221 protein-coding genes, 4 tRNA genes and 3 pseudogenes (2 of these 228 cut by a window edge) are annotated in these 225,646 nt (G+C 61.8%); 136 read left to right on the top strand and 92 right to left on the bottom strand.

Annotated elements, in window-relative coordinates; all coding sequences use genetic code 11:
* Positions 1-441, bottom strand: partial view of an NADP-dependent isocitrate dehydrogenase gene (locus IZV00_RS07425; protein WP_196224075.1) — the 5' end (the start) only. 780 nt of this gene lie to the left of the window's left edge; only the first 441 of its 1,221 coding nucleotides appear in the window; its start codon is at positions 439-441; its stop codon lies off the left edge, out of view.
* A 165-nt stretch (positions 442-606) separates the two neighbouring features.
* Here IZV00_RS07425 and IZV00_RS07420 point away from each other — a divergent pair, with 165 nt between their 5' ends.
* A complete protein-coding gene (locus IZV00_RS07420; RefSeq protein ID WP_196224074.1) occupies positions 607-1,341 on the top strand; it encodes a phosphatidylserine decarboxylase in 735 nt (244 codons plus the stop codon).
* Entirely contained in the window at positions 1,338-2,117 is a 780-nt protein-coding gene (locus IZV00_RS07415; RefSeq protein WP_196224073.1) for a CDP-alcohol phosphatidyltransferase family protein, read from the top strand. The genes IZV00_RS07420 and IZV00_RS07415 overlap by 4 nt, the downstream gene beginning before the upstream one ends.
* A gap of 9 nt (positions 2,118-2,126) precedes the next feature.
* On the opposite strand, the gene IZV00_RS07410 is transcribed toward IZV00_RS07415, so the two are convergent.
* The gene (locus IZV00_RS07410; protein WP_196226556.1) at positions 2,127-2,354 is read right to left on the bottom strand and encodes a hypothetical protein; all 228 of its coding nucleotides are present in this window, start codon (positions 2,352-2,354) and stop codon (positions 2,127-2,129) included.
* 242 nt (positions 2,355-2,596) lie between these two features.
* Between IZV00_RS07410 and rpsB the strand changes: the two genes are divergently transcribed.
* The 12 genes from rpsB (at position 2,597) to rpmE (ending at position 13,919) form a co-directional block, all read left to right on the top strand.
* Complete coding sequence (gene rpsB, locus IZV00_RS07405) at positions 2,597-3,355, top strand: 30S ribosomal protein S2 (protein ID WP_196224072.1); 759 nt, start codon at positions 2,597-2,599, stop codon at positions 3,353-3,355.
* Between the two features lie 116 nt (positions 3,356-3,471).
* A complete protein-coding gene (gene tsf / locus IZV00_RS07400; RefSeq protein ID WP_196224071.1) occupies positions 3,472-4,404 on the top strand; it encodes a translation elongation factor Ts in 933 nt (310 codons plus the stop codon).
* Positions 4,405-4,565: 161 nt separating this feature from the next.
* Positions 4,566-5,291, top strand: a complete 726-nt coding sequence (gene pyrH, locus IZV00_RS07395; RefSeq protein ID WP_196224070.1) for a UMP kinase — start codon at positions 4,566-4,568, stop codon at positions 5,289-5,291.
* A 6-nt stretch (positions 5,292-5,297) separates the two neighbouring features.
* Positions 5,298-5,855 (top strand): ribosome recycling factor, encoded by a 558-nt coding sequence (gene frr, locus IZV00_RS07390; RefSeq protein WP_196224069.1) that lies wholly within the window; start codon positions 5,298-5,300, stop codon positions 5,853-5,855.
* Positions 5,856-5,898: 43 nt separating this feature from the next.
* A complete protein-coding gene (locus IZV00_RS07385) occupies positions 5,899-6,642 on the top strand; it encodes an isoprenyl transferase (RefSeq protein WP_196224068.1) in 744 nt (247 codons plus the stop codon).
* A gap of 3 nt (positions 6,643-6,645) precedes the next feature.
* Positions 6,646-7,416 (top strand): phosphatidate cytidylyltransferase, encoded by a 771-nt coding sequence (locus IZV00_RS07380; protein ID WP_196224067.1) that lies wholly within the window; start codon positions 6,646-6,648, stop codon positions 7,414-7,416.
* Entirely contained in the window at positions 7,413-8,573 is a 1,161-nt protein-coding gene (locus tag IZV00_RS07375; protein ID WP_196224066.1) for a 1-deoxy-D-xylulose-5-phosphate reductoisomerase, read from the top strand. Before IZV00_RS07380 ends, IZV00_RS07375 begins: the two co-directional genes overlap by 4 nt.
* On the top strand, positions 8,570-9,703 hold the full coding sequence (rseP, locus tag IZV00_RS07370; RefSeq protein ID WP_196224065.1) for an RIP metalloprotease RseP: 1,134 nt from the start codon (positions 8,570-8,572) through the stop codon (positions 9,701-9,703). The genes IZV00_RS07375 and rseP overlap by 4 nt, the downstream gene beginning before the upstream one ends.
* Positions 9,704-9,796: 93 nt before the next feature.
* Positions 9,797-12,433, top strand: coding sequence for an outer membrane protein assembly factor BamA (gene bamA / locus IZV00_RS07365; RefSeq protein ID WP_196224064.1), 2,637 nt, complete (start codon positions 9,797-9,799; stop codon positions 12,431-12,433).
* A complete protein-coding gene (locus tag IZV00_RS07360; RefSeq protein WP_196224063.1) occupies positions 12,433-13,095 on the top strand; it encodes an OmpH family outer membrane protein in 663 nt (220 codons plus the stop codon). Before bamA ends, IZV00_RS07360 begins: the two co-directional genes overlap by 1 nt.
* 8 nt (positions 13,096-13,103) lie before the next feature.
* Positions 13,104-13,586 carry a 3-hydroxyacyl-ACP dehydratase FabZ gene (gene fabZ / locus IZV00_RS07355; protein WP_196224062.1) on the top strand — a complete coding sequence of 161 codons (483 nt, stop codon included), beginning with the start codon at positions 13,104-13,106 and terminating at the stop codon, positions 13,584-13,586.
* Between the two features lie 108 nt (positions 13,587-13,694).
* Positions 13,695-13,919 carry a 50S ribosomal protein L31 gene (rpmE, locus tag IZV00_RS07350; RefSeq protein ID WP_196224061.1) on the top strand — a complete coding sequence of 75 codons (225 nt, stop codon included), beginning with the start codon at positions 13,695-13,697 and terminating at the stop codon, positions 13,917-13,919.
* 179 nt (positions 13,920-14,098) lie between these two features.
* Here the strand turns inward: rpmE and aroB are convergent, their stop codons facing one another.
* Both aroB and IZV00_RS07340 read right to left on the bottom strand, forming a co-directional pair.
* On the bottom strand, positions 14,099-15,208 hold the full coding sequence (gene aroB / locus IZV00_RS07345) for a 3-dehydroquinate synthase (RefSeq protein WP_196224060.1): 1,110 nt from the start codon (positions 15,206-15,208) through the stop codon (positions 14,099-14,101).
* Positions 15,199-15,747: a shikimate kinase gene (locus IZV00_RS07340; RefSeq protein ID WP_196224059.1), complete on the bottom strand. Its 549-nt coding sequence runs from the start codon at positions 15,745-15,747 to the stop codon at positions 15,199-15,201. The genes aroB and IZV00_RS07340 overlap by 10 nt, the downstream gene beginning before the upstream one ends.
* Before the next feature lie 82 nt (positions 15,748-15,829).
* Between IZV00_RS07340 and IZV00_RS07335 the strand changes: the two genes are divergently transcribed.
* The 5 genes and pseudogenes from IZV00_RS07335 to IZV00_RS21495 form a co-directional block, all read left to right on the top strand.
* On the top strand, positions 15,830-16,018 hold the full coding sequence (locus IZV00_RS07335) for a hypothetical protein (RefSeq protein WP_196224058.1): 189 nt from the start codon (positions 15,830-15,832) through the stop codon (positions 16,016-16,018).
* Positions 16,019-16,022: 4 nt separating this feature from the next.
* Positions 16,023-17,834: a hypothetical protein gene (locus tag IZV00_RS07330; protein ID WP_196224057.1), complete on the top strand. Its 1,812-nt coding sequence runs from the start codon at positions 16,023-16,025 to the stop codon at positions 17,832-17,834.
* A gap of 4 nt (positions 17,835-17,838) precedes the next feature.
* On the top strand, positions 17,839-18,756 hold the full coding sequence (locus IZV00_RS07325) for a tyrosine recombinase (RefSeq protein WP_196224056.1): 918 nt from the start codon (positions 17,839-17,841) through the stop codon (positions 18,754-18,756).
* 11 nt (positions 18,757-18,767) lie between these two features.
* Positions 18,768-19,712, top strand: coding sequence for an acetyl-CoA carboxylase carboxyltransferase subunit alpha (locus tag IZV00_RS07320; RefSeq protein WP_196224055.1), 945 nt, complete (start codon positions 18,768-18,770; stop codon positions 19,710-19,712).
* A 134-nt stretch (positions 19,713-19,846) separates the two neighbouring features.
* Positions 19,847-20,154 (top strand): annotated as a pseudogene (locus tag IZV00_RS21495) (LysM peptidoglycan-binding domain-containing protein); the annotation flags it as partial.
* Between the two features lie 78 nt (positions 20,155-20,232).
* On the opposite strand, the gene IZV00_RS07315 reads toward IZV00_RS21495, so the two are convergent.
* A complete protein-coding gene (locus IZV00_RS07315; RefSeq protein WP_196224054.1) occupies positions 20,233-20,394 on the bottom strand; it encodes a Flp family type IVb pilin in 162 nt (53 codons plus the stop codon).
* 136 nt (positions 20,395-20,530) lie between these two features.
* On the bottom strand, positions 20,531-20,716 hold the full coding sequence (locus tag IZV00_RS07310) for a Flp family type IVb pilin (RefSeq protein WP_196224053.1): 186 nt from the start codon (positions 20,714-20,716) through the stop codon (positions 20,531-20,533).
* Positions 20,717-20,796: 80 nt separating this feature from the next.
* On the opposite strand from IZV00_RS07310, the gene IZV00_RS07305 reads away from it, so the two are divergent.
* Positions 20,797-21,204 carry a (deoxy)nucleoside triphosphate pyrophosphohydrolase gene (locus IZV00_RS07305; protein WP_196224052.1) on the top strand — a complete coding sequence of 136 codons (408 nt, stop codon included), beginning with the start codon at positions 20,797-20,799 and terminating at the stop codon, positions 21,202-21,204.
* A gap of 36 nt (positions 21,205-21,240) precedes the next feature.
* On the opposite strand, the gene bfr is transcribed toward IZV00_RS07305, so the two are convergent.
* The 3 genes from bfr to IZV00_RS07290 all read right to left on the bottom strand — a co-directional run bounded on the left by bfr (position 21,241) and on the right by IZV00_RS07290 (position 23,349).
* Complete coding sequence (gene bfr, locus IZV00_RS07300; RefSeq protein WP_196224051.1) at positions 21,241-21,720, bottom strand: bacterioferritin; 480 nt, start codon at positions 21,718-21,720, stop codon at positions 21,241-21,243.
* 158 nt (positions 21,721-21,878) lie between these two features.
* Entirely contained in the window at positions 21,879-22,049 is a 171-nt protein-coding gene (locus IZV00_RS07295; protein ID WP_196224050.1) for a (2Fe-2S)-binding protein, read from the bottom strand.
* Positions 22,050-22,104: 55 nt separating this feature from the next.
* Complete coding sequence (locus IZV00_RS07290; protein ID WP_196224049.1) at positions 22,105-23,349, bottom strand: DUF418 domain-containing protein; 1,245 nt, start codon at positions 23,347-23,349, stop codon at positions 22,105-22,107.
* Between the two features lie 59 nt (positions 23,350-23,408).
* Here IZV00_RS07290 and IZV00_RS07285 point away from each other — a divergent pair, with 59 nt between their 5' ends.
* On the top strand, positions 23,409-24,176 hold the full coding sequence (locus IZV00_RS07285; protein WP_196224048.1) for a methyltransferase domain-containing protein: 768 nt from the start codon (positions 23,409-23,411) through the stop codon (positions 24,174-24,176).
* 38 nt (positions 24,177-24,214) lie between these two features.
* On the opposite strand, the gene purL is transcribed toward IZV00_RS07285, so the two are convergent.
* Entirely contained in the window at positions 24,215-26,392 is a 2,178-nt protein-coding gene (gene purL, locus IZV00_RS07280; protein WP_196224047.1) for a phosphoribosylformylglycinamidine synthase subunit PurL, read from the bottom strand.
* 107 nt (positions 26,393-26,499) lie between these two features.
* Here purL and IZV00_RS07275 point away from each other — a divergent pair, with 107 nt between their 5' ends.
* Entirely contained in the window at positions 26,500-26,943 is a 444-nt protein-coding gene (locus IZV00_RS07275) for a DUF805 domain-containing protein (protein WP_196224046.1), read from the top strand.
* A 49-nt stretch (positions 26,944-26,992) separates the two neighbouring features.
* Here IZV00_RS07275 and IZV00_RS07270 read toward each other — a convergent pair whose 3' ends face one another.
* On the bottom strand, positions 26,993-27,376 hold the full coding sequence (locus tag IZV00_RS07270) for a hypothetical protein (RefSeq protein WP_196224045.1): 384 nt from the start codon (positions 27,374-27,376) through the stop codon (positions 26,993-26,995).
* 169 nt (positions 27,377-27,545) lie between these two features.
* Here IZV00_RS07270 and IZV00_RS07265 point away from each other — a divergent pair, with 169 nt between their 5' ends.
* The 5 genes from IZV00_RS07265 (at position 27,546) to queA (ending at position 31,212) form a co-directional block, all read left to right on the top strand.
* Positions 27,546-27,806, top strand: a complete 261-nt coding sequence (locus IZV00_RS07265) for an exodeoxyribonuclease VII small subunit (protein WP_196224044.1) — start codon at positions 27,546-27,548, stop codon at positions 27,804-27,806.
* Between the two features lie 11 nt (positions 27,807-27,817).
* Positions 27,818-28,726 carry a polyprenyl synthetase family protein gene (locus IZV00_RS07260; protein ID WP_196224043.1) on the top strand — a complete coding sequence of 303 codons (909 nt, stop codon included), beginning with the start codon at positions 27,818-27,820 and terminating at the stop codon, positions 28,724-28,726.
* 3 nt (positions 28,727-28,729) lie between these two features.
* The gene (gene coaD, locus IZV00_RS07255; RefSeq protein ID WP_196224042.1) at positions 28,730-29,242 is read left to right on the top strand and encodes a pantetheine-phosphate adenylyltransferase; all 513 of its coding nucleotides are present in this window, start codon (positions 28,730-28,732) and stop codon (positions 29,240-29,242) included.
* A 94-nt stretch (positions 29,243-29,336) separates the two neighbouring features.
* Entirely contained in the window at positions 29,337-30,095 is a 759-nt protein-coding gene (locus tag IZV00_RS07250) for a peptidylprolyl isomerase (RefSeq protein ID WP_196224041.1), read from the top strand.
* Between the two features lie 70 nt (positions 30,096-30,165).
* Positions 30,166-31,212 carry a tRNA preQ1(34) S-adenosylmethionine ribosyltransferase-isomerase QueA gene (gene queA, locus IZV00_RS07245; protein ID WP_196224040.1) on the top strand — a complete coding sequence of 349 codons (1,047 nt, stop codon included), beginning with the start codon at positions 30,166-30,168 and terminating at the stop codon, positions 31,210-31,212.
* On the opposite strand, the gene IZV00_RS07240 is transcribed toward queA, so the two are convergent.
* Both IZV00_RS07240 and IZV00_RS07235 read right to left on the bottom strand, forming a co-directional pair.
* The gene (locus IZV00_RS07240) at positions 31,209-31,547 is read right to left on the bottom strand and encodes a DMT family protein (protein ID WP_196224039.1); all 339 of its coding nucleotides are present in this window, start codon (positions 31,545-31,547) and stop codon (positions 31,209-31,211) included. The genes queA and IZV00_RS07240 overlap by 4 nt on opposite strands.
* A 191-nt stretch (positions 31,548-31,738) precedes the next feature.
* A complete protein-coding gene (locus IZV00_RS07235) occupies positions 31,739-32,659 on the bottom strand; it encodes a DUF2171 domain-containing protein (protein WP_196224038.1) in 921 nt (306 codons plus the stop codon).
* A 199-nt stretch (positions 32,660-32,858) separates the two neighbouring features.
* On the opposite strand from IZV00_RS07235, the gene IZV00_RS07230 reads away from it, so the two are divergent.
* Positions 32,859-32,934: transfer RNA gene (locus tag IZV00_RS07230), tRNA-Ala, on the top strand.
* Between the two features lie 806 nt (positions 32,935-33,740).
* Here the strand turns inward: IZV00_RS07230 and IZV00_RS07225 are convergent.
* The 4 genes from IZV00_RS07225 to IZV00_RS07210 form a co-directional block, all read right to left on the bottom strand.
* A complete protein-coding gene (locus tag IZV00_RS07225) occupies positions 33,741-35,495 on the bottom strand; it encodes a type I restriction endonuclease subunit R (protein WP_329604450.1) in 1,755 nt (584 codons plus the stop codon).
* A gap of 5 nt (positions 35,496-35,500) precedes the next feature.
* Positions 35,501-36,115, bottom strand: coding sequence for a hypothetical protein (locus tag IZV00_RS07220; protein WP_196224037.1), 615 nt, complete (start codon positions 36,113-36,115; stop codon positions 35,501-35,503).
* A gap of 58 nt (positions 36,116-36,173) precedes the next feature.
* The gene (locus IZV00_RS07215) at positions 36,174-36,683 is read right to left on the bottom strand and encodes a type I restriction-modification system subunit M N-terminal domain-containing protein (protein ID WP_196224036.1); all 510 of its coding nucleotides are present in this window, start codon (positions 36,681-36,683) and stop codon (positions 36,174-36,176) included.
* Positions 36,684-36,961: 278 nt separating this feature from the next.
* A complete protein-coding gene (locus tag IZV00_RS07210) occupies positions 36,962-37,924 on the bottom strand; it encodes a hypothetical protein (RefSeq protein ID WP_230463131.1) in 963 nt (320 codons plus the stop codon).
* Between the two features lie 131 nt (positions 37,925-38,055).
* Between IZV00_RS07210 and IZV00_RS07205 the strand changes: the two genes are divergently transcribed.
* Positions 38,056-38,328, top strand: coding sequence for a DUF4242 domain-containing protein (locus tag IZV00_RS07205; RefSeq protein WP_196224035.1), 273 nt, complete (start codon positions 38,056-38,058; stop codon positions 38,326-38,328).
* On the opposite strand, the gene trpE is transcribed toward IZV00_RS07205, so the two are convergent.
* Both trpE and IZV00_RS07195 read right to left on the bottom strand, forming a co-directional pair.
* Positions 38,329-39,870, bottom strand: coding sequence for an anthranilate synthase component I (trpE, locus tag IZV00_RS07200; RefSeq protein WP_230463130.1), 1,542 nt, complete (start codon positions 39,868-39,870; stop codon positions 38,329-38,331).
* Complete coding sequence (locus IZV00_RS07195) at positions 39,854-41,806, bottom strand: peptidylprolyl isomerase (RefSeq protein ID WP_196226428.1); 1,953 nt, start codon at positions 41,804-41,806, stop codon at positions 39,854-39,856. Before IZV00_RS07195 ends, trpE begins: the two co-directional genes overlap by 17 nt.
* A 171-nt stretch (positions 41,807-41,977) precedes the next feature.
* Between IZV00_RS07195 and tpiA the strand changes: the two genes are divergently transcribed.
* The 3 genes from tpiA (at position 41,978) to IZV00_RS07180 (ending at position 45,073) form a co-directional block, all read left to right on the top strand.
* On the top strand, positions 41,978-42,724 hold the full coding sequence (gene tpiA, locus IZV00_RS07190) for a triose-phosphate isomerase (protein WP_196226427.1): 747 nt from the start codon (positions 41,978-41,980) through the stop codon (positions 42,722-42,724).
* Positions 42,725-42,973: 249 nt separating this feature from the next.
* A complete protein-coding gene (gene secG / locus IZV00_RS07185; RefSeq protein ID WP_196226426.1) occupies positions 42,974-43,351 on the top strand; it encodes a preprotein translocase subunit SecG in 378 nt (125 codons plus the stop codon).
* Between the two features lie 90 nt (positions 43,352-43,441).
* A complete protein-coding gene (locus IZV00_RS07180) occupies positions 43,442-45,073 on the top strand; it encodes a CTP synthase (RefSeq protein ID WP_196226425.1) in 1,632 nt (543 codons plus the stop codon).
* Positions 45,074-45,476: 403 nt separating this feature from the next.
* On the opposite strand, the gene IZV00_RS07170 is transcribed toward IZV00_RS07180, so the two are convergent.
* Entirely contained in the window at positions 45,477-46,613 is a 1,137-nt protein-coding gene (locus tag IZV00_RS07170; protein ID WP_196226423.1) for a PQQ-dependent sugar dehydrogenase, read from the bottom strand.
* Positions 46,614-46,783: 170 nt separating this feature from the next.
* Between IZV00_RS07170 and rimP the strand changes: the two genes are divergently transcribed.
* The 13 genes from rimP (at position 46,784) to ligA (ending at position 63,059) form a co-directional block, all read left to right on the top strand.
* The gene (rimP, locus tag IZV00_RS07165; RefSeq protein WP_196226422.1) at positions 46,784-47,308 is read left to right on the top strand and encodes a ribosome maturation protein RimP; all 525 of its coding nucleotides are present in this window, start codon (positions 46,784-46,786) and stop codon (positions 47,306-47,308) included.
* A gap of 12 nt (positions 47,309-47,320) precedes the next feature.
* Positions 47,321-48,892, top strand: a complete 1,572-nt coding sequence (gene nusA / locus IZV00_RS07160) for a transcription termination factor NusA (protein WP_196226421.1) — start codon at positions 47,321-47,323, stop codon at positions 48,890-48,892.
* A 7-nt stretch (positions 48,893-48,899) separates the two neighbouring features.
* Positions 48,900-49,139: a tautomerase family protein gene (locus IZV00_RS07155; RefSeq protein ID WP_196226420.1), complete on the top strand. Its 240-nt coding sequence runs from the start codon at positions 48,900-48,902 to the stop codon at positions 49,137-49,139.
* Between the two features lie 222 nt (positions 49,140-49,361).
* Positions 49,362-50,018, top strand: coding sequence for a DUF448 domain-containing protein (locus IZV00_RS07150; RefSeq protein WP_196226419.1), 657 nt, complete (start codon positions 49,362-49,364; stop codon positions 50,016-50,018).
* Between the two features lie 68 nt (positions 50,019-50,086).
* Positions 50,087-52,672: a translation initiation factor IF-2 gene (infB, locus tag IZV00_RS07145; protein WP_196226418.1), complete on the top strand. Its 2,586-nt coding sequence runs from the start codon at positions 50,087-50,089 to the stop codon at positions 52,670-52,672.
* 127 nt (positions 52,673-52,799) lie between these two features.
* Entirely contained in the window at positions 52,800-53,198 is a 399-nt protein-coding gene (gene rbfA / locus IZV00_RS07140) for a 30S ribosome-binding factor RbfA (RefSeq protein ID WP_196226417.1), read from the top strand.
* Positions 53,199-53,215: 17 nt separating this feature from the next.
* Positions 53,216-54,223 (top strand): tRNA pseudouridine(55) synthase TruB, encoded by a 1,008-nt coding sequence (truB, locus tag IZV00_RS07135; protein ID WP_196226416.1) that lies wholly within the window; start codon positions 53,216-53,218, stop codon positions 54,221-54,223.
* Between the two features lie 19 nt (positions 54,224-54,242).
* Positions 54,243-54,512 (top strand): 30S ribosomal protein S15, encoded by a 270-nt coding sequence (gene rpsO, locus IZV00_RS07130; protein WP_046763409.1) that lies wholly within the window; start codon positions 54,243-54,245, stop codon positions 54,510-54,512.
* A 178-nt stretch (positions 54,513-54,690) separates the two neighbouring features.
* Positions 54,691-57,033, top strand: coding sequence for a polyribonucleotide nucleotidyltransferase (pnp, locus tag IZV00_RS07125; protein WP_196226415.1), 2,343 nt, complete (start codon positions 54,691-54,693; stop codon positions 57,031-57,033).
* 145 nt (positions 57,034-57,178) lie between these two features.
* Positions 57,179-58,195 (top strand): sensor histidine kinase, encoded by a 1,017-nt coding sequence (locus IZV00_RS07120; protein WP_196226414.1) that lies wholly within the window; start codon positions 57,179-57,181, stop codon positions 58,193-58,195.
* A 67-nt stretch (positions 58,196-58,262) separates the two neighbouring features.
* On the top strand, positions 58,263-59,048 hold the full coding sequence (locus tag IZV00_RS07115; RefSeq protein ID WP_196226413.1) for an outer membrane protein assembly factor BamD: 786 nt from the start codon (positions 58,263-58,265) through the stop codon (positions 59,046-59,048).
* A gap of 144 nt (positions 59,049-59,192) precedes the next feature.
* Positions 59,193-60,854 carry a DNA repair protein RecN gene (gene recN / locus IZV00_RS07110; protein ID WP_196226554.1) on the top strand — a complete coding sequence of 554 codons (1,662 nt, stop codon included), beginning with the start codon at positions 59,193-59,195 and terminating at the stop codon, positions 60,852-60,854.
* A 60-nt stretch (positions 60,855-60,914) separates the two neighbouring features.
* Complete coding sequence (gene ligA, locus IZV00_RS07105; RefSeq protein WP_230463329.1) at positions 60,915-63,059, top strand: NAD-dependent DNA ligase LigA; 2,145 nt, start codon at positions 60,915-60,917, stop codon at positions 63,057-63,059.
* A 218-nt stretch (positions 63,060-63,277) separates the two neighbouring features.
* Here ligA and yghU read toward each other — a convergent pair whose 3' ends face one another.
* On the bottom strand, positions 63,278-64,153 hold the full coding sequence (gene yghU / locus IZV00_RS07100) for a glutathione-dependent disulfide-bond oxidoreductase (RefSeq protein ID WP_196226412.1): 876 nt from the start codon (positions 64,151-64,153) through the stop codon (positions 63,278-63,280).
* 386 nt (positions 64,154-64,539) lie between these two features.
* On the opposite strand from yghU, the gene groES reads away from it, so the two are divergent.
* The 3 genes from groES (at position 64,540) to IZV00_RS07085 (ending at position 69,086) form a co-directional block, all read left to right on the top strand.
* Entirely contained in the window at positions 64,540-64,827 is a 288-nt protein-coding gene (gene groES / locus IZV00_RS07095; protein WP_167302842.1) for a co-chaperone GroES, read from the top strand.
* Positions 64,828-64,938: 111 nt separating this feature from the next.
* Positions 64,939-66,585, top strand: coding sequence for a chaperonin GroEL (gene groL / locus IZV00_RS07090; protein WP_196226411.1), 1,647 nt, complete (start codon positions 64,939-64,941; stop codon positions 66,583-66,585).
* Positions 66,586-67,094: 509 nt separating this feature from the next.
* Positions 67,095-69,086 (top strand): putative bifunctional diguanylate cyclase/phosphodiesterase, encoded by a 1,992-nt coding sequence (locus tag IZV00_RS07085; RefSeq protein WP_196226552.1) that lies wholly within the window; start codon positions 67,095-67,097, stop codon positions 69,084-69,086.
* A 3-nt stretch (positions 69,087-69,089) separates the two neighbouring features.
* Here the strand turns inward: IZV00_RS07085 and IZV00_RS07080 are convergent, their stop codons facing one another.
* The gene (locus IZV00_RS07080; protein WP_196226410.1) at positions 69,090-70,046 is read right to left on the bottom strand and encodes a crotonase/enoyl-CoA hydratase family protein; all 957 of its coding nucleotides are present in this window, start codon (positions 70,044-70,046) and stop codon (positions 69,090-69,092) included.
* Between the two features lie 238 nt (positions 70,047-70,284).
* Between IZV00_RS07080 and IZV00_RS07075 the strand changes: the two genes are divergently transcribed.
* The gene (locus IZV00_RS07075; RefSeq protein WP_196226409.1) at positions 70,285-70,464 is read left to right on the top strand and encodes a hypothetical protein; all 180 of its coding nucleotides are present in this window, start codon (positions 70,285-70,287) and stop codon (positions 70,462-70,464) included.
* 61 nt (positions 70,465-70,525) lie between these two features.
* A complete protein-coding gene (gene tgt, locus IZV00_RS07070; RefSeq protein WP_196226408.1) occupies positions 70,526-71,656 on the top strand; it encodes a tRNA guanosine(34) transglycosylase Tgt in 1,131 nt (376 codons plus the stop codon).
* Positions 71,657-71,659: 3 nt separating this feature from the next.
* On the opposite strand, the gene IZV00_RS07065 is transcribed toward tgt, so the two are convergent.
* Positions 71,660-73,210 (bottom strand): sensor histidine kinase, encoded by a 1,551-nt coding sequence (locus tag IZV00_RS07065; RefSeq protein ID WP_230463327.1) that lies wholly within the window; start codon positions 73,208-73,210, stop codon positions 71,660-71,662.
* Positions 73,211-73,402: 192 nt separating this feature from the next.
* Positions 73,403-73,627 (bottom strand): NepR family anti-sigma factor, encoded by a 225-nt coding sequence (locus IZV00_RS07060; protein WP_230463326.1) that lies wholly within the window; start codon positions 73,625-73,627, stop codon positions 73,403-73,405.
* A gap of 297 nt (positions 73,628-73,924) precedes the next feature.
* Here IZV00_RS07060 and IZV00_RS07055 point away from each other — a divergent pair, with 297 nt between their 5' ends.
* From IZV00_RS07055 to prsR, 7 genes are all read left to right on the top strand, one after another.
* Positions 73,925-74,719 carry a response regulator gene (locus tag IZV00_RS07055; protein ID WP_196226407.1) on the top strand — a complete coding sequence of 265 codons (795 nt, stop codon included), beginning with the start codon at positions 73,925-73,927 and terminating at the stop codon, positions 74,717-74,719.
* A gap of 95 nt (positions 74,720-74,814) precedes the next feature.
* Positions 74,815-74,955, top strand: coding sequence for a hypothetical protein (locus IZV00_RS07050; protein WP_196226406.1), 141 nt, complete (start codon positions 74,815-74,817; stop codon positions 74,953-74,955).
* A 107-nt stretch (positions 74,956-75,062) separates the two neighbouring features.
* Complete coding sequence (locus IZV00_RS07045) at positions 75,063-75,731, top strand: sigma-70 family RNA polymerase sigma factor (RefSeq protein ID WP_196226405.1); 669 nt, start codon at positions 75,063-75,065, stop codon at positions 75,729-75,731.
* A gap of 51 nt (positions 75,732-75,782) precedes the next feature.
* Positions 75,783-76,052, top strand: a complete 270-nt coding sequence (locus tag IZV00_RS07040) for a hypothetical protein (protein WP_443020068.1) — start codon at positions 75,783-75,785, stop codon at positions 76,050-76,052.
* A 177-nt stretch (positions 76,053-76,229) separates the two neighbouring features.
* Entirely contained in the window at positions 76,230-77,618 is a 1,389-nt protein-coding gene (locus tag IZV00_RS07035; protein ID WP_196226404.1) for a TIGR03013 family XrtA/PEP-CTERM system glycosyltransferase, read from the top strand.
* 9 nt (positions 77,619-77,627) lie between these two features.
* Positions 77,628-79,697, top strand: coding sequence for an XrtA/PEP-CTERM system histidine kinase PrsK (gene prsK, locus IZV00_RS07030; RefSeq protein WP_196226403.1), 2,070 nt, complete (start codon positions 77,628-77,630; stop codon positions 79,695-79,697).
* Positions 79,697-81,028, top strand: a complete 1,332-nt coding sequence (gene prsR, locus IZV00_RS07025) for a PEP-CTERM-box response regulator transcription factor (protein WP_196226402.1) — start codon at positions 79,697-79,699, stop codon at positions 81,026-81,028. Before prsK ends, prsR begins: the two co-directional genes overlap by 1 nt.
* Positions 81,029-81,032: 4 nt before the next feature.
* Here prsR and IZV00_RS07020 read toward each other — a convergent pair whose 3' ends face one another.
* The gene (locus tag IZV00_RS07020) at positions 81,033-81,377 is read right to left on the bottom strand and encodes a GntR family transcriptional regulator (protein WP_196226401.1); all 345 of its coding nucleotides are present in this window, start codon (positions 81,375-81,377) and stop codon (positions 81,033-81,035) included.
* 71 nt (positions 81,378-81,448) lie between these two features.
* Complete coding sequence (locus tag IZV00_RS07015) at positions 81,449-82,027, bottom strand: nitroreductase family protein (RefSeq protein ID WP_196226400.1); 579 nt, start codon at positions 82,025-82,027, stop codon at positions 81,449-81,451.
* 108 nt (positions 82,028-82,135) lie between these two features.
* On the opposite strand from IZV00_RS07015, the gene IZV00_RS07010 reads away from it, so the two are divergent.
* The gene (locus IZV00_RS07010; protein WP_196226399.1) at positions 82,136-83,716 is read left to right on the top strand and encodes a peptide MFS transporter; all 1,581 of its coding nucleotides are present in this window, start codon (positions 82,136-82,138) and stop codon (positions 83,714-83,716) included.
* A 4-nt stretch (positions 83,717-83,720) separates the two neighbouring features.
* Here the strand turns inward: IZV00_RS07010 and IZV00_RS07005 are convergent, their stop codons facing one another.
* Complete coding sequence (locus tag IZV00_RS07005; protein ID WP_196226398.1) at positions 83,721-84,191, bottom strand: SH3 domain-containing protein; 471 nt, start codon at positions 84,189-84,191, stop codon at positions 83,721-83,723.
* Between the two features lie 125 nt (positions 84,192-84,316).
* Here IZV00_RS07005 and IZV00_RS07000 point away from each other — a divergent pair, with 125 nt between their 5' ends.
* Positions 84,317-85,315: a 2-hydroxyacid dehydrogenase gene (locus tag IZV00_RS07000; RefSeq protein ID WP_196226397.1), complete on the top strand. Its 999-nt coding sequence runs from the start codon at positions 84,317-84,319 to the stop codon at positions 85,313-85,315.
* Positions 85,316-85,335: 20 nt separating this feature from the next.
* On the opposite strand, the gene copC is transcribed toward IZV00_RS07000, so the two are convergent.
* A complete protein-coding gene (gene copC, locus IZV00_RS06995) occupies positions 85,336-85,713 on the bottom strand; it encodes a copper homeostasis periplasmic binding protein CopC (protein ID WP_196226396.1) in 378 nt (125 codons plus the stop codon).
* A gap of 131 nt (positions 85,714-85,844) precedes the next feature.
* Between copC and IZV00_RS06990 the strand changes: the two genes are divergently transcribed.
* The 4 genes from IZV00_RS06990 (at position 85,845) to IZV00_RS06975 (ending at position 88,994) form a co-directional block, all read left to right on the top strand.
* On the top strand, positions 85,845-87,578 hold the full coding sequence (locus IZV00_RS06990) for a copper resistance system multicopper oxidase (protein WP_196226395.1): 1,734 nt from the start codon (positions 85,845-85,847) through the stop codon (positions 87,576-87,578).
* Positions 87,575-88,492 carry a copper resistance protein B gene (locus IZV00_RS06985; RefSeq protein WP_196226394.1) on the top strand — a complete coding sequence of 306 codons (918 nt, stop codon included), beginning with the start codon at positions 87,575-87,577 and terminating at the stop codon, positions 88,490-88,492. Before IZV00_RS06990 ends, IZV00_RS06985 begins: the two co-directional genes overlap by 4 nt.
* A gap of 108 nt (positions 88,493-88,600) precedes the next feature.
* Entirely contained in the window at positions 88,601-88,786 is a 186-nt protein-coding gene (locus IZV00_RS06980) for a DUF1328 domain-containing protein (protein ID WP_196226393.1), read from the top strand.
* A 4-nt stretch (positions 88,787-88,790) separates the two neighbouring features.
* The gene (locus IZV00_RS06975) at positions 88,791-88,994 is read left to right on the top strand and encodes a DUF5818 domain-containing protein (RefSeq protein ID WP_196226392.1); all 204 of its coding nucleotides are present in this window, start codon (positions 88,791-88,793) and stop codon (positions 88,992-88,994) included.
* A gap of 25 nt (positions 88,995-89,019) precedes the next feature.
* On the opposite strand, the gene IZV00_RS06970 is transcribed toward IZV00_RS06975, so the two are convergent.
* Complete coding sequence (locus IZV00_RS06970; RefSeq protein ID WP_230463325.1) at positions 89,020-89,298, bottom strand: hypothetical protein; 279 nt, start codon at positions 89,296-89,298, stop codon at positions 89,020-89,022.
* 384 nt (positions 89,299-89,682) lie between these two features.
* Here IZV00_RS06970 and acnA point away from each other — a divergent pair, with 384 nt between their 5' ends.
* The 3 genes from acnA (at position 89,683) to IZV00_RS06955 (ending at position 93,643) form a co-directional block, all read left to right on the top strand.
* Positions 89,683-92,352: an aconitate hydratase AcnA gene (gene acnA / locus IZV00_RS06965; protein WP_196226391.1), complete on the top strand. Its 2,670-nt coding sequence runs from the start codon at positions 89,683-89,685 to the stop codon at positions 92,350-92,352.
* Positions 92,353-92,611: 259 nt separating this feature from the next.
* Entirely contained in the window at positions 92,612-92,869 is a 258-nt protein-coding gene (locus IZV00_RS06960; protein WP_196226390.1) for a CBU_0592 family membrane protein, read from the top strand.
* Positions 92,870-92,941: 72 nt separating this feature from the next.
* Positions 92,942-93,643 (top strand): glutamine amidotransferase, encoded by a 702-nt coding sequence (locus tag IZV00_RS06955; RefSeq protein ID WP_196226389.1) that lies wholly within the window; start codon positions 92,942-92,944, stop codon positions 93,641-93,643.
* A gap of 16 nt (positions 93,644-93,659) precedes the next feature.
* Here IZV00_RS06955 and IZV00_RS06950 read toward each other — a convergent pair whose 3' ends face one another.
* Entirely contained in the window at positions 93,660-94,316 is a 657-nt protein-coding gene (locus tag IZV00_RS06950) for a glutathione S-transferase (protein WP_196226388.1), read from the bottom strand.
* Between the two features lie 123 nt (positions 94,317-94,439).
* On the opposite strand from IZV00_RS06950, the gene IZV00_RS06945 reads away from it, so the two are divergent.
* Positions 94,440-95,663 carry a polyhydroxyalkanoate depolymerase gene (locus IZV00_RS06945; RefSeq protein WP_196226387.1) on the top strand — a complete coding sequence of 408 codons (1,224 nt, stop codon included), beginning with the start codon at positions 94,440-94,442 and terminating at the stop codon, positions 95,661-95,663.
* 7 nt (positions 95,664-95,670) lie between these two features.
* On the opposite strand, the gene IZV00_RS06940 is transcribed toward IZV00_RS06945, so the two are convergent.
* The 5 genes and pseudogenes from IZV00_RS06940 to IZV00_RS06920 all read right to left on the bottom strand — a co-directional run bounded on the left by IZV00_RS06940 (position 95,671) and on the right by IZV00_RS06920 (position 99,332).
* Positions 95,671-96,030: a YbaN family protein gene (locus tag IZV00_RS06940; protein WP_196226386.1), complete on the bottom strand. Its 360-nt coding sequence runs from the start codon at positions 96,028-96,030 to the stop codon at positions 95,671-95,673.
* Complete coding sequence (locus tag IZV00_RS06935; protein ID WP_196226547.1) at positions 96,030-97,334, bottom strand: sensor histidine kinase; 1,305 nt, start codon at positions 97,332-97,334, stop codon at positions 96,030-96,032. Before IZV00_RS06935 ends, IZV00_RS06940 begins: the two co-directional genes overlap by 1 nt.
* Positions 97,335-97,516: 182 nt before the next feature.
* The gene (locus IZV00_RS06930) at positions 97,517-98,182 is read right to left on the bottom strand and encodes a response regulator transcription factor (protein ID WP_196226385.1); all 666 of its coding nucleotides are present in this window, start codon (positions 98,180-98,182) and stop codon (positions 97,517-97,519) included.
* 36 nt (positions 98,183-98,218) lie between these two features.
* A pseudogene (locus IZV00_RS06925) lies at positions 98,219-98,555 on the bottom strand (hypothetical protein).
* A gap of 45 nt (positions 98,556-98,600) precedes the next feature.
* Entirely contained in the window at positions 98,601-99,332 is a 732-nt protein-coding gene (locus IZV00_RS06920; protein WP_196226383.1) for an SIMPL domain-containing protein, read from the bottom strand.
* A gap of 141 nt (positions 99,333-99,473) precedes the next feature.
* Here IZV00_RS06920 and IZV00_RS06915 point away from each other — a divergent pair, with 141 nt between their 5' ends.
* The 4 genes from IZV00_RS06915 (at position 99,474) to IZV00_RS06900 (ending at position 103,300) form a co-directional block, all read left to right on the top strand.
* Positions 99,474-101,255 (top strand): ABC-F family ATP-binding cassette domain-containing protein, encoded by a 1,782-nt coding sequence (locus IZV00_RS06915; RefSeq protein ID WP_196226382.1) that lies wholly within the window; start codon positions 99,474-99,476, stop codon positions 101,253-101,255.
* Positions 101,256-101,281: 26 nt separating this feature from the next.
* A complete protein-coding gene (locus tag IZV00_RS06910; protein WP_196226546.1) occupies positions 101,282-102,007 on the top strand; it encodes a VIT1/CCC1 transporter family protein in 726 nt (241 codons plus the stop codon).
* A 40-nt stretch (positions 102,008-102,047) separates the two neighbouring features.
* Entirely contained in the window at positions 102,048-102,593 is a 546-nt protein-coding gene (locus IZV00_RS06905) for a glutathione peroxidase (RefSeq protein ID WP_196226545.1), read from the top strand.
* Between the two features lie 68 nt (positions 102,594-102,661).
* Positions 102,662-103,300, top strand: a complete 639-nt coding sequence (locus IZV00_RS06900; protein WP_196226381.1) for a trimeric intracellular cation channel family protein — start codon at positions 102,662-102,664, stop codon at positions 103,298-103,300.
* A gap of 63 nt (positions 103,301-103,363) precedes the next feature.
* Here IZV00_RS06900 and sppA read toward each other — a convergent pair whose 3' ends face one another.
* Positions 103,364-105,247: a signal peptide peptidase SppA gene (gene sppA, locus IZV00_RS06895; protein WP_196226380.1), complete on the bottom strand. Its 1,884-nt coding sequence runs from the start codon at positions 105,245-105,247 to the stop codon at positions 103,364-103,366.
* A 153-nt stretch (positions 105,248-105,400) separates the two neighbouring features.
* Here sppA and gpmA point away from each other — a divergent pair, with 153 nt between their 5' ends.
* From gpmA to IZV00_RS06855, 8 genes are all read left to right on the top strand, one after another.
* Positions 105,401-106,087, top strand: coding sequence for a 2,3-diphosphoglycerate-dependent phosphoglycerate mutase (gpmA, locus tag IZV00_RS06890; RefSeq protein ID WP_196226379.1), 687 nt, complete (start codon positions 105,401-105,403; stop codon positions 106,085-106,087).
* Positions 106,088-106,168: 81 nt separating this feature from the next.
* Positions 106,169-106,660 carry a 5-(carboxyamino)imidazole ribonucleotide mutase gene (purE, locus tag IZV00_RS06885; RefSeq protein WP_196226378.1) on the top strand — a complete coding sequence of 164 codons (492 nt, stop codon included), beginning with the start codon at positions 106,169-106,171 and terminating at the stop codon, positions 106,658-106,660.
* Between the two features lies 1 nt (position 106,661).
* Positions 106,662-107,732, top strand: a complete 1,071-nt coding sequence (locus IZV00_RS06880; protein WP_196226377.1) for a 5-(carboxyamino)imidazole ribonucleotide synthase — start codon at positions 106,662-106,664, stop codon at positions 107,730-107,732.
* Complete coding sequence (locus IZV00_RS06875; RefSeq protein ID WP_196226376.1) at positions 107,729-108,229, top strand: dihydrofolate reductase; 501 nt, start codon at positions 107,729-107,731, stop codon at positions 108,227-108,229. Before IZV00_RS06880 ends, IZV00_RS06875 begins: the two co-directional genes overlap by 4 nt.
* Positions 108,230-108,272: 43 nt before the next feature.
* The gene (locus IZV00_RS06870) at positions 108,273-109,214 is read left to right on the top strand and encodes a bifunctional riboflavin kinase/FAD synthetase (RefSeq protein ID WP_196226375.1); all 942 of its coding nucleotides are present in this window, start codon (positions 108,273-108,275) and stop codon (positions 109,212-109,214) included.
* A gap of 116 nt (positions 109,215-109,330) precedes the next feature.
* The gene (locus tag IZV00_RS06865) at positions 109,331-112,291 is read left to right on the top strand and encodes an isoleucine--tRNA ligase (protein WP_196226374.1); all 2,961 of its coding nucleotides are present in this window, start codon (positions 109,331-109,333) and stop codon (positions 112,289-112,291) included.
* A gap of 142 nt (positions 112,292-112,433) precedes the next feature.
* Entirely contained in the window at positions 112,434-112,946 is a 513-nt protein-coding gene (gene lspA / locus IZV00_RS06860; protein WP_196226373.1) for a signal peptidase II, read from the top strand.
* Positions 112,946-113,359, top strand: coding sequence for a DUF3035 domain-containing protein (locus IZV00_RS06855; protein ID WP_196226372.1), 414 nt, complete (start codon positions 112,946-112,948; stop codon positions 113,357-113,359). Before lspA ends, IZV00_RS06855 begins: the two co-directional genes overlap by 1 nt.
* A 12-nt stretch (positions 113,360-113,371) precedes the next feature.
* On the opposite strand, the gene IZV00_RS06850 is transcribed toward IZV00_RS06855, so the two are convergent.
* The 8 genes from IZV00_RS06850 to IZV00_RS06815 form a co-directional block, all read right to left on the bottom strand.
* Entirely contained in the window at positions 113,372-113,701 is a 330-nt protein-coding gene (locus IZV00_RS06850; RefSeq protein WP_196226371.1) for an ArsR/SmtB family transcription factor, read from the bottom strand.
* On the bottom strand, positions 113,688-114,143 hold the full coding sequence (locus tag IZV00_RS06845; protein ID WP_196226370.1) for an SRPBCC family protein: 456 nt from the start codon (positions 114,141-114,143) through the stop codon (positions 113,688-113,690). The genes IZV00_RS06850 and IZV00_RS06845 overlap by 14 nt, the downstream gene beginning before the upstream one ends.
* 52 nt (positions 114,144-114,195) lie before the next feature.
* Positions 114,196-116,130, bottom strand: coding sequence for a 1-deoxy-D-xylulose-5-phosphate synthase (gene dxs, locus IZV00_RS06840; protein WP_230463323.1), 1,935 nt, complete (start codon positions 116,128-116,130; stop codon positions 114,196-114,198).
* Positions 116,131-116,179: 49 nt separating this feature from the next.
* On the bottom strand, positions 116,180-116,644 hold the full coding sequence (locus IZV00_RS06835) for a Fur family transcriptional regulator (RefSeq protein WP_196226368.1): 465 nt from the start codon (positions 116,642-116,644) through the stop codon (positions 116,180-116,182).
* 46 nt (positions 116,645-116,690) lie between these two features.
* Positions 116,691-117,017 (bottom strand): DUF423 domain-containing protein, encoded by a 327-nt coding sequence (locus tag IZV00_RS06830; protein WP_196226367.1) that lies wholly within the window; start codon positions 117,015-117,017, stop codon positions 116,691-116,693.
* Positions 117,014-118,834 carry a cation:proton antiporter domain-containing protein gene (locus IZV00_RS06825; protein WP_196226366.1) on the bottom strand — a complete coding sequence of 607 codons (1,821 nt, stop codon included), beginning with the start codon at positions 118,832-118,834 and terminating at the stop codon, positions 117,014-117,016. Before IZV00_RS06825 ends, IZV00_RS06830 begins: the two co-directional genes overlap by 4 nt.
* Positions 118,834-119,256 (bottom strand): iron-sulfur cluster assembly scaffold protein, encoded by a 423-nt coding sequence (locus IZV00_RS06820; protein ID WP_196226365.1) that lies wholly within the window; start codon positions 119,254-119,256, stop codon positions 118,834-118,836. Before IZV00_RS06820 ends, IZV00_RS06825 begins: the two co-directional genes overlap by 1 nt.
* A gap of 138 nt (positions 119,257-119,394) precedes the next feature.
* Positions 119,395-121,455 carry a transglycosylase domain-containing protein gene (locus tag IZV00_RS06815; RefSeq protein ID WP_196226364.1) on the bottom strand — a complete coding sequence of 687 codons (2,061 nt, stop codon included), beginning with the start codon at positions 121,453-121,455 and terminating at the stop codon, positions 119,395-119,397.
* A 108-nt stretch (positions 121,456-121,563) separates the two neighbouring features.
* Between IZV00_RS06815 and IZV00_RS06810 the strand changes: the two genes are divergently transcribed.
* Positions 121,564-121,746 (top strand): hypothetical protein, encoded by a 183-nt coding sequence (locus IZV00_RS06810; RefSeq protein WP_196226363.1) that lies wholly within the window; start codon positions 121,564-121,566, stop codon positions 121,744-121,746.
* Positions 121,747-121,756: 10 nt separating this feature from the next.
* On the opposite strand, the gene IZV00_RS06805 is transcribed toward IZV00_RS06810, so the two are convergent.
* Positions 121,757-123,052: an MFS transporter gene (locus IZV00_RS06805; RefSeq protein ID WP_196226544.1), complete on the bottom strand. Its 1,296-nt coding sequence runs from the start codon at positions 123,050-123,052 to the stop codon at positions 121,757-121,759.
* Between the two features lie 146 nt (positions 123,053-123,198).
* On the opposite strand from IZV00_RS06805, the gene pgsA reads away from it, so the two are divergent.
* From pgsA to IZV00_RS06790, 3 genes are read left to right on the top strand one after another with little or no spacing between them, the layout of a single operon-like run.
* A complete protein-coding gene (gene pgsA, locus IZV00_RS06800; protein WP_196226543.1) occupies positions 123,199-123,762 on the top strand; it encodes a CDP-diacylglycerol--glycerol-3-phosphate 3-phosphatidyltransferase in 564 nt (187 codons plus the stop codon).
* 3 nt (positions 123,763-123,765) lie between these two features.
* A complete protein-coding gene (locus tag IZV00_RS06795) occupies positions 123,766-124,026 on the top strand; it encodes a MoaD/ThiS family protein (protein ID WP_196226362.1) in 261 nt (86 codons plus the stop codon).
* Complete coding sequence (locus IZV00_RS06790; RefSeq protein ID WP_196226361.1) at positions 124,023-124,466, top strand: molybdenum cofactor biosynthesis protein MoaE; 444 nt, start codon at positions 124,023-124,025, stop codon at positions 124,464-124,466. The genes IZV00_RS06795 and IZV00_RS06790 overlap by 4 nt, the downstream gene beginning before the upstream one ends.
* Before the next feature lie 3 nt (positions 124,467-124,469).
* Here the strand turns inward: IZV00_RS06790 and IZV00_RS06785 are convergent, their stop codons facing one another.
* Positions 124,470-125,396, bottom strand: coding sequence for a hydrogen peroxide-inducible genes activator (locus tag IZV00_RS06785; RefSeq protein ID WP_196226360.1), 927 nt, complete (start codon positions 125,394-125,396; stop codon positions 124,470-124,472).
* 39 nt (positions 125,397-125,435) lie between these two features.
* Entirely contained in the window at positions 125,436-126,209 is a 774-nt protein-coding gene (locus tag IZV00_RS06780) for a sulfite exporter TauE/SafE family protein (protein WP_196226359.1), read from the bottom strand.
* A gap of 156 nt (positions 126,210-126,365) precedes the next feature.
* On the opposite strand from IZV00_RS06780, the gene epsC reads away from it, so the two are divergent.
* From epsC to IZV00_RS06765, 3 genes are all read left to right on the top strand, one after another.
* The gene (gene epsC, locus IZV00_RS06775) at positions 126,366-127,088 is read left to right on the top strand and encodes a serine O-acetyltransferase EpsC (protein WP_196226358.1); all 723 of its coding nucleotides are present in this window, start codon (positions 126,366-126,368) and stop codon (positions 127,086-127,088) included.
* Positions 127,088-127,432, top strand: coding sequence for a DUF2794 domain-containing protein (locus IZV00_RS06770; RefSeq protein WP_196226357.1), 345 nt, complete (start codon positions 127,088-127,090; stop codon positions 127,430-127,432). The genes epsC and IZV00_RS06770 overlap by 1 nt, the downstream gene beginning before the upstream one ends.
* Before the next feature lie 92 nt (positions 127,433-127,524).
* Complete coding sequence (locus tag IZV00_RS06765; RefSeq protein WP_196226356.1) at positions 127,525-128,469, top strand: NAD(P)H-dependent flavin oxidoreductase; 945 nt, start codon at positions 127,525-127,527, stop codon at positions 128,467-128,469.
* Here the strand turns inward: IZV00_RS06765 and IZV00_RS06760 are convergent.
* A complete protein-coding gene (locus IZV00_RS06760) occupies positions 128,452-129,372 on the bottom strand; it encodes an alpha/beta fold hydrolase (protein ID WP_196226355.1) in 921 nt (306 codons plus the stop codon). The two genes, IZV00_RS06765 and IZV00_RS06760, sit on opposite strands and share 18 nt — an antisense overlap.
* Before the next feature lie 149 nt (positions 129,373-129,521).
* The gene (locus tag IZV00_RS06755; RefSeq protein ID WP_196226354.1) at positions 129,522-131,486 is read right to left on the bottom strand and encodes a hybrid sensor histidine kinase/response regulator; all 1,965 of its coding nucleotides are present in this window, start codon (positions 131,484-131,486) and stop codon (positions 129,522-129,524) included.
* Positions 131,487-131,709: 223 nt separating this feature from the next.
* Here IZV00_RS06755 and IZV00_RS06750 point away from each other — a divergent pair.
* Positions 131,710-131,783, top strand: a tRNA-Gly gene (locus IZV00_RS06750).
* 8 nt (positions 131,784-131,791) lie between these two features.
* Here the strand turns inward: IZV00_RS06750 and IZV00_RS06745 are convergent.
* The 7 genes from IZV00_RS06745 to cyoA form a co-directional block, all read right to left on the bottom strand.
* On the bottom strand, positions 131,792-132,325 hold the full coding sequence (locus IZV00_RS06745; protein WP_196226353.1) for a response regulator transcription factor: 534 nt from the start codon (positions 132,323-132,325) through the stop codon (positions 131,792-131,794).
* Positions 132,315-133,643: an ATP-binding protein gene (locus tag IZV00_RS06740; protein ID WP_230463322.1), complete on the bottom strand. Its 1,329-nt coding sequence runs from the start codon at positions 133,641-133,643 to the stop codon at positions 132,315-132,317. The genes IZV00_RS06745 and IZV00_RS06740 overlap by 11 nt, the downstream gene beginning before the upstream one ends.
* Positions 133,640-134,302, bottom strand: a complete 663-nt coding sequence (locus IZV00_RS06735; protein ID WP_196226542.1) for an SURF1 family protein — start codon at positions 134,300-134,302, stop codon at positions 133,640-133,642. Before IZV00_RS06735 ends, IZV00_RS06740 begins: the two co-directional genes overlap by 4 nt.
* A gap of 50 nt (positions 134,303-134,352) precedes the next feature.
* Positions 134,353-134,742 (bottom strand): cytochrome o ubiquinol oxidase subunit IV, encoded by a 390-nt coding sequence (cyoD, locus tag IZV00_RS06730; protein ID WP_196226351.1) that lies wholly within the window; start codon positions 134,740-134,742, stop codon positions 134,353-134,355.
* The gene (cyoC, locus tag IZV00_RS06725) at positions 134,739-135,383 is read right to left on the bottom strand and encodes a cytochrome o ubiquinol oxidase subunit III (RefSeq protein ID WP_196226350.1); all 645 of its coding nucleotides are present in this window, start codon (positions 135,381-135,383) and stop codon (positions 134,739-134,741) included. Before cyoC ends, cyoD begins: the two co-directional genes overlap by 4 nt.
* Before the next feature lie 6 nt (positions 135,384-135,389).
* Positions 135,390-137,408 (bottom strand): cytochrome o ubiquinol oxidase subunit I, encoded by a 2,019-nt coding sequence (gene cyoB, locus IZV00_RS06720; protein ID WP_196226349.1) that lies wholly within the window; start codon positions 137,406-137,408, stop codon positions 135,390-135,392.
* A 153-nt stretch (positions 137,409-137,561) separates the two neighbouring features.
* The gene (gene cyoA / locus IZV00_RS06715; RefSeq protein WP_443020067.1) at positions 137,562-138,740 is read right to left on the bottom strand and encodes a ubiquinol oxidase subunit II; all 1,179 of its coding nucleotides are present in this window, start codon (positions 138,738-138,740) and stop codon (positions 137,562-137,564) included.
* 130 nt (positions 138,741-138,870) lie between these two features.
* Between cyoA and IZV00_RS06710 the strand changes: the two genes are divergently transcribed.
* Complete coding sequence (locus IZV00_RS06710; RefSeq protein ID WP_196226348.1) at positions 138,871-140,202, top strand: MFS transporter; 1,332 nt, start codon at positions 138,871-138,873, stop codon at positions 140,200-140,202.
* Here IZV00_RS06710 and IZV00_RS06705 read toward each other — a convergent pair.
* The 4 genes from IZV00_RS06705 to IZV00_RS06690 all read right to left on the bottom strand — a co-directional run bounded on the left by IZV00_RS06705 (position 140,199) and on the right by IZV00_RS06690 (position 144,663).
* Entirely contained in the window at positions 140,199-141,044 is an 846-nt protein-coding gene (locus IZV00_RS06705) for a glycosyltransferase family 2 protein (RefSeq protein WP_196226540.1), read from the bottom strand. The genes IZV00_RS06710 and IZV00_RS06705 overlap by 4 nt on opposite strands.
* Before the next feature lie 4 nt (positions 141,045-141,048).
* The gene (locus tag IZV00_RS06700) at positions 141,049-142,323 is read right to left on the bottom strand and encodes an ammonium transporter (RefSeq protein WP_196226347.1); all 1,275 of its coding nucleotides are present in this window, start codon (positions 142,321-142,323) and stop codon (positions 141,049-141,051) included.
* Positions 142,324-142,644: 321 nt separating this feature from the next.
* Positions 142,645-143,355, bottom strand: coding sequence for a head GIN domain-containing protein (locus IZV00_RS06695; RefSeq protein WP_196226346.1), 711 nt, complete (start codon positions 143,353-143,355; stop codon positions 142,645-142,647).
* Between the two features lie 81 nt (positions 143,356-143,436).
* Complete coding sequence (locus tag IZV00_RS06690) at positions 143,437-144,663, bottom strand: NAD(P)/FAD-dependent oxidoreductase (RefSeq protein WP_196226345.1); 1,227 nt, start codon at positions 144,661-144,663, stop codon at positions 143,437-143,439.
* A gap of 189 nt (positions 144,664-144,852) precedes the next feature.
* Here IZV00_RS06690 and IZV00_RS06685 point away from each other — a divergent pair, with 189 nt between their 5' ends.
* Positions 144,853-146,751, top strand: a complete 1,899-nt coding sequence (locus IZV00_RS06685; protein ID WP_196226344.1) for a potassium transporter Kup — start codon at positions 144,853-144,855, stop codon at positions 146,749-146,751.
* An 8-nt stretch (positions 146,752-146,759) separates the two neighbouring features.
* Here the strand turns inward: IZV00_RS06685 and IZV00_RS06680 are convergent, their stop codons facing one another.
* Together IZV00_RS06680 and IZV00_RS06675 are read right to left on the bottom strand one after the other, a co-directional pair.
* Positions 146,760-147,335, bottom strand: coding sequence for a hypothetical protein (locus tag IZV00_RS06680; RefSeq protein ID WP_230463321.1), 576 nt, complete (start codon positions 147,333-147,335; stop codon positions 146,760-146,762).
* Positions 147,336-147,466: 131 nt separating this feature from the next.
* A tRNA-Met gene (locus IZV00_RS06675) sits at positions 147,467-147,543 on the bottom strand.
* Positions 147,544-147,763: 220 nt separating this feature from the next.
* On the opposite strand from IZV00_RS06675, the gene IZV00_RS06670 reads away from it, so the two are divergent.
* From IZV00_RS06670 to trxB, 5 genes are all read left to right on the top strand, one after another.
* A complete protein-coding gene (locus IZV00_RS06670; RefSeq protein ID WP_196226342.1) occupies positions 147,764-149,173 on the top strand; it encodes a circularly permuted type 2 ATP-grasp protein in 1,410 nt (469 codons plus the stop codon).
* A gap of 199 nt (positions 149,174-149,372) precedes the next feature.
* The gene (locus tag IZV00_RS06665) at positions 149,373-150,305 is read left to right on the top strand and encodes an alpha-E domain-containing protein (protein ID WP_196226341.1); all 933 of its coding nucleotides are present in this window, start codon (positions 149,373-149,375) and stop codon (positions 150,303-150,305) included.
* Between the two features lie 16 nt (positions 150,306-150,321).
* Positions 150,322-151,194 carry a transglutaminase family protein gene (locus IZV00_RS06660; protein WP_196226340.1) on the top strand — a complete coding sequence of 291 codons (873 nt, stop codon included), beginning with the start codon at positions 150,322-150,324 and terminating at the stop codon, positions 151,192-151,194.
* A gap of 24 nt (positions 151,195-151,218) precedes the next feature.
* Complete coding sequence (locus IZV00_RS06655) at positions 151,219-151,956, top strand: peptidase (RefSeq protein ID WP_196226339.1); 738 nt, start codon at positions 151,219-151,221, stop codon at positions 151,954-151,956.
* A gap of 129 nt (positions 151,957-152,085) precedes the next feature.
* Positions 152,086-153,048, top strand: coding sequence for a thioredoxin-disulfide reductase (trxB, locus tag IZV00_RS06650; protein WP_196226338.1), 963 nt, complete (start codon positions 152,086-152,088; stop codon positions 153,046-153,048).
* Positions 153,049-153,208: 160 nt separating this feature from the next.
* Here trxB and IZV00_RS06645 read toward each other — a convergent pair whose 3' ends face one another.
* Both IZV00_RS06645 and IZV00_RS06640 read right to left on the bottom strand, forming a co-directional pair.
* Positions 153,209-153,499 carry a phosphopantetheine-binding protein gene (locus IZV00_RS06645; RefSeq protein ID WP_196226337.1) on the bottom strand — a complete coding sequence of 97 codons (291 nt, stop codon included), beginning with the start codon at positions 153,497-153,499 and terminating at the stop codon, positions 153,209-153,211.
* A 29-nt stretch (positions 153,500-153,528) separates the two neighbouring features.
* The gene (locus IZV00_RS06640; protein WP_196226336.1) at positions 153,529-154,536 is read right to left on the bottom strand and encodes a GNAT family N-acetyltransferase; all 1,008 of its coding nucleotides are present in this window, start codon (positions 154,534-154,536) and stop codon (positions 153,529-153,531) included.
* A 50-nt stretch (positions 154,537-154,586) separates the two neighbouring features.
* On the opposite strand from IZV00_RS06640, the gene IZV00_RS06635 reads away from it, so the two are divergent.
* The 19 genes from IZV00_RS06635 to IZV00_RS06545 all read left to right on the top strand — a co-directional run bounded on the left by IZV00_RS06635 (position 154,587) and on the right by IZV00_RS06545 (position 178,325).
* Positions 154,587-156,119: an acyl-CoA ligase (AMP-forming), exosortase A system-associated gene (locus IZV00_RS06635; protein ID WP_196226335.1), complete on the top strand. Its 1,533-nt coding sequence runs from the start codon at positions 154,587-154,589 to the stop codon at positions 156,117-156,119.
* Entirely contained in the window at positions 156,116-157,348 is a 1,233-nt protein-coding gene (locus IZV00_RS06630) for a pyridoxal-dependent decarboxylase, exosortase A system-associated (RefSeq protein ID WP_196226334.1), read from the top strand. The genes IZV00_RS06635 and IZV00_RS06630 overlap by 4 nt, the downstream gene beginning before the upstream one ends.
* A 133-nt stretch (positions 157,349-157,481) precedes the next feature.
* On the top strand, positions 157,482-158,126 hold the full coding sequence (locus IZV00_RS06625) for an XrtA/PEP-CTERM system exopolysaccharide export protein (protein ID WP_196226333.1): 645 nt from the start codon (positions 157,482-157,484) through the stop codon (positions 158,124-158,126).
* Position 158,127: 1 nt separating this feature from the next.
* Complete coding sequence (locus IZV00_RS06620) at positions 158,128-159,645, top strand: XrtA system polysaccharide chain length determinant (RefSeq protein ID WP_196226332.1); 1,518 nt, start codon at positions 158,128-158,130, stop codon at positions 159,643-159,645.
* 11 nt (positions 159,646-159,656) lie between these two features.
* A complete protein-coding gene (locus IZV00_RS06615) occupies positions 159,657-160,574 on the top strand; it encodes an exopolysaccharide biosynthesis protein (RefSeq protein ID WP_196226331.1) in 918 nt (305 codons plus the stop codon).
* Positions 160,574-162,154 (top strand): hypothetical protein, encoded by a 1,581-nt coding sequence (locus IZV00_RS06610; RefSeq protein ID WP_443020074.1) that lies wholly within the window; start codon positions 160,574-160,576, stop codon positions 162,152-162,154. Before IZV00_RS06615 ends, IZV00_RS06610 begins: the two co-directional genes overlap by 1 nt.
* 19 nt (positions 162,155-162,173) lie before the next feature.
* Entirely contained in the window at positions 162,174-163,397 is a 1,224-nt protein-coding gene (locus IZV00_RS06605; RefSeq protein ID WP_196226329.1) for an XrtA/PEP-CTERM system-associated ATPase, read from the top strand.
* A gap of 9 nt (positions 163,398-163,406) precedes the next feature.
* Positions 163,407-164,255, top strand: a complete 849-nt coding sequence (locus IZV00_RS06600) for an XrtA system polysaccharide deacetylase (protein ID WP_196226328.1) — start codon at positions 163,407-163,409, stop codon at positions 164,253-164,255.
* Positions 164,252-165,316 carry a FemAB family XrtA/PEP-CTERM system-associated protein gene (locus tag IZV00_RS06595; protein WP_196226327.1) on the top strand — a complete coding sequence of 355 codons (1,065 nt, stop codon included), beginning with the start codon at positions 164,252-164,254 and terminating at the stop codon, positions 165,314-165,316. Before IZV00_RS06600 ends, IZV00_RS06595 begins: the two co-directional genes overlap by 4 nt.
* Positions 165,313-166,542, top strand: a complete 1,230-nt coding sequence (locus tag IZV00_RS06590) for a TIGR03087 family PEP-CTERM/XrtA system glycosyltransferase (protein ID WP_196226326.1) — start codon at positions 165,313-165,315, stop codon at positions 166,540-166,542. The genes IZV00_RS06595 and IZV00_RS06590 overlap by 4 nt, the downstream gene beginning before the upstream one ends.
* A complete protein-coding gene (gene xrtA / locus IZV00_RS06585) occupies positions 166,539-168,074 on the top strand; it encodes an exosortase A (RefSeq protein WP_196226325.1) in 1,536 nt (511 codons plus the stop codon). The genes IZV00_RS06590 and xrtA overlap by 4 nt, the downstream gene beginning before the upstream one ends.
* A gap of 11 nt (positions 168,075-168,085) precedes the next feature.
* On the top strand, positions 168,086-169,981 hold the full coding sequence (locus IZV00_RS06580) for an XrtA/PEP-CTERM system amidotransferase (protein WP_196226324.1): 1,896 nt from the start codon (positions 168,086-168,088) through the stop codon (positions 169,979-169,981).
* 93 nt (positions 169,982-170,074) lie between these two features.
* Positions 170,075-171,424 carry a sugar transferase gene (locus tag IZV00_RS06575; RefSeq protein WP_196226323.1) on the top strand — a complete coding sequence of 450 codons (1,350 nt, stop codon included), beginning with the start codon at positions 170,075-170,077 and terminating at the stop codon, positions 171,422-171,424.
* On the top strand, positions 171,424-172,557 hold the full coding sequence (locus IZV00_RS06570; protein ID WP_196226322.1) for a glycosyltransferase: 1,134 nt from the start codon (positions 171,424-171,426) through the stop codon (positions 172,555-172,557). Before IZV00_RS06575 ends, IZV00_RS06570 begins: the two co-directional genes overlap by 1 nt.
* A gap of 63 nt (positions 172,558-172,620) precedes the next feature.
* A complete protein-coding gene (locus IZV00_RS06565) occupies positions 172,621-173,373 on the top strand; it encodes a class I SAM-dependent methyltransferase (RefSeq protein WP_196226321.1) in 753 nt (250 codons plus the stop codon).
* 29 nt (positions 173,374-173,402) lie between these two features.
* Complete coding sequence (locus IZV00_RS06560) at positions 173,403-174,692, top strand: hypothetical protein (protein WP_196226539.1); 1,290 nt, start codon at positions 173,403-173,405, stop codon at positions 174,690-174,692.
* Positions 174,689-175,834: a glycosyltransferase family 4 protein gene (locus IZV00_RS06555; RefSeq protein ID WP_196226320.1), complete on the top strand. Its 1,146-nt coding sequence runs from the start codon at positions 174,689-174,691 to the stop codon at positions 175,832-175,834. The genes IZV00_RS06560 and IZV00_RS06555 overlap by 4 nt, the downstream gene beginning before the upstream one ends.
* On the top strand, positions 175,831-176,583 hold the full coding sequence (locus IZV00_RS06550) for an FkbM family methyltransferase (protein WP_196226319.1): 753 nt from the start codon (positions 175,831-175,833) through the stop codon (positions 176,581-176,583). Before IZV00_RS06555 ends, IZV00_RS06550 begins: the two co-directional genes overlap by 4 nt.
* On the top strand, positions 176,583-178,325 hold the full coding sequence (locus IZV00_RS06545) for an MFS transporter (protein ID WP_196226318.1): 1,743 nt from the start codon (positions 176,583-176,585) through the stop codon (positions 178,323-178,325). The genes IZV00_RS06550 and IZV00_RS06545 overlap by 1 nt, the downstream gene beginning before the upstream one ends.
* 104 nt (positions 178,326-178,429) lie before the next feature.
* Here IZV00_RS06545 and IZV00_RS06540 read toward each other — a convergent pair whose 3' ends face one another.
* Together IZV00_RS06540 and IZV00_RS06535 are read right to left on the bottom strand one after the other, a co-directional pair.
* Positions 178,430-180,124, bottom strand: coding sequence for an amidohydrolase (locus tag IZV00_RS06540; RefSeq protein ID WP_196226317.1), 1,695 nt, complete (start codon positions 180,122-180,124; stop codon positions 178,430-178,432).
* On the bottom strand, positions 180,121-180,990 hold the full coding sequence (locus IZV00_RS06535; RefSeq protein WP_196226316.1) for an NAD(P)-dependent oxidoreductase: 870 nt from the start codon (positions 180,988-180,990) through the stop codon (positions 180,121-180,123). The genes IZV00_RS06540 and IZV00_RS06535 overlap by 4 nt, the downstream gene beginning before the upstream one ends.
* A 97-nt stretch (positions 180,991-181,087) precedes the next feature.
* Between IZV00_RS06535 and IZV00_RS06530 the strand changes: the two genes are divergently transcribed.
* Together IZV00_RS06530 and IZV00_RS06525 are read left to right on the top strand one after the other, a co-directional pair.
* Positions 181,088-182,335 carry a threonine ammonia-lyase gene (locus IZV00_RS06530; RefSeq protein ID WP_196226315.1) on the top strand — a complete coding sequence of 416 codons (1,248 nt, stop codon included), beginning with the start codon at positions 181,088-181,090 and terminating at the stop codon, positions 182,333-182,335.
* A 125-nt stretch (positions 182,336-182,460) separates the two neighbouring features.
* Positions 182,461-183,279 carry an arginyltransferase gene (locus tag IZV00_RS06525; RefSeq protein ID WP_196226314.1) on the top strand — a complete coding sequence of 273 codons (819 nt, stop codon included), beginning with the start codon at positions 182,461-182,463 and terminating at the stop codon, positions 183,277-183,279.
* Between the two features lie 45 nt (positions 183,280-183,324).
* Here the strand turns inward: IZV00_RS06525 and IZV00_RS06520 are convergent, their stop codons facing one another.
* From IZV00_RS06520 to IZV00_RS06500, 5 genes are all read right to left on the bottom strand, one after another.
* Positions 183,325-183,702, bottom strand: a complete 378-nt coding sequence (locus IZV00_RS06520) for a VOC family protein (RefSeq protein WP_196226313.1) — start codon at positions 183,700-183,702, stop codon at positions 183,325-183,327.
* A 54-nt stretch (positions 183,703-183,756) separates the two neighbouring features.
* Entirely contained in the window at positions 183,757-184,608 is an 852-nt protein-coding gene (locus IZV00_RS06515) for an RcnB family protein (protein WP_196226312.1), read from the bottom strand.
* Between the two features lie 127 nt (positions 184,609-184,735).
* The gene (locus IZV00_RS06510) at positions 184,736-185,221 is read right to left on the bottom strand and encodes a GAF domain-containing protein (RefSeq protein ID WP_196226311.1); all 486 of its coding nucleotides are present in this window, start codon (positions 185,219-185,221) and stop codon (positions 184,736-184,738) included.
* A gap of 9 nt (positions 185,222-185,230) precedes the next feature.
* On the bottom strand, positions 185,231-185,635 hold the full coding sequence (arfB, locus tag IZV00_RS06505; RefSeq protein ID WP_196226538.1) for an alternative ribosome rescue aminoacyl-tRNA hydrolase ArfB: 405 nt from the start codon (positions 185,633-185,635) through the stop codon (positions 185,231-185,233).
* Positions 185,622-186,299, bottom strand: coding sequence for an RluA family pseudouridine synthase (locus IZV00_RS06500; RefSeq protein WP_196226310.1), 678 nt, complete (start codon positions 186,297-186,299; stop codon positions 185,622-185,624). The genes arfB and IZV00_RS06500 overlap by 14 nt, the downstream gene beginning before the upstream one ends.
* A 64-nt stretch (positions 186,300-186,363) precedes the next feature.
* On the opposite strand from IZV00_RS06500, the gene IZV00_RS06495 reads away from it, so the two are divergent.
* Entirely contained in the window at positions 186,364-187,350 is a 987-nt protein-coding gene (locus tag IZV00_RS06495) for an acyltransferase family protein (protein WP_196226309.1), read from the top strand.
* Positions 187,351-187,454: 104 nt separating this feature from the next.
* Here the strand turns inward: IZV00_RS06495 and wrbA are convergent, their stop codons facing one another.
* Positions 187,455-188,054: an NAD(P)H:quinone oxidoreductase gene (gene wrbA, locus IZV00_RS06490; protein WP_196226308.1), complete on the bottom strand. Its 600-nt coding sequence runs from the start codon at positions 188,052-188,054 to the stop codon at positions 187,455-187,457.
* Positions 188,055-188,167: 113 nt separating this feature from the next.
* Entirely contained in the window at positions 188,168-188,887 is a 720-nt protein-coding gene (locus tag IZV00_RS06485; RefSeq protein WP_196226537.1) for a pirin family protein, read from the bottom strand.
* A gap of 108 nt (positions 188,888-188,995) precedes the next feature.
* Between IZV00_RS06485 and IZV00_RS06480 the strand changes: the two genes are divergently transcribed.
* Positions 188,996-189,889: a LysR family transcriptional regulator gene (locus IZV00_RS06480; RefSeq protein WP_196226307.1), complete on the top strand. Its 894-nt coding sequence runs from the start codon at positions 188,996-188,998 to the stop codon at positions 189,887-189,889.
* A gap of 209 nt (positions 189,890-190,098) precedes the next feature.
* On the top strand, positions 190,099-190,806 hold the full coding sequence (ctrA, locus tag IZV00_RS06475) for a response regulator transcription factor CtrA (protein ID WP_196226306.1): 708 nt from the start codon (positions 190,099-190,101) through the stop codon (positions 190,804-190,806).
* Positions 190,807-191,010: 204 nt separating this feature from the next.
* On the opposite strand, the gene IZV00_RS06470 is transcribed toward ctrA, so the two are convergent.
* Both IZV00_RS06470 and IZV00_RS06465 read right to left on the bottom strand, forming a co-directional pair.
* Positions 191,011-191,700 (bottom strand): hypothetical protein, encoded by a 690-nt coding sequence (locus tag IZV00_RS06470; protein ID WP_196226305.1) that lies wholly within the window; start codon positions 191,698-191,700, stop codon positions 191,011-191,013.
* A 100-nt stretch (positions 191,701-191,800) separates the two neighbouring features.
* On the bottom strand, positions 191,801-193,105 hold the full coding sequence (locus IZV00_RS06465; RefSeq protein ID WP_443020066.1) for a S8 family serine peptidase: 1,305 nt from the start codon (positions 193,103-193,105) through the stop codon (positions 191,801-191,803).
* Between the two features lie 88 nt (positions 193,106-193,193).
* Here IZV00_RS06465 and IZV00_RS06460 point away from each other — a divergent pair, with 88 nt between their 5' ends.
* Together IZV00_RS06460 and IZV00_RS06455 are read left to right on the top strand one after the other, a co-directional pair.
* Entirely contained in the window at positions 193,194-193,682 is a 489-nt protein-coding gene (locus tag IZV00_RS06460) for an RNA polymerase sigma factor (RefSeq protein ID WP_196226303.1), read from the top strand.
* Entirely contained in the window at positions 193,679-194,374 is a 696-nt protein-coding gene (locus IZV00_RS06455) for an anti-sigma factor family protein (protein ID WP_196226302.1), read from the top strand. The genes IZV00_RS06460 and IZV00_RS06455 overlap by 4 nt, the downstream gene beginning before the upstream one ends.
* A 22-nt stretch (positions 194,375-194,396) precedes the next feature.
* Here IZV00_RS06455 and IZV00_RS06450 read toward each other — a convergent pair whose 3' ends face one another.
* The 5 genes from IZV00_RS06450 to IZV00_RS06430 all read right to left on the bottom strand — a co-directional run bounded on the left by IZV00_RS06450 (position 194,397) and on the right by IZV00_RS06430 (position 197,385).
* Positions 194,397-195,155 carry a metallophosphoesterase gene (locus IZV00_RS06450; protein WP_196226301.1) on the bottom strand — a complete coding sequence of 253 codons (759 nt, stop codon included), beginning with the start codon at positions 195,153-195,155 and terminating at the stop codon, positions 194,397-194,399.
* A gap of 45 nt (positions 195,156-195,200) precedes the next feature.
* Positions 195,201-195,755 carry a dCTP deaminase gene (gene dcd, locus IZV00_RS06445; RefSeq protein WP_196226300.1) on the bottom strand — a complete coding sequence of 185 codons (555 nt, stop codon included), beginning with the start codon at positions 195,753-195,755 and terminating at the stop codon, positions 195,201-195,203.
* A 2-nt stretch (positions 195,756-195,757) separates the two neighbouring features.
* Positions 195,758-196,207: a cytidine deaminase gene (locus tag IZV00_RS06440; protein ID WP_196226299.1), complete on the bottom strand. Its 450-nt coding sequence runs from the start codon at positions 196,205-196,207 to the stop codon at positions 195,758-195,760.
* Positions 196,204-196,830, bottom strand: coding sequence for a glycoside hydrolase family 25 protein (locus IZV00_RS06435; protein WP_196226298.1), 627 nt, complete (start codon positions 196,828-196,830; stop codon positions 196,204-196,206). Before IZV00_RS06435 ends, IZV00_RS06440 begins: the two co-directional genes overlap by 4 nt.
* A gap of 72 nt (positions 196,831-196,902) precedes the next feature.
* Entirely contained in the window at positions 196,903-197,385 is a 483-nt protein-coding gene (locus IZV00_RS06430; RefSeq protein WP_196226297.1) for a UPF0262 family protein, read from the bottom strand.
* 120 nt (positions 197,386-197,505) lie between these two features.
* Between IZV00_RS06430 and IZV00_RS06425 the strand changes: the two genes are divergently transcribed.
* Entirely contained in the window at positions 197,506-198,990 is a 1,485-nt protein-coding gene (locus IZV00_RS06425) for a replicative DNA helicase (RefSeq protein ID WP_196226296.1), read from the top strand.
* Positions 198,991-199,032: 42 nt separating this feature from the next.
* On the opposite strand, the gene IZV00_RS06420 is transcribed toward IZV00_RS06425, so the two are convergent.
* Positions 199,033-199,428 (bottom strand): MAPEG family protein, encoded by a 396-nt coding sequence (locus IZV00_RS06420; protein ID WP_196226295.1) that lies wholly within the window; start codon positions 199,426-199,428, stop codon positions 199,033-199,035.
* A gap of 114 nt (positions 199,429-199,542) precedes the next feature.
* Between IZV00_RS06420 and IZV00_RS06415 the strand changes: the two genes are divergently transcribed.
* The 7 genes from IZV00_RS06415 to IZV00_RS06385 all read left to right on the top strand — a co-directional run bounded on the left by IZV00_RS06415 (position 199,543) and on the right by IZV00_RS06385 (position 205,107).
* Entirely contained in the window at positions 199,543-200,613 is a 1,071-nt protein-coding gene (locus tag IZV00_RS06415; RefSeq protein WP_196226294.1) for a family 43 glycosylhydrolase, read from the top strand.
* 161 nt (positions 200,614-200,774) lie between these two features.
* Complete coding sequence (cobA, locus tag IZV00_RS06410; protein WP_196226293.1) at positions 200,775-201,563, top strand: uroporphyrinogen-III C-methyltransferase; 789 nt, start codon at positions 200,775-200,777, stop codon at positions 201,561-201,563.
* Positions 201,560-201,856, top strand: a complete 297-nt coding sequence (locus IZV00_RS06405; RefSeq protein WP_196226292.1) for a DUF2849 domain-containing protein — start codon at positions 201,560-201,562, stop codon at positions 201,854-201,856. Before cobA ends, IZV00_RS06405 begins: the two co-directional genes overlap by 4 nt.
* A 2-nt stretch (positions 201,857-201,858) precedes the next feature.
* The gene (locus IZV00_RS06400) at positions 201,859-203,490 is read left to right on the top strand and encodes a nitrite/sulfite reductase (RefSeq protein ID WP_196226291.1); all 1,632 of its coding nucleotides are present in this window, start codon (positions 201,859-201,861) and stop codon (positions 203,488-203,490) included.
* Positions 203,483-203,890, top strand: a complete 408-nt coding sequence (locus IZV00_RS06395; protein WP_196226290.1) for a RidA family protein — start codon at positions 203,483-203,485, stop codon at positions 203,888-203,890. Before IZV00_RS06400 ends, IZV00_RS06395 begins: the two co-directional genes overlap by 8 nt.
* A complete protein-coding gene (locus IZV00_RS06390; protein ID WP_196226289.1) occupies positions 203,883-204,323 on the top strand; it encodes a DUF934 domain-containing protein in 441 nt (146 codons plus the stop codon). Before IZV00_RS06395 ends, IZV00_RS06390 begins: the two co-directional genes overlap by 8 nt.
* Positions 204,316-205,107 (top strand): phosphoadenylyl-sulfate reductase, encoded by a 792-nt coding sequence (locus IZV00_RS06385; RefSeq protein ID WP_196226288.1) that lies wholly within the window; start codon positions 204,316-204,318, stop codon positions 205,105-205,107. Before IZV00_RS06390 ends, IZV00_RS06385 begins: the two co-directional genes overlap by 8 nt.
* A gap of 154 nt (positions 205,108-205,261) precedes the next feature.
* Here IZV00_RS06385 and astD read toward each other — a convergent pair whose 3' ends face one another.
* A complete protein-coding gene (gene astD / locus IZV00_RS06380; RefSeq protein WP_196226287.1) occupies positions 205,262-206,695 on the bottom strand; it encodes a succinylglutamate-semialdehyde dehydrogenase in 1,434 nt (477 codons plus the stop codon).
* A 112-nt stretch (positions 206,696-206,807) separates the two neighbouring features.
* Positions 206,808-208,199 carry a protein adenylyltransferase SelO family protein gene (locus IZV00_RS06375; RefSeq protein WP_196226286.1) on the bottom strand — a complete coding sequence of 464 codons (1,392 nt, stop codon included), beginning with the start codon at positions 208,197-208,199 and terminating at the stop codon, positions 206,808-206,810.
* Between the two features lie 67 nt (positions 208,200-208,266).
* Between IZV00_RS06375 and IZV00_RS06370 the strand changes: the two genes are divergently transcribed.
* The 4 genes from IZV00_RS06370 to IZV00_RS06355 all read left to right on the top strand — a co-directional run bounded on the left by IZV00_RS06370 (position 208,267) and on the right by IZV00_RS06355 (position 211,978).
* Positions 208,267-209,136 (top strand): alpha/beta fold hydrolase, encoded by an 870-nt coding sequence (locus IZV00_RS06370; protein WP_196226536.1) that lies wholly within the window; start codon positions 208,267-208,269, stop codon positions 209,134-209,136.
* Entirely contained in the window at positions 209,129-210,268 is a 1,140-nt protein-coding gene (locus IZV00_RS06365; RefSeq protein ID WP_196226285.1) for a glycosyltransferase family 4 protein, read from the top strand. The genes IZV00_RS06370 and IZV00_RS06365 overlap by 8 nt, the downstream gene beginning before the upstream one ends.
* 94 nt (positions 210,269-210,362) lie before the next feature.
* Positions 210,363-211,766, top strand: coding sequence for an NAD(P)H-dependent flavin oxidoreductase (locus tag IZV00_RS06360; RefSeq protein ID WP_196226284.1), 1,404 nt, complete (start codon positions 210,363-210,365; stop codon positions 211,764-211,766).
* On the top strand, positions 211,766-211,978 hold the full coding sequence (locus IZV00_RS06355) for a DUF2093 domain-containing protein (protein ID WP_196226283.1): 213 nt from the start codon (positions 211,766-211,768) through the stop codon (positions 211,976-211,978). The genes IZV00_RS06360 and IZV00_RS06355 overlap by 1 nt, the downstream gene beginning before the upstream one ends.
* Before the next feature lie 545 nt (positions 211,979-212,523).
* Here the strand turns inward: IZV00_RS06355 and purU are convergent.
* From purU to IZV00_RS06340, 3 genes are all read right to left on the bottom strand, one after another.
* Positions 212,524-213,390 (bottom strand): formyltetrahydrofolate deformylase, encoded by an 867-nt coding sequence (gene purU, locus IZV00_RS06350; protein WP_196226282.1) that lies wholly within the window; start codon positions 213,388-213,390, stop codon positions 212,524-212,526.
* A 71-nt stretch (positions 213,391-213,461) separates the two neighbouring features.
* Complete coding sequence (locus IZV00_RS06345) at positions 213,462-214,481, bottom strand: DUF1338 domain-containing protein (RefSeq protein WP_196226281.1); 1,020 nt, start codon at positions 214,479-214,481, stop codon at positions 213,462-213,464.
* Between the two features lie 73 nt (positions 214,482-214,554).
* A complete protein-coding gene (locus tag IZV00_RS06340) occupies positions 214,555-215,601 on the bottom strand; it encodes an SPOR domain-containing protein (RefSeq protein ID WP_196226280.1) in 1,047 nt (348 codons plus the stop codon).
* Positions 215,602-215,781: 180 nt separating this feature from the next.
* Between IZV00_RS06340 and IZV00_RS06335 the strand changes: the two genes are divergently transcribed.
* The 3 genes from IZV00_RS06335 to IZV00_RS06325 are packed head-to-tail and all read left to right on the top strand — an operon-like array spanning position 215,782 to position 218,351.
* The gene (locus IZV00_RS06335) at positions 215,782-216,504 is read left to right on the top strand and encodes a ParA family protein (RefSeq protein WP_196226279.1); all 723 of its coding nucleotides are present in this window, start codon (positions 215,782-215,784) and stop codon (positions 216,502-216,504) included.
* A 16-nt stretch (positions 216,505-216,520) separates the two neighbouring features.
* On the top strand, positions 216,521-217,039 hold the full coding sequence (locus tag IZV00_RS06330) for a hypothetical protein (RefSeq protein ID WP_196226278.1): 519 nt from the start codon (positions 216,521-216,523) through the stop codon (positions 217,037-217,039).
* 13 nt (positions 217,040-217,052) lie between these two features.
* A complete protein-coding gene (locus IZV00_RS06325; protein WP_196226277.1) occupies positions 217,053-218,351 on the top strand; it encodes an SPOR domain-containing protein in 1,299 nt (432 codons plus the stop codon).
* Positions 218,352-218,590: 239 nt separating this feature from the next.
* Here IZV00_RS06325 and IZV00_RS06320 read toward each other — a convergent pair.
* The 3 genes from IZV00_RS06320 to moaA form a co-directional block, all read right to left on the bottom strand.
* A tRNA-Asn gene (locus tag IZV00_RS06320) sits at positions 218,591-218,665 on the bottom strand.
* Positions 218,666-218,744: 79 nt separating this feature from the next.
* Positions 218,745-219,521: an NAD kinase gene (locus tag IZV00_RS06315; RefSeq protein ID WP_196226276.1), complete on the bottom strand. Its 777-nt coding sequence runs from the start codon at positions 219,519-219,521 to the stop codon at positions 218,745-218,747.
* Positions 219,518-220,531, bottom strand: coding sequence for a GTP 3',8-cyclase MoaA (gene moaA / locus IZV00_RS06310; protein WP_230463320.1), 1,014 nt, complete (start codon positions 220,529-220,531; stop codon positions 219,518-219,520). Before moaA ends, IZV00_RS06315 begins: the two co-directional genes overlap by 4 nt.
* Positions 220,532-220,652: 121 nt before the next feature.
* On the opposite strand from moaA, the gene IZV00_RS06305 reads away from it, so the two are divergent.
* Complete coding sequence (locus tag IZV00_RS06305; protein WP_196226275.1) at positions 220,653-222,671, top strand: putative bifunctional diguanylate cyclase/phosphodiesterase; 2,019 nt, start codon at positions 220,653-220,655, stop codon at positions 222,669-222,671.
* Positions 222,672-222,677: 6 nt separating this feature from the next.
* On the opposite strand, the gene IZV00_RS06300 is transcribed toward IZV00_RS06305, so the two are convergent.
* From IZV00_RS06300 to mfd, 3 genes and pseudogenes are all read right to left on the bottom strand, one after another.
* A complete protein-coding gene (locus IZV00_RS06300; protein ID WP_230463319.1) occupies positions 222,678-223,382 on the bottom strand; it encodes a TorF family putative porin in 705 nt (234 codons plus the stop codon).
* A 10-nt stretch (positions 223,383-223,392) separates the two neighbouring features.
* Positions 223,393-223,803, bottom strand: coding sequence for a hypothetical protein (locus IZV00_RS06295; RefSeq protein ID WP_196226273.1), 411 nt, complete (start codon positions 223,801-223,803; stop codon positions 223,393-223,395).
* A gap of 128 nt (positions 223,804-223,931) precedes the next feature.
* Positions 223,932-225,646 (bottom strand): annotated as a pseudogene (mfd, locus tag IZV00_RS06290) (transcription-repair coupling factor); it runs 1,746 nt beyond the window's last position.

The following is a 225,646-nucleotide window of genomic DNA, read 5'->3' as shown; positions in this document are numbered from 1 at the left end:
GGGGACCAGGAAGTCGGTGGCGCGATACTGGTCGCCGAATGCGTGACGGCCGATGACGATGGGGTCGGTCCAGCCGGGAACCAGGCGGGGCACGTTCTTGATGACGATCGGTTCGCGGAACACGACGCCGCCCAGGATGTTGCGGATCGTGCCATTGGGCGACTTCCACATTTCCTTGAGGCCGAATTCCTCGACGCGCGCTTCGTCCGGGGTGATGGTGGCGCACTTCACGCCGACCCCATATTGCTTGACCGCATTGGCGCAATCGACGGTGATCTGGTCGTTGGTTTCGTCGCGCTTTTCGACGCTCAGGTCATAATATTTGAGGTCGATGTCGAGATAGGGGAGAATGAGGCGCTCACGGATCCACTGCCAGATGATCCGCGTCATTTCGTCGCCGTCGATCTCCACGACCGGGTTTTTGACCTTGATCTTCGCCATGCGCCTCTTCGCCTTCTTCGTTTGGATGCAATTGCGACACGCCCTAGGGAAAGCGGCGGCAATGTTCAACTGCGCATTGGCGGTCGCTGGACGTCAGGCTTGCCGTGCGTTCAGTGCAGGATCGGCCGTTGTCACTGCAAGTGACTGTCCCTAAAGACAGGTGCCATGGAAAATGACGAAATCACCGTCGCCTTGGGCGGCAATGTGAAGTGGCGCTTCCCTTCGGTGCATCCGGAGGGGATGAAATTCGGCCTGATTGCTGCGGCGATTACGGCAGTACTGTTCCTGGTGGGCTGGACGATACCCGGCTGGCTGATGGTGATGGTGACGATCTGGGTGTTCGCTTTCTTCCGCGATCCGGTGCGCGCGGTCCCGCAGGATGAGCGGGCGATTGTGGCGCCCGCCGATGGCCTGGTGACGCTGATCCAGCGCGTGCCGCCGCCGCGCGAGATAGCGGGCGCGGATGGCCTTGGCGATCAGCCGATGATCCGCGTATCGATCTTCATGAGTGTGTTCGACGTTCACATCAACCGCACGCCGATCGGCGGGACGGTGAAGTCGGTCGTCTATATTTCGGGCAAGTTCCTGAACGCCGACCTCGACAAGGCGAGCGAGGATAATGAACGGCAGCACATACTGGTGGAGCGCCATGACGGCTTGCGCGTCGGCTTCACCCAGATCGCGGGCCTGGTAGCGCGGCGGATCGTGCCGTTCGTGAAACCGGGCGATATGATCGCGGCGGGACAGCGGATCGGGCTCATCCGCTTTGGTAGCCGCGTGGACGTATACCTGCCCGCTGGAACGGCACCGCGCGTGGTGCTGGGGCAAAGGACCGTTGCAGGGGAGACGATCCTCGGCCAGATTGGCGACATGCGGGTCATTTCGGGTATCCAGCAATGAGGCAGCGGCGCGCTATCCCGCGTGGGCTTCGCCGGGGCATCACGCTGCGGATGGTCGCGCCCAATGCCGTCACCGCAATGGCGCTATGCTTTGGCCTGACGGGCGTGCGTTACGGCATTTCCGGGGAGTGGGAGAGGGCAGTCCTGTCCATCCTGATCGCGGGCGTGCTGGACGGGCTCGATGGTCGCATCGCTCGGCTGCTGCGTGGGGAAAGCCGATTCGGCGCGGAGCTGGATTCGCTTTCCGACTCCATCGCCTTTGGTGTTGCGCCAGCGCTGATCCTGTACCTTTGGTCGCTGCATGCCATGCCGAAGTTCGGCTGGATATTCGCGCTGGCACATGCGCTCTCGTGCGCGCTGCGGCTTGCGCGTTTCAACGCCAATATTGACGCGGACATACAGCCGCATAAATCGGCCGGGTTCCTGACGGGCGTGCCAGCGCCTGCGGGAGCGGGTTTGGCATTCGTACCGCTTTATCTGTGGCTGGTGACAGGGCAGGAAATTTTCCGGGCCTGGTATGTGGTTGCGCCCTGGACGGCCTTCATCGCCTTCCTGATGATTTCCAGCATTGCGACCTACACCTGGTCGGCGCTGCGGCTCCGCAAAAGGATCAGGCTTGAGGCGATCGCCGTCGCTGGCTTGCTCGCCGCGTTGCTGATCACCGATCCCTGGCTGACGCTGTTATTCCTGTGCGCCATATATCTCGTGACGATTCCGTTCGGGATGATGTCCTACGCTAAAGTCCGACGGCAACAAACGACCGCCACCGGGACGTGACGAACCGGATCAGGCGGCGAAAGCGTGAGGCCGTGTTGCAGTGGGAGCAAGCGGACGGCTTGGCGCGGCACGGCGGCGGCTGATTCGCAGGCGATACACTGGCGGCTCCTGAGGGATGGGCTCAAACAACAGGGCGGCTACCATCTTTTCATGATAGAGCGCGAACATCCCGATTATCACGCTGGCGGCGAGCAGAAAGGCCGCGAAGAAAACCGTAGCTGCAACAATGGTGAACATAAGACCGCTCACTCTTCCTGTGCTGAGAACCATAGGTCCTGATTGAAGTCCAAACCGGCCGAATGTCCGATTTGTTCCCATGTTCTCTATATGTTCCCCCTTGCAGGCGTCGTCAAGCCCTTGCATCGCGCGTGGTGCCGCGCTAAGGGCCGCGCCATTCCACATGGGAATCGACATATCCGGTGCTGCGGCGTGACGCTCAGTTCCTGATTCCCAGAGGTCAAACCGGAAGGAGAACTATTATGGCGGCACCTGTCGTCACCATGCACCAATTGATCGAGGCTGGCGCCCATTTCGGCCACCAGACCCACCGCTGGAACCCGCGCATGAAGCCGTACATTTTCGGCGAGCGCAACGGCATCCACATCCTTGACCTGTCGCAGACCGTGCCGCTGTTCGGCCGCGCGCTCGACTTCGTGTCGGCGACCGTCGCCGCCGGTGGCAAGGTGCTGTTCGTCGGCACCAAGCGCCAGGCGCAGGACCCGATCGCTGAAGCCGCCCGCAAGTCGGGTCAGCATTTCGTCAACCATCGTTGGCTGGGCGGCATGCTCACCAACTGGAAGACCATTTCGGGCTCGATCAAGCGTCTGAAGACCCTTGAAGAGAAGCTGTCGGGCGACACCCACGGCTTCACCAAGAAGGAAGTCCTTCAGATGACCCGCGAGCGCGAGAAGCTCGAACTGTCGCTGGGCGGCATCCGCGACATGAACGGCATCCCCGATGTCATGTTCGTGATCGACGCCAACAAGGAAGAGCTGGCGATCAAGGAAGCCAACACGCTGGGTATCCCGGTCGTCGCGATCCTCGATTCGAACGTTTCGCCCGACGGCATCGCTTTCCCGGTTCCGGCGAATGACGACGCCAGCCGCGCGATCCGCCTCTATTGCGACGCCATCGCTGCCGCAGCCACCAAGGGCAACCGTGGTGCGCAGCAGGCTTCGGGCGTTGACCTCGGTGCTCTGGACGAGCCCGAAGTTGAAGAGGTCGCCGCTCAGGCCTGATCCCGCGGTCGTCGAACTGCAAGATTAAGAGGCTAGGGCGCGCTCCACCGGAACGCGCCCTAGTGCTTATTCGAACCCCGTTTATTTGAACCCAATCGAAATTTAGGAGCCGAAACATGGCCGAGATTACCGCTGCTGCCGTCAAGGAACTGCGCGACCGTTCGGGCGCGGGCATGATGGACTGCAAAAAGGCGCTCGCTGAAGCCAATGGCGACATGGAAGCCGCCGTTGACTGGCTGCGCGCAAAGGGGCTCGCCGCCGCGCAGAAGAAGTCGAGCCGCACCGCTGCTGAAGGCCTGGTCGGCGTTGCCGTTGCTGGCACCAAGGGCGTTGCCGTTGAAGTGAACAGCGAAACCGACTTCGTAGCGAAGAACGACCAGTTCCAGGACTTCGTCCGCACCGTGGCTCAGGTTGCCCTGAACAGCGGCGCGACCGATGCAGAGGCGCTGTCGTCGCAAGCGCACCCGGCTGGTGGCACGATTTCGGAGAAGCTGGTGTCGAACATCGCCACCATTGGTGAGAACCAGACCCTGCGCCGCATCGGTCAGCTGGAAGTGAGCCAAGGCGTTGTTGTTCCCTACGTTCACAACGCCGCTGCGCCGGGTCTCGGCAAGATCGGCGTGCTGGTCGCGCTGGAAGGCGATGCGCCTGCTGACGTGCTGGAACCGCTGGGCAAGCAGATCGCGATGCACATCGCTGCCGCCTTCCCGCTGGCGCTGTCGGCCGATGACATCGATCCTGCAATCATCGAGCGCGAAGCTGCGATCGCGCGTGAAAAGAACGCCGACAAGATTGCTGGAAAGTCCGAAGAGATCGCTGCCAAGATCATCAATGGACCGGTCGAAAAGTTCCGCAAGGAAAACGCTCTTCTGACGCAGGCCTTTGTGATGGATGGCAAAACTCCGGTACAGGACGTCATCGCGGCGGCGGCGAAGGACGCTGGCAAGTCGATCACGCTGAAGAACTATGTCCGCTTCCAGCTCGGCGAAGGCATCGAGAAGGAAACGAGCGACTTCGCCGCTGAAGTCGCCGCGGCTGCGGGCGTTTGATCCGGGCCTGATCCGACAGAATGGTCGCTTAGGGCGGCATGCGGGGAGCAACGCTTCTCGACAAGCTGCCCAAGCACGCTAAGGACTTCACAGAATGGCGCGCGCTGCCTAAGGTGCGCGCCATTCCTTTGTCTGCTCCAATTGATGGAATTTTACCCCGCATGACTCGTCCGCCGTTCAAGCGCATCTTGCTGAAACTCTCGGGCGAAGTGCTGATGGGGCAGGGGCAATTCGGCATCGAGCCGGAAACCGTGAACCGTGTCGCGTCCGAAATCGCTGCGGCGAAGGATGCGGGCTTCGAAATCTGCGTCGTTGTCGGCGGCGGCAACATCTTTCGTGGCCTGGCGGGAGCCGCCAAGGGCTTCGACCGCACGAGCGCCGATTATATGGGCATGCTCGCCACCGTCATGAATGCTTTGGCGGTGCAGAATGCGCTGGAAAAGATCGGCTATGACACGCGCGTTCAATCGGCCATTCCGATGGCGACCGTGTGCGAGCCCTATATTCGGCGCAAAGCGGTGCGGCACATGGAAAAGGGCCGGATCGTCATCTTCGCGGCGGGCACCGGCAGTCCTTTCTTCACCACCGATACCACTGCGGCACTGCGCGCGGCCGAGATGAACTGCGACGCACTGTTCAAGGGCACCAGCGTGGACGGCATTTATAATGCCGACCCCAAGAAGGTAGCCGACGCTGCGCGTTATGATGAGATCAGCTTCGACAAGGTGCTGAACGATAATCTGAAGGTCATGGACGCGAGCGCCATTGCTCTCTGCCGCGAAAACAATATCCCCATCGTCGTCTTCAACATCCGCGAAACCGGCAATCTGACAAAGGTGCTGGCCGGGGACGGAGTTGCAACGATCGTGCAAAATCAGGAGCGCTGAAAGACCATGGCTCAATATGACAAGGCCGACCTCGAACGCCGCATGCACGGCGCCGTCGAATCGCTGAAAGGTGATCTGGCGGGTCTGCGCACCGGCCGGGCCAATATCCAGTTGCTGGATCCGGTTACGGTTGAGGTATATGGCGCACATATGCCGCTCAACCAGGTGGCGACCGTTTCCGCTCCCGAACCTCGCATGTTGTCGGTGCAGGTGTGGGACAAGAGCAATGTCGGCCCCTGTGACAAGGCGATCCGCTCGGCGGGCCTTGGCCTTAATCCGATCATGGACGGCCAGACGCTGCGCCTGCCGATCCCCGACCTGACCGAGGAACGGCGCAAGGAATTGGCCAAGCTCGCCAGCAAATATGCCGAGGGCGCCCGCGTCGCCGTCCGCAACGTTCGCCGCGATGGCATGGACCATCTGAAGGCCGACGAAAAGAAGGGCGAAATTAGCGAGGACGAACGCAAGCGGTTGGAGACAGAGGTGCAGAAGCTGACGGATAGCACCATCTCGGATATCGACGCTGTCACGGCGGCCAAGGAGAAGGAAATTCTCGGCCAGTAAGCCGGGACGCTCCCTCCGTGTTCATCGCTCGCGCGCAACCTTGATGGCCAGCCAAGCCAAATCCGACTTCGCTCATGACGGTGCGTCCGGTCATGGCGCGCGCCATGTCGCCATCATCATGGACGGTAATGGCCGCTGGGCGAAGAAGCGGTTCCTACCGCGCATCGCAGGGCATCGGGCTGGCGTCGAAGCGGTCCGCAGGGTTGCCAGGGCCGCGCGAGACCTTGGGCTGGAATGTTTGACGCTTTACGCCTTCTCCTCGGAGAACTGGAAGCGGCCGGCAAATGAGGTGGCGGACCTTATGGGGCTGCTGCGGCGCTTCATCGAATCGGACCTCGACGAATTTCATGCCAATGGCGTTCGGTTGCGGGTGATCGGCAACTATCAGGCGCTTGATCCGTCTCTCGTCGACTTGATCGAGCATGCAGTGGCGCGAACCGCGTCCAACAATGGACCGATCATCGCGATCGCGCTTAATTATGGCGCGCAGGACGAAATGGTGCGAGCAGTCCAGACTATCGCGCAACGGGTGCGGGCTGGCGAAATCGATCCCGAAGCCGTTCGGTTGGAGGATGTTGAAGCCGGGCTGGATACGGCTGACCTGCCGCCGCTCGACCTGCTGATCCGGACGTCGGGAGAACAGCGGCTGAGCAATTTCATGCTGTGGCAGGCGGCGTATGCCGAGCTATATTTTACCGATATGCTCTGGCCCGATTTCGATGCGAGGGCGCTTGCCGAGGCGCTTGACGCCTTCCGTTTGAGGGACCGCCGCTTCGGCGGGCTTTGACCGATGTCCAGTGAGCTTCGCACCCGCGCGGTCGTTGGACTGCTGCTTATAGCCCTGGCCTCCGCCGCCCTTTACTTCGGTGGTTTTTTCTTCTGGTTGCTGCTCGTTGTCGCTGGCGTACTGATGCAGGGGGAGTGGGCGGACCTTACGGGCGCTTCGCCTGAGCATCGGCGGCTTTCGATGTTTGCGGTGTCGGTGCCGCTGGCGCTGCTTTGTCCGCTGGCGGCGGGCCTGTCTTGGACAGCCTTCACGCTTGCGGTCGCCGCTTTCTTCTTTGTAGTCCTGGTCACGCGATCGGCTCGGCTGTCGCTGGGGATATTCTACGTTTTCGTGCCGGTGATGGCGCTTATCTTCCTGCGTCAGCAGCAGCCGGGCGGGCTTCTGCTCGCCTTCTGGACATTGTCGCTAGTGTGGGCGACCGACATTGGCGCTTATTTCGCGGGGCGTTCGATCGGCGGCCCGAAGCTGGCGCCAAGGATCAGTCCTTCCAAGACCTGGGCGGGGCTGGGCGGTGGCGTGTTGGCGGCGTTGATCCTGGGTTTCGTGCTGCATCGTTTCGCAGGGTTGCCGATCCAGCTTGCCGCTGCGAGCGGGCTGCTGGCGGTGGCGGCGCAGTTGGGCGACCTGCTTGAAAGCGCGATGAAGCGCCATGCGGGTGTCAAGGACAGCGGGAGCCTGTTGCCGGGCCATGGTGGCGTGATGGACCGTTTGGACGGGGTCGTCGCGGCGGCGCCGCTCGCTGCTGTCCTCTATCTTTTGCTGGTGTTCCCATGACGCGCAAGGTTTCCATCTTTGGTGCGACAGGGTCTGTCGGCATGTCGACGCTCGATCTGATCGAGCGCGATCGCGATGCGTTTGAAGTGGTCGCACTGACCGCGCATAGCGACGTTGACGGGTTGGCTACGGTGGCGCGCCGGTGCAACGCCCAAATGGCTGTGATAGGCGACGCCGCGCGCTACGATGCGCTAAAGGCTGAGTTGCAGGGGTCCGGGATCCGGGTCGCAGCGGGCGAAGCCGCGCTGATCGAGGCGGCAGAGGCGGGGGCGGACTGGACCATGGCCGCGATCGTCGGTTGTGCGGGCCTGCGCCCTACCATGGCGGCGCTGAAGGCAGGCGGCACGGTTGCCCTTGCCAACAAGGAATCGCTTGTATCGGCGGGCGCGCTGATGATGGACGCGGCGGAGCATTCGGGTGCTACACTGCTGCCGGTCGATAGCGAACATAATGCTATTTTTCAGTGCCTTGCCGGGAGTCGTTTAAATGATGTGGCAAGGATCATCCTGACGGCGAGTGGCGGCCCATTCCGCACGCGCAGCCGGGAAGAGATGCGTCACATAACGCCAGCGCAAGCCGTGGCGCATCCCAATTGGTCGATGGGCGCGAAGATCAGCGTTGATAGCGCCACGATGATGAACAAGGGCCTGGAATTGATCGAGGCGGCGCATCTGTTCCCCGTGGGGCTGGAGCGCATCGAGATTTTGGTCCATCCTCAATCGATCATCCATTCGATGGTCGAATATCGGGATCGGTCGACCTTGGCGCAGCTGGGATCACCGGATATGCGCATTCCTATCGCCAGCGCGCTTGCCTGGCCCAATCGGATGGAAACGCCTTGTCAGCCTCTTAACCTCGCGCAGGCAGGGCGGCTTGACTTCGAGGCGCCGGACGACGTCCGCTTCCCCGCCCTTCGTTTGGCGCGACAGGCGGCAGAACAGGGAGGGCTGGCACCCGCTATCCTGAATGCCGCCAATGAAGTCGCGGTAGCGGCCTTCCTGAATAAGGCCATCGGCTTCCTTGATATCGCCATGATTGTGGAGGACGTTCTGAACCGCTATAGCGCGCCAGTGCCAAGCGGGATCGACGATGTGCTGGAAGCAGATGCACAGGCGCGACGCATGGCGGGCCAAGTGATGGAAAGATTGACGGCTTGATCCAAAATCCCGGGTTCCTGTTGACGATCCTCGCCTTTGTAGCGGTCATCGGGCCGCTCGTTTTCGTGCATGAACTCGGCCATTATCTGGTCGGCCGCTGGTGTGGCGTGAAGGCGGAAGCCTTTTCGATCGGCTTTGGCCCTGAGATTGCCGCATGGGTGGACCGGCGCGGTACACGCTGGCGCATCGGCGCTTTGCCGCTGGGTGGATATGTCCGCTTCAAGGGTGACATGAACGCCGCCAGCCAGGCAGATCCCGCATGGTTGCAGCTTCCCGCGAGCGAGCGCGCTGAAAGCTTTCCGGCCAAGCCGCTGTGGCAAAGGGCGGCGATTGTCGCGGCAGGCCCATTCATCAATTTCCTGTTCGCCATCCTGATCCTGTCCACATTCGCCTTCGCCTATGGCGAGAGCCGGACCCCGGCGGTCGTGGGGAAGGTGCAGCCACGCAGCGCAGCGGCGGCGGCGGGTATCCAGCCCGGAGATCGCATTCTGTCGCTCAATGGGCGGGAGATGGCGACCTTCGACGACCTTCGGCTTTATGCGCAAATCCGTCCCGGTGAACCGGTGACGATCCTGATCGAGCGGGCGGGCAAGGCGGTCGAGAAGCGGGGCAGCGTCGGCGCCGTTCAGGAGCGTGACGGCTTCGGCAACAGTTTCAAGGTCGGGCGGCTGGGCATCGCTCCTGGACAGCCGGTGATAGAGCCGGTGGAGCTTTGGCGCGCGCCTGTCGTCGCTCTCAAGCAGACGGGGCAGATCATTCGTACGATGGTCGAGACGCTGGGGCAGATATTGGGCGGTGGCCGGTCGTATAAGGAACTGGGCGGACCACTCAAGATCGCGGAGGTTTCGGGTCAGGCCGCGACTTTGGGGGTTGAAAGCTTCGTATTCTTCATGGCCCTTATCTCGATTAACTTGGGGTTCATCAACCTATTGCCAATTCCCATGCTGGATGGCGGACATCTGCTGTTTTACGGGGTGGAGGCAATACAGCGCAGGCCGGTCAGTCCGCGTGTACAGGATTGGGCGTATCGTTCGGGTCTGGCGGTACTCCTGGCCATGATGATGCTGGTGACTTTCAACGATTTATCTTCTTTCGGGCTCTGGGAACGCCTGTCCGGCTTGATCGGCTAAGCCGTATCGGGCAGGGAGGCGCGATTTAGCGCCGTGTTTCCCGGCGTGAACGAACATATGCTTTTTTGTAAAAGGGTAGAGCGGGTGACAGCGATGATGAGCAGCAAGAGACAGCGCCCGGTTGTCGCGGCCCTTCTGGCAACGACGATGATCGGCGGCTTGTCCGCGGTTCCCGTGCTGGCACAGGACGCGCCGCAGCCCGCCGCGCCTGCGCCTGTCCCCGCCGTCGCACCGGCTGCGGGAACCATCCGTAGCATCAGCGTCGTGGGGCAACAGCGTCTAGAACCCGATACGGTGCTGTCCTACACCAAGCTGCGCATTGGCCAGCCCTTTACGCAGGAGTCGCTCGATCAGGCGCTGCGCGACCTGTATGAAACCGAGCTGTTCGCCGACGTCCAGATCCGCAACGACAATGGTGCGCTGACGCTGGAAGTGAAGGAAAATCCGGTCATCAACCGCATCGTGCTGGAAGGCAACAAGCGGCTGAAGGAAGACAAGATCCGGCCGGAGATCAAGCTCGCGCCTCGCCAGATCTACACCCGGTCAAAGGTTCGCGCCGACGTCGCCCGCATCATCGAACTTTATCGTCGTCAGGGCCGCTTTGCCGCCACTGTCGAACCCAAAATGGTGCAGCTCGACCAGAACCGCGTCGATATCGTATTTGAAATCTCGGAAGGCCCCAAGTCGAAGGTCCGCCAGATCAACGTGATCGGCAATGAGAAGTTCAGCGACGGCGAACTGCGCAGCCAGATGGTGACGAAACAGTCGCGCTGGTTCCGCGTCTTCTCCTCCGGCACCAGCTATGATCCGGATCGCCTGGCCTACGACCAGCAGAAGCTGCGCCAATTCTATCTGACCGAAGGCTATGCCGATTTTCGCGTTATTTCGGCGGTCGCGGAACTGACCCCCGACAAGCAGGACTTCATCATCACTTATGTGGTTGAGGAAGGAAAGCGCTACAAATTCGGCGACGTGAAGGTCGAATCCGACATTCGCGACCTGTCGAGCGCGTCACTCACCAAGACGCTGCCGATGAAGAAGGGCGATTGGTACAACGCCAAGCAGGTCGAGGATACTGTCGACACGCTGAGCGAGACGGCGGGCCTGTTCGGCTATGCCTTCGCGGACGTTCAGCCGGACTTCAATCGCGACAAGGACAGCCTGACGATGGGGATTAATTTCCGCATCGCCAATGCGCCGCGCGTCTATGTCGAGCGGGTGGATATTAACGGCAACACGCTGACCCAAGACAAGGTGGTCCGCCGCGAATTCCGTCTGGCGGAGGGCGACGCGTTCAACAGCTTCCTCGTCAAGCGTTCGAAAGACCGCATCAACTCGCTCGGCTTTTTCCAGGAGAAGCTCGACATCGAGCAGAAGCCTGGCTCCGCGCCCGACCGCATCGTGCTGGAAACCAACGTCCAGGAAAAATCGACGGGTGAGCTGTCGCTGTCGGCGGGCTTCTCCTCGCTTGAGCGCTTCATCATCTCGGCATCGATTACGCAGCGTAATTTCCGTGGCAAGGGCCAGGAATTGCGCACCAGCGTCAATTATTCCAGCTATTCCAAGTCGGTCGAAGTGGGCTTCACCGAGCCCTATTTCATGGACAAGAATATCGCGCTGGGTGGCGATATTTATCGTCGCGACCTGAACAGCTTCCGATACACGGGTAACGGAAACGATCGCGATACGACATATAAGCAGACGACCACGGGCTTCCAAATTCGCGCGGGTGTGCCGATCACCGAATATATGTCGCTGGCGCTGCGCTACAGCTTGAACCTCGATGACGTTAGCCTGGACAAGGATACTTATTACAGAAACGGTGTTTGTAGCGCCATCCTCGCTGGTCGCTATCTGTGTGATGCCATCGGCAAACGGACCACGTCTTCGCTCGGCTATTCGCTGATTTACGACAACCGTGATAACCGCATTCGGCCTACGCGGGGCCAAAATGTCGTTCTGAACCAGGATTTCGCCGGGCTGGGCGGTAGCGTTAAATATGTTCGCACGCGACTGAATGCTTCGAAATATTGGCCGTTAGGTGGAGGCTTCATTTTCTCAATATCGGGCGAGGGAGGCTATATCCACTCGCTGGAGGGTGAGCGTCGCGATGCCACGGGAGACTTGGTCGATAAGGTTCGCCTGACGGATCGTTTCTTTTTGGGTAACCCCCAAATTCGTGGCTTTGACATCCGCGGGATTGGGCCGCGTGTCGTTCGTCGCTATTACACCACCACAACCGACGCGACGACTGGTGTGATCACCAGCGTATTATCGACAGACAACAACAACCGGCGTGACGACGCACTAGGGGGCAAGATTTATTATCTTGCTCGGGCAGAGGTTGAAATTCCACTGGGTTCTGGCGCACGAGAGATGGGCCTTCGTCCATCTGTGTTTGTAGATGCGGGTGCAGTCGGCGGACTACGCGATCCTGTTCCAACTTCGTTCGCTGGTTATTGTTCGACACCGAGTGGAGGCTCTACGCCTCCCGAAGCTGGCGGCACCCCACAAGCGCCGACTTGTCCCACGGGAACGACGCACGTCAGCGGCACGGGCTTTACAGAAGAATATCTAGGCGACACGCTCAAGCCGCGTGTTTCCGTGGGCTTTGGCGTCAACTGGAACTCGCCGTTCGGGCCGTTCCGCATCGACATCGCCAAGGCCCTGCTCAAGGAACCAGGGGACGACACTCAGCTCATCAGCTTTAACGTAGGGACTCAATTCTAATGAATAAGATGCTCAAGGCCGCGGCGCTTGCTCTTGCGCCCATGACTGCCATCGCGCTGACCAGCGTGCCTGCCGCAGCCCAGTCGAAGATCGGGATTGCCGTTGCGGACCTGCAGCGGGCGGTCGCCACCAGCTCGGCCTACACCACGGCTCGCTCACAGATTCAGACGACCTACAAGGCGCAGATCGACAGCTTCACCGCTCGCAAGAATGCGATCGACGCTGATCTGAAGGCCAAGGGCACCGCACTTGAAGCGGCGATGAAGGCTGCGGGCAACAAGCCCACGCCCGCGATCCAGACCCAGTATGAAGCCTATCAGAAGGCTGGGCAGAGCGGTCAGGCCGAACTGCAGCGCCTGGGCCAGCCAATCGCGCTCGCCAACGCCTATGTCGAAGAGCAGATTTCGGCCAAGCTGTCGGACGCGCTCAAGTCGGCAATGACGAAGGCGAAGGTCGACCTGATCCTGGCACCGGACGCCACCGTGTCCTACCAGCCGACCGTTGATATCACGCAACAGGTCGTGACCGAACTCAACGCACTGGTGCCGAGCGTCGGCATCGTGCCGCCCGCTGGTTGGCAACCCGGCGGCGCTCGTGGTCAGGCGCCGACACCTGCCGCAGCGGCTCCCGCCAACCCGTCGCAGCAGCCGACCTCGCGCTGATCGCAGCGATGACGGGGGAAGTTGAAGCGGCCACCGCCGCCATGGGTGCCATCGATATTCGTGGCATCATGGCGGCGCTGCCGCACCGCTATCCGATGCTGCTCGTCGACCGTGTGGCCTCTCTCGTCGTGCGAGAGAGGATCCACGCGGTCAAAGCCGTGTCGATCAACGAATCGTTCTTCCAGGGGCATTTCCCTGGCCGACCAATCATGCCGGGCGTGTTGATCATCGAGGCGATGGCGCAGGCTGCGGGCGTGCTGACGGTTGAAACGCTCGATCTGCGAGGGTCGGGCAAGCTCGTTTATTTCATGAGCATCGACGGGGCGAAGTTCCGCAATCCGGTCGAACCGGGTTGCCTGCTGGACCTACATGTCGAATTGCTTCAGATTCGTGGCCGCGTCTGCAAGTTCGTGGGCAAGGCAACGGTGGATGGCAAGCTGTGCGCCGAAGCGAACTTTGTCGCGATGATCGCTGATCCGCCGGAGGACTGAAAGGGCCGGGAGGGGTTGCGTTCGCGCGTGATCCCATGTAACCGCGCGCCTTCGCAAGAATTCGCATCCATGGCCGGTCGGAAACCGGCCCATTGACGGAGCAGACCCATGAAGGCCGATACGCACCCCGATTACCACCTGATCACCGTCCAGATGACCGACGGCACCACCTTCCAGACCCGCTCGACCTGGGGCAAGGAAGGCGACACGCTGGCGCTCGACATTGACCCCAAGTCTCACCCGGCCTGGACGGGCGGCAACCGTCAGCTGGACACCGGCGGCCAGGTGGCGCGCTTCAACAAGCGCTTTGGCGGCTTGACGCTGAAGAAATAATCGCTTCCTTCATGGAAGGAATGGGAAGGGCGCCTCATGGGCGCCCTTTTTATTGTGTGCGGCGGTGTTCCAAGACGGCCCCCTCGAGCGGAGCGAGCTTTTGAGCTCGCCCTAAAAGAAGCTACCTTGCGCCAGCCCACCCCCGGCCCCTCCCGCTTGCGGGAGGGGAGCAGTCAGTCTCAGCCTGCCGTCCGGTCGTCGTCGAGGAACACGGCCACATCATCCAGCGCCACATCCTTTGACAGGAATGTCTTCCCGATCCCTCGCGCCAGCAGGAAGGGGAGGGTGCCTGCCGCCATCTTCTTGTCGTGCAGCATATGAGCAACCAAAGCGGCGCCGTCGGCTTTCACATGGGCGCTGGCAAGATCATGCGGCAGGCCAACGGACTTCAGATGTGCCGTCACCCGATCCGCATCCTCCACCGGACACAGGCCCAGCCGTGCGGAATAGCGGAAAGCGAGCGCCATGCCCGCCGCCACGCCTTCGCCATGCAGCAGCAGATCGGAAAAGCCCGTATCGGCCTCCAGCGCATGCCCGAAAGTATGGCCAAGGTTCAGCAGCGCGCGGCGGCCGGATGTCTCCCGTTCGTCGTCCGCGACGATAGCGGCCTTTGCCCGAACGCTTCGCTCGATCGCGAATTCGCGTGCGTCGCGGTCGCCCGCCAGTAGTTTCTGCCCTTCGGCTTCACACCATGCGAAGAAATCCGGATCGTCGATCAGGCCATATTTCACAACCTCGGCATAGCCCGCGCGGGTCTCGCGCGCGGGCAGGCTGTCGAGCGTCGATGGGTCGATAAGGACAAGGCTGGGTTGATAGAAGCTGCCGATCAGGTTCTTGCCCGCGCTCGCGTTGATCGCGGTCTTGCCGCCCACGGAGCTATCCACCTGGGCGAGCAGCGTCGTTGGCACCTGGATGAAGCGGCAGCCGCGCTTCAGGATCGATGCGGCGAAGCCGACGAGATCACCGATCACCCCGCCGCCAAGCGCTACGACATGATCGCCACGTTCCACTTCCAGGACCAGCAATTGATCGAGCAATTGCTCAAGGTGCCGCCAGCTTTTCGTCTGCTCGCCTGCGGGCAGGATGATAGGTTCGACGGCGATATCGGCGCCGCGCAGGCTGGCTTCGAGCCGGGGCAGCTGCGTCTTTGCGACATTGGCGTCCGTCACGACGATGAGTCGGCCGCTGCGGGCGTAGGGCGCCAGATGATCAGCCGCCCGGTCCAGCGCGCCTTGTTCGATCACGATATCATAACTGCGCGCATCCAGCGCGACGCGAACTATTGCCATGCGGCCAGTTTCTCCAGGATGCGCTCGACCGCCACTTCGTGCGGGGCGGCGATGCTCTTCACATGAATGGGCGCGAGGGCGTAGACAGGATTGCGCACCGCCGCGAGTTCGGTCAGCACGACGCGAGGATCCTTGCCCTTCAGGAGAGGACGTCCTTCCCGCCGTGACACCCGATCGACCAAAGTGTCGATATCGGCGTCGAGCCATATCGCAGTCCCCTGATCGAGGATAAGCGCGCGTGTATCCTCCTGCATGAACGCGCCGCCGCCTGTTGCGATCACCTTTGGCTCGTCGTCCAGCAGCCGGGCGATCACCCGCCGTTCGCCATCGCGAAAATATCCTTCGCCATAACGTTCGAACATTTCCGAAATCGTCATGCCAGCGGCCTTTTCGATCTCTTCGTCCGCGTCCACGAAGGCAAGACCAAGCCGCGCCGCCAACCGGCGTCCCACCGTCGATTTGCCCACGCCCATCATCCCGATGAGGACGATGGAACCGCGCTTTGACTGCGGAGGCACGGATTTGCTGTTTCGCTGCATTGCGGAGGGGGCTATACATCCCCCCGTCGCAGAGGCAAATCGCAACTTTCCTCAACTTCACGGCTTGGCCGCACAAGGATTCATGAGAAGCAATCGTTCCTTCAGCACCTTCGAGAGCGGTTCGCGTCGTCGCGGCACGCGCTTGCCTATCATTCCCATCGTCCTGATCGTCCTGGTGATCGGTCTGGTCGCGCTGCTGTGGTCGCGCGGCGGAGAACGGCCGCAGCAGCGAGTGGAAAAGGCCATTCCCGCCGAAAAGCTGGGCAAATAAAGGCATGCGTCAAGGCCGGTTGAATGCGAAATGGGCGCTTGGAACGCTTGCGCTCGCTCTCGCGCTGCCGGTGATTGCGCAGGAGTCGCCTGAATCGCTCCTGCCCCCCGGCTTTGGAGAGGCACCCGAGACGCCGCCCGCCGCCGGACCGCAAACGCCGCGTCCGGCAAGTCCGGCTGTTCCCGTCCCGATGGTTCAGCCCTTGCCGTCCGGCAGCGCTATGGCTCCTGCCGACAATGCGGCGGGGAATGGTCCAGAGGAAGCGCTGTCAGAAGAAGAGCTGGCGGCGCAAAAGCAGAAATATGACCTTCCAGAAGGCGCGCATCGGTCGCTGGAACGAATTGGGCCGCTGACGCCCGAACGGCGCGGCCTGGCGCCTGATGCCTTCGGCGCACAGTCCGGGCAATTTCTCGCCACGCTGATGAAGGAAACGCGAGCGCCGATCACGTCGCGCTGGGCTTCTATCCTGTTGCGGCGCGCGCTACTTTCGGCAACCGACACGCCTCGTGATATCGACGGCGCCGACTGGGTTGCGGAGCGGGCATGGTTGCTGCTGCGCATGGGTGAGGCTGATAGCGCGCGGCTGCTGGTGCAGAGCGTCGATTCGGACAAGTTCACACCACGCCTCTATGCGGTGGCGATGCAGACTTATCTGGCCACGGCGGATCCGGCTGGCCTGTGCCCTCTGTCGGCTGGCGCGCTGCGTTACAGCAAGGAGCCGGGGTGGGACATGACGCGGGCGATCTGCCCGGCATTGTCGGGCGATCAGGGGTCGGCGAGCGCTGCACTCAATCAGGCCCAGCGGCGCGGCGTGGTGCGCGGCATAGATTACAGGCTCGCGGAAAAGGTCGTGGGCACCGGGTTCAACGCGCGGCGATCGGTGAAGATCGAATGGGATGGGGTCGATGGGCTGACGGCATGGCGCTTTGGCCTGGCAACCGCGCTCAATGTGGAAATTCCCGAACCGTTATATACCACCGCCGGACGCCACGTCCGCGCGTGGGAAGCGCGCGCGCCTGCGCTCAGCGCAGCTCGCCGCCTGCCGGGCAGCGAGACGGCAGCGCGGCTTGGCGTGTTTTCGAGCCAGGCTTTGGTAGGATTTTACAGCCAGCTTGGCGCTGACGGCGACGCGTCGCCGGAAATCGCCGACCGGGTCGATGCGCTGCGCACCGCCTATCGTGGTGGCTCGCCCGAAGAGCGGGTCCAGGCGATGCGGACGCTGTGGCGGGATAATAGCAGGCCTGATTATGTCGGCCTGATCGCTACGGCCAAGGCCGCCGCCGCTTTGCCGGTGGCCAACATCGATGCGCGCGAGGCCGCCAACCTGGTCGCGGCCATGCTGACCGCAGGTTATGATCGCAGCGCGGCGCGCTGGAGCGGGCTTGCTCGTCAGGCGGAGGGGGATGGCGCTAGCGACCTTTGGGCGTTGCTGGCGGTTGGCGCGCCCAGTTCAGTTGTCGATATTAGCGAAGGCCGGATTTCTTCCTTCGCGGACGAAGCTGGCGCGGAGAAAGGCCAGATGCTGATTGCTGCGCTGGCAGGCCTTGCTCGCATCGATTCGCAGGCAAGCGCTTCATTGGCACAGGATAAGGGGCTCAACCTGGCGGCGAACAGCCGGTGGGCGAGGGCGATCCATCAGGCGGCGGCGAGCGGGGAAAAGGCCACCGTCGCGCTGCTCGCCGCGGTGGGCATGCAGACGGCAGAGTGGAATCGCCTGCCACCTGCCCATCTCTATCATATCGTCGCTGCTCTGCATCAGGTCGGGCTTGATCCCGAAGCGCGGATGATCGCGGCGGAGGCGATCACGCGGATTTAGTCCCATGGGAGAAGATGGCGCGCTGATCGGTCGTTTTCTGGAAATGATGGCGGCTGAACGGGGGGCGTCGCGCAATACCTTGCTCGCCTATCGCGCCGATCTGGAAGGCGCGGCGGCGATTTTGGGTGGCCTCTCGATCGCGACGAAGGATGGCATTGCAGGGCTGGCGACGGCCTGGGCAGAGTTGGCGGCCTCGTCTGTCGCGCGAAAAGTCTCCGCCCTGCGCGCATTTTACGGCTTTCTGGAGGAAGAGGGGCTGCGTGCCGACAATCCTTCCACGGCGCTACCACGCCCCGCAACGCGCAGGTCCCTGCCGAAGATATTGTCCGCGCAGGAAGTCGAATCGCTCTTTGCCTTGATCGAACAGAAACTGGCGGTCGAGCACCCTTCCGCGTTGGATCTTCGTCTGTCCGCCCTCATCGAGCTATTATATGGTTCCGGTTTGCGGGCTACCGAACTGGTATCCTTACCCCGTCGCGCGCTGGCGACGGATCGGCCGTTTCTGATCCTGAAGGGCAAGGGCGCGCGTGAGCGACTGGTGCCGATATCGGATCGGGCGCGGGCCGCCGTTTCGACCTGGTTGCCCCATGTCCCTGCTGAAAGTCCCTGGCTGTTCCCGTCAGGGAAAACTTATCTTAGCCGCATTCGGCTCTATCAGCTGGTGAAGCAGCTGGCCGCCGCCGCAGGCATCGCTCCACAGCGAGTCAGTCCCCACGTGCTGCGCCATGCCTTCGCCACGCACCTGCTGGAAGGAGGAGCAGACCTGCGCGCGTTGCAGTCGATGCTTGGCCATGCCGATATCGGAACGACCCAAATTTACACGCATGTCGATAGCCGCCGGTTGGTCGAACTGGTCAACAGCCGTCATCCGCTGGCGACAATGCGCCATCGTTTCGTTGACGAAGAAGCGTCTGCCCCCTAACGCCGTCGGCCATGGTCAGCTTTCTGGAATTTGAAAAACCTATCGCCGAGCTAGAGGCGCGTGTCATTGAATTGCGCGCGACGGCCAGCGCCGGTGACATCGATATCGGCGGTGAGATCGACAAGCTTGAACAGCGCGCGACCAAGGTGCTTGTGGACACATATGCCAAGTTGACGCCTTGGCAGAAAACCCAGGTGGCCCGGCATCCCGACCGCCCGCACTTCAAGGATTATGTCGCGGGCATGTTCGACAATTTCATGCCCCTTGCGGGTGACCGTGCGTTTTCAGATGATCAGGCTATCATTGGCGGTCTGGCGATGCTGGGTGACCGCCGCGTCATGGTGATCGGTCATGAAAAGGGTGACGACACCGCCAGCCGCGTTCGGCACAATTTCGGGATGGCGAAGCCTGAAGGCTATCGTAAGGCGATCCGCCTGATGCAATTGGCTGACCGTTTTGGGCTGCCGGTCGTGACATTGGTTGACACGTCGGGGGCGTTCCCGGGCGTACAGGCGGAAGAGCGCGGTCAGGCTGAAGCGATCGCCCGCTCGACCGAACAGTGTTTGGCCTTGGGTGTGCCCATGGTCGCTGCGGTAGTGGGTGAGGGGGGCTCCGGCGGCGCGGTGGCGTTGGCCGCCGCAAACCGGGTGCTGATGTTCGAACATGCGGTCTATTCGGTCATATCGCCCGAAGGCTGTGCATCGATCCTGTGGCGCACCGCCAACAAGGCGAGCGATGCCGCCACCGCCATGCAGGTCACCGCCCAGCATCTTAAGGATTTGGGGGTTATCGACCGGATCATTGCAGAACCCATTGGTGGCGCGCATCGTGAGCCGGTGCAGGCGATCGCCAGCTTGGGTGCCGCCATTGGCGAAGAGTTGGATTCCCTTGCCGGATTGAGCCCGCAGGATCTTCGTACTGACCGGGCTGATAAGTTCCTCGCCATCGGCGCTTGATCTAAGACTGCTCTCTGGGAACATGCATCCGGAACGTCGTTTCGTCCCGGTAGCAGGTTGAGTATGTCTGGGGGAGCCGTGAGGAGGTTTAGCGTTGATGAGCCGCAGCCGTTCTTTACGGCGGTGATCCACGCCAGGTTCATGCGACGGTATTCGCCTATGATTTTGGTAGCGGGAAGGCCTATCATTTTCTGCTGCCGACTCCTTCGGGGCGGGGGCAGGGGTCATTTTCTTCCATTGTGCAATCCGTCACGCGAATTACCTCACAGGAAGCCGCAGCTATAAAGCCGCGTCGCATCAGCGTGGTGATCGTCAAGGCTGGCGATACGGTGCAATCGATTAGCCAACGTATGGCTATACCGGCATCAACTGGAGCGCTTCTGGCGCTCAACGCTTTGACCGTCCAAAGCGTCTTAAACCCGGCCAGCGAGTAAGGATTATACATAGCTGTCGGGAAGGGTGCAAAACAAAAAAGGCGGCGGGATTGCTCCTGCCGCCTTTCTTTAAAATCGTTTCGAAATCAGTTCATGTTGGCCGAAACTTTATTGAAGGTATTACCCAGCTTGCCGCCGAGGCTGGTCATGGCGCCGATGGCGGCGACAGCGATCAGAGCTGCGATCAGGCCATATTCAATGGCGGTTGCACCCTTTTCATTCTTCAGCATCTTGCGAACGAACTTCATGTGAAGTCTCCTTGACTAGAAAAAATCCCGTTTAACTACCCGGCCGCCCCGCTTGAAATAGGTCAGCTATGGACGGTTTATGGGAGTTAGGTTGACAAAGATTTAATGGCGCGAAGGAAGTGTCAGATATTGATGGTTAATGCGCGAGAACCTCTGTGGCGACATTGTTCCACATGCCTACGGTCTTGTTTGCGACATTCGATATCGCCGCGAGTGCTGCCAGGCAGATCAAAGCCAAGATCAGCCCATATTCGACTGCGGTTGCTCCCCGTTGACACTGCAACAACCTCGATCGGGATAGGAGTTTGATCAACCCGCGCATTGCATCACCCGTTTATTGCAGACAGCCCCGTTTAGCCTTGTAAAAGAGCCAGAGTTAACAAACCCCTTTGCTGGACGAACATGACGATCATTCATCCCCTGTTGGTAGTGGCTGCCGCACTTGTCGATGCGGATGGCCGGGTGCTGCTTCAGCAACGACCGCCTGGTAAGGCGATGGCGGGGCTGTGGGAATTTCCTGGGGGGAAGGTTGAGGAAAGCGAAACCCCGGAGGCTGCACTTGTCCGAGAGTTGGAAGAAGAACTCGGCATCCGCACGCACACAAGTTGCCTTGCGCCCGCAGCTTTCGCCAGTGAGGCGCTAGGAGACCGGCACTTGTTGCTTCTGCTCTATGTGTGCCGAAAATGGGAGGGCCTGCCCGAGGCACGGCATGCCACGGAACTTAAATGGGTCAGGCCCAACCAGATGTATGCACTGGATATGCCACCGGCGGACCTGCCGTTAATTGGTCTGCTCGATTCGCTGATTTGAAACGGGGCGGGCCGCCTGGGCAACTCGCCCGCCGAATCACTCTTCCCTAGCCTTGCTCTGCAGCTGAATATAGTTCTGAATGCCCATGCGTTCGATCATTTCGAACTGGGTTTCCAGCGTGTCGACATGCTCTTCCTCGCTTTCGAGGATCGACTGGAACAGGTCGCGGCTGACATAATCGCGCACGGTCTCGCAATGGGCGATGGCGTCCTTCAGAACGGGAAGTGCTTCATATTCCAGCTCGAGATCGGCTTTCAGTACCTCTTCGACCGTTTCGCCGATTTTCAAGCGGCCAAGCAACTGAAAATTGGGCAAGCCGTCGAGGAAGAGGATGCGTTCCGCTACCTTGTCGGCATGCTTCATCTCATCGATCGACTCTTCATATTCGAATTTGGCGAGCTTCTCGATGCCCCAATGATCGAGCATCCGGTAATGCAGGAAATATTGATTGATCGCGGTCAGCTCATTTTTGAGGACCTCGTTGAGATAGTCGATGACTTTTGAGTCACCCTTCATGGCGCTGCCCTCGTGCTATTGGAATGAAGCCGTAACTATAGGGCCATCGCGGGGCTTTGTTAACCGGAAAGCCGCGGAAAAGGGGGATTTTGCAAGCCGCTATTGCGTCGAGTTCGCGGCAAAAGAGAGACGTCGGCTGCGGATGTCACGCAATCGGATCAGGCGGTCGCGCGTTCGGCCGCTATCAGCGTGCGGGCGAAAGGGACGCATTGGCCGCATTTCGGTCGACGGCCGAGGCGAGCATAGGCGCTGCACGGGGTGTCGGCGCCGCCCCGAACGGCTTCCTTCAGATCCTTTTCGCGAATGGCATTGCAGATACAGACGACCATGAGGCTCTCCCTGACTCGGGAAATATCTCAAATGATAATGGGTCGCAATAGAATATTAGATGCTGTTGCGAATCTTTTGCGCCTTGCCGCGAGCCAAGCTTCGCCACAGCCATTCTAGTGGCCCCATGGCGAATCGGGACAGCCATGCCGTCGACCAAACAAGCATGAACAGCCATCCACACAGCACCACCAGCGGCAGTTCCAACGGCCGGAGATGCGAAAATAGCCCTAATCCCCATCCATAGAAGACAGCGCACATGATGAGACTGGTGCCGAGATAGTTGCTGAGAGCGAGGCGCCCGGTGCGCGCGACTGCCATCGTCATGCGGCTCTGGCGATGTCGTGTGAAGAACCACAGGATCAGTGCTGCCCAGCCTACTGCAAGCGGGATGCGAAAAGGAAATGACCAGGCAAGCGACACACCTATGGCCGGAACAACAGGGAAGTTTCGCCAGAGCAGCCAGCCTGCCAGCGCCGCCATGGGTGGCAATCCGACGAGGAAACAATGGCGGGCAGTGCGCCAATAGTGCTCCGCTTCCCATCGTCCAGTCAGGAAGCCGCCCTTCAACATCGCCATGCCTATGAGCATGAAGCCAAGAGTGTCGAATGCGCTCATGAAGAAGGTCCACCACCAATCGTGGACGAAAAGGTGTAAATGATGCGTCAGAATGGCTACGAAGCTGCCGCGATAGGTGACGATCTCCTGGCGGATGGCTGGATCATCCGGGTTGGTGAATGGCCCTATATATTGCGCGAAGCTATCCCGGATGCTGGCGGTCGCGCTTGGTGCGACGGCCGCGTCTGCCCATCCGTGGATGCTGAATATGAACAGCGCGCAGATCAGAAAATGCGCGAGGAAGAAGAAGAAGGCCCATTTGATGAGCGCCAACGGTTCTTTGCGGACGAACAGCATCGCGATCAGCCCGATCAGGGCATAGTTCATCAATATGTCGCCTGCCCAAAGCAGCAGATAATGGGCAAGGCCGAAGATGAACAACCAGGCCGCCCGGATGATTTGCGCCCGCTGTCCGTCACGCCCCTCCATCTCTTCCCGATCGATCAGCAGCAGCATGGACGCGCCGAACAATATTGAAAAAAGAGCACGCATCTTTCCGTCGAAAAACAGGAAGCTGATCAGCCAGAACAGTTTATCGCCGACGGACAGCGGGCCTGCGGCAGCGGGATTGAAATAGGCCGTCTGGGGCAGGGCAAAGGCGCTGATGTTCATCCACAATATGCCCATGACGGCGCACCCGCGTAGCACGTCCATGGCAGCAATCTGGGATGAAGGAGGAGACATGCGGCGAGGTTCCTTAAAGACGCTGGCAAAGTCGGCGGGGCTCTGTCATGCGACTAGCCATGAACAGCGGCCGCAAGCAACGGATAAGCGCAGCGTTCGGCGCGGCGGCTGGCCATTACGAAGATCATGCCGGCCCCCAGCGCGCGGCGGCGGTGCTGGTCGCCGACCTTGCTCAGCGGCAGAAGCCCAGCGGAGTGGGGCGCATCCTGGAGATCGGTTGCGGCACGGGCCTGCTGACTCGCGATATTCAGCAGCGCTGGCCGAGGGCAGAGCTGCTGGTCACCGACATTTCGCCGGAAATGCTTGCTCGAACGGCTACAGGGGGGTTCGTCGCGGGGACTTTCCTTGCCATGGATGGCGAAGCGCCGCCGTTCGAGGGGGAATGGTTCGACCTCGTCCTGTCGAGCCTCGCCTTTCAATGGTTCGATGATCTGGAAGAGGCCATCGCTCGCCTGGTGGGGTTGTTGAGACCGGGTGGCAGCCTGATCTTTTCTACCATGGGAAAGGAGAGTTTTGGTCAATGGCGAGCAGCTCATCAGGCTTGCGGCCTTGTTCCCGGCGTGCCCGATTACCCTTCGCTCGATGAACTGTCCTCAATGCTGCGCCGATATGAGGATGCCTTCGCCTTTGATGAAACTTGTCCGCTCAGCTGCACCGGGGCGCGTGGCCTGATTTCTCATTTGAAAGGTATCGGCGCGGTGGTGTCGAGCGAAGGCCGAAAACCCCTTCCGCCGAAAGAGTTAAAGAAAGTGATGGCTGCCTTCGATGCCGGAGGGGGCGCTGATGCCTATCAGATATTGTTTGGACGGGTGACCAGGCCTGCCTGACGTGGCTCCTGCTGGGCAGGAGCCATGTGTGTTGGTACTTACAGTTCAGCGTCCATCAGGTTGGGGAAGAAACCCTCATGCGCAGAGCGCAGGTCGGCGAGATTCACGCCCGCCACACGGTCGCCGCCGACGGTGCCGATCCTGACTGCTCCGGCAATCTCCGTACCCGCCGCGGCTGTTACGACATAGCGGCCCTGATCTTCGCCAAAGGCCGCCGCGGTGTTCAATGCGATGTCGAGCTGTGCGCCCAATCCGCCTGCCAGCGCCATTTCCGCGACGGTTACCAGCAAGCCGCCGTCCGAAATATCATGGACGGCATTGGCCTTCCCTTGGGCGATCAACGTGCGGACAGTCTCTGCATTGGCTCGTTCGGCGGCCAAGTCTACCTTTGGCGCGTCACCAGCTTCGCGGCCCTGAATTTCCCGCAGCCAAATGGACTGGCCGAGATGCGAGCCTTCGCCGCCGATGAGCCAGATTGCATCGCCTTCCTGCTTGAAAGCGACGGTTGCCATCACATCGACGTTCTTCAACAGGCCAATGCCGCCGATTGCGGGGGTGGGCAGGATTGCCGAGCCGCCGCCCGTCGCCTTGGATTCATTGTAGAGAGAGACGTTGCCCGATACGATGGGGAAGTCGAGCGCGCGGCAGGCGTCGCCCATGCCTTCCAGACAGCCGGTGAACTGCGCCATGATTTCCGGCCGCTGCGGATTGGCGAAGTTCAGGCAATTGGTGACGGCAAGCGGCGTCGCGCCGACGGCCGAGATGTTGCGATAGCATTCGGCGATGGCCTGCTTTCCGCCCTCATAGGGATCGGCATAGCAATAGCGCGGGGTGCAGTCGGTGCTGATCGCGATGCCCTTTTGCGAGCCGTGGACGCGCACCACTGCCGCGTCCCCGCCAGGGCGCTGAACCGTGTCGGCGCCGACCATGTGGTCATATTGCTCCCAGATCCAGCGGCGGCTGGCAATGTCGGGGGAACCCATCAGCTTGACGAGATCGGCGCCGATGTCCGCGCTTTCGGCGATCTCGCCCAGCGGCTGGACGTTGGACCACAGCTTATATTCGTCCTTGGGCATCGACGGGCGATCATAGAGCGGCGCGTCGTCAGCCAGCGGCGCGAGCGGAATGTCGCATACCGTCTCGCCCTTGTGGACCAGCACCATGCGGCCCGTGTCGGTGACATGGCCGATCACGGCGAAATCAAGCTCCCACTTGCGGAAAATGGCTTCGGCGAAAGCTTCCTTGCCCGGCTGGAGTACCATGAGCATGCGCTCCTGGCTCTCCGACAGCATCATTTCATAGGCCGTCATGCCGGTTTCCCGCTGCGGCACGTCGTCCATGTTGAGCTGGATGCCGACGCCGCCCTTGGACGCCATTTCGACCGAGGAGGAGGTCAGGCCTGCCGCGCCCATGTCCTGAATGGCGACGATCGCGTCGGACGCCATCAGCTCAAGACAGGCTTCGATCAGCAGCTTTTCGGTAAAGGGATCGCCGACCTGCACGGTCGGGCGCTTGGCGTCGGCGTCGTCGCCGAAATCAGCAGAGGCCATGGTCGCGCCATGAATGCCGTCGCGGCCGGTCTTCGATCCCACATAGACGATCGGGTTGCCGATGCCCGAAGCAGCCGAATAAAAGATCTTGTCGGTATCCGCGACGCCCACGGTCATTGCGTTGACCAGGATGTTGCCATCATAGGCCGGGTGGAAATTTACTTCGCCGCCCACCGTCGGGACGCCAACGCAATTGCCGTAGCCGCCGATGCCATGGACGACGCCGCTGATGAGATGCTTCATCTTCGGATGATCGGGACGGCCAAAGCGCAGCGCATTCATGTTCGCGACTGGACGCGCGCCCATGGTGAAGACGTCGCGCAGGATACCGCCGACCCCAGTCGCCGCGCCCTGATAGGGTTCGATGTAGGACGGGTGATTGTGGCTCTCCATCTTGAAGATCGCCGCCTGCCCATCGCCGATATCGACGACGCCCGCATTCTCACCGGGACCGCAGATGACTTGCGGGCCTTCGGTGGGCAGCTTCTTCAGGTGGATGCGGCTCGACTTGTAGGAGCAATGCTCCGACCACATGACCGAGAAGATGCCCAGTTCCGTCAGATTCGGCTCACGGCCGAGGGCGTTCAGAACGCGGTCATATTCTTCCGGCGAAAGGCCATGTTCGGCGACGATTTCCGGGGTGATTTGAGTGGCTGCGGTCGACATGAGCGCGCCTTTAGCCGGGGAGGGGCGGATAGACAATCCTTGGCCAGCCCAAGTCGGGAAAACATGCTATTTATATGCGTTGGAACACTGATCGGAGGAGGGGAAATATGGAATGGATGTTGTTGCCGCTGCGTCGCTACGCTCGTTTTTCTGGCCGTGCGCGGCCAAAGGAATATTGGATGTTCATCCTCTTCCTTCTGCTTTGCTTCATCGCGGTCGGCATTGTCGAAGGACTGCTGGGCCTAAGCACCACAGAACATTGGGTGCGCCGGGGTCCCTGGTCGTTCAGTACCGGCTATCACACGCGGGGAGGGCCGCTCACCGGCCTGTTCGGCCTTGCTATCCTGATCCCCTGGCTCGCAGTAGCGGTGCGGCGGCTGCACGACACGGACCGGAGCGGATTTTGGCTGCTGATCATTTTCTTCCCGCTGATCGGAAGCCTGGTTTTGCTGGTCTTCTTCATCATGAGCGGGACGCGCGGTCCCAACCGCTTTGGTCCCGACCCCGTCGAGGTTGGTGAACCCGAACTGGTCGGCAGGATAGGAAAATAAAAAAGGCCGGGCAGTTGAGCCCGGCCTGTGAAAGACATGGAAATGTTGATCAGGCTTTGCAGCTAAGGCCGCTTTTGCCCGGAAGGGTGGCGGTGATCTGCTTGCCGCTGCCATCGACCGAATAGCCGCCTTCGGCCGTGAAGGGCTTGCCAGCTTCGGGGGCGACGAGCTTTGTCGGTGCGCCGTTCTTTTCAGTGCGCAGGTTCGCGGTCTTGTCGTCGCTCAGGAAGTCGATGAAGATGAGGCTGTTATCCTTGCAGCGATATTGGCGGCTGACCTTCACCGAAGGGGGCAGTTCGACAGGTGCGGCATTCGCGAGCTGTTGAGCCATCGGATCGGCGGGGCCGCCGACGACTTCGGGTTCATCATTATTGTTGCAAGCGGAGAGCAAGCTGAGAGCAACGGCGGAAATCAGGGGGAGATAATATTTCATAGCGGTCCTTCTATGTGCACTTGCTTGCGCGAGCGTCAACGCAAAACTGCCAAAATCCCTCCAGCTTTGTGCGAGATTCGATGACACTTTTGTTACAAGCAGGCCCGGAATCTGCCTTGCGGCGTGGTGCAGGCTTGACCCGGCCACCGGTGCCCGCCAATGCAGGGTCATGGCCGAAGACAGCAAGACAGAGCCGGGCGATTTGTCCCAATTGTCGTTTGAGGATGCGCTGCGGGCGCTGGAGTCGATCGTTCGTCGGCTGGAAAGCGGTGATGTGCCGCTCGACGAGTCGATCTCGCTCTATGCTCAGGGTGAAGAACTGCGCAAGCGCTGCCTTGAACGCCTGCAGGCGGCAGAGGCTCGCATTCAGAAATTGACCATCGATCCCAGCGGCGCCGTCACGGGCGCCCAGCCTTTCGGCGCGGATTGAGCGCCGCGGCCATGGAGGGGCAGACCTCCGGTTCAGAGGTGGTGACCACCCGTGCGGCTGCCGTCGCCGCGGACATTGATCGCGCGTTCGAACTGTTGCTGACCGTTCCCGATGATCCGCGCGCGCGCCTTTATGAGGCCATGCGCCATGCGGCCATAGGCGGCGGCAAGAGATTGCGTCCCTTGTTGGTGCAGGCGGCGGGCGAGTTGTTCAATATCTCCCAGGATTCGCTGCTTCGCGTCGGGCTGGCTGTCGAATGCATCCATGTCTATTCGCTGGTGCATGACGACCTTCCGGCGATGGATGATGATGACATGCGCCGGGGTAAGCCGACGATCCACAAGGCTTTTGATGAGGCGACGGCGATCCTGGCCGGGGACTGTCTTCACGATCTGGCCTTCGAAATATTGGCGGATGAAGAGACTCATCCTGATCCGTTCGTCCGGGTGGAGCTGGTAAAGGCGCTGGCGCTGTCCAGCGGTCCCGCAGGCATGGCGGGCGGACAGATGATGGATCTGGAGGCGGAAGGCACCAGCTTCGACCTTGTCACCGTAACGCGCCTTCAACAGCTTAAGACCGGGGCGCTCATTGCATTTTGTGTGGACGCGGCGGCGATCATGGCACGCATTCCGGCCGATGCTCGCACCAGCCTCCACGGCTATGCGCGCGACATCGGCCTGGCGTTCCAGATTGCCGACGATCTGCTGGACGTCGAAGGTGACGCCGATCTGGCGGGCAAGGCGCTGGGTAAGGATGCGGCGGCGGGCAAGGAAACCTTTGTCTCGCTGCTGGGCGTGGAGCGCGCGCGTGAGCAGGCGCGTTTGCTGGTGGATCAGGCCAAGGCGCATCTTCATGGTTTCGGCGGGGAGGCCGATCTGCTGCGAGCAATCGCAGACTATATCGTGGAAAGGGACCGGTAAGGCATGAGCAGGCAGCGGGTGGGGGTCTATCCCGGCACGTTCGACCCGATCACTTTGGGTCACATGGACATTATTCGCCGAGGGGCCAAGCTGGTCGACAAGCTGGTGATCGGCGTCACCACCAACATTTCCAAATCGCCCATGTTCTCCGATGAAGAGCGGCTGGAGATGGTGCGCCGCGAATGCGCTGACATCGACACGGAGATTGTGGTCACTGGCTTTAATTCATTGCTGATGGACTTCGCCGAATCGCAGGGTGCCAGCGTCATCATCCGCGGCCTGCGCGCCGTTGCCGACTTCGAATATGAATATCAGATGGCGGGAATGAACCAGCAGATAAACCCTCGCGTCGAAACGGTCTTCCTCATGGCCGATGTCTCCCTTCAGCCGATCGCATCGCGGCTGGTCAAGGAAATCGCGCTTTACGGCGGTCCGATCCACAAGTTCGTCAGCCCCGCGACATGCCAGCAGGTGGTGGCCCGGGTCGGCGAGATTGGAAAGAAGGGCGATCAATAAGGGCTGCTCAGCCTTCGTTCAGTTGCCAATCGCGAAGAGCGCGTTATCAGAGCAGCTTCGCCACCAGGCTTTAGATATTAGGGAAAGCTCATCCATGCGGTTCAGTTCGGCGTTCAAGACCGTGGCGATCACTATCGCTCTCTATGCGTCGGGCGGCGTGGCGCTGGCCCAGGGTGGCGGAGGCGCTAATGCCGAAGAGGCAAAAAGGGCGGAGGCTGCCGCGCGGGCGGAGCAGAATGCCAAGTCGATGGGACAGGATCCTAGCGCGAAACTGCCGCCTGCGTCGGTTCCGGTGGACCCGCAGGACGTCTGGGATCTCGACCTGTCGAGTGGCGGTCGTGTCCGCATCCAGCTGCGTCCCGACATCGCTCCCCAGCATGTCGAACGCATCAAGCAGCTGACGCGGCAGGGCTTTTACAACGGCCTGAAATTCCATCGTGTGATCCCCGGTTTCATGGCGCAAGGCGGCGATCCGAAGAATGACGGAACCGGCGGATCGTCGCTCCCCGACCTGCAGGCCGAATTCAACCCGATGCCGCATCTTCGCGGCACAGTGTCGATGGCCCGCGCGCAGGATGAGAATAGCGCCAACAGCCAGTTCTTCATCCTGTTCCTGCCCCGCATGCAGCTGGACAAGAAATATACGGTGTTCGGCCGCGTGATTGAGGGCATGCAATATGTCGACGCCATCGCGCCGGGCGAGCCGCCCGCAAATCCGACCACGATCCTGCAGGCATCGATTGAAAGCGACGGCAAGCCGCCGGTCATGGCGCTTCCAACGCCGCCCGCGCCTTCCATTATCGCGCCTGCACCCGCACCGGTGAAGAAAGCCTCCTCACAGAAGAAGCGGTAAGTCGCAACTTGAAGTGGATCATGCCGATGTCGCATCGGCATGATGGCCGTGTCTTGAGGACAGCGCCCGCATGCGCGTAGATCTTTTCGATTTCGAACTGCCGGCTGAAAGCATCGCGCTAAGGCCCGCGTCGCCACGCGATGCGGCGCGCCTGCTGTTGGTCGATGGCGAAAAGCCTTTCGAAGATCGTACCGTTCGGGATTTGCCTGCCTTGCTGCGCGCCGGTGATGTGTTGGTGTTTAACGATACCAAGGTCATCCCCGCTCAGTTGGAGGGCATTCGCGGTCAGGCGAAGATCGGCGCCACGCTCCACAAGCGTCTTGGCCTGCGGCAATGGCAGGCGTTCCTTCGCAATGCCAAGCGGGTGCGCGAGGGGGACCAGATAGATTTCGGTGCAGGCGTCACGGCTCTGGCGGGCGCGCGTGATGACGAAGGCGGGGTGACGCTGACCTTCGAGGGGGATGAGCCTGTCGAGGTGCTGCTGGAGCGGGCGGGGCGCATGCCATTGCCGCCTTATATCGCCAGCAAGCGGCCTACGGACGCCCGCGACCGCAGTGACTATCAGACCATGTTCGCTCGCGAGGACGGGGCGGTGGCGGCTCCGACGGCGGCTTTGCATTTTACGCCCGCGCTGATGTCGGCACTCAGTGAGGCCGGTGTCATGTCGGAAACGCTGACGCTTCATGTGGGGGCCGGTACGTTTCTGCCTGTGAAGGCGGAGGATACCGATGATCATCGTATGCATGCGGAGTGGGGCCGGATCGAGCAAGCCGCTGCCGACCGGCTGAACGCCGCGCGCCAAGCTGGCGGTCGCCTTATAGCCGTGGGCACGACCAGCCTGCGCCTGCTTGAGAGCGCCTGCGGGGAGGATGGAGTGATCCGTCCGTTCGCGGATGAGACCCGCATTTTCATCACGCCGGGCTACCGCTTCCGCGCCGTGGATGGGCTAATGACCAACTTCCATCTGCCGAGATCGACCTTGTTTATGCTGGTAAGCGCCTTGATGGGGCGGGAACGCATGCAGGCGGCTTATGCTCATGCGATAGAAAGCGGATACCGCTTTTACTCCTATGGAGACTCGTCGCTTCTTCTGCCTCAGCTCGCAAATCCGCTTTAGGATCGCCCTGCGAACAGAAAGCCGACCGCCGCCACTATGCATAGGAAGGCTGCCGCGTGGCGCCAATGGAGTGGTTCACCCAAAACGGTCACCATAAAGCCGCCGAAGACGATCAGGGCGATCGCTTCCTGCGCGATCTTTAACTGACCCGGGCTCCAGCCGCTGGCAAACCCAATGCGATTTGCGGGTACGGCGAAACAATATTCGACGAGCGCGATGCCCCAACTGATCAGGATGACCAGCAGGATCGGCTTTCCCATTCCGCCCTTCAAATGCCAGTACCAAGCTATGGTCATGAAGAGATTGGAGATGACCAGCAGCAATATGGTTGGCATGGACGGGCCTCGTAACGCGTGCAGTTGCGCTCTGGCATTGCTTGAGGCCCAAGGGCAAGGGCTTGATCGAGCTCATCCTCCCTTCATGCCGGAAGCATTGAAGGTGGGATCGGCTCGCCGCCGCGGGGGATAGGGATCGGACAAGCAAAGGGTCCGGACGTCTGCCGGACCCCTTGCCTGTTTATATTTGATTAGCGGTTGCGTTCCGTATCGCGCGCACTGACGCCGCCACTGTTCCATCCGCTCTGTTCGCGTCCTTCGCCAAAGAGAGCATTCTGCTCCCGTTCGGTTCGCCAGGCATGGTGCGCTTCATCGGCCGTCTTTTCCAGCGTCACCCTTTGTTCGTCCACCGACCTGATCCAGGACGAAGGTACGGAATGGTGCACGCCGCTGGCATCCTGATCATTCTTGGTAAGGATGATGCGGTCGCCACTTAACCGATCGACCGTTCCCACATGAGCGCCGTCGCTTCCGACGACCTCCATATGTTCGCGAACCTGTTGCACCGCCTGGCGCTGTTCGGTGCGCCGCGTGCGCCAGGTTCCGAACTCATTGTTGAAGCGATCGCGATGTTCCCGCTGATATTCAGCATAGTCGCGGTCCAGCTCATTCATCCGCTCTTGTCGCCACGCATAATAGTTGGCGTCATGATGCTCGCCATAATCATGCGTGGGTCCGTAGGCGCGTACGCGACTGCCATGATCTTCGCTGCCATAGCCACTGCGTTCTCCCGTATAGGGTGCATAGCCACGATTTGGCAGATACTGGTTGCTGCGCGATGCCGACGCAAACCCTATACGGCTGCTTTCATCGCGCGGGTCGCCATAGGGGCGGTTATAATATTCGTCATATTCGCGGCGGCGTTCGGCCTCCTCATCGCCGAACCAGCTGCGGATCTCATCTCCCGCCCGGTCGAAAAAGCCGCGCTCTTCCGGATCATAATGTTCTGGTGACCGCCGGGAATCCGAACCGCCGAACTGGCCGCGCGTGCCGTAGCGATAGCTACGATCATCGCGCCAGTCACGCTGCCCGCGATGGCGGTCGGATCCGCGATCCCAGTCGCTGCGAGCCCTGCCATCGTCTCCATAGCGACGTCCGCCTTGATAGCCCATCGTCCTTCTCCTTGGCTGCTGTTGCTACGGCCTAAACGCCGTTGCATCACTAATGAGCAGCAGGGCGCATCGTTCCGGATGTTACGTCCGGGTAACATCGCTCTTCCGCACCGTGCTGCCGATGTTGCTGCAAGGCCGACCTTTTCCGAAAAAGCCCGTTGCAAGCGAATCTCCGCTCGCTTATAGGCAGCGCTCCTTCGGGGCCGTAGCTCAGCTGGGAGAGCGCGTCGTTCGCAATGACGAGGTCAGGGGTTCGATCCCCCTCGGCTCCACCAATTTTCCCAAAACCTGCGGATTTCTGCCAATCGGCGGAAATCTGCGGCTTTTCTTGCCTCTTTGCTACACCAATGTGTAACACAGGGCTATGGAAGACATGCCAAAACCGCCATATGTCGTTGAACGGGCGGGCAGCCGAAATCTCTACTATCGCAGGCGCTTTCCCGATGACGTAGCCGCGCATCTGGGCCGGTCGGATTACAACAAATCGCTGGGGGTGTCCGCGTGGAAAGACGCCGGAGAGCCTGCGCGCCAGCATGAGCGCAAATATCATCTCGCGGTTCAGGCCGCTGAACGCGAAATCCATGAGGCGCGCGAACGGATCAGCCATTCAGCGGCAAACGAACAGGGGATCATCGTCCGGTCGCGCACGTCCGCCCCGGTTCGGCCCACCGATCCCTCTCTGCCCTTGCTGACCGATTTGGATGCCCGGCGACTAGCGCGAGAGTACCTGTTGGCGGCACGGTCGGAATTGGACGCCTTGCCTCCCGATCAGGCGATGGATGCCCAGCGCCGAGATGAATATGTGATGGAGATCGAAGACCGCATCGCAATGTTTCGATCTTCGGAAGATGCCGGGACGATGCGGCTCGTCCAGTCAATCGAAACTGATCTGCTGAGCAAAGCGGGTATGCGCGCTGATTTCCTTTCGCCGGAGGCGCAGTTGCTTCGGGAGTTGGTTCGTCGCGCTGCCTTGCAGATTGCCCAGATGGAGCGCCGCCATCTGGACGGGGATTATTCCAAGGGGTTTGATGACGTTGCCTTTCTGGAGCCTGTCGTGGCTTCTCCGGTCTATGCGCCGTCCTTACCTGCGCGTCAGGGGCCAACCTTCGGCGATGTGCAGCAAGCCTATTTGGACACGATCTTTCGTAAGGGCCAGACCGAAAAGACCAAGGATCGCTACCGCGCGGAAATGAAGCATATCTTGGCGTTCTTCGGTTCCGAAACACCCATGGCGACGTTGACCAAGGCCGCCTGCGAAGGCTTTCTCCTCTGCTCCCTCGCGGAGCGTTTCGGCGGTGACTTTCGGGCTGGTGGCAAAGAGGTCGGCCAGCTTGTCGAAGTCGATGCCGGACAGGTCCACGCGACCCTTAGCGGTATCGCCTTCGACGATAGGTGTCAGGATCGCGACGCCCTCCAGCTTCTCGTCGAGCAGTTCGGCGATGCGAGCGGAGATGGCGGATATATCGACCGGCCCCAACTTTGCCTTCACCGCGTCGGACAGGGTATGGAACACGGCGACCGGCCTGAGAAAGGGCGCGGCCCGCTCATCGGGTAGCAGCGCCTTGTATGCTTTGGTGACGGCAGCGGTCAGGCGCAGGAACTCGCGGCGGCGCTCGTCGGGCGCGATCAAGATTTCAACGGCCTGATTTATGAGCCGCAGCCGGTCAAAATCGCGCACCGTCATGATGGCGTCCGGTTCAACGCCTAACGGCTGAACGAAGGCCCGAACCGATCCCAGCGCATCTTCAAGGGTGGCAACAAGGGCTTCCTTGTCCTTGATCGGTGTTTCCTCACCCCCGCCACCTGCATAGATGGCGAGCGCCTTCTGGAGGTTCTGGAACACGCCGACATAATCGACGATGACGCCGGATGTCTTGCCCTCGGCCCGGCGGTTGGCCCGCGCGATGGTCTGCATCAGTGTGTGGTTCTTCATCGGCTTGTCGAGATAGACGGTGCCGATGGTGGGCACGTCAAAGCCGGTGATCCACATGGCACACACGAACACCAGCCGCAGCGGATCGTCTGGGTCTTTGAACTTGGCTTCAAGGTCTTCCCGTTGCACCCGCTCTCGGTGCGGCAGGATGTCGAGGCCCTTCTTGCGCAGGTCGTCGATTTCGTTCTGGCTCTGGCTGACCACCACCGCCATATCGAGTTCGCGGAGCCACATCAGCCGCTCGGCAATCGTCGCGCCTTCCGCCTCATGGGCGACTTTCAGCCGTTCCTCGTCCTTTGCGATCAGGCGAGCGACCTCGGCCTTGACCCGATCGTGCATGGCGACGGCGGTTGCCTTGTCGATGGCGACGAACATCGCCTTGCCGCGATAGCCCCGCATGGCGAAGTGTAGCGCCACGTCTTCGGCCACCTTGTCCAGCCGGTCGGGCGCGGTGATGAGCGTATATTGCCGCCCGAACTGTTGGCTGAGCTTCTTTTCCTGTTCCTCGTCCAGCATGGCCTCGTCGAGCAGGGTGTCCAGCTCTTCCCGCAATTCATCGGTGTTAAGCTGCAACTCCGGCTTTCTCGCCTCGTAGAACAGGGGAACGGTCGCCCCGTCCCGCACCGACTGGGCGAAATCATAGACGGACACATAATCGCCGAACACCTCGCGGGTGCGGCTTTCCTCGCCTTGGATTAGCGGGGTGCCGGTAAAGCCGATGAAGGAAGCATTGGGCAGCGCGGCGCGCATATTGGCGGCAAGCTGGTCATACTGGCTGCGATGGGCCTCGTCGGTCATCACGATGATGTCCGAACGTTCGGACAGCATAGACATGGGTTCTTTGTCCGCCGTGCTGAACTTCTGGATCAGGCTGAACACATAGCGTTCATTGCCTGCCAGCAACTCTTTCAGATGGGCGCGGCTACCGCTGACGACCTCGCCGAGTTCAGCAACAGCACGCGTGATGAAATTTTGCGGCGGCTACGGAATGTCGTTGGCAGCATGCCAAGCCGTGCGCCCTTGGCGCGGGGCATCTTTGTTCCGTTGGAGGTCTGCACCGAATAGGCCACGAAAGCATCGCTGGATGCGGTGGCCAGTGCTTGCGCAGCGAGGCCAGCAACAGGACGCCAAACAATGGCATCGGTCGATGACACGCCATCGAAGCCCGCCCAGACCACTTTGTGAAAATAGGGGCGGATTTTCCCGAACAGAATATCGCTTCGCTGGAAACGCGATTTCAGGCTTGAGACCTCCTCGGCCTGCCCATGCTGATCAAGCGTGAATGACCGTCGCGGCATGTGTTCCAGTCCAACATACGGAGTGTCGGGAGGCACATCGTCTGGCGACACCGTTTGGCGCACCTCGCGAGCAAGATCGCGAAAAGCACCCCAAGTCCAACCCTCCGGCAGCGGGCCATCGGGTGTGTCGAGGATCGGCCCTTCGACAACCGGAGCGGTGCGGTTCACGCAATCGACAACGGAAACGCAGAGGTCTTCAATGGTAAAGCTGGGCCAATCACTCACGCTAGCACCTCGGCTACATTCGCCGCGATCACATCCTGCAAGCGCGCCGCCTCGGCGTTCAGCCCTTCCAGTTCCTCCTGCAAGGCAGCCAGCCGCCCGCGGAAGTCCTCGTCCTCCACCTGCTCGCCCGGCGCAACGGCGACATAACGACCGGGGTTGACAGGAGCCGCAGCACTTCGCGCAGCACGCTACTGGGCAGCGCGCCATAACCGCGAGGCAGCACACCGGCGAGGTCAGGGTTATGTTCGGTGATGGCCTCCATCGCGGCATTCAGCGCCTCGGCCAGGTTCTCCGTTTCCGGCAGGCCCAGCAGGTAGGAGAAGCGGGCATGATCGGGCAGGAACACCGCGCCGTGCCCGTGGTAATCCTGTGGCGTGGGCTTCAGGCGGCCCGTGAAGGTCTTCGACAGATCGGAGTGGACCAGATCGAACCGGGCCTCCATCTGCCGCAGCGCGATCAGGGCAAGGACGGGCTGGGCATACTGGTCAGGACGCAGCGCGGTGTTGGTCCATAGCTGCTCGGCGGTCTTGAACAGACGCCGCGACAGGTCCTGAAGGTCAACTGACAATGATTTCCCCCTTTGATGGCCAATGCCGATCCCGATGCCGCTCTTATGGGGCGGCCGAGCCTGATTTGTCGATAATAAGTCGCCGATCCATTTGAGAATGGTGAGACCCCGTTCTCTCACATGGCCTTGCCCCCGTGAGACAGCCCTCCGCTGGGCATAGACTGTCTCACAGGGGTCTGGATCGGTTCAATGGGGCATTGTCTCGCAAGGTCTAGAGGTCATTGGTAGAGCCCCGCCTGTGACGATAACGCCACACGCCCGGCCGCGCCACGACGCACTCAAGCGGCCTCCCAAACCCGATTGAGAATTTGCGCGGCCATCGCGGCTTTATCCTGCGGAAGAAAGCGTCCGTAATGTTTAGCGACCATCTCTGGCGTGTCCTGAATGGCATAACTGGCTTGCTCGTAAGAGCCTGTCTGTTTCAGGATATGGGTCGCGAGAACATCCCGCACATTGTGAGGGCCGTGCGGCAGCAACCCCCGGATGGCTCCGCGCCCGGTATAAGGGTTGAAAATCCCGTAGCGTTGAATGATCAAACGCCACGCTTCATAGAATGTATTTTGATCGTATGAGGCGTCCTTGCTGGTTTTCTTCACCGTCTTCACGAAAAAAGTGCAGGGATCATCGGCTTGATTGAGCAGGACACGGCGATGCCGTTCCAAGTAGGCGTCGATGTGATCGTATAGGTTGCCCAAATCTGGCAACAGCAGCTTGAACGGCTTTCCTCCGAAGAAGGAGGAATGGGCGTTCTTAAATGCAACGGCGGGGACGACGACCTCCCATCCGTGGTCTCGACTGCTCCAGCGGAGTTCTCCGCGTTTCAAAGTTTCGAGCTGCCGTTCGGAACGGGGCAGATGCCTACGTGGACACACGAGAAGCTGCCGCAAATTCTTTTGCCGCAGACCAAGGTGAAGCCCAAATCGGATAATGAGATATGATCGAACCGCCTCAGCAGCCGCGCGCGAATAGCGCAGATCATCGGGCCGATGCTTCAATATCTCTTCCGCGATCTTGAGGTATTCTGCGACAGGGCTTGGTGCTTCCAAGATCGGCAGAATTGGTTCAAACGGATCGCGATGGATGCGCGCGACCCGCTCTACTTCCTTGACCCTCGCGCTGACATGCGCGTGAAGAACGTCGCAAGCCTGCTGCCAATCGGCACGCGCACCATTGACCTCTTCGCTCGATATTAGCCCGGCGACGGGAACGAGGCGTTCCGACAGTTCGGGGTGCTGCCGCAACCAGCCAGTGTCTGCACGTGTAGCGCGACTGAAACGCCGCGCGTTTGGCGGATGGCGAGGCCGTTAGTGTCGTTATGGACTCGCGCCGCACACAGGCATAGATTCGGCGCTCTTCACGCATGGAGGTGGTCATGCCGCAGTTCGTGATAGAAAGAGAGATGCCCGGCGCGGGAAGGCTGCGGGGCGATGAGCTCAGGAACGCGTCACAAGGTTCGTGTAATGTGCTGCGCGAACTTGGACCCGAGATACAGTGGGTCCACAGCTATGTGACGGATGACAAGATCTATTGTCTCTACCGCGCGCCCAGCGAAGAGTTGATCCGACAGCATGCCGAGCTTGCGGGGCTTCCTGCCAACAGCATCGCCAGAGTGCGGTCGACGATTGATCCAACTACGGCCGAGTAGTTATTGCCCAAAGCCAGCCTGCCGCGCGAGATCGACGGCTTCCCGCGCTGCCGCGAGGAGTGCGCCACTCTTCGCCTCGCATTCGCGCTGCTCATATTCCGGCGTGGAGTCGGCAACGATGCCCGCGCCTGCCTGGACGTGCATGATGCCATCCTTGAGCACGGCGGTGCGTAACACGATGCAGCTGTCCATATTGCCGTCGGGTCCGAAATAGCCGACGCCGCCTGCATAGGCGCCGCGCGTCTCCGGCTCCAGTTCCGCGATGATCTCGCAAGCGCGCACCTTCGGTGCGCCCGAAACCGTGCCTGCCGGGAAGCCCGCGAAGAGGGCGTCCAGCGCATCCTTGTCCGGCGAAAGGCGGCCGACGACATTCGACACGATGTGCATGACGTGGCTGTAAAATTCGACCGTATAGCTGTCGGTTACCGTCACTGACCCGGCAGTGGCGACCCGGCCCACATCGTTGCGCCCAAGATCGAGCAGCATCAGATGTTCTGCTCGTTCCTTGGGATCGGCGAGCAGGCTTTCGCGATTGGCAGCATCTTCGACAGCATTTTTGCCCCGTGGCCGTGTTCCCGCGATCGGGCGGATGGTGACTTCACCATCCCGTGCACGCACCAGAATTTCGGGGCTGGAGCCGATCAGGGCGAATCCGGGCAGATCGAGATAATAGAGGAAAGGCGAAGGATTTATCCGTCGCAGTGCGCGATAAAGCGAGATTGGTGGAAGGGTGAAAGGGCTGGTGAAACGCTGGGCAAGTACCACCTGGAATATGTCCCCAGCGACAATATAGTCCTTGGCCCGCTCGACCATGGCCTTGTAGCGACCCGGCTCCAGCGCGGGGGTCACATCGACATCGGTAATGTCCTGGGGAGCAGGCGTATGCGGCAAGGGCGCCGCCAGACGCGCAGCCGTTGCATCGATCCGCTCCAAAGCCTGCGCGATCGCCGCGTCGGCGTCGCTGAAGCTGCCCTTCCACACCGGCGCGACAAGATACAGCGCATCGGCCAGCCGGTCGAAGACGAGGATGATGGTCGGCCGCACGAACAGCATATCGGGCAGTTCAAGCGGATTGGGCGCAGGGCGCGGCAGCTTTTCGACAAGGCCGACCGTCTCATAACCGAAATAGCCCACCAAGCAGGCGAGGGCAGGGGGAAGCGCAGGGTCAAGATCAGCCCGGCATTCCGCCACCAGCGCTCGCAAGGCATCAAGCGCATCCGCCGCTTCTGGAACAAATGCCTGCGGGTCCGTCGCCCAGTGGCGATTGATCTCAGCCGCCTGTCCCTGCGCGCGGAAGACCAGATCGGGGGCTAGGCCGATCAGGCTATAGCGGCCACGAACTGCACCGCCTTCGACCGATTCCAGCAGAAAGTCGCCACGATCGGCCACAAACAGCTTGAGCGCGGCGGAGATCGGCGTGTCCGTGTCCGCGATCTGGCGGCGCCACACCAGCGCCGAATTGCCAGCCGCCAGTGCGCCGCGAGCGGCCGCTATCCCGTCATTGCCTGCGCTGCCCGCAACCATGTTACTGTGCGCCGCCATTGGTGCTGGCAAGCGCACGCTGGACGCTGGCTACAGCTGACGGGTTCCGGGTTACGCCAAGCTGCTTTTCGACCGCCCGTTCGAACTGCTGCCCATATTCCTGGCCGACGACATCGCCAAGCTGGCTGCGGACCTGATCAAGCAGAGCGGTCTGGCCACCCGCATCGCCATGTTTGATACCGTTCAGTTGCACGACGAAATAGCCGCGATCCTGACCGATCGGCATCGTCTTGACGCTGTTGGTTGCCATGGAGAACAGGATCGCGACCTCCGCGGGGGGACGCTGACCTTCCCGCATGATATCGGCGCGACGCCCGCCTACGGTCTGCGGTGCGGGCAGGCGGACGCCAGCCTGGGCCACGGCATCGGCAAGCTTCATGCCCTTGGCGACCTTCGCGCGGATCTGCTCGGCCACGGCCTTCGCCTTGGCGTTGCCCTGCGCCAGCTTATACTGGGCAAGTACCAGCGGCTTCACCTTTTCCAGCGGCGGCGGCGCGGCGGCCCGAATCTCGGCGGGCGCGGCGAGAGCGTAGCGCTGGTCGGGCGTGACCGGCACAAGTTGCGCGTCATCGTCCTGACTCATCTGGAACACGGGAGCCAGGAGCGGACGGACATCAGCCGGAGTCTGATAGGCCTGATCCTCGACCTGCTTGCCGTTGGCGATCAGGAAGGGCGTTGTTTCCAGCTTCAGGCCGTTGTCCTTCACCACTTCCTCAAAGCTGCCGCCATCGGCGATCTGATCTTCGACCTTTCCGGTGAACTCGCTCAGCAAGCGCTTCTGCTTTTGCGAGCGGAGCGTCGTTGCGATTTCGTCGCGCACGGCTGACAGCGGCCGCGCGGGAACGGTCTTAACGTTTGATACGCGCAGCAGAACCCATCCGAGTGGTCCCCGGATCGGGCCGACAAGCTCGCCTTGCTTGGCCGCAAAGCCCGCATTTGCGATTGTGGCGGACGTTGTGGTGGTCAGGCTTTCACGGCTTTGATCCATGAGCGCCGACGCCTCCAGCCCCGCACCTTGCGCAGCGGCTGCAAGCGACTTGCCGCCCTTAACCTGCTCTGTGATCGTCTTCGCGGCGGCTTCGCTGGGCAGGATGAGCTGCTCGAAATTGCGGCTTTCCTTGGCGGCATAGCTCGCTTTGTTCTGATTATAGAATGCGGCAATTTCGGCGTCAGTCGGCTGCGAGGCTTGCGCGAAGCGTTCGCCATCGATCACGGCGTAGCGAATGCGGCGCTGCTCTGGGATGGTGAAGCGCCCGGCATTCTGCTGATAATAAGTGGCGAGCTGTGCGTCCGTGGGATCCTTAATGTCCGCAAAGGCTGCGGCGGGGACAGCAGCGATCGTCCCCTGGCGCGCCTCCAGCAGTAGCGAGGCATAGGGCAGTATGACGCTGTTCGGCAGTTTTACCCCCAGGCCGAGCGGAGCGAGCATCTGCCGTTCCAGGATCTCGCGGGTGATGTCTTCGCGCAGGGCCTGTTCGGTGATGCGTTCGCGCAGTAGAAGCTGGCGGAAATTTTCCTGGCTGAATCTGCCTGCGGCGTCCTGAAAGGCGGGGATCTGAGCGATCTGCGCATCGACGAGGCGCTTGGAGATGTGGACGCCCTGATCCTTCGCATATTCCTTCAGTGTCATTGCGGCGACAAGCTGATCATAAATCTGGCCAGCGGCGCCTTGGGCGAGGAAATCACCGATCTGAAGACCCGGGGTGGCGCGGCGGGCATTTTCGAAGACGCGCTGAACCCGTTCCTGGAACTGGGGCAGGGTCAACCGGGTGCCGCCTGCTTTCGCGACCGTTTCGCCGCCACCGCCGAGAGAGGTGCCAAACTTGCCGCTCGTGACGTCGCCCATGATGAAGGCCGCCGCGATGACGCCGAGGAAAAGGAGCGCGAAGAGGGCGCCGAATTTCGAGTGGATGAAGCGGCGGAAGTTTGAAAGCATGAAGGAAGTCCAGAATAGAAAGACTTTTACGGGCGGCCCGCTTTAGGGGCGGATCGTCGCGGCGGCAAGTGCGGCTTGGCTGGACAAATGCCGCGCCTTTGTCCATCGGCCTGTCGGGGCTGGCCCGGCGCGGGCTGGCGGATGGACGAATGACTGAAGGGGTATGGATTGATGGGCAGGCGCAAGCTGGTGGTCGGCAACTGGAAGATGAACGGCCTGCGTTCACAGCTGCCCGAAGTCGAAGCGATCGGCGCGCTGGCGGCTGAGCGTCCGGTGATCGATGTGGGGCTGTGCCTGCCCGCGACGCTGATCGCGGCGGCCGATCAGGTGAAGGGCGGCGCCTTTGTCGGCGCGCAGGATTGCCACATGAACGATAGCGGCGCGCATACTGGCTGCCTGTCGGCGGCGATGCTGGCCGAAGCGGGCGCGAGCTGGACGATCGTTGGCCATAGCGAACGGCGGCAGGATCAGGGCGAAACGGACGCCGATGTCGCGGCCAAGGCGCTCGCGGCTAAGGCTGTGGGTCTGAAGGTCATCCTTTGCGTCGGCGAAAGCCTAGAGGTGCGCGATGCTGGCGGGGCCGAAGGCGTTGTGTCGGCGCAGCTGCTGGCATCGCTGCCGGAAGGCGCGGCGGCGGACTGGCTGGCCATCGCCTATGAGCCGATCTGGGCGATCGGCACCGGGCGAATCCCGACGATGGACGCGGTCGAAACCATGCACAAGGCACTGCGGGCGGCGTTGGCGAGCCGGATCGGCGACGGCGAGGCGGGTGCCATGCGCATCCTCTATGGCGGGTCGATGAATGGCGAGAATGCGGTCGAGTTGATGGCGATCGAGGATGTCGATGGCGGCCTGGTGGGCGGAGCAAGCCTGACCGCGGCGAAATTCGGGCCGGTGATTGCGGCTGCTGGGGAATAAGGCGGTTCGGCTTAGGGCAGGCGAGGGGCTATCGTTTCTCGACTGCGCTCGAAACGAACGGAGGTTGAGGCGTGCGTGAGCGGGCGCGGCGTCAGGCTCGCTGCGCTAGCTCCCTCCTCTGCGCCTCCCTGGAAGAGAGGGGGCTGAAGAGGCTCTCCTCTGGCGCAAGCCAACCTTAGCCCGGTTGCCCCGGCGGCGCTTCAACGCTATGGGCTCCACAACGCACCCCATTGGGACAGATATTCTCGCATGTTCACCTTCATCCTCGTCGTGCAGGCCATCGTGGCGGCCCTGCTTGTCACCGTCATCCTGATGCAGAAGTCGGAAGGCGGCGGTCTGGGCGTGGGTGGTAGCCCGGCGGGGTTGATGTCTGCGCGGGGCGCGGCGGACTTTCTGACGCGGTCGACGACGGTGCTGGCCACCATCTTCGTGCTGCTGTCGATCGTTCTGGCGGTGATCGCATCGGTGCAGCATGCTCCGAGCGATATCGATACCTCGCTGGTGAAGCAGGCTCCGGCGGCTCCGTCGACCCCTGCGCCTGCCGGTAGCGCCGATCCGTTGGCCGGAGCAGCAGGCGCTGCGAGCAACGGCCAGGCCGCAAATGGCGCGGTTCCGCTCGCCAACTGAACTTTTCGTTCAAATTTCCGATCTTTTTTGCTCGCGCGTGGATTCGCGCGCTTGCCCAACTTGTTTGTAAAAGGCTAAGCCTCCTCTCCCATGGCGCGGTATATTTTCATCACCGGCGGCGTGGTCTCCTCGCTTGGCAAGGGCCTTATGGCCGCTTCGCTTGCAGCACTGCTGCAGGCGCGAGGTTTCCGTGTGCGCATTCGGAAGTTCGACCCTTATCTCAACGTCGATCCGGGCACGATGAGCCCGTATCAGCATGGCGAAGTCTATGTGACCGATGACGGGGCGGAAACCGACCTCGACCTTGGCCATTATGAGCGGTTTACCGGGGTTTCGGCGCGCCAGTCGGACAATGTGACGCAGGGCCGCGTCTATCAGACGATCATCCAGCGCGAGCGGCGCGGCGATTATCTGGGCGCGACGGTGCAGGTGATCCCGCACGTCACGGATGAGATCAAGGCGTTCGCGATAGCCGAGTCAGACGATCTGGATTTCGTGCTGTGCGAGATTGGCGGGACGGTCGGCGACATCGAATCGCTGCCGTTCATGGAAGCGATCCGTCAGCTGCATAATGACCTTGGTCGCCGCCAGTCGATCTTCGTCCATGTGACGTTGGTCCCCTATATCGCGGCGGCGGGCGAGCTGAAGACAAAGCCGACGCAGCATAGCGTGCGCGAACTGACGTCGCTGGGCATCCAGCCCGACATTTTGCTGTGCCGTTGCGAACATCCGTTGCCCGACAGCGAGCGCGCTAAGATCGCGCTGTTCTGCAACGTCCGGAAGGAAGCGGTGATCCCCGCGCTCGACGCCAGCAGCATCTATGCCGTGCCCGCGCAATATCACGCCGAAGGGCTGGATGAGGAAGTGCTGCGCGCTTTCGGCATCGAAGACGCGCCCAAGCCGACGCTTGACCGCTGGCTGGACATTATGGACCGCCAGCAAAACCCCGAAGGCGAAGTGACGATCGGTGTTGTCGGTAAATATGTCGGCCTACCAGACGCCTACAAGTCGCTCTACGAGGCGCTGACCCATGGCGGTTTCGCCAACCGGGTGAAGGTGAATATCAAGTGGATCGACGCCGAGCTGTTCGAGAAGGGCGATGACGTCGCGGCCAGCCTGGAGCCGATGCACGGCATTTTGGTCCCCGGCGGCTTTGGCGTGCGCGGGTCGGAGGGCAAGATCGCGTCGGTGAAGTTCGCCCGCGAACGCAATGTGCCTTTCTTTGGCATCTGCCTTGGCATGCAGATGGCGTGCATCGAAGGCGCGCGGAACACGGCGGGGATTGCAGATGCGTCCACCACCGAATTTGGCGAGACGAGTGAGCCGGTCGTCGGCCTCATCACCGAATGGATGAGCAGCGAAGGCTTGCAGAAGCGCACCGCCGAAACCGACCTTGGCGGCACGATGCGACTGGGCGCCTATCCCGCCAAGCTCACCGGCAACAGCGTGGTCGCGGGCATATATGGCACGAGCGAGATCAGCGAGCGGCATCGCCATCGCTATGAGGTCAACGCGGGCTATCGCGAGGCGCTGGAGAAGGGTGGCCTCATCTTCTCGGGCATGTCGCCGGACGGCACGCTGCCGGAGATTGTCGAGCGGCCTGACCATCCTTGGTTCGTCGGCGTGCAGTTCCATCCGGAGCTGAAGTCCAAGCCGTTTGATCCGCATCCGCTGTTTGCGAGCTTTATTGAGGCGGCGGTGAAGCAGAGCCGGTTGGTGTGATCGGCTTGGGCTGAGGGGCGGCGGGTCCTCGCTTCCGTCACCCCGGAACAAGCCCATGATGACGGGTACGGCTAGTCCGCTTTCGACCAAAATCAGACGTTCCCCACCCGCAGGCGTTCAAACGAGGCACGTGACTCGTTTGAAGGGCCAGGGGTGGGCGCGAGCGGAGCGAGCTTCCGGGCAAGCCTTGGAATGAACTTCACTAAAGTTGCGCTAGCCCACCCCCTAACCCCCTCCCGCCTGCGGGAGGGGGAATGTCCGAAATCCACCCCTTCTCGTCATTCCAGCGGAAGCTGGAATCTCGCGAGACTGGACGGCGCCCTATCGTGAGAGATGCCAGCTTTCGCTGGCATGACGACTGGAATGAAGTCGGCTTCTCGCTCCAGTATCGGCCAAGCACCTACTAACTCGCTGGCGTCAATTTCAGCAGCCGCCCTTGCGAACCCTGACCGCCATCTTCAAGCAGCCAGAGCCCGTCGTCGGGGCCTTGTTCGACCTCGCGTATCCTTGCGCCCATGTCCCATTGGTCGGCTTTTGAGGCATTTTCGCCGTCCAGCTTCACCCGGATCAGGGCTTGGCTGGACAAGCCGCCGATGAAGAGCGAATTTTTCCACTGCGGGAAGAGATCGCCCGAATAATAGAGCAGTCCGGCGGGCGAAATGACGGGGCTCCACCAGAGTTTCGGCGGCTCGAAGCCATCATGCGGGCTGTGGTCGGGGATCGGCTTGCCATCATAATGGTCGCCGTTCGACGCCTTGGGATAGCCATAGTTGAGGGCGGGTTTGATGAGGTTGAGCTCGTCGCCGCCCTTGGGACCCATTTCCTGTTCCCATAGCCGACCGTCCTTGTCGAAGGCGATGCCGAGCAGGTTGCGGTGGCCATAGGACCAGACGGCAGGATGGAATCCCTTGGCCGCGAGGGGATTGCCCGCCGCCGGGGTGCCGTCGATATTGAGGCGTAGCACCTTGCCCAGCGTGGCCTTGGGGGTTTGGGCTGGGTCGAACTTTTGGCGCTCGCCATTGGTGAAGAAGAGGTGGCGGCCATCGGGGGAGAAAGCGATGCGACCGGAATAATGGCCGTTGCCTTCGACATAGGGGGTGGCGCGGAAGATGGTTTTTACGCCGTCGAGCTTTGTCGTTCCGTCACTGGCCTGGTTGAAGATCCCCGTGGCGAGCGCCACGCCCTTGCCGCCAGGGCCGCTTTCCGAGAAGCTGAAATATACCGTCTTGTTCTGCGCGAACTGGGGATGAAGCACGACATCCATCAGTGCGCCCTGGCCCGCGCTGTCGACCTTGGGAATGCCGCTGATCGGAATTTTTGTTCCGTTCTTCGGGTCGAAGAGGATCATCTCGCCCGCCTTCTCCGTGATTAGCGCGCGGCCGTCGGGCAGGAAGGTCATGGCCCAGGGCGAATCGAAATCCGCGATGATGGAGGTTTTGAAGGGCTTTTCCGCAGGGGCGGCGCTGTTCTGGCTGGTGGCGTTCTCGGAAGAGCAGGCCAGGAGGAGGAGGGGCAGGGCGGTGATCAGGACCCGATTCATTTCAACCTCCGTTCGTCGCATGCCTTCATCAAATCCTGCGCACGAATAATGTTGCAGCATTATATCTTCCCCCCTATATCGCCCTTGCTTCCTTACATCGTCAAACATGTCGGGGTCGCAGGCGGGAACGCTTGCGGCGGCGGAAGCGCACATATTCTGTTGGAGACTGCATGGCGGACATCGCCGAACTGACCGCGCTGATCGAACCGGAGGTGAAGGCCTTGGGGTTTGACCTTGTGCGCGTGAAGCTGTTCGGGTCCGGTGACGAATATACGTTGCAGATCATGGCGGAAAATCCCGCGACCAAGCAGCTCGTCATCGAGGATTGCGCCACCATCTCGCGCCGTCTGTCCGACGTGCTGGATGAGGTTGATCCGATCGAGGAGGCTTATCGGCTGGAGGTCAGCTCGCCGGGTATCGATCGGCCGCTGACCCGTCTCCACGACTTCATGGAATGGGCCGGGCATGAGGCGAAGATCGCCACGACCGAGACCGTCGAGGGGCGCAAGAGCTTTCGCGGCATCCTGAAGGGTGTCGAGGGCGATGATATTCAGTTCCAGGACAATAAGGCCGGGGATGTCTCCATCCCCTTCGCGCTGGTCGGCGAAGCCAAGCTGATACTGACCGACGCGCTCATTTCTGCTAGCATGCCGCTCTCCTCCGATGGGGCGGACGAGTTCGAAACCGAAGAGTAAGGGTTCACGACCATGGCCAACGCCATTTCCGCCAACAAGGCCGAGCTGCTCGCCATTGCGAACAGCGTCGCTACCGAGAAGATGATCGACAAGGCGATCGTCATCGAGGCGATGGAAGACGCGATCCAGCGCGCCGCTCGCGCGCGCTATGGTGCGGAGAATGATATCCGCGCGAAGCTGGACCCGGACAGCGGGGACCTGCGCCTGTGGCGTGTCGTCGAAGTGGTCGAGGCCGTGGACGACTATTTCAAGCAGGTGGACCTGAAGCAGGCGCAGAAGCTGAAGAAGGACGCCGTGATCGGCGACTTCATCGTCGATCCGCTGCCTCCGATCGACTTGGGCCGCATCGACGCGCAGTCGGCGAAGCAGGTGATCTTCCAGAAGGTGCGCGACGCCGAGCGCGAGCGTCAGCATGAGGAATTCAAGGACCGCGTGGGTGAGATCATCACCGGCGTCGTGAAGTCGGTCGAATTCGGCCATGTCGTGGTGAACCTTGGTCGCGCCGAGGGTGTCATCCGCCGCGACCAGCAGATCCCGCGCGAAGTTGTTCGTGTGGGTGACCGGATTCGCTCAGTGATCCTGAACGTGCGCCGCGAAAACCGTGGCCCGCAGATTTTCCTCAGCCGCGCGCACCCCGAATTCATGAAGAAGCTGTTCGCGCAGGAAGTGCCCGAAATCTATGACGGCGTGATCGAGATCAAGGCCGCCGCCCGCGATCCGGGCAGCCGCGCCAAGATCGGCGTCATCAGCCGCGATTCGAGCATTGACCCAGTCGGCGCCTGCGTCGGCATGAAGGGTAGCCGCGTGCAGGCCGTCGTGCAGGAAATGCAGGGCGAAAAGATCGACATCATCCCCTGGTCGGAAGACACCGCGACCTTCGTCGTCAACGCGCTGCAGCCTGCTCAGGTCGCGCGCGTCGTTATCGACGAGGAAGAAGAGCGTATCGAAGTCGTCGTTCCTGACGATCAGCTGTCGCTCGCCATCGGCCGTCGCGGCCAGAATGTCCGTCTCGCCAGCCAGTTGACCGGCAAGGCGATCGACATCATGACCGAGGCCGACGCGTCCGAAAAGCGCCAGAAGGAATTCGTCGCACGTTCCGAAATGTTCCAGAACGAACTGGACGTGGACGAGACGCTGTCGCAGCTGCTGGTGGCCGAAGGCTTTGGCGAGCTGGAAGAAGTCGCCTATGTCGGCGTCGATGAACTGGCGGCGATCGAAGGTTTTGACGAGGATCTGGCCGCCGAGCTTCAGAGCCGCGCGCAGGAAGCGCTGGACCGCCGCGAAGCTGCCGCCCGTGAGGAACGTCAGGCACTGGGCGTCGAGGATGCTTTGGCTGATATGCCGCACCTTACCGAAGCGATGCTGGTGACGCTGGGCAAGGCGGGCGTGAAGACGCTCGACGACCTGGCCGACCTCGCGACGGACGAACTCGTCGCGAAGAAGCGCGTGGACCAGCGCCGCCGCCGTGAGAATAAGGACGAGGATAAGGGCGGGATTCTCGCCGAATATGGCCTTAGTGAAGAGCAGGGCAATGAGATCATCATGGCTGCCCGCGCGCACTGGTTCGAAGGCGAGGAAGCCTAAGCGCCCCATGCCCTTCGTCGACATCCGTCTGGCCGGAAACGCCACCCGTGAACAGAAAGCGGCAATTGTCGCTGACGTCACCCAGTCGCTCGTCGAACGGCTGGGGAAACCGGCGTCTGCCGTGCAGGTGGTGATTTCCGAGATTTCGACGGAGAATTATGGGTCTGGTGGTCAGTTGATCGTCGATCGTGCGGCGCCTGCGCCCAAGCCCGGGGAGGACGCCAATGTTGCGGTCCCTTCCCAATGAGAGGCTGACGCCGTCATATAGCGCTGTCCTATCAGCCCCCCTCCCGCAAGCGGGGGGAGGTGAACGGAGTCACGTGCCTCCGTTCAAGGGTGGGCACGATTGCGAAGCAATCGTCAGTAGCAGCGATGGGAAAAAGGTAGAGATGCGCTTCACGCATACCCACCCCAACCCTTCAATCGAGTCACGTGCCTCGATTGAACTTGAAAGGGAGGGGGTAAAGTCGTGACCGAGCGTAAATGCATCCTCTCAGGCGATCGCGCCGACCCGGAAACGCTGATCCGCCTAGCCGTTGGGCCAGAAGGCCAGGTGCTGCCGGACATCCGCGCAAAGGCCCCAGGCCGAGGCGCATGGATCGGCGTTCCGCGCGCTGAGCTTAAGCAGGCGCTCGCCAAGGGTAAGCTGAAGGGGGCACTCGCCCGCGCGTTCAAGACGGGCGAGTTGCAGATCCCCGACAATTTGCCGGACCTGATCGAGGACGGCTTGCGCAAGGCTTTGCTGGACCGCCTGGGGCTGGAGGCGAAGGCGTCCATGGTCCTCACCGGATCGGAAAAGATCGACGTCGCCTGCCGTCAGGCCAAGGTCCAATTGCTGCTCCACGCCAGTGATGCTGCGGCCGACGGCAATCGAAAGCTCGATCAGGCGCTGCGCGTCGGACAGGAAGCGGAAGGCACCGAATTGGCGGGCGTCGTCTTGCCTGTGGACCGACAGGCCCTATCTATGGCAATGGGGCGGGACAATGTCGTCCATATCGCAGTGACCGACTCGCGTGCCGCGTCGCGTCTGCGTACGGCCATCGGCCGCTTGGAAAGCTATCTGGGTTGCGCTACCGAGGCGCCCGTGCATGGGGAGCATGACTCCGCCGGTGCGCTGGGCGCCTGACGAGCATGGAATGAAGGCGCCGACGGGCCTTGCCGGTCGGATGTAAGTGAAGGGTACAGTTCAGTCGTATGAGTGACAGCAAGGAAGACAAGCCGGTTCTGGGCCGCAAGCCGCTGGGCATCAAGCGGACCGTTGAATCCGGCCAGGTGCAGCAGCAGTTCAGCCATGGCCGCAAGAATACGGTCGTGGTTGAGGTGAAGCGGCGCCGCATTCTGGGCAAGCCGGGCGAAGCCGGTGCGCCTGCGGCTGCGCCTCAGGCTGATCCTGCTCCGGCGCCCGCCGCAGCGGCCCCCGCGCCTCAGCCGCAGGCTCGCGCGCCTCAGCCCGCCGCTCCCGCGCGCCCCGCTCCGCCGCAGAGCCTGATGTCGCGTCAGGAATTGCAGGCGAAGCTGCTGCGCGAGGCAGAAGAAGCCCGCATGGCTGCGCTGGAAGATGCGCGCCGCCGCGAAGACGCGCAGCGTAATGCCGCGAGCGAGGATGAAAAGCGCCGCGCCGAGGAAAATCGCCTGGCTGCGGAAGCTGCTGAGGCCGAAGCCGCGCGCCGTGCCGAAGAAGAAGCCAAGGTCGCCGAGCAGCAGCCCGAGCCTGAGGCTCCTGCGGCGCCTGTTGCCGAGGAAAGCCCCGAAGCGCGTCCCGCTGCTGCTCCGGCCGCGACCACTTCGGTTGCGCCGCCGCCGCGCCGCTTCACCCCGGTTACCCCGATCAAGCGTCCCGAACCGGCCAAGCCGGATCGGGCCAAGCGTGCGGGCGAGGACAATCGCCGCCAGTCGGGCAAGCTGACCGTGACGCGCGCGCTTGCGGACGACGATAGCGCTCGTGCCCGCTCGCTCGCGGCATTGAAGCGTGCCCGCGAAAAGGAACGTCGCGCTCATTATGCCGGTGGCGCGCAGCAGCGTGAAAAGCAGGTCCGCGATGTCGTGGTGCCTGAAAGCATCACGGTGCAGGAACTCGCCAACCGCATGGCCGAAAAGGGCGCGGACCTGGTGAAGGCCCTGTTCAAGATGGGCACTGCCGTCACGCTCAACCAGCCGATCGATCAGGATACGGCGGAACTGCTGGTCGAGGAATTCGGCCACCGCATCCAGCGCGTATCCGATGCCGACGTTGAAATCGGCATCGAGGGCGAAGTCGATGCGGCAGAGACGCTGAAGCCGCGCGCGCCGGTCGTGACGATCATGGGCCATGTCGACCATGGCAAGACATCGCTGCTCGACGCGCTGCGCGGGACCGATGTGGTCGCGGGCGAAAGCGGCGGCATCACCCAGCATATCGGCGCCTATCAGGTGACGACCAAGGGTGGCGACGTCATCACTTTCCTCGACACGCCGGGCCACGAGGCTTTCTCGGAAATGCGCGCTCGTGGCGCGAACGTCACCGACATCGTCATCCTGGTGGTGGCGGCCGATGACGGGCTGATGCCGCAGACGATCGAGGCGATCAACCACACCAAGGCGTCGGGCGTGCCGATGATCGTCGCGATCAACAAGTGCGACAAGCCGGAAGCCAATCCGCAGAAGGTGCGTGAGCGCCTGCTGAGTGAAGAGATTGTCGTCGAGGATATGGGCGGCGACGTTCAGGACGTGGAGGTTTCGGCGCTCAAGAAGACCGGCCTTGATGAGCTGATCGAGAAGATCCTGCTTCAGGCCGAAGTCATGGAACTGGGCGCCAACCCCGATCGCGCCGCCGAAGGCAATGTGATCGAGGCGCAGCTCGACAAGGGCCGTGGCGCGGTCGCCACCGTGCTGGTCCGCAAGGGTACGCTGAAGGTCGGCGACACGTTCGTCATCGGCGCCGAAAGCGGCAAGGTGCGCGCTCTGATCAACGACAAGGGTCAGAATGTGAAGGTCGCAGGGCCATCGACCCCGGTCGAGGTGCTGGGGCTTTCGGGTGTTCCTCTGGCGGGCGATCAGCTGACGGTCGTCGAGAATGAGGCTCGCGCTCGCGAAGTCGCTGCCTATCGTCAGGAACAGGCGACCAAGAAGCGCACCACCAGTGCCCCGACCAGCTTTGAACATATGTTCTCGGCGTTGAATACGACCGTCATCGAATATCCGGTGGTGGTGAAGGGTGACGTGCAGGGCTCGGTCGAAGCGATTGTGTCGTCGCTCAACCGTATCTCGACCGACGAGATCAAGGTTCGCATCCTGCATTCGGGTGTTGGCGCGATCACCGAAAGCGACGTCACACTGGCTGCTGCCAGCCGCGCGCCGCTGATCGGTTTCAACGTCCGTCCCAATGCCAAGGCGCGTCAACTGGCGGAGCGCGAGAAGATTTCGCTGCGCTATTATGACGTGATCTATGACCTGCTTGAGGAAGTTCGCGGCGAAATGGCGGGCCAGCTGGCTCCCGAACGCATCGAAACCATCGTCGGCCGCGCCGAGGTGCTTCAGGTGTTCCCGGCGGGCAAGAAGGACAAGGCTGCTGGTCTGCTCGTTCTCGACGGCATCATCCGCAAGGGCCTGTCCGCGCGCCTTACCCGCGACGATGTCATCGTGTCGCGCACCAACATCGCCTCGCTTCGCCGCTTCAAGGACGATGTGTCCGAAGTGCGCGCGGGCATGGAGTGCGGTGCGGTGTTGCAGGATACGAATGACATCAAGGCTGGCGATACGCTGGAACTGTTCGAGGTCGAGGAACGCGCCCGGACGTTGTGATGATCTAGCTTTCCCCCTCCCGCAAGCGGGAGGGGGGCAGGGGGTGGGCTCGCCCTCTCCTGAACTGTAATGGCCGATGGGGAGAGCCCACCCCCGGCCCCTCCCGCCTGCGGGAGGGGAGGATATAATGCCCGCTCCTAATGAAGGCCCCTCCGTCCGCCTCCTCCGCGTGGGCGAGCAGGTGCGCCATGTCCTGTCCGACATCCTCCAGCGTGGCGACGTGCATGACGATGTGCTGGCCAAGCATGTCGTCAGCGTCACCGAAGTACGCATGTCGCCCGATCTGCGTCACGCCACCGTGTTCGTGAAGTCGCTGCTCGGCCAGGATGAGGAGGCGGTGCTGAAGGCGCTGCGTACCAATACGGCCTATCTCCAGCGTGAGGTGGCTCACCGCATCCGCCTAAAATATGCAGCGAAGCTCAAATTCCTGGCAGACGAGAGCTTTGACGAGGGTAGCCATATCGACAAGCTGTTGCGTGATCCCAAAGTCGCGCAGGATCTTGAACAGCCCGATGATGAGGGCTGACGCGCTGCGTTGATCCGATGCACGGCTGGATCATCCTGGATAAACCGCACGGGCTTGGCTCGACGCAGGCGGTCAGCGCGGTCAAGCGCGCCCTTCGCCAAAGCGGCGCTGGCAAGTGGAAGGTTGGCCATGGCGGCACGCTCGATCCGCTCGCTACCGGCGTGCTGCCGATCGCAGTGGGCGAAGCGACGAAGCTGGCCGGACGGATGCTCGACAGCGATAAGGTCTACGACTTCACCATTGCGTTCGGCGCACAGACAGACACGCTGGACCTTGAAGGAAAGGTGATCGTTGAGAGCGATCGCCTGCCCGCGTTCGGCGAAGTGGAAGCGATACTGCCCCGCTTCACCGGCCCGATCGAACAGGCGCCGCCCGCCTATTCCGCGATCCTGATCGATGGGCAAAGAGCCTATGATCTTGCGCGCGCTGGGCAGGACGTTGAGATGAAGACGCGCAATGTGACTATATCCTCTCTCCGGATATGGGGAGAGGATAGCGAAGCTTGCTCGCAAAGCGAGTTAGCGCAGCTTGGAGAGGGGCAGGGTGCGCCAAACCCCTCTCCAACTCCGGCTAGGCAGCACGCTGCCAAGCCTGCGGATCCTCTCCCCCTCCCGGTAGAGAGGATCAATGAAGTCACCCTTCGCGCCCATGTCTCCAAGGGCACCTATATCCGCTCGCTCGCCCGCGACATCGCGATCGCACTTGGCACGGTCGGCCATGTCACCATGCTCCGCCGGGTTAAGGCAGGTCCGTTCACCCTCGAATCCGCTATTTCGCTGGACAAATTGGACGAAGCTGCTAGGGGCGGCGGCTTCGGTGGTCTAATGCTGCCGTTGACCGCAGGGCTGGACGACATCCCGGCTCTCGCAGTCTCTCCCGATGACGCATTGGCTCTCCGACAGGGGAAGGTGCTTGTGGGGAAACCGCATACCGGTCTCATGCTGGCGATGGAGGGGCAAACGCCCGTCGCGCTGGTCGAGGCCAGTGGCCCGGAAATCTGGGTGGTGCGCGGCTTCAATCTCTAGATGTTATGAAAGGAAGCCGATGTCGATTACTGCTGAGCGCAAGGAAGCGCTGATCAAGGAACATGCCCGCGCCGAAGGCGATACCGGTTCGCCGGAAGTCCAGGTTGCGATCCTCTCGGAGCGCATTTCGAACCTGACCGAGCACTTCAAGGGTCACCATAAGGATAACCACAGCCGTCGCGGCCTGCTTATGCTGGTCAACAAGCGTCGTTCGCTGCTGGACTATCTGAAGAAAAAGGATGCGGGTCGCTACACCGACCTCATCACTAAGCTGGGCCTGCGCAAGTAAGCCTGCTAAAGAAGGAGCGGCCCCCATGTCGGGGCCGTTTCCGATTCCAGGGCACCTGCAATTCGGCGGGCTGTTCTGACCAAGGGGCCATACGATGCTCCGAAACCGTAGCGGGCCGGTTTAGCCCGCAACACAGGCCCCGCCCGGCAATAGGGCCCGGCGGGCGAAGGAAAACATTATGTTCGATGTAAAGAAGGTATCAATCGAGCTGGGCGGAAAGACCCTCACGCTCGAAACCGGCCGTATTGCGCGTCAAGCTGACGCCGCCGTGCTGGCGACCTATGGCGAAACCGTGGTGCTGTGCGCCGTGACGGCCGCCAAGTCGGTGAAGGAAGGACAGGACTTCTTCCCGCTGACCGTCCATTATCAGGAAAAATATTCCGCGGCCGGCCGTATCCCCGGCGGCTTCTTCAAGCGTGAGCGCGGCGCAACCGAAAAGGAAACGCTGACCAGCCGCCTGATCGACCGTCCTATCCGTCCGCTCTTCCCCGAAGGCTTCTACAACGAAATCAACGTCATCGCCCAGGTGCTGTCGTTCGATGGCGAGAGCGAACCCGATATCGTGGCGATGATCGCTGCTTCGGCTGCGCTGACCCTGTCGGGCGTGCCCTTCATGGGGCCGATCGGCGCTGCGCGCGTCGGTTACAAGGATGGCGAATATCAGCTGAACCCGTCGATGGATCAGGTGAAGGAAGGCGAACTTGACCTGGTCGTCGCCGCCACCAGCAATGCCGTGATGATGGTCGAATCCGAAGCCAAGGAGCTTTCGGAAGACGTCATGCTCGGCGCCGTCCTGTTCGCCCATGAAGCGAGCAAGAAGGTCGTCGACGCGATCATCCAGCTCGCTGAAAAGGCCGCGAAGGATCCGTGGGAAGTCGCCAAGGGCGAAGACCTGGATGACCTGAAGAAGAAGCTCAAGAAGCTGATCGGCAAGGACATTACGGCCGCCTACAAGCTGACCGACAAGTCGGCTCGTTCCAACGCGATCAACGCCGCTCGCGACAAGGCGAAGGCATTCTTTGCCGAGGAAGGCCTGGACGCCCAGACCGTCATGGCCGGCATCAAGCTGACCAAGAAGCTGGAATCGGAAATCGTGCGCGGCGCCATCATCAAGGATGGCAAGCGCATCGATGGCCGCACCACCACGCAGATCCGCCCGATCGAAGCGATGGTCGGCTTCCTGCCGCGCACCCATGGTTCGGCGCTGTTCACCCGCGGTGAAACGCAGGCGATCTGCACCACCACGCTCGGCACCAAGGATGCTGAGCAGATGATCGACGGCCTGACCGGCGTCTATTATGAAAACTTCATGCTGCACTATAACTTCCCGCCCTATTCGGTCGGTGAAGTCGGCCGCTTCGGCGCGCCGGGCCGTCGTGAAGTGGGTCATGGCAAGCTGGCATGGCGTGCGCTGCACCCCGTACTGCCCAGCAAGGACGAGTTCCCCTACACCATCCGCGTGCTGTCCGACATCACCGAGTCCAACGGCTCGTCGTCGATGGCGACGGTCTGCGGTGGTTCGCTGTCGATGATGGACGCGGGCGTTCCGCTGAAGCGTCCGGTGTCGGGCATCGCCATGGGCCTGATCCTCGACGGCAAGGATTTCGCTGTTCTTAGCGACATTCTGGGCGACGAAGATCACCTGGGCGACATGGACTTCAAGGTGGCGGGCACGGAAGCGGGCATCACCACCATGCAGATGGACATCAAGGTTGCCGGCATCACGCAGGAAATCTTCGAAGTCGCTCTGCGTCAGGCGAAGGAAGGCCGCGCCCACATCCTGGGTGAGATGAACAAGGCTCTGTCCTCGACCCGCACTGAGCTGTCGGCGCACGCCCCGCGCATCGAGACGATCCAGATCGACAAGTCGAAGATCCGCGACGTCATCGGCACCGGCGGCAAGGTCATCCGCGAGATCGTCGCGGAAACCGGCGCAAAGGTCGATATCGACGACGAAGGCATCATCAAGATCAGCTCGTCCGACATCGACCAGATCGAGGCCGCCAAGAAGTGGATCCTCGGCATCGTCGAGGAAGCGGAAGTCGGCAAGATCTACACCGGCAAGGTCGTCAATATCGTCGACTTCGGTGCGTTCGTGAACTTCATGGGTGGCAAGGACGGCCTCGTCCACGTGTCCGAAATGAAGAATGAGCGCGTCGAAAAGCCAACTGACGTCGTGTCGGAAGGCCAGGAAGTGAAGGTCAAGGTCCTCGAGATCGATCCGCGCGGCAAGGTTCGCCTGTCGATGCGCGTTGTCGATCAGGAAACCGGCGAAGAGCTGGAAGACACCCGTCCGGCCCGCGAACCGCGCGAACCTCGTGGTGATCGCGGCGACCGTGGTGATCGGGGCCGTGGCCCGCGCCGTGATGGCGGCGACCGTGGCGGCCGTGGAGGTGATCGCGGTGGCGATCGTGGCCCGCGTCGTGACCGTGGCCCCCGCAGCGAAGGCGGCAGGGGCAATGGGGGCGGTGATGACGACGGCTCCAACGCCGGTCTGCCCGATTTCCTGACGCAGGACTGATGGATTCCAAACCATCAGGTTAAGCAAAATGAGAAGGGCGCCCCCGCCGGGCGCCCTTTTTCGTTAGAGCTCAAACTCCTTGACTTCGATCAATTGGAGATGGCCAAACTTCTGTTACTGTGCGGCGCGATTTCAGGGGGATTAGATGCAGCGCTCCAATGAAAGGTTCGTCGAGCGTCTTCCTCTCGTGCTTCGACGGCCAGTATATGCTTACATCGTTTCGGCCCTTTTTTGCGGCATTGCCCTTGCCCTCAGGCTGACCGCGCAGGACTTCCTGCCGATCGGCTATCCTTTCGTATCCTTCTTTCCCGCTGTCATCCTTTCGACCTTTTTGTTCGGGCTGCGTCCCGGGATCTTTGCCGGGATAGTTTGCGGAATATTGTCTTGGTATTTCTTCATCCCGGCGGGTGCTGGTGGCGTCCTTGATGGTGGCGTTATCCTCGCCCTTATTTTCTATGCCGCCGTGATCGCCATCGACATCGCACTCATTCACCTGATGCAGCGGGCCAATTTCAACCTTGCCGTGGAACGGGAACGCAGCCGTACGCTGGCGGAAAACCGGGAACTTCTGTTCCACGAATTGCAGCATCGCGTTTCCAACAATTTGCAGGTCGTGGCCGCGATGCTGTCATTGCAGCGGCGCCATATCGACGATGAGCTGGCGAGCCGGGCGTTGGACGATGCCGCCAGCCGCCTCGCGCTGATTGGTCGGATCAGCCGGGCGTTGTATGATCCGGCAGAGGACGGGCAGGACCTGCACGCCTTTCTGACGCGGCTGACGGCGGACGTGCTGGAGGCGAGCGGGCGGGATGACATTCGCGTTACCGTCAGTGCTCCACCGGGCCTGACGCTGGAATCCCATGTCGCCGTGCCGCTGGCGCTGATCGTGGCGGAGGCGGTGAGCAATGCCATCGAACATGGCCTGCCCCATCGTGGCGGGACGATCGAGGTGTCGCTGGAGGATTCGAGCGGGACGCTGTCGCTGAAGATTGCTGACGATGGCGATGGCCTGTCTCCCGATTTCGAGATCGAGAAAGGCAATTCCATCGGCCTGCGCATTGCAAGCGCGCTGGCGAGCCAGCTCAGCGGCCAGTTCGGCCTGCACGCGCGGCCGGAAGGCGGCGCGATCGTCCGGTTGGACCTGCCCGTGCAGGCGCGTTGAGAGCCTGAAGCGTCCGCACGCTATTCTGCCGCTTGGCGAGTGCCATTCGCTCCGCTATGACCCGGCCATGCTGACGAAAACCATGACGCGCATTGGCGCTGCTACCGCCCCGGTTCTGCTTGCCGCCTTGCTCGCCGGCTGCGCCACGTCGAAGAACAAGGCCGACACCCAATATGTCGCCCGCGACGTGTCCACGCTTTACAATGCGGGCAAATACCGGCTCGATCGCGGGCAGTATAAGATGGCCGCCGCCCTGTTTGACGAGGTGGAACGCCAGCATCCCTATTCCCCCTGGGCGCGCCGTGCGCAGCTCATGTCCGCGTTCAGCTATTATATGAACAAAGATTATAGTGAATCGATTGCGGCGTCGCAGCGCTTTCTGGCGATTCATACGGGCAACAAGGACGCGCCCTATGCTTATTACCTGATCGCGCTCTGCTATTATGAGCAGATCGCCGACGTTACCCGCGACCAGAAGATCACGCAGCAGTCGCTGGATTCGCTGGGCGAACTGATCCGCCGTTATCCCGATACCCGTTATGCCGCCGATGCGCGGTTGAAGCTGGACCTTGTCAACGATCACCTCGCGGGCAAGGAGATGGAGGTCGGCCGTTTCTACCAGCGTCGCGGGCAGTGGCTGGCGGCGACGCTGCGTTTCCGTGTGGTCATCGACAAATATCAGACGACCACCCACACGCCCGAGGCGCTGGAGCGTCTGGTCGAAAGCTACCTCTCACTCGGCATCCCGGAAGAAGCGCAGAAGGCTGCGGCTGTTCTGGGCAAGAACTATCCCGGCTCCAAATGGTATGAGCGTAGCTATAAGCTCATGCGGGAACATGGCGCGAAGGCGTAAAAGAATTTAGCCCCTCCCTTGGAAGGGAGGGGTTGGGGTGGGTTGCGACCGAAGGGAGCTGCTGCCTCACCATTGCACAGCGCCGCTTGCAGCGGCGCACCCACCCCCAACCCCTCCCTTGGAAGGGAGGGGGGAGTCGATGCGCTGCTGACCAATCTTTCCATCCGCAACGTCGTCCTGATCGAGGCACTGGACCTTGAGTTCGGCACGGGCCTTGGCGTGCTGACGGGGGAGACCGGCGCGGGCAAGTCTATCCTTCTCGATTCGCTTGGGCTGGCGCTGGGGGCGAGGGCTGACAGCGGCCTCGTCCGCAGTGGCGAAGCGCAGGCCAGCGTCACCGCGACCTTCGACATTCCCCGCGCCGATCATAGGGCTGCCGAACTGCTCGGCAACAACGGTATCGAACTGGATGCGGGCGAACCGCTCATCATCCGCCGCACGCTGAAAGCTGACGGGGGAAGCCGGGCATTCGTCAATGATCAGGCCTGTTCCGCCGCCTTGCTCCGCGATCTGGGCGGGACGCTGGTCGAGATACATGGGCAGCATGACGATCGCGGGCTGCTCAATCCGCGTGGGCATCGCCAGTTGCTGGACGTCTATGGCCGCTGTGATAACGCATCGGTTGAATATGCCTATTCCGCCTGGCGTGCGGCGGCCGATCGGCTGGCGGAAAGCCGGGCAGCAGTTGAGGTGGCGGCGCGCGACCGCGACTATCTGACCCATGCGGTTGAAGAATTGTCGCGATTTGGCCCGGAGCCCGGCGAGGAAGCGGCGCTGGCCGAAGAGCGTGCGACCATGCAAAAGGGCGCGCGGCTGTCCGATGACCTGTCGGCGGTGACGGATTGCCTCACCGGCTCTGACGGCGGGTTGGCGCAGTTGCGGCAAGCGGCACGGCGGCTCGACCGCATGGTGGGTGAATATGAGCCACTTGCCGAAGTGCTCGCCGCCCTCGACCGGGCGGTGATTGAGGCGGGCGAGGCGGAGGATCGGCTGGCCAAGGCAGCGGATGCGCTCAGCTTTGATCCGGCGCGGTTGGACGCGATCGAAACGCGGCTGTTCGACCTGCGCGGATTGGCGCGTAAGCATCAGGTCGCCGCCGATGATCTCGCCGCGCTGCGCGATGAGATGTCGGCAAAGCTGGCCGCCATCGAGGGCGGAGAAGAGCATATCGCTGCGCTGGAGGCCGCTGTCGCTGCCAGTGCTGCCGCCTATCGCGAGGCGGCGCAGGCGTTGTCCGCCCAGCGCAGGGATGCTGCCGCGCGGCTGGACGCTGCCGTGGCGGCGGAACTCGCGCCATTGAAGCTTGACGCCGCGCGCTTCCGCACCACCGTCGCCGCGCTCGATGAAGGGCAATGGAGCGCGCAGGGCATGGACCGGGTGGAGTTCGAGATTTCCACCAATCCCGGCGCGCCCTTTGCGCCATTGGTAAAGATCGCATCGGGCGGCGAATTGTCACGCTTCATTCTTGCGCTCAAGGTCGCGCTGGCGGAGCGGGGCGGGGCGGACACGCTGATCTTCGACGAGATCGACCGGGGCGTCGGCGGCGCGGTGGCGTCGGCCATCGGCGACCGTCTGGCGCGGCTGGCTCAGAGCAACCAGATACTTGTCGTCACGCACAGCCCGCAGGTGGCCGCGCGCGGCGCTGGCCATATGTTGATCGCGAAGGCCAGCGATGGCACCGTTACCCGCACCGGCGTCCATGCGCTGAGCGACGGTGAGCGGCGCGAAGAGATTGCCCGCATGCTCTCTGGCGCGGAGATCACCGCCGAGGCAAGGGCGCAGGCGGAGCGGCTGCTGGAAGTCTGAACTGCCACGGGGCAATGATCGGTTCTCGACAAGCTCGCCCTGAACGGGGATGGAGCAGATATGAGTGACTCGATCGACCCGACCCAGATGACTGAAGCCGACGCCGCCAATCGCCTGATGCGGCTGGCCAGGGAAATTGCCCGGCACAATCGGCTCTACCATGATCAGGATCAGCCCGAGATCACGGACGCCGCCTACGACGCGCTGATCCGCGAGAACAATGCGTTGGAGGCCGCCTTTCCTCAGCTCGTCCGTGCGGATTCGCCCAATGCTCAGGTCGGTGCGGCGCCCACGTCGGGCTTGAAGAAGGTTCGGCATGCCGTGCGCATGATGAGCCTCGACAACGGCTTTTCGGACGAGGACATCGCCGAGTTCATCGCCCGCGTCCGCCGTTTCCTCGCGTTGCCCGACGGCGCGCCCGTCGCTCTGACTGCCGAGCCGAAGATCGACGGCCTGTCCTGTTCGCTCCGTTATGAAAAGGGTGAGTTGCGCCTCGCCGCGACGCGTGGCGACGGCGCGACGGGCGAAGATGTGACCGCCAATGTGCGCACCATCAGCGACATTCCCGATCGGCTGACCGGCGCCGACGTGCCCGAGCTGTTCGAAATTCGCGGCGAAGTCTACATGGCGAAGGCCGACTTTGTGGGCCTGAATCAGCGGCTTCTCTCCGAAGCTGACGATCCGGAAAAGGCGCGGCAATTCGCCAACCCCCGCAACGCTGCGGCAGGATCGCTGCGGCAAAAGGACGCCGCCGTCACCGCTAGCCGCCCGCTGCGCTTCCTCGCCCATGGCTGGGGCGAGGCGAGCAGCCTTCCGGCGGAGACTCAGCTTGGCGTCATGCAGGCGATCGGCCGCTGGGGCCTGCCGGTGTCGGACATGCTGACCTGCGTGGACTCGCTCGACGGGTTGATCGCGCATTATCGCGGGATAGAGGCGGCGCGCGCCGATCTTCCGTTCGACATTGACGGGGTAGTCTACAAGGTCGACCGGCTCGACTGGCAACAGCGGCTGGGCTTTGTTGCCAAGGCGCCGCGCTGGGCGATCGCGCATAAATTCCCGGCGGAACGGGCGCAGACCACGCTGGAGGCGATCGACATTCAGGTTGGTCGCACGGGCAAGCTGACCCCGGTTGGGCGGCTCACGCCTGTTACGGTGGGCGGCGTCGTAGTGTCCAACGTGACGCTGCACAATGCCGACGAGATCGAGCGGCTCGGCGTCCGGCCGGGCGACCGAATCGTGGTGCAACGCGCGGGCGATGTCATTCCGCAGGTGGTAGACAATCTGACCCGCGACGAAGCGCGCCCCGCTTTCCTCTTCCCCGATCATTGCCCGGAATGCGGGTCGGAGGCCGTGCGCGAAGAGGGTGAAGTCGATATCCGCTGTACCGGCGGCTTGATCTGCGGCGCGCAACGGTTCGAGCGGCTGCGCCATTTCGTCAGCCGAGGTGCGCTCGACATTGAAGGGCTGGGCGAGAAGACAATTCAGGAATTTCTAGACCTTGGCTGGATCACCGAACCGGCCGACATCTTCCGCCTCAAGCAACATCGCGCCGCGCTGCTCGGGCGAGAGGGATGGAAGGAAAAGTCCGTCGATAACCTGTTCGCTGCGATTGAGGCGAAGCGTGCCCCGGACGCCGCGCGCCTGCTCTTCGGCCTTGGCATTCGGCACATCGGTGCGGTCACCGCTCGCGATCTGTTGAAACGCTACACGAGCCTGCCCGGTATCAGGGCGCTGGCCGAGGACATCATCGCCTTACGCGATGCCACCATCTGCGCTGACGGTGAGGAGGAAGCACGCTTCCGTAATCGGCTGGACAAGGCGATTGCGGAGATGATCGGCGTTGAAAATGTGGGTTCGGCGGTTGGCCATGCCCTCGCCGACTTCTTCCACGAACCGCATAATCGGGAGGTGTGGGACGACCTGCTGTCCGAAGTGTCGCCGCCCGACTATGTGGTTGAAACCACCGCCAGCGCGGTGACGGGCAAGATCGTGGTCTTCACCGGCAAGCTCGAAACCATGAGCCGGGATGAGGCCAAGGCGCAGGCCGAGCGCCTGGGCGCGAAGGCCGCAGGGTCGGTCAGTGCCAAGACGGACCTGGTGGTCGCTGGCCCCGGCGCGGGATCGAAGCTGAAACAGGCGGCTTCGCTTGGGATCGACGTGATCGATGAAGCGGCTTGGGCGGAGATTGTGAAGGCGGCGGGGTAGGGGCAGCACTAGAGCATGATCCGATCAGACTGAATCGGATCATGCTCTTTTGTCTTTTGTTTCCCGCATTTTCCGAGCCCGCAGATGATGCCACCTGCTTCGAAAATGCTCCAGCCACCCCCGTCATCCCAGCGGACGCTGGGATCTCTGGAGGGTACGGCAAAGGTTGAAAGAGACCCCAGCTTTCGCTGGGGTGACGGAAAAGAAGGCCTCGATTCTTAGCCGCCTAATGCCTCCACCTTATCCTGCGTCTTCGTATCGAAATCGCTGGCGTCATGGCGTTCGCGCAGTTGTTCTTCGAGCGGGCCGTTGGCGCGGTTCACGATCCGGCCGCGCTTCACGGCAGGGCGCGCATCGATCTGCTTCGCCCAGCGCTGCACATTGGCGTAGCTCTGCACGTCCAGAAATTCGCCCGCGCCTACATAGGTCCGATCAAGTGCCACTCCGCCATACCAGGGCCAGATCGCGATATCCGCGATCGTGAATTCATCGCCCGCCACATACTCATGCTCGCCAAGCTGCCGGTCCAGCACGTCAAACTGCCGCTTTACCTCCATCGCATAGCGGTTGATGGCATATTCGATCTTTTCAGGTGCATAGGCGAAGAAATGGCCAAAGCCGCCGCCTAACAGGGGTGCGCTGCCCATCTGCCAGAATAGCCAGGACAGGGTCGCGGTACGCTTCGCCGGGTCCGAGGGCAGGAACGCCCCGAACTTCTCGGCCAGATAAACCAGGATGGCGCCGGACTCGAAAACTCGCTGCGGCGGTGAAACGCTGTGGTCCATGAGGACAGGGATTTTGCTGTTCGGATTGACCGAGACAAAGCCGCTGCCGAACTGATCGCCCTCGCCAATGTTGATGAGCCAGGCGTCATATTCGGCGCCCGGATGGCCCGCCGCCAGCAACTCCTCCAGCATGATCGTGACCTTTTGCCCATTGGGCGTGCCCAGCGAGTAGAGTTGCAGCGGGTGCTTTCCGAGCGGCAGTTCCTTGTCATGGGTCGCGCCCGCGATCGGCCGGTTTATATTGGCAAAGGCACCGCCATTGTCCTTGTCCCATGTCCAGACGCGAGGCGGAGTATAGCTTTCAATCATTTGGCAAAATGCTCCCATGGCGAGGTTGTCCCGCAAGTAGGGAGCGTGGTCCTGTGCCGCAACGGTTGCGCTCAAGGGAAACGGCTTGGACACGCCAACGGTCGCAACAATCCCGCGCATCGGCGCTGCGCAGATGACAAATGGCCGCCCAACGCGCACAAGGCGCACGCTTTCCGCCGGTGACGGAAGGCATAAAAAATCTGCATCCATCTCTTGACCGGCAATTTCATCGCTCCATATTCCGCGACGCTGGCACTCTTCAAAAGAGAGTGCTAACAGCACCTGGTTCATACGGGAGAAGGAACGGCGTTCAGCAGATTCGCGGATAGGGAAATCCCCGCGATTGAACGTCCGACCCAACCCAATAGAGGGAAAGGCAACTCAACATGGCATTTCGTCCGTTGCATGACCGCGTTCTCGTTCGCCGCGTAGAAGCGGAAGAGAAGACTGCCGGTGGCATCATCATCCCCGACACCGCCAAGGAAAAGCCGCAGGAAGGCGAAGTCGTTTCCGTCGGCACCGGCTCCAAGGCCGAAGATGGCAAGGTGACCCCGCTGGACGTCAAGGCTGGCGACCGCATCCTGTTCGGCAAGTGGTCGGGCACCGAGGTCAAGGTCGACGGTGAAGACCTGCTGATCATGAAGGAATCGGACATTCTGGGCGTCGTCGCCTAACCGATCATTGATGTCATCCCAGCGAAAGCTGGGATTTCAGGCCTTTAAACGCGGCGCAATGCCGCACCAGATCCCGGCTTTCGCTGGGATGACGGACAGAGGAACAAAATCATGGCTGCAAAAGACGTAAAGTTTTCGCGTGACGCCCGTGAGCGCATTCTGCGCGGCGTCGACATCCTGGCCGACGCGGTCAAGGTGACCCTCGGCCCCAAGGGCCGCAACGTCGTCATCGACAAGAGCTTCGGCGCTCCCCGCATCACCAAGGACGGCGTCAGCGTCGCCAAGGAAATCGAACTGAAGGACAAGTTCGAGAATATGGGCGCGCAGATGGTCCGCGAAGTCGCTTCGAAGACCAACGACGTTGCCGGTGACGGCACCACCACCGCGACCGTTCTGGCCCAGGCCATCGTTCGCGAAGGCATGAAGTCGGTTGCCGCCGGCATGAACCCGATGGACCTGAAGCGCGGCATCGATCTTGCCGTTGCCAAGGTTGTCGAGGACCTCAAGGGCCGTTCCAAGCCGGTTGCCGGCACGAAGGAAATCGCCCAGGTCGGCATCATTTCGGCTAATGGCGACACCGTCGTTGGCGAAAAGATCGCCGAAGCGATGGAGCGCGTGGGCAAGGAAGGCGTGATCACCGTCGAGGAAGCCAAGGGTCTCGAATTCGAGCTGGACGTCGTTGAAGGCATGCAGTTCGACCGGGGCTACCTGTCGCCCTACTTCGTGACCAACCCGGAAAAGATGGCAGTCGAACTGGCTGACCCCTACATCCTGATCCACGAGAAGAAGCTGTCGAACCTTCAGTCGATCCTGCCGATCCTCGAAGCGGTTGTTCAGTCGGGCCGTCCGCTGCTGATCATCGCGGAAGACATCGAAGGCGAAGCGCTGGCGACCCTGGTCGTCAACAAGCTGCGCGGTGGCCTGAAGGTCGCTGCGGTCAAGGCGCCTGGCTTCGGCGACCGCCGCAAGGCCATGCTGGAAGACATCGCCGTCCTGACCAAGGGCGAAGTGATCTCCGAAGACCTCGGCATCAAGCTTGAGAACGTCACCCTCGGCATGCTCGGCACCGCCAAGCGCGTCACCATCGACAAGGACAACACCACCATCGTCGATGGCGCCGGTGATGCCGAAGCGATCAAGGGCCGCACCGAGCAGATTCGCGCGCAGATCGAGACCACCACGTCCGACTATGACCGCGAAAAGCTGCAGGAGCGTCTGGCCAAGCTGGCTGGCGGCGTTGCGGTCATCAAGGTTGGCGGTGCTTCGGAAGTCGAAGTCAAGGAGCGCAAGGACCGCGTTGACGACGCGCTGCACGCAACCCGCGCAGCCGTCGAAGAAGGCATCGTCCCCGGTGGCGGCACGGCTCTGCTGTACGCGACCAAGGCTCTCGAAGGCCTTAAGGGCGTGAACGACGACCAGACCCGTGGCATCGACATCATCCGCAAGGCTATCGAAGCGCCGCTGCGCCAGATCGCCCAGAATGCGGGCGTTGACGGTGCGGTTGTCGCTGGCAACCTGCTGCGCGAAAATGACGAGACCCAGGGCTTCAACGCCGCGACCGACACCTATGAGAATCTTGTCGTCGCTGGCGTCATCGATCCCACCAAGGTCGTTCGCGCTGCCCTGCAGGACGCGGCTTCGGTCGCTGGTCTGCTGATCACCACCGAAGCGACCATCGCTGAACTGCCCGCCGACGACAAGGCGCCGATGGGCATGCCGGGCGGCGGCATGGGTGGCATGGGCGGCATGGACTTCTAAGTCCTTCGCTCACGCGAAAATGAGAAGGGCCGGTGGAGCGATCCGCCGGCCTTTTTCTTTGAGGGCGGCCGGAGCGAGGAAATTTCAGGCGCCCGGCCAGGCTGATGCCATCCAAAGCTGGCATTTGCCGGAAGAGGCGTGGCGCAATTTCGCGACATATTAGCGCATCATGCCTCAAATCGGCATAGCCTCCTATTTTCGTTCGCCCTGAGCCTATCGAAGGCTTCTATTTCTTTTCAGGAAGAAGAGGGCTTCGACAAGCTCAGCCCGAACGGGGTAGGGTAATTCGGATAAAAGCTGTGCTGCTCCAGCTTGCGCAGGAGGGCTGGCGGGGTTGCCCTGCCGAGCATTCTATCGGGAAGTCTGAAAGTTAAGCGGCAGGACAGAAGGGGCGGAAAATGAGGGGGCCAGCCCCATAGCTGGCAGCCGCTCAATAGCTCCATTTCGGGCATCTTCTTGCGCCGGAATTTACCAAATAGAAATCATGTTTGGCCAAAGATGACGGAGACGTGTCACGCCTCTTCCGTCATTGGAGCGCAAAATTGCGCGCGCACCTCGCGCCCGATACTCAGCAGAGCGCTGAGGTCCAGGACAGCCTTGTCCAATCGCTTTACGCCTCGCCCAAATCGCTGATGATCGGCGCGCTGGCCGGCGGAGCGCTCAGTTTCGTCGTCGCCGTCCATGCTGGCCGCGCCGAAATCACAACGATCGCGGCGTTGATTTTCCTGGTCGGGGTGAGCCGGTCGGTTTCGGCAGTCTATTTTCTGCGGCAGCTGGCAGATCATCAGGGACCCACGCAGCAAATCTGGGGCCTGGCCTACGAACTGGGTGCGTGGGGCTATGCAGCGCTGCTTGGTCTGCTTGCCTTTGCCACGCTGGTCCTTACCGGCGACGCGTCGCTGCATATATTGAGCGTCACGCTGGTCGCGGCCTATTCAGGCGGCATTGCGGGGCGCAACGCGGGCCGCATTCATATCGCCATTGGCCAGACATGTTTCGCGCTGTTGCCAACCTCCCTTGGTCTCTGCATCGCGGGGGGGCTTGGCTATTGGGTTCTGGCGACCATGCTGTTCCTGATGATCTTCGCCATGGCTGAGATCACGCGCACCACGCACAGAATCGTCGTTGAGGCATTGCAGGGCAATTATGAAAAGTCGCAGCTGGCGACGAAGTTCGAGCGGCTGGCGCGGTTCGACAGCCTTACCGGGGTCGAAAACCGCATGGCGATGCAGATGCGCCTGCGGGAACTGTTCGACAAGCGTCAGTCCGATCGGGACCCGATGGCCGTGTTCTGGATGGATCTGGACCGGTTCAAGGAGATCAACGATTCGCTCGGCCATATCATTGGCGATCAGCTGCTTTGCACGGTCGCTGCCCGGCTTTCCCATGCGCTTGATAGCCGTGGCCATGTCGCGCGCTTTGGCGGTGACGAATTTATCGTGATTTGCCCCGGCGCGGATCGCTCCATTGCCGAGCATATCGCGCATGATGTGATGACAGAGTTTAGCCACGACTTCGACGTCAGCGGCTATCATCTTACGGTCACCGCATCGATGGGCATTGCGGTTGCGCCCGGTGACGGGCGCGATAGCGAAGAACTGCTCCAGCACGCCGACATGGCTCTGTATGAGGCGAAACGCACGGGGCGGAATCGTCATGCGCATTTCGACTGGTCGATGAAGGAGCGGCAGAACCGGACCTATGAGCTGGAAATGGCGCTGCGCAGCGCCATGGCGAATGGTGAGCTGCTGCTGCATTATCAGCCGATCTTTGACACGGTCACCGGCAAGATCGCCATTTGCGAAGCGTTGATGCGGTGGGATCACCCGACCATGGGGCGGATTTCGCCGGCGGAATTCATACCGGTCGCCGAAAGCAGCTCCCTGATCGAACCGATCACCGCATGGGCGCTGGAGCAGGCGTGCCGTGACGCCATGCTGTGGGAAGATCATGTCCGCGTCGCCGTCAACATCTCGCCCGCGCTGATCAAGAGCGACGGGCTTCCGCGCGCTGTCATATCGGCGCTGATGGGATCGGGCCTGAAGGCCAAGCGGCTGGAACTGGAGGTGACGGAGTCCATCTTCCTTGAAGATAGCGGCCGGACCAGCCTCATCCTGTCGGAGCTTCAGCGTATCGGTTTGCGGCTGGCCCTTGATGATTTTGGAACGGGCTATTCGTCGCTCGGCTATCTGCGCGATTATTCCTTCGACACGCTGAAGGTCGATCAGAGCTTCATGCGTAGCGTGGGTGAAAAGGGACGGGATCGCGCCATCGCCCAGTCGGTTGCCTACCTGGCCCACTCGCTGGACGTCGAAACGGTGGCGGAAGGTATCGAGACCGAAGAGCAGCTGCGTTATGCGCGTGAGATGGGCTTCACCAATGTGCAGGGCTTCGTGCTCAGCCGCCCCATGCCAGCCGAGGACCTGCTCAAGATGATGAGTGACATGCAGCGTGAGAAAAGCAACGTCGTCACGCTCATGCAGAGCCGCCGCCGCGCCTGACAGCTATTTGGTCAGGCGCGTCTGGGCCGAAGCGAGCCGACGCATCATGCGCAGGTCCTTGGGATCGAGCTTGAGCGCGGTTGCAGCCCAATTCTCCACAATGTCCTTGAGCTCGGCATAATCGAGCGGATCGACGCGGCGGCCCGCTTCGAACACGCCGACATGGCCCGCATGGTGCGGACGGTTGCCGGTGATATAGTCACGCACGGCCTGTTCGCCCTCTCCATCCTCCGCAAGGATGGTGACCACGCCCATGTCGTACATCTCTTCAGCGGTGTAGACCTTGCCCGACAGGATCATGCGTTCCGCCATGCGACGGCCGAGCTTGCGCGCCAGAATGGAATAGGCGCCCATGCCGGGGAAGAGGCCGAAGAGCATTTCGGGCAGGCCGAAGCGCGCGCTCCGTTCCGCCACGACGACGTCGAAGCAAAGAAGCGCCTCGAAGCCGCCGCCAAGCGCATCGCCCTGCGCCAATGCAATGGAGATTAGCGGCATGTCCGCATTGCGCCAGGCGCGATGGACTACGTCGATGCAGGCATGACCATATTTGACGAGGCCGGGCAGGTCGCCCCGCTCGATGCAGCCAGCAAACAGCTCAAGGTCGCCGCCAAGGTTGAAAACGCCCGGAAAACGGGAGCCCAGCACCATATATTTGAGCGGCAGAGCACCTTCATCAAACAGCCGCTTCGTCTCTGTCTGCCAAAGCCGAATGTCGCGCAGCATCGGCAAACTGTAGTTTGGCCGATTCGCGGGGGTCATGAACGCCCATAATGTGTCGGTCGATTGTTCAAAGCTGACGTCGACCTGACCCAGGTCGAACAGCATCGAATGGCCGTTGTCGCGCGCCTGAGGCGCAGCTTCCGTAGCGGCAAAGGGCTGAATGTTTTCGACATGCAGATGCACTGGCGAAGCGTCCTCCACCTCATCTCGTGCCGGATTAAACCGTCCGGAATCAATCATCTGTGCCCCCGCATTTCGATATATGCTGAGGAAAACAATATTGTCAGACCTATGCAACCACCGCGAACCGGAAGAGTGCGTCATTAACCCTTTTTATCGCCGACTGTTGCCTCTAAGTAGCAGAAATGACGCGATCACTATGGTTAACGTTGTATTAATGCAACAAACGCCGTTAACCAATTCGCGGATGAAGATCGTCTCAGGGCTTTGTTAACCTTTATTAATTATGAAATGGTGCATGGACAGACATCGCACCGATCCGCAGATAGTGACGCTCCTGCTTCATGATGAAGAGGGGACGAACTGGACCCTTAACCTGGCGGCTGATTGCCTGTGCTTCATCGGCAATTACCGCCGTGTAGAGGGTTTCGACATCGATGCGATCGTGGCGTTCGACGGCCTGCGCAAGGCTGGTTGATCCCGCATAATTTTCAAAAAGCGGTTCCCACTTCTTCGCGCGATGTTCTAGAGCGCGCAGCGTGACTCAATCCCGCTTTTCCTTCGCTATCGCCGCAACGGACGGCAAGGCCCGCACGGGCACGATCCAGATGCGCCGTGGGGAGATCAGAACCCCCGCCTTCATGCCGGTGGGCACCGCCGCGACCGTAAAAGCCATGCGACCCGCCGAGGTCCGAGCGACTGGCGCCGACATCATCCTGGGCAATACCTATCATCTGATGCTGCGTCCCGGCGCCGAGCGTGTGGCAAGGCTGGGCGGGCTGCATGGCTTTATGGGATGGGACCGGCCGATCCTGACCGACAGCGGCGGTTATCAGGTGATGAGCCTGTCCGCGCTCACGAAGATGAGCGAGGAGGGGGTGGCCTTCGCCAGCCATATCGACGGGTCCCGTCATATGCTGACGCCCGAACGCTCAATGGAGATTCAGCGCCTGCTCGACAGCGACATCGTCATGGCGTTCGACGAATGTACGAAAAATGGCTGCACTCACGACGAAGCCGCGCACAGCATGGAGCGGTCGATGCGCTGGGCGAAGCGGTCGCGCGATGGCTTTGACGCGGGCGGCGAACATGCCGAGCGCGCGGCGCTGTTTGGCATCCAGCAGGGGTCGCTTGACGAGAATCTCCGGCATATTTCGGCGCAGAAGCTGATCGAGATCGGCTTTGACGGCTATGCTGTCGGCGGCCTGGCGGTTGGGGAGGGGCAGGAGGCGATGTTCGGCTGCCTCGACTATGCGCCCGATATGCTGCCGCAGGACAAGCCCCGCTACCTGATGGGGGTAGGGAAGCCCGATGACATTGTGGGAGCCGTGGAACGCGGGATCGACATGTTCGATTGCGTCCTGCCGACGCGCAGTGGGCGTAATGGGCAAGCGTTTACCTGGGCAGGCCCGCTCAATATTCGCAACGCCCGCTTTGCCGAGGATCTGTCGCCGCTCGATCCGCGCTGCACCTGCCCGGTCTGCGCAACATGGAGCCGCGCCTATCTGCATCATCTGGTAAAGGCCGGAGAAATGCTGGGCGCGATGCTGATGACCCAGCATAACATCCACTTCTACCAGTCATTGATGCAGGCGATCCGCGACAATATCGCGCACGGCCGGTTCGCTGCCTTCGCGGCGGATTTCCGGCGCGACTATCAGCGGGTCTGATAATCAGGGAATGACGGTGATGGCGATGGCATAGTCGCCAGCGACCGGATCATGATCCAGTGGAGCACGGAGCTGGCGGGAAAGGCCCGTCAGTACCCGGCCATAACGTTCCTCGATCCGCTCGCCCATGGCATCCGAAGCACGCAAGGCCGGGGAACTGATGTGAAGGATCGCGCGGTCTTCCCGTCCGGGTTCAAGCTGCACCGTTATGCGCATGCCTGTCCTGGGATCGGATAGCATCGCCAGTTCCACCAGTTCGGTCAGCAGGAAGGCGATAGGCACGGCGACGTCCTGACTGATGTGCAGATTGTCGCTGTCGATCTGGATGCCGAACCGCCGCGCTTCAGCTGGAGCAGTGCCGCGCAGGCTGGCAGACAATTCGCTGACCAGTGACCGCACGCCAACGCCGCGATGCTCCTCCAATTCCGCATAATGGTTGCGATGGACGACCGACAATGCATCGACGCGGCGCTGGATGGAGGCATAGGCCTCCACGGCTTCAGGCTCGTGCGCGGCGCGGGCATGCAGGCTGATGAGGCTGGCGATGATCTGGAGGTTGTTCTTGACGCGATGATGCACCTCCCGCGTCAATTTGCGCTGGGTCTCCAGTCCCTCGGCCATCTCGGCCTCATGCGTTGCGACATCCTCGCTGATTTCCCGGAAGGTTTCGCCCAGCGCCACTATTTCCTGCGCGGGGGTGCGTATGCGGCGCATAGGCTCCAGCACTTCGCCGGGATGATAGGCGGCCACGGTGCGGCGCAGCAACACGAGCGGGCGGATAAGCAGCCGATTGACCACGAACCAGCCGATCGCCGCCGCCGCGAACCACATCACCAGGGGCAGGAACAGCGAGAGCATGCGCGCAAGTGTGACCGGCGGATCGCGCAAGGTCATGGTGAGCAGAATGTCCGGTGGATCAAGCCGCGCGGACAGGCTGGTGCTTTTGCCCCGCAGATTGCCTGTTGGACGACTGACCACCAGAAGCTGATCGCCCTGCTGCAAGCTTAACTGCCGGTTCTGGAGCGCGGTGGTCGGGCTGGCGATCGTTTCCAGATAGGAGCGCGAATAATAGGCGATTGCCGCCACCTGCCGGTTGTCGCTGACCACGCGGCTGACGAGATAGCCCGATGCTGGCAGCAGCAGCGCCGGGGCGGTGTGAAAACGTGCCGTCTTGGTCAGGCCGAGCGGTTCTGGCTGGGACGATCCGCAGATGCGGCGCCCCTTTCGATCGTAGATATAATAGCGGCCGCCTTCCCGGTCGTGGGACGTCAGGAAGAGCGACAGCCGCTGGCACATTTCCGGCCCCTCGCTGCCGGTAGACAGCGCGTTGGCGGTAAGCATCAACGCCGTTCGATCCGAAGCAAGGTCTTCGGTCAACTTGCGAGCGCTCTGTGTCACGGACACCCGAAGCAGCGCTTCTTTTTCCAGGTCTGACGTCCGGATGGCCTGCAATGACGCGACAAGGGCGATAAGGCCCAGCGGTAGCAGGGCGAGCGTCAGGATGAGGAACATCTTGACGCCGGTCGATTGGATCAGGCTGTTCAGGTTACGCATGAGCAATCAACTGGCTGGGACTGGCCGTCCCCGTTCATGCGATAATCAGGAGCGTGTCGACTGGAAAGGCCTGGCGCACGCAAGCGCGCACCGCCCAAGCAGGGGATCGACCCGCGCATATTCCATTTTCGAAAAGCACCAGCCTGCCCTCCGTCCGGGACGCCTCAATGACGTCGATCCTTTAACCGACGCTTAGTCCAGCTTCCGCAGTAGGTCGAGCATTTCGGAGGGAATGTCTTCATCCACCGCACGCTGATAGACGGAGCGCAGCGCGTTGGCGACTTGTCCTTCACCCTTGGCCGGGGAGGATCGCCGTTTTCGGGGGGCGCTGCCAGTCACGCCCGAATCCGGGGTGTTGGCGCCGACATCTTTCTTGTCCCCTCCCTTCACATCCCGTTCCGTCGTTGAAGCAACCAAAATACGCCCCTCTGCAACGCTAACATGTCAATCGGCATTTCTTTTGCGGCTTTCCCGCAAGACGTCAATTGACCGCCAGCGGACCTTTACATCAAAATCCAGATTTCAGTTAAAAAACCGAACGGCAGTGAAACAAATCTTTTCGTCGTTGGTTCCGCACTTCGAAGCATTTTTTGTGGCCTTGTGAAAGGCGACCGAGAGGGGCGGGGGCTTGCCACATCGGCATCGGCAATCCATCCTTTCGCGCAGCGAGTGTTTAGTAGCAATGCGCCCTATGGGCTGGGAGAAGATTTACAGATGTCGCTTGGACAGCAACTGCACCCCCATCTTCCTTTCTTGCGCCGCTATGCCCGCGCCCTGACGGGCAGCCAGGGTCATGGTGACGCCTATGTGCGTGCGACGCTGGAAGCGATCGTCGCGGCGCCCGAAGAATTTCCGGCCGATGTCGATCCGCGGCTTGGCCTTTACCGGACTTTCCACGCGATCTGGTCGTCATCCCATCTGGAGGATGGTCCGGTCCTCACGGGCAATGACGGGCAGGAAGCGGTCGCGCAGGCGCGCCTCGCGCGGCTGACACCGCTCCCCCGACAGGCGTTGCTGCTGACGGCACTGGAAGGTTTCACGGTCGATGACGTCGGCTATCTGATCGGTCTGGACCCCGCCGATGTCGAAGCTCTGGTGGAAGAAGCGCTTGGCGAGATTGAGGCGCAGACGCGCGCCAAGGTCCTGATCATCGAGGACGAGCCGATCATCGCCATGGACATCGAAACGATCGTCCGCGACCTTGGTCATGAAGTGACGGCGATTGCCGTAACCCGCGAAGATGCGGTGCGCGAAGCGATGGCGGAGCGGCCGGGGCTGGTGCTGGCCGACATTCAGCTGGCGGACGATTCCAGCGGCATTGATGCGGTGAAGGACATATTGGCGGAGTTCTCCGTGCCGGTCATTTTCATCACCGCTTTCCCGGAGCGTCTGCTGACGGGCGAACGACCCGAACCGACCTTCCTCATCACCAAGCCGTTCCAGCGTTCGACCGTCAAAGCGGCCATTTCTCAAGCCCTGTTCTTTGACGAGGCCACTGCCCCGGTATGATTGGGCAAAGCCGTCGTGCCATAAAAGACTGAATGAGTGGCGGAACCCGGCTCATTCCCCCGCGTTATTCATGCGTAACGATCGGGAGGTGAATTATGGCGGAAGAGGAAAAGCACGTTGCTGCCGAAGACGCCAGGTCAGGATCGACGCCACACATAGTCCGTTACATTCTCGGCATTTCGCTGCCTCTGGTAATTATTGGCATGCTGATCGTGCTGTGGAGCTATTACGGGTAAACAACATTGGTTCCGTGGAACAATGGGTATAGGATGCGGACGCACATATGGCTTTGACGGCTTCGGTTCATGAGGCGAGGGCGACAGCCAGTAAGAGGGTTGTTCCCATGAGCGAAGGGCTTGGCCAGGAGGCGGAGCACCAGGAAGAAGAGCGGCAGTCGCTCTCGGATTCGGATTTCAAGCGTGAACTGGCTGCGGTGATCCCGCACTTGCGCGCGTTTGGCCGGTCCCTTTCGGGGAATCGCGATGTTGCCGATGACCTCGTTCAGGAAACGCTTTTGAAGGCATGGGCGGCGCGTGTCCGTTTCCAGGCGGGCACCAACATGCGCGCCTGGACGTTCATCATTTTGCGCAACCATTATCTGTCGCAGATGCGGCGTTCGCGCTTTCGTGGCGACTGGGATGACCTGACGGCGGATCGCCTGCTTGCGGCGCCTGCTGGGCAGGACAAGCATGTCGAGCTTTCCGACATGCAGCGTGCCCTGTTGCAATTGCCCCAGCCGCAGCGAGAGGCGCTCATCCTCGTCGGCGCGGGCGGCTTTGCCTATGAAGAGGCCGCCGAAATCTGCGGCGTCGCGGTTGGAACGATCAAGAGCCGGGTGGCGCGTGGACGCGCCGCGCTGGAACAAATTCTCGAAAGCGGCGATTTGCCGTCGCGGCGGACGCAGGAGACCAGAGACACAGCCGTGCTGGACGAGATCATGGACGATGTCGATCGCCTCAGTCGGGGGCGTGAGACAAGGCAGAGTCCCGACCTGGATGCCGATGACGTGTAAGGCCGGTTCCTGCCGACCTTCCCGGATGGGAAGGGGGATGGGAGAAGGACTATGGTTGAGGGTGGAAGGAGAGACCCTCCTCTGGACCGGGAACAGCGGGACCAGATGATCGAAACCCAGCGGTCTCGCGGTAGTACCGTGATTTTCGCAATCGTTGCGATTGCCCTGATCCTGGCTATCGGCTTCTTCTACCTGACCAAGGAACGCGAAAATCGAGTGGGCGACACGCTGATCGAAGCGGCCGATTCACCCGATAGCGCAGCGCATGTTATTGGCGATGCTGCTCAAAATGAGGCGGCACGGCTGAATAACCGGAACTGACCTGCGGGTAGACGCGCCGGTAGCGGAACAAGCGGCGGCGCAGGCCATCTTCAGAAAATCTTTGGGAATTTCTTCCACAGTCAGCGCATTGTCGGATTTCCTTACAGTCATTGTAAGCGATTCCGATGCCAACAAGGCTGCCTTTGCCAACGGCAGCGCCGGGAATGCGCGCGACTGATGATCAGGCTTTTCAAACATTATGTGCCGCATGCCGTGCTGCTGCTGGGACTGCTTGATCTGCTGCTGCTGCTGGGCGCTGCCGAAGTCGGATGGATATTGAGGGCTAGGCAGATCGGCATGGATGTCGATCAGATCACGACGCGCGCCGCGCCGCTGGTCAGCTTTGCGCTGTCGATCCAGACCGCCATGATCGCGGTGGGCGTCTATGGCACCGAAGCGCTCCAATCGATCCGTTTCGCCTTCGCGCGGCTGCTCGTGGCCATTTCGCTGGGCGTCATATTCCTGTCGGTCATGCATTTCGTGCTGCCAGACCTGACGCTTTGGCGGTCCAATTCTCTTTATGCCATGGCGCTTGCTATCGCTCTCTTGCTGGCGGTGCGGCTGCTGTTGGGGTCGATGCTCGGCGGTGAAGCGTTCAAGCGTCGGCTGGTCGTGCTGGGCGCGGGCAATCGCGCCAACCGCATCCGCGAACTGGAACAGCGCAAGGGGGCAGGATTCCTGATCGTCGGCTATATCGCGATGAATGACGGGCCGCAGGTGATCCCCGAAGCGATCAACCGTAGCGCTATCTATAATCTGGCTGATTTCGTGGTCCGGCTGGCCGCCAGCGAGGTGGTGCTGGCGCTGGAGGAGCGGCGTAACGCGCTGCCCCTGTCGGACCTGCTGCGTATCAAGACGACCGGCGTCCATGTGAACGAGATATCGACCTTCCTCGAACGGGAGACGGGCCGGGTCGATCTCGACAGCGTAAATCCCAGTTGGCTGATCTTTTCGGACGGCTTCTCGGCAGGCCGCCGCCTGTCCAGCATCGCCAAGCGGCTCTTCGACGTCATCGCCAGTTCCATCCTTCTGCTGCTGACCGGCCCCATCATCCTGATCGCGGCGGTCCTGGTGAAGCTCGACAGCAAGGGACCTGCTTTCTACCGCCAGCAGCGCGTCGGCCTTTTCGGCGAGGAATTCTGGATCGTGAAGCTGCGCACCATGCGGCAGGATGCCGAGGTCAGCGGGCAGGCGGTCTGGGCGGAAAAGGATGATCCCCGGATCACCCGGCTCGGCTACTGGCTCCGCAAGCTGCGCATCGACGAGCTGCCGCAGACATGGACGGTGTTGAAGGGCGAGATGAGCTTCGTCGGCCCCCGTCCGGAGCGACGCCAGTTCGTCGAGGATCTGGAGCAGCATCTGCGCTATTATGCCGAGCGGCACATGGTGAAACCGGGCATCACCGGCTGGGCGCAGATCAATTATCCCTATGGCGCATCGATCGAGGACAGCCGGAACAAGCTGGAATATGATCTCTACTACGCCAAAAATTATACGCCTTTCCTCGACCTGCTGATCCTGATCCAGACCCTGCGCGTCATCCTGTGGCCGGAAGGGGCGCGCTGAGGCGCGGCGATGGGCGCGCTGCTGCAATTTGTCGGAGACTGGGGCCACGCGCTGGCCGCCGTGCTGTTCGCGGCGGTGGGGATATTCGGCCTGCGCCGCCGGGAGCAGGCGGCGGATCAGCGGATGCTGGCCGTCGCGCTGCTGCTGACATCCTGCTGGTCGCTCTATGTATCCTTCGGCGGGGTCGACAAGCCGCTGACCGGCATTGGCGAGAATATCCGTAACGCCGCGTGGCTATTGTTGCTGTTCATGATGCTGCGCCGGGACGCGAGTGCGCGGGCAGGATCGATGGTGGCGATCGGATCGGTCTATGCCGCTGTGGCGGGGCTGATCCTGCTCCAGACCTTCACCGACCTTATCTGGCGGCAACTGCCCAGCGCCAGCGACCTGCATCACACATTGGTGCAGGTGTCGCTGAGCCTGCACATGATGACGGCGGTCGGCGGGTTGATGCTGGTCCACCATCTCTACATCAGCTGGCCTCCGCAGCAGCGGGGCCGGGTGGCGTTGCTGCTCGGCGCGCTGGCGGCGATGTGGACCTATGACTTCAATCTCTATGTGATCGGCTATTTCGCGATCGAGCGGGCGCATGCGCTGTATGCGCTTCGCGGTCCCCTGATGGCGCTGCTCGCTCCCGTGATTGCGGTGGGCATGCGGCGGGACATGGCGGCGCAGGTGCAACTGTCACGATTGCTGACCTTTCGTGCGCTGTCGTTTGTTTCGATCACGCTCTACATGATCCTTATCGCAGCTGCGGGGTTGGCGATCGAGCTGCTTGCTGGCCCCTATGCCCGGATCATCCAGATCGGCTGTGTCTTCTTCATGGCGGTCAGCGCGCTGATACTGCTGCCTTCGCCCCGGATACGGGCGCTTTGGAAGGTGCAGGTCGCCAAGCATTTCTTCCAGCATCGTTATGACTATCGCACCGAATGGATGCGTTTTGGCGAGACGATCGGTAGGCCTGGCACTGACGCACCCCCGCTGGGCGAACGGGTGGCGAAGGCGGTGGCCGACATCACTGATTCCCCCGCCGCCATATTGATGCTGCGCGCGGAGGACGGCTCCCTCGCGCTGGAAACCCATTGGAACTGGGATAGTGATCTCGCCCATGATGCGACGGTGCCTGCGCCTTTCGCCTTGCTGGTCGAACGGAGCGGCTGGATCATCGACATCGACCAGGATTTTGCGCGGCGTCAGGGCCGTGAAGCGCCCGGATGGATGCGTGCGGACGCCCGCGCCTGGGCGTTGGTCCCGCTGATCCATTTCGGCAAGCTGATTGGTGCCATATTGCTGGCACGGCCCGCGATGGACCGGCGGCTGGACTGGGAAGACCTGGACATGCTGCGCACCGCGGGCCGTCAGGCGGCGAGCTATCTGAGCGAAGCGCAGGGCCAGCAGGCGTTGGACGATGCCCAGCGCTTCGACGAGTTCAACCGGCGCTTTGCCTTCATCATCCATGACGTCAAGAATCTGGTCAGTCAGTTGTCCTTGCTCGCCCGAAATGCGGAGCGGCATGCCGATAATCCCGAATTCCGGGCGGACATGGTGCTGACGCTCAAGGAGTCGGTGGGGAAGATGAACGATCTGCTGGCGCGCCTGTCTCAGCATAACAAGGCGCGCGCTGCCGAGCGCCAGCCGGTCTCCCTGCAAGAAATTGCGGGGAAGGTTGCCCGGAGCCGATCGCGCCAGCATGAGGTTCGGCTGACGGGCGACGCTCCCCTCGCTTTGGCTGATCCGGCGAGGGTCGAGCAGATCATTGTCCACCTTCTGCAAAATGCGATCGACGCAAGCGCGGCGGGTGAGCCGGTCGAAATCCGGCTGGGCGGGGATAGCCGCTGTTCGACGATTGACGTGATCGATCACGGCTGCGGCATGACCGCCGAATATGTGCGCCGTGATCTGTTCAAACCATTCTCATCCAGCAAGGCCGGGGGCTTTGGCATCGGCGCTTTCGAAGCGCGGGCGCTGGCGCAGGGAATGGACGGAAGCATCGAGGTGGAAAGCAAGCCGGGGCAGGGAAGCCGCTTCACGCTGTGCCTTCCGCTTGCGCCACATGGGACAGAGGGAATGGCCGCCTGATGAGCGACACGCGACCCAAATTGTTGATCGTGGAGGATGACCCCGGCCTGCAACGGCAGTTGCGTTGGGCCTATGAGGATTATCAGCTGTTCATCGCGGGCGACCGGGAGGAAGCGATCGAGATGTTGCGGGCAGAGGCGCCCGATGTCGTGACGCTGGACCTTGGCCTGCCGCCCGATCCGGACGGCACCAGCGAGGGTTTCGCGACGCTTGGCGAAATGCTCCAAATCAAGCCGGATACGAAGATCATCGTCGCCTCAGGTCATGGGGCGCGCGAAAGTGCGCTCAACGCCATTTCCGGTGGCGCCTATGATTTTTACCAGAAGCCGGTCGATATTGACGAACTGGGGCTGATTGTTCGCCGCGCCTTCCATGTCCACGCGCTGGAGAGGGAAAATGCCCGGCTGGCGGAGGTCGCGCCAGAGGAAGCGCGCGTGCTGGGGCGATTGATAACGGCGGCGCCGGAAATGCTGAAGGTCGCCCGCACCATCGAGCGGGTTGCCGGGGCACAGGTTTCAGTACTGCTGACCGGCGCGAGCGGAACGGGCAAGGAATTGCTGGCGCAGGGGTTGCACGATGCGAGCCCGCGCCGGAATAACATTTTTGTCGCTGTGAACTGCGCCGCGATCCCGGAGGTGCTGCTGGAAGCCGAACTGTTCGGCCAGGACGGCGCGCCGGGCAAGATCGAGCGCGCGCAGGGCGGGACATTGTTTCTGGACGAGATCGGCGAATTGCCGCTGGCTTTGCAGATGAAGCTGCTGCGTTTCCTACAGGATCGGCTGATCGGCAGCGGGCCGGAGACGGTCATGGTGGACACGCGCATCCTGTGCGCAACGCATCAGGACCTGGAGGATATGATCCGCGCGGGTGGCTTCCGCGAGGACCTATATTACCGCCTCGCCGAGATTGTCGTGCGGATACCAGCCTTGAAGGATCGGCCCGGAGACCCCGCCTTGCTGGCGCGGCATTTCCTCAACCGCTTCGCCAAGGAGATGAATCCGCAGGTCAAGGGGCTGGCCCCCGACGCTCTTGCCGCACTGGATGCGTGGACGTGGCCGGGTAATGTGCGTGAGCTGGAAAACCGCATGAAGCGCGCGGTGATCATGGCGGATGGCAAGCATGTCACGGCCACCGATCTGGACCTGGATGCCGACCGGACTGAGGGCAGCGACTTTGTGAATCTGAAGGCTGCGAGGGAAATGGCGGATCGGCGCGTCATCAGGCGGGCGATCGCGCGGACGGATGGGAATATCTCAGGCGCGGCGAAGATGTTGGGGATCAGTCGTCCAACTTTGTACGACTTGCTCAAACAATATCAGATACAGGGTTGAGACATCAGGCTAGTTCGAGCCCGAGGTCCTCAGCCGAAATGCCCAGCCGCTTGATCTGATCGGCGACGGGAGGCCATAATTCGTCCAGAAACCGCCGCCGTTCCGCTTCGCGCAGGCGGCGCGCGGCGCCTTCGGCCACGAACATGCCGACCCCACGCCTGACCACTATCAGTCCGTCATCCTGAAAACATTGATAGGCCTTGGCGACCGTCAGCGGATTGGCGCCCTGTTGAGCGGCGAGCGCCCGGACGGAAGGGAGGATGTCACCGTCGCGATAGCTGCCGTCGAGTATCGAGGCAGTAATGATGTCGCGAAGCCGCAGATAAACGGGTTTTGACTCATCGGCCATGAGTGCATCAGTGCCATAATACAGCGATGCAGGCAATGCGATGAGCCGAGTCCGTTGCCGCAATCGCCTATCTATCTGTCCCAAATGGAAACTATTTTGTCATATTCTGGCCGAGGCCGTTCTTCCTGCGGCCGTCCCGGCGTGCCGATGAATATGAACCCGGCAAGGCGTTCCTCGCCATGCGCAAAGGCTTTGCGGACATCTTCGTTATAGGCGGGCCAGCCGGTCAGCCATCCTGCCGCAAAGCCCAGCGCATGGCTGGCGTGCAGCATGTTCATGATCGCCGCGCCCGCGGACAATTGCTGTTCCCAGACCGGAATTTTGCTCCCGGCGACAGGATCGGAAAGAGCAACGACCAGCGTGGGCGCCTGATGAGCGAACTGGCGCATCGCCTCCAGTTCCAGCCGCCCTGCATCTGGCTTCTCGCGTCGATAGGCGTCCTCCAGCAGGGCAGCGAGGCTTTCGCGCTTGTCATCCGGGACGATCACGAACCGCCACGGTGCCAGCTTGCCATGATCGGGCGTGCGCAGCGCGATCTCCAATATCTCGCGCAACTGTCCGGCATCAGGGCCGGGCGCGATAAGGTCGCGCGGTTTGCCGGAACGGCGGGTGCGCAGGAGCGAGAGCGGGGTGGTTGCATCGTTGAACATGGCGCTCCAAATGGCGCGGCTCCACGCAGGGCGCAAGTGCGGCCTGCTTTGACAGGGGCGGGATTTCCGATCTAGGCTTCGTATCACCTTGGTCCGGACGGGAAACGGATGGCGACCGCATCACCTATGACGCCCGCTTCGGGCAGGACATGGCTTGGCCACCCGCGCGGGCTTTTCCTGCTGTTTTTCGTCGAAATGTGGGAGCGCTTTTCCTTCTACGGCATGCGGGCTCTGCTGATCTTTTACCTGACGCAGCATTTCCTGTTTTCGGATCGTGACGCCGCCCATTCTTACGGCGCTTATATGTCGCTGATCTATATTTCGCCGCTGATGGGTGGCTATCTGGCTGACCGTTATCTTGGGCAGCGCAAGGCGGTGCTGTTCGGTGGCATCGTCATCGCCGCCGGGCACATCATCCTGGGCATGGAGGCGGACGGGGCGGCGAACAGCATGGGACTCGGCCTCTTCTGGTTGGGCCTTGCGACGGTGATCGTCGGCACCGGATTTTTGAAGGCCAGCGTGTCGGCAATGGTAGGTCAGCTTTATCCGCGCGACGATATGCGGCGCGATCCGGCCTATACGATTTTCTACATGGGCATCAATGTCGGCGCCACGATCGGGCCGGTGATCTGCGGCTATCTGGGACAGCGCTGGGGCTGGCACTGGGGCTTTGGCGCGGCGTCTGTCGGAATGATCGCGGGCGTCATCGGCTTTGTGCTGTGCAAGCCGCTGTTGCAGGGCAGGGGAGAGCCGCCCGATCCGGCGCGACTAGCGGAGCGGGTCGGCGGCGTCATCAGCCGGGAATGGCTGGTTTATCTGTCCAGCCTTCTTTCCATTCTGCTGTGCTGGCTGTTGATCCAGCAGCATGCGGTCGTGGGATGGATGCTGGCGGGCGCGAGTGCCCTGATGGTGATCTACATATTGTGGGAAGCGTTCGGCCGGATGGAGCGGATCGGGCGAGATCGCATGTTGGCGGCGCTGTTCCTGCTGGTGATCAATCCGCTATTCTGGGGCCTGTATGAGCAGACGGGGTCTTCGCTCAGCCTCTTTACCCACCGATATACGGACAGGAATATCTTCGGCTTTGAAGTGCCCGCTTCGATGTTCCAGTCGGTCAATGCCGCCTATATTCTGATCTTCGGGCCGATCATGGCAGCCTTGTGGATTGCGCTGGCGAAGAAAGGGCGGGAACCATCTACCCCTGCCAAGTTCGGTTTGGCGCTCATATTGGTTGGGGCGGGGTTTCTGATATTGGTGGCGGGGGCTGGCGCGCCTGGGGCCTTGACGCCGATCCTGTTCATCTTCCTTCTCTATCTTTGCCATACGCTGGGCGAACTGTGCCTTTCCCCTGTCGGTCTGTCGGCCATGTCGAAGCTCGCGCCGTCCCGGATGATCGGCCTGATGATGGGGATATGGTTTCTCGCGATGGCGCTTGGCGAATATGTCGCCGGGATGATCGCGGCTGCCACGGGCGGCACGGAAGGCGCGGCATCGAGGGACGGCGTGCTGAGCGTCTATGGCGAGATCGGCTGGTGGTCGATCGGTATCGGCGTGGTTGTCATGGCCATCGCGCCGCTGGTGAAGCGGTTGATGCATGCCGATAAGCTAGGCGGCGAAGAGGGCGCGGAGGCTGAGGCGCAGCGGGATAGCTTCGCCATAGTCGATCGTGCAAGCGACAAACCGGCCTGAACCGTCAGGAGGTCGCGCCCCAAATGTCGGTGGCGCGGATGAAGCCGCGCTGACCCCCGACGTCGAAGCCACACCAGCCATCATTGCAGGATGACAACCGACCGACCACGCCCTTTTCCGCGCGGAAAACGGTGCGTGCGCTTTCGCGCGCGGAATCCCGCATGGGCGCGACCGATGCGGTGACGATGGCGGTCGGCGTGTCGCTGAGCAGCCGGACGTGCATCCAGCCCTGCGTGCCAGCCGGATCCTCAATCTTGCGCCACAAGCCCAGCACCTGCACCACCTTCACCGGCAAGTCGCGGCGGCGATAGACCCAGCTTGAAGGATAATCCAGGCTGGGGCCGACGCGCATGCGCGCTTCGTCCTGGCTGAGCGAGGCCCAGTAGGGGACGGGTTTGGATGGCGCCGCTGATGTGCCGCTGGCAAACCACAGCGCGGCAGCGACGATTCCCGCTTGAGGCAAATACCTCTTCATCCCCGATCTTTTCCCCTTGAAGTGACAGCCGGTTATAGCGTCGGGCCGATGCGCCCGACAACCATTGTCTTGGACCTGTGCCATAAGCGCTTGACCACCGCCATCGCCAGGAATAGCGGCTGATCATGGCCAAGAAACCGCGTCCCGCCAAGCCGCGCGTCGTCGTGACGCGCCGCCTGCCTCCCAATGTCGAGGCACGGATGGCCGAACTGTTCGACACGGTGTTCAATGTGGGCGACGTGCCCATGGACCGCACGGCGTTGACCCGGGCGATGGCGCAATGCGACGTGCTGGTGCCTTCTGTGACGGATCAGATCGACGCGGCCCTCATCGACCTTGCGCCCGAACGTCTGCAACTGATCGCCAGCTTCGGCAGCGGCGTCGATCATATTGACCTCAGCGCGGCGCGGCGGAAGGGCATTATCGTCACCAATACGCCCGGCGTCCTGACTGAAGACACCGCCGACATGACGATGGCGTTGATCCTGTCCGTACCCCGAAGGCTCGCCGAAGGTGAGAAGCTGGTGCGATCAGGCACATGGTCCGGCTGGAGCCCGTCCGGCATGCTGGGCCACCGCATCGGCGGCAAGAAGCTGGGCATTATCGGCATGGGTCGGATCGGCCGGGCGGTCGCAAGGCGTGCGACGGCCTTCGGTCTGTCGATCGCCTATCATAACCGCCATCGCTTGCCCTTCGAGGTCGAGCAGGAGCTGCACGCCACATGGCACGCGGATGTCGATACGCTGCTGAGCGAATGCGACATCGTGTCGATCAACTGTCCGCTCAATGCCGACAGCAGGGGTATGATCGACGCCCGGCGCATCGCGCTGATGCGGTCGGATGCCTATCTCATCAATACCTCCCGCGCGGAAATCACCGACGAGCCTGCGTTGATCTCGGCGCTGGCGGAAGGGCGAATCGCCGGAGCCGGGCTGGACGTCTATGCGCATGAGCCAGCGGTCGACCCGCGCCTGCTCGCGCTGTCCAACGTGGTGTTGCTGCCGCACATGGGGTCGGCGACTTTCGAGGGACGGGACGCCACCGGCGCCCGCGTGATCGCCAACATCCGCAGTTGGGCCGACGGACACCGCCCGCCCAATCAGGTGCTGGAAGGCTGGGTCTAGATTGCAGGCAGCAGCAGGGCCTACCTGACCGTAAAACTGTATTTCCCTGCAATCTTGTTCTGGTCGACGCCAGCCACATGCCAGTTGAGGTTATAGCTGCCCACCGGCAAGGCGCGGGGGAGGGTGACCGTCAGGGTCCTGCCATCCCCTTCGATCGATGTCTTGAAGCCCTTGATCGGCATGGGCGCGTGGCTGGCCATCCCCGGCATCCCTGTCATGATCAGATCGACGCCGCTCGAAGTCGGAATTAGCTTTTCGGAGAAGGTCAGGCTGAGCTTTGCAGGCTTGCTGACGGTTGCGTTGGCCGCAGGGGTGGAGGACAGCAATTTTGGTTGCGCGCTTGCCAGAGAGGGTGTGGCGGCCAACATAAGGGCGGAGGCGAACAGGGTAGGGCGCATCGTGCTGAACTCCGGTAATTATTGGTCACGGGATATGGGCGTCTTCCCTGACCTCGCAAGGACAGGCATGAATTTTTGCATGAGGCTTTGGAAGGTGCGGCATATATCTTTCGGGAAAGGGGGCTGGGATCATGAGCGGCCTTGACCGTCGCGGTGTGATCCGGGGATTGGGCGGCGTTCTGGCGTTGAGTCCGCTATTCCCTGCCTGGGCGCGAAGCGGCACTGCGGGTTTGACGCGCACTTCCGAAGTGTTGAGCGGCGAAGATATCGCGCTGACCATCGGCGAAGAGCATTTTTCCACGGGTGGACGATCAGCGCATGCCGTTATGATCAATGGCACGCTGCCCGCACCGCTCATCCGGTTGAGGGAAGGGCAGAATGTCCGGCTATCGGTCACTAACAGGCTGAAGGAAGATACGTCGATTCACTGGCACGGGCTGATCGTGCCTTTCCAGATGGACGGCGTGCCGGGCGTCAGCTTCCCCGGCATCCAGCCTGGCGAGACCTTCACCTACGAATTTCCCGTGCGGCAGTCAGGCACCTATTGGTATCACAGCCATTCGGGCATGCAGGAGGCGGTCGGCCATTATGGCCCGATCGTCATCGATCCCGTCGGTGCCGACCCGGTACAGGCGGACCGCGAGCATGTGATTGTCCTGTCTGACTGGAGCCCAATCCACCCCCATATGCTGCTGAAGCGACTGAAGCAGATGGGCGGCTATTTCAACATGCAGAAGCAGACGCTCGCCGGGCTGCTGGCGGGCAAGGATCAGACCGCAAAAGAGCGCCTGCAATGGGGCGCGATGCGGATGGACCCGACCGATATATCGGACGTGACCGGATCGACATACAGCTTCCTCGTCAATGGGCACGGCACAGCGGAAAACTGGACCGGCCTTTTCACGCCGGGTGAGCGGGTGCGCCTGCGGATCATCAATGCTTCGGCCATGACCAACTTCAATGTCCGACTGCCGGGACTGGCGATGACGGTGGTGCAGTGCGATGGCCAGCATGTGCAGCCGGTCGAAACGGACGAGTGCCAGATCGGCATTGCGGAAACCTATGATGTCGTGGTTCAGCCCGTCGACGCCAAGCCCTATGGCCTGATCGCAGAGGCTATTGACCGGTCTGGCCTTGTCCGCGCGACATTGGCTCCGCGCATCGGCATGGTTGCGGAGGTGCCGCCGCTACGTGAGCGTCCTCTGTTGGGCATGAAGGATATGGGCATGGACATGTCCGGGATGGACATGGGGCAAGGCGGTGTGATCGACCTCAGCCAGCCTGCCAATGAAGGTATGGCTGGGCATTCCATGAAGATGCGGGACAAGTCCGTCGCGCCGCAGGTCAGCATGGGGCCGGGCGTCGCCACGCTTTCTCCCATGCCTGTGGACCGAACCGCTGACCGGCCGACGGGGCTGGAAAATGTTCCGCACCGGGTGCTGACCTATGCCGACCTCAAATCATTGCATCCGCACAGGGATCGGCGGACGCCATACCGGACGCTCGACATTCATCTCACCGCGAACATGGAACGCTATATGTGGTCGTTCGATGGGGTGAAGCTGTCCGACGGCGCCGAGCCCATCCCGTTCCGCCACATGGAGCGGGTGCGGGTGAACCTTATCAACGACACGATGATGCCGCATCCCATCCATCTGCATGGACATTTCTTCGAACTCGTGACGGGTGCGAACGAACATAATCCGCTCAAACATACGGTGAACGTCCTTCCCGGCGGCAAGGTGAGTTTCGACCTGACCGCCGATGCCTTGGGCGACTGGGCATTTCACTGTCACATGCTGATGCACATGCATGCGGGCATGATGCGCGTCGTGACGGTGCGTCATGAGGGGGCGGCGGCATGAGGTTCGCCCTCGCGGCGCTGGTGCTGCTTTCTCCCACGCTACCTGCTCAGGCGCAGCAGATGGACCACAGCCACATGCACCATGGCTCCATGGACCAGACGCCGCAAGTGGAGGATCATTCGTCCCATTCCCCAGCCGATGCGAGCAAAGCCGAGCCTGCTGCCGACCAGGATATCCCTCAAACAGAGCCGCCAGCACTGCCCAAGGATCATGCAGCGGATGCCTTCTACGGCGCGGCTGAAATGGCGCGTGCCCGCGCGGCCATGCTCAAGGAAAGCGGCGGCATGCGCTTTTCCAAACTGATGCTGGACCGCCTGGAATATCGCGCGGGCAAGGGTGCCGACGCCTATCATTGGGAAGGCGAGGGCTGGATCGGCGGCGACATCAATCGCCTGGCTTTCAAATCGGAAGGCGAGGGCAAGGCGAGCGGCAGGCTCGAACATGCGGAGGTGCAGGCGCTCTACAGCCGGGCGATCGATCCCTGGTTCAATCTGGAGGCGGGCGTGAGGCAGGACTTCGGCCCCGATCCCGACCGCACTTATGTGGTGGCGGGGGTTGATGGGCTTGCTCCCTACTGGTTTGAAGTGAGCGCTCAGGCGTTCCTGTCGAACAAGGGCGACGGGCATTTGCGGCTGGAGGCAAGCTATGACCAGCGCATCACGCAGCGGCTGATCCTGCAACCGGCGGCGGAACTGAACTTGGCCGCCCAGGATGTTCCAGAGCTTGGCATAGGATCGGGATTGTCGGACGTCGAATTGGGGCTGCGACTGCGCTATGAAATCGCCCGCGAGTTTGCGCCTTATGCGGGCGTGAACTGGGAGCGTAAGCTGGGCGAAACGGCTCGCATGGCAAGGACCGGTGGGGATAACGCATCTGTCGCCAGTTTCGTGATGGGCGTTCGTTTCTGGTTCTGACCGCACGTTTCTGAAGCGAGGGCAATAGATCGCAGCCCTAACGGCCGTGGAACCGGCTAGCGCCGTCATCGGTTCAGACAATATCTATTCATAGCGAAGGATTACATCATGATCCGTCTTGCCATCATTTCGCTGGTGATCGCTGCGGTGCTGGCCATTCTTGGCTTTGGCGGCGCGGCTGGCACCTTTGTCGGCATTGCGAAGATTCTCTTCTTCCTGGCGATCGCGCTGTTCGTCATCTTCCTTGTTCTCGGCCTGCTGGCTGGAAAAGGGGTCAAGAACGCCATAGATTGAATGCATGATCGAGATTGGCGCTGGAGTTGACGAAACCGGGAGACTGACGCGAGACGAAGCCGGTTTCCTGCTCCAGCGCGATCTGGGCGGAACTTTCCGGCTCGTGTTGCTACGCGTCCCTGTTGATCACGTTGAAAAGCGCGTTCGCGTGCAGGGCTATTATGCAGGCGATGAAACCGTGGAGGTTGAGGGAGTCGCTGCCATTTGATTAGTCCGTTGGCAGCGATCACGGTTCAGGCGGTCAGCGGATCGCCGGGCGGGACAGTCGTGTGAGTCTGTACAAAACGTGCGCAGGCGCCCACGCCGCGGTTATTTTCAAGCGGCAGGGCGGTTTCGCAATAGGCACATTCGGCCATCAGACGGCCTACCATCCATTGGCTTCGGCCACAGCTGGGGCAGTGGTTGGCTTCCCCGACATGATAATGGATGATGTATCCCCTTAGGGCCGGGTCAAATGACTTGCCGGTCACGAGGTTGGAAACTGGGCGCATCGTCTCTTCCTCCTCAGACATATTTTATCGGTTCATCCAGCGAAGAATATCATCGATATTTCAGAACACTGCGATACAACGACTTAAGTCAGAGCGCGCGACCCGCTTTATTTCCTGGTAATCCGCTCCATCTGCCAGAACGCGATTACACCTCAATGTATCCCGCGTGCACGGACGCCGTCTACAATAAAGATTTCCAGAGCGTTCCATTTCGCGCCTTCGCATTGACTTGGCGACGGCAGTCGCTATGGCGGCGGCCATCAAGGGACATACCCGCTTCGGCCATCGGTTGGGGCGCATCCCGCCATCTTGCCCCCCGTCATCCCATGTGCGGGTCAGGCTCCCGGCGGAATGTCGTTATCCTCCTAGCCCCTTGGCCGGGCATTGCGAGGAGACGCACGACTCATGACCGCCATCGGACAGGACACTCTCGGCACGCGCGACACTTTGAAGGTCGGCGGCAAGGACATTGCCTATTATTCACTGAAGAAGGCTGCTGCGAAGCTGGGCGACGTTTCGCGCCTGCCTTTCTCGATGAAGGTGCTGCTGGAAAACCTGCTCCGTTTCGAAGATGGCGTGACCGTCACCACCGACGACATCAAGGCGATCGTCGATTGGCAGAATGACAAGGGCAAGGCCGAGCGCGAGATCCAGTATCGCCCCGCGCGCGTGCTGATGCAGGACTTCACCGGCGTTCCTTGCGTCGTCGACCTCGCCGCTATGCGCGATGCGATGACCGCGCTGGGCGCCGACGCCAGCAAGATCAACCCGCAGGTTCCCGTGCACCTCGTCATCGACCACTCGGTCATGGTCGACGAATTCGGCACGCCCAAGGCGTTCGAGAAGAATGTGGAGATCGAATATCAGCGCAATCTGGAGCGCTATGACTTCCTGAAGTGGGGCAGCAAGAGCCTTGCTAACTTCTACGCCGTCCCCCCGGGCACTGGCATCTGCCATCAGGTGAACCTGGAAAATATCGCGCAGGCCGTCTGGTCGTCGCAGGATGAAAGCGGCGCGACCGTCGCTTATCCCGACACCTGCGTCGGCACCGACAGCCACACCACGATGATCAACGGCCTGGGCGTTCTGGGCTGGGGCGTGGGCGGCATTGAGGCTGAAGCCGCGATGCTGGGCCAGCCCGTCTCCATGCTCATTCCCGAAGTCGTCGGTTTCAAGTTGACCGGCACGCTGAAGGAAGGCGTGACCGCCACCGACCTCGTGCTCACCTGCACCGCCATGCTGCGCCAGAAGGGCGTCGTCGGCCGCTTCGTTGAATATTTCGGTCCCGGCCTTGCCTCGCTGTCGCTGGCCGACCGCGCGACGCTTGCGAACATGGCGCCGGAATATGGCGCGACCTGCGGCTTCTTCGGCATCGACGACAAGACGCTCGACTACATGCGTCTGACCGGCCGTACCGAAGAGAATATCGCGCTGGTCGAAGCCTATGCGAAGGAGCAGGGCTTCTGGATCGACCCCGCCGTCGAGCCGGTCTTCACCGACACGCTGGAACTGGACCTTTCCACTGTCGTCCCCAGCCTTGCAGGGCCGAAGCGTCCGCAGGACCGCGTTTCGCTGCCGGAAGTCGATGACGTGTTCAATGCCGACATGGCGAACGTCTACAAGAAGGCGCAGCAGCGCGTTCCGGTCGAGGGCAAGGATTTCGACATTGGCGATGGCGACGTCACCATCGCCGCGATCACCAGCTGCACCAATACGTCGAACCCCGGCGTTCTGGTCGCCGCCGGCCTCGTCGCCAAGAAGGCGAACGAACTGGGCCTGAAGCCCAAGCCCTGGGTCAAGACCTCGCTCGCCCCCGGTAGCCAAGTCGTCACCGACTATCTGGAGAAGGCGGGTCTTCAGTCGCACCTCGATGCCGTCGGCTTCAACCTGGTGGGCTATGGTTGCACCACCTGCATCGGCAACTCCGGCCCGCTGGCCGAGCCGATCAGCAAGGCGATCAACGAAAACGGCCTTGTCGCGGCTGCTGTCATCTCCGGCAACCGCAACTTCGAAGGGCGCGTGTCGCCCGACGTTCGTGCGAACTTCCTCGCTTCGCCGCCGCTGGTCGTTGCTTATGCGCTCAAGGGCACGGTGATCGAGGACTTCATCACCACCCCGATCGGTCAGGGCAAGGATGGTCAGGACGTGTTCCTGAAGGACATCTGGCCGACCAATGACGAAGTCGCCACCACCATGGCGGGCTGCATGGACCGCCCGATGTTCCAGGCGCGCTATGCCGACGTCTACAAGGGCGATGCGCACTGGCAGGCGATCGACGTCACGGGTTCGGCCACCTATAGCTGGCAGGCCGGTTCGACCTATGTCGCCAACCCGCCCTATTTCGAGGGGCTGAGCATGACCCCGGCGCCGGTCACCGACATTGTCGAGGCCAAGCCGCTCGCGATCTTCGGCGACTCGATCACCACCGACCACATCTCGCCCGCCGGTTCGATCAAGGCGACCAGCCCCGCTGGCAAGTGGCTGAGCGAGCATCAGGTGGCTCAGGCTGACTTCAACAGCTACGGCGCGCGTCGCGGTCATCATGAAGTGATGATGCGCGGCACCTTCGCCAATATCCGCATCAAGAACCTGATGCTGGACGGCGTCGAAGGCGGCATGACCCGCTATGACGGTGAAGTCATGCCGATCTACGACGCGGCGATGAAGCACAAGGCCGACGGCACTCCGCTGGTCGTCATCGGCGGTAAGGAATATGGCACTGGATCGTCGCGCGACTGGGCCGCGAAGGGCACCAACCTGCTCGGCGTTCGCGCCGTGATCGTCGAAAGCTTCGAGCGTATCCACCGTTCGAATCTGGTCGGCATGGGCGTGCTGCCGCTCCAGTTCAAGAATGGCGAGAGCAAGGACACGTTCGGCTTCACCGGCGATGAAACCTTCACCATCCAGAATGTCGCTGGCCTCAAGCCCCGTCAGGATGTGGACGTGATCGTCAAGCGCGCCGACGGTTCGACCTTCACCTTCACCGCGCTCTGCCGGATCGATACCGTCAACGAGCTGGAATATTTCATGAACGGCGGCATCCTGCAGTACGTCCTGCGTAAGCTGGCTGCCTGATCAACTACGAGAATTGCTAAGAAGGAAGGCTCTCTCCGTAAGGAGGGAGCCTTTTGTTTGTCAGAAGATCGTTCGCGCAGAGGCGCAGAAGCCGCAGAGAATGTTCGAGCTTACCGGCTCACCCTTCTTTCCAGACGCTCACTTGCCGCATTCCGTTGCGTCTCTGCGTCCTCTGCGTCCTCTGCGTCCTCTGCGCCTCTGCGCGAAAATCGTTCAACCTTCGCCAAGTCGCTGATAAGGGTTCCGCCGGAGGGTCGGCATGACAATTTTCATCGAACTCGTCGGCTGGCTCGGCGCGCTTCTCGTTCTGGGCGCCTACATCCTGGTCTCGGCGGGGCGATTGTCGGGCAGTTCAGCGGTTTTTCAGTGGATGAACGCGCTCGGCGCAGCATTCTTCGTGCTCAACACCTGGTGGCATGGCGCCATCCCTTCCATGGTGCTCAACATCATCTGGAGCGCTATCGGTTTTACGGCTCTGTGGCGGATCTGGCGCGGCAAGACGGCGGATGGCCGATAGGAGGGTTATCGCCTCCTCAAGAAAGGCTGGGGTGGCGGGCGCGCGTTTGATCTATTAGGCATCTCATCAGCAATGAAAAAAGCACTGATCGTCCGTCATGTGCCGCGAGAGGGAGCGGCCGGTTTTCTCCAGCCGATCGAGGCGGCTGGCTATGAGATTGAGCGGATCGATGTCGCCAGCCCCGAATTCGCCCATGTGGATTTGTGTACGCCCGATCTGCTGATCATGATGGGCGGCCCGATGGGCGTTTATGAGCATGACATTCATCCCTGGATCCCGGTGCAGATCGACAAGCTCGCCGCACGGTTGGAGCAGGACCTGCCAACGCTGGGCGTCTGCCTGGGCAGCCAGATGATCGCGGCGGCGCTCGGTGCGCGCGTTTATCCGGGTGAGGTGATGGAACTCGGCTTCGCACCTGTCGCGCTGCACGGCGCTGGCGCGGATTCGCCTTTGCGGCATATTCAGGACGTGCCAGTGCTGCACTGGCATAGCGATACGTTCGAGTTGCCGCGCGGCGTTGAACTGCTGGCCTCAACCAAAGCGTACGCGCACCAAGCGTTCCGCCGGGGCCGCAATCTGCTGGCGCTGCAATTCCATGCCGAGATGGGCGAGGACCCGCGCTTCGAGGATTGGTTGACCCATTTCTGGGCCGATCTGGACATCGCCAAACAGTGCGGCGTGGCCCTGCGGCGTGATCATGATGAACATGGGCCGGGCGCGGTCGCAGCGGGCCGTGCGATGATCGGCGATTGGCTGGCGAAGTTAAGCGGCTGACGGGCTGGGCCGGAATTTAGAATTCGACGTCCAGTTCCTCGACCTCATCCGGCTCTTTCCGGGCATCGTCGATCCACTCGCGCATCAGGTCCCAGCTGTTGACCGTGTCGCAATAGGCGGCTGCGGGGCCTTGCAACGCCACGGCATAGGTCAGGAACCGTTGCACGACGGGCGCGAACATGGCGTCCGCCACCGTGGGGCTGTCGCCAAACAGCCAGGGCCCGCCGTAGGAGCCAAGGCATTCGGTCCAGATCGCCTCGACCCGCTCAATATCCGGCTTGGCGCCTGAAAAGATCGGGAATTTCTTGTGCCGGACTTTCAGGTTCATCGGCAGGGCCGACCGCAGGTTGGCGAAACCGGAATGGATCTCACCCGATATCGAACGGCAATGGGCGCGCGCGATGCGATCCTTGGGGTACATGCCTGCGTTCGGATATAGTTCATGCAGATATTCCGCGATGGCCAGCGTGTCCCAAACGCTCGCGCCCTCGTGAGTTAGGCGCGGCACCAGCACGGAAGGCGTCAGCAGCAAAAGCTCAGCGCGGTTTTCCAGATTTTCCAGCGCCACCATCTTCTCGGTGACGCGTAGCCCGGCAAGGCGGCACAGCAGCCAGCCCCGCAGCGACCAAGAGGAATAGATCTTGCTCGATATGGTCAATTCCGCAACGGCCATGACGATCCTCCCGATGTTTATAGTTTTCCATCAAACATGATGCAGCGCAATACGCAAAAATCAGTATAACGAACGGTGGCGGCCGAATCGGCCGGGGGAACATTTTGGGGCGCCGTTCATACTATGACGATGCTGTATAGTGGCTATCAGGCTCTGGAAGACATGCTGGCTCCGGCGCGTTTCGGCGCGGAACTGGCCTTGAATCTCCGTGATAAGATGGGTCCGATGGCCGATTGGCCGATGCCCCGCCGCATGTTCGCGTTGATGGATGTATTCCAGGGTGCCCGACTCACGCACAAGCGTCCCGCCTATGGCGTCAACGAAGTCCGTAGCGGCAATGCTCTTGTTGCGGTGCGGGAAGAAGTGATGCTCGACCTGCCCTTCGGCAACCTGCTCCACTTCGCGAAGGATGACGTGGAAACGGAGCAGCCGCGCGTGCTGCTCGTGGCGCCGATGTCAGGCCATTTTTCGACCCTGCTGCGCAGCACCGTGCGGACCTTGCTGCGCGATCATGATGTCTACATCACCGATTGGAAGAACGCGCGCGATGTTCCCTTGTCGGCAGGGCGCTTCGGTTTTGACGATTATGTCGATTATGTGATCACCTTCATGCAGGAGCTTGGCCCGGGCGCACACATGCTGTCCGTTTGCCAGCCCTGCGTACCGGCCTTTGCCGCCGTCGCACTGATGGCCGAAGATGGCGATGCCGCGACACCACGATCCATGACGCTGATGGGCGGCCCGATCGACCCGCGTGCGGCGCCGACCGTCGTGAACGAACTGTCCAACGAGCGGCCAATCGAGTGGTTCGAAAGGCAACTCATCACTTCCGTGCCGATGCGTTATCGCGGTGCCGGTCGGCGGGTCTATCCGGGCTTCCTGCAACTGTCCGCCTTCCTGTCGATGAACCTGGAACGCCACGGCGCCCAACATCGCGAGCTGTATCAACTGCTGGCGGACGGGAAGGAAGAAGAGGCCGAGAAGATCAAGGATTTCTATCAGGAATATTTCGCGGTTCTGGACATGACCGCCGAATTTTACCTGGAGACGGTAGAGCGCGTGTTTCAGCGTACTCTGCTCGCGAAAGGCGAACTCAGGCATCGCGGTCGACTCGTCAATCCGGGCGCCATTCGCAAGACCGCCCTGCTGACGGTCGAAGGGGAAAAGGACGATATTTGCGCGGTCGGGCAAACGGCGGCGGCGCACGCGCTTTGCACGGGATTGCGGCCTCACCTGAAACGCCATCACCTGCAAATCGGCGCCGGTCATTATGGCGTGTTTTCCGGTAGCAAGTGGGAGAAGGAAGTCTTCCCGCAGGTCCGCAACATGATCCTGGCGATGAACTGACCGAGAGTTAAGCGTCGCCCTCCGGTCGCGACCATATCCATGTTCCGCCAATTAGTGCGGCCGCCACTGGAATCAGGAACCAAGGGAAAGGCACCAGGAACAGCGCGAGCACTGCGCTGAACGTGAATGCCGCAAGCGCCGCCTTCTTTCCCCGGCGACTTATCGCGCCCTTGTCGCGCCAACGGCGGATATGTGGCCCGAAATGCTGATGATCGAGCAGCCTGGCTTCCAGTGCCGGGCTTGACCGGGCGAAGCAGAATGCCGCCAATATCATGAAGGGCACCGTGGGCAGCAGGGGAAGGGCAATGCCCAGAGCGCCAAGGCCCAGCGAAATAAATCCCGCCGCAAGATAAAGCGCCCGCCTCATCAGGCGGCGGGCAGTCGCAGCCGTACCATCAGCCCGCCTAAATCTTCACTTTCCTCCATCGCCACCGATCCGCCATAGATTTCCGCGACGTCGCGCACGATTGCCAGACCAAGGCCAGTGCCCGGCTTTCCGGAATCCAGCCGGACGCCACGGTCGAAAATGCGGGTACGTTCCTCCTGCGGGATACCCAGGCCGTCATCCTCGACCAGTATCTCGACCATGGATCCGGCGCGGCCAACCGTGGCGAACACACTGCCGCCACCATATTTTGCCGCATTTTCGATAAGGTTGCCCAGCATCTCGTCCAGGTCCTGACGCTCCACCCTGACGGCCGCCTCCTTGTCGCCATCCATGTCGATCCGCGCTTCGGGATAGAGGCGCTGGACGGCGCGCTCGACCGCTTGCAGGCTTGTCCATACTTCCGCCCGGCTCTGCGCCGCGCCACGCCGCCCAACCGCGCGGGCGCGCGCCAGATGGTGATCGACCTGCCTGCGCATCGTCGTCGCTTCCCGAATGACGGTTTCCCCAAGGTCTGCCGATTGCGCGGTCGCGGCGTTCATGATGACGGTCAGCGGCGTCTTCAGCGCGTGGGCCAGATTGCCGGCATGGGTTCGCGCCTCTTCCGCCTGCCGCTCATTATGGGCGAGAAGGGCGTTCAGTTCCTCTACCATGGGTAGCACTTCGGACGGCATCGGTTCGGTGACGCGGTTCTTTTCGCCAGCTCGCATCCTGACGATTTCCTTGCGCACCCGGCGCAGTGGCTGCAGCCCGTAAAGGGTCTGAAGCGTGGTAAGCACGATAAGCCCGAGCGCGAGCAGGGCAAAACTCTGGGTCAGTGTGGACCGCAATGTGGTGATCTGGTCGTCCAGACCGGCACGGGCAGCCGCGACCATGAACATCCAGCGCGTATCCGAACCGGGCAGAACGATGGTCCGCTCCATGATCCGCAAGTCCTCGCCCGGAAACTGCTTGCTATCATAGGCGTGGAAACTGCGGTCATCATGCTCGGGCAACACCCTAAGCGCCCGATCCCACAGCGATCGGGAACGCCAGTCCTCATGTCCCTTGGCGCTGATCTGGTAATAAAGGCCGCTATTGGGCTCCAGAAAGCGCTGATCGGCAAGCGGACGGTTGAACAGCACTTCGCCATCCGGTCCAATCTCGGCCGAAGCGATCATCGCCGTCAGCACATAGTTGAGCCCGTCATCGAAATTGCGTGTTATCGCCTGCGACAGCACACGGTCGAGTGCCAGTCCGCCACCCAGCAGCAGGATGCTGATCCACAGCGCCGCGATGCCGATCATTCGTCGACTGATCGATCCGGTGGAATGAACCGGGAGAGAGGCGGTGGGTTCGGTCATTGGTGCTGCCAGAACCTCCGTCTCCGTTCGCCCTTAGCTTGTCGCAGGGCTTTAGCTTCTTGAAGGGAAATGGAGGGTGTTGACATTCGAACGAGGCAGGTCCCTCATTCGAACTATCCAAATGATCAGCGTCCCGGCTCGTCCAGGCTGTAGCCAAGACCACGTATCGTCGTGATGACGTCCGCGCCCAGCTTCTTGCGGATGCGGGTAACGAACACTTCGATCGTGTTGGAATCGCGGTCGAAATCCTGATCGTAGATATGCTCGATCAACTCGGTGCGGCTGACGACCTTGCCCTTGTGGTGGAGAAGGTAGGACAGCAGCTTATATTCCTGCGCGGTCAATTTTACCGGCTCGCCCTTTAGCGTGACCTTGCCCGATCGGGTGTCCAGCCGGACGTCGCCCGCGATCAGTTCGCTCGACGCATTGCCCGAAGCGCGGCGGATAAGGGCGCGCAACCGCGCGATCAACTCTTCGCTTTGGAACGGCTTGGCCAGGTAATCGTCCGCGCCTGCATCCAGCCCCGCGACCTTGTCCGACCAGCTGTCCCGCGCGGTCAGTACCAGCACCGGGAAGCTTCGCCCCTCCTTGCGCCAGCGGTCCAGCACCGTCAGTCCGTCGATCGTGGGCAGGCCAAGATCGAGGACCACGGCATCATAGCTTTCCGTCGTGCCCAGGAAATGGCCATCCTCGCCGTCGGTAGCGAGGTCGACCGCATAGCCTGCGCCCTCCAGCGTATTACGGAGCTGTTGCCCTAGGCTTGGTTCATCTTCGACGATCAGCAGACGCATATGGCTCCGTTTCTTTGTATTTTGCCCATTGGCGCGTCAGTGCGCCCAGCCGGTTATATCGCCTGTGCGCCCGTCCGCATCAACCCAAACCACCTTGCCGTCCTTCACATATTTCAGGCGATAACGGTTGGAGGATGGATTGAATTCCGCGCCAAGGTAGGTCGCTCCCCCCATCGCGGCATCTACGCGCCGTTTGATGAGGGAAAATGGCATGGTCTGCCCGTCCAGCATAGCCCGGCGCGCTGCGTCCTGCTCGCCACGCTGACCGGCCTCAGCGTAGGAGGGTATGGCCACCATCGCGGCGATGGCGGTCATACCCGCAATCAGGCTGCTAAGCTTCATCGTCATGTGGCATGCCATAGGCGACAAGCATTGAACAGGTGGTGAATGGTGGCGTCAGCGCGGTGACAGGTGCCGGTCAGCGCTCCAGCGCATATTGGACGGTCAGCGTCACCGACGATCCGACCTGACCCGGTTCCACCGGCGTCGCCTCCGCCGCGTCGGCCTTGAAGCGGGCCGTCATCATCGGCATCGGCGGACGGCCGCCGCTATTGCTCTCGGCGATGGAGATGAGCCGCGCGGTACGATAGCCCGCGGCCTGCGAATAGAAATCCGCCTGCGCCTTGGCGCTCTTCAACGCAGCGCCGCGCGCCTGGGCCAGCATCGGGGTGGGGTCCTCAATGGAGAAGGACGGACCATTCACATTGGTCGCGCCCGCCTCAACCAACGTGTCGAGCAGTTGCCCCGTCTTCTTGATGTCCCGCAGCTTGATCGTCAGCTGGTTCGACGCTTCATAACCAATGAAACGAGGTCCGGCAGGCTGACCATTCTGATTGCTATAGTCATATTGGGCGCTGAGATTGATGCCGCTCGTCTGAATGTCCTTCTTTGGAATCCCGGCTTTGGCAAGAGTGGCGATCAGCCGGTCCATCTTCACCGCATTGTCGCGCATAGCCTGTGCGGCTGTGGGCGCGCGTGTTTGAACGCCCGTGCCGACCACGACCTGATCCGGCGCCGCCTCGACCGTCTCGGTAACATTGAGCGTCACGACAGGAGCGGTCTCGGCGATGGTCACGTTGGTCTGCGCGACCGCCATGGCGGGAATCGATACAGCAGCGGCGGCCGCCATCAGGGCCAGGGCTGACTTCATGAGCGTATCTCCTTGAAAAGCTATGCAGCCCGTTTGTAACGGCTGCGATGAATGGACGCTGACAGGCGTTGAAAGCCGTCAGACAGCATCCGGTTCCACCCGCTCTTGCCCCGGCGCGCTGGAAGTCCTAGCTGCACGGCCATGGCCGCACCTATATTCTCCTTCGAAAATCTTGGTCTCAGCCAAGGAAGCCATTGGCTTTTCCGTCATCTCGACATTTTTGTCGGCGATCGTGACCGTCTGGCACTGATCGGTCGCAACGGCGCGGGCAAGACCACGCTGCTGAAGCTGATCGCGGCGCAGATCGAGCCTGACGAAGGCACGCGATCGGTTCGTCCGGGCGCGCGCGTTATCATGCTGGAGCAGGACCCGGACGTCAGCAGCTTCGCCACCCTGCACGATTTCGCGCTGGCGGGCGAATATGCACCCCCCGCGCATGAGGTGGAGGCGATCGCCAGCCAGCTCGGCATCGACCTGTCGCGCGAGGCCGCGACCGCCAGCGGAGGCGAGCGCCGCCGCGCAGCCATTGCCCGCGCGTTGGCGAGCGAGCCCGATCTGTTGCTGCTGGACGAGCCGACCAATCATCTCGACATCGATGCCATCGATTGGCTGGAGGGATGGCTTGCCCGTTATTCGGGCGCCTTCATCGTCATCAGCCACGACCGCGCCTTCCTCACCCGTCTGACGCGCCAGACTCTATGGCTGGATCGCGGCTCCATCCGCCGCAACGAGATCGGCTTTGGGGGTTTTGAGGATTGGATGGAGGCCGTCTACGCGGAGGAAGCCCGCGCCGCCGAAAAGCTCGATGCGAAGCTAAAGATCGAGGCGCACTGGCTGGAACGCGGAGTCACCGCGCGCCGCAAGCGTAATCAGGGGCGTCTCGCGAAGCTTTGGGAAATGCGCGCCCAACGCGCGGCGATGGTCGGTCCCCAAGGCGTCGCGAAGATCGCCGTCGCAGCCGACGACAGCAAGACCAAGAGCGTCATCACCGCCGAACATGTGACCAAGAATTTCGGTGACCGCACCGTCATCAAGGATTTCTCCCTGCGCATCCAGCGCGGTGACCGCATCGGCATCGTCGGTGGCAACGGCGCTGGCAAGACGACGCTCCTGAAGCTCCTGACCGGCGAACTCGCGCCTGATAGCGGCGTCGTCAAACAGGCCAAGTCGCTCGACATGATCTTCATCGATCAGCAGCGCAGCCTGATGCAGCCCGACAAGCGCGTTCGCGACGTGCTGGCAGAGGGCGGCGACTGGATCGATGTGCGCGGGGTCCGCAAGCATGTTCACGGTTATCTCAAGGAATTTCTCTTCGACCCCTCGCTGGCCGAGGCGCGCGTGGGCACGCTGTCCGGGGGTGAGCGTTCACGCCTGCTCTTTGCTCGTGAGTTTGCCCGCGAATCGAATCTGCTGGTGCTCGACGAGCCGACCAACGACCTCGACCTTGAAACGCTTGACCTGTTGCAGGAAGTGATCGCCGATTATGACGGCACGGTGCTGATTGTCAGCCATGATCGCGACTTTCTGGATCGCACGGTGACGGTGACGCTTGGTCTGGACGGTTCGGGACAGGTTGATGTGATCGTCGGCGGCTATGCCGACTGGGTCGCCAAGCGACAGCCGAAGAACGTGCCCCGGACGGAGAAAAAGGCTGCCGCCGCTCCGCCCCCGCCAAAATCGGCATCGACCAAGCTTAGCTACAAGGACCAGCGGGATCTCGACTTGCTGCCCAAAACCATCGAAAAGCTGGAACAGGACATTGTTCGCGATGAGGAGGCGCTGGCCGACCCCTCGCTCTACACTCGCGATCCCAACCGGTTCGCGGCGCTGACAAAGGCGATCGAGCAGGCGCGCGCAGACAAGGATTCGGCCGAGGAACGCTGGCTGGAACTAGCGGAAAAGGCCGAGGGGCTTAGCGGCTGAACGAAGGGGGAAAGGGAATGGCGGCGATGGACGGATCAGCTTCAGGCGCTCTTGACGAGGCGCGCTCGCATCATGCCCTTCATTACGTGAACCGCGTCGGCTGGCTGCGCGCGGCGGTATTGGGCGCGAATGACGGCATTGTATCGACCGCCAGCCTGCTTGCGGGTATCGCCGCGTCGGGTGCGTCGCGCGAAACCATTCTGTTGTCCGGCATAGCTGCGCTAATTGCTGGCGCCATGTCGATGGCGGCGGGAGAATATGTGTCGGTCAGCGCGCAATCGGACACGGAACGGGCCGATCTCGCCAAGGAAAAACATGCGATTGCGCAGCAGCCGGATGTGGAATGGCAGGAGCTGCGCGGCATCTATATCGAGCGTGGCCTTACCCCCGAACTGGCTGGGGAAGTCGCGCGACAATTGATGGATGCCGACGCGCTTGCCGCCCACGCCCGCGACGAACTCGGCATTTCGGATATCAGCACGGCGCGGCCAGTTCAGGCGGCACTGACTTCGGCAGCCACCTTTTCCGTCGGTGCGATCGCTCCGGTCATCGCGGCGGCGGTCAGCCCGGCGCCCCATGCGCTGGCGAGCGTCGTTATGACCTCGCTAATCTGTCTTGCCCTGCTGGGCTATGCGGGCGCGCGGCTGGGGGGAGGCAAGCTCTGGCGGTCGGTCGGTCGAGTGCTGTTCTGGGGCGTGCTCGCAATGGCGATCACGGCGGGTGCAGGCAGGCTTTTCGGCGCGGCGATATGATGGCAAGGTCCGCGCCATCCGGATTCCCAAGGAGAAGATGATGACTGCGATCCAGCAAATTCCGCTCAAGACGATCAAGGGCACCGATGCCAGCCTCGCCGATTATGCGGGGAAAGTGGTGCTGGCGGTCAACGTCGCCTCCAAATGCGGCCTGACCCCCCAGTATGAAGGGTTGGAAAAGCTCTACCGCGATTATAAGGACAAGGGGCTGGTGGTCGCCGGCTTCCCCGCCAATGACTTTGCTGGTCAGGAACCGGGCAGCAATGACGAGATCGCGGAATTTTGCACCACCAATTTCGGTGTTGATTTCCCGATGTTCGAAAAGATCGTCGTGACCGGCCCGGAGAAGCATCCGCTCTACGCCGCCCTGACCAGCGAACAGCCCAAGGCTGCGGGCGAGGGCGATGAATTTCGCGAAAAGCTTCGCGGCTATGGCATGACGCCGACCGAAGAGCCCGAAGTGCTGTGGAACTTCGAAAAGTTCCTGATTGCCAAAGACGGCTCGGTCGCCGCGCGCTTCGCACCGGGCACCACGCCTGATGATCCGGCGCTGGTGTCGGCGATTGAGGCTGAACTGGCGAAATAAGGGACGGACATCGGGGGCGGCGCTGTTCATGGCGCCGACCCGGATGTCTCGCCGTTGCTGGTCGCCTCATGCTTTCGCCCGCCATCGCCTTTCAACAGATCGGCCCGGTGCTGGAAACGCTCAGCATCGTCGGGATTTTCGTGTTTGCGGCGTCTGGGGCGCTGGCGGCGGCCCGGCTGGGACAGACACTGGTTACCTTTGCGTTTTTCGCGCTGGTGACCGGGGTAGGGGGCGGCACCCTTCGCGACCTGTTGATCGGCGCACCGGTTTTCTGGGTGCATGATCCCATTCCGGCAATCACATGCATGGTCGCGGCGCTCCTGATCTGGTTCACGCCGCGCCGCTTGTGGAGCGATCGCGCGCTCGATTGGCTCGACGCCATCGGCCTCGCCTCCTTTGCCGTGTTCGGAGCCGCCAAGGCGATGAGCTACGGCATTCCGCCCTTCGTTGCCGCTCTGATGGGCGTGGTCACCGGCTGCGTCGGCGGCATCCTGCGCGATCTCCTCGCCCATGAGCCGTCCATATTGTTGCGCCCCGAACTTTATGTGACCGCAGCGGCCCTCGCTTCCGGCTTGTTCGTCATGCTGCGCTGGTGGGGGCTGGACGTGCCGGTAGCGGGCGTCGTCGCGGCGCTGCTAGGTTTCCTTCTGCGCGCCTTCGCGATCTGGCGAAGCATTGGCCTGCCCACCTACAAAGCCGACCGTTAACAGTTCAGAAGGCATAAATCCTCCCCATCGCAGATGGGGAGGTGGAGGCGAAAATGCGCAACATCACCGCCAAAGGCTGGCAATCACCCCCATCAGCCCCCGCTCATCGGCGGCACTCACCTGTCGCGGCGCGCCATAGCCACGGCATTCCAGGCAATCCGCCCGCACACCCGCGCCACTGATCAGTCCACGCATATCCGCGACAGCCTGCATCGCCCAACGTCGCTGGATCATCGCCTGCCTGCTCAACATGTCGCGGGGAGCATCCACATCCTCATCATCACGCTCTGACATCGATTTGATGAGCTCGGCGAACTTGTCGGGCTCCTTCTCGATACGATAAACCTTAGCCTTGGCAGGATCGAGTTTGGCGAGCTTCGCAGCTTCGGCGACCGCTTCCTCCAGCCCGCCAAAGCGGTCGACCAAGCCGATCTGCCGCGCCGTGCCGCCGTCCCACACGCGCCCTTGAGCAATAGCGTCGATCTGCTGAGGCGACTTGCGCCGCGCTTGCGCGACCAGCCCCACGAAACGGCCGTAAATGTCCTCGATCCCCATCTGCATGATGCGATCGAATTCAGGCGTAGTGCCCCCGGCAATGTCGGGTTGCCCTGACAGTGGCGTGGTCCGCACACCGTCGGTCGTGATGCCGAGCTTCGCCAACGTTCCTTCAAAACTCGGCAATATCCCGAACACCCCGATGGAGCCAGTGATCGTGTCCGGTTCGGCAAAGATCAGGTCGGCGGGCGTCGAAATCCAATAGCCGCCACTCGCCGCGACATTGCCCATCGACACGACGATCGGCAGGCCTTCGCGCTTGGCTTCCATGATGGCCTGCCGAATCTTTTCCGACGCCATGACCGAACCGCCCGGGGAATCGACCCTGACGACCAGCGCCTTCAGGTCCTTTTCCGACAGCGCTTTGTAGAGAAGAGCCGAAATCGTATCACCGGCTGCGCTGCCCGGCCCACCATCTCCATCGACGATGTCGCCCGCCACAGTGATCACGCCGATCTGGCCGTCATTGGGCGCGCGGTGGGCCTTCGCATAGCTTCTGAGGTCGATGCTGGCAAAATCACCCACGCGATCGTCAGAAGATTCGCCCGCCACCTCCGCGACGCGTTTGCCGAAGGCTGCTTCGTCGCCCAGTCGATCGACCAGCCCGGCACTCTGCGCCGCCTTGGCCAGATTACCCCGCGCTGCTTCCGCCGCACCCGCCGGGTTCGCGACATAGGCCGCCAGCTTCGCGCGCGGCCGTGCCTTGCCAACTTCCTCTTGCCAATCCTGCCACAAGGCATCGGCCAGCGCCTGATTGGCCTGGCGCGCTTCGGGCGATTGATCCGTGCGGATAAAGGGTTCGACGAAGCTCTTGTAGGTGCCGACGCGATAGACATGCGTGTTGACGCCGAGCTTATCGATCAACCCCTTGTAATAAAGGCCTGATCCGCCGCGCCCAAGGATGGCTACACCGCCAAGGGGATCGACCCATGTCTCGCTGGCATGGGCGGCGAGCTGATAGCTGTCGTCACTATAGATGGTGGCAAAGGCGAAGACCGGCTTCTTCGCTGCACGGACGGCGTCCAGCGCCTTGCCCACGCGGGAAAGCGCCACCTGACCGCCGCCCAGAAACCCGTCGAGGTTCAGCACAACCGCCTTGACCTTGCCATCTGTCTTGGCCGCTTCCAGTGCGTCCACGATCTCCGAAAGGCGATATTCCTTCGTCTGCGGCCCGGACGATGTCAGCAACGAAAAGGGGTCCACCTCTGCCGGTTGCTCAACAATAGTGCCGTCGAGCTTCAGCAGCAGCGCGCCACTGCTCACGCTGCGCGCGGGCTTGGGCGACCATGACAGCGCCGCGTAAAGCATGCCGAAAAAGCCGAGCAGGAACAGCAGAACCAGCCCGTCCTTGACCGCGACCAATATGCGCCAAACGCCCTTCACAAATGCCAAATTGCCGCTTCCTTATGCTTAGCTGTCCGAGCTATCCGATCGTCCGGCCGACTGCAATGTGGGACGCTCCGCCCGGCGCACAAGCTTGCGCCCGTCATTTCCGGCGTTATGGGAGGCGCCAACATTCGCGCTTATGTGCAGGAGAAGCGTTTCATGCCCACACTCGTTCTCATCCGTCATGGCCAATCGGCCTGGAATCTGGAAAATCGCTTCACTGGCTGGTGGGACGTGGACCTGACGGAAAAGGGCGTGGAGGAAGCGCGGGCTGCTGGGCAATTGATGTCGGCCAAGGGCCTAGACTTCGACCGTTGCTTCACCTCAGTCCAGACCCGCGCAATCAAGACGCTGAACCTAGCGCTCGAGGAAATGGGCCGTCTCTGGCTGCCGGTCGAAAAAGACTGGCGCCTTAATGAACGCCATTATGGCGGGCTCACTGGCCTCAACAAGGCGGAGACGGCGGCCAAGCATGGTGACGCGCAGGTGAAGGTCTGGCGCCGCAGCTTCGACATTCCGCCGCCGGTGCTGGAGCCGGGCGGTGAGTTCGACCTGTCGAAGGACCGCCGCTACGACGGCATCGCCATCCCTTCGACGGAGTCCCTGAAGGACACCATCGCCCGCGTGCTGCCCTATTGGGAAAACCGCATCGTGCCGGAGCTGAAGGCGGGCAAGCGCGTCCTCATCTCCGCTCACGGCAACTCACTGCGCGCGCTGGTGAAGCATCTCTCGGGCATTCCGGACGATGAGATCACGGAACTGGAAATCCCGACCGGCCAGCCGATCGTCTATGACCTCGCCGATGATTTTACGGAAAAGGACCGCTATTACCTGTCGGAGCGTTAAGCGCGCAAATCCGCATTGCCCCTTGCCGGTCGTCCGGCTAAGGGGCTTTGCTTTCCGCGCCATCAGGGGAAATCAGGCGAAATGACCGGAGAAAGCGCCGCTGCCGTCGGCATTATCATGGGATCGCGATCCGATTGGGAAACCATGCGCCACGCGGCTGAGACGCTGAGCGCTCTCGGCGTCCCGCACGAATGCAAGGTCGTGTCTGCTCACCGCACGCCGCAGCGCCTCTATGACTATGCGACCGGCGCGGTTTCCCGTGGTCTGAAGGTGATCATCGCCGGGGCAGGGGGCGCGGCTCATCTTCCCGGCATGACCGCGTCGATGACACGCCTGCCAGTCCTAGGCGTGCCCGTCGAGTCAAAGGCTCTGAAGGGCATGGATTCCCTGCTTTCCATCGTCCAGATGCCCGGCGGCATCCCCGTCGGCACCCTTGCCATCGGCAAGCCCGGCGCGATCAATGCGGCGCTGCTGGCAGCGTCGATCCTCGCCACCACTGACGATGCGCTGGCCGAACGGCTCGACATGTGGCGTGAAAAGCAGACCGACGATGTCGCGGAGACGCCAGAATAAGATGACGACCATCGGGCCCGGTTCCACCATCGGCATTCTTGGCGGCGGTCAGCTCGGCCGCATGATCGCGATCGCCGCCGCGCAGCTTGGCTACCGCACGCATATCTATGCGCCGGAAGAAAGCGGCCCCGCCGCTGACGTGTCCCGCTGCTGGACTCGCGGCGCCTATGAGGATGCCGCCGCACTGGCCGCCTTTGCCGACAGCGTTGATGTCGTCACCTACGAGTTCGAGAATATCGACCCTTCTGCCGTCGAGGTCCTCTCCACGCACGGCCTCGTCCGTCCCGGCGCACAGGCGCTCCGCGTGGCGCAGGACCGCCTTGCCGAGAAGAATTTCGTGCGCGGTCTCGGCGGTCTCACCGCGCCCTTCGCTTCGGTCGAAAGCCTTGATGACCTCCATCGGGCCATCGCCGAGATCGGCAGCCGTGCGATCCTGAAGACCAACCGCATGGGCTATGACGGCAAGGGGCAGGCACGCATCAATGATCCGGCGGACGCTTCCGCCGCCTGGGACGCCATCGGCCAGCAAAGCGCCATCCTGGAAGGATTCGTGACCTTTGAGGAGGAGTTTTCCGTCATCCTCGTGCGCGGCGCGGACGGCGAAGTCCGCTTCTGGGATTCGCCCGCCAACGTTCATGTCGACGGCATCCTCTCCACCTCCACCGCCCCAGCAGGCCCCCGCATAGAAGCGCAGGTGGAGGCTGCGCGCGCCCTGGCTGCGCAAGTGGCGCAAGCGCTCGGCTATGTCGGCGTCCTGACGCTTGAATTCTTCGCCAGCGCCGACGGCCCCGTCTTCAATGAGATGGCCCCCCGCGTCCATAATAGCGGCCACTGGACGATCGAAGGCGCGGTCACCAGCCAGTTCGAAAACCATGTCCGCGCCATTTGCGGCCTGCCGCTGGGCGACACCAGACTGGCGGCACGGCGAGTGCAGATGCACAACCTCATCGGCGAAGAAGCCGACGCTTGGGCGGCGATCCTGTCCGATCCCACCGCCCACCTGCATCTCTATGGCAAGCATGAAGCCCGCCCCGGCCGCAAGATGGGTCACGTTACCCGGCTCACCCTGTGACCCAAAAACAGGAAGTCGTCCTTGTCCTCGCCCGTGCCGATAATGGCGTGATCGGCAAGGATGGGGGGCTGCCTTGGCGGTTGCCCGCCGACCTCAAGCATTTCAAGGCACTGACCCTTGGTCATCCGATGATCATGGGCCGCAAGACGTTCGACAGCCTGCCCGGCCTGCTGCCCGGCCGCCGCCATATCGTGCTCACCCGCGATACCGGCTGGAGCGGGGAGGGGGCAGAGGTCGCTCATGACGTCACGTCCTCGCTCAACCTCGCAGGCGGTCCCGCCGCCATGGTGATCGGCGGGGCAGAGGTCTACCAGCTCTATCTGCCCCATGCCGACCGCATCGAATTGACGGAAGTCCATATCGACGTCCCCGGCGACGCCGTGATCCCTTATCCCGACGCTACGCAGTGGGAGGAAGCAGGCCGCGCCGATCATCCGGCGGAGGGCGCCTATCCCGCCTACAGCTTCGTCACTTTCCGCCGCCGCGCTGCGCCATGATGTCGCATTGCCAGCGCGCGGCCATCTCCCTATAGCCAGCGCCATGGAGCGGCTGGAAAGCGGCGTCCCGATCCCTGCCCATTTGCGCGGGAGCATCATGGCGCTGGGCAATTTTGACGGATTTCACCTCGGTCATCAGGCTGTCGTCGGCCGCGCGGTGGACCGTGCCCGCGCGGAGGGCCGTCCCGTCATCGTCGCGACGTTCGACCCGCATCCCATGCGCCTGTTTCGCCCTGAAAATCCTTGGTTCCGCCTCACCAGCCTGGATCAGCGGCAGCGCCTGTTCGCCGCCGCCGGTGCCGACGCGATGCTCGTATTCGCCTTTACCCGCCAACTGGCCGCCTTGAGCCCGGAAGATTTCGTCGATCTGCTGGTGGACGGCATGGGCGTCGCGGGCGTCGTCACGGGTCAGGATTTCACCTTCGGCCAAGGCCGCACCGGCACCGTCGAAACGCTGGCCACCCTCGGCGCCGCGCGGGGCATGAGCGCCGAAGCCGTCGCGCCGATCACCGACGAAGGCGGGGAGGTGGTCTCCTCCAGCCGAATCCGTGCCGCGCTGAAAGCCGGAGACTGCGCCACGGCTACGCGCCTGCTGACACGCCCCTTCGCGGTGCAAGGGATGGTTCAGCATGGCGACAAGGTCGGCCGCACGATCGGCTTCCCCACCGCCAATGTCGATCTTGGCCATTACATCCGCCCGGTCTACGGCATCTATGCGGTGCGCGGCCTGCTGCCCGATGGCCGGATTCTCGACGGCGCAGCCAATCTCGGTATCCGGCCCAGCTTTGACCCGCCAAAGGAATTGCTGGAGCCGCACTTCTTCGATTTCGCCGAAAGCCTGTATGATCAGTGCATCGAGGTGCAGTTGATAGAATTTCTCCGGCCAGAGGCGAAATATGAAGGCCTCGAAGCCCTCACGGCCCAGATCGCCCGAGACTGCGACGCCGCGCGGCAAATCCTTGCGAGAACGCCGCACCTCGCCTAATGCCCGCCCATTCATTTCCAACCCCGTTCGCTTCGAGCGAAGTCGAAAAGCAGATAGTGCAGCGCCGCGTTTCTCGACTGCGCTCGAAACGAACGGAAGTCTGTAGATAGCCCCACATGACCGACCAGCCCGACTATAAAAGCACCGTCTTCCTCCCCGTAACCGACTTCCCAATGAAGGCGGGCCTTGCGCAAAAGGAACCGGCGATCCTCGCGCGCTGGGAGGAAATGGACCTTTACGGCAAGCTGCGCGAACGGCGGAAAGGCCGCGAACGCTTCATCCTTCATGACGGCCCGCCCTACGCCAATGGCGACATTCATATGGGCCATGCGATGAACAAGGTGCTGAAGGACATCATCGTCCGCAGCCAATCGCTGCTCGGCAAGGATGCGCCTTACGTCCCCGGCTGGGACTGCCACGGCCTTCCGATCGAATGGAAGATCGAGGAGGAATATCGCAAGAAGAAGCAGAACAAGGACGAGGTTCCGCCCCAAGAATTCCGTGCCCAGTGCCGCGCCTATGCGGACAAATGGGTCGGCGTGCAGAAGGAGCAGTTCAAGCGCCTTGGCGTGATGGGTGATTGGGACGATCCCTATCTCACCATGAAGTTCGACGCCGAAGCTACCATCGTGTCTGAACTGCTGAAGTTCGCGGAGAGCGGTCAGCTTTATCGCGGTGCCAAGCCCGTCATGTGGTCCCCGGTCGAAAAGACCGCGCTGGCCGAGGCGGAGGTTGAGTATGAGGACATCGTCTCGACCCAGATCGACGTGGCGTTCGAGATCATCGAAGCGCCGAACGCGCCTGAACTGGTCGGTGCGCATGCGGTGATCTGGACGACGACGCCCTGGACGATTCCGGTCAATCAGGCTTTGGCTTATGGGCCGGATGTTGAGTATGTCGAAATTATACTTCGAGGAATGGGGTTTGCTGGTGGCGGCCCTGACCCATTTGATGTGTCGCTCCATCCTTCATTGAAGCTTTTGCGCGGCACTCGCTATCTCGTCGCTACCGATCTTATGGGGCACTTCTTCAACCGCGTTGCAGCCGCTTATCGAGCAATTTCTGTCGCCGTTTTCGAGGACGAGAACAAGGCGAAGCCGGTTTTTGAGAACGGCCCGGAACGCTTTAAAGGCTATCAACTCGACGGGGCAAAAGCGTTGCACCCGATGCACGCCCTCGGCGGCTTCTTCGCCAAGCCGCGCCCGTTCCTAGCGGGCGATTTCGTCACTACCGACACGGGCACCGGCCTCGTCCACATGGCGCCCGACCATGGCGAGGACGACTTCGCGCTCTGCAAGGCCAATGGTATCAATCCGGTCTTCGCCGTCGAGAATGACGGCAAATATCGCGAGGACTGGCTCTGGCTCGGCGGCCAAGGCTCCGTCATCAACCCCAAGTTCGTCAGCAAGGACGGCCCGATCTGCACCGACCTGCGCGAGGCGGGCGGGCTGCTCGCTGCGTCCGATGACTTCAAGCACAGCTATCCCCATAGCTGGCGTTCCAAGGCAAAGATTATCTTCCGCTGCACCCCGCAATGGTTCATCCCGATGGACCGCGCGATGAGCGATGGCATCATCCCACGCTGTGCCGAGGAAGAAGCTATCCTCGCCCGCCAAGGCAATGGCGCGACCCTACGCGGGACGGCGCTCGACGCGATCGAAAACACCCGTTGGGTTCCCGAGCGCTCGATCAATCGCATCCGCTCGATGGTCGAAGGCCGCCCCGACTGGGTCATCAGCCGCCAGCGCGCATGGGGCGTGCCCATCGCCCTCTATGTTCACCGCAAGACCGGCGAATATCTCGTTGATAAAGCTGTCAATCAGCGCATTGTCGAAGCCTTCAAAGCTGGCGGCGCGGATGCCTGGTTCGGCGCCGACCATCAGGCGCTGCTTGGCCTCGACTACAACCTCAACGACTATGAGGTCGTGAACGACATTCTCGACGTCTGGTTCGACAGCGGCTCGACCCACAGCTTCGTGGTCGAAAGCCGCTATGGCGAAGGCGTCCGCGCTGATCTTTATCTCGAAGGCTCCGACCAGCATCGCGGCTGGTTCCAGTCCTCCCTGCTAGAAAGCAGCGGCACCCGTGGCCGCGCGCCTTATGACGCCGTCCTCACCCACGGCTTCGCGCTGGACGGGCAGGGGCGCAAAATGTCGAAAAGTCTCGGCAACGTGGTCGATCCGCTGAAGGTCATCGGGGAGTCCGGTTCCGACATCCTGCGCGTCTGGGTCGCTAGCACCGATTATTTCGATGATGTCCGCATCGGCAAGGAAGTGTTGGCCGGATCGTCTGATGCCTATCGCAAACTTCGCAATACTTTCCGTTACTTGCTAGGTGCTCTTTCGGATTTCTCGGAAGATGAAAAGCTGCCCGTCACCGAAATGCCGGAGTTGGAGCGCTACATGCTCCACCGCCTCGCGGCTCTCGATGCAGAGCTTAAGGGCGTGGTCGAAAAGGCTGCGGGAAGCGAAAACTGGCTGGAGTTCAGTCGCTACACCCGCGCGCTGTTCGACTTCGCCAATAGCGACCTGTCCGCCTTCTTCTTCGACATCCGCAAGGACTGCCTCTACTGCGACGCGAAGAGCGATCCAAAACGCCGTGCCTACCGCACCGTGCTCGACACGCTCTTCCACGCGCTTGTCCGTTACGCCGCGCCGATCATCCCCTTCACCGCTGAGGAAGTTTGGCAAAGTCGCTATCCAAACCACGAGGAAAGCGTGCATTTCCTTGAATGGCCGGAAGTAGACCCGACTTGGCTCAACCAGGGCCTGGACGAGAAGTGGACCGAAATCCGCAGCCAGCGTGACCAGGTCAACGAAGCCATCGAACCCCTCCGCCGCGAAAAGGTCATCCGGTCCAGCCTTGAAGCCGATGTCGCCATGGGAATGCAGGTTCCCAGTGACGGTGTGAACTTCGCCGAAATCGCCATTGTCGCCCGCATCGAAACGGGCGTCGGCGAGGGCATCGTGGTCAAGCCGAGCGAGTGGCACAAATGCGGTCGCTGCTGGCGTCTGCTGCCCGAAGTCGAGGAGGACGGCACGCTCTGCAACCGCTGCGACGAAGTGCTGGCAGGTTGAAATGCTGCTGTCCTACAGGCGCAGGCTTCGGCTATAGCCCACGGCCTACCGCCCGGCGGCAGATGAACAATATTATGATGGCGCTTTTCAGGGATATGTTCGTGTCACCTTCATCACCAAAAAAGCATGTGGTGCGCCACTGATGGCAACTGTCAATCACCGTCCGCTCGGCCTGATCGTCGCGATCGTCACGCTCGCGCTGGACCAGCTCATCAAATACACCGTCACCTATCCGCTCGCGCTCAAGAGCCGGATGGATGAAGGGATCGAGATTCTGCCGATCTTCCGCCTGCGCTGGCTGGAAAATCGCGGTGTTTCGATGGGCTTTTTCCATGCCGACACGAACATGATGCGCTGGATTCTGGTTGGCATGACGATGCTTATCGCTGGTTTTGTCGGCGTGTGGATGTGGCGGGAAAAGGCGCGGCAGGATGTTGCGGCCCTAGGATTGGTCCTCGGCGGCGCCATTGGAAATATCGTTGACCGTGTTCGCCTTGGCTATGTCGTGGATTATGCCGATCTGCACTTTGGCGAATGGCGCCCCTTTCTCATATTCAACCTAGCCGACGCCGCGATCACGATCGGGGTGCTGATCCTGCTTGCACGGGCGTTGCTGCTGCGCGAGAAGAGCGCAAAGACGGAGTCACTGAACTGATGCGTAAACTGATCCTCGCCGCTGGCCTGATTTCCATGCTGTCCGCCTGCGGTGGCGGCGGCGGCCTGTTTAACCGGGCGCGCCCCGATGAGTTCGCCGTCTCGCGTCAGGCGCCGCTGGTGATCCCGCCCGATTATGCGCTGGTCCCGCCCGCGCCGGGCACGCCCGCCGCCGCGTCGGTTGATTCGAGTCGTGCTGCCATGGAAACCATGTTCGGCGGTCCTGCCCAGCGCAGCGCGGCTGAAAGCGCGGCGTTGAGCGAAGCAGGTCGTGCCAATGCGGCGGCAGGCATCCGCTCCTCCGTTGGCGATCCGGGCACGGAAGTCGTCGACAAGGGCGCCGCGACCCGCGAAATCATCGCCGCGCCGGAAGGTGACGGGCAGGACGCCCGCGCCGCGATCCCGCAGCAGTAAGGCAGTAAGAAACTAGGGCTGGCTCTCGACGAAGTTCTTGAGCCTGCCCAAAGTCTCGTCCCACTGACTTGAGACTTGCGCAAGCCAATCCCGCGCGCCCGCGATCGCCTCACGTTCCAGGGTGAAAAGCGCCTCACGTCCGGATCGTGCGCGGCGCACCAGTCCCGCGCCCAGCAGGACGTCGAGATGCTTCGCGACCGCTTGACGGCTGATCGGCAGGCCATCGCTTAATTGGGCGATCGATCGTTCCGTCCCGTCGGAAAGTCGCCTGATCAGCCCCAAGCGTGTGACGTCGCCCAATGCGGCAAACAGCCGCGCAGGTGCTTCCTCAACCTTCAACATATTTTCGGATATTCTTCACCTGCTCTGCCCAACCACGGTCGTTGGAGCGCATGACATTGCTCCTGCGCGGCTCGGGCACCTTGTCAAACCCGCTTTCCGTGACCGTCAGCAATGTACCGCTGCCAGCGGGTTCAAGCAGAAACTCAACCAATGTCCATTCCGGCACTGGTACGCCGCTGTCCATCAACTGCTTGTCACCGCCAGTCGCAGGCCATTTAAAAGCGAAGCGTCTCATGGGCTCGATTGCAACGACCCATGCTTCCCAGCGATATTCCTCAAAGCCGGGATAGGTCATATGCCCCGTCGATGCCTCGCCCGCGACAAAAGGCTGATCCAGAGCCACCTGGAACCAGGCTCCGAACTTTTCATGATTAATCAGCGCGTCCCAAACGCGTTCGACCGACGCGGCGATTTCGATATTTTTACTGATAGAATCCACCATATAAGCAACCTCCAGGTTGCTTATATGCGCTCTGCCGTCAGATTTGGTTGCTTTATGCCCGAGCTTCTGACGCCATCCCGGCGCTGTTATGCCGTAACGCCGTCAATACGGTGTCGATGATCGCCGCCGCATCCAGCCGCGCGTCTGCATATTGTAGTTCCGGCTTGTCCTGATCCTGGAAAACATCCGGCAGGCGCAGCGTACGCAGCTTCAGGCCATTGTCGATCAGCCCCAGATCACTCGCCAGCGTCAATACATGCGCGCCCAAGCCCCCAATGGCGCCTTCCTCAATCGTCACGGCGACTTCATGCGTGGTGAGCAGGCGACGGATCATCGCTTCGTCCAATGGCTTGGCGAAGCGCAAATCCGCTACAGTGGTGGATAAGCCTTTCGCTTCCAATGCGTCAGCGGCGCGCAACGCTTCCTCCAGACGGGTGCCGAGCGACAATATGGCGACCTGTCGGCCGTCCCGGACGATTCGTCCCTTGCCGATCTCCAGCTTCTCGGGCGTCGCGGGTAATGGCACGCCCACGCCATTGCCACGTGGATAACGGACGGCGATCGGTCCGCTGTCATGAACGGCGCAGGTGTGGACCATATGGACCAGTTCTGCTTCGTCGGAAGCCGCCATGACGACCATATTGGGGAGCGTGGCGAGATAGGTGATGTCGAAGCTGCCCGCATGGGTCGAACCGTCTGCACCCACCAGCCCGGCCCGATCGATGGCGAAGCGCACCGGGAGATTCTGGATCGCGACATCATGCACGACCTGATCATAAGCGCGCTGGAGAAAGGTCGAATAGATGGCGCAGAAAGGCCGCATGCCCTGTGCCGCAAGCCCGGCAGCGAAGGTTACCGCATGTTGTTCGGCAATCCCCACGTCGAAGGAACGTTCAGGGAAAGCCTCCGCGAACTTGTCGAGACCTGTGCCCGACGGCATGGCAGCGGTAATCGCGCAGATAGTGCTATCGCGCCGGGCTTCGGCGACCAGGGCGTTGGCAAACACCGCAGTATAGCTGGGCGGTCCCGGAGGTGCCTTTGCCTGCGCCCCGGTGATGACGTCGAACTTTTGGACGCCATGATATTTGTCGGCTGCTGCTTCCGCTGGAGCGTAGCCCTTGCCTTTTTGGGTCACGACATGAACGAGGCACGGCCCTTCAGCGGCATCCCGGACATTTTCCAGAACAGGTATCAACTGATCGAGATTATGGCCGTCGATCGGACCGACATAGTAGAAGCCCAGTTCCTCGAACAAGGTGCCACCCATCGCCATGCCGCGCGCAAATTCATCGGTTTTGCGGGCGGCATTGTGGAGAGGGCGGGGCAATTTGCGCGCGAGCCGCTTGGCAAGGTCGCGCAGGCCCAGAAATTCCCGGCTCGATACCAAGCGCGCGAGGTAGGCGGAAAGGCCGCCTACTGGAGGTGCGATCGACATGTCATTGTCGTTCAGGATCACGATCAGCCTGTTTCCGGCCTCACGCGCGTTGTTCATGGCTTCATAGGCCATGCCCGCCGACATGGCGCCATCGCCGATCACGGCTATGCCCTTGCCCGGCTTGCCTGCAAGCTTGCTGGCAACGGCAAAACCCAGTGCCGCGCTGATGGATGTCGAACTGTGAGCAGCGCCGAAGGGGTCATATTCGCTCTCGGCCCGTTTGGTGAAACCCGAAAGGCCGCCGCCCTGGCGAAGGGTCCGGATGCGGTCGCGCCGACCGGTCAGCACCTTGTGCGGATAGCATTGGTGGCCCACATCCCAGACCAGCTTGTCATTGGGCGTGTCGAAAACATAATGGATAGCGGTCGTCAGTTCGACCACTCCCAGCCCTGATCCCAGGTGGCCGCCAGTCACGCCGACGGCAGAAATCACTTCCTGCCGGAGTTCATCGGCAAGCTGAGGCAGTTGCTCGGGCTTGAGCGTGCGCAGATCTGCGGGCCAGGTGACCTGGTCGAGCAGCGGCGTTGTGGGACTGTCATTCATTAAAGGCATAGACTCCCAAGCGCGCTAGGCCGTTCCTGATCAAAGCGCAACGTCTGCGTCACGCCACGCACTTGGCGCAGGTTCCGAGTATCTCGATCACGGGCCGTTCTGCCCGAAATCCTTGATGTTCCGCCACGGCGCGAACGTCGTTCGTCACCACATCATTATCGATATGGGTTGCTTCCTTGCAGTTGCGGCAGACGAGGAAGATGCAATCGTGATGGCAGCCCGGATGGGCGTTAGCGATATAGGCGTTCGCGCTTTCCACGCGCATGGCGATGTTGTTCGCCACGAACAGGTCGAGGATACGATAGACGCTGTTCGGCGCCACTCGCTTTCCCCGAACCTTGGAGACGCTGTCGGCAATGTCATAGGCCGACGTCGGCTTTTCTTCGGCGGCGAGCGCGTCGAATATCGCGGCGCGCATGGGCGTCCACTGCTCGTTCTGAGCTTCCAGCGCGTTGCGGGCTGCGTCGGCCAGGCTTGCGCCAGTCGGTTCGTGATGATGATGGTGTTGGGCCATATGGGTCAATCTATGCGTGGGCGGGTTTGGGGGCAAGGGCGGCCTGTCAGCCGCGCCAATAGGCCCAAGCCGCCCACAACCACCCCGCAATTATCAACGTGCCACCAATAGGCGTCACGGCGCCCAGCCAACGCGGACCTCCCATGGCCATGGCATAGAGGGTGAATGCAAAGATCGCGGCGCCCACCAGAAGCAGCGACGCCGCGCCGCGCGCTTCATGAAACAGCGTCAATGCGGCAACCGCGTGGATCAACTGATATAAGCCGCCAGTTCGCAACCATTCGGCCACCTCGTGGCTGGATGCGCCATGGGCACCGAAAGCGCCAGCAGCGATGGCGAGCGCCGCCGAAAGCGAGGCCAGGACCGGAATCATGTTTTTTCCTCTTCTTCACCCCGAGCCATCAGACGCATTCGCCTGCCGGGCCTGAACATCAGTTCCTTGGCGGCCAGCAACGTCCCTTGCTCGCCCTGGACCGTCAGCCGCTGATCATCATTTTCGCGATATTTGCGCTCAACCTCTTCTATTTCCGCCTGTGGCACGCCCAGCGTGTCCATCGCCTGGATCCCCATGCAAATGGCGGATTCGAAAACTTCGCGGACAACCCCGGCCAGATCCATATCTTTCAATGCGAGCAATTGCCGCCGGTCGAAGGCGCGGACAAGCAGTGCCGCTTGCGGGAATGCCTCGGCGATAGGTTCCAATACGCGGCTGTCCAGCGACGGATCGTCATGGCAGAAAGCGATCAAGCGGGCTTCTTCGGCCCCGGATCGGCGAAGGAGATCGATTCGCGTGCCATCGCCGTAATAGACTTTCATGTCGAACCGGCTCGAAACCTCGATCTGGGCGGGCTTCTTGTCGATCAGAACGACCTCGAACCCGTGCCCCATCAGCATCTGAGCGACAGTTTGTCCGAAACGCCCATAGCCCACGATAATCGCGGTTCCGCGCGTTGCCTCGTCCGGGCCAGCGGGATTTCGCTGTCCTTTCGGCTGCGCGAACTCCAACCTTCGCGCAAAGAGCATGAGAAATGGCGTCGTGGCCATGGAAAAGGTCACAATCGCGCTGAACAGGCTTGCGCCCTGAGGGGCGATCAAAAGGGCGTTTTGCGCTTGGGCGAAAAGAACAAAGCCGAATTCACCGCCCTGGCTGAGCAACAGGCCCGCGCCAATCGCCTGCGTCCATTCCATGCCGAACAGCCGGGCAAGGCCGGTGATCAGCAATGCCTTTGTTATAACCAGCATCGCTGCCATGCCGATGACGAACAAGGGGTTTGCCGCGACGGCATGCAAGTCCAGCACCATGCCGACCGCGAGGAAGAACAGACCCAGCAGGATCGACCGGAATGGTTCTACATCCGCTTCTATCTCATGCCGATAAGGAGAGTCGGCCAACATCACGCCCGCGACGAACGCGCCCAGCGCCGTGGACAGGTGAAGCGCATGCATGAGGGCAGCAGCGGCAAGAACCGTGAACAGTCCGACTGCCACGAACAATTCACGCTCGCCCAACCGTCCCACTAGCTGAAGCAAAGGGCGCAGGATGAAACGCCCAGCGAGTACCAGTCCTGCGATGGCAGCAACCGTATAGCCCGCAAGCTGGATGCCTGGAGGACCGCCAACATCCGCGGGGTTCCGGGACAATGCCGCCACAATGGTGATCAGCGGGACGATCGACAGATCCTGAAAAAGCAGGATCGAAAAGACCTTCTCGCCAAAAGGAGAGTTGATGCGTCCACTGCTTTTAAGGCTGGGCAGAACCTGTGCCGTGGAAGACAGTGCCAAGGGAAGGCCGAGCGCAATAGCGGCGCCCCAGGTGAAGCCGGTCGAAAAATAGATGATCGCGGTCAAAGCCAAACCGCACATCACCACTTGGGCAAGGCCGAGGGCGAAGATATCGCGTTTCAATCGCCAGAGCCGCGCCGGATGCAGTTCAAGGCCGACGAGGAAAAGCAGCAGGACGATGCCAATTTCGGCAATGGCGAGCTTCGATTCCGCCCCGCCTACAAGGCCAAGACCTTGTGGGCCGACCAATGCCCCGGCAACCAGATAGCCCAGCACTGCGCCAAGGCCGAAACGGCGAAACAGCATGACGAACAGCACCGCCGCACCCAGCAGGATTACGCCTTCGGACAGCAGAAGGTCGGTCGCGTTCAAGGGTGCATGCGCCGCCGCAGCAGGGGGAGTAGGCATCAGGCCTCCGCCGCGCGTGCGGCTTCTGCCACCGCCTCAAAACTCAGCCGGATGGAAGCGTGACGCGCCGGATATCCTCGGGCTGGAGCGAGGACGGTCAACCCCGGCCAGAAATTCAGATCATCGCCTTTGCCAGAGAGATACGCAGTCAACTTGTCTCGCGCGGTCTCGAGTTCGGCTGCTGTCAGGCCAATTGCCTGAGCCGACATAAGCGAAGCCGAAGCCTGACCGAGTGCGCAGGCTTTCACGTCCAGACCTAGCTCGACCAGCTTTCCGCCTTCCATTCTTACGTCTGCTGTCACTCGCGATCCGCAAGTGGGCGATCGTTTTTCCACGGTCGCCTGCGGCTGTGCCAGTCGCCGGTGATGCGGTATACTGGCGGCGAGGCGCAATATGTCCTTATTGTAGAGGGGGGCGCTCATGCTTCCCCTTTAGGACAGCTAGGGCGCCTGAGAAAGGCCGCAGATATCATCGGTAGATTATTCGCAGTTTGGCTGCGGTATTGGCGGCATGTCGTCGCGCCGTGGCATGCTGTCAGCCGAGTTCACCCGTCAATCACGTCAAGGTTCCTGGTCTCCATCGGTCGGCTGTGTCGGCACGATCCGCGGCGGCGGCGTAGCGGGGACGGCGGGGGAGGGTGGCGCTTCAGGCTGGCTGATGGGCAGGCGCAACTGATTGGGGCCAATGTTGACCGACACCCCGTCCTCATCCACGCCCAGGCTCATATTGCCCAGGCCCCCTTCCACCGTCACATTCGCGATTGCATTAACAAGGTCGCTATCCTGTTGTTCGGGCGGTGTTTCGACAGGTTCGTTGATGGCTCCGGCCATGAAGTTTCGCCAGATGCGCGCAGGAACGCCGCCGCCTGCCGCGCCGCCGGGGAGCGGGGCATTATCATCATTGCCGATCCAGACGGCCGTCACCAGCCCACCGGCATAACCGACGAAGATCGCGTCACGGCTATCCTGGGTGGTTCCCGTCTTGCCGAACGTGCTGGTGCGAAGTGCCGCTGCGCTGCCCGTTCCCCGGTTTGCGGCTGACGACAACAGATCGCGGATCATTTCAAGCTGGTCCTGGCTGAAGTGACGCTGACGGCTCATCAGGCGGTCGAACCACCCCTGTTCTTCGGGAGGCAGGCCGTGGGCGATGACGGGATAGGCGCCCGCCGCTACGGTGGCATAAGCCTGCGCGAGCTGGATGAGCGGAATTTCGGACGTGCCCAGTGCAAGGCTGAGATCTTCTGTCAGCGGTGCCGTGATGCCCAGGTCGCGCGCCACCTTTATGACAGCGTCGACGCCCACCTTTTGTGTCAATCTGACTGCCGCCACATTGCTCGAGGCCGCGAATGCCTGACGCAAGGTGATGCGGCCGCGATATTTGCCGCCGTGGTTGGCGGGCCGATAGGTGCCGCTGGTGATCGGCGTGTCCTCGATAAAATCCTCCGGCGTCATTCCGGATCGGAATGCAGCCAGATATACGAAGAGCTTGAACGTCGATCCGGGCTGCCGCTTTGCCTGCACGGCCCGGTTGAAGCTGCTCGCGCGATAATTTTTTCCGCCGACCATGGCCACGACGCTGCCGTCGGGCTTCATCGCCACAAGCGCTGCTTCGGCCTGGCCCAGAGGCGCTCGGCGAATTGCGGCTTCGGCCAGGCGCTGGACCCGCCAGTCGAGCGTCGTAGGGATAGTCTGCGCCCCATAAACCGCGCCCGCGCGGTCACGCGCCTCGGGCAGCACCCAGTCGGCGAAATAGGTGCCGGTAGTCGGATCGGGCGTTTCACGCACGTCCAGTCGCGCTGGACGCAGCCCGTTGCGTTCGGCCTTGCTGATATAGCCAGCGTCCACCATCGCCTGCGTCACCAGGGCCGCGCGCTCCCGTGCTCCTTTCAGATTCGTGGTCGGCGCGAGGCGAGAGGGCGCCTTCAGCAATCCCGCGAGCATCGCGGCCTGCGGAATGGTGAGCCGCTCGGGCTGGCGGCTGAAATAGTGCAGCGAAGCCGCGCGCAATCCGTAGACATTGTCACCGAAATAGACGTTCGACAGATAGCGTTCGAAAATCTGATCCTTGGTCAGCCATGCTTCCAGCCAGAAGGCAATCAGCGCCTCCCGCGCTTTTCGTCCGAACGTTCTGTCGCTGGAAAGGAACACGCCCTTGGCAAGCTGCTGGGTGATGGTGCTCCCTCCCTGCGACGAACCGTCCGACCATAGATTGTGCCAGGCGGCTCGTACTATCCCTCGCGGATCAACGCCCCAATGGCTGTAAAAGCGCCGGTCTTCGATCGCCATGAAAGCTTGAGGCACATGTTTGGGCAGATCTGCCATCGAAACGGGGCGATCGATTATCGCGCCGCGCCGGGCGATGAGATGGCCGTCCGCGGACATGAGGCTGACGCTTGGCGGCGCGATCGGTTTTAACGATCGCGAAAGCGGCGCGGTGATTGCCAGCCAGGCGATCACGAGCATCAGTAGTGCGAGCAGTCCAGCGATGATCCATCCTGTCACATGCAGCCGCTTTCGCCATGGGGTGGATGGAGCGAAGGCGCTGGGTGGCCCTGCTCCGAACTCGCGGGGTGGCTGATCGGGCTGAGGCGCGGGCAGGGGATCTTTCATTGGCTCCAGCATGCTGTATTATCAGATTGATACAGTCAATAGCGTCCTGTCTCGGGACACTCTCGGGTTAACCACGATAATGGGTGGCCGAAATGGTGAATCAGGCGTTAACTCGATGCCATGCGAACGCGTCCGCTTATCCTTACGAACGAAGCTGCCCGCCATCCCTTTCGTCAGCGGCTGCCTCGTCACGTCCTGAAGGTGGAGGCCGCTTCGGCACCTACCTCGGACGAGAGTGACTGGAAGCTGTTTGTTCTGAGCTTCTGCGCATTTTTTACGGCTTTCTACAGCTTCATCTATTGATCCGGGGCCATCAGTCGCAGGCTTTATGAAGCGTCCATGCGATCCATGCGCAGGGGAGGCATAGCGCCGCCACCAGCAAAAGCTGGTCTATGACAGACATGCCTGCGATGCTGAGGCCAATTGCAAAAAATGATCCCAGAACCATGGCGCCTGAATTGACGATGTTGTTAGCGGCTACGGTGCGGGCAGCTTCGCACTTTTCGACCGTCGTCGTGAGGAATGCATAAAGCGGCACCACGAACATGCCGCCGAATGTCGCCACACCGAGCAGGCAGGCCGATAGTGCTAGCGCCAGGGGATGGGCAAGAAAGCCCTTGAGCGAAAGCATCGCGCCGCTTCCGTCAGGCGTCCATAGATCACACACAATGTGAAACGCGACGATGCACAGACCCATGCCAATGACGGATGCGGGTGCGTAACGCGCTGATACATGCCCTTGCAGTAGTCGGTTGATCGCGATCGACCCAATCGCGATGCCCACGGAAAAGATCGCCAGGAACAAGCTGGCCACTGACTTGTCCGCCGCCAGCACATTTTTGACGAGCGGCGGGAACTGGATGAACAGGATTGAGCCGACGGCCCAGAACACGCTGATTGCCATGATGGCCAGGTAGAGGCGCCGGATATGCATTGTACCCCGCACCAGCGCGATCGATGACCGGATAATGTGGAAGTCGATCGGCTGCCTTTCCAGCAGCGAGGGCGCGGGTGGCACTTCCCGCCCTGCCACATAGCCGATCGCAGCTGTCACGACGATGCCGATGGCTGCGACCTCCACGGGGATGAGGCCTGCCAGGATCGTTCCGGCAAGGATGGCGATATAAGTTCCAGCCTCTACCAGGCCTGTGCCGCCAAGCACTTCGTCATCATGCAGGTGCTGAGGCAGGATGGCGTATTTGATCGGGCCGAAGAAGGTGGAATGGACGCCCATTGCAAAGAGTGCGCAAAGCAACAGCGGAATGGCTACGCCATGGATCGCTATGCCGCTCCAGATCAGCCCCAGGCCAATGGCGCCAACCAGCATTATGGCGATCTCGGCTGCTTTTACATATCGTATTATGACGGCCTTATCCCGCTGATCGGCGAGTTGGCCGGACAGCGCCGACAGAAGGAAAAATGGCAGGATGAATATGCCCGTCGCTAACGCGCTGAACCAGGTTTCCGACCGTTCGTCATTATAGACGCTGTATACGACGAACAGCACCATCGCATTTTTGAACAGGTTGTCGTTAAAGGCCCCGAGCAATTGAGTGATGAAAAGCGGCAGGAAACGTCGCTTGTTAAGGAGCCTGAGTGAGGCTTGCATAGGCAAGAAGGTCTTCTTCGCTGTGGACGAGCGGAGCGGGGTCTAGCGGCTGCCGCGTCGGCTGTCCAACGCATCCGAATGAGAAGGGATCATGCCCGTCATCACGGCTGCTTGTGCAACGCGGCGGACTGTGGCAGTCCGCCGCCATGCTGACGCTGCCCAATCTGCTGACGCTTTCGCGGATACTGACCGTCCCGTTGCTTGTCGCGTTGCTCTGGCCTGCAGAGGTCGGTGCTCGCTGGACGACCGGCTATGCCTTTGCCTTTGGGCTTTATTGTTTGATGGGCATCACGGACTATTTCGATGGCTATCTGGCGCGAGCCCAGGGGACCGTTTCGAAGCTGGGCATCTTTCTGGATCCCATCGCCGACAAGATCATGGTTGGCGCAGTCATCCTGATGTTGGCCGCCACTCGCGACATCGCGGGTATTCACATCGCTGCCGCCATGATCATTCTGTTGCGTGAAATCGCCGTGTCGGGGCTGCGCGAGTTTCTGGCGGGTCTTCAGGTTTCGGTGCCGGTGTCTCGCCTGGCCAAGTGGAAAACCGCGTTTCAACTGATAGCTCTTGGAGCCCTGATCCTGGCGGGCGCGGTGCCCGCATTTCCCCTGGTTCAGTTGCTGGGTATCGTGACCCTCTGGGCCGCAGCAATACTGACTTTGATCACCGGTTGGGACTATCTGCGGGTCGGTATCAAGCATATGGACTGATGCGTGGTTAAACTTGAAATCCTCTATTTCGCCTGGGTGCGAGAAATCATCGGCTGCGATGGTGAACAGGTCGATAGGCCCGTCGCCGATATGAGTGTCGCAGATTTGATTGCGCAGCTTGCGGAACGGGGAGGCCGCTATGCTGAGGCGTTAGGTGATACGGGACGGCTGCGCGCAGCGTTGGATCAGCACTTTGTGCCGCTCGAAACGGTGATCGGGCAAGCGAAGGAGCTGGCGATCTTTCCGCCGGTCACTGGCGGATGAATCGTGTTTCCATCCAAACGGAGGATTTCGACGTAGGCGCCGAGTTGGCGCTGCTGGAAGCCGCCGGAGGTGGGGGCGTTGCCAGTTTCACGGGGGTCGTGCGCGGCGATAATGCGCTAGTTTCACTCGAACTTCAGCATTATCCGGCGATGACGGCAGCTCAGGTCGAGCGGATAATCGATGAAGCGACCGCGCGTTGGCCGCTTTTGGCCGTGCGCGTGATCCATCGCTTTGGAAAGCTTAAGCCAGGCGAACACATCGTTTTTGTCGGCACGGCATCTCGTCACAGGGCGGCCGCGCTGGAAAGTTGCGCCTTTCTGATCGATTGGCTGAAATCTGATGCGCCCTTCTGGAAGAAGGAGCATTTTGCCGATGGGGCGGCCGCCTGGGTGGAGGCGCGCGTTGAGGATGAGGCGAAGGCGCGCGATTGGACCCGCTGAAGATCAGGCGGCTTCGCTGGATTGCGGCAAATCGGCGGCATCGCGCAGAAGTTCGGCGAGCAGGCGAAACTCCTTTTCCCTCGGACTATTCTTGCGCCAGACCAAAGCAATGTCACGGTGCGACCGGTCGGATCGCAGAGGCCGTACGGCGATCTGCGTATGATCCAATATTCCGCCCGTAATGGCCATTTCCGGCATGATCGTCATACCAAGGCCATTATCGACCATCTGAACCAGTGTATGGAGTGAGGTGCCCATCATCATCGCGCTCGAACGGATTTCGGGACGGTTGCATGCCGCGAGCGCATGGTCCTTCAGGCAGTGCCCGTCTTCCAGTAAAAGCAGCTTCGTCTCATCGATCATGTCAGGCGCCACCCACTCGGGCGGGTCGCGGGGATCGTCTTGAGGGAATGCGACATATAGCCGGTCCTGGAACAGCAGTTCGCTGTCCAACTCCCCGGTGGGAAAGGGCAGGGCAAGGAGGACGCAGTCCACGTTGCCGTGACGAAGTGACTCGATCGCCGTCTGCGTCGTCTCCTCCCGGAGGTAAAGTTTGAGTTCGGGCCTATCCGCTCTCAGGCGGGGGAGCAGGCGAGGTAGTAGGAAAGGCGCGATCGTCGGGATCACGCTCATGCGCAACTCGCCGGTGAGCGGCTTGCCCGAGGCTTCGGCGATAGCCGCAAGTTCCTCCGCTTCGCGCAGAACGCGATGCGCTTTCTCCACGATACGGTCGCCCAGAGCGGTAAAGCGCACCACCCTTCGCGTCCGTTCAACCAGCGTCACGCCGATCAGCGATTCCAGTTCGCGGATACCCGCCGAAAGCGTTGATTGCGTGACATAGCAGCTGTCGGCTGCCCTGCCGAAATGCCCATGCTGCTTCAGCGCAACAAGATATTGCAGCTGTTTCAGCGTGGGCATGTAACTCGACATCGATCGCCTTTCTCGATTAGAAAGCCGAAGATAAGAGCGTCAGCCGATATATCCAAGCCATTTGGCTACGCCGAATAAGGATGTGAGTGTCAGGATTGTACCAACCGCTGTGAATAGCATGCGAGGCGCGACATGACGGGCAAGCATCGCGCCAAAGGGTGCCGCGACTATTCCTCCGAGTAACAGGCCGACGGTGTAGGTCGTGAAGGCCTGCCAGCCCAGATGAAGGATGAAGGTGAGGCTGATCGCCAGCGTTAGAACGAACTCGACGGTGTTGACCGTGCCGATCGTGTGGCGAGGACTGGAGCCTTGGATAAGGAGGTTCGAAGTGACGATCGGGCCCCAGCCGCCGCCGCCCGACGCGTCCATGAAAGCGCCGACCAGGCCAAGCGGCGCCACCCACTTCGGGTCTCGTGGATGAGGTGGCAGATGAAAGCCGCGCCAGATCAGATAAACGCCAATTGCGGTCAGGTAGAGTTGAACGAAAGGCTTGATCACTGATCCGTCGATGTTCGAAAGAATGTAGGCTCCTGTCACGCCGCCAATGACGCCGGGAATGATGAGGCGTGAAAATAGCCGCCAATCCACGTTCCGGTGGGCGATGTGGCTTATGGCCGAGACAGCGGTCGTGAAAGTTTCCGCGGCGTGTACGCTGGCGGATGCCCGGCTGGGCGGCACGCCCAATGCAAGAAGCAGGGTGCTGGAAATCACGCCGTACGCCATTCCCAAAGCCCCATCGATCATTTGGGCTCCGAAACCGATCAGAATAAAGGGTAGAAGTTCGCTGAGATGAGCGAGGATGGGATCGGTCATTCAAAGGCCCCTGTTGATTGTCTACCGCATTGCTTGGTATATCATAGCTCTCCAAGAAACATTCTGTTTTATGGTCAGAAGCCGAAATAGCCACGCATCTGGAAAATGGATTATCGCGGGCCTATGTAGTAGCCTTCGGTTTTCAGGGGCCGCTGCATGCTACGCAATCTTATTGGCTATTTGGACTCGGTCAAATCGCGTGACCCGGCTCCGCGTTCGCGGGCTGAAATTCTCCTGTATCCGGGGGTGTGGGCTCTTGGGTTTCATCGCGTTGCGCACAGGCTCTACGGCCTTCGGCTTTATTTCATGGCGCGCGCGGTCAATCATTTTTCCCGCTTTCTCACCGGCAACGACATCCATCCCGGTGCGCGCATCGGCAAGCGGTTCTTCATTGACCATGGCTTCACGGTGATTGGTGAAACGGCCGAAATCGGTGACGATGTCACTCTTTATCAGAATGTGACACTTGGCGGCACCGATCCCGCGAACGGTATTGCAGGCAAGCGGCACCCGACCCTGGCCGATGGAGTTATCGTTGGATCGGGTGCGCAGGTGCTTGGCCCTGTATATGTGGGCGCTCGCGCGCGCGTGGGTGCTAACGCAGTGGTCACGAAAAATGTGCCCGATGGCGCAACCATGGTCGGTATTCCGGCTCGGCAAATGGTTGTCGATGTCACCGCTTATCAGCGCGAATTCCTGCCCTATGGCACCCCTTGTAGTGATTGCCATGATCCGGAAAAATATAAGCTGGAACAGCTTCAGCGGGAAATCGAGCAGTTGCAGAAGCGTGTGGCAGAGTTGCTACAGCAGCGGCAGGAAGGGGCTCATGAACCCCCTGATGATGATATCCCCTTGTTTCAGGAGCGTGGTCGCGCCTGATGAGCAATGTGACCCCGTTCCCATCTCCAGCTAATCTGGCGGGGCAGACGGGGTTCGACCGATTGGAATTGCAGCGCATCATGGATCTTTACGGCCGGATGGTGTCGGCTGGGCATTGGCGTGACTATGCGATTGATCTTGGCCATGACGCAGCTGTTTTTTCTGCCTTTCGGCGGGCCGCCGAACGCCCGGAATATCGCATCGAGAAGCGGCCTTCGCTCCGTCACCGGCAAGGAATGTGGGCGCTGATCGGGGAGGCCGGGGGCATCCTTAAGCGAGGGACTGAACTTCAGGGCATTCTTGCGCCCGTCGAACGCAGATTGCTTAAGATTGTGCGGGATTAGCGCTGTTTCTGATTGCGAGCGTCCGATATCGCGAAGACCAAAGGTGGCAGCCGATAGGCGGTGCCAGAGCTAATGACGAATAAGGCCGATTGATGACTTTGCCGAAGCTGCTTGAAGATCGTTTATCCCTGCCGCTGATAGCGTCTCCGATGTTTATCGTTTCGCGGCCCGCGCTTGTGATCGCGCAATGTCGCGCTGGCATCGTGGGCTCATTTCCTTCGCTCAACGCACGGCCTTCAGGCGTGTTCGAAGAGTGGCTTCAACTTCTCCGCCGGGAGTTGACTGAGGATGACGCGCCCTTCGCGGTCAACCTTATCGTTCACAAGACGAATGCCCGGTTGGAGGAGGACCTGGCTCTCTGCGTGAAATATCGCGTCCCGATCGTGATTACCTCGCTGGGCGCTCGTGCCGACGTCAACGAAGCGGTCCACAGTTACGGTGGCCTTGTGTTCCACGATGTCATCAACAACATGTTCGCGAGGAAGGCGATCGAAAAGGGGGCAGACGGCCTGATTGCGGTTGCCGCGGGGGCAGGGGGCCATGCTGGCACATTGTCGCCGTTCGCGCTGGTGGAAGAAATCCGCGCATGGTTTGACGGCCCTTTGATCCTGTCCGGTGCGATCTCAACCGGCCGCTCCATTGCCGCTGCCCGCATGATGGGGGCTGATCTGGCCTATATCGGCTCTGCTTTCATCGCGACGGAAGAAGCGAACGCCGACCCAAAATATAAGCAAATGATCGTAGACAGTAGCGCGGCCGACATCGTCTATTCAGATCACTTCACCGGCGTTCATGGCAATTACCTGAGACCGAGCATTACAGCAGCCGGGCTGGACCCCGACAAGCTGGCGAATGCCGCCGGCATGGATATCGCCGCTATGGCGGAGGATGAGAAAAAGGCCTGGCGCGACATTTGGGGGGCGGGCCAAGGCATAGGCGCGGTCGAGAAAATTCAGCCCGCCGCTTCATTCATAGAGCAATTAAGGGCGCAGTATGTTGCTGCCATTGCATCCTTCCACTCAAAGGAAGGCGCGTAGTTCTGCAAGGAATGCCTCAAACTGGTCGTGGTGCAACCAGTGGCCGGCTTCACCAAATTCCACCAGTCGCGCATCACGGAAGTGCGCTGCCCTGCCGTCATTCACCGGATTCGACGCCCAACTGTCCAGACCCAAGCAAAGGAGTACGGGGCAGTGAATCCGCGACCAGAACTGCGGTAGATCATCCCCAACCATGTCTTGCGGCGGTGTTTGGCGAAGATATGGATCGAACTTCCAATCATAGCTGCCATCTTCATTTCGGTTCACGCCATGAACCGTCAGATGCAGCGCTTGTTCTCCTGACAGGTGATCGTTCCGTTCCCGCATGCGCGCGACTGCCGCTTCGAGCGTGGGATAGTGACGCGGCTGCTTGCGAGCGCTCGCGCGGCGCTGCTCGATCCATTCGCGCCAGCGATCGGGTGCGGGATGGGTTGCCTTGTCCTTAAGCCTCTCCGGGGAAAGGCCCAGCCCCTCGATCGCGACCAGGCGGTCGACGCGCTCCGGGAAGAGGCCTGCATAGCGTAAGGCGATAGATCCGCCCAATGAATGGCCCACCAGAACAACCTTGTCCCGTCCCACCTGCTCCACAAGCTGGGCGAGGTCGTAGACGAAGTCCGCCGTCAAATAGGTGCCCTCGGTAGACCAGGCGCTGTCGCCATGGCCCCGAAGATCAGGCGCCACGACATGGAAGTCCCGCGCAAGTGCCCGGGCCGTCCAATCCCAACTACGCGCATGATCCAGTGCGCCATGCAACAGGATCAATGTGGGAGCGGCGCGGTTTCCCCAATCGACATAATGCAGGCGACTACGCAGTGAAGTGAAGAAATGCGATGTCGGGCTTAGGGTGGCGACGCTGTCCGGACATTCGCCAAGCGGACTGGCAAAATTTGGGGTGATATTCATGTCCTCGGGCGCACTCCGCGTTTCTGGACGGCCAGCATCATAACTTAGTCATTATAACAGCATTTTTGAGAATATTGATGGCGATAGTGAGCGGGATTCTCACCCTTAGCGTGCCAAAGTGGGAGACGCTGAAGAGATGATGGGGTCGATCAAAAGCCTTCTGATCGCTCAAACGGAATCACCCGGTCAGCGGCCCGATCATGATGGGCCAAGGCCACCATGCGTGCCAGATCGGCCTGTTTGAATGGCTTGTCCAGCCTCAGCCGCTTTGTGGCGCCGGGAGGCAGTTCAGCATAACCCGTGATGATGATGACGGGCAGGCCAGGATGGCTTTCAGTCAAGGCATCTGCCAGTTGCGCTCCCGTCATATGAGGCATTGCGTGGTCGGTGATGACGAGATCAACGTCACCCTCGGTCAACATCCGTAGAGCATCCGCTCCTGACGCTGCCTGAAACACGGTATGTCCCAATTCCTCGAGCATGCCCGCCGTGTTTGTGAGAACCAAGTCATCGTCATCGACCGCCAATATGACGAGCGGCTGATCCGTGGGCTCAACGATGGTCGGACTCTGGCGCTCGTCCTCCTCCGCATCAATCTCATCAGCAGCCACTGGAAGCCATAGCGAGACAGTCGAGCCCTGTCCCGGCTCGCTTGAGATGATCAGCGAACCGCCGCACTGCTCGGCAAAGCCGTGGACCATGGAAAGGCCGAGGCCGGTGCCCTTGCCTACGCCTTTGGTGGTGAAGAACGGCTCACGAGCCCGGGCGAGGGTATGTTCATCCATGCCTTCCCCTTCGTCGATGACCGAAAGGCGGACATAATGACCACAGGGCAAATCAGGCCGTTGTTCCGCCGTAAGATGAGCCTCGGCACCTTCGACAATGATCCGGCCGCCGCCCGGCATCGCATCGCGAGCGTTTACAGCAAGGTTCAGCAGCGCCAGTTCCAGCTGCGCCGGGTCTGCATGCGCGGCGCTGAGGGACAGGGGGAAACGGGTCTCTATTGTCACGGTGGAGCCCAAGGTCGATTTCAGCAACCCGGCCATGTTTCGCACCAGTGCGATGCAATCGACGCTGACCAGTTTCAACTCCTGGCGCCGGGCAAAGGCCAGCATGCGCTGGGTCAAGATGGCCCCGCGATCGGCCGCCGTCATCGCATTGTCGATATAGCGCGAGATGTCGGCTCCGGTTTGCAGCCGTTGCCTTGCAAGGTCCAGGCTTCCCATGATGACGGCGAGCAGGTTGTTGAAATCATGAGCGACCCCGCCCGTCAGCTTGCCGATCGCGTCCATCTTCTGCGACTGAAAAATGGCTTCGCGCGCTTCTTCCAGTACCAGTTGAGATTCCCGCCGCTCGGTCAGATCGCGCGTGATCTTGGCGAAGCCTATGAGGTGGCCCATGGGGTTGCGAATGGCGTCGATGACGACATTGGCCCAGAAGCGCGACCCATCCTTGCGAATGCGCCATCCTTCCGCTTCAAACCGTCCTTCTCGGGTCGCTGTTTCAAGAGCGCGGGACGGTATTCCGGCCATGCGGTCTTCATCCGAATAGAAGCGGGAGAAATTCTGGCCTAGAATCTCGTCTGCGGTGTATCCCTTGCATCGCTCTGCGCCTGCGTTCCAGCTTGTGATGGTGCCCACCGGGTCGAGCATATAAATCGCATAGTCGGTGACGCTTTCCACAAGCAGGCGGAAACGCTCCTCACTTGCCCTGAGCGCTTCATCTGCCGCGTGTCGTTCCGTCAGGTCGCGCGTTACTTTGGCAAAGCCGATCAACTTGCCTGCGGAGTCGCGGATCGGATCGATGACGACGCTTGCCCAAAAGCGCCCGCCATCCTTGCGTACGCGCCAACCTTCGGCCTCGAACCGCCCTTCACGCTCCGCGGTTTCGAGCGCAAGGGCTGGGATGTCTGCTGCCTGATCTTCCGGGGTGTAGAAGCGGGAAAAATGTTGGCCGACAATCTCTTCGGCCTCATATCCCTTGAACCGGCGCGCTCCTGCGTTCCAACTAACGATCGTGCCATTGGTTGAGAGCATGTAGATCGCGTAATCAGTAACGCTCTGGACAAGCAATTCGAAGCGGTTTCCAGAGTCCTCCGGCGCCGCCGTGTTCATAAGTTCCCCATTAAGTTATTGTATCTTCTGAAAACTGACAAACACCCCGAACGGTTCATCGTTCCGTCGGTGAACCGTCAATATGTCACTCAGCACATATCGCTCTATTAACTAACGCATATTTTTGAGGGGTTTGGGGGGAGGAGCCCATGCGGGGAGCTTTTTGGCGGGCTGAGGGAGATCGTTGACCTTCCCCGGATCAGCCGCTAATCCCGGCGGCGTTGCGGGTGTAGCTCAATGGCAGAGCAGAAGCTTCCCAAGCTTACGACGAGGGTTCGATTCCCTTCACCCGCTCCATTCCTGCATCAGCCGACCTGCCGCTTGGCGAGCTTTCGTGCCAACGTCCGGCGATGCATGCCGAGGCGTCGCGCTGCTTCGGATATGTTGAATTCGCTGTCCTTCAAAACCTCATGAATATGCTCCCATTCAAGCGTCTTGATCGATGTCGGACGTGGGGCGACGGGGGTCGATGGGTCGCCAGTCGACCGGGCGAATGCTGCTTCGATATCATCCGTGTTCGACGGCTTGGCGAGATAGTGCGACGCGCCGAGCTTGATCGCTTCGACAGCGGTCGCGATGCTGGCGAAGCCGGTCAGGACGACGATCAGCATGTCGGGATCATGGGCATGAAGTGTCTGGACGCAAACCAGACCGGACTCAGATGCGAGCTTCAGATCGACTACTGCATAGCGGGGACGGTGTTTCTCGAGCAGGGCGAGAAGGGTGGCATGGTTGTCAGCGGTCAGGACCTGATAGCCGCGCCGTTCAAAAGAGCGCTTGAGCGTTTTGGCGAAGGCTTCGTCATCCTCGACGACGACCAGCAGCCGGTCATCCTCCATTGGGCAACTCCTCTTCGAAGGCGACTGTACTGAGCGGCAGGCGGAGCAGGATGAGTGCGCCGCCGTCCGCGCCATTGCTGGCGGAGACGTTGCCGCCGAGTTTTCGGACCACATTCACGACCAGGAAGAGGCCGAGGCCGCTGCCTTGTTTGCCTTTGCTGGAGCGGTAGGGTTTGCCGAAATCGGCGAGCATCTGTTCGCTGAAGCCCTTGCCATTGTCGCGGACGGCGATGTTGAGTGAGTTGCTGTCGCGCCCGATGAGCAGGTCGATGTAGGTGGCGCCTGCTTCGCGGGCGTTGTCGAGAAGGTTTGTGATGGCTTGGCGGATGACGGGATCGGCGATGATGCGGGGATAATCGTGGGGGCCGAAATCGCAGCGGAGGGGGATGGTGGGATTTGTGGAGCGCCAGCTTTGGGCGATTTCAAGAATGAAATCGAGAATTGGCGTGACTTTTGGAGCTTCGCCTCGGGCTTCTCCTGAGGAAATGAGAATGCCTGTCAATATCTGTTTGCAGCGTTGGACGGCTGCCTGCATCTCGCCGACCTCTTCGAGAAGCGAGGGGTGTGCGGTGATTTCGGGCATGTGGCGCCAGTCGCCGAGCACGACAGCGAGCTGGGAGAGGGGGGTGCCGAGTTCATGGGCGGCGCCTGAGGCTAGGAGGCCCATGCGGACGATATGTTCTTCCTCCGCCGCCTGCTGGCGTAGCTGGGCGAGATAGGCCTCGCGAGCCTGGAGGTTTCGGGTCACCCGGCTCATGAAAAGGACCAGCAGCACCGCGATCATGGCAAGGCAGATCCAGGTGCCGAGGATGTGGAGGTCGAAGAGGCGCCCCTCCAGCGCGTCGGTAAGCTCCAGCGGCCGATAGACGAGGGACAGCATCGCCGCGCAGAGCAGCGACAGGAGGACGATGCCCCAGATGCTCCAGCGGTCGAGCAGCACCGCGCCCAGCGCCACCTGGAGGAGGTAGAGCGCAATGAAGGGATTGGTCGCGCCACCGCTGAGATAAAGCTGGGTCGTCAGTAGCAGCACGTCGAAGACGAGCGCCAGGAACAGTTCGACGCGCGCAACGTCGGTCCGGCGGCGCAGGGTTGCAAAGGTGACGACATTCACGGCTGCTCCGATGGAGGCTACCAGCAGCATGGCCGCGACAGGCAAGCTGATCCCCATGCCCCAATGCACGAACAGGATCGTCGCGACCTGTCCGGCGATCGCGATCCAGCGAAGCTGAGCGAGCAGCGCCATATTCTTGCGCCCTGCTGCGTCCGCTGGCCATTGGCTGGGCAGCAGGCGGGCGCCGGTGGATAGCCACCGCTTCAAGACCGTCTTTCCTTCCATTCATGGCGCATGACGAAGATGTAGGCGCCAGCCGCCATTGCCGCCAGCGCGAACCATGTGAGGGCATAGGAAAGATGGCTGTTGGGGAAGGTAAGGACGGTCAGGCCGCCCATGGGAAGGGATGCTGGCGGGCCGTTGCGTTCGGCGTCGATGAAATAGTTTGTGACCGGCGGGCGAAGCTGGCGCGCGGCGGTGATGGCGGCAATGTCACGTGAATACCAGCGATTTGCGGCAGGATCGTTGGCGCGCAGGAAGCCGCCGCCCGGTTCGGTGAGGCGCATGAGGCCCCTTATCTGGACGCTCCCTTCCGGCCGTGAATAGCCGTTCCGCGCATCAGGCGGGATGAAGCCGCGGTTGACGAGCAGGGTGAAGCCACGATCGGTCATGAGCGGAGTCAGCACCCAGAAGCCTGCCCCGCGAACCGTGGAAGCCTGTACCAAAGTCGCGCGGTCGTGCAGGAAATGGCCGGTCGCGATCACTCGGGTGTAGGCGTCTTTGTCCCTGGCCGAAGGAGGAGCCGGGACAGGGGCGGCGTGAACACGGCTTTCGACCTTTGCGATCAGGTCGCGCTTCCACGCGAGGCGATGGATTTGCCAGACGCCAAGGCTGAGCAGCCCGGAGACCGCCAGTGCGGCGGCCATTGTAAAAGCGATCAGGAACCCCGCCGATCGACGGCGGGGCTTGGGGGCTGTCACGGCATCTGGCTCATGTCATGCACGCTCATATCCATTTGCGGCATCATATTATGGTTGAGATGATACATGACCCAGATGGACCCGGCGAGCGTGATAACGACCAGCACGATCGTGAAGATCAGCGCCAGCATCGTCCAGCCGCCTTCCGACCGGGTGTTCATGTGCAGGAAGTAGATCATGTGAACCAGGATCTGTACCACCGCAAAGCCCATGATGGTGAAGGCGGTCAGCTGCGGATCGCCCAGCACGCCGGTCATGACGAGCCAGAAGGGGATGGCCGTCAGGATGACCGACAGGCCGAACCCGATCATGTAGCTGCCCAAGGTGCCATGGGCGTGGTTGTCGCCATGATGGGCGTCGTGATGGCTGTGGTCGTGCGCGCTCATCGCAGCATCCCCATGAGATAGACGAAGGTGAAAACGCCGATCCAGACGACGTCGAGGAAATGCCAGAACATCGACAGGCACATGAGGCGGCGCTGGTTGGCGGGAATCAGGCCCTTTTTGGCGACCTGCACCATCAGCGTCACCAGCCAGATCGTGCCGAAGGTGACGTGCAGACCGTGGGTGCCCACCAGCGTGAAGAAGGCCGACAGGAAGCCCGACCGCATCGGGGTCGCGCCTTCATGGATGAGGTGCGCGAACTCGTACAGTTCGATCGACAGGAAGGCGAGGCCGAACATGCCGGTGATGGCTAGCCAGCCCTGCGTCGCCGCCACCCGGTTCTTTTCCATCGCCAGCATGGCAAAGCCATAGGTGATGGAGGAGAAAAGCAGCATCGCGGTGTTGAGCGCGACGAGCGGCAGGTCGAACAGGTCCTTCGGGCTAGGCCCCGCCGCATAGCTGCCGCCCAGCACCGCATAGGTGGCGAACAGGCAGGCGAAGATGAGGCAATCGCTCATCAGGTATATCCAGAAGCCCAGCATGGTGCTGGAGCCTTCCGGATGGTGCGGCTCATGCTCCAGATGGAAGAGCGGATTGCCGTCCTTGTCGAGGAAAGCGGCGTCAACAGTGGGTGCGCTTGCCATGTGCTGTTAACCCTGCATCGCGAGCTGGCGCGTGCGCTCGCCCTCTGTGCGCTCGACGACATCTTTCGGGATGTAGAAGTCGCGCTTGTAGTTGAAGGTGTGAGCGATCGTGACGGCGAGGATGCCGACGAAGCTTAAGGCCGCAAGCCACCACATGTACCAGATCATGCCGACGCCGAAGGCCACGGAGAGCCCTGCGATGATGACGCCGGTGCCGGTGTTGCTGGGCATGTGGATTGCTTCATAGCCCGAGAGAGGCCGCTGATAGCCGCGCTTCTTCATGTCCGCCCATGCGTCGCCATCATGAATGACGGGCGTGAAGGCGAAGTTATAGTCGGGCGGTGGCGAGCTGGTCGCCCATTCGAGCGTGCGGCCGTCCCAGGGATCGCCGGTCGTGTCGCGCAGCTTGTCGCGGTTGATGATGCTGACGGCGAACTGGATCAGCATGCAGGCGATGCCGGCCGCGATCATGAGGGCGCCAAGGGCTGCGATCTGGAACCAGATTTGGAGGCTTGGATCATCGAACACGCGCATGCGGCGGGTGACGCCCATGAGTCCCAGGATATAGAGCGGCATGAACGCGACCCAGAAGCCGACGACCCACAGCCAGAAGCTGCGTACGCCCCAGGTCCGGTCCAGCTTGAAACCGAACGCCTTAGGCCACCAATAGTTGATCGCCGCGAACAGGCCGAACAGCACGCCGCCGATGATCACGTTATGGAAATGCGCGATCAGGAACAGCGAGTTGTGCAGCACGAAGTCTGCTGGCGGCACGGCGAGCAGCACGCCGGTCATGCCGCCGACCACGAAGGTCAGCATGAAGGCGACCGTCCACATCATCGGCAGTTCGAACCGGATGCGGCCGCGATACATGGTGAAGAGCCAGTTGAAGAGCTTGGCGCCCGTGGGAATCGAGATGACCATCGTCGTGATGCCGAAGAAGCTGTTGACGCTGGCGCCTGATCCCATGGTGAAGAAATGGTGCAGCCAGACCAGGTAGCTGAGGATCGCGATGACGACCGTCGCATAGACCATCGAGGAATAGCCGAAGAGCCGTTTCGACGAGAAGGTCGAGGTGACTTCGCTGAACACGCCGAACAGCGGCAGGATGAGGATGTAGACCTCTGGATGGCCCCAGATCCAGATGAGGTTCACATACATCATGGGGTTGCCGCCCATGTCGTTGGTGAAGAAGGCGGTGCCGACATAGCGGTCGAGGCTGAGCAGCGCGAGGACGGCGGTCAGCACCGGGAAGGCGGCGACGATCAGGATGTTCGAGCAGAGTGAGGTCCACACGAAGATGGGGAGCTTCATCATGCTCATGCCGGGCGCGCGCATCTTTACGATGGTTGCGATCAGGTTGACGCCTGACAGGAGTGTGCCGATGCCTGCTATCTGAAGGCCCCAGATATAATAATCGACGCCTACACCGGGGCTGTAAGCGATGCCTGACAGGGGTGGGTAGGCGAGCCAGCCGGTGCGGGCGAACTCGCCCACGAACAGCGACATCATGGTGATGACGGCGCCTGCGGTCGTCATCCAGAAGCTGAAATTATTGAGGAAAGGGAAGCTGACGTCCCGCGCGCCGATTTGCAGCGGGACCATATAGTTCATGATCCCGGTGATCATCGGCATGGCGACGAAGAAGATCATGATGACGCCATGCGCCGTGAATATCTGATCATAGTGGTGCGCGTTCAGATAGCCTTCGGAGCCGTTGAAGGCCCAAGCCTGTTGCAGGCGCATCATCAGCGCATCGGCAAACCCGCGCAGGAACATGATGAGGCCCAGGATCATGTACATGATGCCTATGCGCTTGTGATCCACTGTCGTGAACCAGTCGCGCCAGAGCATGCCCCAGAGGCGGTATTTGGTGACGAGGCCGAGGATGGCCGCGCCACCGATGACGACCGCCACGAAGGTGCCCATGACGATCGGCTCGTGGATCGGGACGGCGCTCCAGTCGAGGCGGCCGAAGATCAGTTTCCAGATGCCGCTATTTTCGGATGCGGGATGAGGGGACATGGGGGTCAGGGCCTTGGGAGGGAGGGGGAGGGCTGATGCCGAACAAATTTCCGTTCGTTTCGAGCGTAGTCGAGAAACGCTGGCACAGCGCTTACCGTGTTTCGACTACGCTCGACACGAACGGGGGTCGGGCGCTGCCTCGAACCGGCGGGATTAATGTCCATGGTGACCGCCTGCATGCCCATCGGCATCCTTCTGCCCCGGAGCCTCATGGCCTTGTGCAGCGGGCGTGCGCTCGGCGGCTGGCGTCATGCCGACGGGCTGCGCGATCTCGCCTTTCTTGCCGGGCTCAACTGGATGAAAGCCGCCGACATCGATCGTGCCGTCATGGCGCAGCCCTTCGGTGTCGCGCGCCGATTCCTTGCCGCCGCCGCCCATCATGTCAGTCATCATGACCTCATCCATGCAGCGCTTGCCTGGCTGGGCGCACATGTTGAGGGCGGCGTGGAACAGCTTTGGCTCGACGCCTGCGAAATACATGGGCGGCACCTTTTCGCTCGGCTGCTCCAGCTTCACATAGGTGGCGCGGTCGAGTGTCGCCTTGCTGGCCTTCACCTGCGCGACCCATTTGTCGAAGCCTGCCTGATCCATCGCCTTGAAACGGAAGCGCATGTGGGAGAAGCCTGCGCCGGAATAGTTGGCGGAGAAGCCTTCGAAATTGCCGGGCTTGTTGGCGACGGCATGAAGGACCGTCTGCATGCCGGGCATGGCGTAGATCTGGCCTGCTAGCGCGGGAACGAAGAAGCTGTTCATCAGCGTCGACGAGGTGATCTTGAACTCGATCGGCTGATCGATGGGCGCGGCGAGTTCGTTCACCGTGGCGATGCCGAGTTCTGGGTAGATGAACAGCCATTTCCAGTCGAGCGCGACGACTTCGACCTGGAGGCGCTTGGCAGTGGGTTCGACCTTGCGCTGATGGTCGATGCGCTCGATCGGGCGGTACGGGTCCAGCAGGTGGGTGCTGGTCCAGGTGATCGCGCCAAGGGCGATGATGATCAGCAGCGGGGCGGACCAGATCAGCAGCTCAAGGCTGGTCGAATGGTCCCAATCGGGATCATAATCCTTCGCCTGCGCCTTTTCCCGATAGCGCCAGGCGAACCAGATGGTCGTGGCCATGACGGGCAGGATGATGAGCAGCATGAGCAGCGTCGAAATGACTATCAGGTCACGCTGCTGCACTGCGACATCGCCCGCGGGGGACATGACCACCCAGTTGCATGCGCCGAGCGGCAGCAGCAGCAAGGGCGCGATTCGGCGCAGAAAAGCTCGGGAAAAGGGGCGAGGGCATGCGGTCATGAAGCCCGCATAAGTGGGATGCTTGGCGATCGACATTGGACCTTTTGTCCTATCCCCTCGCAGGCGCAAAATAGGGCAATGGCCTTTCGACCACCGGGGCGATTCGCTATGCTGCAACGATGTTTGGCATGGTTCGTTCCCGCAGCATGAAGGCCAGTCCAGACCGATGAACGCCGCGACCACCACGCCATCCTCCACGCAGATGGAGCGCGATGCACGCCTTGTGACGGCGCGGGATCATAAGGTCGCGCCGGGGGAGATCGCGATTGGCGTGATCATCGGGCGGACGTCAGAATTTTTCGACTTTTTCGTTTATGCGATCGCGTCGTGCATCGTGTTTCCGGCGCATGTCTTTCCCTTTTTGAGCCCCTTGGCGGGGACGCTTTGGTCCTTCGCCATCTTTGCGCTGGCGTTTGTGACGCGGCCGATCGGGTCGTTCATCTTCATGGCTGTGGATCGGGCTTATGGGCGGGGCGTGAAGCTTACTATCGCGCTGTTCCTGCTGGGCGGATCGACGGCCTTCATCGCATTCCTGCCGGGCTATGAGACAGCGGGCATATGGTCGGCGGTGTTGCTGGCTATATTCCGGGCGGGGCAGGGCGTGGCGCTGGGCGGGACATGGGATGGGTTGGCGTCGCTGCTGTCGCTGAATGCGCCGCAGAATAAGCGCGGCTGGTATGCGATGATGCCGCAGCTGGGCGCGCCGCTGGCGTTAGTGGTGGCGAGTGGGTTGTTCGCTTTCTTCCTGTTTAATCTGTCGCGGGCGGATTTCCTGGATTGGGGCTGGCGCTATCCCTTCTTCGTGGCGTTCGCGATCAATGTGGTGGCGCTGTTTGCGCGGCTGCGGATCGTGGTGACGCATGAGTTTGAGCGATTGTTCGAGGCGCGGGAGTTGCAGCCTTCTCCGGTGCTGGAAACGGTGCGGACGGAGGGGCGGAATATCGTGATTGGCGCCTTCGCTCCGCTGGCGAGCTTTGCGCTGTTCCACCTGGTGTCGGTTTTCCCGCTGTCGTGGATCGCGCTTTATACGAAACAGCCGCTGGAACGCTTTCTAGTGATCGAGGCGATTGGGGCGAGCGTGGGCGTGCTGGCGATCGTCGTTTCGGGCTTTGTCGCGGACATGGTGGGGCGGCGGAAGCTGCTGGCATGGTCGGCGCTGGGGATTGCGATATTCAGCATTGCCGCGCCGTTGCTGCTCAATGGTGGCGAGCTGGCGGAGATCGCTTTCATGATCCTGGGCTTCATGCTGCTGGGATTGAGCTTTGGGCAGTCTTCGGGCGTGGTTGCGTCCAACTTTTCGACGGCGACGCGCTATACGGGGTCTGCGCTGACTTCGGACCTTGCCTGGCTGGTGGGGGCGGGGTTTGCGCCGCTGGTGGCGCTGGCGCTGTCGGTCACATTTGGGCTGGCGGCTTCGGGTGCTTATCTGTTTTCGGGCGCGGTGGTGACGGGGCTGGCGCTGTTCATCAACAAGGAGCTGGCGGGCAAGGACCGCTAAGCGGCTGCCTGCCTCATCCGTGCAAGTGCCTTTCGGTCGAACCAGCCGGTGGGGCCGGAGCGAGGCGCTAAGCGGGGGAGCCATGCGGCGTAGAGGCTGCGCAGTTCGCGCGGCAGGGCGTCAGGTCCTTGCCCACCCATGATGTCGGAGACGATGCGGTTCTGGAAGAAGCGCAGCGAATAGTTGGTCATCCGGCGATATTGCATGCGCCAGCTTGCAGGGCTGGTGAGGCGGACGGGTTCGCAGAGGAAGCCGGCTTCTTCGCAAGCGATGACACGCTCACGTTGCCAGGCGACGTCAGTTTGCAGATCGGTATGAGCCCAGGCGGCGACGAGGCCATCGTCGCCGATCAGATCATTGGGCAGGCGCAACCGGCGCGCGCGGATGCGGTTCACGAAATGGCCGGACAGTGCATAAAGATCGCCGAAGAGGCCGCCGTCTGTTGACAGCAGTTGGCGGTAATGCGCGGCCATGCGGCCGTTGAGCGGCATGCCCGCCGCCGCATTGATCCCGTCGCTTGCCACCGCCCGCACCAACGCGTCGATGGAGCCGGGCGCGATCTGGGCGTCGCCGTCGAGGAGGATGACGGCTTCGTCGGTTCCGTCCAGCAGATCATGGATCATGTGGTTCCATGTTCGTGATTTGCCGCCCTGGGCGATGTCATGCACCCGGACATTGGCTCGCCCGCCGACGGCTTCGCGGGCGCGGGCGGCGGTGGCGTCGGTCGAGCCGTTGACTAGGACATGATAGATGGTGTCCGCCCGATCCAGCGGGAGCGAGGCGAGGCAGGTGCCGATCCGCCGCTCCTCCTGATGGGCGAAGATGCCGACCGCGATGCCCATGATGTTAGCGGAAGTCCCAGCCTTGTTGGCCATGGTCGACCTGATCAAGGCCCTCTGCGGCTTCCTCTGCCGTTAGACGCATGGGCAGTACGACCGATAGCAGCAGCGCGACGATAGAGGTTCCCGCCATGGACCAGAGGGCGACGGCAATGACACCGGCCAATTGGCTTAGCATTGCCCCGGTGAGGCTGATGTCGCCTTCGAAACCTACGCCGCCAAGGAGCGGCTGAACAAAGAGCGGCAACAGCAGGGCGCCGATCAGGCCGCCTAGCCCATGGAGCAGGAAGACCGACGCCGGATCATCGACGCCGCGCCCGAACGTTGCCTTTGCGATGCGGCAGAGAAGGGCGGCGCCAAGGCCGATCAGCATGGCGCCTCCGGGACCCGAAAGGGCGGCGGAGGAAGAGATGGCGGCGAGACCAGCGACAGCGCCCGACATGATGCCTGTGGCGCTGATGCGGCCGGTCGCGGCGCGATCCGACAGCGCCCATGCGAGCGCGCCCGCGCAGGTCGCGAAATGCGTGTTGAGGATGGCTGTGGCGGCATTGTCTGTGGCGCCAAGAGCCCAGCCGCCGGAAATGCCCGCCCAGCCGATCCAGATCAATGCGCCACCCGCGAGGCTGAGCATCGGGGCGTGGCTCGTGGCGGCATGTCGGGGGCGGCGGCCAAGGATCAGGGAGAGCGCGAGCGCGGAAAAGCCTGCGCTCATGTGCATGACAAGGCCGCCGGAAAAGTCGATGACTCCGAGCGCTGCAAGCCAGCCGCCGCCCCAGATGCCATGAACCAGCGGGGCATAGACGATCAGCAGCCAGAGCGGGGCAAGGGCCGCCATCCAGCCAAAGCGCGCGCGTCCCGCCGTGGCGCCGGGGAGGAGGCAGACGGCAAAGAGTGCCAAGGCCATCTGGAACAGGACGAAGGCGGATTCGGGAACGGTCAGGCCAGCCTTCAGGGAGCCGAGGTTGGCGAGTAGGAGGTTCGCTCCGCCGCCGAGCCATGCGCTGCCCGGTGCGAAGCTGAGGCTATAACCCGCGATGGCCCAGGCGAGCGATGCGCCCGCCGCGACGACGAGAAGCTGGGTGCTTGCCGAGAGCGCGCTTCGCACATTGACGAGGCCTGCATGGCGTAGGAGCAGGCCCGGAATCCCGGCGAGCAGTATGAGGAGGGCGCAGAGGATCATCCAGGCCGTGTCTCCGCTGTCCGCGACGGCCACCACACCCTGTGCTTCTGCCGTTTGGGGCGAGGCCATGAAGAGGAAGAGGAGGAGGGCACGGGCGAACATGGGACGATCCGGCAATGGCTGGTGCCTTATGTCTATGGGGTGGCGGTAAACACTTTGATAAGGTTAGTGGGGGGGCAGTTGTGGGGGCGGGGTTTTCAAGAAAGAGAAGGGGCTTCGACAAGCTCAGCCCGAACGGGGTTAGGTGATCGCGATGAAAGCCACGGCACATAGAACATGATCACGTTTGAGTGATCGTCACCCCGGACTTGATCCGGGGTCCCGCTCTTTTTCTGACGCCGCCGAGGCAGCGGGACCCCGGGTCGAGCCCGGGGTGACGGAAAATCAGCCTTTGCCGATGCTTCAGTGTAGGACGATCAAGCTCTAAAAGGCTTCGCCGCCGCAGGAGATGCGGCCGGTGCCGCGATTTTCGACCTGGCAGGCGGCCTTGCCGATCACGGTGACGTCACCCGAGCCTGATGCCGATATTTTGGCGGTTACGTCTGCGGTCAGGGCGACATTGCCCGGGCCGTCATTGCTGACCGTCGCCTGACGAACGCGCAGGCCGTCGGCAGCCACGGCGCCCGGACCATTTACGCGCACTGTCGCTATTGCGGCTCGACCGGCCAGCGTTGCGCGGCCTGCGCCTGCGAGGCCGAGGCTGAGCTGATCGAGGTCAACCGCCGCGACGCTGACATCGCCATTGCCGCCAAGTACGATCTCTCCGCGTAAACCCTTCATCCGGCTGACCGAGATGGAGCCGCCGCCGGTCAGAACCAGCCTTTCAAGCGTGCCGGTCGAGAGCCGGACGGTGGCACGGCCGCCGCTTTTCTCGCCGGGTTGGGCGCGGTCCATCCTGATGGTCAGCAGGCGCCCCGACACATCGATATGCAACCTTTCGATCAGCGATTGATCGCCATCGACTTTGGCGGAAGCGCCAGCGCCCGTGGTGATGATCACCTCCACAGGCGCATCGACCCGGATCGCGTCGAAGCTGGTGATGGTATAGCCGCGCGTTGCCGATGCGGCGGGCAGGGGCAGCAGCGCAGTGCTTGCGATCAGGGGCCAGAGGAACTGCCGCAATCGACCTGTCATGGCCCGACCTTTCGTTACAAAGCACGTTGCTTCAAGGTGATAGCAACGCTTTGCGCGGGGGCAAGTGCCGATGACGAGCCCTTAGGCCAGGCCGACTTCCTTTAGCGGGACCGAGGAATCGGCAAGCTGCGCCTGATCGAGGAGGTCGCCGGAAAGGACGTGGGCGCGGCCCTGCACATAGTCCTTTACCGCATTGACGCAGTCGAGCGCGATGAGCTTTCCGGCCTTCAGATACAGGACCGAAAAGCTGCGGGTCGCCGGATCGCCGCGCAGGATGGTGTGGTCATGGCCGATCGAAAGACCCACGGTCTGGAGCTTCAGATCATATTGGTTGGACCAGAACCAGGGCACAGCGTCATAGGCTTCTTCCTTGCCCATGATGTGAGCGACGGCGGTCTTGGCCTGATCATTGGCGTTCTGGACGGACTCAAGCCGAAGCTGGGCGCCGCGCGCGAAACGGTTGGCGTGGGATGCGCAGTCGCCCACGGCATAGATGTTGGGCAGGCTGGTGCGGCAATATTCGTCGACATCGACGCCGTTGCCGCCAGCAGCGCCTGCCGCGATCAACGGGCCGGTTTCGGGGATGATGCCGATGCCGACGATCACCATGTCGGTTTCGATCCGCTCGCCATCCTGCATCAGCACGGCGGTCGCCTTGCCGTCCTGCACCTCGATGCAGTCCATCCTGGCGCCCGTGCGCAGATCGACGCCATGGGCGCGATGTTCAGCTTCGTAGAAGCGGGAGAGTTCTTCACCCGCGACGCGGGCGAGGACGCGGTCGAGCGCTTCGAGCAGCACGACCTTCTTGCCGAACTTCGTCAGCACGGCGGCTGCTTCCAGCCCGATATAGCCGCCGCCGATCACGACGACATGGTCGATCTGGTCCATCTTCGCCATCATGGCATCGACATCGTCGCGGCGGCGGACGGCATGGACGTTGGGCGCGTCGGCGCCGTCGCAGGTCAGCATGCGCGGGCTGCCGCCGGTGCACCAGATGAGCTTGCCGTAGGAAATCTGCTCATTGCCCGCGGTGACGGTCTGATTTTCCGGATCGACGGCCTTCACCCGGTGGCCGAGCAGCATGTCGATCTTGCGCTCTTCCCAGAAGGCGGCGGGGCGGATGAGGATGCGATCGAAGCTCTTGTCGCCCGCGAAATATTCCTTCGACAGCGGCGGGCGTTCATAGGGCGGGTATTTTTCGTCACCGATCATGGCGACGGATCCTTCAAAGCCGAGCTGACGAAGCGAAATGGCCGCTTGAGCGCCTGCATGGCCCGCGCCCACGATCAAAACGTCATAATGGCTCATCGGCCAGCATCCCCTCAGTCCAAGTTGCTGCCGTCCTTGGCGCGCTTTCCCCGGACTGACAAGGGGTAGGCGGGACTTTTGGAACAAGCGGGGCAAAATATAAAATAGCGGATCGCCGCCTGTCCCCCATGGCGCTGCCATCCCTGGTTGTGGCATAGGCGCTCGCCAAAGTTGGGGGTTTTCTGCCTTATGGCTGACAAGGACTTGCTGGTTAGCGGGGGAAGCCATGCGGTGCATGGTCCGCTACACGGCCTCGCGCTCGGCGCGTTGGGGGTGGTGTTTGGGGACATCGGAACCTCTCCACTCTATGCGCTGAAGGAAAGCTTTGTCGGCCACCATCCTCTGACGGTCGACCCGGCCCATATCTATGGCGTGCTATCGCTGATCTTCTGGACCATGACGCTGGTTGTCACGGTCAAATATGTGTTCATCATCCTGCGCGCCGACAATAATGGCGAAGGCGGCAGCATGGCGTTGCTGGCGCTGATTGGGCGGCGGATGGGCGAGACGCGATGGACGCCGACGATCGCGGCGCTGGGCGTGCTTGCCACCGCGCTCTTTTACGGGGATGCGATCATTACTCCGGCGGTATCCGTGCTGTCGGCGGTAGAGGGGCTGACGGTGGTGCAGGCGGGGCTGACGCCGCTGGTGCTGCCGATCGCGATCGTTATCCTGATCGCCCTGTTCATTATCCAGAGCATCGGCACGGCGCGAGTCGGCGCGCTGTTCGGGCCGATCATGGCGGTCTATTTCCTGGCGCTTGCCATCCTGGGTATCGTCAACATAATGCGGCACCCGGAGATTTTCGCCATCGTCAATCCTTGGTGGGCGCTGCGCTTCTTCCTGATCGATCCGAAACTGGCCTTTCTGGCTTTGGGATCGGTGGTGCTGGCGGTGACGGGGGCGGAGGCGCTCTATGCCGATATGGGGCATTTCGGGCGCAAGGCGATCAGCATCGCGTGGCTTTATGCGGCGCTGCCGTGCCTGATGCTCAATTATCTGGGGCAGGGGGCGTTGCTGCTGGATGAGCCCGCGGCGGCGCAGAATCCGTTCTTCCTGCTTGCTCCCGAATGGGCGAGGTTGCCGTTGGTGATCCTGGCGACAATGGCGACGGTGATTGCGAGCCAGGCGGTCATATCCGGCGCCTTTTCCGTGACGCGGCAGGCGGTGCAGCTGGGTTTTCTGCCACGCCTGCGCATCCTGCATACCAGCGCTTCGGCGGCAGGGCAGATCTATGTGCCGCTGATCAACTGGACGCTGCTGGTGCTGGTCATCATGCTGGTGCTGGGCTTTGGCAGTTCGAGCAATTTGGCGGCGGCCTATGGTATTGCGGTGACCGGGACCATGGTCATCACCACCTGCATGATGGGAGCGTTGATGTTCAGCGTATGGCGTTGGAACCCCTTCGTCGCGGGCATGGTGACGGGCCTGTTCCTGATCATCGACGGCGCATATTTCCTGTCGAATGCGACGAAGATCCCGGATGGCGGATGGTTCCCTCTGCTGGTCGCGGCCATAGCTTTCCTGGCGTTGACGACCTGGGCGACGGGACGGCGGATCATGCGCAACCGTCTGCGCGAAGATGCGATGGACCTGGATTTGTTCATCAAGTCAGCCGGAGCGTCGTTGAAGCGGGTGCCGGGTACGGCAATCTTTCTGTCTTCAACGACGGAGGGTGTTCCGCCGGCCCTGCTTCACAACGTCAAACACAACCGTATCCTGCATGAGCGCAACATCATCCTGACCGTGCGGGCGGAGGATGTCCCACATTTGCCCTATGACGGCCGTACCAGCGCCGAAGATCATGGCGCGGGTTTCTATCGCCTGATCCTGCGCCATGGCTTCATGGAAAATGTCGATGTGCCAGCCGCGATGAAGGCGGTGCGCGACTGCGGCGGGCCGATCGGCGTGGCTGACACCAGCTATTTCCTCAGCCGTGAGACGCTCGTGCCGTCCTCACGCCCCGGCATGGCCATATGGCGCGAGCGGCTGTTCGCCTGGATGGTGCGTAATGCGGAAAGCCCGATGGCGTTTTTCAAGCTGCCGACCAATCGGGTGGTGGAACTGGGATCGCAGCTGGAAATCTGATCCAGCGATCACGGCGATTGCCGATGGTGGACCGCTGCATCCACGCGGTGATCAAGGTGTGATGTCGGTTTGACGCTAGGCGAAGAGTTACTCGCAGGGATCACGGCGGTCAGAGCACACCAAGAGCCACCTAAAAAGGCGGCAAGGCCGATGATCGCGCTTACTAAAGCCGTCCATTCAAAAACATTTCCGATGGCTGAACTGCGGTTTACGTTCTTCTCCCACTTAGGAGATCTGCCGTGCATTTGCTCCTGTGCATTCCAAGCTCCGGAAATGTCTTGCTGCCAGTAAGCTGACTGAGTGACATAGGCGGTCAGGTTTGAGAAGAGGGTGGTTCCGAGCCCGATGGCGAACATGAAAAACGCCCACCAAAGCCAATACCTATCCACGGCTAAATCGCTATTTCCAAGCAGGGTAAAGAGGGCGACTATGGCGCCCCCATTAACGATCATCAGTGATTTCCATAGCGATTGAGCAAAATTGCTAATCGATTCTAGGCGGATCATCGCGGACGATTGAAAAAAATGCTGATCGAGCGCAGCAATTTTTCGATCGTCATCGTCAAACATGGGAGCGTTGGGCATGGCGCTACAATCGGCTCTGCATGGCGCGCGCGCAATGCGGTTAACTATTCAGCCGGAGAAAACGGAACCACGCTAGCCGCGGAAACGGCAGGTGTCGGGCATAATACTGCTAAGAAACGTGGAATAAACGTTGGTAGCGGAGGAGGGACTTGAACCCCCGACACGCGGATTATGATTCCGCTGCTCTAACCAGCTGAGCTACTCCGCCCCATGGGCTGCGCCGGGCAGTCGCCCTGCGGTGCGCGCGCTATAGGCAGAGGGGCTTGTGGGGTCAACGGGGTTTGGCGTCGCCCATGTAAATTCTCTGAGCCAGGGAATGGGAGCCGCGAAATATGGCCTTGCGACTTTTTTGCGCTTGCAATCGTTCGGGCACGTTGCACTAATGTTGCAATGCACAACCGGGCTATGCCCGAGGGAGGATCGACGCTTTGCCCTTCCACGAAATGTTTGAGCCGGATGGTTCGATACGGCCTTGCTATGCCGAAGTGCAGAATTGGGTGGAGCGGACAGGTATCGCAGGGCTCAACCGCAGGTTGGATGAAGCGGAAGCGATCTTCAGACGTATCGGCATTACCTTTGCGGTTTATGGCGAGGGCGGCGATCCGGAGCGATTGATCCCGTTCGACCTGTTGCCGCGTATCTTCACCGCGCAGGAATGGCGCGTGCTGGACCGGGGCATCAGGCAGCGGGCGCGGGCGTTGAACGCGTTTCTGCATGACGTCTATCATCGTGGAGAGATTGTGAAGGCGGGGATCATGCCCGCCGATATCATCTATCAGAACAGTGCCTATCTCGCTGAAATGGCGGATTTCACGCCGCCGGGAAAAGTGTACAGCCATATCGTCGGGATCGACATTGTCCGTACCGGCCCTTCGCGGTTCGAGGTGCTGGAGGATAATTGCCGCACCCCCTCGGGCGTTTCTTACATGCTGGAAAATCGCGAGATTATGACGCGCATGTTCCCGGAGCTGTTCGCGCAGGGGCTGGTGGCTCCGGTCGATGATTATCCTGCCGAGTTGCTCAAGAGCCTGAAGGAAGTCGCGCCGCCCGCGTGCAAAGGCGATCCCGTGGTTGTGCTGCTGACGCCGGGATCGCTCAACAGCGCCTATTATGAGCATAGCTTCCTGGCCGACCTGATGGGTGTGGAGCTGGTGGAGCCTGCCGACCTGTTCGTCGATGAGGATCGGGTGTGGATGAAGACGACGCTTGGCCCCCGGCAGGTCGATGTCATTTACCGCCGGATCGATGACGAATATCTCGATCCGCTGGTGTTTCGGCCGGACAGCCTGCTGGGCATTCCCGGCATCTTCAACGTGTATCGCAATGGCGGGGTGACGCTGGCGTCGGCGCCGGGCGCGGGGATCGCGGATGACAAGGCGGTCTATATCTACGTTCCGGAGATGATCCGATTTTACCTGGGGGAGCAGCCGATCCTGGAAAATATCCAGACGTGGCAGTGCGGGAAGCCGGATGAATGCGCCTATGTGCTGGAACATCTGCATGAGTTGGTGGCCAAGGAGGTTCATGGATCGGGCGGCTATGGGATGCTGATCGGCCCCAAATCGACCAGTGCGGAGATCGCCGCCTATGCGGAGCGGATCAGGGCCAATCCGGGTGAGTTCATCGCGCAGCCAACGCTGGACCTTTCGACCGTGCCTACTCTTGGTCCGGCTTCGGTGGTTGGGCGGCATGCGGATTTCCGGCCCTATTGTCTGGTGGGCAAGCAGATCAGGCTGGTGCCCGGCGGGCTGACGCGAGTTGCGCTGACGGAAGGGTCGTTGGTGGTGAACTCCAGTCAGGGGGGTGGGGTGAAGGATACATGGGTGTTGCAGGACTGATGGGGGTTGCGCGGAGATTTGGCCCAGAGTCGAAACGAGTCACGTGCCTCGTTTCGACTGCAAATGGCACTGTTCTGCGCTTCCGGTGCTCACGTGCCTTAAGCACGCTGCGCGCCGGTTCTCGAACAGCGCCATTTTCGCCTCCCTCTGGACCAAATCTCCGCGCAACCAAGCTCTCGTTTGACAGGGAGTTTAGCCCATGCTGAGCCGGACTGCCGAAAATCTCTACTGGATGGCGCGTTACATGGAGCGGGCGGAGGCTACGGCTCGTCTGCTTACCATGGGACAGCGCATGGCGATCCTGCCGGGGGCACATCATCGCGATGAGTGGCGGTCGGTCGTGCGGGCAACCGGGGTCGATGGCCCGTTCCCCGAAGGCATACAGGTGGCCGAGAGAGACGCCATATCCTATCTGATGCTGGACCTGGATAATCCGAGTTCCATTCGGTCCTGCCTGCTGAAGGCGCGTGCCAATGCCAAGTCGGCGCGCACCATGCTGACTCAGGACATGTGGGAGGCGCTGAACGAAGGTTGGCGCAAGCTGGACAGCTATGATGTGGGGGAAGCGCGGCAGCAGCTCCCGGCGCTGATCGATTGGGTCAAGACGCGGGTCATGACTTTCCGGGGTGCGGCGCATTCCGGGCAGTTGCGCAATGAAGGACATGACTTCCTGCGTGCCGGGTCGGCGCTGGAGCGGGCGCAGATGACGTTGCGGCTGCTCGACGTCAAATATTATGTGCTGTTGCCAGAGACCGAGGTGATCGGGGGAAACCGGGACCATTATCAGTGGACGTCCGTTCTCTATGCGCTGTCGGGCGCGCGGGCCTATCACCATGTCTATGGCGGCACCTACACGCCCTGGCAGATCACCGATTTTCTGATGCTGAACCGGCTTTTCCCGCGCAGTGTAGCCTATTGCTATGAACAGCTTGACTATCGGCTCAATCGGCTGGCGGGTTGGCACAATGGGCGGGGGACCTGCCATGACACGGTGCGGCGGATGGTGAACGATCTGGAACAGTTGGACAGCGGCGAGATTTTCCGCGTCGGTCTGCATGAAACCGTGCTGGGCGGATTGAAGATGACCAATCAATTAGGCGCGGAGATCGCGCAGACCTATCATTTCGGATGAAGGAGCGTCGTACACCTTGAAACTGCTGGTCCGCCATCAGACGACCTATCGTTATGCCGCGACGGCAGGCCGGGTGGCGATGCGCCTGAAGCTGATGCCGATCGACACGGCGTCGCAAAGGGTGGTGGAATGGCGGGTCAGCGTAAATGGCGAGCCGGTCGAAGGGTTCCGCTGCAACAGCTTTGGCGAGATGGAGGCTGTCTGGATACGGCATGACCGGCTGGACAATGCGGTGATCGTTGCCGAAGGGTTGGCGGAGACGAGCGAGACGAGCGGCGTTCTGGGCCATGGTGAGGGCCGGGTGCCCTCCGTCTATTTTCTGCGGGAAACGCAGCTGACCCGAACTTCCGACGCCATTCGGGACATGGCGCTTTCCCTGCCGGATGATGGGGGTACGCTGGCGCGGCTGCATGCCTTGTCAGCGGCGGTCAGCGACGCTGTGGCCTATCGGGGCGGCGTGACGTCTTCGGATACCACGGCGGCAGAGGCTTTTGCACTGGGGGCGGGGGTTTGTCAGGACCATGCGCAGATATTCATCGCGGGCGCGCGCGCCCTCGGCATACCGGCTCGCTATGTGACCGGCTATCTGCTCGCGGAGGGCGGCGTTGCATTGCATGAAACCCACGCCTGGGTTGAGGCGTGTGTGCCGGATCTGGGCTGGGTCGGGTTCGATCCGTCGAACCGGATTTGTGTGACGGAACGCTATCTGCGGCTGGCGTCGGGCCTGGATGCCAATGTGGCGGCGCCCATCCGGGGGTCCGTGACGGCGGCGGGCGATATCTGGATTGACGCGGACGTTCGGATCGCGCAGGCGGAGGAAGGGGTGGAAGAAAGGCAGCTGCAACGGCAGCAACAACAAAGCCTTCAGCCTGCCATCCCGCAGGATTGAACGGATATAGGAGCCCGGTGGGCGATGACCTATTGTGTGGCGGTGCGCGTGGACCAAGGACTGGTCATGCTGTCGGACACCCGCACCAATGCGGGGATGGACAATATCGCCCGCTTTCGGAAAAGCTTTACCTACAGCGTGCCGGGCGAGAGGGCGCTGGTGCTTATGTGTTCGGGCAACCTGTCCATCACGCAGGGCGTCAAGACGATGCTGGGCCGCGCGATCAAGGATTCGCAGGTCGATCCGGACGTTGAAAGCATCCTTAACTGTGCGACGATGCACCGTGCGGCGCAATTGGTCGGCGACGCCATGTGCGAGATGCAGCATCATTACCGCAGCACCATAGAAATGCAGGGTTCTGGGGCCGATGCTTCCATCCTGCTCGCGGGGCAGCGGCGCGGGGGAAAGCCGCGCCTCTACCTTATCTATTCGGCGGGCAACTTCATCGAAGCGACGGAGGACACGCCCTTTTTCCAGATTGGCGAGCATAAATATGGCAAGCCGATCCTGGATCGGATCATCAAGCGCGAGACGAGTCTGGAGGATGCAACCAAGGCGGTGCTGGTGTCGATGGATTCGACGCTGCGATCCAACCTGTCGGTGGGCATGCCGCTGGACCTGACGGTGATCGAGCGCGGCCAGTTTGATTTCCGTATCCGCACCCGTATCGAGGCCGATAACGAGGAATTTCAGCTGCTTTCTCTCAGCTGGTCGGCGGCGCTGCGCAAGGGGTTTGAAGACCTGCCCAACGTCATTGATTGACGTTCGGAGTGGCAGGGGGAGGCGCAGCTTGCCCGCGCCCAAGCATTTCCATGCGATAGTCAGGCTTGCGCGCCCGGCGCTGCTGCCTATTTCATCCCGACAAACGAATCCAAAGAGCTGGGGAATATAATGACCGCTACCCATTCCACTCGCATGCTGATCCTCGGTTCGGGGCCGGCTGGCCTGTCCGCAGCCATTTATGGCGCGCGCGCGGGGCTGGCGCCGATCGTGGTGCAGGGCATGCAGCCGGGCGGGCAGCTCACCATCACGACTGATGTGGAAAATTATCCGGGCTTCCGCGACGTGATCCAGGGGCCGTGGCTGATGGAGCAGATGCAGGCGCAGGCTGAGCATGTCGGCGCGCAGATGATGTACGACCAGATCGTCGATGTCGATTTGTCGGAGCGTCCCTTTCGCCTGACGGGCGATAGCGGGACGCGCTATTTCGCGGACTCTCTGGTGATCGCGACGGGCGCTCAGGCGAAGTGGCTGGGCACCGAGGGCGAGCAGCTGTTGCAGGGCAAGGGCGTTTCCGCCTGCGCGACCTGCGATGGATTTTTCTATCGGGGCAAGAAGGTGGTCGTGATCGGCGGCGGCAACACCGCGGTCGAGGAGGCGCTTTACCTCACCAACCATAGCCATGACGTTACGCTGATCCATCGCCGTGATTCGTTGCGGGCGGAGAAGATCTTGCAGCAGCGGCTGTTTGCGCATCCGAACATCAAGGTGCTGTGGAATCAGAAGATCGAGCGGTTCGTGGGTGGCGGTAATCCGGAAGGGCTGGTCGGCGTCGATCTGGTCGATACGGTGACGGGCAAGGCTTCGCATATCGAGACGGACGGGGCGTTCGTCGCGATCGGGCATCAGCCTGCGACCGAGCTGTTCGTGGACAAGCTGCCTATGGATGAAGGCTATCTGATCGTGGAACCGGGTACGACGCGTACCTCTATTCCTGGCGTGTTCGCGGCGGGTGATGTCAGCGACAAGATTTATCGGCAGGCGGTGACGGCAGCGGGCATGGGATGCATGGCTGCGCTGGACGTGGAGAAGTTCCTGGCCGAGGCGGATTTTGAGGCGATGGCAGCTGAGTGAGAAGGCGTGGAGCGGGGCGCGCGTTGCGTGCCTCGTTTTGCTGGGTCTTCGCTACCTTCCGCTCGCCCTGAGCTTTTCGAAGGGCTTTCATTATCCTTCAAGGAAAGAAGAGGGCTTCGACAGGCTCAGCCCGAACGGGTGGTGGGGGGCGATGAGAGGGTCAGGCCTCTAGCTTTGTCTGTGCGAAGGCAACCAGCGTGCCGAAGGTCTCGAAGGTTTCGCCGTCAATGTCGTCATCCTCGATCAGGATGTCGAGCCGGTCTTCCATCTCCGTCAGCAGCGTGGCGACGGCCATGGAGTCCAGTTCGGGCAAAGCGCCGAACAGGGGCGTGTCGGCGTCGAACGCATCGACGCGTTCCTGCGATAGGGCCAGAACATCGCGAAGCAGATCGCGCATCGCATTCGTCGTGTCGCTTGTCCGGTCGACCGGCATAGAGGTTTTCGCCCGCATGATGGGGGGCTTACCTAGTCGTTCCGCCTTCAGCCCACAAGGGCGGAAATCGCGGTTCGCGCGGCGGGAATCCATGTCGAGGCAAATCGTGGATTGAAGAAGTCGAGACGGTAGAGCGTCTGGCGCTGCTCCATCCATTCCGCCTTGTAGGGATTGTCGCCGGTGCCATAGTCGATCACGCTCACTCTGTCGGTATCTATGGCATGGGCGAACATCGCGTGGCTGAGCAATGTGCCCGGAGAAGCGCCGTCGAAGGCCCGATCATGCGCGAGCTTGTGGATCAGGGCGACGTCATTTTCGACGGTCCAAAGCTGGGTTGCTACCGGCTGTCCGTTGAGGCGCGCAAAGCCGAGCCGTAGGGTTCCGGCGGCCGCCTCTCGCTCTGCCAGCGCGCGGAGGAAGGAGAGGCCGGGTTCTGGCTGTTTCCAACTGCTCGCATGTACCGTCACATAGTCGTGCCACAGGGCGTCATCGACCTGATCACGAATCTCGATGGTGAAGCGGCTGGAGCGGGCCTTGCGTTGGACCTGATTGCGCAGGCGGCTGGGACGATCCGCCCAATAGGCGGCGAAGTCGTGGCCGTTTAGGGCGAGCATATGGCGTCCGCCCATGGGCCGCCGCACGCCGAACCAGCCGCTGCGCCGAAAGGCATCAAGGAGCATCTCCGCCGTATCGCCTACCGGGTAGAAGTCGATGTGGCGGCCGGTCTTGAACAGTTCGGCGGCGAGTATCTCTGCCAGACGGCGGCGCATCGGCTCGTCAGGATGGCCGAGATATATGGGCGACCAGGCGAAGCTGTACCAGTTGGCAAGCGCGCTCTGCCGTTCAGAAGAGGGCGACAGCAGGAACAGCCATGCTTCGACTTGTCCCTCGATCGCCTGAAGGACGCGGATGGGCTGATGGGCGAAGCAATGTTCGTGCAGCGATTCGAACCAGTCGATGCGGTCGAAGAGGGAGGGCGTCGCGGCGCGATCCATCCGTCCGCCCAGCGCCTGCCGGGCCTCCGCGATCGTGCTGTATTCCCTTGTGACCAGCAAATCATTATCTCCCCGGCACTGTCCCCATGCCTTAGGTGAAAAGTCTGGAAATGGAGTTAAGCAGCGCCACCCTGATCGATGGCGAGGAAGTTCGCCCGATCGACCACCTGTTGTTGCGGGGCGAGGCGGCGCGTCCGGCGCTGGATGGCCGATCGGGGTCGCAGGATTATGCCGAGCTTGAAACGACGCTGGGTCGCCTGGCGGGCTGGCTGGCGGGGTTCGGGCTGAAAAAGGGTGCGCGGGTTGCAAGCTGGATTGCCAAGGGGCCGGTCGCCGCGCTGATGCCATTGGCGGCCCCGCGCGCGGGGCTGGTGCATGTGCCGGTCAATCCGCTGCTGAAACATGCGCAGGTGGCTCACATCCTGGCCGACAGCGGCGCACGGTTACTGATCGGCACTCCGGCGCGGCTTGACACTTTGCAGCAGGGTGATGTTCCGGATGACTGCCGTCTGTTGCGGGAGGAGGACGCAGCGGCGGCCATGAGTGGTGGTGCTGAGTTGCCGCCGTCCGAGGCCGGGCCGCATGATCTGGCGGCGATCCTTTATACCAGTGGATCGACCGGGCGGCCCAAGGGGGTGATGCTCAGCCACGCCAATCTTTGGCTCGGTGCGGCGAGTGTGGCTCGGTATCTGGGCCTCAGTGCCGAGGACCGGACCTTGTGCGTGCTGCCCTTCAGTTTCGATTATGGGCAGAATCAGCTGTTTTCGACCTGGTATGCGGGCGGGTGCGTCTATCCACTCGACTATCTGACGGCGCGTGACGTCATGAAGTCGGTGGACAAGCGTGACATCACGACGCTGGCCGGGGTGCCGCCGCTTTGGGTGCAGTTGACCGAGCTTGAATGGAAGCCGGAGGTGGCGGGGAAGCTGAAGCGCCTGACGAATAGTGGTGGCGCGCTCACCCGGCCGTTGGTGGCGAAATTGCGCGGCCTTTTCCCCGAGGCCGACCTTTATCCCATGTATGGGCTGACCGAGGCTTTTCGCTCCACCTATCTGCCGCCCGCCTTGGTGGACAGCTACCCAGACTCGATGGGGTCGGCGATACCGCATGCGGAGATATTGGTGGTGCGGCCGGACGGCAGCGTGACGGACGATGATGAAGCGGGTGAGCTGGTTCATTGCGGGCCGCTTGTGGCGCAGGGTTATTGGCGGGATGAGGCGCGCACGGCCGAGCGGTTCAAGCCTGCGCCGTCATCCTCTCGCTATGGCGGCATGGCAGTCTGGTCGGGGGATAGCGTCAGGCGGGACGGGCAGGGGTTGCTCTATTTCGTTGGACGTGATGACGCGATGATCAAATCCTCGGGCAATCGCATCAGTCCGACCGAGATTGAGGAAGCGGCGGTGGCGGTGCCCGGGGTGGCGGAGGCCGTCGCGCTGGGCATCAAGGATGAACGGTTGGGGCAGGCGGTGTTGTTGCTTATCCGGTCTGGCGACGCTGATGCCGAGGCGGCGGTCGAGGCGAGGTTGAAGACCGAATTGCCAAACTTCATGCAGCCCCGAACGATCATCAGGCTGGCGGATTTTCCCCGGACGCCTAATGGCAAGATCGACCGAGTGGCACTGGCCAAGGAATATGACAGATGAAGCCGATGGGACCTGTTCCGCCCTTTTTCGAGGGTGAGGAAGGCATGTTGCTGATCGGCGGATGCGGCGCGGCAAGCCTGGTGGACGAAGCGGGGGATACGCCGCTGTTCGTTTATGACATGGGGATTGTTGAGCGGCAGGTAAGCAGTTTGCGTGAAGCCATGCCACCGCAATTGTCGATTCATTATGCGGTGAAGGCGAACCCCTATCCGGGGCTGCTGGAACGCATGGCGCGGTTGGTCGATGGTTTCGACGTGGCTTCGGGCGGGGAACTGGCGCGGGCGCTGGAAGCCGGGATGGACGCCGCGCATGTGAGCTTTGCTGGGCCGGGTAAGCGCGACGATGAACTTGCCGCCGCGATAGACGCGGGGGTTACGTTGAACCTTGAGTCGGAGGGTGAAGCGCGGCGAGCGCTCGCCATCGCCGAGAAGCGCGGGCGGATGCCCCGGCTGGCGGTGCGGGTCAATCCCGACTTTGACCTGAAAGGGTCGGGCATGCGCATGGGCGGCGGGGCCAAACCCTTTGGCGTCGATGCGGATCGGGCGGCGGCACTTGCACGCTTGTTGATCGAGGCTGGAGCCGATTGGCGCGGCTGGCATATTTTTGCGGGATCGCAGGCGCTGGATGCGGAGGCGCTGATCGACACGCAGGCGGCGACTGTGGGATTGGCGGCGCGGCTTTCGGATGTAGTGGGTACTGCGCCGCCGCTCGTCAATCTGGGTGGGGGATTTGGCATTCCCTATTTCCCGGGCGATCAGCGGTTAGACATTGCGCCGATCGGTGAGGCGTTGGGCCAGACGTTGAACGCCCGTCCGGACATATTGGCGGAGAGCGAGTTTGCGATGGAACTGGGCCGCTGGCTGGTGGGCGAGGCGGGCGTCTACCTGACCCGCGTCGTTGATGTGAAGCAGAGCCAGGGCGAGACGTTCGTCGTGGTGGATGGTGGATTGCACCATCAATTGGCGGCGAGTGGAAATTTCGGCACGGTGGTGCGGCGCAACTATCCGATGGCGGTGGCGAACCGTTATGGCGTGGCGCCCGCGGAAGAGGCGGTGACGGTTGTGGGGTGTCTGTGCACACCGATCGACAAGCTGGGGGACAAGGTAGCTTTGCCGCCGGTTGTGGAAGGGGACCTGATTGCGATCTTCGCCGCGGGAGCCTATGGTGCTTCGGCGAGCCCTTCCGGCTTTTTGGGGCACCCGCCTGCGCTCGAACTATTACTTGGCTGATATACCAATAGTTTGACGCCTAACCGTATCTTTACCCTTTAGGGCCAAGAAGAGGCCCAAAGCCCATCGCTTTGCGGCCGCTTCACCTCCCTGGCGGCTGCGTTGGCGTGCGGCCATGTCATGAGGTGAAGATATGCGTTTCCTGTCGGTTTCCCGGGCTCTGATCGCCGCATCGCTGCCTGCTTTGGCGCTGTCCGGCTGCGCTTCGGGAGGCGGTGGTCCCCAGTTGCCACCGGCGTCCTTCGTGGCGCAGCAGGAGGGGCCGGGCGAGGAATATGTGATCGGGCCGCTCGATGACCTCACCGTCTTCGTATGGCGCAATCCGGAACTGGGCGCGAAGGTTCAGGTAAGGCCCGACGGACGCATCACGACTCCGCTGGTCGCCGACATGCCCGCCGTTGGCAAGACGCCCAAGCAGCTGGCCGACGACATGAAGGTTGCGCTCACCAAATATATCGAGAATCCGCTTGTTTCGGTGATCGTCAACAACTTCTCCGGCACCTTCAGCCAGCAGGTGCGGATCGTCGGCGCGACCGAAAAGCCTGCCTCCATTCCCTATCGCGCGAACATGACGCTGCTTGACGCCATGATCTCAGTCGGGGGCTTAAGCGAATATGCGGCGGGTAACCGGGCGCGGCTCGTGCGCTTCAACAAGGAACAGGGCAAGCAGCAGGAATTCAACGTCCGCATCGGCGACCTGCTGAAGCGCGGCGACAGCAAGGCGAATGTCATGCTGGCGCCGGGCGATGTCATCATCATTCCGGAAAGCATGTTCTGATATGGCGGGTCTTTACGACGAACTGCTGATTGCCCTTCACGGCATATGGACGCGGCGCTGGCTGGCGCTGGGCGTGGCGTGGGGCGTGTGCATGCTGGGGTGGCTGGGCGTGGCTCTGGTGCCCAACAGTTATGAGAGCAAGGCGCGGGTTTATGTGAACACGCAGTCGCTGCTGCAGGACAAGGTCGGCATCACGCAGGTCCAGTCGCAGCAGGATCTGGATCGCGTGCGCCAGACGCTGGCCAGCACCGCCAATCTGGAGCGGGTGGTCAAGGAGACCGACCTTAACCAGACGGTGAGCGGCCCGCGCGACATGGCGGCCAAGATCACGGCGCTGCGCGAAGGCATTACCGTGATGGCGCAGGCTGATCCGAGCATGATCGACATCAGCGCCAAATCTGCGGACTCAAGTCTTTCTGACGGTGCCAATGCGCGGATCGCGCAGCAGGCGGTGCAGAAGCTGATCGAGATTTTCCAGGAAACGAACCTGTCGTCTGACCGGGTCGAGACGAAGCAGAGCCTCGCTTTCCTTGACCAGCAGATCGCGGCGCGCGGTCGTCAATTGGCCGCCGCCGAACAGCGTCGTGTGGAGTTCGAGCAGCGCTATGCGGGAATGCTGCCGGGCGCGGGCTCGATCGGCCAGCGCATGGACGCGGCGCGGATGGAGATCAACAATATCGAATCGCAGCTGGTGCAGGCTTCGAGCGCGCTCAGCGCCATGAACGGCCAGCTTGCCGGAACGCCGCAGGTGCTGCCGGGCGTTGGCGCGTCGGGTGGTCCTTCCGCATTGGCGCAGGCGCAGGCGGACCTTGCCGGAATGCGGGCGCGGGGCTGGACCAGCAACCATCCCGATGTGATCGCAGCCCAGCGTCAGGTCGATGCGCTGCGCCGTCAGGGTGGTGGCGGTGGCGGGGCGGCTGGTTCGCCCAACCCTGCGTATCTGTCGATTAAGTCGATGCAGGCGGAGCGTGCGGCGACGGTTCAGGCGTTGCAGACGCGCAAGGCGCAGCTTCAGGCTGATCTTAACGCCATGTCTTCGCGCCAGACGGACGAACCGGGTCTTGCTGCCGAGCAGGAGAAGCTCGATCGCGATTATGAGGTCTTGAAAACCCAATATGACAAGTTGCTGGCCGATCGCGAGGATGTGCGGCTGCGCGGCGATGTGAAGACCGAGACTGGCTCTGTTCAGTTCCGCGTGATCAATCCGCCGAGCGCCCCCACCGCGCCGTCTGCGCCCAACCGGCCGTTGTTGCTGCTGGGTGTGCTGATCGTCGGGATCGGCGCGGGCGTGGGTAGCGCCTTTGCGATGGGGCAGCTCAAGGGCAGCTTCCCGACGGCGGCACGGCTGGAGCGAGCGGTTGGCCTGCCGGTCATCGGTTCGATCACGCAGACGGTGAGTGCCGCGCAGAGGGCGGTCGAAAAGCAGCGGCTGAAATGGTTCGCCGGTGCGAGCGGGGGGCTGGCAGCGCTGTGCGTGCTGTTGATCCTCGTCGAATTCATCCAGCGTGGCATGGCCTGAGGAGCAGCAAGATGAACAAGCATAGCTCCCTTTCCAAAGGTTCGCTGATCGAGCGGGCGACGGAAATCTATGATTTCAGTGCGGCCTTGCAGGGGCGTGCCGCTCCTGCGGTCGAGGTGCCCGTTGGCGAGCCGTTGCCTCCGGTGGTGGAGATTGCTCGGCCGGTGGCGGTGGAGGCGGGATATCGCGCGCCTGACTGGCGTGGGCCGGTGCAGAGCATCGATCGGATTGTTCTGGCCGAAAATGGCTGGCTGTTGCCTGACGGTCCGGTGACTGCGATCAGCGAGGAGTTCCGGCTGCTGAAGCGCGACCTGCTCGCGCAGCTTGGCGATGATCCGCGCGGCAATCGCGTGCTTGTCTGCTCGGCGCATAGCGGGGAGGGTAAGAGCTTCTGCGCGATCAATCTGGCGCTTAGCCTGGCGGCGGAGAAGGATCGGGAGTTATTGCTGGTCGATGCCGACTTCGGCAAGCCGGGCATTCCCGAGGCGCTGGGGCTGACGAGCGGGCCGGGGCTGATGGACGCCATCGCCGATCCGTCGATAGCTATCGAGGATTGTGTGATCCGTACGGACATTCCGTCCTTTGCGGTCCTGCCTGCGGGGCAGCGGAGCAACAATGACACGGAATATCTGGCTTCGGCGCGGACCGAGACGCTGTTGCGCCGCCTGACCGAGGGGCGGCCGGACCGGATAATCCTGTTCGATTCGCCGCCTTTGCTCGCTGCGTCGGCGGGTGCCGTGCTGGCGAGCCATGCCGCCATCGCTCTGTTGGTGGTGCGTGCCGACCAGACCAGCGAAAGCGCGCTGCGTGACGCGGCGGGGATGCTGAAGGCAGCGGGGCAGGTGCAGTTGCTGCTGAATGGCGTCACCTTCTCCGCCAGCGGCCGCCGCTTTGGCAGCTATTATGGTGAGGGGAGCGACGACGCATGATGCTGCGCACTTCCCTTCGGTTGCTGGGCGCAATATCGCTCGCCGCTTCGCCTGCCATGGCGCAGGAACGGAAGGTCGAAGTCACGCCCTATCTGGGTGTCGATCAGGCTGTGCTCGCGCCGCTGAAAGGCGGTGGCGATGTCCTGACCTATACCAATGTGACGGCGGGACTGACGGCGCAGGTGCAGACGCGTCGCGTTGAGGCCGTCGCTGATGTTCAATATAATCACAGTTTCGGCTGGGGGCGCGAGGCCAGCGATCAGGACGTGATCAGCGGTATCGTGTCAGGACAGTATCTGGTGTCGCATGGGCTGACCCTCAATGCGGGGGCGCTTGCGACGCGCATTCGTACGGATGGCCTTTCGGGCGCGGTGACATTGAACGACAGCCAGACGAGCCAGGTTTATGCCGGTTATGTAGGGCCGTCCTATGCCTCGTCCTTCGGCGACATCGACGTCACGGCCTCTTATCGTCTCGGCTATGCGCGGGTTGATGAGGATGTGAATGCCGATTTTGCTGGAGCGCCTAATGTCGGCTCCTTCGCTGACTCGATTTCGCACAGCCTGGCGGGGTCGGTCGGCGTGGCGCCGGGTGTTTGGCTGCCGCTCGGCATCGTGGCTAGCGCTGGCTATGACCGGGAGGATGCGAGCGAGCTTGATCAGCGGTTTGAGGATGCCTGGGGCCGCGTGGATGCCACGCTGCCGGTGTCCCCGACTGTCGCCGTTGCAGGGGGCGTGGGCTATGAACAGATCAAGATCAGCCAGCGCTCGCCTGAGCTTGACGGGAGCGGGGTGCCGGTCATCCGCAACGGCCGTTACGTCACTGACGATAGTTCGCCGCGCGCGCTGATCTATGATTTCGACGACATCATCTGGGATGTGGGCGTGCTGTGGCGCCCCAACCGCCGCACCTCGCTTGAGGCGCGGGTCGGCCAACGCTATGGCGGCATGACCTATACGGGCAGCTTTGTATGGCAGGGTCGCGGCCAGTCCTTTGCCTTGGTGGTGTTTGACGGCATCGACAGCTTCGGGCGGATCATCACGTCCAATGTCGCGGCGGTTTCGGGCAGCAGTTTGAATGTCGTGCGTAATCCGTTCACCGGCGATTTCACCGGCTGCGCTTTCTCGCAAAGCGGGGGTGGGCAGTGCTTCAACGACGCGCTGACCGGAGTCACGGACGCGAACTTCCGCTATCGGGGCGTTGCCGCCCAATATGCGGCGCAGCGGGGGCCATGGGGCCTTGGCGTCGGCCTTGGCTATTCGCAGCGCAAGTTCGTGACGCCTTCGGGCCAGACGGTGTTCGTACGGGGTACTCGGGACCAGAATTGGTATGGCACCGCCTCGCTAAGCTATGTGATCGACAGCCGGTCCAGCCTGGATAGCGCCGTTTATGCCAATTATTTCGATGCGAGCGGCGCGCGGCTCGACGTGCTGAATCTGGGCGCGTTCACCAGCTACAACCGCCTCATCAACCGCAATCTTCAGGCATCCGCTTCGCTTGGGCTCGACAGTGCCAAGGCGGACGATCTGGATGCCGTCATCAACGCCATGGGCCAAGTCGGCCTGCGGTACAGCTTCTAATCGCGTCCGGAGACAAGAGATGTACGACCAGTTCTACGGATTTGAGGGCCGCCCCTTCCAGCTGACCCCCGATCCACATTTCTACTTCGAAAGTGCGACGCACCGGAAGGCGCTGTCCTATCTGGGCTACGGTTTGGCGCAGGGTGAAGGCTTCATCGTTATCACCGGGGATATCGGCGCGGGCAAGACCACGCTGGTCGGGCACCTGATGGCGACGATCGATCCGGCGCGGCTGACCGCCGTCAAGATCGTTTCGACGCAGGTGGGCGGTGACGACATGTTGCGCCTCACCGCGCAGAGCTTTGGCCTGCCGACCGACGACATGCCGAAGGCGCAGATTTTGCGGCAGATCGAAGCGTTCCTGCATGGTCAGGCGCGGGCGGGGCGGCGGTCGTTGCTGATTGTCGACGAGGCGCAGAATCTGTCGGTCTCGGCGATCGAAGAGTTGCGCATGCTTTCCAACTTCCAGCTGGGCGGGCAGTCGCTGTTGCAGATTTTCCTGCTGGGCCAGCCGGAATTTCGCGATCTGCTGAAGTCGGCGCAGTTGGAACAGCTGCGGCAGCGCGTGATCGCAACCCATCATCTTGATCCGATGCAGCCCGAAGAGATCGAACCCTATATCCTGCATCGCCTGTCGATCGTCGGGTGGAATGGTGATCCGCAATTCACGTCGGATGCCTTCGCCGCCATCTATGCCGCGACGGGGGGCGTGCCGCGCCGGGTCAATGTGCTGGCCAGCCGCGTGCTGCTGCTGGGTGCGCTGGATCAGCTGTCGGAGATCGACGCGGCTGCGGTGCAAGCGGTGATTGAGGATATGGGCGCGGACAGCGACGTTGCCGTGCAGCCGATGCCGACATCCGTGCTGGATCGCGCGGAGGAAGCGCCGGCTGCGGCTCCGGTCGCGGCATCGGTGGCACCGCAGGCGGAGCCGGCGCGCGACACCTTGCGCGCTGAACTCAATGCGCTGCGCTCGCGCCAGCCGGAGCCATCGCCCGCGCTGATGGATGAGATCGCCACGTTGCGCGCGGAGGTCGATTCGCTGCGGATCGAACAGACCGCCATCCAGGCGGTGGACCCGGAGGCTCTGAAGGACTGTTTCACCCTGATCGAGGAACGGCTGTCCTCGCTCGAATTCCGCGTGGGTGAACAGGATACCGCGCTCCGCCGCGTGCTGACGCTGCTGGTGGACTGGGTCGAGCGTGAACAGCGGATGGGCGACGCGCCGCACAGCGCTGCTGCCTGACGCTTCATCATGGTGTTGAATGCCCTGTCGGTCGATGTGGAGGACTGGTTTCATGTCGGCGCCTTTGAGCGCACGATCAGCCGGCCTTCCTGGGATGGACTGACGCATCGGGTGGAGCGCAATACGGATGCGGTGCTGGCGCTGTTTGCCGAGACGGGGGTCAGTGCGACATTCTTTACGTTAGGGTGGGTTGCGGAGCGTTATCCTGCGCTCATGCGGCGGATTGCCGAGGCGGGGCATGAGGTGGCGAGCCATGGCTATGATCACGCTCGCGTTTTTACGCTGAGCCCGGAGGCGTTTCGCGCGGATTTGCGCCGGTCGCGCGCCTTGCTGGAGGATGCCAGCGGGCAGCGCGTCATAGGCTATCGCGCGCCGAGTTTTTCCATCGATCATCGGACGCCTTGGGCGCACGCCATATTGGCGGAGGAGGGCTATCGCTATTCCAGCAGCGTCGCGCCGATCCGGCATGATCATTATGGCTGGCCTGAATCGCCGCGCTTTGCCTGGCGGCCGGTGACGGGGAGTGATTTTCTGGAGTTGCCGGTGACGACTGCCGAATTTGGTGGGCGGAGGCTGGCGGCTGGGGGTGGCGGATTTTTCCGGTTGCTGCCCTATGGCTTTTCCCGCTGGGCCATTCGGCAAGTGAATGGGCGGGAGAAGCAGCCCGCCATCATCTATTTTCATCCCTGGGAAATTGATCCCGACCAGCCGCGTGTGGCGGGAGCGCCGCTCCGATCGCGCCTGCGCCATTACAGCAATCTGTCCGTCATGGCGGACAAGCTGCGGCGGCTGACTGCTGATTTTTCCTGGACGCGGGTGGATGCGCTGGTCGCTCGCGAGGCGGAGTTGGCGGCATGAGGGCGGATGGCGGAGTCGGCGTGGTCACGCTTGATTTGGATGATCCCGCGCAGGTGGCTGCGGCGGATGCCTACATTCAGGGCGAGGAAGAAGGCACGCCTTTTCACCGGCCGGCGTGGATCAAGGCGATTGAGCGGGGCACTGGCAACCGCGCATATATGTTGGCGGCAGTGGCTTCGTCGGGCCAGATCGCGGGTATTCTCCCGCTGACGCACATGAAAAGTCGCCTGTTTGGTGAAGCGTTCGTGTCTTCGGGCTTTGCCGTCGATGGCGGCATATTGGCGAGCGATCCCGCCACCCATTGCGCACTCGCCTGCGCGGCTGAAGGATTTGCGCGTGATCGTGGTGTAGCTTCGGTCGAACTGCGGGGCGGGCCGTCGCCTCGCGAAGGCTGGACCGTCCATGAGGACAGCCATCTCGGCTTTGTCCGTCCGATTGCGGCGGATGATGAGGCGGAGTTGCTCGCTGTCCCGCGTAAGCACCGGGCTGAACTGCGTAAGGCGCTCGCCAATTCCGCGCTAAGGGTGGAGGTTGGGCGGGATGAGCGGTTTCTGCGCGCGCATTATGATGTTTATGCGCAAAGCGTGCGCAATCTCGGGACGCCGGTTTTTCCGAGGCGCCTGTTTCGCGAAGTGTTGGCGGCGTTCGGCGAGGATGCCGACATATTGATCGTCTATGAGGATGACCGGCCGGTTTCGGGGGTGTTGACGCTCTACCATCGGGGGCGGGTCATGCCTTTTTGGGGCGGGGGTGTCGCCGATGCGCGGCGGCTGCGTTCCAACGAACTCATGTATTACCGGCTGATGGGCCATGGGCGGGCGCGCGGCATGCGCCTGTTCGATTTTGGGCGGTCCAAGACGGGGAGCGGGCAGGCAGCGTGGAAGAAGAGCTTCGGCTTCGATCCGGTGCCACTCGCCTATCATAGCTGGTCGGCGACGGGCGAGCGGCGCGACATCAATCCCAACAGCGCGCAATATCAGCGGCGCGTTGAGATGTGGAAGAAGCTGCCGCTGACGATCGCCAACCTGCTCGGGCCGCTGATTTCGCGGGGGTTGGGATGACGGGCGAAATCCTGTTCCTCTGCCACCGCATCCCTTTTCCACCGGATCGGGGCGACAAGATCCGTTCCTATCACATATTGAAGCGGCTGGCGGAGATATCGCCGGTGCATGTCGGCTGCTTTGCGGATGACGATCGCGATCTGAGCTTCGCCCCAGCCATGGCAGAGATGACGGCGAGCCAGTGCGTGCTGAAGCGCGACAGGTCGCGCGTCGTGGCTGGGCTGTCCGGATTGGTTAAGCGGCAGCCGATGCTGGTGTCCTTGTTCGATGACTCGCGCATGCATCAATGGGTGCGGAAGACTTTGGCGGAGCGTCCGATCGCGGCGGTGATGGGCTATTCGGTGCAGATGGCGCATTTCGTGCCGGTGCTTCCCGATGGCGTTCGCTTCGTCATGGATTTCGTCGATTTCGATTCGGCCAAATATGCGAGCTATGGTGCGGCAGGCGGCGGTCCTATGGGGTGGATCAACCGGCGCGAGGGGCGGGTTCTGCTCGATTTTGAGCGTGCCACGGCCGAACGCGCCGACGTCAGCGCTTTCGTTAGCGAGGCCGAGGCTGCGCTGTTTCGGGAGGCCGCGGGCCTGAACGCCGCGCGGGTCATCGGCATGGATAATGGCGTGGCGCTGGATTATTTCGATCCGGCGGCCGAATTTGATGAGGTTGCGCGACCGGCGGGTCCGCTCGTCGTGTTCACCGGGCAGATGGACTATCGGCCTAATGTCGAGGCGGTGGAAAGCTTCGCGCGCGATAGCTTGCCAGCCTTGCGAACCCGACATCCCGAGGCATGTTTTGCCATTGTCGGGCGCAATCCCTCGCCGCAGATTAGTGCGTTGTCGCAGTTGCCCGGCGTCGTTGTGACTGGGGCGGTTCCCGATGTTCGCGGCTGGCTGGCGGCGGCGGATGTTGTCGTTGCGCCGCTGCGGATCGCTCGAGGCATACAAAATAAGGTGCTGGAGGCGATGGCCATGGCGCGGCCCATAGTAGCGTCGCCGCAGGCGGCCGAAGGCATCGATGCGCAGGATGGGGTGCATTTCCTCATCGCGGCTGATCCTGCCGAAGAGGTCGAGAAGATATGCGCTCTGCTGGCCGATCCTGATCGGGCGCGGAGTCTGGGCGAGGCTGCCCGCTCGCGGGTGGGGGAGCGCTATCGCTGGGCTGAAACGCTTAAGGACTTGCCGGAAATGCTGTTCGGTTCGGTGTCCGCTTTAGGCAGCCAAGCAGCATGACTGACAGGACGCTGCCTTTGTCTCGAGCGCGCGGCGTTGGCGTGGAAGGCTGGCGGGGGCATCTAGCTACGCTTGGCGTTCTGGCGTTCCTGATCCTGACGCTGTTTCATCGCGATGCGTCGGGCATGGTTTCGATCTGGTGGAACGCGTCCACCTTTGGTCATTGCCTCTTCATCCCGTTCCTGATCGCGTGGCTGGTGCAGCAGAGACTTTCCGGCCTGCGCCAACTTGAGCCTGTCGCATGGGCGCCCGGATTGATCTGGATAGCGCTGGGTGCTTTCGCCTGGCTCCTTGGAGCGGCGGCGGGTGTCGCTGTGTTCCGCCATGCTGCGATCATCCTGATGTTGCAGGGTAGCGTTGTCACGCTGCTCGGGCCTGCCGTGGCGAGGGCGCTGCTGTTCCCGCTCTTTTACGCCTTCTTCATGGTGCCGGTGGGGGAGGAACTGGTCGCGCCGTTGCAGTTGATCACGGCGCGGCTGTGCATGATCTTTCTCGATATTGCGGGCGTTCCTGCGCATCTCGACGGCATCTTCATAACGACGCCGACGGGTTATTTCCGGGTGGCGGAGGCGTGCTCGGGCGCGAAGTTCGTGATTGCGATGACGGCCTATGGCGCGCTGGTCTGCAATGTCTGCTTTGCAAGCTGGCCACGCCGCATCCTCTTCATGGTCGGTGCGCTGCTGTTGGCGGTGCTGGCCAATGGCTTGCGTGCATTCGGGACCATATGGATCGCGCATCTCACCAATATCAAGGCTGCGGTCGGCTTTGACCATGTCATGTATGGCTGGGTCTTTTTCGCTATCATCATGGCGGTGGTGATGGCGGCGGCGTGGCCTTTTTTCGACCGTCGGCCGGGTGATCCATGGTTTGATCCTGCTCGGCTTGGAAGTCTCGTTCGTGGTCGCCTCCCGCTTGTCATCGCAGTTGGTGCAGCGAGCCTGTTGGTGCTGGCCGCGCCCGTCTGGCTGATCGTGAGCGCTGCGGTGAGCAAGCCGCTGCCCGGCGCGCCGACTCTCCCCGCGGTCAAGGGCTGGGCACTGACTTCGGCGCAGCCGCGCTACCCGTGGAGGCCGCGATTCGACGGGGCGGATTATCTTGTCCTCGGGCGTTATCGGAATGGGGCGGGAGATGTGGTTGACCTCGCCATCGCCAGCTTTGACCGGCAGGATGAGGGGCGTGAGCTTGTAGGCTTTGCGCAGGGCGCCGCTAATCCCGACCAGCGCTGGTCATGGTCCTCGCCTGCACGGGCGCCCGCAAATGGTCTGGGCGAGCAGATCACCGCCCCCGGCCCGGTGGTCCGCCATGCCGCCAGCTTCTACAAGGTCGGAGACGGCCCGGTCACCGGCAGCGCGCCGCGCGTGAAGATCGACACGATGCTCGCTCGGCTGCTCGGCCGCGACCAGCGCGCCGGTGCGATCATCGTCTCGGCCGAAGAGCAGCAGGGCAAGCCCGCCGATGCCGCCATCGCCCTGTTCCTGCAAGATATTGGCGATGTGAAGGATTTGGCTGACCGCAGCCTCGGCATCCGCTAAAGCCCGTTCGCATGTGCGGGATAGCGGGCATCTTCCATCTTGAAACGGCCAAGCCGGTCGATCCGGCGCGGGTTCGCGCGATGCTGGACGTGATGCCGCATCGCGGACCCGATGGCAGCGGCGTATGGACGGCGCCGGGCGTGGGGCTTGGCCATGTGCGCCTTTCCATCATCGACCTTGGCGGCGGGGCGCAGCCCATGCTGACCGAGGATGAGAGCCTGGCCGTCACCTTCAATGGCGAGATCTATAATTTCGCGGAAGTTCGTGCGGAGTTGGAGGCCAAGGGCCATGTCTTCCGCACGGACAGCGATACGGAGGTCATCCTTCACGGCTATCGCCAATGGGGCGAGGCCTGTGTCGAGCGGCTCCACGGCATGTTCGCCTTTGCCCTGTTCGATGCGCGGGCACAGTCGCTGTGGCTGGTGCGTGATCGGCTGGGGGTGAAGCCGCTATATTATGCGCAGCTTTCGGATGGCAGTCTGATCTTTGGGTCCGAACTGAAGAGCCTGCTGGCCCATCCGCTGCTGCGCCGCGCGCCTGATCTGGCGGCGGTCGAAGATTTCATGGCCTTTGGCTATGTGCCCGACGACGCCTGCATCGTGGCGGGCGTGCGCAAGCTCAAGGCGGGTCACACGCTGCGGCTGGTGCGTGGTCGGCCCGTGCCGCAGCCGCAGCGCTATTGGAATGTGAGCTTTGCCGAACGCAGCAAGGCGAAGCCCGAGGCGCTGGAAGAGGAACTGGTCGCCCTGATGCGGCAGGCGGTGCGGTCGCGCATGGTTTCCGACGTGCCGCTGGGGGCTTTCCTGTCCGGTGGCGTGGACAGTAGCAGCGTCGTCGCCCTGATGGCGGAGGCTTCCAATCAGGCGGTCAAAACCTGTACCATCGGCTTCGATGTCGCGAGCCTGGACGAGAGCGCCTATGCCGACCGGATCGCCCGGCGCTTTGCGACTGACCACCGCATGCGGATCGTGTCACCCGATGACTATGGTCTGATCGATACGCTAGCCTATCATTTTGACGAGCCATTCGCCGATGCCTCCGCGCTGCCGACCTATCGGGTGTGCGAACTGGCGCGGGAGAAGGTGACGGTCGCCTTGTCGGGCGATGGTGCCGATGAAGCCTTTGCCGGCTATCGTCGCCATCGTTTCCAGATGCAGGGGGAGCGGGTGCGCAGCCTCATCCCCGCATCGGTGCGCGAGCCGCTGTTCGGCACATTGGGGCGCTGGTATCCCAAAGCCGATTGGGCACCCCAAGCGCTGCGTGCCAAGTCGACCTTCCTCGAATTGGCAAGTGAGGGGAGCGAGGCCTATGCGGCATCCGTCAGTGTCACTCCTCACGCGCTGCGGCAGAAACTCTTCAGTCAGGACATGCGCAGTCGGCTGGGCGCCTATCGGGCGGAGGATCGCTATATCCGTGTCATGGCGGAAGCGCCCGCGCGCGATCCGCTGGACCGGGCGCAATATGCCGACATTCATATCTGGTTGCCCGGCGACATCCTGACCAAGACCGACCGGATGAGCATGGCTGTGGGTCTGGAGGCGCGCGAGCCGTTGCTCGATCATCGGCTGGTGGAGTTTGCTGCTCGCCTTCCGGTCGCCCAGCGTATTCGGGGGAATAGCGGCAAATATCTGATGAAGAAGGCGATGGAGCCCTATCTGCCGCACGACATTCTCTATCGTCAGAAAATGGGCTTCGTGACGCCGATCAGCAACTGGTTTCGTGGGCCGCTGGCGGGGGAGGCGAGCGCCATTGCGGGTGGGTCGGCGCTTGCCCGAACCGGCTGGTTCGACGCCCAGGCGCTGGTACGCATCGCTGCCGATCACAAGTCCGGGATGGCCGATCATGGCCGATTGCTCTGGCAATTGCTGATGCTGGACAAGTCACTGACCCGCTTGTTCGGCCTTTGACCGGCTGGCACAGAAGGCGCTTTCACGCAAAGCTTGCATGGCAGTCCCGCCAGTGCCAACGGAGCGGGCGGGTTAAGGACAAGCAGGACGCAAGTGACAGTTTCGAAGGAAATCGTTCGGGCGCGACTATATCTGCTGTGCCTCCTTGGAGACCTGGCGGGGCTGTTCCTGTCATTTTTGCTGGCGAACTGGCTCGTGCTGGGCGCGCTGCTGGGCGAGCCGGGGAAGCCGCATGGCCTCGTCATGTTCGCGATGGTCGCGCCGCTTTATATATTGCTGGCGGTGCAGGGCGGGGCTTACGGCATTCACATGCTGGACGACATCCGGCGTGGGATCTTCCGTGGGCTGCTGGCGCTGGCGCAGGCGGCGTTGCTGATGCTGCTGGTGGTGTATCTCGGCAAGATCGCCGAGCAGCTTTCGCGTTTGACCTTTGTCGTCGGTCTTGGCTTTTCGGCGGTCAGCGTTGCGCTGGTAAGGCTGGCGATTGCCCGGCTTAGTGCTCGCCTGCTGGGGGAGGTGCCGCACCTCACCGCCGTTATCATGGATGGCGTGGAGATAGAGACCGGCCCGCATATGGAAGTGATCGACGCGGCCGCCGCGAACTTGCGGCCTGCCAGCCACGATGCGGACATGGCGGCGCGGCTGGCGGCGGCGGTCGGCATGGCTGAGCGCGTGATCGTCGCATGCCCGATGGAGCGGATGAGCGACTGGTCGGTGGCGCTCAAATCCCTGTCCGCGCGCGGTGAGATCGTGGTGCCCGAATTGCTGCGCTTCGCTCCAGCACGGGTCGATGAGTTCGATGGGCAGCCGACCATCATCGTGGCGGGCGGCCCGTTTCAGTTTCGGGACCGCATCATCAAGCGGATTTTCGACATCATCGTAGCGACCGCTGCGACCATCGCTATTTCGCCGGTGCTGATCGCCGCCGCGCTGGCGGTGAAGCTGACCAGCCCCGGACCCGTCATCTTCAAGCAGCCCCGGATCGGGCGCGATGCACGACCCTTCAATATCTACAAGTTCCGGTCGATGCGGATTGAGGCGGCTGACCATAAGGCGGATAAGCTGACAGCGCGTGACGATGATCGGGTGACGCCTGTCGGACGCTTCCTGCGCCGCACCAGCATCGATGAACTGCCACAGCTGTTCAACGTGCTGCGCGGCGACATGAGCATTGTGGGGCCGCGTCCCCATGCCGCAGCGGCGAAGGCGGGCGACAGCCTCTATTGGGAAGTCGATGAGCGTTATTGGGAGCGGCATTGCATCAAGCCGGGCATGACCGGCCTTGCGCAAGTCCGGGGGCATCGCGGATCGACCGACCATCATCAGGATTTGATCGACCGGCTTCAGTCGGATCTGGAATATGTGACGAAATGGTCGATCTGGCGTGACCTGCGTATCATCATGGCGACGATTGGGGTGCTGGTGCATCACAAGGCTTATTGATGCGCGGCGTGGACCTGATCCTTTTGCTCGTTCTTGTTTCGTCGGTCGTGGCGTTGCTTTGGCCGTTCCTCTTCTACCCGCTGATCCTGCGTGCCCTTCCGACGAAGCCGGAGGCGCCGCGCGCGGGTGAGGTGACCTCGGCTTCGCTGCTCTTCTGCGCTTATAATGAGGCGGCGGCGATGCCGGAGAAGCTGGCCAATCTGGCGATGTTGAAGCGCCGCCATCCCGGCCTTGAGATTTTGGCCTTTGACGATGGCTCGTCCGATGAGACCGCGTCGCTGATAGCCGCACAGAGCGATCTGGTGACCTTGATCAGGGGGCCGGGCCGTAGCGGCAAGGCGCATGGCATGAAGCAACTGGCTGCGCGCGCTACTGGTGATGTGCTGATCTTCACCGACGCTAATGTGATGCTGGACGAGGAGGCGATCGGCAATCTGCTTGCCCGCTATGCTGATCCGCAGGTGGGCGGCGTTCTGGGTTCGCTGCATTATATGGGCGAGGGGGAAAGCGCGACGGCGTCGGTGGGTTCGCTCTACTGGCGGATGGAGGAGCGGTTGAAGGACGAGGAATCGCGCACCGGCAATGTGCTGGGCGCGGATGGATCGATCTTTTCCATCCGCCGCACGCTCTATCCTGTGTTTCCTGACAGTGTGCTTGATGACCTGACTGTGTCGATGGCGGTGGTGTTCGCGGGATCGCGGCTGGTCAAGGCGAAGGATGTCATCGCCAGGGAAAGACTGGTTGCGGGCAGGGGCGATGAATATCGGCGGAAGGTTCGAATCGCCGCTCGCGCATGGCACACGCATCTGCACCTTCGGCCTCAGCTTCGACGCATGAAAGCGCTCGACCGTTTCAAATACACGTCTCGCAAGATCATCAGGTGGTTTGGGGGAGTTTTCATCCTGACCGGTGGGATTGCGGCCCTGTTGCTGGCTGTTCGCATCTCGCCTCTGCTGGCTCTTGGTGCGACGGCGCTCGCGTTACTTTTGCTGACGATGGGCTTGCGGGCAAAGTCGGGGCCTTTGGCGGCGGTGACCGACATTCTCATCGCCTATGCCGCGACGCTTCAGGGGGTCATGAAAGCCATGTCGGGCCGCACGGTCACTGTCTGGAATCCCGCAAAGTCACGCTGATCCCTCTCGCCAAAGGCGGGGCATCATGTATAGGCCCTCCCCAATGCTGATCGGAGCCAAGGCGTGATTACTTTCCAGCGGGTGGCAAAAGCCGTCGGCAAGCACCTGACCCGGACCATGCTTGTCCTGCGCAAGGCGATGGGCGCGCGCGCAAACCGCGCGTGTACGGCATGTGGTCAGTCTGTCGTGGGCTTCTTCCGCTATGGCGACAATGCGGAATGGGGGTGCCCCAATTGCGGAGCCTCGCCGCGCGAAAGGCTGATGAACCATTTGATTGCGGAAAAGACGCTGACGGTTCCGGAAGATGGGGCCATCCTGCACATGGCGCCGAATGAAGGTAGCCTTGTCCGCCGCTTTTCTTCCGCCGCCGATTATGTGCCCGCCGATCTTGATCCAGCGCGCTATTCGGTTCCCGGCATGCGCCGCGTGGACCTGATGGCGCTGGAGGAGGCTGAACAATATGACCTGTTCTACGCCAGCCATGTCATGGAGCATGTGCCCGACGACCATGCCGTCCTGCGCAATATCTATCGCGCTTTGAAGCCCGGCGGCGAAGCCTGGTTGATCGTGCCGCTGTGGGACAAGCCGACCGAGGACGGCAGCTTTGACATTCCGCCCCGCGAGCGGGAACGGCGATTTGGCCAGTGGGACCATGTGCGGCAATATGGTCTGGATTTCGCCGACCGTATCCGGGCGGCGGGCTTCCTGTTGGAGGAGATTGACGCGAGCGGGATTGATGCCGACACGCGCCACTTCTTTGCGCTGGACGACCGTCTGTTTCGCGCCCGCAAGCCTGTGGGAAGCGCCGCCCGGTGAGCGCGTTGGTCGGCAGGACCATCGCCAGGATGGAAGGGTCTGCCCGGTTCATCGCCCTCATCAAGCTCGCCAATGTCGGGCTGACGCTGATCTGGGGTTTCGCCGTCACTTATGTTTTCGTGCGCGTCCTGCCGCTGCGCGAGTTTCAGGCGTTCCTGCTGCTGGTCGCCTTCGGTAACTTCACTATTTCGGCCGAGTTCGGCCTGACCAGCATTATCTATGCCCGGCTGCGGCGTCATTGGCTCGGCCATGGCGGAGACAGCGGGGACGGCTTCCGTCTGGAGGAAATGGGCGTCCTTTTCCTGTTCCTGGGCATGCTGATCCTTGGCGGTGTCGTGATCCTGCTCGTCGCGCTGGTGGCGGGCGGGATCGATACGACGATGCCGCTTCTCTTCATCCTTTTCTTCCTGTCCGCCTGCATCAACCTTCCGGCGCTGCTCGCGAAAAGAGCGCTGGCGGCGGTCGATGGGAATTTCGTCTGGGAGATGCTGGATTGTTTGCGGCGGATGATGACCATCGCGCTGCTGCTGCTGATCCTCAAAGGATTGGACGCGCGTCTTTCGGTGGCGCTGCAACTCGTCATCAGCATGGCCGTAATCGGATATGCGATCAAGTTGGTGCATGGTCGGTTGGGGATGACGACGCGGCACTGGCTGGCCTTTCGCCGGGGCGGGGCATATGTGCGCACCCATTATCTGCGGGATATAGGTGCGTCGGCGCTGTTCACCGTGTCGGAGATCGTGGCCTATAATGCGCCCTATTTCACCATAGCTATCGCCACGCAGGACGCGCGGCCGATGCTGCTCTTCGACTTCCTGTTCAAAATGTCGCGGGCGCTTTCCATGGCCATCCGCGCGATGGTGGAGGCCGCGCTTCCTCGCATCACCCGCGCTTTTCACGGTGGAGACCGGCCCCGCCTGCGCCAGTTGCTGACCCGCGCACTGGCGGCGGGGTTTATCTTTGCCCTTGCCGCGTCGGCCGCGTTGCTGATGCTTGGCCAGTGGGTCTTCGCAAAGCTGTTCGCCAGACGAGCCGCCATTGGCATGGCCGATCTGCTGCTGATCGACGGCGCCTTGCTGGCGCTGACGCTGATCTGTGTGTCGGTCTATGTCCAGGCGGCGCTTGGGCGCTTTTCTCATTTGCTCAAGCGCTCGCTCCCGTTCCTCGCCGGATCGCTGCTCAGCGTGCCGCTGGCAATGCTTTTCGGCGACGGGTTCGATCGAGCCGTTCTCGCAATCTATGCGCTGACGATGATCGTGGTCGCGGCGCTCCATGCCCTGTCGTTGCGCCGTCTGCTGCAAGGTTCGGCCGCGCAATGAAGATTGCAATGGTCGATCCGTCGCTTTTCACCGGGCGATATGATGACAGCCTGTGCAGGGGTCTTGCCGCACAGGGCGCGGATGTGACCCTGCTCGGCCGCCCGATGCGATCGACCGACGCCATCACGCCGGAGAATTATCGGTACGAACCGCGCTTCTTCCGTCGGAGCGAAGCGCTGCGAGCGCGATTGGGGGAGGGCAAAGCCTTTCGTCTGATCAAGGCCGCCGAATATGGCGCTGCCTGCGCGCTTGGCCGGATCGGTGCGTTGACAGCGGCGGACGTTGCGCATTTCCAATGGTTGCCACTCGCGCCCGCTGACCGCCTGCTGTTGCGCCGACTGAAGGGGCGGGTGCCGATGGTCCATACGGTCCATAATGCCGATGCCTATCATGCCGATGCAGGCGTGCAGGGTAGGGGATATCGCGCTTTGCTCGACCTGTTCGATGCGCTGATCGTGCATGGTGATACGACGCGCAAGGCATTGGCGGCGCAGGGGATCGCATCGGCCCGCATTCATGTGACGCCCCACCCCCCAATGCGTCTGGCACCGGCAACAACGGCTGATCTGGTCGCTATCCCCGATGCATCCATCCCGCGCCTGCTCTTCTTCGGTACGATCAGGCCCTATAAGGGCGTCGATATATTGATCGAGGCTTGCATATCGCTCTGGCGGGCGGGGCATGCTTTCGAGCTGGTGGTGGCGGGTAAGCCATTCATGGACGTAGCGCCATTGCTGGAAAGAGGCCGGGCTGAGGGCTTTGCTGACCGGCTGATTGCCGACCTTGGATTCCTCACCGAAGGGCGGCTCGACGCGCATATGGCAAAGGCCGATGCCATCATCTTCCCCTATCGCCAAATCGATTCAAGCGGCGCATTCCTGTCCGCCCTGCACCATGGCAAGGCGATGGTAACATCGGACGTGGGTATGTTCGCCGCCTTGCCGGAGGGGGTGGCGATCCGCACAGCGGCCGGAAATCCGGACGATCTTGCTCAAGCCCTCTTGCGGCTCATCCAAAGCCCCGCCATCAGGCAGACGGCTGGCGCGGCGGCACGCGCCTATGGTGAGACTATGGGCAGTTGGAAGGACATGGCCTTGGCAACGATCGGCATTTACCGCTCCGTTATGGCCTCGCGCGCATGAGCCGATATGTCCGCGAACTGGCCGACCGCGCGCTGGCAATCCGCCTCGCTATCGCCGGGCGGGTGCATCAATATCCGGAGATCCAGGCGCTTCGTCGGTTCCTTTCTGCCTTTGCGGTCGATTGCGTGTTCGATGTCGGTGCTAACCGGGGGCAATATGCGGTCATGTTGCGCAAGGACGTCGGCTTTGCCGGGACGATCCTGTCCTTTGAACCCAATCCCGACATATTTGCCGAGCTATCCCGCCGGGCGGCGTCCGATGCCAAATGGCATGTGTTCAACCTCGCCTTGTCCGACTTTGAAGGAACCGCCAGTTTCAACATCATGGCGGCCGATCAATTCAGCTCGCTCAAGAAGCCGTCAGATCGGCAGGATGCCATTTTCGCCGAGCGCAACAAGGTCACCCGGACGGTCGAGATGCAATGCAGGCGGATCGACACGCTTCTTCCAGAACTACGGGCGGAGCAGGGCTTTTCCTGTCCGTTCCTGAAGATGGACACGCAGGGTCATGACCTTTCCGTCTGCGAAGGCGCGGGGGCCGCTATCGCGGTCATGGCGGGCGTGCAGACCGAACTTGGCGTGCGGCCCATATACGAAAATGGCACCGGCTATCAGGCGATGATCGATTGGCTGGAGCAAAAGGATTTCATCCCCTCGGCCTTCTTCGCCAACAACAAGGGGCATTTCCCGCTGCTCGTCGAAATGGATGGCATTTTCGTCAACCGGGCGCTGCTGCCGCAGGAAAGCTGATGTACGTTCCGCCCGCCCGGCCTATCAATGCCCGCCGCCTGTTCCTGGCGGGTGCCATCGGCCTGACCCTGTGGCTGGGCGCTACATTTCTGTGGCATGTGACGTACCGGCAAGGTGTCAGCCTGGCCGTCATCCTGTTTCTGGATCAGGATTTCCCCGCACTATTGGGCGGGCTGCTACTGCTGACGCTGGCGGCGCTTTTTGCCGAAGGGATGGGTTTTCGCCTGCCCAAGCCCCGCGCGCGGGTGATCGTGCCGCTGATCGTCGTCTTTGGCCTCGTCGCCTGGGCGGGCCATTACTGGCTGTTCCAGAACTATTCGATTTCGCGAGATGAGGAAGTCGCGCGCTTTGCGGCTGCTTATATGCGCGAAGGATTGTTTGCCCGGCCGATTCCCGCCGAATGGGAAGCCTATCGGCGCGCGATCATGCCGGAATTCTTCTCTCCGTTCGGCGCGGCCGATTATTGGACCGCCGCCTATCTGCCGGTGAACAGCGCGATCCAGGCTTTGTTCTGGCAAGTAGGCGACCCGAATCTGGCGGGTCCCGCATTGTTGATCGCCGGACTCTTCGCGCTGTGGCGTGTGGCGCTGCATCTGTTCCCGACACGGGACGATGCCGTTTGGGTGACGATGCTGCTTGGGTTGTCGTCCACGCAGCTCTGGGTCACGGCCATGACCCCCTATGCGATGACCGGCCATTTCGCGCTTAACATGATCTGGCTCGCGCTTGTCCTGCGGGGTGGCGTGATCGGTCATGTCAGCGCTGGCGCGGTGGCGCTGGTGGCGGCTGGCCTCCATCAATGGCATTTCCCGCCCATCTTCATCGCGCCCTTCATCCTGTGGATGCTCCTGTCGCGTCGCTGGGCCGTGGCCGCATTTCACGTCCTGATCCTGATCGCCATCGTGGTCGTGTGGGCAAAGCTTTGGCCCGGATTTCTCGTCCAGTCGTTGGGGCCTGCCGCCGATGTTCGACCTTCTGCAGGGGTAGCGGACAAGGTCGGCAGCCTGTTCGAACGTCTGGGGGACCGCTGGCAACCGCTGGTCAACCTCAGCCGCTTTGCCGCATGGAACAACATATTGATGGTGCCGCTGGCGGCGCTGGGCGTGATGGCGATGCAATGGCGCAAGGCATTGCGGGGGCAGGAGATCGCGTTGCCGCTGGCGCTTGGCTGCTTTGCCGGTTGCGCGCTGGCGCTGGCGCAGGGCTATGGTTGGGGCTTTCGCTATGCCCATGGCTTCATCGGGCCGTTCTGCCTTTTGGCGGGCCTCGGCTGGGCGCGTTTTCGTCCGGCGGCGATGCGGCCCATTTACCTGGCCGTGGCGATAACGTTGGCGATGAGCGCCTTTCTGGTCTGGCGCACGCATGTTTTCGTCGCGCCCTATGCCGCAAGCCATCGCATGATCGATGCGTCGAAGGCCGATGTCGTGCTGGTCGATCCGCGCGGCGGATTATATGTGACCGATCTGGTGCGGGGCCGCGACGGCGTGCCGGGGCGACCGATGGTGATGAACCTTGGGATGTTGACGCTGGGGCAGGTGGACGAGCTTTGCCGCCATTATGTCGTCGAACTGTTCGACCGCGCCGAGTTCCGCCCGTTGGGCGTGCCGCTCGCTCGCTGGAATCTCGGACGCATGGACGCGCTCCGCGCACATATGAAGGCGGTTGGATGCGACAAACCGGTGCTGCCGCCGCTGCCTGAAACCATCGATGATGCGATGAGCGCGTCGGGCGACGTGCTGTAATCTAGAGCATTTTCGAAGCAGATGGCATCATCTGCTGGCTCGGAAAATGCGGGAAACAAAAGACAAATAGAGCATGATCCGATCCAGTTTGATCGGATCATGCTCTAGGGCTTGGCGCCCTTCATGAAGACCCGCTTGCCACCGATCCATGTTTCCAGAACCTGCGTCGCCCGTATGTCGGTGGGCCGAGCGATCGAGATGTCGCGATCGATGAGGATGAAATCCGCCCGCTGTCCGGGAATCAAGCTGCCGAAGCGCTTCTCCGCGAAGCCCGCGAAGGCAGCTTGGCGCGTATAGCCGTCAAGCGCTGCCTCAAAGCTCACCCGCTGCTGCGGCATCCATCCGCCTGCCGGTTCGCCGGTTGCATCCTCGCGGCTCATCGCGATGCCCATGCCGATAAAGGGGTTCGGGCTTGTCACGGGTGCGCCGGAGCCGAACGCCAATGGAGTGCGATTGTCGAACATAGCTTTCCACGCATAGCCGCCTTTCAAGCGGTTCTCGCCCATGCGCGCGACCGCCATGCGCCAGTTTGCGCCCTGAAGCGCGGGCTGCATCGATGCTATGATGCCATCTTGCCTGAAGCGGGGTAGGTCAGCTGGATCGACAATGTCTGCCTTTTCGATACGCCAGCGCCTGTCGCCCTTATAGGTCTGACCCAGTTCCGTGATTGCATCCAGCAGTTCGCTGTTGGCCGCGTCTCCGGTCGCATCCACCGCGATCTGGAAATTGTCCATCGCCGCGCGGCTCATCATGTTGCGCAGCTGGGTGGATGGAATCAGCGAATATCCGCGTTGCCCCGGCGCGTCGGCATAGTCGGCCTTGAGCCACGCGCCGCGCGACGAGAGCGATCCATCCAACGCCAGTTTCAGCCCACCCATGCGCAGCCGGTCATCATAGAGCCACGGCGTCGGCTCCGGTCCTGCAATCAGCACCATATTGTCGAGGCCCTGCGCATAGGAGATGATCCGCACGCGCAGCGCGCCGCGATCGGCCGATCGGCGGAATGCCTGCCAATCTTCGATCGTGGTGCCCATGTCGGCAATGCCGGTGACGCCGTTCGCCAGCAACAATTGCTGCGCCTTTTCCAGCGCGATGTCGCGGTCCTTGGGGGCGGGAGGCGGGGCGACCCGCTGAATAAGGTCCATCGCCTTGCCGACGAACACGCCGGATGGCTTACCCCCGGTTATCTCGATCCGGCCACCGGCAGGCGCCTTGCTTGTGGCGCTGATGTTGGCGGCTTTCATTGCCGCTGAATTGGCCCAGCCCGCTTGGCCGTCCGCGCTTTCCAGCCATATTGGGACATCGGCGGAGGCGGCGTCGAGATCGGCAGCGGTGGGTGCGCGATTAAGCCCCCAAAGCTCGGCATTCCATCCCCGGCCGATGATCCATTTCCGTCCGGGATTGGCGGCGACATATTCCCGTATCTTGCCCTGCGCGTCAGCCAGTGAGCGCGTGCCGGACAGGTCGAGCGTGATCTGTGTCAGGCCCAACGCCATGACATGGCCATGCGCGTCGATCAGGCCGGGGATCAATGTCTTGCTCCCGCCGTCCAGCTGGAAATCCAGACCCTTCGGCCAGCTCTCACCTTTCTTCAGCTTCTTCTTGCGGGGCGGCGCTTCATAGCGTCCAGGCAGCAGCCTTTCGACCTTGCCCTCGTCGTCGATCAGCAGAGCGCGGAAGCGCACGGTGCGTCCATTGGCGTCGACCGCGATGCCATTCACATTGTCGATGACCCCCGACGCCAGAGCGGGGAAGGGCAGGGCGAAGGCGGTGATGGCCGCCAAAAGGGCGCGCTTCATGCCTTGGTGATCCGCCTCACCAGCGCGCTTGTATCCTGTCGGCTTCCGCCCATCGCCTGCACATCGGCGTAGAATTGATCGACCAGTGCGGTCACAGGAAGCGTCGCACCATTCGCGCGGGCCTCCTCAAGGGCGAGGCCAAGGTCCTTGCGCATCCAATCGATGGCGAAGCCGAAATCGAAACTGTCCTGTGCCATAGTCTTCCAGCGGTTATCCATCTGCCAGCTTTGCGCCGCGCCGCCGGACACGGCTTCGAACACCTTGTCCAGATCCAGTTCGGCGGCTTGCGCAAAGCGTAGCGCTTCGGAAAGCCCTTGCAGAACGCCCGCGATGCAAATCTGGTTCACCATCTTGGTCGTTTGCCCGGCCCCCGCGCCGCCGACATGCACGATCCGCGCGGCATAGCTTTGCATGACGATCCGCGCGGCCTCGACCGCCGGTCCCGTGCCGCCGCACATGATCGACAGGCGCCCGTTTTCCGCGCCTGCCTGTCCTCCTGATACAGGGGCATCGACGCAATGAAGCCCGCGGCTTTCGCCTTCCACGAACAGTTGCCGCGCGATCCGGGCCGATACCGTCGTATGGTCGATGAACAGGCTGCCCGGCTTCATCGTCCGGAACGCGCCTTCCTTGCCAACGGTCACCTGCGAAAGGTCATCGTCGGTGCCCACGCAGCTGATGACGATTTCGGCATCTTCCGCCGCCTTGGCCGGGGTGACCGCCACGGCGCCGCCATAGGCCTCGGCCCACTTCTTCGCCTTTCCGATGGAGCGGTTGTAGACGGTCAGTTCGTGTCCGGCCTTCGCCAGATGCCCGGCGATCGGGCCGCCCATGACGCCCAGACCGATAAACGCGATATTAGCCATATGCCTCGTACAGTTAGCCGCGTGGCCTTTTGCCATAGGACGAGATTTCGCCAAGGGCCAGTTCCTTCCGAGGTAAATTTCCGCTAGGGGCGAGCGCATGAACACGTTGAGCAAGATCGAAAGCGCGATGCCGCTGCCCGTTACCGTCGATGACATATTGGCGGCGCGTGTGCGGATTTCGGGCGCGGTCGTGCATACACCCACGCTGATCAGCCAGACTTTGTCCGATATGCTCGGCTGCAAGGTCTACCTGAAATTCGAAAATCTCCAGTTCACCGCCGCTTACAAGGAGCGGGGCGCGCTCAATCGCCTGCTTCAACTGGACGCGGCGTCGAAGGAAAAGGGCGTGATCGCCGCTTCCGCTGGCAATCACGCGCAGGGGCTTGCCTATCACGGCCGCCGTTTGGGCGTGCCCGTGACGATCGTCATGCCCGTGACCACGCCGACTGTGAAGGTGACGCAGACGCAAGGGCATGGCGCGACGGTCGTGCTGCATGGCGAGAAGTTTGACGACGCCAGCACCTATGCGCGCCAACTGGCCAAGGAGAATGGCCTGACCTTCGTCCACCCGTTCGATGAACCCGACATCATGGCCGGGCAGGGTACTGTCGCGCTGGAAATGCTGGAGGACGCGCCAGAGATCGACACGCTGGTCATCCCGATCGGCGGTGGCGGCCTGTTTTCCGGCATGGCCACTGCGGCCAAGGCGATGAAGCCCGACATCCGCATCTATGGCGTGCAGGCGGAGCTTTATCCGTCGATGTACAGCCATATCAAGCAGGCGAACCTGGCCTGCGACGGCGATACGCTGGCCGAAGGCATCGCGGTGAAAGAACCGGGCGAGTTGACCCGCCGCTTTGTCGAGCGTCTGGCCGACGACGTCCTGTTGGTCGATGAACGGCATCTGGAGGAGGCGTTGAGCCTGCTGCTCCAGATCGAAAAGACGGTGGTCGAGGGCGCAGGCGCGGCCGGGCTTGCCGCGTTGTTGATGCACAAGGACATGTTCGCGGGCCGCAACGTCGGGCTCGTCCTGACGGGCGGTAATATCGACACGCGCCTTTTGGCGAATGTGCTGCTGCGCGATCTTGCGCGGTCTGGGCGCCTCGCGCGCCTGCGTATCATCTTGCAGGATCGCCCCGGTGCGCTGTTCCACGTCGCCCGCATCTTCGATCAGGAAGCGGTCAACATTCTGGAGCTGTCGCATCAGCGCATCTTCACCAATCTTCCGGCCAAGGGCCTTAGCCTCGACGTCGAATGCGAGACCCGCGATGGGGAGCATCTCGATCGGCTGATCACGGCCCTGCGCGCCGCAGGATATGAGGTCGCGCCGATCGAGGTTGCCTGATCGGCCTCCCTGCGCGGGGAGTACGCATTTTTTTTCGTGGTAAATGACCTTTTCACGGAAGGCTGCGGGCGTCATAGTCTGTCCATGACTCAAGTTTCGCGCAGCGTTTTGACGGAGACCGTGGGGTGAGCGCACCATTTCGTTTTCCGCGCTTCTTTGTGACGAACCCCAGCCCGTGCCCCTATATTCCGGGCCGGAGCGAACGGAAGGTCTTTACCGAACTTAACGGCGACAATGCGTCGGAACTTAACGATGCGCTCGGCCGCATCGGCTTTCGCCGCAGTCAGAATGTCGCCTATCGACCCAGCTGCGCTGATTGTTCCGCCTGCGTTTCGGTGCGTGTGGTGGCAGGAGAGTTCACGGCCAACGCGACGCAGCGCAAGCTCATTCGCCGCAACAGCGACTTGATCGTCACGGCATGCAAGCCATGGTCGACGGAGGAGCAATTCCAACTGCTTCAGCGCTATCTGAAGGCGCGCCATCCGGGCGGCGGCATGACCGAGATGGACGAGATGGATTTCGCCGACATGGTCGAGCAGACGCCGGTCGAAAGCCACGTCGTCGAATATCGCGAACCCGGCAAAAATGGCCGTCCCGGCAAGTTGATCGGTGCATGCCTGACCGACCGGCAGGGCGATGGACTGTCGATGATCTACAGCTTCTTCGATACGGAGCTGGAACATCGCAAGGGGCTGGGCAACTTCATCATCATGGATCACATCCTGCGCGCGGCGAAAGCGGGCCTGCCCTATGTGTATCTCGGCTATTGGGTCGAGGGGTCACAGCGGATGCAGTATAAGGTCCGCTACCGCCCGCTGGAAAAGCTGAGCCGCAGCGGCTGGGTGCGTTTCGATCCGCAGGAGCAGGAGCAGGCGATTCGGGGTGTGCTGCCCCGCGATGAACCGCCGTTGCCGATCGAACTGGCGGGCATCTTCCGGAAATAACCGCTACCGCTGCTGCCATCAAAAGGCACGATCTGTCAGGAAAATCTACTTCGCGGCGAAGGTTACGGCCTCGATCTTGTTTCCATCCGGATCACGCACGAATGCCCCATAATAATGGGCGTCGTAATTGGGCCGAACGCCCGGCGGTCCTTCATCGGCGCCACCAAGTTCCAGCGCCAGTCGGTGAAACGCGCGGACGGCTTCGCGATCGGCCGCTTCGAAACAGATATGAACGCCGTTGCCGGACGACGCCTGCTCTCCATTCACCGGCGTTTCGACACTGAACACGACGTTAGTCACGCCATAATCCAGTGAATGCGGATAATCGCGTATGTTGCGATAGCCGAGCAGTGCCATCAGCGGGTCGTAAAAAGCCCGCGCGCGTTCGACGTCATTTGTCCCAACCGACACATGATGGATCATGCCGTCTCTCCTGTCCTTGCCCACCGGGCCTTCAGACAGGTTAAACCGCTGATCCTATTTGCAGTTGCACCTGCGTTTGACGCCATGGCGGCGCGTCGTCGTTTCGGTCACATAGCTGGTGGTGGTGACCGTCGGCGTGATGACCACTGTCGTTGTCGTGGCGCCCGGATAATAATAGCCGCCCGCGATGTAGCCGGGAGCCTGCGTCGTCGTGACCACCGGAGCGCCGGGGCCACCATGTCGGACGAGGGGCGGCGGTGCGCCATAAGGTGGAGCGTCATAATCCACTCCATAGTTGCTGCGCGCCTCGCCTTCGAAACGGCCCTCATATTCGCCGCTCACGGTGCGGCCATTTTCGTCCCGCCAAGTCCCGGTCCAGCGCCCTTCATATTCATGGGGCGGGGGCGGAGGTCCATCATGCGCGGTCACGTCATCATCATAGGGGACGCCGGGCCGATCCGGTTCATGATCGCGCGCATCCCAATCGATGTCGCTGCGATGATCCCGGACGCGGCCGTGACGATCGACCATCACGGCGTCGTCATAATAGCGGGACCAGTCATAGCCATCGGCGGGCGCAGGCAGACCATAGCGTCCATAATTGCCGATCCGGTAGGTGGGACTCACCCAATAGGATGGCAGGACATAGCCCATGACCGGCCGCCGGTAAGCGCCCCAACCGCCCGGCGCATACCAGCCCGCGAACCAGCGACCTTGAACGCGCGGTCCCCAGCGGTGGACCACCGTTCCGCGATGCATCCCGGGATGAACCGGCCGCATGCCGGAAAAACTCTTGCCTAAGACAGGGAGCGCTGCGCCAGTCCCGGCGGCACCACCTGCTAAAGCCGGTGTCGCGAGGCTGAGGGCAAGGCCCGTGCCCGCCAGCATGATGCTCCAGATCCGCATGCAAAACTCCCCGTTGTTCATGGCTGCCTTGGGCATGGCCGTGACGTTAACGTCTGGTTTAGCATGATGATCCGCCACGATCCACGCGGCGGGGACGCCCCGCCTGTCCCGAAACGGAGCAGCGCGGTTAAGCGAGTCGAGCGCCGATCCGTTCGATCAGCATCTCAAGACCATTCTGGTCGGCGATATCGAAACGCGCCGGGACGGGGCTATCGAGGTCAAGCACCGCAATGACCCGGCCATCGACCTTCACCGGCACAACGATCTCCGATGCACTGGCGGCATCGCAGGCGATGTGGCCGGGGAAAGCGTGGACATCCTCGACCAGCTGCGTCTCTCCCGTGTCGGCCGCCGCGCCGCAGACGCCCCGGCCCAAGGGAATGCGGATGCAGGCTGGCTTCCCCTGAAACGGGCCGAGCACCAGTTCACCTTCTACCATGCGATAGAAGCCTGCCCAGTTAAGGTCTGGAAGAAATTGCCAAATCAGCGCCGCGACATTGGCCATGTTGGCGATCGAATCGGGCTCGCCATCCGTCACTGCATCGACGGCCGACAGGAGGTCCGCATAGAGCGTTGACTTGTCGCCATCGGCCGGCGCCTTGAAATCAAACATTGGCAGTCCTCAATCCATTCGCACCTTGCCACGACCCTGTTTCACCGAACTGCGCGCCTTCTTGGCGTCCACGCGGCGTGCCTTTGCCGCCTTGCCCGGCTTGGTGGCGATGCGCCGGGGATCGCGTTTGTAAGCCTGCGCTATCATCTCGGCCAGCCGGTCGCGGGCATCCTGCCGATTGGCCTCCTGCGTGCGGAAGCGGGACGCCTGGATCACGATCTCCCCGCCAGAGGTCAGGCGAGACCCCGCCAGTTCCTTTATTTTCCGGAAGGCATGGACCGGCAATCCCAGCCGATAGAGCGCCACCCTCAACTGAACGGCAGTGGCAACCTTGTTGACATTTTGCCCGCCGGGACCGCCAGCGGTGATGAAGCGCTCCTCCAGCGCATCTTCCGGAATGTCAAAGTCCGGCATCATCCAGATACTCCGGCCCGAAGCCCGCTGCCGCGAACGTGGCGGGCAGGGGAGCTGTCGCCTCGGCCGGAGCCTTGCTCCCGCGCGGGACGCTGAGGAAACGGCTGTGCAGCAACATTGGTCCTTCGCCGGTGCCATAGACGGGGTCGCCAGCGATGCCGAAGCCCAACCCATATAATGTATGAGCGCGGATCTGATGCGTTCGTCCGGTGCGCGGTGTGAAGACCATCAGCGAGCGGCCGCCCTTCACCGCCAGCTTTCGCCATTCGGTCACGGCGGACTTCCCCTCTTTGGCCGCGATAATGCGCCAGCCCTTGGCCGCGCTGCTGACTTTCTTCAGCGACAGTTCGATGACGCCGCTCTCCGCTTCCGGTACACCGTCCACGACCGCGACATAGCGCTTGCTGACCGTTCCTGCCTCAAACTCGGCGGCATAGCGCTTGTGCGCCTTGGGATTGCGCGCCAGCAGCAGGCAGCCGCTGGTGTCCCGATCCAGCCGATGCACCGGCAGGGGCCAGCGTTGAAAGCCGAAGGTCAGTGACGAAAGGTGGTTCTCCAGACTCAGCGAACCGTCGCGCGGCGCATCGACCGGCAACCCAGCGGGCTTGTCCAGGATGATGGCTTCGCCATCGATGAAGAGAACTCGGTCATGCAATAGGGACAAGGAGTGATTCCGGAGCAGTTGGAAAGATTGACGGGCGCGCGCTGTCCTATAGGGCGTGGAAGCCATGGAGAACAGGGGGAACGAGGTCCAGCACAAGTCGGCGCCATCGGAACGGGTGCAGGGTGGCGGGCGGCTGGAATGGATCGATGTGGCGCGCGGCATTGGTATCATTGCCGTAGTGGCCGGACATGTGTGGAGAAGCGGCCCCCTCCGCGATGCGCTCTACAGCTTTCACATGCCGCTATTCTTCCTGCTGTCGGGCCTGCTGTCCCGTCCGCAGCCGCCCCAGGGGTTCGCCCTGCGGCAATTGGCGTCGCAGATGCGCCCCTATGCGGCCTTCCTCGCTTTGCTGATCATCGCGGATCATATCATCGAGCCCATGAAGGGGCAGCGGCCGATATTCAACCAATGGCCGAACGATATATTGCCGATCCTTCTTGGCGGATCATGGCTTCGCGGTCCCTATACCATATTCTGGTTCGTGCCCTGCCTGATGGCCGCGCGCATCCTGTTCAACGCGCTGCTGTCCCGTTGGCCCGATCCTCTCGACCGGCGCTGGTATATCGCGATCATAGCTGTCTCTGTTGGAGCTTATGTAGCAGGGGAGGTTACCCAGGAGTCCGTGCTGGGGTTGCTGACCGTGCCCATGGCCATGGTGCTGCTCTGGATCGGAGCCGTATGGCAGCAGGTGCCGTGGAGGCATTGGATGTGGCTGCCATTGGGCGCGCTGGCTCTGGCGGGACTATCAGGTCTGCTTCCCACGCTCAACATGAAGGCTGCGGATTATGGGTTGCCGATCCTGTCACTTGCTTCGGCTGTGGCGACATCTCTGCTGATCTTCCGCATTTCTGTCCATGTCGCGCCTTTTGGCGGATGGTTGGCGGCAGTCGGCAGGGCCTCACTTGTGATCATGTATCTGCACGTCGCGGTCATCCATTATCTGTCGCCCCATTTGGACAAGCCCTGGTTGCTGCTCCATGCGCTGCTGTTGCCCATTGCCGTCTATTACCTTCTGCGCGCCAGCCCGGTCGGCGGTCGCCTGTTCCTCTGAAAAAAGGGGCCGGTGCATCCATCCTATGCACCGGCCCCTATCGTTGTGCCTTGCGACCCAAGGCTCAACCGCTGCACCGAGAGGGGGAGGGTGCAGCCAAATTTCTACCCGTGCAGCTTGATCGCCGTCTCCGCGATCCGCCGCCCCTGATACCGGGCGCCTTCCAGTTCGTCCTCGTCAGGCTGACGGCTGCCATCGCTATGCGCGATAGTCGTGGCGCCATAGGGGGCGCCGCCCCGCACCTTGTCGACGCCCATCTGCCCGGTGTGACCATAGTCCAGCCCCACGATCACCATGCCAAAATGCAGCAGATTGGTGATGATCGAGAATAAAGTTGTTTCCTGCCCGCCATGCTGGCTGGCGGTAGATGTGAAGGCGCCGCCCACTTTTCCGTTAAGCGCACCGCGCGCCCAAAGCGCCCCTGCCTGATCAAGGAAAGCCGCCATCTGGCTCGACATGCGGCCGAAGCGGGTGCCGGTGCCGATGATGATTGCATCATAGTCGGCAAGTTCCGCAACGGTTGCGATCGGCGCATCCTGCTCCAACTTGAAACCCGCATTTCGGGCGACCTCCAAAGGCGCGGTTTCAGGAACTCGCCTGATGTCAACCTGAGCTCCTGCGGCGGCCGCGCCTTCCGCAACGGCCTTCGCCATCGTTTCGATGTGCCCGTAGGACGAGTAATAGAGAACCAGCACCTTAGTCATGAAGTGTCTCCAGTCTTGGTAATGCATTGATCGGAAAAAGGTTTCTTGAATAATGCGACCGCTCGCCCCCTTAGGGGGGCAAGGTGAGCGAGCGGCCGATAGGCGCTGCTAGCCTATTCGCTATCGACGAGGACGATTTCGCTATCCTCGATCGCGGTGATCGTAATGGGCTGGCCGCCCAGGATCGCGGCCCCATCGCGTGCTTCAAAGGTCTGGCCGTCAATCTGGACCCGGCCCGTCGCAGGCACCACATAGAGGTGCCGTCCTTCGGCGCTTTCATAGGTCACGCTGGTGCCAGCCTTCACCGTGCCGCCCAATAGACGGGCATCGGCCCGGATGCGCAGCGCGTCCTGGTCTTCCGCATAGCCGCTGGCTAGAACCACCAGCTTTCCGGAACGGTCATCCTTGGGAAAGGGCTTGGCGCCCCAGCTTGGCGCCCCGCCCTGGGCCTTCGGTATGATCCAGATTTGGAACAGCGTGGTCGTTTCATCCTCCAGATTATATTCGGAGTGACGGATGCCCGTCCCTGCGCTCATCACCTGTACGTCGCCAGCCTCTGTCCGGCCCTTGTTACCCAGGCTGTCCTGATGCGTGATCGCGCCCTTGCGGACATAGGTGACGATCTCCATGTCGCGGTGCGGATGCGGAGGAAAGCCGGTGTTCGCGGCGATTTCATCGTCATTCCACACGCGGATCGCGCCCCAGCCCATGCGATCGGGGTCGTGATAGTCGGCAAAGGAGAAATGATGGCGGGCATTGAGCCAGCCATGGTCGGCATGACCCAGCGTCTCGAAGGGACGACGCTCGATGCGGTTTCCTGCGGCGGTGATCATATTAATGCCTTTCATTGCTGCGGGAAAAGCGTTCCCGCTTGCTTCCGACTGATTTAGCGATCAGGTTCGTTTCTTAAATCAGCAGCATTGAAACGGATTGTTTCCCATATGCGTCTTCCCGACCTTGAAGCCTGGGCCATGTTCGCCGCCGTCGTGGAGCATCGCAGCTTCACCGATGCGGCCAAGGCGCTCAGTGTGTCGAAAGCCACTGTTTCAAAGGCAGTCACACGCCTTGAGCAGCATCTTGAGACCAGCCTGTTCAACCGCACCAGTCGGCGCCTTGCCCTGACCGAAAGCGGCAAGCGTCTCGCCAGTCATGCCGCCCGGATCTTCGAGGAAGGGCAGGCGGCCGAGGAGGCTGCGCGGCAGGATACGGACGAGCTGTCCGGAACCATCCGGCTAGGCGCGCCAATGACGTTCGGACTGCTCCGCATCGCGCCGCTGGTGGCGCAGTTCGCCAAGCTTCATCCCGCCGTCGATATCAATCTTCACCTGTCCGACGCGCGGATAGACATGATCGAGATGGGGCTCGACGCCACCCTCCGCATCGCCGACATGCCCGACAGCTCGCTCCGGGCCAGGCGGCTGGGTGACGTCAAGATGCATGTCATCGCTTCGCCCGCATATTTGGAGGAGCGGGGCAGGCCCAAGCATCCGTCCGACCTCGGTGTCCACGACTGTCTTTGCTATTCCAATACTTCGACGCCTGACGTGTGGCGCTTCTCGGGGCCGGGACAGCAGAATGTCGTGATACAGGTGAGGGCGCGTCTCACCGTTAACAGCGGCGACGCGATGCTGCCCGCGCTCCGGGCGGGCATAGGTGTCGCCCGGCTCCCCGATTTTATTGTCGGCGAAGCGCTCGCTTCAGGTGAGTTGGAAGAGGTTCTGCTGGATTGGAGGCCGCCGCCATTCGGCCTGCATCTGGTCACGCCGCCCTCCCGCTTGCGGCCTGCGCGGGTCGAAGCTCTGCTCGACTTCATCGCTCGCAACCACGGCTGCTGACGCTTCGTTGCGCAGGTGAATCTATCTTGACTCAAAATGAATCACTTCGACGATAAATCTTTGCAAACAGATTCAAATTCCCGCGACTCGCGCATTTCTGCGGGTTAGCGAAAAATTAACCTTTGTCCTTCAGAAGTTTTTTGGTTAATGAATTGGAGCAGACGCCGTTCTTAGGGGTTGACGGGATCTGCAAGGACAGGGGCTTCAATATGCGCGTTCTGCTAATAGAAGATGAACCGACAACGGCCAAGGCGATCGAGCTTATGCTCACGACCGAAGGCTTCAACGTCTACACTACGGACCTTGGCGAGGAAGGGCTCGACCTTGGCAAGCTGTATGACTACGATATCATCTGCCTCGATCTGAACCTGCCGGACATGCATGGTTACGACGTGCTGAAGAAGCTGCGCGCCGCCAAGGTGCAGACGCCGGTCCTTATCCTTTCCGGCATTGCGGAGATGGACAGCAAGGTTCGCTCCTTCGGCTTTGGCGCCGACGATTATGTGACCAAGCCTTTCCACCGTGAAGAGCTGATCGCGCGCATTCATGCCGTGGTCCGCCGGTCTAAGGGTCATTCGCAATCGGTCATCCGCACGGGCAAGCTGGCCGTCAATCTGGACGCCAAGACCGTGGAAGTGGACGGCAACCGCGTTCACCTGACCGGCAAGGAATATGCAATGCTGGAGCTGCTCTCGCTCCGCAAGGGCACGACCCTGACCAAGGAGATGTTCCTTAACCATCTCTATGGCGGCATGGACGAGCCTGAACTCAAGATCATCGACGTCTTCATCTGCAAGCTGCGCAAGAAACTGGCTCTGGCGTGCAGTGGCGACAATTATATCGAAACCGTGTGGGGCCGTGGTTATGTGCTGCGCGATCCTGATGAAGCGGAAGAGGTCGCGACCAAGGTCGCCTGACCCCGCACCCTTGTGTGGGTGCTAAAAGGCCGGTGATCCTATGGGATCATCGGCCTTTGTCGTTGATGCGGCTGCGCTCGATCAACCTCTTCTGATATGGAAAAGGGCCGGTGACCTTTTGGATCACCGGCCCTGTCTTGTCAGGCGGATGGGCGGAAAGGGGGCGGGCTTAAAGCCCGAAGTGGGGAATCCGCCCGAGTGGGGTCAATTGTCCGCCTGACTGGACGACGTGCTTTCGCTGGAGCCTGACGCCTGGCCGCTTCCCGATAGTGCGCCGGTTGCATTGACCGCCGCGCTTCCATTGAGAGCGTTGCTGGCGCTATCGGCCGAGTTCGCTGCACCGGACTGGGCCGCGCCAGCTGCGCTACCGGCCGCCGATCCAGCACCGCTAAGTGCGCCACTAGCCCGGTTGCGTGCCGCTTGTGCGGTAGCGCTGGCCTGACCTTGCGCTGCGGCACCAGCAGTGACCGCGCGATCTCGCACTGCGCCCGCCGTCTGGCTGACCCCATCCCGCACGCCGCCTACTGCATTGGCGACATCATTGGTGCCCAGCGTGTCTGCGGTCAGGCCACCGCTTGCCGATCCGCTGGCCGAGCCCGAGGCGTTTGCCCCATGGTTCTTGCCTTTGCGGCTGACAGAGCCAGTGGCGGCGCCGTCAGCCCGGCCAGAACCAGAACCCCTCGCCGCAACCCGCCCATTGTCCAGATCGACGCTGCGGTCGAGGCCGATGCCGCCCGAACCGCTCAATGTGCCGCCGAGCGATCCACCGGCGCCGCCCAGAGCGCCGCCAAGGCCACCGCCCAAGCCGCCGCCGCCACCTAGAAGCTGGGCAGACGCAGGAACCGCAGTCAGGGCGGCAAGGCAGGCAGTGGCAAGAATGATTGTCTTCTTCATCGATCGTCTCCTTGTTCGTTGTCGATCCGATGCAAGGACAACGGGATGGCGATGCGACTTCATCCCTGACGTCGAAATATTTTTATCAAATAACTGATATTCAATCGATATTTCTGCAATCACTACAGATGATACCATGTCCGAACGCTTTGCTGCTTCCCGGTTTGGCTTCCGCGATCAAGCCGTTCAGGCTGCCGCTCAGGAACAACCGCCCCGCGACCAGCGGGGCGGCGAAGGAGGTGCCTCGCACGCGCCCCTTGCCACCTCCGGCGCGAGCTGCATTCATGTCCGCACCGGGCGCTGCGAAATCCACGTGCCGCGCACGCCCCGCTTCGGGCAGCAAACGTCCGCCGCCGTCTACGCCCGTCACCGCCACGACATCAGGATAGGAGGCGGGATAGGCGGGAGGGGCGGCCGGGCCATCATTGCCGACCGCCGCTACCACCGTAACGCCCTTTTCCCGCGCCAACCGGACTGCTCCCGCCAGCAGGGGATTATCGGGTCCGACCAGGCTCACGGTGACGACTTTGACCCCGCGCGCCGCCATCCATCCCAGCGCCCGCACGATCGCGAAGGCGCTGCCGCCCGCCGGATCATCGCCATACACGTCCGCCACGAGTAGGGGCGTCCCCGGCGCGGCGCCCCGGATGGGGCCGGTCCCACTGATCAAGGACGCCACCGCCGTGCCATGCGAACTGGCGCGAGGTGCGCCACGAACGAAGCCGCGCTGCTCGACCGCGCCAGTGAGTGACGCGTGGCGGGCGACACCACCATCGATCAATCCTGCCGCTGGGGACCGGACAGTCCCTGTTCCAGCCAAGGCAGCACTCGCCGACTTGGGTGCTTTGCCGCCATGGAAATAGAGATTATCCGCGCTCGCCTCCGCCTCTGGTGCGATCGAGCGCACTTGCTTCAATGCACGGGCGAGGCTTCGGCCGGGCGGTACAGTCAGGCGCGTCAGCGGCAGATCGATCCCCTCAATGGCCTCGCTTGCCAACACATAGCCTGCGCCCCGCAACGCTTCGATGCTGGCCTGCTTCGCACCCGTCAGCAGGATGACGCCACGCCGCGCCGCCTCTTTCCGATCGTCCAGTTCCACGCTGTCGCCATGCCGTCGCAGCAGATCACCGATCCGCGCGGTCCTGGCCGCCACGAGACGCTCGGCGAAGCGGGCAGGGGGAACGCGATCCAGCGCGCTGTCCGCCTCGTTGAGCAGGTCCGGAACCACCCTGCCGACCTGCCCCAAGGCTCCATTGGGCGAGGGCAGCAGCTGCGCTTGCGCCGCTGGACCTGTCAGCAGCAGTCCCGCAACGATCCAGGAACGTAGGGCCTTCATCTCTATCTCTTTATCCTCGACTGGCGCGGAGGCGAATTTTCCGCTCCTTTCGCATCCATAATGAGTCATCGCGAATTTATTTCCGGTAGATATACGCCTTCAGGGATGAAACGAATGGGCACGGCCGTTTCATCCTTGAACAAGTGATGGAGACCGGATGTCGTTCGAAAACGATTTGTTGGCGATCCTCCCCCGGCTGCGCCGTTTCGCCGTCAGCTTGTCGAGGGATCGGGCCGATGCGGACGACCTTTGCCAGGCAGCGCTGGAGCGAGGGCTGCGGGCGCGCGAACAATGGCAGCCGGGGACTAGGTTGGACAGCTGGATGTATCGTATCATGCGCAATCTCTGGATCGATGAAGGCCGTTCGCGGCAACGCGCCGTGCGGACCTTCGCGCCTGAAGAGGCAGGCGAGCATGTCGGCTATGCAGGCGACCAGCATGTGGAGGCGCACGTCATGCTTTCCGACGTCGATCGCGCGATGCAGGCTCTGCCGGACGAGCAGCGCGAAGCCATCGCCCTCGTTCTCGTGGAGGGGCTGTCTTACAAGGAAGCCGCCGAAATTCTGGGCGTGCCCATGGGCACATTGACCTCCCGATTGGTCCGGGGACGCGGCGCCCTTATCGAATTGCTGGGAGAAGCAGCATGACCGACATTGACGAAGCCATGCTGATCGCCTGGGTCGATGGCGAACTGGACGAAGTCACCCGCCGCCGCGTCGATCGCGCCGTTGCGGACGATCCTGCCTTGGCGCAGCGCCTCGAAATGCACCGACATTTGCGGCAGCGTCTGTCTGATCACTATGCTCCGGTGGAAGCTGAGCCGGTGCCACCGGCCATGCATGCGCTGCTGGAGGAACAAGCCAAAGTCACGCCCATCACCCGTGCTGCGGCCCCTAAATGGCGCAGTTGGGGCATCGGTGGCGCGATCGCCGCCAGCCTTGTCCTGGGTCTTGGTGTCGGCCGTTTGTCGAGTGGCCCCGCTGGCCCGATTGCGCTCAAGGATGGCGTCATGACGGCAAGGGGTGAACTCGCCTCTGCTCTGGAGACCCAACTTGCTTCGGCCCAACAGGACAGATCGATCCGCATCGGCCTCAGTTTTCAGCGTAAGGGCGGCGGCTGGTGCCGCAGCTTCGAAGGCACCGCCCTGTCGGGAGTGGCCTGCCGGGAAGGGGAAGGCTGGCAGGTTCAGCAACTGATTCCCGGCACCGCCCAATCGACGGATTACCGCCAGGCATCATCCGTCGATGCCCGCATCGCGGCAACGATCGATGCCTTGATGGAAGGCTCCCCCGCCGACGCGACCCAGGAGGCTGCCGCGAAGGAGAAGGGCTGGCGCTGAACTTCGGACGTTTCCGTTCTGGCTATGTCTGCAAATACCAGCGATCCGTGCCCTGAAGGCCGATCGCCGTCAGTTTGCCGCTGTTCCAGGCACCCGTATCTATACCTATCCGGTTGGCCTGCTCATCGACTTTGCTGGTGATGCTGTGTCCATGGACCACCATATAGGGATGGGCTTGCCGGTCATGCAGGAACTCACCCCTGATCCAGCGCAGGTCGGCTGCATCCTGCTTCTCCAGCGGCAGGCCGGGCCTAATCCCGGCATGAACGAACAGATAGTCGCCCATCACAAGACTATCCGCAAAGCCGTTCAGGAAATCGACATGCTCACGGGGCACATTTTCCAGCATCCATGACGCGATGTCCTTGTCCGTCATCGCTGTGCTGACGTCGGATTCCAGCCCATAGCTTTCAAGCGCGGCCACGCCCCCAATGCGGCGGCAATAGCCCGCATACTGCGCATCGCCCTTCGCGGCGCCGACAAAGACCTCCTCATGATTGCCTTTGATCAGGTGAACATTCGGGGATGCCTGCCACAAGGATATCGCATGCTCTATGACGGCGGCCGATTGCGGCCCGCGATCCATCAGATCACCCAGGAGGACGAGATGGCAGGGCAGGGGCGTGCGGGCCGAGTCATCCTGATCAATCAACCGCAGTAGTTGTTCGAGCAGGTCCAGCCGCCCGTGAATGTCTCCGATGGCATAGACCCGTCTATCCCCGCCTATGTCTGGCACGAAAGTGGGCGCTGGCGATGCACCGCGGCGGAAAAATTTCAGCATGATTGGCGCCGATCGAAATTCATCATCGCCCTTGTCGCACGGCTCCTAGAGTCGAGGCAATGTAACGCCCTGCTGCCCCATATATTTTCCGGCCCGGTCGGCGTAGCTGACCTCGCATGGCTCATTGCCCTTGAGGAAAAGGAACTGGCAGGCCCCTTCATTGGCGTAGATTTTGGCGGGCAGCGGCGTGGTGTTGGAAAACTCCAGCGTCACATGACCTTCCCAGCCCGGCTCCAGCGGCGTCACATTCACGATGATGCCGCACCGCGCATAGGTGGATTTACCCAGGCAGATCACCAGCACATCGCGCGGCACGCGAAAATATTCGACCGTCCGGGCCAGCGCAAAGCTGTTTGGCGGAATTATGCAGCAGTCGGTCTTGCGATCGACAAAGCTGTTCGCGGCGAAATCCTTCGGGTCCACCACCGCACTATCGACATTGGTGAAGATCTTGAACTCGTCGGCCACGCGTGCGTCATAGCCATAGGAGGACAGGCCATAGCTGATGCAGCCGTCCCGCCGTTGATTTTCAACAAATGGCTCGATCATCCCGTGGGAAATGGCCTGCTCGCGAATCCACCTATCCGACAAAATCGACATGACTATTCTTGACTCTTACTGGAAGGATCATGACCCAAATCATTGGGTCCAAACGAAAAAGGCAAAAGTTCGGTAACGCTGTGTTGGACCACGGACTCGCCGGCGCCCGCCGCACAATAAATGGCGATGGGTCTGCCCGCCACCTGCTCTGCTTCGTTCAGTATCTGGCGACATCTTCCGCAGGGCGTTACCGGGTCAGCCCCACCCCCGACGACTGCGATCGCCTCGACGTCGCCAAGCCGTCCCTGCGCATTCGTCGCCGCCAGCGCCACCGTTTCAGCGCAGAGCGACAGGCCAAAGCTCGCATTTTCGAAGTTCGCACCGACAATCACTTCGCCATCGGACAAGCGCACGGCAGCCCCGACAGCAAAGCGGCTGTACGGGGCATAGGCATTTACCCTCGCCGCGCGCGCTGCCTCGATCAGGCTTCTGACATCCGCATTAGTGTTCATGGCGCAACCACGCCCCATCTCACCGGGCCATCGATGCCATCGATATGACGCATGTCATTCGCCGTCCACATCACCCATCGACGGGTGGCATAATCGGGCGGAAAGAAGTTTCCATCCAGCCAGAGCGTCCGGTTTATGCCCGACGCAATGTCATATTCCTCCTCGAAAGCCTTCGAGATGTTGAGGAGCACCGGCTTGCCTGCATTGCTCTCTACCAGGTTCACCAACGTATTGAGTTCCGACAGCACCGCGTCCCGCCCCGGCCGCGCAGTGCAGCCCGGATCAAAGTCGAGCCGGATCACCGGGGGCAGGGCGGCATTGTCCCGTGGCACTGTCGTGAGGAAGCGTGTCGCCTGACCGGCCGCGCGGCCGCACAGGCTGAAATCCAGCACCGCGCCATAGCGCAAACCGGACGACCGAGCCGCAGACCAGTTCCGCGCAAAGGCAGGGTCGCGGCCCTCTGTGCCCTTGGCCGCTCTTATATAGGCGAAATCGACGCCATTGGCCGCCAGCGTGCCCCAATCGATGGCGCCTCCGTCAGCGGAAACAGCCACGCCCTGAACCGGATAAACGTCGCGCCCCGGCGCCCAGCGGCAGGCATAGCTCCACGCACCCAGCACCAACAGGGCGATAACCAGAGCGGCTGCCAGGATGCGGACCAGAAACCGGCCGGAAGAATGCTGGCGAATGACCCCTTACCCCTTGATATGCAGCACGCAGATGAGCGTGAACAGGCGTCGCGCCGTGTCGAAATCGACCTTGATCTTGCCATCCAGCCGTTCGATCAGCATTTCCGCCGCGTCATTGTGGATGGCCCTGCGCGCCATGTCCACCGTTTCAATCTGTTGCGGGGAGGCATTGCTGATCGCCTGATAATAGCTGTCGCAGATCGCGAAATATTCCCGGATTGGTCGCCTAAACCGGCCCAGGCCGAGGATGATTGCCTCCAGCGGTTCGCCATCCTCCCGCTTGATCTCGATTACCAGGCGCCCATCCTCGACGCGCAGCAGCACGCGGTAGGGACCTGCATAATCATCGGCATGGGTGCGCTGGGGCGCGAAATAATTATCTTCCAGCAGGTCGAATATGGCGATCCGCCGTTCCTGCTCGACGTCCGCGTTGCGCCAAAGGATCGTCCGCTCGTCAAGCGTGATGTCGATGATGCGCGGGTCAGTCATGGGTCCATAGTCCCTGCTGCTGCCGACGAGGAAAAGCAAGGGGGAGTTCTCCACAGCTTTGCCTGCCGGGAACACAGCTTGCCCCTTGCGCAGAACCCCGGCGAGCGCGATGAGAGGCGCATGGTCGAACTGGTGCAGATTAATCCCGCCGCCGAAGCAGGCATCCCTGAACTCCCACGCAACGTGGAGGCGGAAGCGGCGCTGCTGGGCGCGCTGATGATCGACAACCGCATTGCCGAGGATGTCCAGCTCAAGCTCAAGGCAGAGCATTTCTTCGAGCCCCTGCATGGCCGCATCTATGAAGCCGTGATGAAGCTGGTTGAGCGCGACATGGTCGCCAATCCGGTCACGCTCAAGCCGATGCTGGAACAGGACCCGGCGCTCAAGGAATTGGGCGGTGTCGGCTACCTCGCACAACTCACGGGCAATGGCGCCGCGTTGCTCGGCGCGCGCGATTTCGCCAGCCAGATTTATGACCTCGCACTCCTGCGTCAGCTTGTGAATGTAGGGCGGGAACTGGTTGAAAATGCTCTTGATACTAGCGAGGACGTTAACCCTCGCGAGCAGATAGAGATGGCCGAAGTCGCGCTCTACAAAGTGTCCGAGGGCGAGGGTGAAACCGGCTCCGTCAAAAGCTTCGCCACTGCCACCACCATGGCCGTGCAGGTGGCCGAACGCGCGCTTAACAGTGGCGGTCACGTTTCGGGCATCACCACCGGCCTCAATAGCCTGAATGAAAAGATCGGTGGCCTCCACAATTCGGATCTCATGATCCTTGCGGGCCGCCCGGGCATGGGCAAGACCTCGCTCGCGACCAACATCGCCTATAACGCCGCGTCCCGCTGGATGCGCGACCATGTCGATGGAATCCCGCCAGAAAAGAATATGGGCGCCAAGACGGCCTTCTTCTCCCTCGAAATGTCCGCCGATCAGCTGGCTACCCGCGTGCTTGCCGAACAGTCGGGCATCAGCGGGGAGGCGCTCCGTATGGGTAAGATCAGCCGCGCTGATTTCCAGAACCTGTCCCGCGCCGCGCGCGACCTTCAGGAACTGCCGCTGTTCATTGATGACACGCCGGGTCTGACCATCGCGGCGCTGCGTACGCGCGCGCGCCGGTTGAAACGGCGTCATGACATTGGTCTCGTCATCGTCGACTATCTCCAACTGCTACAGGGCAGCGGCCGGGGCAGCGATAATCGCGTGCAGGAAATTTCAGAAATTTCTCGTGGTCTCAAGACCTTGGCGAAGGAACTTAATGTACCGGTTCTGGCGCTTTCACAGCTTAGCCGTGCGGTCGAGCAGCGCGAGGACAAGCGCCCGCAGCTATCCGACCTTCGCGAATCCGGCTCGATCGAGCAGGATGCCGACATGGTCTGGTTCGTCTTCCGCGAGGATTATTATGTGGCCGCGAAGGAGCCGGGCAACAAGGAGAGTAGCGAGCATCTTGAATGGGCGCAGGAGATGGAGCGGATCTACGGCCTTGCCGAACTGATCGTCGCCAAACAGCGTCACGGTTCGACCGGCCGCATCCGTATGAAGTTCGACGCGAAGATCACCCGCTTCTCCGACCTCGCCGACGGCGGATATATGGGCGATTATGAATGATCTACTGAGTTCGGCTCTGCTCGAACTAACGGGCAAGGGCGCTCAACCCGTAATGAGCGCCTGCAACACCAATATCAGCCCAATCAGCCCAACCATGTAGACCAGCGTCCGCACCACCGGCACGCCCATTGCGTAAAGTGGGAGGTAAACGATGCGCGCGCCCAGCCATAGCCATGCGCCGATCGCCGTCAGGTCGCTCGTGCGTCCCGCGACCACGACGCCGAGCAGCGCGACGATGGCGATCGGGTAGGTCTCAAGGAAATTTGCCTGCGCGCGCACCAGCCGCCCTGCGACCGGCTCCAGCGGCGGCAAACTCTCGTCCCGCGCGCCCATATTCCACTTCGGCCCATATTGCTTCGTCTTGAAATGCGCTGCCGCAAAAATATGCACCATCAGGAGCACACAGCTCCACGCCAATATCTTGAGCTCGATCGCCATGCGGTGTCCCCTTTCCACAGGTAAGAGGGCTACGTTATCGCCATTCCTGCGCTCGCGCCATGAGGCTTGCTCGACAGAACGATACCGTTCGATTATGCTTGGCCAATACTGACTATGGATCTGAACGAGGACAACGACGTGATCATCTCCCGGCGCCGCGCCCTGACCCTACCGCTTCTCGCCAGCGCCTGGTCGGCGGCTCCCGCCGTCGCGCGCGAATTCGGCAGGGGCTCAAGGTTGCAATATACGGGCAATCCGTTGCGCCTGCCGATGGGCATATGCGATCCGCAGATCCGCATTTTCGATGATGTCGCCTGGCTCTATGCCACCCATGACGCCAGCCCGACGAGCCGCACCTTCACGATGAAGGATTGGCAGATCTGGCGAAGCGACAATCTTGTGAACTGGTCCCATGAGGGCACGCTGCTCCCTGAACAGACCTATTTTGGTAAGCCGAGCAGCCGATGCTGGGCCACTGACGCGATCCGGCGCAATGGCAAATATTATCTCTATTTCTCCATGGGGCCTGAGGATATCGGTGTTGTCGTCAGCGACGCGCCCGCAGGCCCGTGGCGCGATCCGCTGGGCAAGGCGCTGATCGCCAAGGGGCAGGTTCCTACGGAAACCCGCGATCCCGGTATCTTTCAGGAAGCCGATGGCACCAGCTACATCGTGTTCGGCACTTTCGACTATTATATCGCGCGCCTGTCCGACGATATGATCTCGCTCGCCGAAACGCCGCGCAAGATCACGATTGCCGATCCCGAAGGGCCTTATGGTCCGGGCAAGACGGACGACAAACCATTCCTGCACCGCCGGGGCAAATATTATTATCTGTCATGGGGCACCTATTACGGGATCGGCACGTCGCCCTATGGCCCCTTTCAGTGCAAAGGCCCCTTGCTGCTGCCCGAAAATGTGGAGCCGTCTTTCCTCAACGACAGCTCAATGCGCGGCCGTTACGCACCGCCGCCGGGCTTCAAGCCGAAGAACTGGCTGAACTTCGACCGCCATGGCTCCTTCTTCAAATGGCGTGGTCGCTGGTTTTTCGCGTGCAATGACCAATCGCAGGAAGGCACGACGCCGCTGTTCCGCCAGAGCGTGATTTTCGACGTCCACTATCTGCGCGACGGCCGGATCGCGCCACTCAAGCTGACGGCGAACGGTGTCATTTCCCCACGTTAGTATAGGTTAGGCGGTCGAGTTCCTCCGGCCCAAATGCGACTGATTTTGCGGGGATGAAGGGGCGGGTGTCGGACCTGGACACCCTAACCCCCAAATTTTCCTTCGCCATGGGCAAAGCATTCTGAATTGAAACGGTTGAGCGCTTCCGCCATCTGGCCAGCATGGCCGAACAACTCCCTGCTACCGTCTTTCTCGTCGGCGCGGGTCCGGGGGATCCGGAACTGCTGACGTTGCGCGCTGCGCACCTGATCGCGCAGGCGGATGTCATCGTGCATGACGGATTGGTTTCGACCGAGATATTGGCCATGGCTTCGGTCGACGCTGAATTGATTTCCGTCGCCAAGCAGCGCAGCCGCCATTCGGTGCCGCAAGAGGGCATCAACGCCTTGCTGGTGGAACTGGCGCTTGCCGGACGCAATGTCGTGCGGCTGAAGGGCGGTGATCCTTTCGTTTTCGGTCGCGGGGGCGAGGAAATGGAGGCATGCCGCGCCGCTGGCGTGCCGGTCGAGATCGTGCCGGGGATCAGCGCGGCGATCGGCTGCGCGGCGCAGGCGCAGCTTCCCCTCACTCATCGTGATGCGGCGAGCGCGGTGACCTTCGTCGCGGGCCAGTGCAAGGGGCTGACGGATCAGGACTGGTCCGGGCTTGCTGGCCATGGCCGCACGCTGGTGATCTATATGGGCGTGGCGACGGCGGCGGATATAGCCGACAAGCTTATCGCCGATGGTGTGTCGCCTGCCATTCCGGTTGCGGTGCTGGAAAATGGCACGCGTTCCGATATGCGCACGCTGCGCACTCTGCTCGCCGATCTGGGCGACATGGTGGCACGTGAAAAAGTAAAAAGTCCGGCCCTGATTGTGGTCGGTGAAGTGGCGGCCTATGCGCTGGCGCAGGACGTGCTGGCTGGCTGGGCCGCACAGGTGAATAATGGGGCGGAGATGCATTCGTGAAGATTTTGACCGGCAATGACCTTGGCACCGGGGACGTGATCTGGTGGGCGGGCGACGGCTGGTCGCGGCAGGTCGGCGAATCCGTCGATGTGGGCGACAAGGGCGAAGAGCTTGCCCGTGCCGAGGAAGCCGCGCTGCGGGTGGTCGCTCCTTATGTGATCGACGCCACCCTGACCGACGAAGGTGTACGTCCGGCCCATATCAAAGACCGCATCCGCGCTCTGGGACCAACCGTGCGCCCCGACCTGACGCTTAAACCGAATGACGCCGATGCCGGCAACTGGGTGATCTGACCATGTATCGTTATGACAGCTACGACCAGTCCATCGTGGACGCCCGCGTCGAGGAATTTCGCGATCAGGTGCAGCGTCGCCTGGCTGGGCAGCTGACCGAAGACCAGTTCAAGCCGCTGCGGCTGATGAACGGCCTCTATCTTCAGCTGCACGCCTATATGCTGCGCGTCGCCATTCCTTATGGCACTTTGAATGCGCGCCAGATGCGCAAGCTGGGCGAGATCGCGCGCAAATATGACAAGGGCTATGGCCACTTCACCACGCGCACGAACCTGCAATATAATTGGATCAAGCTGGCCGACGCGCCCGACATTCTGGCCGAGCTGGCTACAGTCGAGATGCATGCCATCCAGACCAGCGGCAATTGCATCCGCAACATCTCGTCCGACCAATATGCTGGCGTTGCCGCCGATGAAGTGACGGACCCCCGTCCCTGGGCCGAACTGCTCCGTCAATGGTCGACGTTCCATCCCGAGTTCACCTATCTGCCACGCAAGTTCAAGATCGCGGTGATTGCGTCGGAAGAGGACCGCGCGGCGATGCGGCTGCACGATATTGGCCTGAAGCTGGTGTCACGCGATGGGCAGATCGGTGCGGAAGTCTACGCCGGCGGCGGCATGGGCCGCACGCCGATGGTTGCGCCTCTTATCAATGAGTTCGTGACCGAAGATGAGATCGTGCCTTATCTCGAAGCGTGCCTGCGCGTCTACAATCGCTACGGCCGCCGCGACAACAAGTATAAGGCGCGGATCAAGATCCTGGTCCATGAGCTGGGCGTCGACGAATATAAGCGGCAGGTCGAGGAAGAGTTCGCGCATATGCGGGAACTGGGCCTCAACCCGCCACGCGAGGAGCTGGACCGCATCCGACCCTTCTTCGCCAACCCCGCTTATGAACAGGGCCTCAGCGACGAGATCGACCGTAGCGACCCGGCCTTCGCCCTGTGGGTGGACCGGCAGGTCGCGGCGCACAAGCAGCCGGGCTATGCGATCGTCAACATCAGCCTGAAGCCGCGCGGCGGTATTCCGGGCGATGCTTCGGCCGAGCAGATTGAGTTGGTGGCGGATCTCGCGGAACGCTATTCGCTGGACGAACTGCGCGTCACCCATGCGCAGAACCTTGTCCTGCCGCATGTGAAGAAGGCGGACCTTTATGCTATCTGGCAGAAGCTGGACGAGGCTGGGCTGGCAGAGGCCAATCTGGACCTGATCGGCGACATCATCGCTTGCCCGGGCCTGGATTATTGCAGCCTTGCCAATGCGCGGTCGATCCCGCTGGCGCAGAAGCTTTCGGAACGGTTTGCGGACGCAGGCCGCCAGAAGGAACTGGGCGAGCTTAAGGTCAAGATTTCCGGCTGCATCAATGCCTGCGGGCATCACCATGCCGGGCATATCGGCGTGCTGGGCGTGGACCGTAAAGGCGTGGAGAATTTCCAGCTCTCGCTCGGTGGTTCGGGTGCGCAGGATGCTGCCGTCGGCCAGATTACGGGGCCGGGCTTCTCGGAGGATGGCGTCGTGGATGCCATTGAGAAGGTCACCGACCTCTATCTCGCTGAACGTCAGGAAGGCGAGCGCTTCCTCGACACCTATCGCCGTCTTGGCATGAAGCCCTTCAAGGAGGCGATCTATGGCTAAGCGCGACATCGTCACGCTGGATCAGGCGCATGCCCTATATGAAGCGCATGGCTATTCCGCAGCCGTTCGCTCCGGCCGCTTCCTGTTCGTCTCCGGCCAAGTCGGCGCGCAGGCGGACGGATCGCCGGTGGAGGACATCGCCGGTCAGATCGATCTCGCCTTCCGCAATCTGGATGCGGTGTTGAAGGCGGCCGGTTGCACCTTCGACGACATCGTCGATGTCACTAGCTTCAACACTGATCCGGAAACACAGTTCGGGGCAGTGATGGAGGCGAAGGCCCGATATTTCAACAACCGGCCCTACCCCAACTGGACTGCGGTCGGCGTTAGTTGGCTTGCCGGGTTTCAATTCGAAATCAAGGTTATTGCGCGCATTCCGGAGAACGCGGATCATGACTGAGTTTCTTTCCTTCCGCGACGGTGAAGCCGCACAGGAACCCGCCGTCACGGTCGAATCCTTCACCGGCCAGTCCAATTCGACCGCAGTGCGGATCGAGGCGGGTGAGGATGCGCGCGAGTTGCTGCCCTATCTCGACCGGCTATCGCTGGTTGAGGTGAACTTCCCCGCCTATGGCGACGGGCGCGGCTATTCGGCCGCTCGTATCTTACGCGAAGCTGGTTATCAGGGTGAACTGCGCGCGGTGGGCGATGTGCTGGTCGATCAGATCAACGCGATGCGCCGCTGCGGCTTCGACAGCTTCCGCCCCGACAAGGCGCTCGACGATGCCGCAGTCGATCGCGCCCTTAATCGCTATGCCGACGTCTATCAAAAGACCGTCGATGGCCGCAGCCCGGTTTGGGCGAAGCGGCACCCGGAGAGTATATATGGCTGAACCTGCCCGCCAGCTTGACGTAATCGACGCCCGGCCTGCCTTCACGCAGGCCGACGCGGACGCTCTGAACGCGCGTTTCGAGGGCGTGGACGCATTGACGATGCTCAAGACCGTCTTTGCCGAAGGTCTGGCAGGCAAGGTGGCGGTTGTGTCTTCCTTCGGCACGGAAAGCGCCGTGCTGCTGGATCTGGTGGCGCGGGCGGACAAGAGCGTGCCGGTGATCTTCGTCGATACGCTCAAGATGTTCGCGGAGACGCTGAACTATCGCGATACGCTCATCAACCGGATGGGGTTTGCCGACAGCCGATCGGTCACGCCCAGTGCGGAAGTGCTGGCGAAAAAGGACGAGACGGGCCTGCGCTGGTCCTATGATCCTGATGGATGCTGCGACATCCGCAAGGTCGAGCCGATGCAGCGCGCCAAGGAGGGGCTGGACGCGTGGATTTCCGGCCGCAAGGCGTTTCAGTCCACCACGCGCCAGAACATGCCTCGTTTCGAAGTGGAAGACGGCCGCCTGAAGATCAATCCGCTCGGCGATTGGACGAAGGACGATCTGGAAGCCTATTTCGCCGAGCATGACCTGCCGCGCCATCCTCTGGAGGCGCAGGGCTATCTGTCGGTGGGTTGCGAACCGTGCACATCGAAGGTGCTGCCGGGCGAAGACCCGCGCGCAGGACGCTGGCGCGGTTGGGATAAGGTGGAATGCGGCATTCACTCGCCTGTGACGCCTATCCCGGCACCCGTGGTTGATCCGGAAGATCCGGCTAATCAGCCTGTGTTCTGATAGACTGAGCCGACTTCGGTCGGGCTGAATAAAAGCCTCGCGTCGTCACAGCGCAAGCTGGGATGACGCGATGCTCGTCTGCGTCTGAGATGTAAGCTTACGGCATTCGCTGGCACAACGTCAGAAAAAGAGGAATGACGCCCGGAAGAACTCCTCAATCCCCCATGCCACTGACATCCACTTCCTTCAGCCCAATCCCGATCGAAGCCCGTGGCTGCTCGATTTCCGCCGATGAAACCGGATAGGCGCAATAATCCGCCGCATAAAAAGCGCTCGGCCGATGATTGCCCGAAATGCCCAGGCCTCCGAACGGCGCGGAGGACGAAGCGCCGTTGGTCGGCCGGTTCCAGTTGACGATGCCTGCCCGGATATTCGCCCAAAATTGATTATATTGCTCGGGCGAGCCGCCGATCAGCGAAGCCGACAGCCCGTAACGGCTATTGTTCGCCTCCGCGATCGCTGCTGGGAAATCGGGAACGCGGATTACCTGTAGCAACGGCCCGAATAGTTCCACGTCGGGCCGTTCCGTCATCGCAGTCACGTCGATGATCGCTGGACTCAAGAAGGGCCTGTCTTCCGATAGGCGGACCAGATGCTTTACCGGCCGCCCGCCATGGCTCATCAGATAAAGGAAGCTCTCGGTCAGCTGGTCCGCCGCATGATTGTCGATCACCGGCCCCATGAAGGGGGCAGGGTCGGCATGCGGGTGATCGACGATCAGCCGGTCGGCGATCTTCTTGACTTCTCCGATCAATAGGTCGGCCAGCTCTTCCTTGACAATCAACCGGCTCGCGGCCGTGCAGCGCTGGCCGCTAGACAGGAAAGCCGATTGCACCACCAGGACTGCGGCGCTGGCGATATCGCCCGTATCCCAGACGACGATTGGATTATTCCCGCCCATTTCCAGCGCCAATATCTTGCCTGGATTACTGGCGAACTGCCGATTGATCGCCAGCCCCGTCGATGCCGAACCGGTAAATAGAATGCCGTTCACGTCGGCATGGGCTGCAAGCGCCTTACCCTCATCCGGCCCGCCCAGCACCAACCGCACCACATCCTGCGGCACGCCTGCCTCATGGTAGAAGCGCACGAGCATCTCTGCCACCGCTGGCGTCTTTTCGGACGGTTTGAACAACACGCCATTCCCGGCCAGCAGGGCAGGAATGATATGGCCATTGGGCAGATGAGCGGGAAAATTATAGGGACCTAGAACCGCCATGACGCCATGTGGTTTGTGCCGCACCGACTGGCGCGCGCCCATCGCCGATTCCAGTCGCCGTTGCCCCGTCCGCTCCGAATAGGCGGCCACCGAAATGTCGACTTTGTTCATCACGGCCGTGACTTCGGTTCTTGCGTCCCAAAGCGGTTTTCCCGTTTCCCGCGCGATCAGGTCGGCCAACGCCTCTTCATTGGCGCGCACGACATTGACGAAGCGACGAAGCGTCTCGACGCGATAGGAAATCGGTTGTGCAGCCCAGGATGGCCAAGCCGCCCTGACTCTTGCGACCTCCGCCTCTACATCGCTGGCAGTCCCCTGCCATAATAGTGCGCCAGTGGCGGGTTCAATCGAAGTCAGCGTCGCGGACATACAGCCGATATGGCGGATAACCGGTCGTTAGGGAAGCGGCGCGAAGCAGCAAAAACTCCCTCTCGCCTTCAGGAGAGGGTCGGGGAGAGGGGAGCGAGCGCAGCGAGCAAGCCTAACGCCTCAACCCATCCCCCATGGCCTCACCCACCCGCCGAACCGCCGCCACTTTCTCGTGCAACAGCGACCAATCATCCCGCTCGGCAATCGCGTTCCAGATCGCCTCGACCTCGTCGATATGCATCGAACAGGGCGTCGCATCGCTCCAATAGTCATGCTTCCTGCCGCCACTTGCCGCCAATCCGGCGACAGCCTCACGGAACGCCGCCCAAGTTTCACCGGAATAATCCGCCCCGTCACGCGGCTCGCCACCGCGCCAGTCATGGAAGAAGCGATCGATCGGCGTCCCGCTTGCAGCCATGCCACTGACTGCCGCCTGAATCATGGCGTTCGCATCGCCTGAAGGCACGACGCCCAGCCGCCAGCAGAAGCGACGCATCATCGCCTGTCCGAACAGTTCCGGAAATCGCTCCAACTGCTCAATCAGGGGTTCGGCTTCGACCAGGGGCCTCAGCGAAACAGCCAGCTGCGCCACGTCCCAATGGATCGCTTCAGCCTGACGCCCGAAGGCATAAAGTCCGGCATGATCGAAATAGGCCGCTGTAAAGCCCGGCTCCCACAGCGGCGTGAAACGCCACGGGCCATAATCGAAGCTCTCGCCCGTCACATTGATATTGTCGCTGTTCAGCACGCCATGCACGAACCCCGCGACCATATAGCTCGCCGCCAGATCGGCCGTCCGTTCGACCACACGGCCCAGCAATTGCGCGGGCGCGTTATTCCCCGGCTCCTCGTCATAAAGCGTCCGCAGCGAATAATCGGTCAGCCGTTCCAACAGGGGCTTGTCGTCGAAATAGGCGGCGCGCTGGAATGACCCGATGCGGATGTGCGAATGGCTGAGGCGCACCATCACCGCGGCGCGGGTGGGGGAGGGTTCGTCATTGCGCTCCAGCGCCTCGCCAGTCTCGATCAGGGAGAAGGTCTTTGACGTGTTGACGCCAAGCGCCTCCAGCATTTCGGTCGCCAATATCTCGCGAACCCCACCTTTCAGCGTCAGGCGGCCATCGCCAAAGCGGCTGTAGGGCGTCTGGCCCGATCCCTTCGTCCCCAGATCCAGAAGCCGTCCCCCATTGTCGCGCAACTGCGCGAACAGGAAACCCCGGCCGTCACCTATGTCGGGATTGTAGGCCCGGAACTGATGCCCATGATAACGCAGCGCCAAGGGCTGCGGCAGGTTGCCAGGAAGGGCGTCGAATCGCCCGAAATGACGAATCCACTCGTCATCGCTCAGCGTTTCCAACCCCACGCTGGCTGCGGCCCGGTCGTTACGGTATCGTAAAATCGTCTGTGGGAAGTCGGCGGGGGCGACCACATCGGCGAAATCCGGCTGTAATCCGAAGATTTCCTTTGCCGGATTGTATCTGTTTGCTTGCGAGGATTTGTCCATGCGGCGATATGGGGGAGCGGGGCAGGAAGTTGCAACCGCTGGACATGTATTTGAGGGCGCACGACCGTTGACCAGCTTCACCGACGGCTATTGGTGGTCTCCCGATGGCCTCAGGCTCCATTATCGCGATTATGGCGGCGGTGAAGACGGTCGCCCGCCGTTGCTCTGCCTGCCGGGACTGACCCGCAACGCGCGCGATTTCGAACCGTTGGCCGATCGTCTGGTGGGGGATTGGCGCCTGATTTGCCCCGATATGCGCGGCCGGGCCGAAAGCGCTCAGGCCAAGGACCCGATGACCTATGTCCCGCTGACCTATTTGCAGGACATCAGCCGTCTGTTGGCCGACCTCGCCATCACCCGCTTCGTCGCGATCGGCACCTCGCTCGGCGGACTCATCACCATGTTGATCGCCGCGACTCACCGCGAATGGCTGGCCGGTGCGCTTTTGAACGACGTGGGGCCGAAGCTCGAGCAGGCGGGCCTGGACCGCATCCGTACCTATGTGGGCGTTGGCCAATCGCACCAAAGCTGGGTTCAGGCCGCTCGCGCCCTCGAAGAGGCGAACCGCGACATCTATCCCCGCTATGGTCTCGAACAATGGCTAGCCATGGCCAAACGCCTGTACCGCCTCAACAGCGGAGGCCGCGTCGTGCTGGACTACGACATGCGTATAGCCGAACCCCTCCGCTTGGCCGGAGGTGAGGCCGGGGTCGACCTATGGCCGGTAATGTCTTCCTTCCATGGCATTCCTTCACTGATCCTGCGCGGTGAACGCTCCGATGTTATCAGCGCCTCAACAGCCGAACGCATGCAGGCAGATATGGGCTCGAGCGCTGAACTGGTGACCGTTCCCGACGTCGGCCACGCGCCTATCCTGGACGAGCCGGAAGCCGCCGCCGCCATCGACCGACTTCTCGCCCGAGTCCTGCATGGCTGACGCTCTTCGGCGGCCGCCCCGCCTTCTTCATGTTCACGGCAGCTTTTCCCTTGGGGGCAAGGAAGCGCGCGCCGTCCGCCTGATGAACCTGTGGGGCAACCGCGCCAGCCACACGATCGTCAGTGCAGCGCCCGAAGCAATGGGCGCCCGGTCGGCGATCGCGCCGGAAATCGATGTGAGCTTCCCCGATCCTCCGCTGCTAACCGGCCGCCCTGGCCCACGGCGCTTCCGGGCACTGGGACGCTTCATGTCCAGCTTTGACCTCGTTCTCACCTATAATTGGGGCGCGATGGATGCCGTCATGGCCCATCGTTTCTGCTCATCCTTTCTCCCGATGCCGCCGCTCATCCATCATGAGGATGGCTTCAACATCGAGGAGGCTGATCGCCTCAAGACAGGGCGCAACTTCTACCGTCGGCTGGCGCTCCAGCGCGCCCAAGCCGTGGTCGTGCCGTCCATCCGGCTCAATCAGATTGCCCGAACGATGTGGCATCAGCCTGCGCGAAAAGTTCATCTGATCCGCAACGGGATCGACGTCGCACAATATCTCCAACCCGTTCCCCGAGCCATTCCAGGGCTGGTGCGCTCACCGGGCAAGCTGCTTGTCGGCACGCTGGCCGGTTTGCGCCCGGTGAAGAATATCCCCCGGCTGGTCCGCGCCGTCGCGCCGCACCGTGATAAGCTGCAACTGGTGGTCATCGGAGAAGGGCCTGAGCGCGACCCGATCATGGCGGAGGCGGCGCGGCACGGGCTTTACGACATCTGCATGCCAGGGTTCCTGCCCAATCCTTCGCGTTTCATGGGCTTGCTCGACATCTTCGCGCTTTCCTCGGACAGTGAACAATTCCCCATCTCGCTGGTGGAAGCGATGGCCGCGCGCCTGCCGGTGGCGTCAACCGACGTGGGAGACGTCGCTCAGATGGTCGCCCCGGAAAACCAGCCGTTCATAGCCTCTGATGAGGCGGCACTGTCCGACGCGCTAGGGCGGCTGGTCGCAAGTTCCGAGCTTCGCAACCGCCTGGGTGACGCGAACCTGCACCGGGCGCAACGCGATTTCGAAGAGGCTACGATGGTGGACGCTTATGCGTCGCTTTATGGACAGGTACTATCCAGCCCCCATATTTTGCGGTAGGGCGCGGCCGTAAATTCGTCATCAGTCGTGAAAGCTGCTATAGAGCGGCCCTTAGTCGGCGGGTGACCCAGCAGCTGTTGCGCGGGAGATTAGGTTGTTCAAGGGTTTGAAGCCCATCATCTATGGTGGTCGTGAAGTATGGCCGCTTGTCGAGGGCGGGAAAGGCGTGGCCGTCTCCAATCACGCCAGTTCCGGTGCATGGGCCGCTGCGGGCGGCATCGGCACCGTGTCGGCCGTCAATGCCGACAGCTATGACAGTATGGGCAATGTCATTCCCCAGATCTACCATGGCCGTACCCGCCGCGATCGTCATGAAGAATTGGTTGCCTATGCTATCGACGGCGCGGTCGAACAGGTGAAGCGCGCCTTCGAAATCGCTGGCGGCAAAGGCGCGATCAACATCAACATCCTTTGGGAAATGGGCGGCGCGCAGCGGGTTCTGCACGGCGTTCTGGAAAAGACCAGAGGCATGGTGGCAGGCGTCACTTGCGGCGCTGGCATGCCCTATAAGCTCAGCGAAATCGCGGCTTCCTATGGCGTGAACTACCTCCCGATCGTCAGTTCCGGCCGTGCTTTTCGCGCCCTGTGGAAGCGCGCCTATTCAAAGGCGTCCGAATGGCTGGCGGCCGTGGTGTATGAGGACCCGTGGCTGGCGGGCGGTCATAACGGCCTGTCCAATGCCGAGGATCCGCGGGAGCCTCAGGACCCGTATCCGCGCGTCAAGGCGCTTCGGGAAACCATGCGCGAAGGCGGCATTTCCGATGAAGTGCCGATCGTCATGGCGGGCGGGGTCTGGCACCTCAAGGACTGGAACGACTGGATCGACAATCCGGAACTCGGCACCATCGCGTTCCAGTTCGGCACACGCCCGCTTCTGACGCAGGAAAGCCCCATTCCTCAGCTTTGGAAGGAACGCCTGACCCAGCTGGAACCGGGCGATGTGCTGCTTCATCGCTTCTCGCCGACCGGCTTCTACAGCTCGGCGATCCGCAACCCCTTCCTGCGCCAGCTTGAGGCGCGGTCGGAACGCCAGATCCCGTTCAGCACGGAACAGGCTGGCGATCACACGCATCAGCTTGATGCAGGCGTGAAGGGCAAGAATTTCTGGGTAACGCGCGGCGACCTGCTGCGCGCGCGCGAGTGGGTGGGGCAGGGCCTCACCTCCGCTCTCAAGACGCCCGACAACACGCTGGTATTCGTCACCGAAGAGGAACGGGCGGAGATCCGTAAGGATCAGACCGACTGCATGGGCTGTCTCAGCCAGTGCGCATTCTCAAGCTGGATGGACAGTGAGACGAACTCCACCGGCCGCCTCGCCGATCCAAGGAGCTTCTGCATCCAGAAATCCTTGCAAGAGGCGGTGCATGGCGGGGACCTGGACAAGAACCTGCTGTTCGCCGGACACGGCGCTTACAAGTTCAAGCAGGATCCCTTCTATTCCAACGGTTTCGTGCCGACGGTGAAGCAGCTCGTAGACCGCATTTTGACGGGCGACTGATGGCGGAGATTCAGGGGTTGGCGGTGCTGGAATATCACACGCCACATTTCGACATAGTGCGCCCGGGCCAGTTCGTCCTTTGTGCGGTTTCGGGCGCACGTATCGATCTTGACGACCTTAAATATTGGAGCGCTGAGTTTCAGGAGGCCTATCGGGGTCCTGTTGAGGCGACCCAGTCGTTCCTGCGTCATCGCGGCTTGGTCACGGCCTGACCGGCGCCGCACTTTTTGTTCCCTTTCTTGCTTTGATGCGTTATCCTGTCCATGCAGGCGACAAAGATCGCCGCGTGCGGAAGGATGTCAGCGATGTCGCGAATTGATATCTATGGCGATCGGATATGTGTCGTCACCAGTTTCCTCATTGTGGGCTGGTTTATTTACGACATTCTATTTTGACCGAACCACGGCAACGGCGGCAAGCGTAAGTGGCTGCCGTTAAAGCAAAGCTATGTTTCCTTTCAAAAGCGGCCTTGTAGAAAAGCCTTGAGCTTAAGGCTCCGCGGCTTTTGAAGGATGACAGCTTGCTCCGCGTCAACAACGGCTAAAGCGCACGGCCCCCATGCGACCACGCAAGGTTTCGTGTTCCTCCGCATAAGGAGAAGACGATGAGCCCTCGACCCATTCTTGCACGCCGCAAACGCCCTCGCGACACAGGGCGCGACATCTACATCCCACACTCATCCTGGTCGCGGAAGCCCAGAGCCACAGCTGATGCCGTGATCGCGCCCGAAGATTTTTGGGCGAAACTCGGCATCTGATCAGCGGAAAACGACGGTCTTTCCGCCGTTCAGGAGTACCCGGCGGTCAGCGATCCAGCCGACCGCCCGCGCCAGAACCTGCGCCTCGATGTCGCGGCCGATGCGGATCATGTCTTCGGCCGTGGCACGATGGTCGACGCGCTCTACGGCCTGTTCGATGATCGGCCCTTCATCGAGGTCGGCGGTTACGAAATGCGCCGTCGCGCCGATCAGTTTGACGCCGCGCTCATGCGCCCGGTGGTAGGGCCGCGCGCCCTTGAACCCCGGCAGGAAGCTGTGATGGATATTGACGCAACGACCTTCGAGCTGCTCCACGAGGCTTTCGGACAACACCTGCATGTAGCGTGCGAGGATCAGATAATCCGATCGTGATCGGCTGAAAACGTCCAGCAAAGCGGCTTCCTGCGTTGCCTTATCTCCGTTTGGCGGAAGCTCATGATAGGGGATGCCATGCCATTCGGTAATCCGGCGCATGTCGGGATGGTTCGACACGACCCCCATGATGTCGATGGCCAACGTCCCTGTCTGCCAACGGTGCAGAAGGTCGGCCAGACAGTGCGAGCCCTTGGAAACGGCGAGCAGCATCCGCGGCTTTTCCTGCGCGGTGGTGATACGCCAGTCCATGCCGAAGCGCGCGCCTACAGCATCGAACTCGCCTCGCAGTTGCTCGGTATCCGCGATCCGGCCATCGGTCGCTTCAAAGGCCACTCGCATGAAGAAGCGCCCCGCTTCCCTGTCGGCATATTGCTGGCTGTCCGTGATGAAGCATCCCCGTTCCGCCAGGAACTGGCTAACCGCTGCAACGATTCCCACACGGTCGGAGCAGACAAGTGTCAGCACCCATGATGGGATAACCGGATTGTTCAAAGGGAGCCTCCGCGAATGATCGGGAAAGCCGTTGCCTTATGCCGCTCCCATGATCAAGCCGTTAAAGGACCTCAACCGTTGGCGCTCGTCATCGCGAAAATTCCGGTCGCGTTCCCCGCGTCGAATGACAGGTCAAGCAACCCGCTTGCGGGATCGACATCCCGACTGATAAATTCGTAGAAAGAGCCGGGTACTTGTCTCACCTTGTTTCCGGCAAATAGCCGTTCGACCGGGTCTGCGCGAAGGGCGGTCTGCTTCACGCGGCCATTGCGGGAAATTTCGACCTCATCCTTGATCGGCCATCCTTCAGCTTTCAGCCGCTGGGCCAAGGCCGCGACATCGGCCACCCGGTCGGTGGCATGGTTGAAGGCGTTACCCTCCGTCGCGATCCACGCGGCTTCAGGCGACCGCGACAGTAACAGTTCATAGTCCTCCAACGTGGCAGGATCATGCTGCCGATCGAAAGCCGACACCAGGACCGGCAAGGCGATCAGCGCATGTTCGAAGGGGACAAGCCGTCCCGCTTCATAGGCGCGCAATACTGCCAGCGTTTCCGGATTGATCGGATCGCGCGACGTGCCAAAAACGCGGGCCGCGACTACGCCAAACTCGGCATCAAACCGATCGACATGCAATTCCGAAACGAAGAATTGAGGAATGTCGTGGGGAGCATCGGCATGGGCATAGGCGCGCCCCGTCATCTTTAGCCGGTCCAGAGGATAAACCCCCGCCAGCGTGTAGCCCAGTGGCTTTAGGATACGGGTGAAGGCGTCCTCTCCGCCGGGCAAAGCGCCCGTGGGGCCTTGGGGCAGGCGGATCGTTCTCAGTGCTCCATGATCGAACACCACCTTGCCACCGCTGGCCAGCCTGTCAGCCACATAGGCAGCGCCGCTCGGAACCCGTTGCAAGAGCCCGTGAAAAAGAATGACGTTCAAGGCCATGGCAAGTGTTGCCCGAGAGACATAGGGGCCAGTCTCCACGAGCAAAGCCGGTGCGATCGAAAGCGCAGCAAGCACTTGCTCCGCAGCACAATGGCCCAGCGTGGCCCTGACCAGCGCTGTTACATTTCCCTGCTCGCTATCGACGGTCATGGCGCGCTCCATATCGGATATGGCCGTTATCGCGCGCCGATCCCGGACTTCCAAGAGCCAGTATTACGCCTCGTCACATTTTCCGGGGCATGCAATCGGCACCAGCCGCCTTGATGGCACTGCAAAGCCGAGACGCTTCCGCGCTGTTTGCCAACGGCCCAGCCTGCAACCTGGTCATGGCGCCGCCTTTCACCAGAAAAAGCTGATAGGCCGACAGGCCAGCCACTTTGCCGCGCAGACTGGTCCAAAGCGCGCGCGCGCGGGCTTCTTCGCTAAATGCCCCTAGCTGTACGCGCCAGGGTCCGCTGGCAGCTACCTTGGGCTCTGGCGTCTTGTTGGCCTTCGCCTTTTCAACGACTGGTTTCGGCGTTTGGGCGGTGGCCACGGCGGCCTTGGGTGCCTCAGATTTCGGCTTTGGTAATGGCTTGGCGGGCGCAGGCTTTTCCGGAGCGCGCGCGGGTCGCAGATCAGCGCTCGCCATCGACGGCGCTTCTTCGCGCAGAACGGGCATGGTGGACAGGCGGCCATTGGCTTCCGCCAGCGCCGCCACCTCATTCTGGCCCATCTCCCTCGCCAGCGCGAGCCCCTGCTGGCGTTGATCATCAGGGATATATTTATCCATTTGCTTCAAACTGGCCGTCGCCTGCGCCAGGCCCGCCGCCGCCGCCCGGCTCATCAAGGCATAGGCGCGGGGCCAATTCTTGGTCGTCAGATCTCCGTTAAAAAGGGCGGTGCCAACGATATATTGGGCGCGGGGTTCGCCGCGGGCCGCCGATCGCTGAAGATAGGGGAGGGCGCTAGCCCGCTCGCCCTGCTGAAACATCAGCAGCCCAAGATTGTCCTCTGCCCGAACGTGACCTTGTGCAGCGGCTTTCCGATACCAATCAAGTGCGACGGCCATGTCGGCTTTGACACCGCGTCCAAGCTTGTTCGCCTGACCCATGTTGAATTGCGCATCAGGATCGCCTGCCTGCGCAAGCGGCCGCCAGACACTTACGGCTTTTTCATAATCACCCTGCTGCCAGGCATCGACCCCGGCTTTGACATCGGCAAGGGCAGGCGGCGCCAGACTCATCATCGTTGCGGCGGCCAATATGCCCCAGATGTACTTCATGTGCATGTGCTCCTGAAAGAACAGCGTAGCCCCCGCCTATGAGCGAACAAGGTTAACGCTCACTTAGCATTAGAAGGCGCATTCTTCATACCATGCTTCCTTTTGAAGGATGCGCCGAAGTTAACCAATTTTTAGGTGCCGCCATGGCAGTCCAATAGGCAATTGGATTTTCTGGGGGAAACGCGCGTGCGCATACTCGCATTGGCATCGCAAAAAGGCGGATCGGGGAAGACCACCTTGTCTGGTCACTTGGCCGTTCAGGCGCAAAGGGCAGGCGCTGGCCCCGTCGTCCTGATCGACATCGATCCTCAGGGGTCCCTTGCCGACTGGTGGAATGAACGAGAGGCTGAATTTCCCGCCTTCGCCCAGACGACGGTCGCGCGTCTTGCAGCCGACCTTGAAATCCTCCGTCAGCAGGGCTTCAAGCTTGCCGTGATCGATACGCCCCCGGCGATTACCATGGCCATTCAAAGCGTCATTTCCGTGGCCGAACTGATCGTCGTGCCGACCCGTCCCAGCCCTCATGACCTGCGCGCAGTGGGTGCGACGGTGGACTTGTGTGAACGGGCAGGCAAGCCGCTGATCTTCGTGGTCAACGCCGCTACGCCCAAGGCGCGGATCACATCGGAAGCCGCCGTGGCACTTTCCCAGCATGGCACTGTTGCGCCCGTTACACTGCATCACCGCACCGATTTCGCCGCGTCGATGATCGACGGCCGCACGGTGATGGAGGTTGATCCCAACGGCCGTTCGGCAGGCGAGGTCACGCAATTGTGGAGCTATGTCTCCGACCGTCTGGAAAAGAATTTCCGTCGCACGGTCTTCTCGGTGCCCAACGGCACGGCGGGCACCAGCGGTGCGGTTCGTCCGGCGACGGGTGGCTTTGGCCGCCGCGTCGTAGGCCAGTAAAGGGAGGGAAGACATCATGGCCGAACCCAAGCCACTCGCTTCGCTGACCTCCGGACTTCTCGCTCGCAAGGGCGCTGCTCAGCCCGCCATGCGCCGCCCCATAATGGGCTTTGGCCATCAGGCAACGGCGGCGCTGCTGCAGGACGATCTGGGCTGGAACGACATGGGTTTCGACGTAACCGAGCCTGAGCCCGTCCCTGCCGAGCCTCGCGCCGTTGTCGGGCTTACCCCGATGACGCTGCCGCCGGTCGCCGCGCCCATCCCTTCCGTCGTTGTCGAGCGAGAGGAATTGGCCGAGCGTATGGAAGAAGCGGTCAAGACGATCGCTCCCGCCATCCGTACCGGAACCAAGGGCCGCAAGGCCGCCTTCACGCTGCGGCTGGACGCGGATCGGCATCTGAAGCTTCGCCTTGCAAGCGCCGTCGCGGGCCGTTCTGCCCAACAGATGGTCACCGAAGCACTCGATATTTTCCTCGCCAGCCTGCCGGAAATCGACCGGCTCGCGCAGCAACTGCCGCGCGACGAAGCAGAGTAAGAAGGATCAAGCCATGAAGCGCAGCGCTCTTTCCAAGGCGGCACTTTCGTCGCTGATCGTCGGAACCACGATGGTCGGCTGCACCGGCGCGGCATTCCGTCCGTCTGCCATCGCAGCGGCCAAGGAGGATCCGAGCCGTGCGACAGCGGCCATCGACAAGGCTCTGCTCAGCCGGGATGGCATTCGCGCAGTCGCGGCGGCAGAGGCGGCGGTCAAGGCTGCTCCGCAAGACGCCAATTATCGCCAGTTGCTGGGCCGCGCCTATATTGCGAGTGGCCGTCTCATCTCCGCTGAAACCGCGCTCAGCGACGCCATGACCCTTGGTAATCGCGATCCGCGCACCATCGTCAGCCTCGCCCTGGTGAAGGTAGCGCTTGGGAAGAATGACGCTGCGCGCGAGCTGCTGGCAACCAATTCAGACATCGTTCCCGCGAGCGACTATGGACTCGCCATGGCGATGGCTGGCGACGCGGCGGAGGGTGTCCGCATCCTGTCCGAAGCCATTCACGATCCCTCGGCCACCGCGCGGACGCGCCAAAATCTAGCCTATGCCTATGCGTTGGCGGGACGTTGGAAGGATGCGCGCGTGATGGCGGGCCTCGATCTTGAACCGCTCGCCGCCAACCAGCGCATCGCCCAGTGGGCGCAGACCGCTGCTCCCGATTTCGCGCAGCAGCGCATTGCCGGTCTGATGGGCATAGCGGTTGATGGCAGCGACGCGGGCCAGCCCGTGGCGCTGGCGCTCACGACCGAAGCCGCGCCGGTACAGATGGCAGAGGCAAATGTGCCCGAAGCACCTGCCGTTTCCGGTGCCGAAGAGGTGGCCCCCGAAGCGACGCAGCAGGAACCAGTCCAGCAGGCGGTCGCCTTTACGCCTTATGTGGCTCCGGCGATGCCCATGAAAGCATCCCATGTTCCGGCAAAGGCCGCAGGGCTCCGTCAGCAGACAGCGGCCCGCGCTCCGCTCGCGGCTCGCCCAGCGCTTCGTTTCGATGGCAATGGGAACAGCCCGTGGGTCGTCCAACTTGGCGCTTATTCAAACGCTGCAATCGCCAAGGAGAAATGGTACGACATCGCTCGCCGGAACAGTGCGATAGCCGCGTTGCCGGTACTCACCAGCCAGATTACCGTGAACGGCGTTAGCTATGCCCGCCTCGCGGTCAGCGGCTTTGACGATCGCGTGGAAGCGACGGCGCTATGCCGCGCAATTCGTGCTCGCCGTGGCCAATGCTTCGTTCGGGAAAAGGCCCCCGGCGCCGCGCCGCAGCGCTGGGCGCTGGCATCCAAGCCGCGCCAGTTCGCTTCGCGCTGACCTGCCGTCTTTCAGATCGATGACCTCATCCCCTCATGGGGATGGGGTTTGTCGTGTTTACGCTCTTTCGAGATGATGAAGGGCGTCGCTTCGGCGGCGAGCAGTTCATCTCGACAGTCTCAACGTAAGAAGCAACGCAGCGATATTCCGGCAAGCGAATATGCGCGCGGCTTGTCCGCCCGCTCGGACGAATTCCGCAATTTACCGCAAATTTCTGGAGCCGCCCAAGTGGGCGAAAGTGGCTCCCCGAGTAGGATTCGAACCTACGGCCATTCGATTAACAGTCGAATGCTCTACCGCTGAGCTATCGGGGAGCAGCCCGGCTCTCGCTGGGCAGGCCGCGCCTATAGCAGCGAGATTCTTCGGATGGCAAGGACAGAATTGCGAATTTTTTCAGGCGATGAATTGTTCCGCTGCGATCCGGTCATCCAACGTATGTTCGGGGTCGAAAAGGAGGGTGAGCGGCGTCCCTCGATCGATCTGCACCTCGACCTCGGCGACGTCACGAACTTCGCGTTGGTCCGCCACCGCGCTGACGGGGCGCTTCACCGGATCAAGCACGGTGAAACGGATCGCTGTGCTTTCAGGCAGGATCGCCCCACGCCAGCGGCGGGGACGGAAGGGGCTGATCGGCGTTAACGCGACCAGGCCCGAACCCAGCGGCAGGATAGGGCCGTGCGCGGACAGATTATAGGCCGTAGAGCCAGCAGGCGTTGCGACCAGGACGCCGTCGCATACCAGTTCAGTAAGCGCCGTTCGGCCGTTCACATGGACTTCCAGCTTCGCCGTCTGACGGGTCTCGCGCAGCAGCGACACTTCGTTGATGGCGGGAATAGAAAAGCGTTCCCCATCGACGGTGTCGACTGTCATGCGCAGCGGATTGACCTTGAAAAGCTTGGCCGCCTCGATCCGCTGCTCCAGCCGCTCCAGCCGCCACTCGTTCATCAGGAAGCCGACGGTGCCAAGGTTCATTCCGAACACAGGCATGATCCGGCGGTTCTCCAGCATGGAATGCAGCGTTTGCAGCATGAATCCGTCGCCACCCAGCGCGATGATCATGTTCGCCTGTTCCACAGGGACGAACTCATAGGCGGCGCGAAGCCGTTCTTCGGCGGCCTTCGCAGCCTGGGTGGGGGACGCGAGCAAAGCGCGCCGCGGCTCTTCGGTCATCCGCCCGTCACGCTCATATGGCGGCTAACCGCTGCGGCAGGTGCATCGCCGCCGATGCGAAAATCATGCTTGGCTGGCTTCAAACGCAGCGCACGATCGATCAGCGGCTCGACCGCCCCGATGCCGCCTTCACGGAAGGCGGTCTTGAGGTCGACATGATCCTCATGTCCCAGGCACATGAATATCTTCCCCTCGCAGGTCATGCGCATACGGTTGCAATCTGAACAGAAGTTGTTGGTCAGGGGCGTGATAAGCCCCAATTTCACACGCATCCCGTCAACCGCATGATAGCGCGAAGGCCCGCCCGTGCGATGCGCAATCGGCCGCAGTTCATGCTGCCGCCGCAGTTGTTCCACAACTTCCGTCAGCGGCAGATAATGATCAGTGCGATCTTCGCCAGTCTCGCCCAGCGGCATCGTCTCGATCAATGTCAGGTCAAATCCCTGCTGATCGCACCACTGCAGCATGGGCAGGATTTCATCATCATTGACGCCCTTCAGCGCCACCATGTTGATCTTGACCGCGAGACCCGCCGCCTTCGCCGCCGTCAGCCCCTCAAGCACCGGCCGGATGTCCCCATTGCGGGTGACATGGGCGAACCGCTGGGGATCGCGGCTGTCGAGGCTGACATTGACCCGCCGTACGCCCGCGTCGAAAAGTGCCTCCGCATGCTGGGCCAGCCGCGTGCCGTTGGTGGTCAACGTCAGTTCGTCGAGCCCTTCGCCCAAATGGCGTCCAATGCGCCGCACCAGGTCGATAATGTCCCGCCTGACCAGTGGTTCGCCGCCCGTCAGCCGAATCTTGCGAACGCCACGAGCGATGAAGAGGTCGGCGAGCAGCGCGATCTCCTCCAGCGTCAGCACCTGATCCTTGGGCAGGAAGGTCATGCGCTCCGCCATGCAATAGCGGCACCGCAGGTCGCACCGATCCGTGACCGAAATCCGCAAATAGCTGATCCGGCGGCCCAACGCATCGGTCATGGCCGTGCGCCCAAGGTCGGGCTTGTTCATGATGGACTAGCTAAGCCATGGGAAAGTCCGGTGCAAGCACTGCCGGTTGCAGGAGCGTGAACGGGTCGCTAACGCCTGTCTGCTATATGCCCGCCATGCGCTGTACCCCGGGAGTTTTGATGTGAGCGGTGAATCCGCACTGCATGGACAGCGCAGCCTTTTCATTCTGTCGCCCGGTGACAGGGATGGCTTGTCGCGCGCGGCTGGTCTGGCTGGCTGGCGCGCCATCGCGGCCCGGCGCACGAAGGATGCGGCGCAACGGTTCCTGCATAGCGATGCGCAGATCGCCCTTGTCGACATGCGCGATGTGGCGGACGGAGCCAGCGGCCTCGTCGATGCCTTTTGCCCGGCCATAGAGGCGGGCGGTGGAGCGCTCATCGCCCTGATCGACGCGCAGGCGCTGGGGTCTGTCACGGCGCTGCTGGAAGCGGGAGCGACTCATTTTCTCGCCGCTCCATTTTCAACCGATCAATTGCGGGCGACGCTCGCTTCGGCCCAGCGCCTCGTGGACCGCCTGGGCGGGGGTACGATGCCCAGCCAGCGTGCCCAGCGCATACGCCGCGGCGATGCGCTATTCTGGGAATTGGAGCGGGGAGGGCGATCCCTGCGCCTCAGCGACAATCTTGCCCGGCACCTCAACCTCGATCGCCAGATGATCAGCCCCACGCAGTTTGCTCGCTGCCTGCCCCGTGCCGAACGGCGGTCGGTTATTGCGGGCCTGCGCGGCATGATGCGATCGGGCCGACCAGAATCCTTTGCTCATGCCGCGCCGGGGCGACCGGGCGATCGGCTCGTTCATCATCTCAGGCTGATCGATGGCGTCGTGGCTGCCGATGTCGAGTGGTTGTCCGATATGCATGGGGACGATGCGACCGGCCGGGATGATCTGACCGGCCTTCGTTCGCGGCAGGCAGCGCTGGAGTGGTTGGAAAAGCGGTCCGGCCTTGCCACCACGATCCTCCTGCTCTCCATCAGTCAGTTCGACCGCATGAACGCCGCCTATGGTCAGGTGGTCGGCGATGCCCTGCTCGGCCGGATTGCGAGGAGGATCGAGCGAATGGCGGCAGACGCCGCGCCCGGCGCTATTGTGGCCCGCATCGCCGGGACCGAATTTCTCGTCGGTCTCACGGGCGAGGCAGCTGCGAGCGATCGCGCAACCTTCCTCGCGCGCCAGTTGATCGGCGTCATCATCCGGCCCTTCAGCGCGGGCGACCATCTCATCCGCCTGACGGCTCGCTGTGGCATCGCTCAGTCGCGAGCAGACGATGATGCTACCCGGCTGCTCCGGCGGGCGGGGACAGCTCTGGCAGACGCGCGGGCAGGGGGCGGAGAGGGCATTCGCATCTTCTCGGCCGAAAAGCGCAGCCGTCAGGTCGATGCCGACCAATTGGAAACCGACCTGCGCCTTGCACTTCACCGGGGAGAAATCGGCATCGTCTTCCAGCCGCAATATCCGGTGGGTGGCGATCACATGACGGGGGTGGAGGCGCTCGCCCGCTGGAACCATCCTCAATATGGCCCCCTCGGTGCGGGCATGCTTTTCGCGACCGCCGAACGGTCCGACTATATGCTTCCGCTTTCGGCCCACATCCAGGCCGAAGCGCTGCGTCAGGCGGCGGCTTGGCCCCGGACGCTCTCGCACCTGCGTCTGTCGATCAACGTGACCGCCGCCGACATCGCGCAGCCGGGCTTCATGTCGCAGTTCCTTGCCCTTGTTGACGAGAGCGGCTTTCCCCGTTCGCGCCTGACGGTCGAGATCACCGAAAGCGGCCTTATCGAAAATATCGCTGCGGCCACCGCGCTCCTTACCGCTCTGCGGGCGGAGGGTCTGGCGGTAGCGGTCGATGATTTCGGCACCGGCTATTCCAGCCTTGCCTACCTAAAGAGCCTCCCGCTCGACTATCTCAAGATCGACAGCGGCCTGGCCCAGGACATCGCTGGGACTGCCCGCGACCGGATCGTGGTCCGGGGCGTCATCCACATGGCCAAGTCCCTCGGCATGAGCGTCATCGCCGAGGGGGTCGAGACCCAGCAGCAACTCGATTTACTGGCGCGCGAAGGTTGCGACTATTATCAGGGCTTTCTGCGATCCGCCGGAATATCCTCCGCTGAACTGGCCGCGATGGCGCTGAAGGGCTGAGGCAGCCTAAAAGGCGATTCCGGCCCGGCCGATCAGGGTTGCTCCTGAGTGACGCGCCTCGCCATCGATGCTGCTGTTTGCATAACGCACGCCCACAAACCATTGCCGCTTCAGATAATCGATGCTGACCCCATGGTCCCAATATGTGCCATCAGGCCGCAGGCGGGCTGCATCTTGGTCATCGCGGACTCGGCCACTCGAAAGACCGACATTCGCTGAAACGGTGAACGGTGTGCCAGGGATACCAGATGACGCCGAAGCCGAGAGATAAAGATTATCTCCGCCAATCGAATGTTGCCGGGGCGCATAGCTGGCGTTGACGTCGATATTTGCCGGGCCGATCAGAAAGCCCGCCCCAGCTCCAACCTCGCCATATCCCTGTCTCGACGCACCCGGAAACAGGTGATAGACCCCTCTCGCAGAAAGCCGCCATGCGCCCATTTGCCGGGCATAGGATGTGCCGAGGTCCACCACGGTATCGGCTCCACGGTGACGGCTGCTGTCCCACAAGGACGTCGCCGCGGCATCGAAACTCAATCCCTCCGTCGCCTGTACGGCGATTGTTCCCCGCACGACCGGGTCGCCATCGCTCCAGCTCAATCCCCGCCTGCGTTCATCGCTTGCCACCTCGGCGGTTGCCGAAAACCGGTCAGCATATTGCGCCAAGGCGGGGGAAGAGGTGGCGGCCAGCAGGATTGCCGCCGCCACCATCAAGCGTGCGTCAGTTTGAGGCAAGATTGCGAACCGCATCCAGCTCGGCCACCAAAGGCGCGCGATCCTTCTCGGCCACCGCCACCAGATGTTCGCGGATAGCCGCGTCATATTGAGCCACATTGCGTTCACTTGATTTGCGGCTGGGGATGCATGCCCCATGTTCGCTGCCGGAAAAACGCTTGTCATGGGAAACCGTGCGGGCCAGCGCCGGGCTGTGGTTAAGAGCACGGTCCACGATGACCGTCGCGGTCCAATGGCACCGTTGCATATCCATGCGGTTGGGGGTTTTCGCACCGACGGTCCTGGTGGCGAACTCGACGCGAGCCGAGTAGGTGGCTTGCACCGGCGTTCCGCCATGGTCGATCTGCACGCTGTGCGTGGCGGCGACAGCTGCCATCGCTACGAAGGTCGAAATCATGTCAATCTCCTGCTCGATGCCGGACTTTGCTGTCCGGTCATCGACGCAGCATTTAGATGGCCGATGTTGCTGCTACTTTGCTGACGCACTACAAAGGGGTGCTGGCGAGAGGCGCGCTGAATCCATTGTCATGCAGCCGACTTCGCCAACCCCTTCGACAATTGCAGCGCCCCATTCAACCGCGCCGCCGGGTCAGCCCAGGCGCGATTGACGACCACCTTGCTGTCCGGCCGCAACCGCGCCACGCCATTTAGGCGCTGGATATAGGCAACCAACCCTTCCGGCTTGGGGAATCGATCTTCGAAGAAGCTGACCAGCGCGCCCTTTGGCCCCACATCGATCTTCGAGATATTGGCCGTCACACAATTCTGCTTGATCTCGATGATCTTGAACAGGTTTTGCGTCGGCGTCGGCAGCTTGCCGAAGCGGTCGATCAACTCCGCCGCAAAAGCCTCCAGCCCCTGCCGGTCCTCCACCTCGTTCAGGCGGCGATACAGCCCCATGCGCAGGTCAAGATCGGGCACATAATCCTCCGGTATGAGGATGGGCGCATCGACGCTGATCTGCGGTGAGAAGCTCTCCCGCTTCTCAATCCCGGCGCCGCCTGCCTTGGCCTCCAGGATCGCGTCCTCCAGCATCGACTGGTAGAGTTCGAACCCGACTTCCTTGATATGGCCCGACTGTTCGTCGCCAACGAGGTTGCCTGCACCGCGAATATCGAGGTCGTGGCTCGCGAGCTGGAACCCGGCCCCCAGCGTATCGAGGTCGGACAGCACCTTCAGCCGCTTTTCTGCCGTCTCGGTAATCACCTTGTTCGCAGGCGTCGTGAAATAGGCATAGGCCCGCGTCTTCGACCGCCCCACGCGCCCACGAAGCTGGTATAGCTGCGCCAGCCCAAACCGATCCGCGCGATGAATGATGAGCGTATTGGCCGATGGGATATCAAGGCCACTCTCAACGATCGTCGTCGACAGCAACACATCATAACGCTTGTCGTAGAAGGCCGACATGCGCTCCTCAACTTCGGTAGCGCTCATCTGGCCATGGGCAACGATGGGCTTCACCTCCGGAACCTCGGTGCGCAGAAACTCCTCCACCTCGGCAAGGTCGGCAATGCGCGGGACGACGAAGAAGCTCTGCCCCCCGCGATAATGTTCGCGCAGCAGTGCCTCGCGAATGACCACCCCGTCCCAGGGCATGATGTAGGTCCGAACCGCCAGACGATCGACCGGCGGCGTCTGGATGACGGACAGTTCCCGCAAGCCCGACATCGCCATCTGAAGCGTGCGCGGGATCGGCGTCGCCGTCAGCGTCAGCACATGGACGTCGGTCTTCAGGCTCTTCAGCCGTTCCTTGTGCGTCACGCCAAACCGCTGCTCCTCGTCAACGATGACCAGCCCCAGCCGTTTGAACTCCAGCCCCTTTGCCAAGAGCGCATGGGTGCCCACCACAATATCGATCGTCCCATCGGCCAGCCCGGCCTTCACCGCCTTCGCCTCCTTGTCCGGCACCAGCCGTGACAGCCGCCCGATATTCACCGGGAAGCCTCTGAACCGCTCCTCAAAATTCATATGATGCTGGCGCGCCAGCAGGGTGGTTGGGCAGATCACCACCACCTGCATCCCCGCCATCGCCGCCACGAAAGCCGCGCGCAAAGCCACCTCGGTCTTGCCGAAGCCCACGTCGCCGCACACCAGCCGGTCCATCGGCCGCCCCGCGCCCAGATCCTCCACCACGTCCATGATGGCGCGATCTTGGTCCTCCGTCTCCTGATAAGGGAAGCGATCGACAAAGGCCGGATAACCCGCGCTATCCGGCTCCGCCACGGTCGCCGCCCGTAGCG

It is taken from the genome of Sphingobium sp. Cam5-1 (assembly GCF_015693305.1).
In the GTDB taxonomy this organism is placed as follows: domain Bacteria; phylum Pseudomonadota; class Alphaproteobacteria; order Sphingomonadales; family Sphingomonadaceae; genus Sphingobium.
The sequence above is the reverse complement of the archived record's forward strand: the minus strand, read 5'-3'. Positions and strand labels throughout refer to the sequence as shown.

Coding starts and splice junctions, on each gene's coding strand:
- IZV00_RS07420 (WP_196224074.1), top strand. CDS start 607: ATGGAAAATGACGAAATCACCGTCGCCTTGGGCGGCAATGTGAAGTGG.
- IZV00_RS07415 (WP_196224073.1), top strand. CDS start 1,338: ATGAGGCAGCGGCGCGCTATCCCGCGTGGGCTTCGCCGGGGCATCACG.
- IZV00_RS07410 (WP_196226556.1), bottom strand. CDS start 2,354: ATGTTCACCATTGTTGCAGCTACGGTTTTCTTCGCGGCCTTTCTGCTC.
- rpsB (WP_196224072.1), top strand. CDS start 2,597: ATGGCGGCACCTGTCGTCACCATGCACCAATTGATCGAGGCTGGCGCC.
- tsf (WP_196224071.1), top strand. CDS start 3,472: ATGGCCGAGATTACCGCTGCTGCCGTCAAGGAACTGCGCGACCGTTCG.
- pyrH (WP_196224070.1), top strand. CDS start 4,566: ATGACTCGTCCGCCGTTCAAGCGCATCTTGCTGAAACTCTCGGGCGAA.
- frr (WP_196224069.1), top strand. CDS start 5,298: ATGGCTCAATATGACAAGGCCGACCTCGAACGCCGCATGCACGGCGCC.
- IZV00_RS07385 (WP_196224068.1), top strand. CDS start 5,899: ATGGCCAGCCAAGCCAAATCCGACTTCGCTCATGACGGTGCGTCCGGT.
- IZV00_RS07380 (WP_196224067.1), top strand. CDS start 6,646: ATGTCCAGTGAGCTTCGCACCCGCGCGGTCGTTGGACTGCTGCTTATA.
- IZV00_RS07375 (WP_196224066.1), top strand. CDS start 7,413: ATGACGCGCAAGGTTTCCATCTTTGGTGCGACAGGGTCTGTCGGCATG.
- bamA (WP_196224064.1), top strand. CDS start 9,797: ATGATGAGCAGCAAGAGACAGCGCCCGGTTGTCGCGGCCCTTCTGGCA.
- IZV00_RS07360 (WP_196224063.1), top strand. CDS start 12,433: ATGAATAAGATGCTCAAGGCCGCGGCGCTTGCTCTTGCGCCCATGACT.
- fabZ (WP_196224062.1), top strand. CDS start 13,104: ATGACGGGGGAAGTTGAAGCGGCCACCGCCGCCATGGGTGCCATCGAT.
- rpmE (WP_196224061.1), top strand. CDS start 13,695: ATGAAGGCCGATACGCACCCCGATTACCACCTGATCACCGTCCAGATG.
- aroB (WP_196224060.1), bottom strand. CDS start 15,208: ATGGCAATAGTTCGCGTCGCGCTGGATGCGCGCAGTTATGATATCGTG.
- IZV00_RS07340 (WP_196224059.1), bottom strand. CDS start 15,747: ATGCAGCGAAACAGCAAATCCGTGCCTCCGCAGTCAAAGCGCGGTTCC.
- IZV00_RS07335 (WP_196224058.1), top strand. CDS start 15,830: ATGAGAAGCAATCGTTCCTTCAGCACCTTCGAGAGCGGTTCGCGTCGT.
- IZV00_RS07330 (WP_196224057.1), top strand. CDS start 16,023: ATGCGTCAAGGCCGGTTGAATGCGAAATGGGCGCTTGGAACGCTTGCG.
- IZV00_RS07325 (WP_196224056.1), top strand. CDS start 17,839: ATGGGAGAAGATGGCGCGCTGATCGGTCGTTTTCTGGAAATGATGGCG.
- IZV00_RS07320 (WP_196224055.1), top strand. CDS start 18,768: ATGGTCAGCTTTCTGGAATTTGAAAAACCTATCGCCGAGCTAGAGGCG.
- IZV00_RS07315 (WP_196224054.1), bottom strand. CDS start 20,394: ATGAAGTTCGTTCGCAAGATGCTGAAGAATGAAAAGGGTGCAACCGCC.
- IZV00_RS07310 (WP_196224053.1), bottom strand. CDS start 20,716: ATGCGCGGGTTGATCAAACTCCTATCCCGATCGAGGTTGTTGCAGTGT.
- IZV00_RS07305 (WP_196224052.1), top strand. CDS start 20,797: ATGACGATCATTCATCCCCTGTTGGTAGTGGCTGCCGCACTTGTCGAT.
- bfr (WP_196224051.1), bottom strand. CDS start 21,720: ATGAAGGGTGACTCAAAAGTCATCGACTATCTCAACGAGGTCCTCAAA.
- IZV00_RS07295 (WP_196224050.1), bottom strand. CDS start 22,049: ATGGTCGTCTGTATCTGCAATGCCATTCGCGAAAAGGATCTGAAGGAA.
- IZV00_RS07290 (WP_196224049.1), bottom strand. CDS start 23,349: ATGTCTCCTCCTTCATCCCAGATTGCTGCCATGGACGTGCTACGCGGG.
- IZV00_RS07285 (WP_196224048.1), top strand. CDS start 23,409: ATGAACAGCGGCCGCAAGCAACGGATAAGCGCAGCGTTCGGCGCGGCG.
- purL (WP_196224047.1), bottom strand. CDS start 26,392: ATGTCGACCGCAGCCACTCAAATCACCCCGGAAATCGTCGCCGAACAT.
- IZV00_RS07275 (WP_196224046.1), top strand. CDS start 26,500: ATGGAATGGATGTTGTTGCCGCTGCGTCGCTACGCTCGTTTTTCTGGC.
- IZV00_RS07270 (WP_196224045.1), bottom strand. CDS start 27,376: ATGAAATATTATCTCCCCCTGATTTCCGCCGTTGCTCTCAGCTTGCTC.
- IZV00_RS07265 (WP_196224044.1), top strand. CDS start 27,546: ATGGCCGAAGACAGCAAGACAGAGCCGGGCGATTTGTCCCAATTGTCG.
- IZV00_RS07260 (WP_196224043.1), top strand. CDS start 27,818: ATGGAGGGGCAGACCTCCGGTTCAGAGGTGGTGACCACCCGTGCGGCT.
- coaD (WP_196224042.1), top strand. CDS start 28,730: ATGAGCAGGCAGCGGGTGGGGGTCTATCCCGGCACGTTCGACCCGATC.
- IZV00_RS07250 (WP_196224041.1), top strand. CDS start 29,337: ATGCGGTTCAGTTCGGCGTTCAAGACCGTGGCGATCACTATCGCTCTC.
- queA (WP_196224040.1), top strand. CDS start 30,166: ATGCGCGTAGATCTTTTCGATTTCGAACTGCCGGCTGAAAGCATCGCG.
- IZV00_RS07240 (WP_196224039.1), bottom strand. CDS start 31,547: ATGCCAACCATATTGCTGCTGGTCATCTCCAATCTCTTCATGACCATA.
- IZV00_RS07235 (WP_196224038.1), bottom strand. CDS start 32,659: ATGGGCTATCAAGGCGGACGTCGCTATGGAGACGATGGCAGGGCTCGC.
- IZV00_RS07205 (WP_196224035.1), top strand. CDS start 38,056: ATGCCGCAGTTCGTGATAGAAAGAGAGATGCCCGGCGCGGGAAGGCTG.
- trpE (WP_230463130.1), bottom strand. CDS start 39,870: ATGGCGGCGCACAGTAACATGGTTGCGGGCAGCGCAGGCAATGACGGG.
- IZV00_RS07195 (WP_196226428.1), bottom strand. CDS start 41,806: ATGCTTTCAAACTTCCGCCGCTTCATCCACTCGAAATTCGGCGCCCTC.
- tpiA (WP_196226427.1), top strand. CDS start 41,978: ATGGGCAGGCGCAAGCTGGTGGTCGGCAACTGGAAGATGAACGGCCTG.
- secG (WP_196226426.1), top strand. CDS start 42,974: ATGTTCACCTTCATCCTCGTCGTGCAGGCCATCGTGGCGGCCCTGCTT.
- IZV00_RS07180 (WP_196226425.1), top strand. CDS start 43,442: ATGGCGCGGTATATTTTCATCACCGGCGGCGTGGTCTCCTCGCTTGGC.
- IZV00_RS07170 (WP_196226423.1), bottom strand. CDS start 46,613: ATGAATCGGGTCCTGATCACCGCCCTGCCCCTCCTCCTCCTGGCCTGC.
- rimP (WP_196226422.1), top strand. CDS start 46,784: ATGGCGGACATCGCCGAACTGACCGCGCTGATCGAACCGGAGGTGAAG.
- nusA (WP_196226421.1), top strand. CDS start 47,321: ATGGCCAACGCCATTTCCGCCAACAAGGCCGAGCTGCTCGCCATTGCG.
- IZV00_RS07155 (WP_196226420.1), top strand. CDS start 48,900: ATGCCCTTCGTCGACATCCGTCTGGCCGGAAACGCCACCCGTGAACAG.
- infB (WP_196226418.1), top strand. CDS start 50,087: ATGAGTGACAGCAAGGAAGACAAGCCGGTTCTGGGCCGCAAGCCGCTG.
- rbfA (WP_196226417.1), top strand. CDS start 52,800: ATGCCCGCTCCTAATGAAGGCCCCTCCGTCCGCCTCCTCCGCGTGGGC.
- truB (WP_196226416.1), top strand. CDS start 53,216: ATGCACGGCTGGATCATCCTGGATAAACCGCACGGGCTTGGCTCGACG.
- rpsO (WP_046763409.1), top strand. CDS start 54,243: ATGTCGATTACTGCTGAGCGCAAGGAAGCGCTGATCAAGGAACATGCC.
- pnp (WP_196226415.1), top strand. CDS start 54,691: ATGTTCGATGTAAAGAAGGTATCAATCGAGCTGGGCGGAAAGACCCTC.
- IZV00_RS07120 (WP_196226414.1), top strand. CDS start 57,179: ATGCAGCGCTCCAATGAAAGGTTCGTCGAGCGTCTTCCTCTCGTGCTT.
- IZV00_RS07115 (WP_196226413.1), top strand. CDS start 58,263: ATGCTGACGAAAACCATGACGCGCATTGGCGCTGCTACCGCCCCGGTT.
- ligA (WP_230463329.1), top strand. CDS start 60,915: ATGAGTGACTCGATCGACCCGACCCAGATGACTGAAGCCGACGCCGCC.
- yghU (WP_196226412.1), bottom strand. CDS start 64,153: ATGATTGAAAGCTATACTCCGCCTCGCGTCTGGACATGGGACAAGGAC.
- groES (WP_167302842.1), top strand. CDS start 64,540: ATGGCATTTCGTCCGTTGCATGACCGCGTTCTCGTTCGCCGCGTAGAA.
- groL (WP_196226411.1), top strand. CDS start 64,939: ATGGCTGCAAAAGACGTAAAGTTTTCGCGTGACGCCCGTGAGCGCATT.
- IZV00_RS07080 (WP_196226410.1), bottom strand. CDS start 70,046: ATGATTGATTCCGGACGGTTTAATCCGGCACGAGATGAGGTGGAGGAC.
- IZV00_RS07075 (WP_196226409.1), top strand. CDS start 70,285: ATGGACAGACATCGCACCGATCCGCAGATAGTGACGCTCCTGCTTCAT.
- IZV00_RS07065 (WP_230463327.1), bottom strand. CDS start 73,210: ATGCGTAACCTGAACAGCCTGATCCAATCGACCGGCGTCAAGATGTTC.
- IZV00_RS07055 (WP_196226407.1), top strand. CDS start 73,925: ATGTCGCTTGGACAGCAACTGCACCCCCATCTTCCTTTCTTGCGCCGC.
- IZV00_RS07050 (WP_196226406.1), top strand. CDS start 74,815: ATGGCGGAAGAGGAAAAGCACGTTGCTGCCGAAGACGCCAGGTCAGGA.
- IZV00_RS07045 (WP_196226405.1), top strand. CDS start 75,063: ATGAGCGAAGGGCTTGGCCAGGAGGCGGAGCACCAGGAAGAAGAGCGG.
- IZV00_RS07040 (WP_443020068.1), top strand. CDS start 75,783: ATGGTTGAGGGTGGAAGGAGAGACCCTCCTCTGGACCGGGAACAGCGG.
- IZV00_RS07035 (WP_196226404.1), top strand. CDS start 76,230: ATGATCAGGCTTTTCAAACATTATGTGCCGCATGCCGTGCTGCTGCTG.
- prsK (WP_196226403.1), top strand. CDS start 77,628: ATGGGCGCGCTGCTGCAATTTGTCGGAGACTGGGGCCACGCGCTGGCC.
- prsR (WP_196226402.1), top strand. CDS start 79,697: ATGAGCGACACGCGACCCAAATTGTTGATCGTGGAGGATGACCCCGGC.
- IZV00_RS07020 (WP_196226401.1), bottom strand. CDS start 81,377: ATGGCCGATGAGTCAAAACCCGTTTATCTGCGGCTTCGCGACATCATT.
- IZV00_RS07015 (WP_196226400.1), bottom strand. CDS start 82,027: ATGTTCAACGATGCAACCACCCCGCTCTCGCTCCTGCGCACCCGCCGT.
- IZV00_RS07010 (WP_196226399.1), top strand. CDS start 82,136: ATGGCGACCGCATCACCTATGACGCCCGCTTCGGGCAGGACATGGCTT.
- IZV00_RS07005 (WP_196226398.1), bottom strand. CDS start 84,191: ATGAAGAGGTATTTGCCTCAAGCGGGAATCGTCGCTGCCGCGCTGTGG.
- IZV00_RS07000 (WP_196226397.1), top strand. CDS start 84,317: ATGGCCAAGAAACCGCGTCCCGCCAAGCCGCGCGTCGTCGTGACGCGC.
- copC (WP_196226396.1), bottom strand. CDS start 85,713: ATGCGCCCTACCCTGTTCGCCTCCGCCCTTATGTTGGCCGCCACACCC.
- IZV00_RS06990 (WP_196226395.1), top strand. CDS start 85,845: ATGAGCGGCCTTGACCGTCGCGGTGTGATCCGGGGATTGGGCGGCGTT.
- IZV00_RS06985 (WP_196226394.1), top strand. CDS start 87,575: ATGAGGTTCGCCCTCGCGGCGCTGGTGCTGCTTTCTCCCACGCTACCT.
- IZV00_RS06980 (WP_196226393.1), top strand. CDS start 88,601: ATGATCCGTCTTGCCATCATTTCGCTGGTGATCGCTGCGGTGCTGGCC.
- IZV00_RS06975 (WP_196226392.1), top strand. CDS start 88,791: ATGATCGAGATTGGCGCTGGAGTTGACGAAACCGGGAGACTGACGCGA.
- IZV00_RS06970 (WP_230463325.1), bottom strand. CDS start 89,298: ATGTCTGAGGAGGAAGAGACGATGCGCCCAGTTTCCAACCTCGTGACC.
- acnA (WP_196226391.1), top strand. CDS start 89,683: ATGACCGCCATCGGACAGGACACTCTCGGCACGCGCGACACTTTGAAG.
- IZV00_RS06960 (WP_196226390.1), top strand. CDS start 92,612: ATGACAATTTTCATCGAACTCGTCGGCTGGCTCGGCGCGCTTCTCGTT.
- IZV00_RS06955 (WP_196226389.1), top strand. CDS start 92,942: ATGAAAAAAGCACTGATCGTCCGTCATGTGCCGCGAGAGGGAGCGGCC.
- IZV00_RS06950 (WP_196226388.1), bottom strand. CDS start 94,316: ATGGCCGTTGCGGAATTGACCATATCGAGCAAGATCTATTCCTCTTGG.
- IZV00_RS06945 (WP_196226387.1), top strand. CDS start 94,440: ATGACGATGCTGTATAGTGGCTATCAGGCTCTGGAAGACATGCTGGCT.
- IZV00_RS06940 (WP_196226386.1), bottom strand. CDS start 96,030: ATGAGGCGGGCGCTTTATCTTGCGGCGGGATTTATTTCGCTGGGCCTT.
- IZV00_RS06935 (WP_196226547.1), bottom strand. CDS start 97,334: ATGATCGGCATCGCGGCGCTGTGGATCAGCATCCTGCTGCTGGGTGGC.
- IZV00_RS06930 (WP_196226385.1), bottom strand. CDS start 98,182: ATGCGTCTGCTGATCGTCGAAGATGAACCAAGCCTAGGGCAACAGCTC.
- IZV00_RS06920 (WP_196226383.1), bottom strand. CDS start 99,332: ATGAAGTCAGCCCTGGCCCTGATGGCGGCCGCCGCTGCTGTATCGATT.
- IZV00_RS06915 (WP_196226382.1), top strand. CDS start 99,474: ATGGCCGCACCTATATTCTCCTTCGAAAATCTTGGTCTCAGCCAAGGA.
- IZV00_RS06910 (WP_196226546.1), top strand. CDS start 101,282: ATGGACGGATCAGCTTCAGGCGCTCTTGACGAGGCGCGCTCGCATCAT.
- IZV00_RS06905 (WP_196226545.1), top strand. CDS start 102,048: ATGACTGCGATCCAGCAAATTCCGCTCAAGACGATCAAGGGCACCGAT.
- IZV00_RS06900 (WP_196226381.1), top strand. CDS start 102,662: ATGCTTTCGCCCGCCATCGCCTTTCAACAGATCGGCCCGGTGCTGGAA.
- gpmA (WP_196226379.1), top strand. CDS start 105,401: ATGCCCACACTCGTTCTCATCCGTCATGGCCAATCGGCCTGGAATCTG.
- purE (WP_196226378.1), top strand. CDS start 106,169: ATGACCGGAGAAAGCGCCGCTGCCGTCGGCATTATCATGGGATCGCGA.
- IZV00_RS06880 (WP_196226377.1), top strand. CDS start 106,662: ATGACGACCATCGGGCCCGGTTCCACCATCGGCATTCTTGGCGGCGGT.
- IZV00_RS06870 (WP_196226375.1), top strand. CDS start 108,273: ATGGAGCGGCTGGAAAGCGGCGTCCCGATCCCTGCCCATTTGCGCGGG.
- IZV00_RS06865 (WP_196226374.1), top strand. CDS start 109,331: ATGACCGACCAGCCCGACTATAAAAGCACCGTCTTCCTCCCCGTAACC.
- lspA (WP_196226373.1), top strand. CDS start 112,434: ATGGCAACTGTCAATCACCGTCCGCTCGGCCTGATCGTCGCGATCGTC.
- IZV00_RS06855 (WP_196226372.1), top strand. CDS start 112,946: ATGCGTAAACTGATCCTCGCCGCTGGCCTGATTTCCATGCTGTCCGCC.
- IZV00_RS06850 (WP_196226371.1), bottom strand. CDS start 113,701: ATGTTGAAGGTTGAGGAAGCACCTGCGCGGCTGTTTGCCGCATTGGGC.
- IZV00_RS06845 (WP_196226370.1), bottom strand. CDS start 114,143: ATGGTGGATTCTATCAGTAAAAATATCGAAATCGCCGCGTCGGTCGAA.
- dxs (WP_230463323.1), bottom strand. CDS start 116,130: ATGCCTTTAATGAATGACAGTCCCACAACGCCGCTGCTCGACCAGGTC.
- IZV00_RS06835 (WP_196226368.1), bottom strand. CDS start 116,644: ATGGCCCAACACCATCATCATCACGAACCGACTGGCGCAAGCCTGGCC.
- IZV00_RS06830 (WP_196226367.1), bottom strand. CDS start 117,017: ATGATTCCGGTCCTGGCCTCGCTTTCGGCGGCGCTCGCCATCGCTGCT.
- IZV00_RS06825 (WP_196226366.1), bottom strand. CDS start 118,834: ATGCCTACTCCCCCTGCTGCGGCGGCGCATGCACCCTTGAACGCGACC.
- IZV00_RS06820 (WP_196226365.1), bottom strand. CDS start 119,256: ATGAGCGCCCCCCTCTACAATAAGGACATATTGCGCCTCGCCGCCAGT.
- IZV00_RS06815 (WP_196226364.1), bottom strand. CDS start 121,455: ATGCTGGAGCCAATGAAAGATCCCCTGCCCGCGCCTCAGCCCGATCAG.
- IZV00_RS06810 (WP_196226363.1), top strand. CDS start 121,564: ATGCGAACGCGTCCGCTTATCCTTACGAACGAAGCTGCCCGCCATCCC.
- IZV00_RS06805 (WP_196226544.1), bottom strand. CDS start 123,052: ATGCAAGCCTCACTCAGGCTCCTTAACAAGCGACGTTTCCTGCCGCTT.
- pgsA (WP_196226543.1), top strand. CDS start 123,199: ATGCTGACGCTGCCCAATCTGCTGACGCTTTCGCGGATACTGACCGTC.
- IZV00_RS06790 (WP_196226361.1), top strand. CDS start 124,023: ATGAATCGTGTTTCCATCCAAACGGAGGATTTCGACGTAGGCGCCGAG.
- IZV00_RS06785 (WP_196226360.1), bottom strand. CDS start 125,396: ATGTCGAGTTACATGCCCACGCTGAAACAGCTGCAATATCTTGTTGCG.
- IZV00_RS06780 (WP_196226359.1), bottom strand. CDS start 126,209: ATGACCGATCCCATCCTCGCTCATCTCAGCGAACTTCTACCCTTTATT.
- epsC (WP_196226358.1), top strand. CDS start 126,366: ATGCTACGCAATCTTATTGGCTATTTGGACTCGGTCAAATCGCGTGAC.
- IZV00_RS06770 (WP_196226357.1), top strand. CDS start 127,088: ATGAGCAATGTGACCCCGTTCCCATCTCCAGCTAATCTGGCGGGGCAG.
- IZV00_RS06765 (WP_196226356.1), top strand. CDS start 127,525: ATGACTTTGCCGAAGCTGCTTGAAGATCGTTTATCCCTGCCGCTGATA.
- IZV00_RS06760 (WP_196226355.1), bottom strand. CDS start 129,372: ATGAATATCACCCCAAATTTTGCCAGTCCGCTTGGCGAATGTCCGGAC.
- IZV00_RS06755 (WP_196226354.1), bottom strand. CDS start 131,486: ATGAACACGGCGGCGCCGGAGGACTCTGGAAACCGCTTCGAATTGCTT.
- IZV00_RS06745 (WP_196226353.1), bottom strand. CDS start 132,325: ATGGAGGATGACCGGCTGCTGGTCGTCGTCGAGGATGACGAAGCCTTC.
- IZV00_RS06735 (WP_196226542.1), bottom strand. CDS start 134,302: ATGGCCGCCGCACTGGCGGTCTCCGGGCTGCTCAGCCTTGGCGTCTGG.
- cyoD (WP_196226351.1), bottom strand. CDS start 134,742: ATGAGCGCGCACGACCACAGCCATCACGACGCCCATCATGGCGACAAC.
- cyoC (WP_196226350.1), bottom strand. CDS start 135,383: ATGGCAAGCGCACCCACTGTTGACGCCGCTTTCCTCGACAAGGACGGC.
- cyoB (WP_196226349.1), bottom strand. CDS start 137,408: ATGTCCCCTCATCCCGCATCCGAAAATAGCGGCATCTGGAAACTGATC.
- cyoA (WP_443020067.1), bottom strand. CDS start 138,740: ATGTCGATCGCCAAGCATCCCACTTATGCGGGCTTCATGACCGCATGC.
- IZV00_RS06710 (WP_196226348.1), top strand. CDS start 138,871: ATGAACGCCGCGACCACCACGCCATCCTCCACGCAGATGGAGCGCGAT.
- IZV00_RS06705 (WP_196226540.1), bottom strand. CDS start 141,044: ATGGGCATCGCGGTCGGCATCTTCGCCCATCAGGAGGAGCGGCGGATC.
- IZV00_RS06700 (WP_196226347.1), bottom strand. CDS start 142,323: ATGTTCGCCCGTGCCCTCCTCCTCTTCCTCTTCATGGCCTCGCCCCAA.
- IZV00_RS06695 (WP_196226346.1), bottom strand. CDS start 143,355: ATGACAGGTCGATTGCGGCAGTTCCTCTGGCCCCTGATCGCAAGCACT.
- IZV00_RS06690 (WP_196226345.1), bottom strand. CDS start 144,663: ATGAGCCATTATGACGTTTTGATCGTGGGCGCGGGCCATGCAGGCGCT.
- IZV00_RS06685 (WP_196226344.1), top strand. CDS start 144,853: ATGGCTGACAAGGACTTGCTGGTTAGCGGGGGAAGCCATGCGGTGCAT.
- IZV00_RS06680 (WP_230463321.1), bottom strand. CDS start 147,335: ATGCCCAACGCTCCCATGTTTGACGATGACGATCGAAAAATTGCTGCG.
- IZV00_RS06665 (WP_196226341.1), top strand. CDS start 149,373: ATGCTGAGCCGGACTGCCGAAAATCTCTACTGGATGGCGCGTTACATG.
- IZV00_RS06655 (WP_196226339.1), top strand. CDS start 151,219: ATGACCTATTGTGTGGCGGTGCGCGTGGACCAAGGACTGGTCATGCTG.
- trxB (WP_196226338.1), top strand. CDS start 152,086: ATGACCGCTACCCATTCCACTCGCATGCTGATCCTCGGTTCGGGGCCG.
- IZV00_RS06645 (WP_196226337.1), bottom strand. CDS start 153,499: ATGCGGGCGAAAACCTCTATGCCGGTCGACCGGACAAGCGACACGACG.
- IZV00_RS06635 (WP_196226335.1), top strand. CDS start 154,587: ATGGAGTTAAGCAGCGCCACCCTGATCGATGGCGAGGAAGTTCGCCCG.
- IZV00_RS06630 (WP_196226334.1), top strand. CDS start 156,116: ATGAAGCCGATGGGACCTGTTCCGCCCTTTTTCGAGGGTGAGGAAGGC.
- IZV00_RS06625 (WP_196226333.1), top strand. CDS start 157,482: ATGCGTTTCCTGTCGGTTTCCCGGGCTCTGATCGCCGCATCGCTGCCT.
- IZV00_RS06620 (WP_196226332.1), top strand. CDS start 158,128: ATGGCGGGTCTTTACGACGAACTGCTGATTGCCCTTCACGGCATATGG.
- IZV00_RS06615 (WP_196226331.1), top strand. CDS start 159,657: ATGAACAAGCATAGCTCCCTTTCCAAAGGTTCGCTGATCGAGCGGGCG.
- IZV00_RS06610 (WP_443020074.1), top strand. CDS start 160,574: ATGCTGCGCACTTCCCTTCGGTTGCTGGGCGCAATATCGCTCGCCGCT.
- IZV00_RS06605 (WP_196226329.1), top strand. CDS start 162,174: ATGTACGACCAGTTCTACGGATTTGAGGGCCGCCCCTTCCAGCTGACC.
- IZV00_RS06600 (WP_196226328.1), top strand. CDS start 163,407: ATGGTGTTGAATGCCCTGTCGGTCGATGTGGAGGACTGGTTTCATGTC.
- IZV00_RS06595 (WP_196226327.1), top strand. CDS start 164,252: ATGAGGGCGGATGGCGGAGTCGGCGTGGTCACGCTTGATTTGGATGAT.
- IZV00_RS06590 (WP_196226326.1), top strand. CDS start 165,313: ATGACGGGCGAAATCCTGTTCCTCTGCCACCGCATCCCTTTTCCACCG.
- xrtA (WP_196226325.1), top strand. CDS start 166,539: ATGACTGACAGGACGCTGCCTTTGTCTCGAGCGCGCGGCGTTGGCGTG.
- IZV00_RS06580 (WP_196226324.1), top strand. CDS start 168,086: ATGTGCGGGATAGCGGGCATCTTCCATCTTGAAACGGCCAAGCCGGTC.
- IZV00_RS06570 (WP_196226322.1), top strand. CDS start 171,424: ATGCGCGGCGTGGACCTGATCCTTTTGCTCGTTCTTGTTTCGTCGGTC.
- IZV00_RS06560 (WP_196226539.1), top strand. CDS start 173,403: ATGGAAGGGTCTGCCCGGTTCATCGCCCTCATCAAGCTCGCCAATGTC.
- IZV00_RS06555 (WP_196226320.1), top strand. CDS start 174,689: ATGAAGATTGCAATGGTCGATCCGTCGCTTTTCACCGGGCGATATGAT.
- IZV00_RS06550 (WP_196226319.1), top strand. CDS start 175,831: ATGAGCCGATATGTCCGCGAACTGGCCGACCGCGCGCTGGCAATCCGC.
- IZV00_RS06545 (WP_196226318.1), top strand. CDS start 176,583: ATGTACGTTCCGCCCGCCCGGCCTATCAATGCCCGCCGCCTGTTCCTG.
- IZV00_RS06540 (WP_196226317.1), bottom strand. CDS start 180,124: ATGAAGCGCGCCCTTTTGGCGGCCATCACCGCCTTCGCCCTGCCCTTC.
- IZV00_RS06535 (WP_196226316.1), bottom strand. CDS start 180,990: ATGGCTAATATCGCGTTTATCGGTCTGGGCGTCATGGGCGGCCCGATC.
- IZV00_RS06530 (WP_196226315.1), top strand. CDS start 181,088: ATGAACACGTTGAGCAAGATCGAAAGCGCGATGCCGCTGCCCGTTACC.
- IZV00_RS06520 (WP_196226313.1), bottom strand. CDS start 183,702: ATGATCCATCATGTGTCGGTTGGGACAAATGACGTCGAACGCGCGCGG.
- IZV00_RS06515 (WP_196226312.1), bottom strand. CDS start 184,608: ATGCGGATCTGGAGCATCATGCTGGCGGGCACGGGCCTTGCCCTCAGC.
- IZV00_RS06510 (WP_196226311.1), bottom strand. CDS start 185,221: ATGTTTGATTTCAAGGCGCCGGCCGATGGCGACAAGTCAACGCTCTAT.
- arfB (WP_196226538.1), bottom strand. CDS start 185,635: ATGCCGGACTTTGACATTCCGGAAGATGCGCTGGAGGAGCGCTTCATC.
- IZV00_RS06495 (WP_196226309.1), top strand. CDS start 186,364: ATGGAGAACAGGGGGAACGAGGTCCAGCACAAGTCGGCGCCATCGGAA.
- wrbA (WP_196226308.1), bottom strand. CDS start 188,054: ATGACTAAGGTGCTGGTTCTCTATTACTCGTCCTACGGGCACATCGAA.
- IZV00_RS06485 (WP_196226537.1), bottom strand. CDS start 188,887: ATGATCACCGCCGCAGGAAACCGCATCGAGCGTCGTCCCTTCGAGACG.
- IZV00_RS06480 (WP_196226307.1), top strand. CDS start 188,996: ATGCGTCTTCCCGACCTTGAAGCCTGGGCCATGTTCGCCGCCGTCGTG.
- ctrA (WP_196226306.1), top strand. CDS start 190,099: ATGCGCGTTCTGCTAATAGAAGATGAACCGACAACGGCCAAGGCGATC.
- IZV00_RS06470 (WP_196226305.1), bottom strand. CDS start 191,700: ATGAAGAAGACAATCATTCTTGCCACTGCCTGCCTTGCCGCCCTGACT.
- IZV00_RS06465 (WP_443020066.1), bottom strand. CDS start 193,105: ATGACTCATTATGGATGCGAAAGGAGCGGAAAATTCGCCTCCGCGCCA.
- IZV00_RS06460 (WP_196226303.1), top strand. CDS start 193,194: ATGTCGTTCGAAAACGATTTGTTGGCGATCCTCCCCCGGCTGCGCCGT.
- IZV00_RS06455 (WP_196226302.1), top strand. CDS start 193,679: ATGACCGACATTGACGAAGCCATGCTGATCGCCTGGGTCGATGGCGAA.
- IZV00_RS06450 (WP_196226301.1), bottom strand. CDS start 195,155: ATGCTGAAATTTTTCCGCCGCGGTGCATCGCCAGCGCCCACTTTCGTG.
- dcd (WP_196226300.1), bottom strand. CDS start 195,755: ATGTCGATTTTGTCGGATAGGTGGATTCGCGAGCAGGCCATTTCCCAC.
- IZV00_RS06440 (WP_196226299.1), bottom strand. CDS start 196,207: ATGAACACTAATGCGGATGTCAGAAGCCTGATCGAGGCAGCGCGCGCG.
- IZV00_RS06430 (WP_196226297.1), bottom strand. CDS start 197,385: ATGACTGACCCGCGCATCATCGACATCACGCTTGACGAGCGGACGATC.
- IZV00_RS06425 (WP_196226296.1), top strand. CDS start 197,506: ATGGTCGAACTGGTGCAGATTAATCCCGCCGCCGAAGCAGGCATCCCT.
- IZV00_RS06420 (WP_196226295.1), bottom strand. CDS start 199,428: ATGGCGATCGAGCTCAAGATATTGGCGTGGAGCTGTGTGCTCCTGATG.
- IZV00_RS06415 (WP_196226294.1), top strand. CDS start 199,543: ATGGATCTGAACGAGGACAACGACGTGATCATCTCCCGGCGCCGCGCC.
- cobA (WP_196226293.1), top strand. CDS start 200,775: ATGGCCGAACAACTCCCTGCTACCGTCTTTCTCGTCGGCGCGGGTCCG.
- IZV00_RS06400 (WP_196226291.1), top strand. CDS start 201,859: ATGTATCGTTATGACAGCTACGACCAGTCCATCGTGGACGCCCGCGTC.
- IZV00_RS06395 (WP_196226290.1), top strand. CDS start 203,483: ATGGCTAAGCGCGACATCGTCACGCTGGATCAGGCGCATGCCCTATAT.
- IZV00_RS06390 (WP_196226289.1), top strand. CDS start 203,883: ATGACTGAGTTTCTTTCCTTCCGCGACGGTGAAGCCGCACAGGAACCC.
- IZV00_RS06385 (WP_196226288.1), top strand. CDS start 204,316: ATGGCTGAACCTGCCCGCCAGCTTGACGTAATCGACGCCCGGCCTGCC.
- astD (WP_196226287.1), bottom strand. CDS start 206,695: ATGTCCGCGACGCTGACTTCGATTGAACCCGCCACTGGCGCACTATTA.
- IZV00_RS06375 (WP_196226286.1), bottom strand. CDS start 208,199: ATGGACAAATCCTCGCAAGCAAACAGATACAATCCGGCAAAGGAAATC.
- IZV00_RS06365 (WP_196226285.1), top strand. CDS start 209,129: ATGGCTGACGCTCTTCGGCGGCCGCCCCGCCTTCTTCATGTTCACGGC.
- IZV00_RS06355 (WP_196226283.1), top strand. CDS start 211,766: ATGGCGGAGATTCAGGGGTTGGCGGTGCTGGAATATCACACGCCACAT.
- IZV00_RS06345 (WP_196226281.1), bottom strand. CDS start 214,481: ATGACCGTCGATAGCGAGCAGGGAAATGTAACAGCGCTGGTCAGGGCC.
- IZV00_RS06340 (WP_196226280.1), bottom strand. CDS start 215,601: ATGCACATGAAGTACATCTGGGGCATATTGGCCGCCGCAACGATGATG.
- IZV00_RS06330 (WP_196226278.1), top strand. CDS start 216,521: ATGGCCGAACCCAAGCCACTCGCTTCGCTGACCTCCGGACTTCTCGCT.
- IZV00_RS06325 (WP_196226277.1), top strand. CDS start 217,053: ATGAAGCGCAGCGCTCTTTCCAAGGCGGCACTTTCGTCGCTGATCGTC.
- IZV00_RS06315 (WP_196226276.1), bottom strand. CDS start 219,521: ATGACCGAAGAGCCGCGGCGCGCTTTGCTCGCGTCCCCCACCCAGGCT.
- moaA (WP_230463320.1), bottom strand. CDS start 220,531: ATGAACAAGCCCGACCTTGGGCGCACGGCCATGACCGATGCGTTGGGC.
- IZV00_RS06300 (WP_230463319.1), bottom strand. CDS start 223,382: ATGGTGGCGGCGGCAATCCTGCTGGCCGCCACCTCTTCCCCCGCCTTG.
- IZV00_RS06295 (WP_196226273.1), bottom strand. CDS start 223,803: ATGATTTCGACCTTCGTAGCGATGGCAGCTGTCGCCGCCACGCACAGC.